This is a genomic window from Agathobaculum sp. TL06 (genome assembly GCF_054658635.1).
Window position 1 is genome coordinate 1 of sequence record NZ_BAAGGY010000002.1, and the last position, 212,261, is coordinate 212,261.

Below are 212,261 nucleotides of genomic sequence, written 5' to 3' on the forward strand. Positions count from 1 at the left end.
GATATAGACTCTTTCAAAGAATCCAATTCACTTTTATTTGTTATCGGAGTTATGAGCCCATCTAACATGCGATATCCGGACTTTTCGTCTTCCAAGACTTGATTTATTTCTTTCTCTAATTTGTTCTGTTCCTCATTTTTTTGAAAGGAACTCACATATCTCTCGACAAAATCATAAATCAAGTACCACTCCGCGTCTATTAAAAAGTTTCTAAGCTTTTCAATATTGCTGTTTCTGTCAAAGGAGGACTGTGGGTATTCGTAGATAAGCCCAAAAGAGTCTAACAGGTATTCAGTAGCTCCAACTACCCCTCCCAAGCTAAATATTTCGGTCTCATATTCTCGCTCATAAAAGATATTCCATAGCCGATTCAGTAAAGGTAAATCAACATCTTCAAGTTGTATTTGTTTGTTTGGATTGAGATTATATCTTTCCGAGAAAGATGGCATCTACTACACCTCCACTTCTCCGCTCATCAGCTTGGGCAGCAAGCGGTCACGGACTTCTGATAGAGTGAAGTTTTCTTTTGTTTTCACTTGTATCTGCTCCATAATTGGCGTCACTAAAGTTTCAAATGTTGCTATTAGATCATTTGAAGGAATTGCAATATGGATGCTATCAAAGGTTTTTACAATAATGGTATTGAATACCCCACCGTTGGATATCGCTTTTAGGGAAGCGATCTCTTTATTAAGTGCGAAAAACAAATAGTATGGAGCAGCAATTTCATCAGACTTTAGTGCGTAACAAGACTGATTCATGGCCATGGGAACACCAAGCAATGTGGTTTTTCCAACAGTACCTCTGGCTGTAACAATTACTGTATTTTTAGGATAAAGGCGGCTATTGCAATTATTTAGCCCATCTTCGGTAATATTGGTAATAGTATTAAACGCAAAGAATGCACCATCACTATCTTTTGGGGTATAAAAAGGAATTGTTCCATTATAATAGTTTGAATTATCCGTTTTAGGCGTTCCGCCGCTCATAATATCCACTTTGTCAGAAAAACGATAAATTCCCCACCCCTCCGGCACACCATCCACGATTTTGGTGTGCTCATGGCTGGGGAAGCACAGGTCTACAAACCACTCTTTGTACAGCCGCTGCGCCGCTTCTTCCAGCAGCTTGATCTGCTTTCGGTTGTTCTCGATAAGGTCATCATAGGCGGAGAGAGTATCGGCAATCCGGCGTTGAATTCCAATATTAGGTAGAGGAATATCCAAATCATGGAGCATTCTAATGGTCAGAAATTTTGTTGTTGATCCAGAGGAAATAGTCTTTAGAAGTTGCAGTTGTTGATTCAGTGCCGATGCTAGAAAACGAATATCCAGAATATCTTTATCTGAAGTTTCAATAATATAGGTTCTTTGATAAGCGTTAAATTTCCCACTATAATACTTTGCTGTATAGTTTCCGCTTGCATTATTTCCAGCAAGTAAAACCGCTTCTGTGTCATAAGCCCATTCGTTAATAGCCAATGTGTTAGGATCGCATGTAAAAAATGGATATTCCCCGTTTACTACAGCCGCATTTGAATCCAACTTTCCTGTTTTGATTATACTGATATTTTTCAGTTTTGCATACGGATAACTCACAGCCCCATCTCCTCCCAGTTCTTCGAGATGGTCTCCATCAGGCGGTTGGATTCCTCCTGCAAGGAAAGCAGTTCCTTGTGAATCTCGGTCATGCGCTCGTGAAAATCCACGCCGTCGTCCTCGGCGGGCGCTACGCCAACATACGCGCCGGGCGTGAGCGAATAGCCCTTTGCTTCGATCTCCTCCAGCGGCGCCACCTTGCACAAGCCGGAAATGTCGGCATATGTGCCCTCCCCGAATTTCTCCGTCAGCCAGACGGCCTCTTTCGCAATCAGGATGCAGTCTTCCACTGCCGCGATTCTTTGGGCATAGTCGGCTTCCACCGCTTTTTTCTCTTTCCGTGAAGCCGCGGCGGCGGCTTCCTTGCCCTCGGCGGTAAGCTGTGCTTTCTGTCCTTCCAGCTTTTCCAGCACGGCGGGAAAATCCCGATTGCCCAGCGTTTCGGCGTATTCCTCCACCAGCACGCGGTATTTGTCCACTTCTCCCCGATACAGCCACACAATGGCGGTCAGGTTACGAATCTGCCACTCGTTCCATTCGTTCAGCGTGCGGTCTACCACGGTGTAATAGTTCCGCGCGTCGATGAACAGCACCTTGTCCCGCAGTTCTTCCTTCTTGCCCTTGTCAAAGAACCACAGGGAGCAGGGCAGGCTCTTGGTGTAAAAGAAATTGTTGCCCACGCTGACCATCACATCCACATGACCGGTCTGCACCAGCTGCTCCCGGATGTCCTTGTCCTTGCCTTGACTGTCGGTGGCGGAAGATGCCATGACAAAGCCCGCCCTGCCGCGCTCGTTCAGATAGGCGTAAAAATAGGAAATCCACAGGTAATTGGCGTTGCCAAATTCCTTATTTTTATTGACAGAGGGAATGCCGAAGGGCAGCCGTCCGGCACTCTGGGCGGATTCCGACTTCACCTTATCCACATTAAAAGGTGGATTCGCCATCACATAATCGCAGCAGCCCGCCAGATTGTGGGCATCGTGATAGAAGGTGTTGGCCTCATCGCCGGATTTGACCACACCCGTCAGCCCATGTACCGCCAGATTCATTAGGCACAGCTGGGCGTTGTACTCGACCTTTTCCTGCCCGTAAAAGGTCATGGTGTTATTGGCCTGCATCCCGGCGTGCTCCACGAAGTCACCAGTCTGCACGAACATACCGCCGCTGCCGCAGGCCGGGTCCAGCAGAACGCCCTGCGTCGGTTCGAGCACATTGACGATCATCTTGACCAGAGACTTGGGAGTAAAAAACACACCGTCATCCTGCGCAATGTTTTTGGCAAATTTATTGAGGAAGTACTCGTAAATTCGGCCCACAATGTCGCCGCCCACATCATCCAAGGCACTGTTATTGAAGATACGCAGCAACTCTGCCAGCAGTTCATCGGAAAACATGGTATAATCCTTGGGCAGCACACCGAAGAGCTGCTCGCTCTGCTGCTCGACCAGCTCCATGGCGTTGTTCACCACTTCGCCCAGACTGTTCATGACCTCGCCCCGCCAGTTGGTCAGTCCTGCGGCAGGGATGTTTTCCGGCAATTCCACCAGATAGGCATACTGGGCCTCACGAGGGAGAAACAGGGCGCTGCGAGAGGCAAAGTCGCTGGCCTCCACAGGCAGCACCCGCCCGCCACGCACCGGTCGGTCTTTCAATATCTCCGCCTCCACCAACTTGAAGCGACTGTAGGCATAGCGCAGAAAGATCAGACCCAAAACAGGCATGCAATATTGGTTTGAGGTCAACTTAGAGCCTGCACGCAGCAAGTCGGCAGATTCCCACAATTCAGCTTCCAGTTTGCGAATGTTAATCATGATTTTCCTCCGGGATGTATTCTATCATGTCACCGAAGTCAGTACGGCGACAGTTTTGTTCGTTTTTCTCCATCAATTGCTTTCATAGCTTGTTGATAGAAATAAATGTTTTGCGTCACTTCAAGCGACAAAAATCTAATTTAAGTATAGCAAAATCTGTTATTCAAAGCAAGAAAGCATTGCATCTGCCCATCAGAACCACCGACACAAAAAGGCAGAGTGCCCCGTAAGAGCGCTCTGCCATGTACACATAAAAATCAAGTCCTAATCACGTCATGCTGTTGGAAAATTATTCTTTTTCGTTCTCCGCGCGATCCGGCAGTGGTATCACCTGCAGCTCCGTCTCCGGCTCGCTGATATACAGCTCCTCGCACGCCCGCTGCGCTTCGATCAGCGTGTTGATTGCCTGCTCGGTTGCGCGAAACAGCGTCAGATACATTTGTTTATAATCCGGCATACTATCACCTCAAAACACACAATAACCTAAAACAGGTTAAAAGCAAATAACCTATTTCAGGTTATGGCATACTCACCTTGAGGTGAATGCCATGAACAGATTGCGAGACTTGCGAGAAGATGCCGACTTGAATCAGACCCAGGTTGCCAAGTTTCTGGGGATGTCACAAACCGGATATTCTAAGTACGAGACCGGAGAAAATGATATTCCTACGCAGGTTTTGATTAAGCTGGCTGGGTTTTATAAAACTACTACGGATTACATTCTGGGGATCAGCGATCGTCGAGACCCAATTTAACAGGAAAGCGGCATGGATTTTCTATGCCGCTTTCCTGTTATTCTGCCCTTGACCGACACCCCCCAACCCATACTTTTTTCGACAGCGTGCCCCGCTGCCGCAGCACGCGCGGCACCGGCTGCTGAAAATCCCATGCGATGATACGCACCGGATATTCCGGATCAGGCTCTCGTGCCAGATACTCCAGCAGCTCCATCCATTGCCCCTGAAGCAAGGAGATGGTAACGCCTGACTTGGCCTTCTCCTGCTCTTCCATCTGCGCAATGGTGACGCGCCAGCCCTTCCGGTCAAAGCGCTGCACGAAGGCTTGTGCCGACCCACCCAGCGGCAGCAGGATTGCGTTGTCCTCCCATGTGATATGGAAGTTCAGCCTCATGTGCCGGAGCGCGCGGGGGTCTTTCTTGAGCGCCCAGAGCGAGTATTCCAGAATGTCCGCGATCGCTTCTGGCGTTTCGACGAGGATCACTTTTTCAAACGACATCATCGCTCCGGCCAGCCGCACGGCGGCGTTTTTCTCGCCGTTGGGATTGAGCCGCTGGTTGCCGTTTCCGAAGTGGTACACCGGATGAATGAACCGCTGCTCGTCATAGATGCAGCCGACAAACCGAGAATATTTCAGGCTGTCGGTACTGCGGACAGCTTTCCGCTCCTGTTCGCGCTTGATCTGCAAGGACGTCTGGTACTTGCGCCCGCAAAGCAGGACGAAGAACAGCCACGCCTCGTTGATGCGGCTGAGCCGCACCGCCTTTTCGATGCTGTGCGTACCCGTCGGCTTGTCCCAGAAGAACGCGTTCGACTTTCTCCGGTCTTTTTGCCGCACGCGGCAATAGGCTTCAAATCCGGCGTCTGTGACGAAAAAGCTTTTGTGTCCTGGCGCCTTGGCAACTTCCAGATACCCCGCGCGGCACAGCTTCTGAAACGCATCCTGTGTGCGCGCATAGTTGCTGCCCAGCAATTTGAGCGCATGATACGGCAGCTGCCCGCAGACCACACTGACTTGCAGCAGCAGCCATGCGGCGCTGTTCCTACATATCCGCATCGTATCCCGCTCCCAGGTCTAAAACCGGTATTTTTCCAGGCCGGATACAAATCACGGTTTGATCTCTGTCACCCCAGCAGCTCGTCTGGACGTTGGAACAGTAGATGCCGCTGTCGCTGGTCAGCAGATACCGCTCAATGACGTTCAGAACCGCGCGCGTTTCCAGATTATCATGATCCCGCACATCGGCGAGCTGATGCGAGGCGGCATAGCAATGGTAAAACACAACCGTACACGCCCGGAACCGCGGCAGGGCGGATGCCCGGCGATCCAGCAGCCGATTCAGCGGCTCGCACACGAACTCGGTGCTGCTGCTTCGTTTGGACAGGCGCAGCGGCAGCCGGATCGTCACCGAGCCATCTTTCTGTACGGTCAGTTCGTAGCCGTCCGGCAAATCGCCACCCGCCTGCTCTGGTCGATCGGCGGTCATAGCTGTTCTCACATCCGCCCGCGAAAAATATTTCCTGCTGCACAGGAAATATTTTTCGCGGGTCTCTGCATATGCCTCGCGGGCGGCGCAGAATGCCGCCCCTGTTCGATCGAGCATTGATATCTCCTCCGCTCTGCTTCTTTGGGTTCGAAAACGCGAAAATCATTACCGCCCATACCCATGCGGCAAACAACCGGGTAATGAGGAATTGCAGCGTGGTAGAACGGTGTAATTTTCGGGATTATAATTCGTGTTTGGCAGTCGTTTCATTGTATTTCAACGCCTTTTTGCAATTACCGCCCAATGTTGCTTTTCTCAAAAACGAACCTTTTCGGCACTTTCGATTTTGGGAAGAAAAGGTGTGCTTTTGGGTGAAATTACCGCTCACTGTTTTGCGATTTACCACATGGTTTTACGGAAAAAAAGTTCTGTTTTTTTCGCGTTTCCAACTTAGCCTGCTCTCCTGTCTGCCGATCGATCCATGCAAGAACTTTGTCTTTAGGCGCCAATTTTCGTTTTCCGATATGTAATGTCGGAAAGTCGGCGCGGTTCAAAAGCTGGTACGCACCCGACCGTGAAATGCCGAGCAGCATCGCGATCTGTTCGGCATTCAGCACATCGGGGTAGTCCTCATATGCGATCCGTTTCATCTTCATCCCTCCTCCCAGTTCACAAATCAGATTGTTCCGTCTATTATAGAACTATAATTCTATTAGAACATAATAGCATCTTGAAATCCATTTTTAATAGGCGTATAATTATTTTATAAATAAATATTTCTATATGGAGGTGGAGGATTTCCTATGCACCTGATCATTCCGTCCGAGTGCCATCTTCGCGTATTTGTTACGGCAAAGCAGGAGGTTTTTGAATTTTACGACAATGCAGAATACATGCTGCACCGGCACACCTTTTCTTATGGAGAAAGCATCATCCAACTGCTGGAGAGCTGGAAAGAAACTGATGAACCTCTTTTACAGGAAGCCTATGAATATCTGAAAAAGCGAGCGCAGGTCGGAGAGGAAAATATGGTGGAATGGAATGAAATACTGTTCCGTTTTCAGCATGTGAATAATCCGTTCCTCTATCTGCTGGTTATACAGCTTGCGCCGCTGCTGCTCAAAAGCTTCTACGATATCGACCCTGCGATTGTCACCGATTTCCGCAAGGAGCTGGACAAGGTCAGGACAGATGCGCACACGCTGCTGTTCGATTGTCTGAACCCGGAAACAGTGGATATCTGCCGCCGGTATTGGGAGATCTGGGGGCATACACCCATGCGGTTGCCTTCCATCCGCGCGGAATTACTTCCTGCCCGCACGCGTGCAGCCTACAACGGCTGGATTTCGCCGGCCGAAAATACGGATCCGGAATACCTTTACAACACACAGCAAGAGATGATACTGGCAGAAGTCTGTTATCCCCGTTCTGTGCAGGAACTATACGTTTTTCTCAAATCCACCTATCTGCGCCGTGCGGTACGTTTCAAGGAATGCCGGCTGTGCGGCAAACTGTTTGCAGCAACAGACGGCGACCGGACAGAATACTGCTCCCGTGAATACGAAAAAGGCAAAACCTGTCGGGAGGTCGGCGCATCGCGTGTCTATCAGAAAAAGCTGCTTGGCAACCCGATCACCCGCGCCTATAGCCGCGCCTACAAGACCCACAACGCCCGCATCCGTTACGGCACGATGACGCGAGAGGAATTCAATGCATGGACGGAAGAGGCAAAAAAGCACCGTGATGCCTGTCAGACTGGCGAAATCTCGCTGGAACACTTTGAAGAGTGGCTGAAACAATGAAGGAAACAGTAACCTGTTTTCTGTTTTCAAACACAAGGAGAGGAGCGTGTAACAATGCGTACGCGGGATTCCCGCGGTGCCTCTGGCGGCGGCAATATCCGCCAGCGTCCTGACGGGCGCTGGGAAGGCCGCTACACAGCAGGTATCGACCCGAGTACCGGAAAGCAAATCCAAAAATCCATCTATGGCAAAACACAAAAGGAGGTGCGGGAGCGTTTACGCAAAATCACATCTGAAATCGACGAGGGCAGTTATCTGGAGCCGTCCAAATGCCGCGTGGGCAAATGGCTGGATATCTGGCTGAACGAGTACACTGAGAACGTCAAGCCGTATACTAAATATTCCTATCAGGTAACCATCAAGAACCACTTGAAGCCAGCTTTCGGCTATGTCCGTTTGGCCGAACTGAACACTGTCATGGTACAGGCGTTTCTTAACAATCTGGTGCGCAGCAAGGCGGAGGGTGGCAAGGGATTATGCCCCAAAACCGCAATCAACATTCACGGTGTATTTCACCGCGCGCTCAAACAGGCAGTCAACGTTGGCCTGATCCGCAGCAACCCCACCGATGCCTGTATCCGTCCACGCGGTGAACGAAAGTCGATTCGTCCGCTGGAGGACGAGGAGGTCAGCGCATTTCTACGCGCGATTGAAGGACATCGCTTTGCGTCGCTCTATCTGGTCGACCTGTTCACCGGCATGCGTCAGGGCGAGATCCTCGGACTGACTTGGGACTGCGTGGACTTCCGGCGCGGCACGATTTTTCTGTACCTCCAGCTGCAGCAGCGGCAGGCCAAGGGCGACTTCGGGTATTACTTCACTTCGCTCAAAAACGGAAAGTCGCGCACTATCACGCCTGCTCCTACCGTTATGCGGGTATTGTAGGCACAGCGAAAAGCGCAGAACGAAATGCGCCTGCGCGCCGGTGCTGCTTGGCACAACGACGAAGAACTGGTATTTACCGACGAACTCGGCCGACCGCTCAGTCGGCGCACAGTGTACAAAAACTTCAAGCAGATCGCAAACCAGCTTGATCTTCCTAATCTTCGCTTCCACGATTTACGACACCAGTATGTCAAGCCCACGACAAAAAGTTTTTCTACTTTTTAGAAAACACAAAGCTATTCTATAATATTCTCAATTCTAAAGCCAGCTTGGGCAAGCAATTGCAACTCTGCTTCATTTAGGGGAGAAGACGGCGGATTAGGGATGCCTAGGACGATGAGACGGCGGGCACGAGAGAAAGCAACATATGCTAAACGATTTCCTTCATTGATATGATTGTTATCAGAAGCAAACCATTCCCACCAGTGTGAACCGCTGTCCTGATCATGGTTCCGTCTGTATGCTGACATAAATAAAACGGAATCTAAACTCATCCCTTTGCAGCTGTGGATGGTTTCTATATCGCATGGAATTGATATATTGGGAGTGTTTTCTAATGTATCTAATACAGTTTCTTTAGCCGTCCTTGTACGAATTTTTCCCAAGTCCACCGCTCGACCATATAAGAATGAAATATCTGTTGCTTCTGTAGTCAAATTGTTTAGCACCGGTTTTAAGTTTGCTTTCCATTGTGACCATGTGTTGCGGAAATCAAGAAGAACTTCTTTTGAAAGTAGTTGCTTTCTGACACCGATAATTGTGGCTCTCCATTCTTGACCATCTAGTTCATCCGGTTTGCTTAATTGGTCGAAACCAGAATGTACACTCCCACTAAAATATGTTCTTTGTACTGCTCTGGCTAAGATTCGTATTGATGATTGAAAACCATTAACTGATTTATCTGTGCAGTGATGATATAAAAAGCGAGCATATTCTTCTATTGTATTTATCGTCTGTTTAGTGTGAGCCTTCCTTCCGAATAGCTTCTCACGTAAGGCATTATTCCTCACAATAATCCTACTATTTTCTAACGATAATTGGTTTGTATTCACAAGCGCCTCAAACTTTTTTAGCACTTGCTGTTCTTGGCCTTGTTGATAGAGCAAAGCAATCAAAGGGGCTTCCAGCTTTTTTTCTAATTTCCCAATAACAGAATTTGTAGGTTTCTTCAGAACAGCCAAACTAGCATCAACTATGGCCTGACAGCTACGATAATTCTCAGCTAATTGTAATTCTTTCATACCAAGCTGCTCAATAAAAGATTTCGTTTCAATGGGGTTAATATTGCGAAATTTGTAAATTGACTGATCCAGATCTCCTATAAAATGTAGTTTTGTTCCATGCTTATGGAATTCATATAGAATCTGAAGCTGAGAAAACGCTAAATCCTGACATTCATCAACAATTATTAACGGGAAACGTTGCGCAAGGCAAACGGTAATAGCTGAATTGTTTTGCAACAACTTATAAGTTAAATATTCAATATCCTCGTAAGTCGCAAAACCCGATTTCCAAAATCTTTTCTTTAGCCCTATTAATTCAGGAAACCTCCAGGTATCAGTATGCAGGCACTCATCCAAAATAGCTTGTCCGTTTGGAGATGATCCTACATAAATCACAGATGTTTCTGACTTTTCTGTAATATAGAATTCGTTAGCCTTAATGTAGCCTAATTCTTTATATTGATATTTTGTTTGAAATGCGTGTAAAAAATCACTGGTGCAATCCGTATCAATTACTCGAATACTATTGTCTGAATTTAATTCGTTTTGATAACTAGTTATCAGTTCCAGAAATGGATTGGCGATATACCCATGCAGCCAACTAGAAAATGTACCTAGAAAATGTGGGTATTCCACCTGGTGTCCAAGGTATGAATTTACACGAAATCGCAACTCATTTTCTGCTGAGTTCGTAAAGCTCAATATTGCGATACCTGTATGCTGATTACTCCATTTGTTTATCTCATATGCAGCCTTTACACCCACTACCTCAGTTTTTCCACTTCCAGGACACGCATTAAGATATATATCAGATACAGCATCCTCTAAAATATAAGCGATTTGCTGTTCGCTCAAATGCTCAATACAGCAAAACCCGCACTTCACACATCTGAAGGCTAACTTTCCTTTACACACTCCTATTTCAGTGGGAGTTGAGTGACACCCACATAACACTTCTAAGAGAGATGTATGTTCCATTTGTTAATCCTCCAGGCCCAATATAAACCGAATTGACTGAGCAATGTAAAGCGGCACAATAAAAGCACTGTCTATTCTCTCACATAATAGTTGTGCAAAAAGGCCTTTTCCTAGTTTATCGGCCTGATGTAAAATGTCTAACGCCATTTGCGCATCATCAACTTCAAATGGTTCACCGTCTTGTTCCTTCCCCAATTCATCTAAGTAATGAACGAGGGTCGCTTTGATAGCACCATCTGTTGAAATCCACTCAACAAGTATTTCCAACATCAGCCTTGCGTTATAATGGCTTTCGATAGCCAAGTCATACTCAAATGTTTTTAGATTAGAGAAAATTCGGCAATTATCTGTCATATTCGCTAGTTGGGCAAGAAGATATAGCTGGGGATTACTTCCCTCGATTGGTTCCTGCTTCGTAGGCTTTTGCTCCCATCTAAACACGGATCTTTTTCCAGTTTCTGCATCGGTATGTGTCTCAACAAGACACGGTGGGTCATTATCTGTAAGTACCGCACAACGGATAGGAAGCGCCAAAGTTTTGGTATATTCATTATCATTAAAGCGCGGTTTTTGTCTGAACTCCTTTATACGATTTTCATAATCTTTTTTGAGTTCCCCTTCTTGCCTTTCAGGAATACATATTGTATATCCATTATAAAGCTGAGTAAAATACTGAAAATAGATTCCGTTCATATTTATAACAGATATACCTGCATCCTCAAGAGATGAGATTTCTATGTCATGAGTAGTAGCATACTGTTTCAAATAGACCTCAGCTAACTTAGGAATTAATATTGCTTCAGCAATACCCTCAACGAAAATATTCCCTTTAGAGAAAAGCAAGGTGGATTTTGTAGCATCAATCCATCTGTTCAAAAATGCCTTCGCAGGATTCTCAATCCCACAATCCTTGATTGGAATGATAAGAGCACCACCTGTGGTACGATGGACAGAAATTATTTGATCAATTGGAACGACTGCTGCCAGCGTAGCTGAATGTGTCGTGATAATGACTTGAATGCCATAATCAAGGGCTTGCTGGCTCAGATACTTCAGAAGTTTGATTTGCAGTTGTGGATGTAGATGAGCCTCTAATTCTTCAACAAGTAGGATTCTTGGTGTTGTATACTGATCTTTTAGTCCTTCAAACTCTGCCAAGATGGTTGCAATATAGATGAGATTATTATATCCCAAGCTGTTTTCGGACAAGTTTTTAAAGCTTTCAAGTTCAGTGCATCCAACGCTTTTAGAAAACATAATCTGGAGAGCTTCAACAATTCGTTCGTAAGAAGGTTCATTAAATTGAATCCGTGTACTTTGCCCAAATATCGTTCCAACAGCATTTTTCAGGCTGGAATTTATCAACTCGTTTGCTTTTTTAATGTCTTCCTGTTCCGCTGCAGTTCGATTAAATTGGTATACCTCATCTTCCAATGGCATTTTTTTGTGATCTTTTCGCCGCTGGGCTAATTCGTCCGCAGACAAATTGATAATAAATCTTGACAATCTAGAACCTCGGCCAGACCTTAAACTACGTTCAGCATCTCGAAGGGCTGGAAGATATATACATTGAATGTCCTCTAATGGCTCCCAATCAAATATGCTGTTGCAAGAATTACCTCCCCACCTTTTAGGCTTAAGTAGTCTTCTTGAATCCACGTTATATTGATATTCCACATTTAATTTGGCATCAAATTGAGGTGTTAACCATGTTAGATACTCAACCCGCTGCGTATCGTCCAAATCAGAAAAGATACCCGATACAGAGATTGGCAATGTTGGCAAAGCGCCTCCACTAGACGCTTGATAGAAATCTTCTTCACGGAGCCCTCTGTGAAAAAACTCAGATTCATTTAGCAAAATCCGAATAGCGTCAACTATGCTACTCTTTCCACATCCATTTTCTCCAACAAGCAGGTTTAACCCACGATGTAATTTAACTATCGCTGGATCTTTGAATAAGCGAAATCCTTTCACCTGCAATTCTGATAAAAACATTAGAGGGCTCCTTCCTGGCCTAGAAAAGATCACTTATGGTTTAATTTATATTCCATTTTATCACAATTTTCCCGCCCCCGTCTACCACAACCTTGTCAATGCAATCAACAATCTCGCTAAGTGGAATATCTCGATTTCTAGCAGACAAGAGCTTGCGGAAGGTGACGTATTGCTTTTCATAGGCGGCTTTGCGTTCTGTGGCCTGAACAAGAGCCTCTTTCGCCCGATTCGCAATGTCCTGCACCGCACGAAACTCTTCCTTGCTGATTTCTTCCCGTACATACTGTTCATAGTGTTCCATTGCATTAATCCAAGCTGTTGTCTTGCGTTGCGCAAGATCAGCAATTTGACTCGTAAGGACTTGTCTCCGCTGATTATATGTTGAATTTGTAATATACTGTTCATTCACATAGTCTTTCAACTGGCGATAGATCGCATTAAATATGTCTTCTTCTCGGGCATACATCCCAGTACATTTATTGGCCCCTAAACGGTTTTTGGTGATGCAGGTGAAAAAGTGCCAATCGGCATGGCCAGTACCACGCTTACGTTGCATTTTCCTGCCGCAGCACCCGCATATAACCTTGCCTTTCAAAATATTATCTGGGGATTGACCCTGCGGAACTACATTGAAGGCTCTGGCTTGAAATCCCTTCTGAATCGCGTCGAACGTAGCGGAATCAACCAGCGGCTCATGAGTAGATTCCACAGCCCTTTTTTCTTTTCCCTGTACCAGCATACCGGTGTAGGTGCGGTTGGTGAGAATATACTTTACCGACCTGCTGTTCCAACTGCCATTGCCATCGTCAAACTTTCCGGCCAAGCCTTGGGCTCTGGCATATTGGATTGGTGTCGGAAGACCCCGTTCATTTAAATACCGGACGATACTGGTTACGCCGTTACCACCTGCGGCCATTTCAAAAATCTTCTGAACGATAGCTGCCGCCGCCGGATCAGGAACAAGTTGTCCGGGATTCTCAGTGGATTTTTTGTAACCAAACGGAGCCCTCGGCCCGATGAATTCACCGCATTGTGCTTTCATGTCTAAGATAACCTCAACTTTCATTTTTGTTTCGATAGACACCTTCTCATTAAATAAGTTAATGAGAGGAATGCGAATACTTGATTGGATTAGTGTGTTTTCACTCTGATTACTTATGCCGTCAACGGTGTCAAACTGGTCATTGATGGAGACAAAACGGACTTGCTTTTGGGGAAAGAACATCTCTAGATAGTAACCAACTGCGATGTGGTCTCGTCCTAACCGGGAGAGATCTTTTACAACAATACATTCAATTTGATTGGCAAGGACATCCTGAATCATCTGCTGGAATGCTGGGCGGTCAAAACGACTGCCGCTGAAACCATTGTCGATATAGTAGTGCATAATAGGTGTTTGATGCTGACACCCCCATTCTTCTATGATAACGCGTTGATTGTCTATGGACTCAGAAGTGTCCATATTTCGAACGGATAAACGGATATAACCCACAGTATCTCGACTTTGTTTGATACTCCAGTTCATATTGGGGTTCTTTCTACTCTTTCGTGCCATAATCGTCCCTCCTAGACAAAAAGGACTATGGCGAAAACCATAGCCCTTGAGGGGATTATACCATGTTCTATTTTCCGCTTCCATGAAAATGAGCCATTTTCCGATTCCACGAGCTTAGACACCAGTATGTCAAGACCACGACAAAAACTTTTTCAGAAAATAATGTGGTTTTAGATGCAAAATCGCGTACACAGTTAAATGCTCAGGGCCGTCATAATATCTGCGTCCATGCTCAGGTCAATCTCACCGTCGCTTACTGAGCAGAGGCGGACGCCATGCTTGCTGAGATAATGCCAATATCGGATGGCATCCCCAATCTTCCGGCACAGCCGGTCCAGGCTGAACACGAGCACCACGTCAACCGTATGCTGCTCAACAGCGCGGTTCATTTTCTGCACTCCAGGCCGGTCCATCGTTGTCCCCGGCTGGCAGTCCTCGGAACTGCCTACAACCGTCAAACCATGCTGGGCCGCATACCACTCCAGCCGCCGCCTCTGTATCTCGATGGCGTCCGGCCCCAATACACTGCCATGGGCGATGCGGCAATAAATCCATGTTCTGTTTCCGCTCATTGTCATGCCTCCATGCAAAAATCTTTTAGCTTCCAGATGATCCGCACCTGATTTTCGGGGTACACCTCTACCCGCTCTATCAGGGCGTCCACCAGCGCGGCGGTCAGGCCGCCAGCCCCGGTGACTTCCTGCGCCAGCCGCTTTCGGGCAGCCCTTGATTCATCCCCCATCCGCATCTGTTCCGTCCGCTGACACAGGGCAGCATAGATACGGTTCAGCCGGCCTAATTCCTTATCTACCCTGGCTTTTTCTGCTTTGTATTCCTCTGCGCCGATTTCCCCCAGCAGCATCTGTTCATATAGGATACGCTTCTGATTCTGGCAGCCGTCAATCTGCTTCAGATAGTCGCCCTGCTTCGCCAGATGCACATCCATTGGCTCCGCGTCAGAGAGGTCATTCAGGTTCAAGATGATTTGGGCCTGCTTATTCATAATCTCATACAGCACCCCCTCCAGCTCTGCTTCTGAAATACGCAGGCCGTGGCAGGGGGAATTTTTATCTACCTGGGAATGTCGGCAGTAGAAAACGCTGTTTTTAGTGGACGATTTGCTCATCGCATGGGAGCAGACACCGCAAAACACCTTGCCCCGAAGGGGGTAGCGGTGGGCCTGCTTCTTGACGCAGGCGGTGCGCGGGAACCGTTCCTGCACCTGCTGAAACAGCTCTTTGGTGATGATTGGTGGATGATGTTCCGGTATCTTGAACCACTCGCTCTCATCCTTGGTCCTGACCAGATAGCTGCCCACCTCCCGCACGGTGCGTTTCCCCATGATGTAGGTCCCGGTATACCGCTCGTCGGTCAGGATGTTGCGGAGGGTGGAGGTCTGCCAAAGGCCACCGCTCCGAGAAACGTCGTGTTTAACGATCCCCATAGCCGCCTTGCGCTCACCGGGGGTCTGGATGCCTTTCTCCAGCAGTTTCCTTGCAATCTGCGTGGTGCTGTGCCCGGCCTTTGCCAGCTCATAGATCATCTGGACAACGGGGGCAGTTTCCTCGTCCGGTTCCATCCGTCCATCCGGGCCTTTGCGGTAGCCGTAGGGACAGATTTTACTCTGATATTCGCCCCGCTTCATTTTCACATACTTGGCTGACTTGGATTTTACGGACAGATCCCGGCTATAAAACTCAGCCACAAGATACTTAAACGCCACGTCCAGGCCGCCGGTATCGCCGTGAAGCCGGCCGCTGTCAAAATCGTCGTTGATAGAGATAAAGCGGATTCCATATAGCGGGAACACACGCTCCATGAAGTAGCCGACCTCGATGGCGTTGCGGCCAAAACGGGTGAAATCCTTGACGATGATGCAGTTGACCTCGCCGGCCTGCACCTGTCCCAGCAGTTTCTGGACGGCGGGCCGTTCAAAATTCGTACCGGAGTAGCCGTTGTCGATAAACTCCAGCACCTCTACATTTCGGACATTCTCCATCTGATCCACAAAGCTGTGCAGGGCGCGCTTCTGGTTCTCGATGCTCATACTCTCCACCCGGCTGTCCTCCAGGGACAGCCGGATATAGAGGGCAATCACATACGCCATCGCTTTACTCATCTTCCAGAACCTCCGCTACACGCTCAAAGCCGCTTTCAAACCGGAACTGGACCGCAATGTCCTCCGGCCCATTCACGGTGATGCGCTCAATGAGCTGTTCTACCAGCAGGGCGGACAGCTTGCTGTCCTTGCTGATACCGTCCAGACGGTCCGCCATGCTGATGTACGCTGCCGCCTGCGCGGTGCGCTCCGTCTGCTGGCGTTGCAGCTCCCGGACACGCTGTACCACCGCGTCGATAGTCCCCTCATAGTTCGCTTTCAAGGTTTGGTATTCCTCTGCGGTAAGGATGCCGGAAACAAGGTTTTCATACAGGCCGGTCAGATACTTCCGGCTGTCTGCGGCGGACTGGCGCAGCTTGGCGATCTCCCGGTCTGTCACGGCCTTATCCTGCTCCAGATGTCTGCTGTGCTGTTTCAGCCGCAGGCTGTTCCCCATCACGACCTCCGCCTCCTTGCGGATGATCGTCAGGATGGCCTGAAACAAGCGGTCCTCCCGGACGCTGACAGGGCGCTGGCAGGCGTCCCTTTGGATGCGGTCATTGGAGATACAGCGGTAAAAGTAGTCATCGCCCCGGTTCTTATTTTTGCTCCGCTGCCGGTGCAGGGGCTTCCCACAGCACCCACAAAAGATACGCCCACGCAGGATATTTTCTGAATAGAGCGTTTTCGTTGTCCGTGTGTATTTTCTGGCAGCCTGTTTACGGGCGGCCCGCGCCCGTTCAAACAGTTCCCGGCTGACCAGCGGCTCATGGGTGCCGCGCACGACAATCCAATCCTCCGGCGGGGTGGGGACTTGCTTATGCCCGATGGCAGTGGTCTTGCCCTGCACCATATCGCCGGTGTAGACCTCATCGGATAGGATCTTGGTGACAGTCATTGTCTGCCACACGCCGCTCCCCATCAGGTTCTCATGCTTGATTAAGCCGCAGCTGGCCTTATAGCGGCTGGGGGTAAGGATTCCAGCCTCATTCAGCCGCTTTACCATCTGGTTCAGGGGGACACCATCTGCCGCCCAGGTGAAGATTTGGCGCACCACAGGGGCGGCGTTTTCGTCAGGCAGCAGCTTGTGGCAGTTCTCCGGGTCCTTCCGGTAGCCGTAGGGCGGCCTCGCGCCGATGAACTCCCCAGCCTTCATGCTCTGGTGGGCCTGGGAGCGGACCTTCTTGCTGATGTCGGCGGCGTATGCCTCGTTGATCATATTTTTCAGCGGGACCGTGATATGGCTACCGCTGTTGTCCGCCGCTTCGCTGTCATACTGGTCGTTGACGGCCATGAACCGCACCTGATGAATCGGGAAGTATTTCTCGATGTAATAGCCGGTGTCGATGGTGTTCCGGCCCAGCCGGGATAGGTCCTTGACCACAACGCAGTTGATTTTGCCGGCTTCAATATCCGCCAGCATCCGTTGAAACGCCTCCCGCTCAAAGGTGCGGCCGGTGATACCGTTGTCGGTATAGATGCCCGCGATCTCAATATCGGGATAGAGCGCCAGATGGGCCTCCATAATCTCCCGCTGTGTCTCCAGAGAATCCCCGCGCCTGCTGTTAAACTCCACAGACAGGCGGATATAGAGGGCGGCCCGCCAGAGCTTCATGCCGCGCGGCGCCGGCTCTGCCGCCGCACCCTTTCTGCTTTTCCGTGCCATTTAGACCACCTCCTGTTCCAACCGCGCCTGAGAGAGCTTTTGCAGGGCGGCATCATACTCCATCTGGTAGCGGAAGGTGATTTTCAGCTCGGTTTTGCTGATGATGCGGATGGACTGGATGAGCGTGACCACGGCGCGGCGATCCAGCTCGGTCATATTGGAAAACTCGCGGAACTGCTGCGCCCATTTCTGCCGCTCACTGGTCCGGTCTGTGACACGCTCCATCTCCTGGCGAAGCTGGTCGATGGCGGAGCGAAGCTCCTCCATGCGCTCGGTGTAGCCGTCCCGCAGGGACTTATATTCTGCCTTGTCCAGCATCCCCTTGACAAAGTTCTCATAAAGGCCGGCCTTGAACACGCCAATCTGCTCCAACTGGGCGCGGTTTTCTGCAATCTGCGCCTTGCAGCCCGCCACCAGCTCCCGGTTGATGGTCTCCTCGCTGATGCTGTTCAGCAGCTCGTCTACCGACACAACATTCTTGATGTGGGCTTGCACACTGGCCAGGACGCATTGTGTCAAATCATCCTCCCGCAGCATCACTGGATGGGTGCAGCCGTGCTTCTTGCCAGTGGGACAGTGGTAATAGATGTATTTCTTTCCGCCTACGGTGTTGGTTTTCCGGGTCATGCGCGCCCCACAGCAGCCGCACACCAGCAGGCCGGAGAACAGGTAGACCTTCTCGCCCTCTGGGGCCGTGCGCGTATCCAGTCCCATGATGTGCTGCACCAGGTCAAAATCCCTTTTGCGGATGATGGCCTCATGGGCATCCTTCACGCGAATCCATTCCTCGTCAGGCTTTTGTATCACATTCCTGAGTTTATGGTTGTACGTCCCCTGGCGGCCCTGCACCAGCGTCCCGGTATAGATTTCATCCTGCAAAATTCGGATCACCGTAGTCGCGGACCATTTCGCGTCCGGCCGGTCTGCGAAGCCGCCCTTGGGGTGGGGCAGCCCCCGGCTGATTTTATAGGCAAGGGGCGAGAGGACGCCCAGGGCGTTCAGCTCATCCGCGATCCGCTTGGCGCTCCGCCCGTCAATCTTGGCCCGGAAGATGTCGCGCACCACCCGGGCGGCATATTCGTCCACCACAAGCTGATTCCGGTTTTCCTCCGACTTCCGGTAGCCGTAGACCGGGCAGGCACCCACATAGTCGCCCTTCTTCCGCTTGACCTCCAACGCGCTGCGGGTCTTGACGGAAATATCGTGGCAGTAGGCGTCGTTGATCAGATTCTTCATGGAGATATTCAAGTCATCCCCGGCGTGTTCATGGGCCGTGTCGATATTGTCGTTGATGGCGATGAACCGGACGCCGTAGGCCGGGAAGATCCGGCGCAGGTAGCGCCCGGTCTCGATGTACTCACGCCCCAGGCGGGACAGATCCTTGACGATGACGCAGTTGACCTTACCATCCGTGATGTCCTGCATCATCTCCTGGAACGCAGGACGGTCAAACAGGATGCCGCTGTACCCATCGTCCACCTTCTCGGATACCAGCTCGATGTCCGGATGGCCTTTCAGATAGTCCTCGATGAGCTTTTTCTGGTTGGCAATGCTGTCGCTCTCATTCTCGTGGTTTTCCGTGTAGGAAAGCCGCAAATATTCTGTCGCTTGGTATTTTGGCATAAAAAAATTCACTCCTTCAAATTTACGGACTTACCCCATAAATCAAAGAGTGATTCAGACTTGCCTATGTAATTCTTTTTCCGAGAATCAGTATAGCATACCACTCCGGGGAAGTCAACACATTAAAGTGCTAAATCAGGATTTGTTTCAGGCAATCCTCCAACGATACGCCATTGGGGGAAAACTGTGCCTGAACGGTAAATTTCCCGCATTTGAAGCAGTAGGGATTTTTGATCTGCCGGAGAAATTCTGCAATGCGTTCCTCTTTGGAGAGGGTTTGGTCTACGGCTATGGTTTGGATGTCCGCGAGTTCCGCCTGGGGCGTGTGGTTCCGAAAGTTCTGCTCCATTCTCTTGGCCTCCTTCTCGAATGGAAATGCGGACGCCGCAGGCCGGGGACCTGCGGCGCTATGGGTGGGTATGTATCAGGATTTGAAACGGTATGGGAGCCGCCGCCCCCCGCGCTGGCCGTTGTATTTCTCCAGAAAGACTCTGGCGTAGCGCAGGGCGGTACTGTTGGTGCTGAAATCCAGCCGGCCCCGGCGGATGATCTCATCCGGGTCCACAGCGGACAGACGCTTGATAAAAACGCGGTCATTCAGCTCCGTGTCGTAGGTCTTGAGGAACAGGGCCAGCCCGGAGAGGACCACTGCGTTGAGGGAGTGGGGCGCGCCGTGCCACGTTTGCTCCAGCAGAGTGAGCATACGGGAGAAGGAGTTCCTGCCCAGCAGGCGGTAGGCGTTGATGACGGCCCGGGTGGCGACGATCTCATGCTCCCGTCCGCTCTTTTTGCCCAGCGCCCAGCGGAAGCCCGCATCCTCTACCAGACGGCGGATCTCGGTGACCTCCGCGTCCATCCCTGATTCCACCAGGGCATTGGTGGACTGGGACAGGCTCAGACGCCGCTTGGCTTTGTCCAGTTTATAGCACAGGGCCGCTTCCTCCTCGTAGCTCAGGCCGCTGTAAACCTTGCAGGGGACCATGACCTCCCGGCCGCTGTTCTTCTTGACCATGGCGGCGATGCGGTGCTGACCATCCACCACGTTGAAGCGCCCATCCCGGAAGCTGACGGTCAGGGGCTCCAGCAGGCGGTCATCCCACTCCCGAATCAGGCGGTCTACCTCCCGTTCGTCCACAGGCCGCTGATAAGGCAGGCCGGAGGTCAGGCGGCTGGTAGGCAGCGTCCGGTCTACCCCCGGATTGCTGTACTCCACATCGAATAGGGTCGGCGTCTCCCGCTCCGGCTTCGCCGGGTAGTGCTTTTTCCGGTAGCTCATGTGTGCTTCATCCTTTCCACTTGATGTAATAAATGGTTTGCCGCGCAGCAGATGGATTCCATCTGCTGGTGCAGATAGTCCAGTTGCACGCTGCTCAAATCCGGGAAAGCGGCTTCATAATACGGCGTACTATACCATTCGATCTCCCGGTGGAATTTCCGCACAAAGGCGGTGATCTCCGCCAGAAAGCTGTCTGGGGTGCAGCTGAAGTCCTTCTCTGTGTCCTTGAGCGCCGCTACCGATTCCCGAAAACTGGTGAATTGCTGCTCACTCAGCTTGAACGGAGGCGGCTCCACCGCCGGCTCCTCCGTGACCGGCTCTTGGGGCTCCGGTTCCTCCGGCGGCTGATACTCGGCCATGGAGCGGATCTCCTGGGCGGCCAGCTGGCTGGCTGCGTCCTTCTGCTGCTCCGGCTTCAGTCGGGAGAGCTTCATGGCGTCCTTCTTCGTCACCTTGGCACCCGAATCGCGGATAATGGCCTTGGCCTCCGGGGTCATGTTCTTGGCCGTCTGGATTTGGCGCTCCACGGTCCGTTTCCCGACTCCCAGCTTTTCCGCCGTATCTTCCACAAAGGATTTTGTGGTCTGCGTCATTTTGTCGCTGACCACCTGATGCTGATTTCCACGGAACGGACCGCCCTGGTTAGTTGGGATAGTCTCCGGGTGGAGTGCTTCATAAATCTCTTTCCGGCGCAGAAGTATCTCGCCATACTCGATGGCAGACAGGTCGGTGCGGACAAAATTCTCGTCGATCTCCGCCAGCTCGGCTCGCAGGCCCTCCAAACTGCTCACTGTGTAATCTACCTCGTCCCAGCCCAGCAGCTTTGCCGCCTCCAGCCGGTGCAGGCCGGCGATCAGGGTGTTGGCCCGGTCGAGCGTAACTGGATTGAGTAATCCAATCTCGGCAATGCTCTTTGCCAGCTCCGCCACCCGTTCCGGCGAAGCCTCCCGTCGGCCTGGATTGATTTTAATTTCTCTAATCTGGATACGCATACTTCACCTCCCTCGGCTGTGCCGCCGTTGTTGCCCCATCCTGCTGGATGAAACACCTTGCGCCACAAAGGAAAGCCCCTTGTGGCGCAACGTCCCGCATCCAGTACGGGATGGAAGGACAGCCCGCCCGGCCTATTTTGCACCCCTATTCTGTGATGGGCTATGGCCGGCGCGGGGTTGCTGTCCGTATCCTTTATTATCCATGTGTGCCGTATTCTCAGGCGGCAGGACCGCCTTACTGCTCACCCCCGGCACGGGAGTATGTGAGCCCGTCCTGGTAACAGACGCCTAAAAACCAACGGAAGGTGAACCGCGGGTGACTAAACCGCGCACGCCATTCCCATAGTAGTCCACTTTTACCCAGTGGGATCGGGTATTATCCGGTTATCTCCCGTTGAGGGTCCATGCGCCCCCGGCGTTACCAATGCCGGGTAACAGGTTGGCAGGTTACCGCTCGTACCTTTGATGTGATCGCTTTGACAGGCTGGGGATGGGGGTACACCCCCTTTCATCCATCCCCAGCCCGCAGGCAGTCTTGGCGTCCACCCCTGTATCGCTCGCTTCAACGGGTCTTGGAGCTCACATACCGATATGAACGGGAGCTTGTCCCGTTATTTGTCAAGTTGCAGAGAGGTAGATAGACCCCCTCGCTTACTTACCCGCTGGGAGGCCGGTTTTGCGCCGCTTTTTAGAAATTTTCTTTCAACAAATTCCGTAGTTTTTCGAGTAAGGCATCTCTGCGGCGGCGGAATGTGGTTTGGGACAGCTGGAGGGCCGCGCAGGCTTCCCGCTCTGACTTATCCAGCACATAGAAATGATAAATGATTCCACGCTCCTCCGGGGACAGGCTACGCATCAACTCTTTCAGCCAGAGGGAAGATATAGCTTCTTCCTCCGGCGTGGGGCCGCCCGTGGCAAACTGGTGGCCTGCCCCCAACAGTCGCTCATAGGAATCCTCTCGACTGGGGGTGAAGCGGGCCGTCTGTGTTTCCTGGTTGCAGGAAAACTTCTCCGTTTTCAGGTCGTAGGTGAAGTATTCCTCTTTCCGGCCATGATGGCGGCTGGCGCGAAAGACCTGTTCGCTGACAGGCACAGCTTGTCCATCTATGTAGAGATAGTATCTTTTCTGTTCTTTGCTCATGGCGTTACCTCCGAAAGTTTGAAAAGTAAGATGTTCAAGCTCTCGGAGGGCGGCCCACGGCAGCGGGGCCATTTCCCGCCAAAATACAATTCCTTTCTGAAAATTTTCCCGTGCTTCGCGATTTCCGGCAAAAGGCCGGGCAGAGTACGGAAAAACTTCGACGGCTTATCCCAAGACCTCCTAATATTTGATAGGGGATATTGGGATAAGCCGTCGAAGAAAAAACAGGGCGCGGGCAGCCATCCGGCTGCTCGCGCCTTAACAGCGGGGAATCGTATTTGGTTCGGCGGCGAACCGCTTGTCCAAAACCTCTCAAAAGGGACAGCTAATCATGTTCACCCCCCCATAGCCCGCTTATGTATCAGATAACAGGGCCCTACCCTTACCGCCCCTCCTTTCCCGCCGGCGGCATCAGTATCTCCTGGTATGCTCTCTGCTGGTAGGTAACTTTATAGTTTCCCGCGCAGACCGGGCATCCTGTCCGCTTGTTCCTGCCGGTACGGTTATAGACCGCTGTGCGCCAGTCGTGCCCCTCGGGACAGATCCACCAGACGCGCCGGTTGCTGCCCGCTGTTACCTGCTGGGGCGTCAGTGTGCCGTTCATCTCAGGGTGCCACTGTGCCGCCACCTCCGGGCATACGGTGGCGAGGTCGTTGAAGCCCTCCAGCACCTTCTGACCAGCACAGTAGGGGCAGCTGTTGGTGCCTCTCGTCCGGTCTACCACCTTGGCACGCCACGCATGGCCCAAATGGCACTGCGACCAGACATAGCGGTTGCTGCCCGCCACGACCTGGCTTGGGGCCAGCAGCCCGTTTTTGATGGGGTGCCACTGGGCGGCGATAGCCGGATACAGGGTTTGCAGGTCATTGTAGCCCGCCAGCGCCACATAGTTGGAACAGACAGGGCAGTCTGCCCCCTGCTTGATACGGGTTGAAACGGCGGCCTGCCATGCGTGCCCTTGTTCACACTGCCACCAGACCTTTTTCATATAACCTGCGCAGACCTGAGTGGGCTTCAGGCCCCTGTTTTTCGTGGGATGCCACTGCTTGGCCAGATGGGGGTGGGTGGTGGCGAGGTCGTTATAGCCTGCCAGAATCACACGGTTGGCACAGATCGGGCAGCCGCAGCCTGAAACACGCGAAGCGACGGTTGCCTGCCAGCTATGGCCGTGTTCACAGCGCCACCACACCTTCCGGTGGGTTGCGCTGGCCACATCTCCGGGTGTCAAAGGGGCATTGCGCTCGGCGTCCCACTGCTCAAGCAGATGTTCCCAGACAGACTCCTTGCAGCGTTCATACAGGGTCATCTTTTACACCCCCTCTGTTTTTTCTGCTGTTGTTTACCGGAGCCCGAGGAATGTCATAAGGCCGTTGCTGGAAAGGTTTGCAAATACTGACGCTGCGGTGCCTACGGACAGCTGCTGGACGATTTTGGAGATGGTGGGCTTATCCTGCGCCCGCACCGCTTGTTCCAGATTGCCCACAGCAGCGGCCAGCAAAGGCTCAGACTTCTCCAGCTTTCTGCGGATTTCTCGCAGCTCTGTGACGATTGCGTCGCTTGCCGGCGTTGCCTGAACATCTCCGGCGATAAAGGTATGGATGCCGCTGGAGCCGTTGTCTATCCTTGCGCCCTGGAAGTTGAAATAGTAGTCCGCCATGCCGGCCTCCCCCTTACTGGCGCAGGTTTTGGATGACGCTGGAATTGCGGTCAATCCTGCTGTTTTTCAGGTCAAAGTAGTAATTGTTGCCCGTCCTCCCGCCATCTGCGAAGATGTTGGAAAAGGTCTGGAGCACCTGATTTAGAAACTCCTGTGACTGAAACAGCAGGGCAAAGGATTTGCCGGAATTGAGCTGGATATAGAGAAATTTCTGCTGCTTTTTCTTTTCATTCTCCCGATACCAGACATAAAAGGTAAATGCACTCAGGGCCAGCAGGACAAGGCCCAGGGGCAGCATAAAGGGAATCAGGGCTATGCCCAAAACGGCGATCAGCAGCACCCAGATAGGGAACTGCGTCGGCTGTACATCGGAGCTGGTGACCAGGGCAATGTTGTTGATTTGGATGGCTACATTCTCCCACTGGAGCAGATGCCCCTTGACCTGGAAGCCTGGCACCTCTACGGTTTTTTCTTTCTGGCCCCGGCCAGGCCGGGCCCCATCATGTTTCTCTCCATTTTTTTCTCCTCTCCAAACGCTGGGGTGATTTTCGATTTTCCCGGCATAGAGAAGAAAGGGGCCGAAGCCCCTTTCCCCTCCGCCTTGATGCAGTTACTGGAGCCGGGTCCAGTCCTCAACGCCGCCCGACATCTTGTAGTCGTGGGCGTTGGTGGCCTCCATGATCTGATAGTAGGCCCAATCGGTGCGGCTGACATCGTCAAACTGGGTCAGGGTATCCGCATGGCTGTCCACAAACGCCTTGTCGGCGCTGCGGCCCAGCATCCGGTTGACGATGGTGGTCACCTCAGCACGGGTGATGGTGCTGCCCGGGCGGAAGGTGCCGTCCGTGTAGCCGGTGATCCAGCCGTATTTGATGGAGCCGACCACCTGAGCGTAGAACCAGTCGTCCGGCTTCACATCGGAGAAGATATTCTCCCCTGTGGTATCCAGGTGGGCAAAGCGCATGGCGATGACCGTGAACTCCGCCCGGGTGATGGCCCGCTCCGGCGCAAACTGGCTGTTGCCCACGCCGTCCACGATGCCGAGGGAAGCCAGGGTGTTGACCGCCTTGGCATACCAGGCGTCCGCAGCCACATCGGTAAAGCTGACGGTGATGGGTACATCCTGGTCCAGCAGCAGGTTGTAGAACATTTGCGCTGCCTGGGCTCGGGTCATGTTGTCGTCCGGCCCGAACAGGCCGCCGCCGTAGCCGCCGAGATAGGCGGTGTGGTCCTCAGTGTTGAGCCAGTTGCCTACGCCGGTGTCAAAGGGATCCGCAGAACCGGGCTCGTCGGGAATGTCCTCGTCCGGGTCGGAGGGCTTGGTGTGACCGCCGCCACCGCCACCGCCGCCGGAGCTGTTGCGGCTAAAGGTCACTGCGATGGTCTGGTTGCTCTGGACATTGGTGAAGGTATAGATCTCCACCGCGCCGACGCTCACGCCGTTGACCTTCACATCCGAGATGTGGTAGCCGCTGTCGGCCTGGATGGTGTAGCTCTGGCTGCCGCCCTCCTGCACGGTGGTCACGCCGTCCGGGGTGATGGAGCCGTTGCCGTTGGATGTGGCCGTGATGGTGTAGGTGGGGATCTTCTCCTCCCACACCAGAGCGAAGGGCGAGAAGCCCTGGGAACCGGCCTTGAGCACGATATGGGTGTCGGTCTTGTTAGCGATGGTCACTTCGCTGACCGTGCAGCCTTCAATCTGGCCCGCAATGTCGTCTGCGTCCATGCTGCGGTGCAGGCCCTCAAAGTGGAGCAGGGTAAACTCGGTGTTTTTGTCCGTCCCCGCCGGGTAGGGCCAGTAGATGGTCACATCCTGGCTGGCCTTGACCCAGGCGTTGCCGTTGTTTTGGTCCACCAGGTCGAGGTACTGGAAGGAGTAGGCGAAGCGGCTGCCCTCGCCGGGCGTCTGGCCCATACCGGCCAGGGTATCCCCGGCCTTATCCTCCAGCAGGCTGGTGCGGTCCTCGCCATTGGCGTCGATGATGCTGTCGTACAGGAGCGCCACGCCGCTGGGATCCTCCACCTGGACCTTGCTGCCGTTGATGGTGTAGGTGGTGCCGCTCTCCGCGGCCACGGCGGGCTTGCCCTCCACGGGGGCCTCTGTGCCGTCCGTCACGGCGGCATACTGGGCCTCCTCGGTCACGCCCCGGACAGTCAGGGTGCTCTCGCCCAGCCGGATGGGATACCGCACGCCGTCATAGATGGCGTAGATGACGCTCACGTTGCCCTTGTAGAGGGTCATGGTCAGCGTCTGGTTGATGTTCTCGCCAACCTCGAACCTGTCCTCGGTGACGGTCTGGCCCTGGGCGTTGGTGAACTGGACGCGCACGGGTTCCTGCTCCGCTCCGGGAACCAGCCGGTAAACGCTGCTGGCTCCCTCCGCGTAGAGCTCCGCCGTCCACTCCTTGCCGCTGGCCGGCTCAAGGAACGTGATGTCGGTCAGGTCTGCGTTATCTGCCGTCAATGCATCTTCCAGCATATCGGGCAGGGTGAACCGGAAGCCGGGCTCGGGAAGAGAGGAACTGGCCGTAATGCTGCCGGTTTCCTCGTCCACGACGGCGCCCTCATAGCCATTTGCACCGCCCATGTAGATGGTGATGGCCGCGGGGGTGACAACCACCTGGGACTCGCTCCAGGAGATGATGTTGAAGCTCACTTCTTTTTTGCCGGTGTAGTTGCCCTTGCCGGTGATGGTGATCTTGCCTTCGCCCTCGCCGTTGTTGTTGGAGTATTCGAAGGTGTAGTCCACATTGACCTCAAGGTTGTCCTTCGTGATGTCGGAATCGCTGTCGGTCAAAGAGAACTCCGGGGTCACGGGGACGCCGCCATAGGGCTGGTCGGGGATCTGGGAGGCCGTCACGTCCGAGCTGGAAATGTCCTTGGGCTTGACGGTCAGCTTGTAGCTGGCCTCGGCCCCCTTGTAGTTTTGGGTGGCCGCTGCGCTGGCGGTGATGGTGGCGGTTCCAGCTCCCACGATGGTCACCTTACCGTCGCTGTCCACCGTCGCCACGGCGGGGTCGCTGCTGGCGTAGGTGACTGCGCTGGGGGTCTGGCCGTCAACATCCGGATTCAGGGTGACTGTGGCGGCCTGGGTGAAAGCGGGATCGCCGTAGGTCTTTTCAACCTCAGCACTCGCAAAGGTCACAGACTGCTCCGCAGGCTGGATGGTGAAGTAGACCGTAATATCCTTCCAGTTCTTGCCGCTCTCGGTATAAGCGCCCATGCCCTTAACGGTCACGCTGGCGGTGCCTGCATTGATGTTGTTCTCATAGGTCACCTCGTAGTCGGTACCCACAGTCAGCATGGTCTTGGTCTTTCCGTCGTCAGACACGGCCCAAACCGTAACGGCAGGCTCCTTTTCCGTCCCGTCGTAGGTCAGGGTGGTATTGTCCACGATCACCTCGAAGGTGCCGGCGTTAGTGATGTCGAACTGCTTGGTGACGGTGCCAGCATAGTTGCCGGTGCCGGTGATGATTACGGTGCCCGCGTTGGTGCCTGCGCTGTTGTTATCGCCATAGGTCACGGTGAAGTCCTTGCCCTCCATCAGCGTGGTGGAGCCGTCCGTCACGGTGACATCGGGCTTGACCTGCTCGCCGGTATAGGGCTGGCCCGCAATTTCGGACACCATCTGCGGGGTCAACTTCTTGGGGGTGATGGTAAAGGTCTTGATCAGGGTGCCGGTGAAATTGCCGGTACCCATGATGACTGCCAGGGCAGTATTTTCGCCGGCATTGACATTGTTGTAGAAAGTTACGGTGTAATCCGTGTTTTCTACAAGGCCAGTCAGTTCTCCGGCCTTGACATCGCTGACGGTACCTTCCACCGGCTGGCCGGTGTACTCGCCACCAGTGACGGTGGCCGCGGTGAGCTGGGCCCTGTCAATAATGACCTTGGCCAAGCCGGTCACGGCGTCATAGCCCTGGGCCTCGATCTTGAAGTAGACCGTGTAGGTGCCGGCGTCGGTGAAAGTGGGGTTCTGAGCGGTGAAGTTACTATCCTCGGTAGTGCTGTAAGTCACAGTTGCATCAGAGTTGAGAGTGGTAACATTCACCGTGATGCCGTGTTCCTGTGTGTCATAGGCGCCGTGCCAGCCCTCGGCGGTGTAGACGATGGCGTCGTTGTCCACGGTCAGGGTGTAGGTGTCTTCGGCCTGCTTGTAGCAGTCATTGCCCTCGAAGGTAGCCTTGATGGTGGCCGTACCCTCGCCTACAAGGGTAATTGTGCCAGTGGAGGGGTCAACCTTTGCAACATCCTCATTACTGCTGGAGTAGGTCACGGTCAGGCCCTCGGGTACGATGGTCAGGGGGTTGTTCACGGAGCCAGTGGTCTTGACGCTGACGGTGCTGTTGGCAAAGGTCAGCGTGGGGGTGGCCTTGCTGATGGTCAGCTTATACTCGGCTTTGCCCTCTTTGACATTACTCGTCTCTGCCGCTGTCGCCGTGATGGTGACTTCGCCGGCCTTGAGGATGGTGACCTCTCCGGTACTTGCATTCACGGTGGCAATGCTATCGTCACTGCTGGAGTAGGTGATCTTCGCGGCGGCGCTGTCCAACTGGGCGGTGGCGGTGTTGGCGAAGCTCTTGCCATAGATGGCCGTCTGGACGCCGGACTTGACGAAGTTCACAATCTGCTCGGCCTTCTGGATGGTGAAGGTGGCGGTACCAGTTAAGCCAGCGTAATCCTCGATGCCGTAGACCTTCACCGTCGCGGTGCCTGCGTTGATGTAGTTCTCGTAGATGGCCACATAGTCCTCACCTGCGGTCAGTGTGGTTTCTCCAACCTTGACCGTCAGGGCCGGGGTCTTGGGCGTGCCGTCATAAATCTGGTCCTCTGAGTTAGTGACGGTGACCGTCAGATCGCCCTTGGTCCAATGGGCGTACCAGATGGCGGAGGCGGCGGGCAGCTTGCTGGTGTCGGTAATCTCCGTCCCGCCGTTCTCAGCCGTGTACCAGCCGGCAAAGGTCCAGCCGGTGCGGGTCGGCGTGGGGACGGTAATCTTAGTTCCCGCCGCGTCGGTGAAGGAGGTCTGCGCGCCCTGTGCAAACTGGCCGCCGTTGGCGATCAGGTTCAGGGTCACGTTGCCCTCAAATACCGCCACGAAGGTCATGTTGCCTTCGACCACGGTATCAGCAGCCCACTCCGCAGCGGGTTTGGTCTGCCCGCCGTAGTACCAGCCGACAAGCTTAGTGTCACTGGTTACCTTGGGGAAGTCCGTCTCTGCCAGCTTTTCGCCGCCCTTCTTGGTAATGGTGGCTTCCTTTTCGCCGCCCTCAAAGCTGCCGTTGCTGGTGATGAAAGTGATGGTGTAGCTGTCCTCGCCGAATACGGCTTGGAATGTCATATCCTTGGAGATTTTGAGCTGCGCCAGATCCTGGTCGGAATATTCCGTCTTGGTGGCGTCTGGATCGCTGGTCAGCAGCCAGTGCAGGAACACCTTTCCGTCAGGAGTCTGCGGGTCGGGCGCAAACACGCCGCTGCCGGAGGTGACAGACACCGTAGAGGTCTTATTCGCATCGTCACCCAGGTTGCCGAAGGTAACCTGATAGCTGGGAAGATTCCAGTTCGCGGAGTAAATGGTGTTGGCCTTGACCTCGCGTTTTTCAATCTCCTCGGCGGAATAGGTCTGGCCGGTGGACACGTCTGTCCAGCTCAGCAATTCCGCATTGCCGTTGGTCGGCGTGGGGACATCGTCCACGTTGTCCAGATATTCAACAGGGACTTCTTTGTGGTCTGCGCCCTCCAGCGTTCCGCCGTTGTAGCGGAAGGTGACGGTGTAAGTCTCCTTCCCCCACTGCGCATAGTAGGTCTTTTCCCCGTTTTCAGTCTGCGGGAAGGTAAATTCCGTAACGGCGTCGCCGCCAGTAGGATCATCAAACCAGCCGAGGAACTTGTAGCCCTCACGCTCAGGATTTACGGGTTCGCCGTGCTCAAGGTCGGAGCCGGTATTGCCGTAATATGTCTTGACTTGGCCGTTGTTGGGGAATTTGGCATCCTCGCCTGCGTTAAATTTCAGCATGGACTGGCCCTGAGCCCACTGCGCAATGTACTTCTGTTCGTCCTCAATCACGATGCTGCCGGTGTTGGCGGCGGGGGTGACCATTCCGGTCTTCTCATTCTTCCAGCCAACCAGCGACCAGCCCTCACGGGTAACATTGATCAGCTCTTGGCCTTTTTCATAGCCCACAATGGAACCATGCGGGCCGCTGACCGTTTCGGACGGGATTTTGCTATCCTCACCATAATCAAAGGTGATGCTCTCCTGCTTGGGCTCCCACTTGGCGATCAGGGTGGTGGCCTTGGTGGGGAATTTGTAGTCGTCGGTCAGGACTTTCTGCTCGGCATCGCCCTGGACATACCAGCCCTTGAACTCATAGCCCACACGGGTGATGTACGTGTCGGTGGGCAGGTTCACGGCCTCGCCCACGGTGCCGTCGATGTAGCCGTTCTCAAAGTCGCTGCCATCCGCCCATGTGCCGCCGTTCTCCAGCAGGGTCAGGCGGACAGTGCCGGGCTCCCAGACGGCGAAGAACTCCGTGTCCACCGCCGGGCAGGTCAGGGACATGCTGCCCTCGGTGGCGTTCTGCTCCGTAGACCACCCCAGGAAGGTATACCCCTCGCGAGTGGGGATGGTGTAGTTGACCGGATGCCCATAGATCAGTTCCGTCAGCGCGGTAGACTGCGCGCCCTCATAGTTGGGATTCAGCGTCACCGTGATATTGCTGAGCGGGGTGTACACAGCGTGATAGCTGATCATGCCGGTCACCTTCGCGTTCAGGATTTTGCTCTGTCCGTCGGCGTCATTGGGGATAATGACAGCGCCCACGGCGTTCACATTCCAGCCTGTCAGCTCATAGCCGGGCCGCTGATAATTTGTCATGTCCGGGAAAACGCCGTTGGTCTTGCTGCCCAATGTATCGCCATAGGGAATATCGTCATACTTCAGCGCGACTGATTCTCCCTGGGTGTCGTCCCACACCATGAAGTAGACGACATTCTTTTGGCTCTCAATGACGGGGGTGAACACGGTATCGCCCGTGATCGCAGTGGTCAGCAGGGCGCTGTCCGCTACGGGGGTCGTTTCCCCGTCACCGACTTTCATGTTCCACTCGTTCTGGAAGGTCTCGCCCTCTCCGGTCTGGACGGTGACCTTCTGGTTGTAGTCGCCCACGGTCTCGCCGGGGAAGCGGTAGATTTCAGCGGGGTTGACCGTGGAGGCGCCGTTGCCGCTGAAGGTCACCTTGTAGGGCTTTATCAGGCCGGCGGACACGGCGGCGGTGGTCATATCCTTGGCGTTATAGGTATAGGCCGCATTCTGGGGCGTACCCTCGATGGGGACGACAACCGAGTAAGCCGAACCGTCGCCCGGAGCGGTAATTACCGCCTGGCTGTACTGCCGGGCATCCGCACCGGTGAGGGGGTTGAAGCTGTGGGTGCCATCCTGCACGGTGACGGTTACCTTGCCGTCGGTGCGCACGCCGGTGACCGTATATTTGCCGTCCTCACCCGTCGTTGCGAACTTGGAGGGGGCGTTCTCCGGCTTCACCTCCACGGTGATGCCCTCCACGCCGGCCTCGCCTTCGTCCTGCACGCCGTCGCGGTCTGTGTCATCAAAGACCGTGCCGCTGACGACGCCGCTCCAGCACTGGAGGGCGATTGGGGCCTGCTTGCCCCGCTGGGTGACATTTCCGTACACGCAGTCGATGACGGGATAGAAGATGCTCATGTTTCCGCTGTTCTGCGGGGCATCGCTGGTTTTGATGTGGAAGGTGATCGTACTCTCGCCACTGCCGGAGGGGATGTTGCGGTATGTTACACGAATCATATTGCAGGTGTCGGAGTAGGAGGTGGACCAACTTGTATTCTCATTCTCCACCGGCAAACCGTATTCGTTGTAATCTGTGACAGTGGCGTAGGTGACATTGGGGCTGGAACGGCCATCAGTGATATAATATTCCCCGTCCTGCTCCTTCAACAGCAAATCCAGGGTGCCAACATACTTTCCGCCGAACAGCTCCGAATAAGTCGCGCCCGCCTTGGGCAGGGGGATATAGAACACCACATTGTCCGCATCGGAATCGCCGTTGTTGACCACATTGAGCCGGATGCTGCCCGTCTGTCCAGTTGCAAAGGAGGCAATGGTGTTATTGTCCCCCTCGACATAGTTGAAATAGTTCTCGTCTAGATCCGTCTTGATGGCGCTGCCCATGCTGATCTGGCTGCTCCCCATCAAAGTGCAGACCTTGGATGACAGGCCGTTGAGTTTTGCATCAGCACCCTTGCCGGTGACGTTATAGACATCTGATACGACAGAATATGCACTGTCGTTCGGACCTATGTTGCTGTCATCCGTCAGGAATAGCATGGTGGATTGATCCAGCGCGGCACTGGACGCGTTGGGCAACACTGTCATCGTGTATTCTACCCCCAACGCATGGGAGTCCAGGTTTTCATCGTAGTATCCCAGGAGATAGTCCTCCGGGAGGACCACCTTCCAGATCCGGCTCCCGTCCTCCACGGTACACTGGTTGGTGACGTCTGTGATGGATTCAGGTGTGATAAGACTGTGCTGCTGGCCGTTTACGATATCATAGAGCTTCAGGGACTGTGTGCTGAAGGCCATATCCTTGGGCTGGCGGATGTAAAGCACAGGCTGCACCATGGGGGCGGAATACGCCCCATCCTTACTGGCTTGGTAAAAACTTATATTTATGGATAAGGTGTCGCCTGGGCTCAGTGTTTCAGGGTAGCTTGACGTTCTTGGGTCTATGGAAAAAGTGGCCTCGTCAGCTCCCACCGCCTTTGTGGTGCAGGTGGCCGTCTTGGTGTTGGAACCCTCGCTGCTTTCATTTGTCCCGGTTGTCCAAACGGTATAGGTGGTGGTTATAGAGTCGGTTTCCGCAGAGATGAAGTGTCCCACAGAGTTGAAATATTCTGTTTGAGTAAAAATAGAATGATTTTTGACAACCCACCCAGCAGTATTAATAGGGGTGCTGGAGGCGGGCAGTTGCCCCACCTGGGCGGTTACCGACTGGAGGCTGACCGCGTTTGCTTCCCCAAACTCTTTCAGCGTGATGAGAGTCTTATCGGCAAAGTCGGAGCGGTCTTTGGAAACATACTGCACCGTACCATCTGCCATGCGTAGAGTGGCGTTTATGGTAGTGTCTGTAATGCCGTTATACTGTGGCAGCGTGACCGCATTGATGACTGCATTCTCATCAAACTGGATCTTTACCGTTTTGGGAAGGGTATCGTTTACACCTACATTTTCCCACGCCAAACCGCCCATGGTCATATTGATCTCATTTTGATGGATGTTGGCGCGGAAAATCGTAATGTTCTCCACTTTGAAGTTGGCATCATCTCCCTCTTCCATTTTTTCTTGGACGGTAAATTTAACAGTAGTGTTGCCGGGAATCGTGATACTCACACCCGATTCCAATGAAAAAGTTGCGCTTTTGATCTGATAGGTATAGGTTCCGGGCTCAATGCCCTCCGATACGCTTACCTGATAGGTATACTGTGGAGTATTGCCGTAGAACACGTCTGAACTTGCGGCGTAGTTTTTGTTTACCCACAGGTTTGACGCGATAAATTTGACGGTTTTTCTGCCATCTGTGGTTTGAGTTTCCTCTATTTTAGCACTGTTATTTTCAACTTCCACGCCATCGATTGTCACAGCGGGATCGGAGAATTGCAGTTCCTCGTCTGCCTCAATAGTATAGGTGAGGTCTTTGATCAACTGCCCGCCAATGCTATTTTCCTCAAAGTACCACATCGGCCGGTTTTGAACCGATTCACCGGGGGACAGTACATAGCTATGTTTGTTGCTGTTGAGAACCACATTATCGGGGGATGCCGCACCCCAAAGCTCTACATCATAGGACTTGGTCTCCGTCACATCCTGGATGTCATCCTCATAGTCTGCCGAGTAGGTGACCTCCAGGGCGTCCTCGATTGTCATGCCATCCTTGTTTTCGGTAAAGAAGGCGCGGGTGGGCCGAATGGTGATATTTTCCAGCATGAAGCCGCTGATATCTGTGGCCTTGGTAGCTGCTTCAGCCGAAATCTCATATACCAGGGAGCCGTACACACTGGAGTAGCCGTATCTGGTATAGATGTCCTCATCCCGGGTCGGTTCGGCTTTCAGGGTGACTCCCTCCGGCAGCTCACTGGCAGTATCTTCGGGGTAGGACACAAACTCCAGCCCCTTGGCCAGCGTGATCGTCAGGGTGCGGGTAGCTCCGTCTGCGGGCTTGCCGGAGCCGACATTGATTCTCATGGTGGCCGGGTAGCGGGTTCCCGTGCTGCCCAAGTGCCACTTCAGGGGTGTGTCGTCCGTATCATCGAGCAGGTCTTTGGTAACGGACGAAAAAGCTGTGTTGTCGGTGGCCTCATTAAAGCCGGTCAGAGTCAGCGAACCAAAGTAGCTTTCTCCTTGGTTTGCCAGGGGTCGAGCCGGCTCCTCACCACCATTTTCTGGGGCTTGCTCATTCTCCGAAGCGTTGCCGTCAGTCGGTTCCTGGTCATCCTCTGGCTCACTGTTCTCACTGGGCGGAACAGGCTCGGCCTCTTTTACAGTCACCATGGCCACATTACTGGTGGTGGAGGCGGTGGCCGTTGCTCCATCTGCCAGTTCCACCGTATTGGTGGCAATGACGTAGTAGTAGAACACCCCGGCTTCCGTGGTGTCCACGGTCAAAGTGGTCTTGGTCTCACCGTCCAGAGGGAGGTCGTTCTTTTCATCCTCAGCGGCGTCGGCATCATCCACCGAATCGTCGCCGCTCTTGTACCACTGGTAGGACAGCATACCGCCGTCTGATACAGTGGTACTGCCATTTAAGGTAACTTCGTCACCCACTTCGCACTTTGCGCTGTCCAGCTTGATGACTGCTGGGGCAACGGCTGTGGACGGTTCTCCAGTGCCTTCCTCCACGGCAAAAGCCGCAGTGGGGAGCAGCCCCAACAGCATCACGACGGTCAGCAGCATAGCCAATGGCCGTCTCAATCGTAGTTTCATGGCTTGTTCTCCTTTACTTCCTATTTTGCATGGGTTGCGATAATTTGGTAATCAACAGTGCTCTGGCGTCTTCCGCCGCCTGCTCTGGCGGGGCTTGTGCCAAATAGTCCAGCGCATCGTTCCAAGTGCGAAGATCTGCTGCCCCTGCTGGAATCTCCTCCAACACACGGGCCAGCCGTGCTCTTTGCCAGCCATTTATGTACTTCAGGTCGGACAGGTAGGCACATCCAGCCCGGTGCGACAGATACTCCAGAAGAGGCAGGGTCAATGCGTTATTTCTACCCATGGCCGTTCACCTCCTCCCAGCCGATTGTAATTTGTTCTTGCTCCAGCATCCGGTCCAGCGCCTGCTCCACCAGCAGGGAGATACTCTGCTGGACGCCCGCCCGAGTGGATTGGCACAGTTTCCGCAGGCAGCGGGGATTACACTTCTCTGGCGCTACCCGCGCATCTCTGGATAACTGCTGGATACAGGCTGTCACCGCCGCACGGCAGATGGGTTTCCCATTCCGAGTACAGAACACCGGCCCGCTCCGTATCCCCTCCCGCTGAAGGTAGCCCAGCAGTTCCGCTTGCAGACAATTCGGGATGCGGATTATTTGTCGGGAACGGTTGGCGCTGGTCGTAAACACCCCTTTTTCAACGGCCTCCGCTGTGAGTTTCGGCAGATCATGTACGGTCAGCCCCAAAATGGCAAAGACCTTTACCATTAAGTATGTCCGCCCTTTGTCCAGTGTCCGTGCCACGGAAAGCAGGCGCAGGTATTCATTGCGGGTCAGTTCCGGCTGTATATCATCCTCCGCCGGTTTCAACTGCATGGGGAGTTGGTAGTCCCGCAGGCCGAGATAATCTAAAAAGCCATTTGCAGAGGCAAGCCGCACATTGACTGTCCGTGGGGTGTATCCCTGTTCCAGCATCGTGTCCCGCCAGCGGGCCAGTGTCCTGCGGTCAAGTTGCCTGCTTTCGGGCAATGCCTCGAAAAGCAGCAGCAGGTTTCTCCGGTACGTCCGAATGGTTTCTGGTGTGCGTCCCCGGGTCTGCAAATCATTTAGATAGGCGTCCACCTGCTCCCATCTGAGGCAAGGGTCATTCTGCCCGGCGCGGTCAGGAAAGGAATATTCTTCTGCCGTCTGTATCATGTGAATCACCTCCGTCCCTCGCTCTGCCAGTGACAAACTTCACAATTTGTTGTGTGCGCCATGCAGGCCGGAGTGGGACAATCTTCACAGATTGTTCGCCGGAGCCGAAATAGGTTCGATATAAAAGGCAGGCATACAGAAGAAAACCACCCCATACAGTACATGGAGTGGTGGAAATGGGCGCATGAACCAAGGCCAAACAATAATTTCACCTGTTTGGCCTGTTTTGCCATGCCCAACCCCGGCTGACTGCTTGCGTTCCAATGGATTTCATGCTAAAATAACCTCGTTAAATATGTACTCTGCCGGTTGGTTTTCTGCCGGATCGGGACTTTTTGTGAAGATTGTCCTATCCTACCAGTCCCAGCCGCTCCAGCAGACTGGCGTGTTCTGCGCCGGTGGAGATCAGGTAGATGCGGGTGGTTTCGATACTGCTGTGGCCCAGCACGTCGGCCAGTTTCGCCACATCCCGGCAGACCTTGTAGAATGTCCGTGCGAACAGGTGGCGCAGGTTGTGTGGAAATACCTTGCTGGCCTCTACGCCCGCCGCTTTGCAGATGGCCTTCATCTCCGCCCAAATCTGCTTTCTGGACAGCCCCTTTCCGTTTCTGGTGCGAAAGATCTCACCGGAAACGGTTTTGTTTTTGCGGGCGTATTTCAGCAGTTTGCGCCTGAGTTTCCCAGGAATGAGGATGGTGCGGATTTTGCCTTTCAGGGAGATTTCCGCCCTGCCGCGCTCCACGGCCTCCACAGTGAGATACTGCACCTCGCTCACCCGGATACCTGTGGCGCAGATGGTTTCCATCAGCAGGGCCAGCCGCTCCCGGCCCAGGGCATGGGCGGCAGTAATCAGGCGGTCATACTCGGCACGGGTCAGTTCCTTGCTGTCATCCCGGAATAGTTGCCGCTGGAGGCGCAGGGCCTTGACCTGATATTTCTTCCAGCCCACAAAGTCAAAGAAGCGGTTCAGCCCGCCCAGCATGGCATTGATGGTGCTGGGGCAGTAACCTTTATCAAGCAGGTGTTCCTTCCACTCCGCAGCGGCCTCTTTGGTCACCGGCCTGCCGGCCAGCCACGCGGCAAAGGCGCGCACATGGCGCAGGTAGTTCTCAATGGTGCCGGGGCTGCGCTCGGCCTGGCGCAGATGCCGGGCGAATGTGGTAAGCTGCTGTGTGGTGATCTGTTTTCCGTTCATGGTAAACCTCCGGTTCGATAAGTCTTGTCCATATTGTACCGTGCCGGAGTTTTGTTATACAAAGCCTATGCCTGCTCCGCAGGCGGAGTAGGCCAGCAATGTTTCGGAATATCCTTTTGGACATTCCGAAACGCTGGTTGGGGCCTCCCCAAGCCCCGGACCGGGCCGCTTTGGCGTCCAGTCGAACACGCCTTCCGGCGTGGCTTCTCGGCTCCCGTTGGTCGCCTAGTTCTGCACATCCGCGCAGAAAAAAAGAAAGGCCGAGGAGCGGTGCTTGGCTGATTCCAAACACCGCCCCTCGGCCATTTTCTGATTGACATCATCAAGGGTTCTGCGTACAATAAAATATAAAGGCAGACAACGACGTGTGCCTGCCAAAGCGTTGAAGTAAGGGAGTGTGCCGGAAAGCATTGTCTTACGGAGCTTTCAGGAGGGGTTGTGCAGTGAAACCTCAAACCGGAGTAGGCCAAAAGCTGAAAGAAAATGCTCAAACGGGGCCTGCCACAAGACAGGCCCCGTTCTTTATAGGGAAAGGTGGATGGATGATATTGCCGAGCAAAAAAAATGAAGAGCAGGCCATCCGCTCCAGCGCGGCGGAATACCTGACCTATGTTGCCTCGGTCGGCAACCAGCAGGACAGCATCGAAATGCGCTATGAGGACGAAAATATCTGGCTGACCCAAAAAATGATGGCTGCGCTGTATGGTGTAAGTGTATCGACCATCAACGAGCATATCAAGAAAGTATTTGGCGACAGTGAATTGGAAGAAGATTCAGTTATTCGGAAATTCCGAATAACTGCTGCCGATGGGAAAAGCTACAACACGAATCACTACAATCTGCAAATGATTATCGCCGTTGGCTTCAAGGTCAATAATGATCGCGCGGTGCAGTTCCGTAAGTGGGCCAACCAGATTGTAAAGGACTACACCATCAAGGGCTGGGTCATGGACGATGAGCGTCTAAAAAACGGCGGGTCAACGCTAACAATGGAATACTTTGACCGCCTGTTGGAGCAGATTCGTGAGATCCGCTTATCAGAACGCCGGTTCTACCAGAAAATCACGGATATTTACGCCACTGCCCTGGATTATGACCGAACTGCAAAGACCACAAAGCAGTTTTTCGCAAAGGTACAGAATAAGATGCACTACGCTGTCCATGGGCACACCGCAGCGGAGTTGATTTATGAGCGAGCAGATGCGGAGAAGCCGCACATGGGCCTAACCTCCTGGGCAGCGGCTCCGGACGGAAAAATCGTCAAGAGCGACGTCAGTATTGCCAAGAACTATTTGCAGGAACAGGAGCTGCGTTCTTTGGAGCGGATTGTGTCGGCCTATCTGGATTTGGCCGAGGATCGGGCGGAGCGCCATATCCCCATGACCATGGAGGACTGGAGCCGACGGCTGGACCTGTTCCTGATGGCAGATGACCGGGAGATATTGCAAGATGCCGGGAAAATTACCGCAGAAATCGCAAAGGCAAAAGCGGAATGTGAGTTTGAAAAGTACCGCGTCGTCCAGGATCGTCTCTTCCAGTCGGACTATGACCGTTATCTTCTGGAACTGGAAGCCAAGGCGGAAGGAACGCAGGAAGCAAATCTCATAGACAAAGAAAAAAGCGAGGGAGAGTGATGGGCTATACTGCTCATCACTCTCCCTCACTTGCTTCATTTTAATCAACATTATGGAAAAGGCCCCTTGCCGTGGGGCAAGGGGCCAAAACTTGTTCACGGCGTATTTATGGTCCGCATCGCCGGAAGCGGAAAACGGTTGCACGGTGTACTTATTCCTCGCGTCACCGGAAGCGAGCCACTTATTGGGTAGATACCTACCCGCTGCTATTATGATACGCAGGAATGTGAACTATGTCAATGAGAAAACAAATCCTAACGGTTCATTTCTGTACTGCGTGCAGCTTCTTGTTCTATTCCTAAAATCCGATCCACATTCTGTTTTGCCGTGCGAAGGGTAATCATCTCCTGCCGCAGCGCCTTGTATTTCTCATACTCGGCCCGTTTTTCCGCCAGCAGGGCGGTATACTCCTTGGAGAGCTGCGCCACCTTGGGGATGGGCTTGCCGCCCAAGGCGTCAAAGGCTTTCTTGGCCGCTTCGTGCTGGGCGATCTCCTCAGCATGGGCGGCGCGGAACTCCTTCTTGTGCCTGGACTTCTTGTAGGCGGCGTAGACCTCCCGCGTCCTGGCATAGCGGATGATATGGGTCTTGAGCTGGGCCGCCTCGGCCATGCGGGCCTCCAGCTGCTTGATGCGGCGGGAGGAAGCGTCAAAGCTGGCCCCGGCCTGTTCGGCGCGGGCGGCCAGCTCATCGTAGTCCGTCAGGTGATTCTCCATCAGGAAGTTGAGCGTCCGGGCGGCCTCCTTCAAATTGAAGATCGTGGCCCACTTCTCATAGCCCACGCCCTTGCCGGCGGCCAACTTCGCTTGAATATCAATCAGCAGATTGATTTTCCTGCCGTCACGCCGCAGCGGCTTTTGGGCCGCAGAAGCATACCCGCGCCGGTTGCCAGTGCGCGTCCGCAGGGCCTCCAGGGTATAACCGTCCCCCAGACGGTGGGAGCGCGTGAACCGCTCCTGCCCGGGTGCGCGGAAGGATAGGTATTTGCCCTGCTTCACCTCATAGCCCTGGGCACGCATCCGCTCCAGAAAATCCTCAAAGCCGACGCTCTCAGGGAGCGCCTTGTCTATGGCCTGCCGCAGCTGCTCCTTGAAGCTGACGCCGTACTTCACCGCCGCCGCTTCGCCGGGCAGCTTGGCCTTCTCCCATGGGTGTTCAATGATGGACAGGCCGTGGGCTTTGCAGATCTCATCATTCAGCCGCCGCAGGACAAGGGCGGAGTCCTTCACATTCTTAAACTTTCCATCACAGTCCAGATTGGTGCTGTTAAATTCAATGTGCGTGTGGATATGGGCCTTGTCTACATGGGTGGCCACCACAAATTGGTGCCGCCCCTCCGTGAAGCGCATGGCCAGCTCGTAGCCGATCCGATTGGCCTCCTCGGGGCTGACCTCCCCCGGCCGGAAGGACTGAATGATGCGGTACATAATCACGTCCCGCTTCTTGGGCTGGCTCCGGCCAGTGAGCTGGTAATAGAGCTGCTTGCTGACCTCAAATTCCTCGGCGGCAGTCTCGGGAGAACACATATAGGCAGACACCAGCTCGCCGTCCCTGGTCTTTTCCGGCTTCTGGTCGTAGTCGTGGCGCTCCGCCATGGATTGGAGCCGCATCCGGCTGGGCATGGTTTTCCGGGGGAGAAGGTTGGAGATCGCCATTACCGCGCCGCCTCCCGCCCATACCGTGCCCCGCGCTCCATCCGCACCAGGGCCATCAGGAACTCGTTGTAGTCCTTCCCGTATTCCGCCGGCGGCGGATTGCGGCAGAGGAGCGTCACCTGTGCCGCCAGCGCAGGGTCAGCTTGTATGGCCTGCTCCAGCCGATCCATCCCTGCAAGGCCGGCCTTGTCGTTGTCCAGGCACAGGCTGATTTGGGTCACAGCCGGGTGATCCCGGAGGAATTGCAGGAGTGCATTGGGCGCGGTGCCGCCCAGGGAGAGGTAGTGGCAATCCTGCCACGGGCCGCCGGTGTGCTTCTCCAGCGTCGCCAGGGAGAGGGCGTCGATGGGGCTCTCGGCCACCGCCAGCCGGGGACAGTCTGGGTCGGAGGCCGACAGGCAGAAGGCATACCGCTTGTCGCTCCCCTCCGCATCCAGCTTGAAGCTGTCCCGCGTCCCCCGCAGGGCGGCGGACCGTGGGCGGCCAGCCGGGTCCCTGCCTACAAAGACGCAGTTTTGATATTTTCTGCTCTCATAGAGGATGCCGGATTCCAGGCAGAGGCGGATGATCTCCGGGTCAATGCCCCGGTCTTGCAGATAGGGCACCACGGCGGAGGGGCACCGGCTGGCCGCAGGAAGCCGGAAGGGCGCGGGCGGCCTGGGGGACGGGCGCTCCGGCTGTGGCGGCGGGCAGTACCCGCATAAGGTCTGCACCGCCCCCACGAAGTCTATGCCCCGCACCTTGATGAGATAGTCCAGGGCGGTCCGCCCGCCGATGCCCCGGCTGTTCCAGCACCACTTCCCGTTGGAGATTTTCAGGCTGTCGTGGGTACGGGTGCAGTATTCACGGGGGCCGCACCGTTTAAGCTCCCCCGGCTCAAAGGTTTGGAGATAGGAGAGCAGATCCCACTCCTTGGCCCGCTGTATCTGCTCTTTGGTCAATGGGGTCAAATGTCGTTCACCTCCACGAAAAAAAGAGGGGGTGACGGAAGCATCCAACAGATGCGCCCGCCGCCCCCTGGTCACAGATTCTCAAACTTTTTCAGCAGGGCGTGAAGATCCTGCCACAGCTGGGCATAGCCCCGCCGCAGGTCCTCCACGTCCTCGGCATAGAGGTTGCGCGTCTCATTGCACCGGCGGGCGATCTGGTTGACGTTGCTGGAGATGGAGCGAAGGAGCTTCACCAGCTCCACCACGTCCCCCATATCCAGCTGGACGATGTAGCCGTCCACCGCCATTTTTCGCAGATAAGCCCGGAGGTTGGATACCCCCAGCAGGGCCATCTTACGGTCGATCAGCGCCTTTTCCTCCGGGGACACCTTGGTAAACAGGCCGATGTCCCGGCCCTCCCTGCGCCTCATCGGACAGGCCCCCTCCAGGGGGCGCGCTCGGTCCCAGCATCAGCCCGCGCGGGTGCAGCGTAGTCCTTCAGCTGCTGCCGGATGGACGGTTTCTCAGCCGGGGGCGCTTCCTGTTCGGATTCCTCCCGCGCCGGTTTCTTTTTAGACCGCTCCGCCTTGTCCAGCTCGGCGTTCAGCTCGGCCAGCCGGGCAGACTTCTCCGCCAGCTCCTGCTCCTGGGGGAAGTCCCGCGCCGCCTCCTCCTTTGCGTTGACCAGCTCGCCCTCCAGCGTGGTCAAAAAGCGCTTCTGCGCCTCCAGGTTTTCCGGTATCTTTTCCAGCGCGTGGTTGATGCGGGTGATGTTGCCCAGCACGTCCTCGCCCAGCTCCGCCGTGTAGGACAAGTTCTGCTTCAAAACCACCTGGAACGTCCCCTTGATGAATTTCAGCGTCATCGGGAAGCCCCGGTATTCGCCCAGCTCCACCGGCTTCTCGGGGTCGGCCATGTTCTGGCAGGCGGCGATGATGGCCTCGCCGGCCTTCTTGCGCTCGGTGTAGGTCTGCCCCTGGATGGTCATGGCGAAGCTGTCCTCCTTGACCGGGTGGAGGTCCCGAATGGCCTGATCCTCGCCCAGCGCCCGGATGAACATCCTCGTCTCCGCCATCTTCGCCGGGTAGTATTTCAGCACCTTGTCCTCCATCTCGTATTTCATGGCCATGTGGTTGGATTTCAGCAGCTTTAGCTTGGCGACCTGAATATCCAGATCCATCTTCTCCTTGATGCGCGGGTCGCCGGTGGCCAGCATCTTGACCTCGGCATAGGACAGGGCGGTGGCGTCCACGTCCTCGATGGAGCGCGCCGGGGACTTGCCGCTCATCAGCTGGCCGATGAACTTCTGCTTGTTCTCCACCAGCCCCCAGTTGTAGGCGTCGAAGGTGCCCTTGGTGACATAGCGGTAGATGCAGACGGATTCATTCTCGTTGCCGCGCCGGACGATGCGCCCTGCCCGCTGCTCCAGGTCGGCGGGCCGCCAGGGGCAGTCCAGATCGTGGGAGGACACCAACCTCGTCTGGACGTTAGTGCCCGCGCCCATCTTGGCGGTGCTACCCAGCAGCACCCGCACCTGCCCGGCGCGCACCTTGGCGAACAGCTCCGCCTTTTGTGCATCAGTATGGGCATCGTGGATAAAAGCAATTTCCTCCGCCGGGATACCCTTGGCGATGAGCTTGGCACGGATGTCCTGGTACACGCTCATCTCCATGCGGATACCTTCGGCATCCTCAGCGGCTTCCTCCGGCTGCCCATCCTCCTCTTTCGCCTGGGGCTTTGGCTCAGAGGACTTGCCCTTGGGGGTGGACAGGTCGCAGAACACCAGCTGTGCGCCACGGTTCTCTGCGCTCGCCTGCCAAATCTGCAACACATTGTTGACGCAGGCATTGACCTTGCCCTCCGGGTTGTCCGGCAGCAGCGGGTTCATCAGCCGCTGGTCCAGGGCCAGCTTGCGCCCATCATTGGTAATTTTTAGCATATTATCCTGGCTGGGGTCTACGCCGCCGCTGCGGACGATCTCGGCCCGTTCCGCCAGCCCCTCCACCATCTCCTGCTGGGCCTTGCTGGGCTCGGTGGAGATGGTGATGTACTCCGCCTTTGGGACGGGGAGGTTCAGCATCTCCGCCGTCTGGATGTCCGCAGCCTCTTTCCACAGGTTTATCAGCTCTGGCAGGTTATAGAACCGGGCGAACCGGGTCTTGGCCCGGAAGCCGGTGCCCTCGGGCTTCAGCTCCACCGCCGTCACCTTTTCACCAAAGGCCGCCGCCCAGGAATCGAAGTGGGTCAGGCCGAGGGACTCCAGCATATCGTATTGCAGATACCGCATCATGGTATACAACTCTACCATGGAGTTGCTGACCGGAGTGCCGGTGGCAAAGGTGACGCCTCTGCCGCCGGTGATCTCGTCCAGATAGCGGCATTTGGCAAACATATCGCTGGACTTCTGCGCCTCGGTCTGGCTGATGCCGGCCACGTTCCGCATTTTTGTAAATAGATACAAGTTTTTATAGTAATGTGCTTCGTCCACGAACAGCCGGTCCACGCCCAGCTCCTCAAAGGTCACTACATCGTCCTTCTTCTTGTCGTGCAGGCGTTTGAGCTTGGCTTCCAGGTTCTTGCGGGTCTTTTCCATCTGCTTGACGGTGAAGTTTTCCGCTTTCTCCCGTTTGGCCTCGTCAATGGCCTCCAGAATCTCGTCCAGTTGGTTCTGGATGGCGGCCTCCTGCCGCTCCGGGGAGAGGGGGATTTTTTCAAACTGGCTGTGACCGATGATTACCGCGTCGTAGTCCCCGGTGGCGATCCTGGCACAGAATTTTCTGCGGTTTTTCGGCTCAAAGTCCTTCTTAGTGGCCACCAGCACCTTCGCGCCGGGATAGAGGGTGAGGAAGTCGCCGCCCCACTGCTCCGTCAGGTGGTTGGGCACGACGAACAGCGATTTCTTGCACAGGCCCAGCCGCTTGGCCTCCATGGCGGCGGCGGTCATCTCGAACGTCTTGCCCGCGCCGACACAGTGGGCCAGGAGGGTGTTGCCACCGTAGAGCATCCGGGCCACGGCGTTGCGCTGATGAGGCTCCAGCTTGATCTCCGGGTTCATGCCCGTGAAGCGGATGTGGTCGCCGTTGTACTCTCGGGGGCGGGTGGAGTTGAAGATGCGGTTGTAGGTGGCGCAGACTTCCGCGCGGCGCTCCGGGTCTTTGAAAATCCAGTCCTTGAACGCCTGGCAGATAGCCTCCTGCTTCTGCTGGGCGATGGTGGTATCCTTCTGGTTAAGGACGCGGGTGCCGTCGGCATGGGTGTCATAGACCCGCGTGTCCCGCTGGTTCAGGGCATCCTCGAAAATCTGGTAGGCGCTGCGCCGCTTGGTGCCGTAGGTGGCGTAGACGCGGGCGCTGTCCCGCCGGTCCTCGCGCTTGCCCTGGATATTCCACTCGCCGGTGCGCTTGTCATAGCGTACCTGGATTTTGCCGTTCTGGAGGTGGGCCGGGACCTGGAGCAGTTCAAAGAGGAACTGCTGATAATACTTGGGGTCGATCCAGTCCACGCCCACGCGCACCTCGATCTCGGCGGCGGTCAGCTCCTTGGGCTGCACCTGTTCCAGTGATTCCACATTGCGCGCAAATTCCGGGTATTCCTCTGCGGCGGCGCGGGCCTGGGCCAGCTTCTCCCGGACATTGCCGGACAGGTACTCATCCGCCGTCTGCCAGCCCCTGGACCAGCCGTTGCCGCCGGCCTCCATGTCGAAGGGGCCGGTGGCAGGGTCCTTATAAATGACGCCCTGCAAGTCCGCCACAATCTGCGGGATCTTCTCCGGGCCGCCCATCAGGCCGGCCATATACTGCAAATCCACGCAGGCGCGCTCCCCGATGGATACCGCCAGGGCCTCCGCCGCCGTGTCCACGCTGGTCACAGGCTCATGGTGCAGGATGGTCCGCTTGGTGAACATATCCGCCTTGCGCTTCAGGTTGCCCTCATCGTCCAGCACTTCCAGGGAGCAGAGGAGCGGATAGGAGGAATCCTGAGCAAAGGCCAATCGGTTGCCGGCACTGTTGAGCAAACCGTACTTTTTTGTAAAGGCATCATAGAGGCGGGAGAGGTTGGCCTGCTCCGCTTGCAGCTCATCATCCCCCGCGCCATTTAGCTGCAAGTCGATGATCTTCCGGGCGCTGTCCCGGATGGCAACCATGCCCTTGACGCGGGCGGTGGGCGTCTTGCCCAGCTCCACCCGCTTCATCCGGGAGTTTTCACGGAAATAGATCTGCCCTTTGGACAGGACGAAGCTGAAATTGCGGGCGGACGGGTCGGCGGGGATGCTCTCCTCGCCCTTGCCGTCCTGTCCCTGCGCGTCCATGGCCAGCAGCTCCCGGTCAGGCTGGGCGATGTGGGTAATGGCCTCGGCCAGCTGCTCCTTCAGGTCTGCCCCCTGGATGGGCAGGCAGGCGGTCTCCGTCTCGTTGCCGTACATATTCTTCCAGAAGGACATAGTTCCCAGCACCATCTCCGGGTGCTGGAGGAAGTAACTGTTCAGAGGTACGCCGTCCTCGGTCTGGCCGGCCTGCACCCACTCGGGCAGCTTCTCCGGCGCGCTGGCCCGTTTTTGGAAAAAGAGGATGTCCGTGGTGACTTCCGTGCCGGCATTGGCCTTAAAGGCGTTGTTGGGCAGGCGGATCGCGCCCAGCAGGTCGGCCTTCTGCGCCAAATCCTGGCGTACCTTGCTGTTCTGCTTGTCCATGGTGCCCTTTGTGGTGATAAAGGCCACCACGCCGCCGGGGCGCACCTTGTCCAGCGCCTTGGTGATGAAGTAGTCGTGGATGAGCAGGTTCTGGCGGTCGTAGCGCCGGTCATGGACCTTGTACTCGCCAAAGGGCACGTTGCCCATGGCAAGGTCAAAGAAATCGTCCGGGTAGTCCGTGTTTTCAAAGCCGTCCACGGTGATGTCCGCCTTTTGGTAGAGCTGCTTGGCAATCCGCCCGGTGAGGGAATCCAGCTCCACGCCGTAGAGCTTGGCATCCTGCATCCCATCCGGCAGCAGGCCGAAGAAGTTGCCGATGCCGCAGGACGGCTCCAAAATGTTCCCCGGTCGAAGGCCCATGCGCTCCACCGCCTGATACATGGCCTTGATGACCGTGGGATTGGTGTAGTGGGCATTGAGGACGGTGCTGCGGGCGGATTCATATTCCTTTGGGGTCAGCAGCTCTTTGAGTTCCGCGTATTCTTTGGACCACTTCTCATTGTCCGGGTCAAACGCCTGGGCCATGCTGCCCCAGCCCACATAGCGGGAGAGGGCTTCCTGTTCCTCGGGCGTGGCAAGGCGGCCCTCCGCCTCGATCTGTTTCAAGGTGCGGATGGCCGCCACGTTATTCTGATATTTGGTTTTCTGGCCGCCCACGCCCAGGTTATCGTCGGTGATGCGGAAGTTGTGTCGCTCCGGGCCAGTGCGAAGCTCCTGGAACACCACGTCAAACGCGCCGGCGTTGACGGTGCCCACAGTTTTGGTTGTATAATCTGACACCTTCCCGCCGTCCATGGATACCGGCTCCAGCACCCGGGATGGGTCCTTCTCCAGATAGACCAGCTCGTCAAAGGTCATATCCCGCAGCTCGTGGTCGATCAGCTCGTCCAGGCCGGGATAGGCCGTTTTCTCTGCCGGAACGCCGTCCACAGATTTGGTGACGGTACACGCCTCCAAATCGGCTGTGACCTGGATCTCGTGCCGCTCATCCTCAGTGGTGGTGTAGGCCAGATTCACTTTTGTCAGGTCGGAGAAGTCGGCTTCGACCTCATCCCCATATTCCTTTTCATAAAACTGCTGGATCAGGTCCTTGGCCCGGTCCAGGGCGCTGCCTGCAAGGGGTTCCTGGGCCTGTCCCTCCAACTCCCGCTGCTGTGTATCCTCCACAAACTGGCGGACGAAGGGCACGGATTCCGTGCGGAAGATGGGATACCAGCCCCGCAGCTCCAGGTCCTGCAAGTCCACGGTGCCGCTGTCATAGTTGACGCTGTGGACTTTCATGCGCCGGCCCTGCACCGTCAGCTCCATGCCGATGGGGATATAATCGGATGCGTCCCGTTCCTTGATGACCTGATAGGGGGCCTCCGGGCCGCGCTCCGGGTCCTGTTCTGCCAGCACCACGCTGACGCCATGCTCCATCAACTCATTCAATACCGCCTGCCACGCCAGATTGCTGCCGGTGACGGTGGTGGTTCCCAGGCCGTCGATGTCCTGTGTCAGGATCTTGGTGCCCAAGGCGGGCGCGGCGGTCTCTGCGTCCTTGCCGTAGAACAGTAGATAATCGCCCACCCGGACACCGATGGCCTTGTCTGGGTGCTGGGCTTTCAGGTTCAGGTATTCCTCCACGTTGGGGGCAAGGCTCGGCTCCGGTGTTTCGTCCGCCTGGGGCGCACCCGGCCCGGGCTGTTCCACAGGGGCGGTGGCTTCCTCCACCGGCGCTTCCTGTTCCGGTGTCACCGGGGCGGGTTCCGCCGTGCCGCCATGAATCCACGCCGGAGCGTCCGGCTCGCCCATGTGCTTCTCCACGGAATCCCTTGGGTCAATGGTCACGTCCTGATAGTACCGCTCCAGCAGATCCTCCAGCAGCCAGTCCCGGAACAGCGGCAGAGTGTGGTACGCCTGGACCAGCGCAGGGCGCTGATACTCCAGATTTTCCATATACTCATCTATGGCGACGCCCAGTTCCTCCCGGGCGCTGTCATAGTCCGTGTCCCGATCCCGGAGATAGCCATAAACGACGCTCTCCCGCAGGGCGCGGTCTGTCATGTCCAGCGCCTCCCGGTAGAGGGTGGGGCCGTCCGCCGGCGCTTCCGCCGCAGGGGCTTGCGCGTCTGTTTCACGCCCAAAGCCGGCCATGCGCTGCTCATAGCGGTCAATATCCTGTTCGGTGAGCCATTCCGGCTTTTCCGGCAGGGAGGCATACAGCTCCCGCATCTTTGCGATCTGCGCGGGGACACTTCCAGCCCATAAGTGCTTCTCCGCACCCTGGCCTGCACCTAAAAAGTATTCGCAGTCCGCTTTCAGGCGGGACAGCAGGCGATAATCGCTTGCATGGGCATCTGCTTCCTGCTGGCCGCTGTCCTCCGGCGTTTCATGGTCCATGGACGGCATGGGGTAAGTGCGCCGCTCCCTGGTCTGCTCGTCCACGGGGACGAGAACCAAATCGTGCCTGGACCGCAGACGTTCCACATACTGCTCCAACGCATACACGGGTACGCCGCAAAACTCCACACGGCCCGCACCGGCGATGGGACGGGTGTGCAGACTGATGCCTAACAGTGGCGCGGCGACCTTGGCGTCCTCGCCGTACATCTCATAAAAATCGCCCACCTGATACAGCACGATGCTGTCCGGGTGGGCTTCCTTGATGCTGTTATATTCATCCCACCATGGGGCGCGGCTTTCCTCCCGTGCTTGGGGCGGCGTGGAGAACACCGGGGTATCCTGTGTGGCTGAAACCGTCATCTCCGAGGTGGCGGCCACCTGCCGTATCTGCTCCTTGACCTCCTCCGGGAGATGATCGTCATAGAATACGACCTCCCGGTTGGGGTGGATGTGGGCAATGGTCTTATAGTCCCCGTTGACCTGCTCCAGCCGGTTCCAGACATTCAGACCGCTGCCCGTGTGGCCGTAGCCCAGGTCGTAAGACACGGTGGGCGGTTCCGCCGCAGCGGTGGCGGCCTCCTGTCCGAGCCGGTCCTGATATTCACGCTCCAGGTCGGGGGAGCGGATCACCTCGACGACTACTTTCTTCCGGGGTTGGGCTTTCTCCACTTCAGGCTTGCTGGGTGCTTCTTGGGCTTCCGGTTCCTTCGGCGGCTCCGGTTGCAAAAACATATCCAAAGAAAGCTGTTCGCCGCCCATCTCCACCGGCTGGGGCTTCTGTTTCCTGGAGAGGGCACGGGCAGCGGCGGCCAGCGTACCGGCGGCGGGTTCCTGTTCAAGGGCGGCCTTTTCCTTCTTTCCCGCCTTCCGCTCTTGTGCCCCGGCGTCTTTTCGCGCCTGCTCCAACTCCCGCTCCGCTTGCAGGGCCTTCTCCGGCAATGGGTCAAAGAGGGGGGACGCGCCACGGGCAAAGGCGGAGATGTCCCGAAGGGCCACCCGCATGGTGTGATAGCCCCGCGTATCGGGTGGGACAGCCGCAAAGTCGCTGAGCATGGCGTCGGTCAGCTTGGATACCGCCGTGGGATCGTCCAAAAGCTGGCGCACCGCCTTGGCGGCGGCCCCTGCCTCTGCCTCCTTGGCATACGGGGTGGAGATGTCCGGGTGGTAGTCATAGAACTGAACAATACATCGGGCGAGATAGTCCTTTTCATATTCTGGCAGGAACGCCTGTTCCTTCTCGTTGAGATACCGCCCATTTTGGACAAAGCCCCGGATGCGCTTTTCCACCTGGTTCCAACTCAGGCGGACAGTATCATAGTCACCCTGGGAGAAATCGTCCTCCCGGGATAGCTTGATGCCCTTGCCGTCGTGCCACTCGTCAAAGCCGGTGTAGCTGAGGCCGCCAATGCCATACTCGTCCCGCAGGAAGCGGACGCACTCGCTGGCATTGTGGCCCTGCATGAAATAGGAGTAGATGCGCAGCTTGCCCTGGGACACGCCGCTGCCCCGGAGGATGAGCCGATCCAGCTCGTCCTCGGTGATGAAATTCCCGGACGCCGGGGCAAAGTCCTGGACAGCCTGGAACTGTGTCACCGGCCTGTCCAGCATGGATACCTTTTGCAGCAGCTCCCCCGGCGGCGTGGAGGGGCGGAAGCGCAGCAGGCTGGCGTCTTTTGCAAAGGCAGCAGTGAACTTGTTCAGCTCGCCCACCAGTTTATGCCGGGCCTGGGCATCCCGCAATACCTCGGCAATCTTCAGCTCGCTCTCCGGGGCATTGCTTCCAATATACTCTTTATTTACTGTTGGGAGGTAGCCCTGCCGGATGGCCTCATCGCTGAAATCCTGGCGGAGGAACCACAGCGCCTGCGCCAGCTCCTGGTACTCATTCTCCCGCGCGTTGTCAATTACACGCTGGCTGGCATACTGTCCATCTTGCAGCAGACGCCCGATCCAAGCGGCTACCTGGACCCAAGGCACCGTGACCTCGCCTGGGCCAAAGGCAGTCCTGCCCGGGGCAATGTGAAAGCCCTCGGTATTGAACCAGACTGCATATTCCTTCCCGCCGATGAACAGCCCCTTGCCGCCGGTCCCGTACTCTTTTTCCAGAAACGATGTGGCGGCAGAGCCGGTGGGGTCCTTTTGAAAGAAAGCCACGATGCGTTCCGCGCTGTGACGGGAGTTGCCGGCGCTGGTGAGCGCCCGCCCAATCACCGCGTCCGGCACCGTGCTGGCCGGCGCGTCCATGGACAGCTGGACGGCCTCAACCTGTGCCTCCGCAATGCGCTCCACCTGTTCCTCCACGGTGGGAAAGAGCTGGAAGGGCACTTTGGGCCCTTCCGCAGACGCAGAAACGGCGGGCTCGCCGCCCGCCGTTTCGTTTTCTTCCAAATTTACTTGTAGACGATCTCCGCCAGCACCAGTTCCTCTGCCTGTGCCAGACAGCTGTTCACCGCCTGTACCCAAGCCATCTGGTCCCTGGCCTTCAGCTCCTCGGTCACGCCCCTCTGCATCTTGAGCTGGGCTACCATCCGGTCCACCTGCTCCTGTGCCTGCCGGTCGATCTCCCGCAGGTGGGGTTCCAGCCGGCCCGTCAGCAGCATCGAGGTGTACGTCCCGCTGTGGTGTTCCTGCAAGAAGGTCTCCCGCAGCATCCCGTACTTGCCCAGGGGCATCTCCTCCATTTCGTCCGCCCCGTCCAGCATCAGGTCGGGAATCTGGTAGTCGCCCATCTTCCGGTAAGTCAGCTCCGCCATCTGTATCGCTCCTTTCGCCACTTTCGCGCTTTAATGTGTTAAACCTCTCTGTGCTTGTAGTATAACGCTCCGGCGTAGATTTTGCAAGAGGTTTTTCAGAAATATTTTTCGATTCCCGTAATTTCTCTCGGTCATGGGCCTTGACCGCCCGTTCGATCCCCACCAGCAGTTCCTTGGACACATCGCTGGCGGCACTGCCCAGGTGGTGCAGGACGGCGGAAGTCGAGAACTCCATGATGCCGGCCAGGTCCTCATCCTCCAGATATTCAGAGGGGTCCAGGCCGCAGCGGGTGAGCAGGGTGAACTGGACGCTGGCGGTGAGCAGGTTGCGGAAGCGCACCTCCAGATTCAGCTCATCCAGCTCTTCCAGAAAGCTGTCCTTCGCGTCATAGGCGAGGTCTGTGAGATGGTCCCGGTAGGTCTCCCGCACCATGCGCCGGGCCGCCTCCATCAGCTGTTCGCCCAGGTCGTTTTCCTCCAGGGAGCCGCACTGCTGTTCCAGCGCGGCCAGCACCGCGCTCTGATGTTCCTCCCGCAGCTGCCACAGGTATGGCTCCCGCGCTCCGCGCACCGGGCGGGTGTCCGAGTAGTCGAACAGGTACTCCAGATGGGGCCGTCCCCCGTCCTTGCGGATGACGGCAATGCCGGTAGACCGTGCCTTGACCCAGCGGTGCATGGTGTTATTCCACAGCTCCATGTCCGCGCAGGCCACCGCGTCCGGGCGCTGGGCGTAGATCAGAAGCTGGTCATCGTAGGCATATTTATAAAGGCGGGAGGTAGTGGTCAGGTATTTCTTCCAGCTCTCCACATCCTGCGTTACCGCGCTGGCAGTCTGGCTTGCCAGCTGGGACACATACCGCAATGTAGTTGCCATTCATGTCCTCCTTCACTTCAGGATAAAAGCGCGGGGCGGGCAGCTTCCAGCTGTCCGCCCCGCACGGGTCGTTGCATATTAAGCCATGTCATCCGGGGCTTGCCATGGGGCAAGGCCCATTTCCGCCCAGGTCACGCCATAGGGCGCGCCGCCGGAGGTGTAGCCGGCGATATAGAAAAAGGTATCGTCGGAATCCGGGTAACGGTCATGGAGGGCCTGGGCCGCTTTGGCTTCCTGCTCCCGCCGGCGCTGGTCCAGCCGTATCTGCTCGGCCTGCCGCATGGTGGCCAGCCTCTCCGGGTCTAGCGCGCCAATGGCCTCCAGATCGTTCAGCGCACAGGTGTAGTCCACCTTGAACCGCTTCCGGTAGGCGCGGACGATATGGCTGCCCTCATAGGTGAGCGCCCACTGGCGGGCTTTCCGCAGGCGGGCCTCCCGTCGCTCCGCCTTGGTCTGCTTTTTCTTTTTGGTCATGGCCGCGTCCCCCTCTTGTACCTTTTATATTATCACGGCGGCGCATCCCCATCAACCGTGCCCCAACGCTTTTCGTTCATCCGCCGCAGGACCTCCCGCTGGGCTGGGGAGAGGACGCGGGGCGGCACCACGCGCAGCCACTTCTTGGGAAGCTGGACGGTGATGCTCCCATGGGTCCCCTCTTTGGTCAACCGTACCTGTTCCGGGTACTGACCGCACAAGTCGCGGAGCTGTTGCTGCAAGGCCGGGTTGTAGGTATAGACTTCCGCCTCCCGTTCCGCCTCGTTCCACAGGATGATGGTCTCCTTCTCCAGATTGGACAGCTTCATCCCGTCACCTCTCCAAATCGTGGGGCCGCTCATGGGGTGGCCCGGCGGGCTGCTGCCCTGCGGCATCCTGGCACTGCTTCAGCTGATCCAGCAGGGAGGGCTTGGGTGGCTCGTTGTTGATGATGCCGTCGATCTGGTTGTAGTTCTGCTCCGCGCCCATCTCGGCAGTAGCCAGATAATTTTCCGGCGCGGGGCGCACCGGACGAAAGGCCAGCAGCTGTCCGGCCTCTGAATAGACCGGGCGGTAGAGCTGCCCGGTTTTCAAATAGATGCCATCCATCCCGACCCCGCCGATATAGCAGCCGGAGGCGTCCCGCTCCCGTTCCAGAAGAGCCGTCCCGTCCTGAAGCAGATACCCCGGCTCTATGCGCCCTTTCGGATAGCCATAGGGGACGCCCTTCTGCCGGATGCCTACATCGGGGCCGCAATCCCGCTCTGTCAGGGGATGGAGGGAAACATAGAAAAACGGCGGTTCCCCGTCAATCTCACCGGCGTTTACCAGTTCCATAATAAGGCCGGCATTGCCGCCGTGATGCAGGCACTCCGCCGCCTGCATCATCTCATAGGGATAGAGGCAGCAGGGGGCAAGGCTCAGGTCCGCGACCTGCCGTACCATCTCCGGGCCAAAGCGTTCCCGCACTTGGCAGAAGCCGGCATAAAAGCAGTCCAACCATCGCGCCATATCCGCTTCCTTGCTGCCCTGCGAAACAAAACCTGCATACTGCTCCGCGTCGATGCACTCGGCGGCAAAGTCGATCCAGACCTGAGATGCCTCCGGGGCGCAGCCGGTGAGGGTGTGCATGGAAGCAAAGAAATCTCCTCTTTTCATACCTCAGCCCTCCTGCGCCGCCCATACAGCGGAAATGACGGCGGCCACCGCGCTGTCAACCGCGTCCAGCACAGGGCCAGAAGTGTCCTCTGCCAGCTCCATCAGTTCCTCCACGGTGTCCTCATGCAGCCCCAGCTTTTCCGCCATCACGGCGGCGTCCGGCTGTCCGTCCGCGCCGTCCAGGAACCAGGCGTAGGGCAGGCCGAAAAATGCGGCAATCTCCCGGAACTGGTTCACGTCCGGTACTGCCGTGCCGCTTTCCCACTGGCGGATAGTCTGTACCCCCACGCCCAGGCGCTCGGCCAGGGCGGCAGGCTGGTAGTCTGTGATAGTAAACAGGCCGCGCAGGCGGCGGCTGAAGGTGGTAGTCTGATTCATTTCCCAGCATCCTTTCCTTTTTTATCAAATTCCAGTTTGTAGCGGACGTATTTGCCGCCGGTATCGTCCAGGACAACCGTAGCGTCATACAGTACACCCTTCTTCTCAGAGAACAGGTCTTTCATGTGGACGCGGCCATGCTTGAGCAGACCGGCGGCGATCTTGCGGGTCAGTTCCTTGCGCTTGCCGGTAAAAAAGCGGTCATTTTTCCACATGGCAAAGCCGCAGGGCGGCGTGTCGTGATAGCCCTCGCAGAAGAAGCTTTTTCTGCCCTCCACCACCTTTTTACCGCACCGGGGACATACGCCCACAATGGGCCGCCCGGACCCGGACAGGGCGCTGGAGGCCACGGTCACACTGGCATAGGTCTGGACCAACTGGCGGACCATGCCCTCGATCCCGGCCAGGAAGTCCCCGGGCGGCAGCGTCCCGCGCTCCACCTCGCCCAGTTTGCCCTCCCATTCGGCGGTCAACTTGGCGGATTTCAGCGCGTCCGGCATGACACGGATCAGCTCCGTGCCCTTCTCCGTGGGAAGAAGCTGCCTGCCCTTGCGCTCTGCAAAACCTGACCGGACCAGCTTCTCAATGGTGCTGGCGCGGGTGGCAGGTGTGCCCAGCCCGGTACGCTCGGCATCCTCCAGCTCTTCAAAGTCCTCTGCGCTGGCGTGTTCCATGGCAGAGAGCAGCGTGTCCTCGGTGAAGTGGGGCGGCGGGCTGGTAGTCCCAGTCCGCAGAGCCGCGTCCACGCCCTCCAGCCGCTGGCCTTCTTCCAGCTCCGGCAGTGGCGGGTCCTGTTTCTCCGCTTCTGCACCTTTTTTGATACCTGCCAGTACCGCCCGTTCCACCGCTTTCCAGCCGGCTTCCAACATAGTGCGCCCCTTGGCGGTGAAGGAAGCGCCGCCGCACTCCAGTACGGCGGCGCTCTCGGCATAGCGGCAGGGGCTTCCCACCGCGCACAGCAGGCGGGCGGCGATCAGCGTCAGGACGTTCCGCTCCCCGGTGGGCATGGCGGACAGGTCAGCACGGCCCAGTTCTGCCGTGGGAAGCAGGGCATGGTGATCGCTGACCTTGCTGTCATTGATAACTTGTCCAGCCTCCGGTGATTCCACCAATGGGAGGGAGAGTACGGCGGACACGGTGCCGCACAGGGCAGGCAGCCCCGCCTCCATGCCGCTGACGAGGTAACGGCTGTCCGTCCGGGGATAGGTTGCCAGCTTCTTCTCATAGAGCAGTTGGGCGTAGTCCAGGGTCTGCTGGGCGGTGTAGCCAAACAGACGGTTGGCCTCCCGCTGGAGGGTGGTCAGGTCATACAGCTTGGGCGGGCGCTCCGTGCGCTCCTTCCGTTCCACCGCACGCACCACGGCGGTCTTGCCAACGCAGGCTGCCCGCAGGCGGGTGGCGTCGGTTTTGGAGGAAAACCGTTCGCTTACAGCCCGGAATGTGCCGTAGTCCAGCTCCACCGTGTAAAATTTCTCCTTCTGGAAGCTGGCAATGGCCGCCTCCCGGTCTGTGAGCAGGGCCAGCGTGGGGGTCATTACCCGTCCCACGTTCAGCGTCCTTCCTTTATATATAGTTGTAAACAGCCGAGTGGCGTTGATGCCCACCAGCCAGTCCGCCTTTTGGCGGCACAGGGCCGCCGCGTACAGGTTATCGTAATTTCTGCTGTCCAGCAGGTTCTCAAAGCCTGTTTGGATGGCGGCCTCCTCCATGGAGGAGGTCCACAACCGCTGCACTGGCTTTTCACAGCCCGCTGCCTCATAGACCAGCCGGAAAATCAACTCACCCTCTCTGCCCGCGTCCGTGGCGCACACCAGGGAATCCACCCGGCTGTCGTTCATCAAGGCGGATAGGGTATCAAACTGCTTTTTGGTGTCTGGCAGCACCTGATACTTCCACGCCCGGGGCAGGATGGGCAGATCCTCATAGGCCCACTTGGAGTACCGGGGGTCGTAGGCATCCGGCCCGGCGGGCTCCACCAGATGCCCCACGCACCAGCTCACCAGCCAGCCGCCGCCCTCCACATAGCCGTCCCGCCGGGTGTCGGCCCCCAGCACATGGGCCAGGGTCATGGCAACGGACGGTTTTTCCGCGATCACAAGGCGCATGGTGTCACCCCCTCTCTGCGCCGGTTATTTTCTGGCATCATCCAGTTCCTCCGGCTCATCCTCGTAGTAATCCGGGTAGTCCGGCTCGTCTGGATACGGCTCATCCTCGTCCTCATTGACGGTTTCCTCCTCGCCGGTCAGCTCATCGAAGTCCTCCGCATCGTCCAGCTCGTGCTTGGGCTTATAGATTTTGAAATACCAGCCCGCACCGCCGGCGGCCAGTGCCACAAGGGCGATCACCACATAGAGGCCCGCGCCGCTGCTCTCCGGTTCCGGTTCGGCAGGCGTTTCCTCTGTTGGTTCAGGTGCTTCACCGGCGCAGTCCTCCAAGGAGAGGACGCAGACCGGGCAATCCGTATCCACAGCACCGGCCTCACATTTCACCGCACAGGTGCAGACCGGCTCCGGGTCAGGCACAGCGGATTCCCCGCCGTCCTCGGATGGCTCGGCCAGTGCCAGCAAATCTTCCTCGGTGACAGCGTTCAGGAAGTAGACGTTCTCGCTGTCTCGCTGTTTATCCACGATGAGATAAAACACATTGTCATTGGCCGTAGTGATGGTAAAGAACTCCTTGCCCGCTTCCTCGTCCGTGTTGTCTACCACGGTGCCCTGGCCGTCCGGTGTCAGGGCACTGTCGCCGCGCGGCGTGGTATCCGCCCCGGCCTCCGGGTCCGCGCTGGCAGAGGCCGACGTGGTGCCGGTATCAGCGGTGCCGGTGCTTTCAGCGGTAGAGGTGTCCGGCTTGTTTGCCGGCTGGCTGCCGCCGCTGGACTGCTGGGGCGTGTCAGAGGGCGTTGTCGTAGTAGTTGCCGGGGGCGTAGTGACCACCGGCGCAGGCGTTGGGGTAGGATCGGGGGTATCCGGTTCCTGCTCAGTATTCTCTTTAGGCGGCTGGTAATTGGGATTGTCCACCGATGCGGCCGCAGAGCGGTTGCCCGCCTTGTCCACCGCCTGCACCGTGACCTGTTCCTTGCCTGTGTCCAGATTTTCCACGGTAACAGACATGTTTTTTTCCTCTGATGCAGCGTATTCTTTTCCGTCCACCAGGACGGACGAGATGCCGGAGCGGTTGTCCCGCGCCTCAATACAGAGCTTCCCGCCATCCACCACAGCCCGCACCGTGGGAGCAGTACGGTCCAGGCAGGCCACATCGCAGGACTGTTCATACACGGTGCCGTCGTGACCCGTGACCTTCACGGCCACAGGCCCGTTGTCCGACACCTCTACCACGCCGCTGTACCGGCTGCCGCTTTGACGGAGGGTATCTTTGATGTCGCTCCAGTCTCCGTCTCGGCCAATCTTGGCCTCCACAGCGGCGAAGCCCTCCCCAGCATGGTTCGTGATGGTAACAGTAACCTCCGCGCTTTCCCGGTTCCAATCCGTGGGGGCTTCCAGTTCCAACGTGATAGAGGACGCCGCCGCTACATAGGCGGACAGGCTGGCCGCAGACGCCGCCGGCACCGCGCTGGCCGCCGGGGCGGCGGCGCAGGCGCATAGGGACACGCACAGCAGCGGCGGGATCACCCGTGCAAGCAGTTTCCATTTCATATTCCGTTGACCTCCTTGTCATCTTTTGGTTTAGGCGGTTCCTTGGCCGCGCGCAGCGCGTCCAGCAGTCCCCGCAGCTCTTCCGGGGAGGCGGCGATGGCGCGTACCTCCCGCAGAATCTCCATGTTTTCCTGTTCTCGGACCTGCTTCTCTAAGTCCCGTACCTTGGCCTGCCATTCAGCTGCTTTCTCCCGCGCCCGTTCCAGCTCGGCTTTCAGGCGGTCCTGTTTTGTATTTTTCATCTCACCCTCCTTCATGGTAAACGACCGAATCCATAAAAGTGGCTCGTCCAATAACTGCTGTTGATGTTAGCATGAGAGATGGGGTCTCCGCAGTGGATCATCTGCCCATTGCCCACATAGATACCGACATGGGTGACCGGCGTGGCGGCGCTGTATGTCTTTGTGAAGAAAATCAGGTCTCCTGGTTGGGCGTTGCTGCGGGATACCGGGGTACAGAGGTTATAAAGCCCTTGGGCTGTCTGCCGCCCTACGCTCCCCACGCCGGATTGATTGATGACCCAGCTGACAAAGCCGGAGCAATCGAAGCTGGTGGACGGGCTGGAGCCGCCCCAAACATAAGGCCAGCCCAGGTATTTCTCCGCCTCCGCCAGCATGGCGGAAAAGGTGCCGTCCCCCATAGCCGCGCCCGGGTTGCCCGGTATCACAGGCCCACCCGGTGTGCCGGGCAGCGCGCCGCCGTCCCCGCCGTTGTCTACGAAGTAGTAGGGGTTCAGGTACTCGCCGTTCAGCATGACCTCCAGATGGAGGTGGGGGCCGGTACTCTGTCCGGTGCTGCCTACTGTGGCGATTACATCCCCGCGCTTTACCTCCTGGCCGGCGGTGACGGACAGGCTGGAACAGTGAGCATAGCGGGACTGATACCCGTTTTCGTCCTCAATCACTACGCACAGGCCGTAGCTGCCCGCCTCCCCGGCGGACACCACCCGCCCGTCCTGGATGGCCTTGATGGGCGTGCCCTCAGCGGCGGCAAGGTCTACGCCCCGGTGCAGGTCTTTCTCCCCGGTGATGGGATGGACCCGGTAGCCGTAGCCGCTTGTCACCATGCCAAGCCAGGAGCTGTCAAAGGGGTTGCCAAATGCCTGCCGGTTGCCATAGGTCTGCATATAGACTCCGTAGCGTTCTGTCTGTTCACCGGGCTCCAGCCGTGCCGCGATAATCTCAGAAAGGGGGCGCACGGTCAGGGTCGTGACCAGGACATACCGCACCTCATCGCCGCTGCCCTCTTTTACCACTTCCCGCGTCAGGGTATACTGTTCGGCAAACAGAGCATCCAATTCGCCCTGCACCTGCTCGAAGGTAAATGCGTCAAAGGCGGCGGAGAGGTAGCCCATCAGCTCATAGGGGTCGTGGCTGATCTCCCCGATGTTATAGCGGTAGCCGTCATAGCCGGGATAGTTCTGTTCGGTCTGGTCAATGTCGATCTGCAAGTCTGTCTCCAGTTCGGTATAATATAAATCGCTGTTGTTGATGTCCGCCTCGTCCGCCATATAAGTGGTGGAGAGGAAAGAGGGCTGCACCCCGGAGAGCATGGCCGTACAGGAGGACAGTCCGGAGGAAAACAGGATGATCACCAGCGCCAGGCCGGCCACCAGACCCAACATGGTCTTATGAGCGGCCACGGTCTGTGCCACAGACCGGGCGATTTGCCCGGTGGCGTTCAGGACATTCCGGGTGTGGTGCGCGGTCTGCTTGGCCTCCCGCGTTGCCGCCGCGTACTTCTGCTTCAGCCGGCGCTTTTGGAACCACTGGCTCAGGCTGTGCTGCCGTGCCAGCTCGGGGTTGTCCCGGAGGGCCTTCTGCCACGCCAGATTTGCCTTTTCCTGCGCCAGCTTCCGCTCCGCCTTCCGCACCTGACGATAGGGCTTGGACCGCAGCCGCCTCTTATTCCAGCGCAGCAGACGGCCAGCCCCGCGCTCGGCCAGAAATTCGCCTTTGTGGGCAGCCTCTACACCCACATTGTCCCGTTCCACCTCACGGATCTTCTGATGGGCTTTCAACAGAACAGTGGTTTTCGCCCCGCGCACCGCCGCGCCGCCTGCCCGTTTAGGCAGGGAGGGCTTGGTGCCCTCGGGGACAACCTCGCTTTCAAAGCGCAGACGGCGGCGCACCTTGCCGGCGGTGCTGTCATACTCCTTTTCCAGCCGGGCGCGGCGCTGACGGGGCAGCTTGGCCTGCGCTTTCTCCAGCTTGCGGCCAGCCTGCTCCACCCGGCGGGCGGCTTTCTCATATTTCCGCTGCCGCCGTGCATCCAATGTGCCCTCCGCCGTGTCCGTCAATGGTGCATCGTCTGACACAGAGGGATCATCTTCAAAATGCAGGCGGCCCTGCTTGGTACGCGCCGTATCAGGCGGCGGTTGTGCCCGGCGCTTTTGGGCTTTTGTATCAGGGGCGGACGGAGTGCCAGCGTCTACCTCATCCTCGAAGTGAAGCCTGCCCCTTGGCTGAGGTTCAGGCGCTGCCGTATCAGCCTGGGCGCGTTCTGCCGCCTGTCCTGTGTCTGCTGGCTCTTCCGATAACGATGGAGGCGCATGGAGCCGCGCACCCTCCGCTGGCTGCTGATAGGCTTCCGGCCGCCGCTGCTTCCGCTTTTTTACCGGCGGATGCCCGGTATCCGCACGGGTATCCCGAATCTCGGCAGACTGAGCCAGCTCCTCCTCGCTGGGAGGGGGCTGCCGCGCCGGCCTGCGTTTAGTGGCGGGACAGCCTGCCGCCTGTTCCTTCGTCCGGTCCGGGCCAAAGGAGATGTCCGCTGTGCGTTGGCTGACCAGATGCTCCTCGCCGGTGGATTTGTTCTGCTCCACCAGCCCATCGCGGGTCAGCTTCTGGACCTTCTTGTCCCGCGCTCGGAACTGTTCGCCCCTCACAGCGCCGCCTCCCGGGGTTTCCGATCCTGTGCCGGCTCAGGGGCGGGATGGGCAGCCACCTCCGCCTTTTTCTCTGCCAGGGCTTCCCGGATGGACGGCTTGCGCGCGGCCTGGGCCGCCTGCTCCAGACGCTCCACCGAACCGATAGCTGCCAGAGTGGCGTTATTCATACAAGACAACCTACGAACCGCTAATCGCAGGGGCATCAATACCCCGGACTGGAACCGCCCCTCCTGTGTGGTATCCAGCCGCCGGGCCGGGCCTTTCCCGGCGGCGGCGCGGCCTGCGCTGTGCAGATGCGCCCCGGCCTGCCGCAGTTCCTCTCCCATCTGCTCCACACGGTGGATGCCGCCCCGAAGGGCTTCCATGCAGCCCTGGATGCCTGTGTGGATCTGTTCCAGGCTATCCTTCACGTTCAGCGCAGACAGAGCCTTGTCCAGTGCGGATACCCCAGCCTGCTTAAACTGCTCCAGGGTATCCCGGGCCCAATCTGCCATGTGCGCCCGCAGAGCGTCCATGCGCTCCCGCAGGGAATCCAGACGGCCCTCCAGCTTTTGGACCAGGCCGGCCATAAACCGCTGTTCCGGCCTCGGCGGGCCGGACGATGCCAGCTGCTCCTTGACCATCCGAAGCTCCCAGGACACGGCGCGCAGCTGGCGCTCCATTGTATCCATCTGCTGAAGCAGCTGGTCCAGCTCTGCCGCCTGCTGCCCCAGCCCCTGTTCCGCCATGAGCTGGCGGAGTGCGGCGAGGTCTTGATTTTCTTTCCATGCTTCCAATGCTCATACCTCCCTCAGCCCTGTTCCGCCAAGTCCTCCGGGCGGGTCGTCATGATGGAATACAGCTCAGTGTCCTTGGGGAAGTGATCCACAAAGGGAATAATGACATTTCCATAGAACAAAAGCCCCTCGCCGGCATTCGAGTTGGTCACATAGGAGAGCTGGTGAGGGGAGATATTGAGCTGCTTGGCCAGGATTTGGCGGTCCCCGCCGGCCTGATTGAGAATATAGATGAAGTCACTGTTCTCGAAAATGTTCTCGATCTCCCGGCTTGCCAGCAGGTCCTTCACGTTTTGCGTGATGCCCGTGGGGATGCCGCCCCATTTACGGAACCGCTTCCAGATTTCAACCGTGTATGCCGCTGTCTGCTCCTCCCGGAGAAGCAGGTGCATCTCGTCGATGTAGAGGCGGGTGGACTTATGGGCCTCCCGGTTTTCGCTGACGCGGCCCCACACCTGGTCCTGGACCACCTGCATCCCGAATTTCTTCAGCTGCTTGCCCAGCTTCTTAATCACATAACAGACGATGCGGCTTTTGATCTCCACGTTGGTACGATGGTTAAAGACGTTCAGACTGCCGGTAACGTAAATCTCCAGCGCCGTGGCCAGCCGCTGGGCCTCCGGCTCCGGCTGCTTCCGCATCAGGGTATATAAATCCCCCAGCACCGGCATCTTCTCCGGCCTGGGGTCTTGCAGGTATTCCCGGTATATTATGTGGACGCAGCGGTCTATCACCGTTTTCTCCACCGGCTCCAGCCCCGCCTTGCCGCCCACGATCAGCTCCATCAGGGACAGGATGAAGTCGCTCTTGAGGGTCAGGGGGTTATCATCCTCGGAGTAGTTGAGGTTTAGGTCCATGGGATTGATGTACTGGCTGGAGGTGGGCGAAATATCCACCACCTGGCCACCCAGCCGCTGGACCAGGGTGGAATACTCGTCCTCCGGGTCTATGATGGCAATGTCATCCTGGGTAATCAGAAAAGCGTTGGCGATCTCGCGCTTGGCGCTGAACGATTTACCGCTGCCTGGCGTACCTAAAATCAGGCCGTTGGGGTTTTTCAGCTTCTTCCGGTCTGCCATGATAAGGTTATTGCTCAGGGCGTTTAGGCCATAGTACAGCGCCTCGCCGTCCATGAAAAGCTCTTGAGTGGTGAATGGGACGAAGATGGCTGTGCTGGAGGTGGTCAGCCCCCGTTGGATATGGATTTGATTCTGCCCCAGTGGGAGGGAGGACATCAGCCCCTGCTCCTGCTGGTAGTCCAGCCGGCGCAGGGCGCAGTTGTACTTCTGTGCGATGCCCGCTGCCTGAAAGATATTGTTCTCCAGTTTTTGCACCGTGTCCGCAAGATTCATCACCAGCAGCGTGACCAGGAACATCCGCTCATTCCGGCTCTGCAAGTCCTCCAGCAGTGTCTTGGCCTCCGCGCCAAAGGTCACAAGGTCTGAGGGCAGAAGCTCCATATCATAGCCGGCCCGCACGGCCTTTTTCTGCTCCTGGATTTTCATTGCGTCCAGGTCGGTGATCTTGCGCTTGATATTTTTGATGGCGGCGCTCTGGTCGATGGACTGGATATGCAGCGTGACCACAAGGCTGCTCTCCAGGTCCAGGAAATCCGCCAGCATCCGGTCTGTCAGCTCAGGGGCCAGAATTTGCAGGAAGGACACCGCCCCGTGGGTAGGCCCGATCTGGAACCGGCGGCCGGAGCGGAAGGTGAAGCTGTCCGGTGCGATAAAATCCTTGCTGGACAGGCCGGTTTTCCAGATGGCATCCCAGGCGAACCGGAATTTCTGGCTGTCCGCCGGGTGGAACATCCGGTGCAGCACCGCCAGCCGCTCATAGCCGTCCATGCCGTGGGCCTTGACCCCCAGCGCCTTGAAGTTTGCCAGAATGTCCGCCTCGATGCGCTCCAGCCGGGGCTTGGCTGCCCGCAGGCTCTCCGCCTCAATGCCAAAGGTGATGTATTTGGTCTTGGTCAGGCCGTTGTTGCCCTTGGCCAGCTGATCCTTGAGCATATCTGAATACTCCTCCCGGATGCCGTTGAAGGCGTCCTCCTGGTCCGGGATGGAGATAGACCGCTGCCGCTCCTCCATATCTGCCCGCTGATTGAGGAAAGAGAGCTGGACCTGGATGGAGGAATCAAAATAGTTGAGGAAGTCACAGTAATTCTCGAAAATTTGATTCTTGTCCTCATTTTGAGCCAGCTGGTAGTTAATATCGTAGAACTGCACCTGTTTGGTGAAATAGTGGTCGCTTACCACACAGATGCCGTCCCGGCACATCTCTTTATAGGGAATGGTCTGCTGGGCAGACTGCGGGAGCCGCCCGTCCCGCTTCGCCTTTTTAATGGCGGCGGCCAGCCGGCGCTTTTCCGCGCCGCCCAGCTTTGCGTCCGGCGTCAGCCGGATGGCGCTTCTCAGGTCTGCCTTTTCCTCCAGAAGCTCCTTTTTTGCGGCTTGCAGACGCTTTGCCTGCTTTGCCTGCTGCCTGTTTTCCAATATGTGTGACCTCCTTTTCTGGTTTATTCAGCCGCTCCAGGGCGGCGTACAGGTTGTCTGTCTGGTATGGCCTGACCTTGGGGCAGAGGAATTGTGCCCGGATGATATGGCCCAGCACCTTTTCCAGCGGCTGGCCGTCCTTCTCGTAGATACCGAACAGGAAAAAGGGCAGCATCAGCCCAATCATCAGCAATGCTGCCATATCGTTCCCAATGCCGCCCCGTGTGAACAGATAGGTAGGGATACCCACCAGCGCGCCGCCGCCGAAGCAGACAAGCTGCCGGCGGGTCAGGTTGAAAGCCACCTTGGTCTTTACTTTGGTCAGGTCCTTGGGTACGGGGACAAATGGCATTTATCGCGCCCCCTTGTCCCTGGACTCCGGTGCGGGCCGCCCAGCCTGTGCCAGATTCGCCGCCAGCTGTGCCCGGATGGAGGGCTTGCCGCCTGCCCGCGCAGGCTGCGCCCGCGCCGTTTCCAGTTCCTTTCGGGTCTGCGTGATAAAGCCATTCAGCACAGCGGGGTGGCTCTCCACAGTATAGCCGCAGCGCCGCTCCTCAGAATCTGCTACTGTGATCCCCGCTGCCCATTCCTTATTCGCTGGGGAAAAGCGTTCATCCCAATCCTTCATCTGTATCGTGCTGGCCAGGACGAAGGACGTGCGCTCCGGGCCATAGGCGGCCAAAGTCCGCCGCACAGCTTCCTCGTTCATGTGCATCCCGTCGAAATTCTCCCGTATGGCCGCCTCGATGGCCTCCTTGCAGGCGATGTTGGCCTTGTGGGAGGCGCGGTACTGTTCCAGCTCCCCATGCTCCCGTGCATAGCTGGCGGGCTGCCGGTACAGCGGCGTCTCACGTTGGGCGAGAAGCAGCGCATCCGCCCGTGTTTCAATACACTCCCGGACCGTATCCATGTGGGGTGTCTCCATCTTGGAAAAAACCTGATACACATCGTCTAACGGAGAAGCAGAGGCCAACAGGACCTCCGCCTGTTCCGGCTGAAGCTCTGCTTCCTCCATGGCCATCAGGATGTCCTCTCGCATGGCATACTCATAGGCATGGTTTAGAATTTCCTCTGGAGGCTGCTCCAGCAGCCAGCGCCGGTACTTGGCCTGCTCTGCGGCCATTTTGTCATAGAGCTGGCTCATACGCGCTTCTTGATCCAATGAAATCGCCTCCTCATAGTGTTTTTTCATATCTCAGCTTCATTTGCGGTGGGTACAGGTCGCAATCAGGCTTTCGCGCCCCAGTCCATCTCAGGCCGCCGGCGGGGCCGGTGCAGCACCAGCCAGCCGCCCGGACACTCGACCCATGCTCTGTATCCAGCGTATAGGTGATGATTTTCTGGTAGCCCATTGCCTTTGCTGCCCGTGCTGCTGCCGCGTAGAGCATACTGCAAGCATTTTTCCCTCCTGTTGTGCAAAGGCGCGTCACCTCCAGCGTCCGTCCATCGTCCAGATACCGGCTCACCGGGCGGCCCACAATGGCTACGCCCACCAGCTGCCCATCCGCTTCACAGCCGATGGAGAATTTATGTCCAGCAACAGGCCGGTGGTGGCGATGGTGCATCTGCACAAAGGCATTTGCTTCTCTGAGGGAAACGGGGGTCAGGCGCGGCATATCACCGCCCCCCTGTCTGCCGCCCGCTCTTTCGCCGGTGCAGGGCGTTCAGCGGCCTCCTTAGCGGCCTCCTGGAGCGCGCCACGCACAGACGGCTTCTCCACCGTCTGCTGATATGCGTCCAGAATGGCGGCGTTCAGAGCCTGCCGCATCTCCTTTGTGGTGGGGCAGCATAAATCGTGATACTTACCCTCCTTGTCCTTCCGGCCGGGCATGGCAATAAATGTGCCCTTCTTGGTGTCCATAATGCGGATGCCGTTGACCGCGAAACATCCGCCCAGGTTAACGCTGGCAAAGGCCAGCAGGGACCCGGATTCCTTGGTTGGATAGACCTTTACGCTGACATCCAGCTTGGGGCCTGTGTTCACTTGTTCGTCCATGGTGATACCTCCGAATTACTCAGTGTGCGTTCAGGATTGACTTGGACACCGCGCCCGTCTTAAATAGTGAGAAGCACAGCAGCACGGTGTAGCCGGCGCATTGCCAGATGGCAATATGCAGATTGCCTGCGCCGCCAATCTGACCAATCAGGACGGAGTAGATGGCGACACAAATCATAATGAAAAAGCCTTGCAGCCCCAAGGCCACAAGGCCGCGCAGATAGTTGTTGCCCATCTGTCCCCACTCCCGGTTGACCATGGTTGCAAAGGGGATTGCGCCGACGGAGCAATAAATATAGATTTCCACCATGCGCCCCACCAGCACCAGCATGATGCACAGGGACAGGATGGGGGCGGTGACGCGCAGGAGCATGGTTTCCACCAGCAGGCCAAACAGCTCGCCAATCCCCATCGGCTCCAACTGGGCCGCAATGTCCCCCAGGGCGGCGGCAAAGTCCACGCTGGTACTGCCGGTGATAACGCCGGCACTCTGCTGTACGATGTACTGTGCCACATCAAAGATGGCCATGGTGATGTCAAAGGTGTGTGTGACCAGATAGACCGCCACGAACGCCTTGAATATCCACTTGAAGATATTAAAGGTGTCAAAGTCGTGGAGGTTGTTCTTTTCGATAATCATGCTGATCAGCTCATAGCTCAGGACAAAGGTGATGATGATGCCCGCAATGGGCACCACCACTGTCTCGCTCAGGCTTTGTATCATGGAGAAGACCCCGGCGTTCCATGCCGCCGGGGTCTGTCCCACACTCGCCGCCACGTCCCCGACCTGTTCGTTGATCTGGTCAAACAGCCCGTTCAGATTGCCTATAATGCAATCCCGCAGGATTCCTTTGATCCAATCCTGTATGGTGTCGAGGATGTTCAGCATCGGCTACATCCCGCCTTAACCGAACAGGTTCGCCAGCAGAGGGATGAGCTGCATCCCAATCAGCGCGACACCGCCGCCGGCCATCAATTGTTTCATGCCTTGGCTTTTCGCGCCCGGGTTATCATTACCATAACCTTCCAGAAGATTGATCACGCCCCACACGCCCAGGCCAGCGCCCAAGGCGATTACCAGGACCTTCAGGGTATCAATGGCAGAACCGAAAAATTCCATATAGAGATGCCTCCATTCACAAAATAATTAGATTGGGGAAAACAAAAGCCGCCGTCTGAACAGGTCAGACGGCGGTATCATCAGGCTCAGACGGCGCTACCAGTTCACAGCATTCGTAAACATCGTCTGGCCGGACGGTCAATCTGCGGCGCAAATACTTCGCCACGTTAAATGCGTTCTTTGGATTGCTGTCCGAAAGGTATTTGTACTGCGGGTGCTTGGTGATGTCGTACTTGTCGCTGAAGAATGGGCGGACGCCCTGCACCTGCAAAATGCACTTGCCGCCGTCCATCACGGCCAGCTCATCCGTGGACATCAGCTCTTTACCACAATGTCAAGTGATGAATTCAAAATGGGCAAAAAAATACCCCTTCTCATTATGAGAAGAGGTATTAAATGCGATATTCAAAAGCTTGATTCTCAACTTCTTAACAATATAGCTTGAGCAGCATTGGACAGCATAGAATTGGAAAGAATATCACTTTTTTGTCGTATAAAAGAATTTGCAAGTTTTACTATATCTTCACAGGGAGTGATATACTTACTGCTATTCCATAAAATTTTTCCATCATCGGTTATATCATATACTACGAACCTGTACTCATTCACACCTACTTTCAAAGCTAAATCAACTATAACTTTTCGCTCCATCCTATTCTGCGTACCGACCAGAACACTTGATAAACACTTGCGTACAGAGGTTTCGTAATCCAAAACTGTGACAATGCCAATGTAGTTTTTATCCATAATCGGGTTATAAACAACTTTTTCCATTACGATACCTCCTTCCAAACAATTTATGTTATATCAAAACAAAGTATAATACTGGTTCACAAGTATTATACCATCATTTAATAAGTTTCGTGCTTCGTCGATGCTGGTAATGACCGCAGTGTCAACATCACTGGCTGACCAATGCGAGTATGGATGTCTGACACTATTGTATTTGGTGTACAGATTATTCAAATAATTTAATTGTTGAGCGGACAGTGCGCTTCTACTCCGGCTATTACATTCATATAACCCCGCAGCATTTTTCGTAAAGAAAGAGAAGTTGTTAGCACCTTTGTCCGTTTCAGTGTCCAACCCCATAATATCTCCAAGAATTCTGTGAAGATAATATTCATAGGCTCTAAATATGGGCGTCACTAAACAGGTATAATCTGGCATATAACCTGTAAGCATTGTATTGTAAATCGCAGATAAAAGATTTGCATAATGCTTTTGAGATTCATGCCTATAATTAGGTAGCATTTGCTCAAACTTTGTTTCTACTTCATTCGCTGTCAGTGTTAGTGCATGATAGTTGTTTAATGTTTCGATTACAGTTTGCTTGTTTCCAAGGAACCAAATTGCAGTTGAAATAATTTTTTGGAACAATACTGTTTGTTTTCCTTGCACATAAGACTTCGAATTCTTATAACAGTTGATGACAACCGCATTATTTGCCTGAGTTACCTTAATTTTTTCTCTTGTTCCGATAGTTTCTTTGGTCAAAACAAGTGGTGAAATTTCTTCTCCTTCAGACAACCCTGCATTTTCATCATTAATACACTCAATTATTGTTTGCCAATCCTGTACACTATATCCTACAAAATATACAGATCCATCATTATAAGTCTTGTGTCCTTTGGCAAGCAATGCATTTTTAGCAATAGCATCAACTTCTTCGTTAAATTGAACACCTGAATGTGCGGGTACTTTTGTGAATTCAATTTGTAAAAGCGCACGCTTTTCTTGAATAAAGCGAACATATTCTTTAGTTATAGCTTTATTTGCCTTCCACTGGCCATCTGCCCATTTCTCTATGCCTTCATAATCATAATAGATTGATATTTTGGACTTGTCATACTGTATTGCCCAGTTGATAGATTCTTTAACAGCCTCTAATTCCGCAGCAACATTCCTGAGAGAAATAAATTCTTCTCCTAATTGTTTTGTAAATGCTTTATACAAAATATCTCGGTTGCCACCATGACTAAATATAATCGCCCCAAACGCAGATTTTTCTTGTGTTACATCATAACTGCCATCCACGAAAGCAATAATCTCGTTTTCGGCCAGAGCTGCTACGGCTTTTTCGACTTGAGAATTAAGATCGTCCTTTGAAAGAGGCGTAGTACTTTCTGCGTCTAAAGCATCATCATTTGCTCCGCGCACATATCGTTCAGCTTCTTCTAATGACGAAAAAGTTTTATGTTTCGCACCAGAAACACCCTCTGTCTGTGCTTTGCATTCATCCCATGTACCATATATTCCAGGGATTCTCCCGACTTGAACCGCATAATATTTCTTCTTAGCCATAATTTCCACCCCCGAACTTTAACAGAATATTGTAAACCCAAAAGAAGAAATTTTCAATATATCTTTAATGGAAAATTTCAAATCATCGGAGTTCTCCAATAAAATTATAAACAATCCTGACTTCCTGCACCTTTTGACCATCCACTTTTTTGACTTCACCCACCAGAATGCGGCTGATCAGGCGATTCAGCACCGTTTCATCCAACTCCTGAATGGTAGCATACTGCCGAATCTCCCGGATAAAGGTGCGGACTTCACTTTCCTGAGCATCAGACTGCTGAAGCATTCGCATCAGTTCCTGCAACCGGCACTGATTTTCTTCCTGCTCCTGCTCCATAGCGGTGGTCAGCTTCATAAACCGCTGCTCAGAGAGCACACCCTTGGCCTTGTCGGTGTAAAGACTTAGGAACATATCGTCAATTTCCCGGTTTCTGGCTTCCAGGCGTTCACGCTCTTTCTGCATCTCGGACACATCCACCATATATCGGCTCTCCATCCGATTACTTAGCCTCTGGTAAAAGACATCGGCATCCTTGAGTGCCATCGCTGCCAGTTCCTGAATGTCCTTCAGGACGAGATTATACAAATCCCTGGCTTCGATTTTATGACTGGTGCAGGCGTTTTTTCCTAGGCGGTTGTAGGTCTGACAAATATAGTACGCCTTATCAATCGGCTCCCGCTGCTCACCAGTAAAGCGATTCTTCCCGGTTCTGCCGACCTTTTCATACCGCACCTGCATGGATTTCCCACAGGTGGCGCAGTAGATAATGCCATGGAACAAGTTGTAGAAGGGGCAGGCATTTCCTTTCATAATAGGTGGCCTGCGATCTACGATTGCCTGTACCTGTTCCCATTCCTCCGGTGTCACAATCGCTTCGTGACAACCCTCAATGATTTCCCAGTCCTCACGGGGAATGATGTCATAGGTGTTGGAGCGAATCCCTTTCTGGTGCGTCCGGCAAACCAGATGAGCGCCCTTATAAAAAGGGTTACGCAGGATATGGCTGATTCTTGCGCCGCCCCACGCATAGTAGTTGACATCGCAGGCGGTATTTCCTTTTACTCTTGTGATGGGAACCTTGTCCTCCATCAGCTGCTTGGCAATCCGCATACAGCCCCAGCCATCCAGGGCCAGGTCATAGATTTTGCGAATCACCGGCGCAGTCTCCGGGTCAAGGATCAAATGCCCCCGATCCTCCGGGTCACGCATCAGCCCCAGGGGAGGCTGTCCGCCACAGAACTTTCCTTGTCGGGAACGGGTCATACGCCCCGCCAGCACTTTCTTGGAAATATCCCGGCTATACATATCATTCAGGATATTCTTGAACGGCGTGATGTCCATTTCCTGACGGGTCAAACTGTCCACACCATCGGTAATGGCGATATAACGGACATTGTGTTTGGGGAAGAAGATTTCAATATAGCTTCCAGCTTCGATATAATTTCTTCCCAGTCTGGACAGGTCTTTGGTAATGACACAGCCAATTTTGCCAGCCTCAATATCGGCAATCATCCGCTGAAAAGCCGGACGATTGAAATTACGGCCTGTGTAACCATCGTCCACATAATACTCATACTGGAACATCCCGTTTTTCTCGGCAAATTCCTTGAGCATAAGTTTCTGATTGCTGATACTCATACTCTCGTTATCGCCGCCATCGTCCAGAGAAATACGGCAATAGAGGGCTGTGATTTTCTGATTGACTTGTTTTTTCCTGCTCATAGCAATCTCCTTCTATGAACAGGGACACGATATACATCGTATACCATGCCCCTGTTATAAACTCAAACAGTCTTTAAGCCGCTTTCTGTTCGGGTTCGTGATTTTCCAGCCATTTTTCAAACTGTTCACAGGTCTGACGCTCGATTACTTGTTCAAAGGCTTCCTGCATGGTTTTATCACCTGAAAACTCCCGTATCACGATAAACTTTACTTTTTTGCGCTGCTTGTTTTCTTGCTTTTGGGCTTTCTCCATAGGCTACCTCCATAGATCAGAAAAGCCAGACAAAGGGAGCAGCAACGAAGTCCGGCAACGGACTCCGAGAAACCTGCAGCCTATCGTCTGACCATCGTTTCTTACTTTTCAAATTTTCTTGTGAAATCTCGTTGCTTTCGTTGTCAGAGAACAGATACCCACCAAAAAGCCTTGCTTTATGAGCATTTATCGTGTTCATACCCCCGTTTTTGTAGCAACCAAGTCAGCAACCAGCTGACAACCAACTGGGCAACAAGCCCTGTAAATCAGGCAATCCACTCCTTTGGCAGCTCCAGTTGACGGACTTCTTCCTCGCTCAGCTCCACAAATCCACCTTCGTTGTCGGGCGGTTCGTTGCCTGAAATCTCCCGTTCCCAGCCACGCTGACGCCCATAGCCCGCAAACATCCGTGGGTTAGAGAAAGGCTTCCAGCCCCTCACCACCGTATTCATGATCTCGTTGATATTGTGCAGCTGCCACCGCTTCGGCTCCTCAAAGGCGTGTCCCAACGCTTCCTTGAACAGCTGTTTGGAGCAGACTACATTGCCGGTGTAGTGTTCCAGAAAGCCCTGAATCTGCCCGGCCTCGGTGTCCTCTGGCATGAAGTCCTTTTGAACCTCCACCAGCTGCCGCTGAATCTCCTTTGAAAACTTCATAGAATACTCGCCGCTGCGGTAAATGGTCATAGCCTCCGCCCACACCTGCAACAGATATTCCCTGGAAGCGGCTTCGTCCTCCAGAATGTGAACCTCCGCTTTCTCCGGGTAAATCATCACTGGCAGGAACCGGCGATTTCCGGCCCGGTCAAGGGGTAGGAAGTCCAACGTATTGGAGGAACCGCCGAACACACATTGCCGCAGCCGGTCTTTGGGCTGGGTCTCATAGGGCGTGCGGTAGGTTTCTTTTTGGCGGCTGATAAAGGAGCGGATCTCCTCAATGCTTTTGGCGTTACTGGTGGCCAGCATCTCCGACATCTCGATGATCCAGTGGCCTTGCAGCTTGGCAAACACCTTGTCATCATCCAGCTTTTTCAGGTCATCAGAGAACCACTCATCTTGTATAGCCAGGAAGCGAAAGAAGGTGGACTTTCCGGCTCCTTGGCCGCCCACCAGACAGAGCAGTTCCTCATACTTGGAGCCTGGATGGAATACCCTGCGGATAGCTCCCAGCAGGAAGTGCTTGAGCATTTCTTCCACATAGTCGCTCTCGTCTGCCCCTAAAAAGTGATGCAGACAGGAGCGTATTCGGGGCATCCCATCCCACATCAAACTGTTTAGCACATCTCGGATAGGGTGATAGCAGTTTTCGTTTGCTACGATGGAGAGCGCCGCCATCAGCTTATTTTCACTGGTCAAACCATAGTTCTGCTCAAAATAAAGGAGCAGATATTTGACATCGGTATCGGTCAAGGCGCTGGTGCTTCTGCGCCAGCCCAGATCCCGCACAATGTCCACACGGTCGGTCAGCAGATTTAGCCGAATAGCACCCCGCAAAAGCGGATCTTGGCAAAACACCGTGCGGCAATTTCCAATGGTGTTGGCCGGTTGTCCTTTCTCGGTAACGGAGAGATTTTCCCGCACCTGCTCAACGGTCAATTCCACGCTTTCAGCCTGCTGGGTTGCAGGCACTAAACTCTGAGTTTCACTGTTCAATGTTTCTCACCTCCTCAAGAGAAAAGCATCTGATTTCTTCGCAAAATCAGATGCCTTACCGCTCCATATCCTGTTTTCGCTGCTGCTTTTTCCGGCTTTCCTCCCGCCGGGTGCTGTCCTGTTTGGCCCTGTGCAGAAAATCCAAAATAGATTCTTTTGCCTTTTCCTGAATCTGCTGTTTGCCAGCCTGCTTGACTTCCGGCTGCATCAGCTTCTTCTGGATTTTTGTCAGGGCTGACTGCATGGCATTTTTGATTTTTGAAATCACCCCATCCAACCGGACGGCGGCATACTCACGCTCTTTTTGCGGTGCTTTCCGTTCCGGCGAGAGCACCCAGTTTTTCGTTTCCTCCACCAACCGGAGATCCTCCTTGTGGGTTTCCAGTCGGACAGTATCGGTGACAACATCCACCGCCTTGTCATAGGCAATATCCGAAACTTCCTCCACCAGTGTTTCTACATCCTCAATTTTCAGGGTCAGCTCCTCCAGCTTCTGTTCTTGAGAGGCCAGCTGCTCCTTTTGCTTCATCAGAATGTAGTCCTGCTTTTCCAGATACGCCCGCCCACCATAGGACGGCTCCTGCTCCAAATGCACCCCATGTTTGCGGCTGATGTCAAAGAGCATCGTCCGGCATACTGCATCAAAAGTCTGTTTTCGGTTGTTGTGTTTGCCCTTGGGTTTACTCGGATCAGGCAATTCAAACCCCAGTTCTTCCAGCGCCTTTTCCTGTTGGGGGCACAGCTCCCCATACCGGTTTTTGCAGTCAAACACATGGCGCTCATGGATGTGAGGCGTCCCCTCATCCAGATGTAGCGCCCAGTTCAGAATGTGGATATGGGAACCAAAACGCCGTTCAAACTCCTCGTAAAATTCACTGACAATGAGTGCCAGAGTACCCGGTGGAACGGATTCTTCCATGGTGCCGATCTGGTAAATGCTTTCCTCCGGGCAAGTCTTGTTGTTTTTCAAAAGGTCTTCCACCGTGCGGTTACGCTCGGTATGTCGTGTTTTCTCGTTCCGGGCATTCTGGGCATCCACATAGTCGGAATAATGCTCGTAGTAATACATCCGCTCAATTTCTTCAAAGCTGAAATCCGGCTGTTCCGGCTCCTCCCGAAGTTCCGGGGTAGTGAAGCCTCGGTAGCAGTCCCAGTACACATTTTTCTTGGCTCGCTGGGCATCAATGTGTCCACTGTTCTCCACATCAAACCGGCGGTCATTGTGACGGGGATTATAGGTGCCATGCTTGCCGGAGCGTCCGTTATGCCGTGTCAGTTTCAATTTCCATTCCTCCAATCTCTGTTGATTTTCCCCAAAGTGGGAGCAGCGGCGAAGCCGCCAAACCTGCGGATTTCTGCGTCAGGTAATACCCAGTACGAATTGACGCAAGGCATCAACTCTCCCTGGGCAAGGCGTTTCACCCTTGACCCGATGGGGCGGCTGCCCTCAACCCGCCAATGGGCCTTGCCCCTTGACCCCAACAGGGCGCTGCACCCCTGTACCCAGCACAAAGGGATTGCATCCCTCTGTACTCCTGCCCGGAGAAGCTGACTTTTACCTTTTGTGCGGTTTCTGTCAGCTCCTCCGGCTCTGAATGCTCCTTTTGTCGCATTTCCCGGCAGGGGGATGCAGGGGTATCCCGTTACCAATTCACCGCAAAATACCGGGTGCAGACCCGCCATTTTCCTGTGAATTGACCCGATTTCAGGCGCTTTTCTTGTCCGTCCGCAAGACCTGAAATCCGTGCTGTTTGGCGTATTCTCTGGCAGCGGCCAGCCGTTCTTCGCTGTACGGCGGCACCAGACGGATGGACAGGCGGGACTTGTCCATCACATAGGTCACGCTGCCCTCAGTGGTGCTGTGCTCCAACCGGCACAGCTGGGGATACTTGCGGCTAAACTCGGCCAGCCTGCGCTTCAGATCGGCGTTGAAGGTGTAGATACTGGCGGTGTCCTGCGCTTCGTTCCAATTAATGATGGTTTCTTTCTCATATTTAGACAGCTTCGTCATACAGATCCTCCTCATACTCGGTGTTTTCCTTTACCAAACGCAGGCGGCGCTTGGCACGGTAATACTCGTCCATCTCCGCACGGAGCTGATGATAAAAGCCGGTGTACCAGCTTTCTGCCATCTCTGTTTCCAGCTTCCGGGCCAGCTCCAGCATCCGATGTTTGGCCTGCGGGTCAACGGTCAGGGCGGTCAGCCATTTCAGCCTTGTCACCGTGTTGTGGTAGTTGGGACAGGCAAAGTCGTACAGTACTTTCTTTTCTCGGATACTCAACTTCATAAAAATCAACCTCCTAAAAGTTTATTTTCCGTGTGTTAATCGCCGGTTTGCCTGCAATCGCTCCTGCCCGGATTTCCCCCGGCGTATTGTCCTTCTTGGTGCGCTCCTGTCTTGGCGTCACTTCCCCAAAGGTCATACCCCTTGCAGCCGGTCATTCAATTTTCAAGGTTCTGTGTCTCCTGACAAAACTCATTTTACCGAAAAAACAGGCCCTCTCCCGTATCTCCAAAACGATGGAAAACGGCTTGAAATCAGCATATTTCCACGCTTATGGAATCATGGTATAATGGTCATAAACGGAAGGATTTTCCTGATGAGAGGGGGATTTTAGATGCACACAAAACTGTCTATCCCGGAACGGCTAAAAGACTTGCGGGTGGTGGATAAGCACCTGACCTTGGAACAGTTGGCCGAGCAGACAGGGCTTTCTAAATCTGCTCTCAGTAAATATGAGAGCGACGATTATAAGGACATCAGCCCATTTGCCATCGCTACGCTGGCGGAATTTTATGGGGTGTCCACCGATTATCTGATGGGGCTATCGGAAAATAAAAATCACCCAAACACAGAGCTTCAGGCCCTGCATTTGAGTGATGATATGGTTACATTATTGAGCAGCGGAAAAATCAACAACCGGCTGCTGTGTGAGATTGCCACCCACGAGAACTTCCAGCGGCTGATGACGGATATTGAGATTTTCGTTGACCGGATCGCTGATATGCGAATCGCCCAGATGAATTTGGTTCTGGAGGCCACCCGGCAGGAAGTAATCCGCAGCCATGCGCCGGGGGAAAACGACCTTTATGTCCGCACGCTGGAGCTTGGACAGGTGCAGGAGAGCGACTTTTTCAGCCACACAATTCATGATGATCTGGACAGTATCGTTCAGGATATTCGTCAGGCCCATGTCACCGACCGCACCACCGCCGATCCGCAGCCGACTTTCACAGAGGTCAAGGAAAAGTTTGACCGTGCCATGCAGCTGGGCAGTAATGAGGAACGGGTAATCCACGAGTTTTGCGACCAGATGCAGATTCCCTTTGAAAAGATTGCGTCCGAGGATTTCTCAGCATTTATGCGGATACTGAGCCTGTCTAAACTGTTGAAAAATCCCAACAATATGAGGGGGAAGGCTCGGATACAGCCTTCCCATGGGACCAAAAAGAAAAAGCGAAGATAGCAGAAAAGACCGTTGCCCTCTTGTGGGTAACGGTCTTTTATAAATAACTTGATTTAAGTTTTTTATATATGCCAAGTTAGCTGGATAATGTGAATTACTGCGTATCTTCTTTATCGGAAGTCGATTGCCTCTCATTTTGAGGATTATACTGCGACAGTATACCTTTCATCTGAGCTTGTCCCATTTTCTCCCAAGCGTAAGAATTTCGGTCAACCCCGGAAATATAGTCTTGAAGATTTCTAAAAATGGTTGTTGTTTGGTCAAGAGGTTCGGAATCATCCTGAACTAATTGAATACCATCGTTTTCTACTTCAATCCGACGGTCATTATTGATGTTGATTCGATAGACATACTTAATCCGCTGATTCGCAAGCGTTAGGTACTCAATCACACATTCAAACTTGAGCAGACTAGGCAGCTTTTTTTCATTCATAGAGAGAATCATTTCATATTGTTGCTGATTTGCAAGCCTAAGTACTATGCTCTCATGTCCACGCAAAAAGCTAGCACAATTTTTTGTTGTATATGTGATTTGCTCATCGGTACTCATATTTCTTAATATGGTTTTTGTGGAGATGGAAACATCTTTTATATCAAGATCGGCTTTATTTTCTATTAACAGTAGGCGACATGTCTGAGTATCCCTTTTTTGACTATCATCAAAAAATTCAAATCCATCTTCACCAGAATAAAGCAGGACACGATTGTAGTCGTTTTGAACAATGAGCCGATCCAATAACCCGAATAGAGGCATCAGTAATAAAGTTGGCTTCAAAACGACATATTTGCTTTGCTGAAATTGCTGCTTCCGCTCCAATGCGTATTTTTCTTCTTGCGCTTTTAATTGAGCGTTACTTTTTCGATTGGTGTAAATTACAGCTGCCATTGTAGCCAAAGCGGTGATGACACCGGAAAATATCGTGGCACCAAAAGTCCACCAGTCCGGTCCTAAAGACTGCATTTCGTTAATTTTGAACACCTCTTTCTTTGAAAGTTAATTGTCGGAGTAGAGGCTTGTTTGCATTCCCCCAGCGCAATCTTTATCTTCTTCATAATCAGAACAAACCCAAAAGCCGTTCTTTTTGCGCAATTCTTGAACTTTCTCAGTAAATAAGCAGCCAGATTCTTCCCGTACTTTGCTTAGCTGCTCCTGGTCACGTACCGGATTTTGAAGGCGCTTTACAATTACATTGCAATCTCCTAATTCACATCCAATCCATCTTCGGTTTAGCATCTGAGCCACGGCGAAAGTAGTACCACTTCCACCAAACGGATCAAACACTGTGTCTCCTTCATTTGTTGACATGGATATTATTCTGTCCAGGAGCTTAACTGAGAGTTCGTTGTATTTTCGATTTTTGCTGTTTTTATGCCTTACCGGATAAATGTCTGACCATACATCTGAAACATTAACTCCCAATGGATTCATTTTAGCCTTATAGCCACCATAATCCTTAATTTCTCCACCACAATGTCTACATGTCTGCAAAGGTATACGCTGATTATGGTACGTTTGAGCCTTTACGCCTTTTATGAACGAAACAAGCGCATAATGGGCAGGGTAGAGTCTATTTTGGATTGGTAAGCTAAACTTCATATCAACAGCAATCCAATCCCAAAAAGTCAACTGTTCCCCAAGATAAGAAGCAATATAAGTACACCATTTTGGAATATTATAAATAAAGATTCTTCCACCCGGTTTCAGTATTCTAATACACTGATCTAACCACTCATATGTCCAATTTATATATTTTGACATTGTCATGTTATCATCAATGCCTGGATCGTATGTTTTCCCTAGATTAAACGGGGGATCAGCAAATACTAAGTCAACGCAACAGTCGGGCATCCCCTTCATAATCTCAATGCAATCACCATTGTATAGTTTTCCAATATCAGTCTCAAAAAAAGGTTTGAGATCTTTTAGAACATTGTTGTCAGTTGACTTTTGCAAAAGTGCAGCTATATGTGAGATGTTGTCGTAATATGACTTCCGATATTCCGCTGGAATATGTCCCATCGCCAGTTCAATTTCAAGTTCATTCATCCCCAAAAATTCTGTAACAGCATTTTTGAATGCGGGCTTATCAGGAAGAAAGGATGTCTGTTGTAAACTAATAAGAGTTGCTTTGGAAATTTTTCGGGCACTGAAAAAAGACAGCATCTCGTCGGTTGTCATGTTTTTATCTTTAGTTTTACTAATAATTAAATCATAAATTGAAAAGAACTGCATAGCAACCTTGTCCTCTCATGTAACTTATCGTCTGTAGACGTATAGTCTACTTTAATTGTACCATATAAGAAAAATCTAGTCAACAGAAGGGGGAAAACGTATATGCCAAATCGGAAGCAAAAACCATTGCGTCAGATTATGGCGGAAAACCTTCGAGTTTTAAGATTAGCAGCACACATTTCTCAAGAAGAATTGGCGGAACTATGTGGCCTGCATCGAACCTATATATCGGACATAGAACGTTGTAACAGGAATGTTTCTATTGATAACATCGAAAAAATTGCAAAGGCCCTACATATAACTGCCTCTGATTTGCTAAAGGAAAGGGAGAATGTAGATGGAGATAGCTAAGCAATATGTTTCTGTGGTAGCAGAACATTTAATTAAAACAAATGAGCTGGCAGCCCAAGCATTTCAAGAGGTTCGCTCTTCTATATTAAACAATGTCACGCCTGGCTCTAATCATTTCATTCTGAATTGTACCCGCAAAAACTGTAATGGCGTAGTTCCTGTTAAAGAAAGGTGCTATCAAATCCTAGAAGAAGAGTTTGGGTGGTATAGAGAAAAACCGCTTACATATTTTCATGAGGATGCTCAAAAAGGTGGCCCTATAGATGTTTATAAGGAATTTACCACAGAACGCTCCTTTTTCAGAGCAGGGTTGGAATTTGAAACAGGTAACATTTCATCCGCTCATCGTTCCATGAACAAATTATGTGTAGGCATAAAAAAGGGCGAGCTAGATCTAGCCATGCTGATGATGCCTATTAAAAAGATGTCTTTTTATTTGACCGATAGAGTTTCAAATTACGAAGAATTAGAACCGTATTTTCTTTTGCTTGACGAAGTACCGTTTATCGTATTTGGATTTGATGCCGAAGAGTACAGTGCAGACGCCCCACTTCTTCCAAAAGGGAAAGATGGCATGTCTCCGCGTACAATTCGTAAGTGGCAAGCTAAATGATAAATTCACAGGCGCTGAGAGTAAAAACTCAGCGCCTTTTATGTTCCCATGAGCACTGGTTATTAGGTCAGTCCATGTAACCATCGCCTAATAACTCATACACTTCTTTCATCAACATTAGCCCTAAAGAAAATCCGTACTGAAAGTGTGCTTCTAACTCCATACAGTGAATATCAATCACATGAGTATGAAACTGGTTGACCAGCTCCATCTGCTCTTTAGAGAGTTTTTCCTCTAACTCAGTAAGCAGCTCTCCGGTGTGCCTATGTAGCTTGCGGTATTCTTTTTCATGAGGAACTACCTGTTCTGCAGGGTAAATATTACCACAATATAAGTCATCTAACACCATCTCACAGCCCCTCCTTTGAATCATAGATCAGCTCGTGACGGACAATTTCCTCCGCACAGTTTCGGATGCTGTTCATTGCCCTGACCCATGCCATCTGATCCTGGGCTTTCAATTCCTCGGTGATTTCTTCTGTTTCTTTCATCTGGGCAATGATACAATGCAGCCGGTTTTGTGCCTGTTCGTTCAGATCAGCCAGGTATGTCCAGAGTGTTCCGGTCAAAATCAGGTCATTATACTGGGCTGGATGGCACTGCTCCAGATAGGCTTTGTGCATACGGCCCCAAATCCCAATGGGGCGGCTTTCCTCCAGCAGCCGTAAGTCGGGGATATAATAGTCACCGACCAGCGTATAGCCAATGCCGTTTTGACAGATTTTCTTCGGTAAGTGTTCCATAAGCGACCTCCTGTATTCGATTTTTCTCAGAATCCAGCTGATCGTGTCCCTGTTCATGTTAAATTCAAGGCAGCTGAACTCTTCATGAACAATTATGGCATATCCTTGCCCAGCTTCTGGTAGTTGATGCCCATGCTCCGCTGGCTGCCACGGGTGTCCGAGGTGTTATACAGGTCAATGGTTTCCCGCCCCAGTGTTTCTGAAATCTCCTTGAGGGTGCTGCGCTCCTTGCCGCCCAGGAACAGGACGCAGGAGCAGTTGCCGATGATGGTTTCCGCGTGGTCCTTATACAGCGCCTTGAGCTGACTCTGTGTCTGCACCACGATATGGGCGGAGATCTCACGGCTTCGGATCACGGAAATCAAATGCTGGAAATTAGGTATCTTCTGGTTAGCAAACTCATCCAGCAGGCAGGTGACATGATGCTTGAGCGTGCCGCCGTTCTCCAGGGCCTTATCGCACAGGACATTGAACATCTGCGTATAGACCATGGCCGCGATGAAATTAAACGTGGTGTCCACGTCGGACACCACGCAGAACAGGGCTGTTTTCCGATCTCCCAGCTTATCCAGCTCCAGCTCGTCCCCCTCCATCAGCTCCCGGACCTCCTTAATATCAAAGGGGGCCATCCGTGCGCCGCAGGAGATCAGGATGGATTTTGCCGTCTTGCCGGCGGCTAACTTATATTTTTTGTACTGGCGGACTGCAAAGTGCTGGGGATTCTTTTTCTCCAGCGATTCAAACATCAGATCCACCGCGTTTTTGAAGGTCTCATCTTCTTCCCGGACCTCGGAGGCATTGAGCATTTCCAGCAGCGTGGTCATGTTCTTTTCCTCCTCTGGTGCCTCGTACCAGATGTAAGCGATAAGCGCCTGGTAGTACAAAGCCTCCGCCTTCTGCCAGAAATCCTCCCCGCCCTTGCTGTCCTCGCCCTTGGTGTTCTCCATGATGCAAGTGACCAGCTTCAGGATGTCGTTCTCCGAACGGATATAGCGGAAAGGGTTATAGCGCATGGACTGCTTGAAATCAATGGTATTGAGTACCTTAATCTTATATCCGCCCCGCTGGAGCATCTTCCCGCATTCAATCAGGACGGTGCCCTTGGGGTCGGTCACGATGTAGCTGGCGTTCATCTGCATCAGGTTCGGCTTGATATGGAAGCGTGTTTTCTGATTGTGATTATCAGCCGGCTTTTTATCCGGCTCTCCGGGGCTTTCGCCCATTTTCAGCGGCACGTCCATTCGCACCCGGCATAGCATATCTTTTTGCCCCGTCGTGAGTGGACGGGCCAGCGGGCAGCGCGGACTCGTGGGGGCGTTATATTCTCCCGAGGGAGGTTCAGCCCCTATGCGTTGCGTGTGGCTGGGCTTTTGCCCCCAGCCTTCCACTCTGGTCAGGATTGCGGAACCCTCCCAGTTTTCTTCCGCACTTATGCTCTTGACCTACTTGCTGGCTTCGGTCAAGACGGCGTGTTCAAAGGGCGGCACGCAACTTCTCCCATCTGAACAGTCCACCACTTCCGCTTCCACCAATTACAAGCACATTTTTATTGATATTGTACTTCGGGTTTTTGTTCCGGCCCAGCATGATGCGCTCCGTCTGGGTCAGCAGGATATTCTGGCCAAATTTGGGATCGATAAAGGGCTGGATGTCCTTTGCCGTGCCCCAGCGCGCACTGCCATACTCCACCCCGTGGCGGTATTTCTTAGCATTTTTGCCCTTGAGGTAGACAGCGGCCCGGATGGCCGCCGCCGCGCACAGCCCAAAGAAAAGGTCGCGGGGGTGGAAGCTGGGCAGAGGGTTGGCGGAAAGCAGGTCCCCCAGCCCGGAAACAGCCCCCATCAGCTTTGTCACCATGTCCGCACCGGCAGATAAGCGGTAGCACTCCGCCGCCTTGCCGAACAGCCAGGCCAGGAACACATAGGGCAGCAGGGACAGCACGAGCTTTTTCACATCTGGCCTCATCGCTCCATCCCGCCTTTCTCCCGGTGCTTCTCAGCAGCGCGGTCATGATTCCTGACCACTTCTTTGAAGTGGGACAGGGATGCCAGCAGGGAGGGCTTGCGCTTCCCACGCTTTACCACCTCTCCCGTGTACTCCGCAAACGCTTCTTGCAGGTGTTTCGCGTCCTTTGTCTTAAAAAAGAAAAGGTAACGTCCGTTGGTAAAGTCCTTTTTGATGGCAAAGTCCATCTCATGCTTTCGGGCGATGCGTTCAAAAGACTTGATTCCTTCGTCTGTGACCTTGATAGATTCAATATCCCCCTGGCGGGACAGCTGCTTGGCCGTCTGCTTGCCGTGGCGGATCGAGGGATTGCGGCTCTGCTCCAGATACTGGCGCATAGCCCATTTCAACAGTTCAGCAGTCAGTTTGGTCCCGGTTTTGCCAACCTTAACCACCAGCGCGACCGATTTATCCCGCACCTCATCCTGCAAGTGTCATCACCTCGCAATCACGGGGCGGGGCGGCCCACCAAAGGGCCGCCCCATCCCACACAAGATTACTTGACCTCATGCCAGGCTTCCGGCTCGGCTCCGGTGACGATGGTGTGGCCGTTGGCCGCCTCCATCAAGTCGTAGTAGGCCCAATAGTGGGGGTTCTGAAGGTCGCGGAAGGTGTTCAGGCTGTCCTCGTTATGGCGGATAAAGGTCTCATCCGCCGTGCGGCCCAGCATCCGGTTGACGATGGTAACGACCTCTGCGCGGGTAATCTGATCGCCGCCGTGGAACTTCCCGTCCGGGTAGCCCACAATCCAGCCATTATGGGTGGCCTCATGGATGAACTCTGCCGCCCAGTGGCCGTCCTTCACATCGGCAAAGCCAGCGCGCTCGCTCTCATAGGTCTCCAGCGCCATCCACTCATCCAGGCGGACGCACATGGTCACAAACTGCTCACGGGTGATGCTGGCCCCGGCGTGGAACTTGCCATCGTCGTAGCCGACCACCACGCCCAGCTGCTCCAGATAGGCCACATAGTCGGCATACCAAGCCTCGGTATCTACATCCGGGAAGCTGCTGGCGCGTGCATTGGTCACATCATCGCCCCGCGCTTCCGAAAGGATACGGGCAAACACAGCAGCGGCCTCGGCACGGGTCATATCGCGGTCCGGGCCAACCGTGCCATCCCCATAGCCCACGATGTAGGCGAAGTGGTACTCATCCGGCAGGGTCACAGCGCCGTCCTTATCCGTTTCACCGGCAGCAGCGGTGCCGGTGCCGTCGGTGACGGTGACAGGCACATCGGGCTTGGCCTCGCCCTGGTTATCTGTGACGGTGACGGTCACAGCGCCGTCCTCGTCAAAGTCGAACTCGTCGGGCAGGGTGACGGATACCTCGCCGTCCTTATCCACGGCGATCTCAGAGCCGTCCACCGGCTTGCCGTCCTCGTCTGTCACGTCCACATTGACCGTGTTGGACTTGTTCGGGTTGCCGGTGTCCGTGCCGATGATCTCACCAGCGGAGCCGGTGGCGTCCGGGACGATAATCTGGCCGCTCTTGTCGGTATCCTTGGCGGCATGGTTGTCCTTGGCGTCGGACACCGCCACATTCAGCCCCTTGGCGGGGGTGGTGTCGGGCAGGAGGACTGTCACCACAGTCTGGTCGTTGCCGTCCAGCAGGCGGCTATCCGGCAGATGGACGGTAAAGGCGTCCTTGGCCTCATCCTCGCCGGGCAGCAGCGTCACCAGAGCACCCTCAATGGGCGACTTCTCAATGTCCGTGACGATAACGGTGTACTGTCCCACCACGGCCTCGCCGTTTTCATCGGTGTAGGCGCTCTCCACGGAGGGGACCGTGAGTTTGCCGTCCTTGTTGGTCTGCCCCTGGGCTGTACCGCCCAGGTCTGCCTTGACGATTACAGTCTTGTCCGGCTGAGGCGCTTTCTCGTTGTCAGTGACGGTGATGGTGACACGGTTCCTGGCGTCCATATCCTGGCCGTCCGGCAGGGTCACGGTGATGTTGCCGGTGGTGCCCATGCTGACCTTGCTGCCCTGGATGGGCCGCCCGGTCTCGGTGCGCTCCACCTTGACCGTGAGGGTGTGGCGGTTGCCGTCGGCGTCCTCCCAGCCCACGGTAGTATTACCGTCCTCATTGGTCGTTCCGGTGGTGCCGGGGACGGTGATCTGGCCGGCGGCATCGGTGGTGCCGCCGCAGGAGTTGGCGTTTTTGTCGGTGACGGCGATCTCCATGCCCTCCACCGGCGTCTCCGGCTCAGACAGCAGGACCGTCACGGTGGTCTGGTCATCGTAGTCCAGCAGGCGGGAATTGGGCAGGCGGATGGAGATGGTATCATCCCCATGGAGGGTGACGGTGGCATTGGCAACGGGGTCGGTTGTGTCGGTGTCGGTGACGATCACCAGATACCGGCCCACAACGGCCTCACCCTTGCTGTCCGTGGTTGCCTGATTGTAGAGCTGCTCCAGCTCCTCCGTCTCCAGTACCTCGCCGCAGACGGTACACTCCTTGTGGCGGCTGCCCTCGCTGCCCGTGGTGGGCTCCACGTCCACAATCCAGTCGCTGGGGGTGTGGCCGGTGGGATCTGTATAGGCCCCATCATAGGTATCGCCGCAGCGGGAGCAGGTGTAGGTGGTGTGGCCCATTTCGGTGCAGGTGGGCGCGGTGACTTCCTCCTGATAGTCGTGGCCCAGAGCGTTTTCAATCACCGCGCCGCACTTCTCGCAGAGCTGAGGTTCGGTGCAGGTGGCGGGAGCACCAGGCACATGGCCCGCAGCGGGATCGCCCTCCAGACGGGTCGCGCCACAGCGGACACAGGTGTACTCGGTCATGCCCTCGCCGGTGCAGGTGGCATCGGTGATTTCCTTGCCCTCATCCCAGCTATGGCCCAGGGGGGACGTGTAATCCGTGATAAAGCTGGAGCCGCAGCCCTCACAGAGATGGATGGTCTTGCCGCCGCCCTCACAGGTGGCCGGGGTGGTCTTGCTCACATAGTTGTGGGCCAGCGCCGGGGTGATGTCCTCGATATGGCGCTCTCCGCAGACCGCACACTCCCGCAGGGTGTAGCCGGGGCTGGTACAGGTAGCGGCGATGGTGGAAGTGGAGAACTCATGCTCCCCCTGAGGGATGGTGGTCTCCTTGGTATCCCCGCACCGCTGGCAGATGTCCAGAGTCTTGCCGGGGGTCTCGCAGGTGGCCTCCCGGATGATGGAGCTCTGATAGGCATGGCCTAGGGCCGCCTCATAGTCCCGCTTTTCAATCTGGCCACACTCGACACAGAGATAGCGGTCATAGCCTAGGGTCAGGCAGGTGGGGTCTACGCTATCCAGCAACGTCCAGTTGTGGTTATCGCCGCAGCCCTTGTCCTCACAGCAGCAGCCGTCACAATCCGGGTCTTGGCACCCGCAATCTGGATTGCCGCAGCCACAGGAACAGGAGCCGTCCTCGGCAACCGTTTCGTCCCGCAGATGGACAAATGCCACGCCGTCCTCCACCATATCGGTGTCGTGGTAGGTGTAGGTGATCTCGTAGTAAACCGGATAGTCCCCAGCCTCGGTGTAGTTGGGGGCCGAAGTCAGGGTGCAGGAATTGGCCTCGTTGCCGTAGCGGATGGCCGTGGTCACATCCGCGTCGGAGAGGTCTGACACGGTGACGGTGTGGGGCTGGCCGTCTACAACGCCGAAGTAGTCCGCTACAACGCTCTTTGCAGCGGTATAGACGGTTTCGGAATAGCCGCAGGCGGCGCAGGTGTCCATTTCCACAAAGCGGTCATGGGCCAGCTCCGGGCGGATGACGCTCTCCATATTGTGGCGTACCAGCTCCGATGACGTTTCCTTGAACGTTCCGAAACAGAATCCGCAGTAGCTTCCGCTGGAAGTAGTAACGCGGTGATACCTGCTGTCTACCTGCTCAATGGATTCTGTGGTGGGTAGCTCCTCGAAGAAATTGGCGGCACAGTCGTAGAGCCAATAGATGTTTTTGTCACAGGAATAATTGGTGGCACCCATGTTGGTGTTAAAGGTGCCGCAGGTCTCACAGACCGCCTTGGTCCAGTGGTAGCCGGTGTAATAGGCGTCCTTGCCGGGGGTGCCGTCCAGCAGGTCGCCCTTGCTTTCCCCGTCCAGGCAGGTGCCGTCCGAATACTTGACGTTGCGGGTCAGGGCCGTCTCTCCGTCCCGTGTGTATTCTGGGACACGGAATACCTGGAATGACGTGGCCTGACCACAGACACAGCAGTTGAATGTCTCAATCGTGACCACCGAATTGGCGTCCAGCTCATTGGTGCGGTTGAGTGCCTCCTGCCAATGCTCGGCGGGGTCGTGGTAGTTGTCCTCCTGGGCGGCAAAGGCTGTGGGCATCAGGGAGAACAGCATCACCACGGCCAGGAAGGCCGCCAACAGGGAGCGGCGCTGACGATGATATGTTTTCACAAATTTTCCTCCTTCTTTTGTCATCGGGCATCCCCGGAACGGGAGTGCCCATGGGCCGGTTGGGTACGTCGGGCTTCTTCCATGGCGGTACGGAGCTGTTCCTGAATGGAACGCTTTTTATGCGGGTCAGGTGCAGCGGCATACGCCAGTGGGAATCGCTCTACCGCCCTGATTTCCTGCAAGAGTTCGCAGATTGGAAAGCTGTATATATGCGGGTTTTCCTCCCAGCAGGCATACGCTACCTCCAATGGGTCTGCAAAACGCAGCAGCGCCTCCGCTTCATCCGGGGTGGTTTCGTGTACGGCTTTCAGATAGCAGTGGATCTCTGCCAGCCCTTGGAGCTGATAGATTTCAACAATGGTAGGGCTATCCCTGCTCATGGCTGCGGCGTGCTTCAACAGGCTTTCGTCCAGCCGATCCTCCAGCAGGTTGATCCCTTCTCGCTCCATATTGTTCAAGCAATTCCCTCCTTGCTGATTTGATTTCCTGATGCGGTTTGCTGTTTAGGGCGGCACATACAGCCGGCGGATCAGGTGCTTCATGCCATGGCCTCCTCCCTGGAAAACCGTTCCTCCAGCCGTGCCACGCTCCAGTTTTTCTTGAACTGCCCCAGCGGGCCGGGGCCGAACTGAGCCAGCGCCCGGTTGTCCAGGTCCAGCAGACGCGCCCACAGTTCTGGGTGGTGCTTACGCAGGCTCCGCAGTTCTCCGATCCGCTGGAATGGGCAGCACCAGCAGGAAGCCCGGTGATAAATCTCGTAGAGGCCGCCGAAGTCAAAGCCCCGGTTGTAGCAGAGTTGCAGCGCCTCGGCCTCGGTGATACCCCACTCCACCAGAGGGTAATTAAGCCCCTTGCACCGCCACGCCTCGTCCGCCGCGATGCCGATATACTGTTGGAGTTGGTGTTTCCCCTTGAGCCGGTTCAATTCCTTGGTGATAAGGTGCGTTTTGAGCTGGCCGGTACACCAGCGCACTCGCATACCAGGCCAGCCGTTGCCGTAGGGCGGGATACCCAGCCGTGCCCGGTTCTCCAGGCAGGATGGCTTCTGCTTGGGCTCGTCGAACATCATGTACTCGAAGCTCTTGGGGGAATGTAGGGCGGTGATGCGTAGGCCACGCTCCCGGTACAGATGCTCGTCCACCCTGACAATGTGCGCATACATCTCCGGGAACTCCATGCCGGTGTCCGCCCAGATTACCGCGTCAATGGGCAGGCCGCGCTCGATCATCAGGAGCAGGAGTGCCGTACTGTCCTTGCCGCCGGACAGGGAGAGGGCATGAAAAAGACCGCCGCTGCCTTTCGGCTCACGACGGTCTGATGCAGTATTCTGTTTGCTCAAGCGGATGCCACCCCTTCCTGGCCGCCCCACTTGGTCATGACCACGGATTCGCCAGCCTTCATATGTGCCCACAGCTCGCAGGCTGTCCGGGCCAGCTCACCAGGGGCGGCACATACAGTTTCCGTGCCCACCAGCATGAACTCGCCGGGCTTGGCGAAGTATTCCTGGAACTCCATTTGCTGGGCTGGAGTCAGGGAGATGAAGCTGTCATCCTCGAAGCCGCACAGCAGGAAGGTCCCGGCGATATAATCTCCGGCACGGGGATTGGCCCGGTTGGGCGGAAGCCCCCGCTGCTTGCCGTTCTCCTGACAGATGAGCATGACACGCTGGGGGAGATAGCAACCGGCCTCCACAGGCCCGCCTACGATCTCAGAAAAGGTTTCCAGTGTGTTTTTCACTTTGGCGGGTCGCGGTGCCTTTCCCGGCTCCACCACCAGCACGTTGATTTCTTTTGCCATCAATATACCTCCGTTTCGCAGTAGATTTGCCTCTGGTCATTGGAAGCCATGAGCCATGTCGTGGCTGACCAGAGAGGTGTAATACTGGCTGATCGTCAAGGGGGCATTATACAGTGCCGAGAGTATGTAGGCCCGGATGTTAGTGATTCGGGTAGTGTTCTGCCGCATACTGTCCATGACATAGCCGATATGCTCCTTGTTCAGCTTCAGAAATCTGCTCTTGACAACCTCCGTTGGGATCTCCTCTCCGCTGATACGGATAGAGGGGCGGCTGGAACAACAGGCATCAACCATAAGCTCCACATAGCCGTCTATCAGCTCATCATCGTAGGGATTTTCTTGGAGCAGCAAGTCATAGCTGATATTTTCTTGAATCAGCTCTCTGTATGAATCCATCTCATCCATCCTCATCCTCTGCCTTCGCATCCTGGGTGGTTTGGCCTTGGGGGGAGATGGAGGGATAGATAGGTCAGTATCGTTCAGTTCAGTATTATTCTTATCAGTCTTATTAGCGTTTGCTTTCGGGAAGTCTGGACTTCCGGTTTCGGGAAGTGCAGACTTCCGATTTTGGGAAGTCAAGACTTCCGGGGTCTCCTCAGACTTCCCATATTCGGAAGTCTGGCCGATAGCCGGTGGCTGGGGGGTATCTGGTTCTTCCTCTGGTTCTCCGGTCTCTGTGGGCAGAATGAAGTTCTTGACATAGATACGGGTAGGACGCCCCTGCCCCTGCTTCCTGCGCTCGATGAGGCCGATCTGCTCCAAGTCTGCAAACAGGCGGACTGCCTTGTTGTGGCCGCAGCCCATCATGGCCATGGCGTCCTCCAGGGTGAAATAGATAAAGACCCGGCGGCCCTCGTCCAGCCAGCCGTTGCGGGCCGAGAGGGCCATGCGGTCCAGAAGGAGGCCGTACAACACCTTGGCCTCCACCGGGACTGCGCGGTAATGGGCGGCGGTAAACAGCACCTTGGGGATACGGTAGAAGCTGTACTGTTCTGATTCGCCGCCGTAGAAGTAATCCAGATTTAACGGCATGGCCGTGACCTCCTTCGGTTTGGGGTGAAAACAAAAAAGCGCCCCGGCAACCGAAGTCACCGGGGCGCAAGCTGAATCTGTTTCCACTGGAAATTGCTGAAAAACGAAAAAAGCCCCCGCACAGCTGAAATAGTCAGCTGCGCGGGGGCTTGGATTGGTTATCTGTGGGATTCCAAAATTTCCTGGAGTGCCCGGATGTGGGCGAGCCACTTTTGGCGGGTCTCCTCCCGTATCCACGATTGATACATCTCATGTTCCGGGTCCTGAACACGCCGCACTTCTTCCAGAAGGACAGGGATGGCTTCACCTGCGGCAATCACCTGTTTGACGTGCCGCTCTTGCAGTTCACAGTTTTTTTCGATATACTCGTAGACGACCAGCTCTCCGGTGCGGTAATATTCCCCCAGGCATTCCGCAATCAAGAGCGCCGCCTGGGTAAAATCTCTCGGGAAGTTGATCTCGGTGTAGTAGTCCAATTCCTCTGGTGAGCATCCCCGGTTACACTGTTTGATCTCATCCAGAATATTCTGCCGTAAAAGCTCTATGGCCTTCGCTGTGTCCAGATATGCAAATTGAACCGGCTTTAGCTGCTCCTCAACAATGATACTCAACAGGTCCAGGCCGTAGTCGCTTTCCCGCATCGTGATACCCCATGCGCCCATTCGGGCACCTCCTTCTATATCCATATTTTGGTCCATGGTTCAACTCTTATCTTTCGACACCGCCTTTCGACCTGCTTCACAGGGTATTTTTCTTGGAAAAAGAATAAGGACAAGCCCGGAAGCCCTTGATTTTACTGGGGTTTCTCGTCTTGTCCTTATTATAGGATATTGGCATACATTTGCCACCATCTCGTTCCAGTCCGGCGACGATCCCAAGACCGTACAGGAGAATCTCAGGCATCATTCGGCTGTTTTTACACTAGATGTTTACGATCATGTGACCGACCGCATGAAGCGTGAAAGCGCCGAGCGTATGGAACGCTTCATCCGCTCCACCATCGCCCGATAAGGGTAAAAATAAGGGTCAAACCGCGATAGCAAAAATGTGAATTCGAAAATAAGTTCTGAAAACGACTTCAAATATAAAAAATACGGTATTAAACCAAAGTTTAATACCGTATTTCTGGCGGAGAGTCAGGGATTTGAATTGCCCAAAATTCGTTTCTTGCTATCATTTCAATCCATATAGGCAGATTATTTCTAATTTAATCAATTTCTTGTAACAATGTGTCCACATGGATTCCGTTGTATATTTTCTGTTTGTCGTCAGGATTGTCGTCGTTTATCCAAGAAATTTTTTCAAGTCATAAGTATTATTTAGCATATTATGCTGGACGATCTTCCTCGAACAAATCACTTTACTTGAGATGTTAATTATGTAACGTAATAAGACAAGGATTCTTCACTAATGATCTTTCCCGTGCCGCATCCAGTTTGAACCACTTCAGCCTGTTGATACCGCAACAAGGAACCATTTGGACTCATATTGCCATCTTTCTGAATCCTACAAACCGTATCCCATCCAGCGCAGTATGGCAACTTGATCTAACAAAAATGCATATGCAATCATTTCCTATTCGCTACTGTACTGGTGGTCTATGGGATACTGCCTCTCGTCTGACACCGCTCTGTACGCTGGGTATCAGCAAAATTCCCTCCCCATTCTTTCCATTTTTCTTCTATCATAACCAAAACGCTGCACTACAGTTTAAAATAGCCTTGCGTTCCCTCCAGTCAGGCATAATCATGGTCAAAAAACCATAAAACTGCTTTGAATGATTTGGGTGAATGAAATGACAGAACTCATGCATTACGACATATTCGATACAGTTTCGGGGGGCTTCCAGTAAACGCTTGTTCAGTGTAATAATCCGTTTTTTTGCCAAGCAAGAGCCCCACCGTGTCTCCATATCACGAATCCGCAATGTTGGCATCGGTACTCCATATTTTTGAAATACAGGATAGGTTTCCAGAATGATCTCACCAAAAACAGTTCGGCACTGTTCATCCAGGTAACGGGTCACCATCTTTTGCTTTTTTACAAAGTCTTCTGTGTCTTTCACACAAAGATGCAGATAAATCCCATCAGAAGAAATTGTGTCCCGCAGATTTTTCTTCACTTTCAGGCGAACACCTCTGCCCAGCAGATAGAATGTCTCTCCGCTGACATATTGTTTGGGTTGAGGGGCATATTGCGCCATCTCACGAAACTTTCTTTGTGATGAGCAGATATAGGCTCCTTTGCTCACTACAAACTCATCAACTTTTTCAGCCGGGATAGCTGGATTAGCTGAAACATAAACCATGCAGTCCTTATGAATCCGCAGATTCAGATTTTTCACTTGCTTCTGTTCCAGAAGGTAGCGAATTTCATTGTTTTCATATAAAACAGTTCTTTCCTGCGCCATTGCTGTCAAAATCTCCGAAGTGCTACTGTTTTGACATTTTCGATGATCTTATCAATGGTGTCAAAAGACAGTTTTAATCCCCGTTCTTTCTCGTAGTCATAAAAAAGGTCATCAATATCCTGCGAGATTCGGTCGTGAATTGTTTTGTTGTTGGTCCAATCCACTTGACTGTGGTTGGCCACAATTTTTGTAATCTCTTCCGCAACCTCTGCAGCAAAATCAGGATAAACTTCCGCTTCCTTTGCTTCGTCGAACACCGCAGACAGAACGCCGTAAAACGCCTGAGCATGGACATTATTCTTAATGGATTCCGGATAGGTCACAGTGCTTTTTCCAGCGCGATAGTCTTCCATGATGGTACGCATCTTTGCCAGATATTCTGCCTCGGAAATCACCTTTTCCTTGTATTGCTCCAACGCTTCTTTGATTCGCTTGGAGAAACTGTCATAATAGGCAGGATTCTCCTGATACTTTTCGCTGATGCTACGGGTCAATTTGCTGGTAATGGCATCTGCCTTTGCACGGAGCGAACCTAATTCCTCTAATTCGCGTTCAAAGTCATCCTTGTTCAGAATATCGATGGAGCTGGTAATTTGCTTCAGACCAGCTACCGAGAGGTGTGTATCCAGAAGATTTTGCATCAGCGGCTCATATTCCCGGTTATCAATGGCATCACAGTAACGGGTTTTCACGCTGCGGCGCACCTTGGAGAAAAAGATAAACGTGTTTTGATACCGCTTCAATTCATCTTTCGGAACGGCTGCATATGCCTGTTCCGCATTCAGCACCATATTTAACGCTTTGCCAAAAGCACAGAGGAGATTATAAAAGTTCTCTCGCTTCTTATCGTCAGCAAGAAACACTTCCACTTCTTCAGTGTCGCGTGAATTTTTCAAGTGTGCAAATAATTCTGTCAGCCGGGTATAGGCTTCCCGCAGGTCAGCCACAGAGGACATAACATCCACCACAACCCCCTTTAGGTCTCCGCTGTCAAAGTTCTCCAGCCCGGCACCGCTGTACAGATCCATAGCAGTATCCAGCTTTTCAATCAGTCCACGGTAGTCCACAATAAGGCCATAGTCCTTGCCTTCATACAGACGATTGGTGCGGGCAATAGCCTGGAGCAGGCCGTGTTCTTTCAACTCTTTGTCGATGTAGAGCACTTGGCAGATGGGGGCGTCAAAGCCAGTGAGCAGCTTACTGCACACGACAAGAATATCGATGTCCCCTGTGCAGAACTGGTTCTTCATCGCCTCTTCGTAGGTATCTGCGTCACCGTAGCGGTTCATCATTTTATTCCAGTAGGCAATGACCTTATCGTCGGCACCCTCGTCTATATCGTCTACACTTTCCCGGAGATCAGGCGGTGAGATCACCACGGCACAGTTCAAATTCCCAAATTGCTCAAAACACTCCAGATACCGAATCGCATCCCGCTTGTAGTTAGTGGCCAGCATAGCCTTAAAGCCAGTATCTTTGTACCCATCAATGAAGTGCTCATTGATGTCCAGAGCGATCCGCTTGATACGGGCATCGGTGGAGGTCAGGCGGCGAAGACTGCTCCATTTCCGAGAAAGGTCATCCCGCTGCGCTTCCGCGAGCCGTTTGGTGGTCTGTTTGAACCAGAGGTCGATATTTGCCTCGTCCACATTCTGTTCCACAAAACGACCTTCGTAAATGAGCGGCACAATGGCTCCATCCTCCACGCCGTCCTTGATGGTATATTTATGGATTAGCTTTCCGAACTTCGCCATGGTGTTCTTCTCTTTTTTCATTAAAGGAGTACCGGTAAAGCCGATGTAGCAGGCATTGGGGAACACTGCTCTCATTTTGGTGGCCAGCAGGCCATAGTTGGAGCGGTGGCTCTCATCCACCAATAGGAACACATCCCGTGAAAAAATCTTGTTCGCCATTTTTTCAGCAGTGTTGAACTTATTGATGATGGTAGTAACCACATCCGCCTTGCCGCTATTCAGCAGCTCCACCAGATTCCGTCCGCTGGTGGCCCGAGCAGGATTGAGACGGGTGTGCGCAAATGTAGCAGCGATCTGGCGATCCAATTCCTTACGATCAGTGACAATGACTACTTTCGGGTTACAATCGGACAGTTCCATTAAGATATACTTTGCCAGCATAACCATGGTCAGGCTCTTGCCGCTTCCCTGAGTATGCCAGATGACGCCGCTTTGGCGGTTGCCCTTTTCGTCCGGCTGCCCAATGGTCTTGATAATCTCTTTGATAGCGAAATACTGCTGATACCGGCAGATCTTCTTTACATTGGCATCAAAGAGCACAAAGTACCGGATCAGCTTCATGACCCGTTCTTTGCTGAACAGAGAAATCAAATTCCGATCCTGCTCAGTGGGGATGCGGTCAGTCACATGCTGAGCCAGTGTCCCTTCCAGAAAAGCGGTGTCCTGCTCCTTCCACATATTCCAAAATTTCTTGGGCGTGCCGGTGGTGGCGTACTTCACGGCGTTTTTATTGGTCGCCATTACAATCTGGGCAAACTTGTAGAGCTGCGGAATATATTCCTTTTGCTGGTTGCGGATATTCTGCTCCACAGCCTGTTCTACGCTGATCTGGGGCGTTTTACACTCAATGACAGCGAAAGGGATACCGTTGATAAACAGCACGATATCCGGCCGGGCATTGTGAATCTTGTCCTGACTGTCTACTGCAAACTCCTCGGTGACATGGAACAGGTTGTTCTCCGGATGTTCCCAGTCAATATACTTCAGATTGAAACTGAGGGTTTTACCCTCTCCTACAGTCTCTGGATAGCTTTTGCCCAGCAGCAGCGCGTCATAGATTTTTTCACTGGTGCGCACCAAGCCATCGGTGAGGGGCTCGTCCAGATCCTCCATAGCCCGCTCGATGTTTGCGGCGGAGAACTCGTTTTCCGCACCGGCGAAGGAATAGCGGTTGAGCCGCCGCAGCTGGCCTCGGAGAATGTCTTTCAGCAGCACATGGTACCGGCTGCCTCTCTGCGCCTCGCAGTCCTCCGGGGATATGTAGGTATAGCCCATGGATCGCAGCAGAGCAATGGCCGGCTGCTGGCTGATATTCTTTTCTAAGTACAAGGATTTGTCCATGGTTGCCTCCTTTCGGAAATATCAGTAAAAGCAGGAATAGCGGAGCGGGAAATCCCGCCTCGCTTATGGCTTAATTCCATACTTTTCTTCAATGCCTTTCAAAAAAAGTTCCTGTTGTTTTGGTTTAACAAAAATATAGTCAAACACTTCTTCTAACAGATCAAGCATAACAGCTGATTCGCCCGTCTCTACTTCCACAATCTCGTTGCTGTTGGTGCTCTTTTTCGGATGCGCACCAAAATTTGCAACTCTACGCATAACTTGGAGCATGGTAATAAGATTAGCGGGAATATTGCTCCTGCTTTCTAACTCCTTTATCTCATCTTCAAGGTTTCTCTTTTGAATATGCAATTCTTCATGCAAGAGCATTTGCAATAAGTATCGGCTAAGAGCCGCGCTGGCGCGGGGACTGATGTTATTAACCTCTTCACTTTCATGAAATAGTTGCGCATATTTGAGAGGAACATACTGGTCGAGTACTCTCCCTACAGAGTAGCGAGGATAAATCACACTATCTTCGTCAATATCATCTATCCAATATTCCATGGTATAGCCAACTTCAGAACCATGCTGCAATTTAATAATTAGTTTTCACATTCTGGACAAAAACCGTATTGAATTGTATACCCGCCTCGATCATCTTCATCATCCGGGGAAGGAATCGGAAAGGTGACCTTGTACCAATCAATATATACTCCGGTTGCACAATGCGGACATTTCATACCTTCACCCTTACTATTCCTGTCAGCAATAGTTGCATCAGGGCTTTTTTCTTTTGTTTTTCTTGCTCAATGTCCCGCTGGAGCAGGTCAATTTCATGGTCAGTAGTGGAAAAAACTTTAACAATAGCGGTTTGTTCCTCAATAGGCGGCACCAATATATGTGTCTTCACAATATTACCTTTAGATATTGACATTACTTTAACTCCAGCTATATATGGAACAAGCTGCTTGTGATAGGTTTCAGAATTCATATAATAGCCTAACCACCCTGGCGCAAAACAACCTTTTATAGGTTTACACAACATAGTATGCAGTCCAGCTGCAACCTTTTTCCCATGCGTTTCCTGTACCTCAACTACTTTACCAGCAGTCAAATCTTCAGCGGTATCAGCAATAACAACATCTCCATCATCAACAAAGGTGGTAATTTTTGCACCGATATCCGAAAGCAATGACGGTATTTCTTGTTCAGACAGTTTGAGAACTTCTCCATATCTTACAAGTATATCACCATAATGTATATTTTTTACCCCTGTACTATCTTCGCACATACATTCTCTTGAAAATGTGTTTGTGGCATCAAATGTAAAAACCTGATTAAACCCTTTTATCTCCCATTGTCCACTAAACCCCGGAAGGCGCTTTTTCCCGGTCAATAACTGCTGCATGAGATACTTTTTCTGCCGTTGCTTTTCGGCAAGGCACTTTTCTTTCAGTTCAATTACCTTGTCCTGGGTGGTGAGGATGGCGGCAATTTTTCGTTGTTCTTCAATGGGCGGAAGTATGATTTTGCTTTTCAAAAAGCGATCTTGTCCCAGTGTTTTGTTTCGCCCTGCGCCTCCAGGAGATGCTGCCTCCAGAATATCGGTTCCCCGCTTTGTTAAAAAATAGGAAATCAGGTAATCAATATCAGCTCTATCGTTTATAGGACGGTACATCGGAAAACGGTGAGATCCAATCATTCCTACTTCAGATTGTGTGGTCTTTCCGATTGCCTGTTCCCATGCGAAAACAATATTCACTATAAAGCAGTCTGGCTCAATCCAAAAAACAGCCTTATTTCCCAGTGCTGCGCCTGTAACTGGTTCTTTATAGAAAAGGCCTTTCCCGTGGGAACGGATACCGATTTGAGTGTACAATTCGTTAGGCTTAACCTCTACAGGTTTCTCCACACGGCTAAGGCATTCTCCAAGCATATGCACATCCCAATCAGCAGGGAGAATCCCTGCTTTTGTCTTTTTATATCCCTCTGGTTGCTCACCGCAGCATATCTGCTCTATTCGCTGTTTAATTTCTGGATTCATATCATCACCCCCTTAACCTAGAAAACCCAAGCCGAAAAACACTAAATCAATTAGGAATGGAACAAAAATTCCCAAACTATTTCGTATTTTCTGACTCTTGTTCAGATATAGAGGGCCAAATGCAAACTCGATATTTGGATATGCCTTCTCTATCAGCCCCAAAAAATATAAGTTTATCCACAAAAATATAACACTGGACATGCTGCCCACTAAAGCAAACTGAGAATCGGTAAGCATACCCAAGAAAACCTTATTCAAAGAAAAGGAAAGCAATAATCCCTCGATAATGCCAATCACTGTTGCACTAAAATATTTTACCTCAAGTGTTATATTAATTTTTTGTTTTTCCACTTCATCTATAATGGTCGAAATCTCATTGCAAATGGAGTGATACCATTCTTTATCTCTGCTGCTGATTTCCACGGTGCTATCTGCTAATGTAAGGAAAGAATTATATAATTTTATCTCAATCTGATTATTCAATCCCTTTGACCTATACATCAGCCAGATGCGCTCACTTCGCCTCCGCCTAAATTCGTCAGTTCTAAATACATCTATGCTATTCTTACTGCTAATACTGCTCTGATCATCAAATAAAATGTTGTATTCTTCTTCATAATCTCCTTCCTGGAATTGTTCGTGAACCAGTTTTGCAATACGGAGAATATCATCTTCTTTTAGAATCTTTCTCTTAATAACTATTTTTTTACTATATTTTATATCTCCCACATAAAGCCTTCCTATCTTTTTCGTTTCAGCCGCTTCACATCCGCAGTCAGCTCGTCCATATCATCCGCCGCTTCCAGCGCCCGGCGGTGAGCGTCGTACTGCTCATATTGCTCCAGTGCCAGCTTTTCCGCCACTTCCCGTTTGACTGTGCCGAAATTCTCCAAAACCTCCCGGCCATTGAAGCGCAGGAAATCGCCCAGCTTGCTCTCCCAGTCCGCCATGTGCATGGGGTGGTGTCCTTTGGCCTGCAACTCCGCATAGTCCAGATACATATTCACAATAAGATTCAGCGTGCTGATCTCCTCGTGGGTCATGTAGTTTTTTGCTACCGTCACATCGCCCCGGCGCACCTTTGCCCCCTTGAACGAGGTGAGACCCATATTATCCTTAGAGGCATCGGCACGGGAAGCAATGATCTCTGGCGCAGTGTGGCCTGTGGCGGCATATTCCAGCTTATTCTGCACCGACTTGAAGAAATTCTGGGCAATCTGGCTTTTGCTGTCGTAGTCAACCGAGAGGGCGAAAATCTCCTTGACCTTCTGATACACCCGCTTCTCGCTGGCGCGGATATCTCGAATCCGCTCCAGCAATTCATCAAAGTAGTCGGCACCGAATTCACGGGGATTGCGCAGCCGCTCGTCATTGAGGGCAAAGCCCTTCTTCATATACTCGGTCAGAATACTGCTGGCCCACCGACGGAAGTGTATGCCCACATTGCTCCGCACCCGATAACCAACGGCCAGAATCATGTCGAGATTGTAGAATTTTGTATCACGGCGAATTTGACGATTTCCTTCCGTCTGAACTTGTAAGTAACTCTTACAAGTTGCCCCCTGTTCTAATTCACCATCACCATAAATGTGCTTAATGTGCGTAGTGATGTTCTGCGGAGTTACCTGATAGAGTTCCGCCATGGAGCGCTGAGTCATCCAGATCGTATCTTCCTCAAAATAGACATCTATCTTGGTATCGCCCTTTTCGTTTTGATAAATCAACATTTTCCCAGCATTCGCCAGTTCACCACTCATAGTCCCAGTTCCTCCAAATATTTCTTCATCTGTGTCTGTACTTTCGCCAGTTCCGCCTCGATATTGGCAATATTACGCTGCACCTCATCAATATCCACCAGTTCTTCTTCCTCGAAGGTATCCACATACCGGGGGATATTCAGATTGAAGTCGTTCTCCTTGATCTCATCGAAAGAGGCCACATAGCTGAACTTGTCCTCATTCTGCCGCGATTGATAGGTATCGACAATGCGTTCAATATCGCTGTCCCGCAAGACATTTTGGTTCTTACCCTTCTCGAAGTTTCCATCCCCAGAAGCATCGATGAACAGCACATCCTGACAAGTGCGGTTCTTCTTGAACACCATAATACAGGCTGGGATTCCAGTGCCGTAAAACAAGTTGGCTGGAAGGCCGATGACCGCATCCAGCAGATTCATCTCCACCAGTTGACGGCGGATTTTACCCTCGCTGGCCCCGCGGAACAGGACACCATGAGGCAGCACCACCGCCATACGGCCGTTTTCCGCATCCAGACTGGAGAGCATATGCAACACAAAGGCGTAATCACCTTTGGAGGTGGGAGGCACACCCCAATCGAAACGGTGGTATTGATCCAGTTCAGCAGACATTCTCTTTTTCCCCCTGCTGTCCGCTTCGGCCTCCGAAAGGAACCCGCTGTCCCACTTGTCCAGACTAAAAGGGGGATTTGCCACTACCACCTGAAACTTCATCAAATTATCATCCTCGACATTCTGGGGATTGGATAGGGTATCACCTTGCCAGATTCGAGCGTCATCCACACCGTGCAAGAACATATTCATGGTGCAAAGCGCCCATGTCTGTGCATTGAGTTCCTGCCCGTAGATAGCTACCTTTCCGCTGGGCACTTTCTTATGGGCTTTCAACAGTAAACCACCGCTGCCGCAGGTGGGATCATAGATCCGATCATTCTCTTTGGGCTGCATTAGAGAAGCCACCAGTTCGGAGACCTGACTGGGGGTAAAAAACTCCCCGCCTTTCTTTCCTGCATCAGAAGCGAACATGGAAATCATATACTCATAGGCATCTCCGATAATATCGGCAGAGCTCAGTTGACTGGGACGCAGATCCAGCCCGTTGAAATCCTCCAGCAGGTTACGCAGGGTCGCGTTCTTCTCTTTGGGTTCACCAAAGTCTACCTGAGAATTGAAGTCGATGGCCCGGAATACATTGCGCAGCTTTCCACTGTTGTGCTCCTCGATATGATTCAGCGCTACATTGATTTTCTGGCCGATTTCAGCATCGTTCCGATTGGCATAGAGATAGCCAAAGGTAGACTGCTCGTCCATTGCAAAGCGCTCACGGCTCATAGCCCGTTCCACTCGGCGCATATCACCGTCATACTGTTTGATGCACTCCTCACGTCTCTCTTTGGAAACATCACTGAGGTACTTCACGAACAGCATGGAGAGAATATAATCCTTATAACGGGAACTATCGATTTTGCCGCGAAAACTGTCACAGGCGTTCCACAGGACTTGCTCAATATCTTTTCTGGTTGTCATCTCTATTTTCCTCTCTTTGCTCTTTTGTACGTATAATCCAGCAGACCGGAATATAACTTTTCTTTTTCTGCCGCTAACTCTTTAAGCAGTCGACTCTCTTTTTTAGCAAGCAAATTTAACCATGCGATTTTGTGCTGATCCTCAACTGGGAGGACTGTAAGCTCCAAGTCCATCAAGAATTTTGTTTTTACTGCGCCAAGCATATTGCTGGTCGTATTCTCGTAAAAACTCCGCTTCACTTTTGAAGTGTTCAGCAACCAGAAAAGATACTCTGGTATCAGCCGTTCATCTTCTATCCGAATCACTACGAAGTTTGAAGATATCACCATCCCAGATATGGTATCATCAATCAAAACTGCAGTATAAGGTGCGGTAAGACGAATCACAATATCTCCCCGTTGAGAAAGGTATTCTTTCTTCAGCGGTTGTTTTGCTTCATAAATATCGGCCTCATTCAGTTGAATTGTCCCTTCCTGCTGGATACATCGCAGATTAATCAAGGGGTATCGATACTCACTTGGCTCTTTGGCCTGTTTTCTCGACAAGACCAGTCCACTGCGAACACTCGCAAAATCCTGCAATTTCATCCTTCCATCCCGCCCGTCATGTGTGATAAATAACAATAAATTTCCAAAAAATGCTTTCGCAAGCTAATTTCAGCATATACTATTCGAGCAATTTTGTCAACATCAAGTTTGTCATGATATAAAAATAACATTGTGGCGTCATGCATATAATATCGATTGGCTCGATCTTGCTCTTTTCTTCTATGGAGTCCTGATACACCAGAATGCAATTGAGTTCTCCAAAAAATAAAATGCCGGAAAGGCCTGATATTCCAATATTTTCTGGCACCTACAAAAATACGAAAAGATATTTGGCACGAAATAACGCTTATGGGAGGATTGCAAACTTGAGCATTCGATTGTTCGAAGCGATCTGGCGTTGAAGCCCCTGCTGTAAGCTTTTCAGCGTCAGCACCTCCGTTACATACTTTTCCGGATTGGGTATCCTGCTATCAATCAGGTCGATAGTCTCCTCGAACTCCTAACGCTGCCGCTGAACACCCTTTCCCGCGGGCTCGCACTGTTCATGGAGAAAGACACCTCTGCGGCAATGGAGTTTTCAATCATCTCGATTTTGCCGCTGAGGCGTACACCGTCAATACGGGCCGCCTGTGCTGCATTCGTACCGTCTGCTTTAAACGCGATATCAAAATGGAGTTGTCAAGAATGGTTTAGTCGTGAAATGCAAGGATTTGAATTTACCCCAGCGGCCACGTCTCATGCGGCAGGCTGAGAAATTGCATCAAAGTATTTTCTCCTGTATACCAACGGCGGCAGGCCGCCATTGACCGAGGTGATCCTGCGAAGGTTGTAGTAGTGGATATAGCGGAACACCATACTCCTGACAACGGCGCGGCTCAGCAAAGTCGCGTCTGCCGGATAGAGCTTTTCTTTCTTCAGTGTGGCAAAGAAGCTCTCCATTCTAGCGTTGTCGTAGCAGCGGCCTGTGCCGCTCATGCTCTGCCGGATCTCATGGCGCTGGAGCGCAGCGCGGAACAGCCGGCTGGTGAACTGGCTGCCACGGTCGGAGTGCAGAATCAAGCCGCGCACCTCAGCGCCGCGGCAGGCGTTCTCCAAGGCTTCCACGCATAGCTCCGCCTGCGTATGTTCCGCCATGGCAAAGCCCTGAATGCTGCCGTCAAAGCAGTCCAAGATTGCCGCAAGGTATAGTTTTCCATCTTTGCAATGGATTTCTGTGATGTCTGTGAGAAACTTTTCGTTTGGTTTTTCTGCGGTAAAGTCCCGTTTGATGAGGTTTTCTGACTTTTCTGCTTGGCGATCGACTTTGGTGATACCGTTGGAGCGGCGCCTCCGCTGGATGGTCAAATGGTGTTCCCGACAGATGCGATAAATCCTGCGGTCCCCACCAGTGTAGTTTTTATGCAATCTCAGCCACATAATAATGCGTCGTACACCGTAATTTTCGCCGTTTTCTGTATCTTCCCGCAGACATTCATAGATCTGTTCCAATAGCATCTGGTCATATCGCCCCTTTTCCGGCCGCCGGAGAAACCGATAATATCCCTGCTCGCTGATCCCCAACACACGGCACATGCTGACGACGCTCCAGCGGCTGCGGTACCTCTGGATGAATCGGTGCTTACGGTTGGGACTCACGGTTTCCGGCGCTTGACGAAAAAACCCAGCGCCTCCTGCAGAATCTCCACGTCCTGCTGCGCCTGCTTCAGTTGGGCCTGCAGCCGCGCATTTTCTGCCAGCAGGTAGGCCTCGCTCCGACCGGCAATGGCTTCCTCCAGCGCGGCCTGCTGCTCTTTCTGGCGGCTGCGCCAGCCGTAGAGCGTGTCCTCTTTGATCCCAAGCCGCCGGGCTGCTGCCGCCCCGCCGATTTCCTCTGCCAGCTTCAGCGCCTCCCGCCGCTCCTCCTCTGTGTATCTTCGTCCCATGTTGAGCCCTCCTTCGATATCTTATTTTTATCAGATATCCTTATGTAATCTTATCGCCCGCTTCTGGGATGTCCAGCGCGGCAGGATCACTGTGGGCGACCATGATGTACGGGAGTACAAGCTGGACAGCTTGATGAAAAATATCTCCATGGTGTTCCAGTCGGTGTATCTTTTCAACGATACCGTGGAGAACAACATCAAGTTTGGCCGCCCGGACGCTACCCATGAGCAGGTGGTGGCTGCCGCCAAAGCTGCCTGCTGCCACGATTTCATTATGGCGCTGCCGGATGGTTACGACACGGTTTTGGGCGAGGGCGGCGGCTCCCTTTCCGGGGGAGAGAAACAGCGTATCTCCATCGCCCGGGCCATGCTCAAGGATGCCCCCATTGTTATTCTCGACGAGGCCACAGCCAGCGTAGACCCGGAGAATGAGGAGGAACTCCAGACCGCCATCTCCTCTCTCACAAAGGGAAAAACTCTGATCCTTATTGCCCACCGGCTGAAAACGGTGCGCAATGCCGATCAGATCCTGGTCCTCAATGGCGGACACATTGTTCAGCGGGGCACGCACGAGGAGCTGATCGCCCAGCCGGGCCTGTATGCCGACTTCGTCCATGTCCGGGCCCAGGCCAACAGCTGGAAGCTGGAGGCTTGATAGAGTGGCTTGCCCGTCCGCAAGGCTCTGCTATATAATGGAGGCGGAGGTGATATCTATGGAATTGAATTTTGAAGGGATCGTAGTCGGAGCGGCCTCTCTGCTGGTGATCGGGGCCTTTCATCCGCTGGTGATTTGGTGCGAATACCACTTTTCTCAAAAAATCTGGCCGCTGTTTCTCCTGTGTGGCCTGATTTGCCTGGGTTTGGCGCTGTTTGTACAGGGATTGCCCGCTATCCTTTTGGGGCTTGTGGGCGTGGCTTTTCTCTGGAGCATCCGGGAACTGAAAGAACAGGCGCAGCGGGTAGAGCGGGGATGGTTTCCCAAAAATCCCAAACGAACTTAACGCAAAAACATCAAGGCCCTATAGTCTAGTGAGACGCCTTCTGGAGACAGTGCTCGTGCGCCAGAAAAAGCATGGCGCGATCCTGTGGATACGGCCATGCACAGGAAGGTTGCTCCCAGCGTGCGCCATACGGCGGTCATATCGAACGAGCGAGGACCCCGTCTCATAGCGAAAGACTGCTTTCTTCGTTTGACCGATGTGGTGCGCGCGGCATCTGCATGCACCCATTTTCCCACTTGCTTGTAGTCGCAAAAATGGAGCCGAGGCTCACCGAACAGGATGCCTGCCGCAAGGCAGCCCGCGATAACAGTTTTCAAAAATCAGGCTGCTTGGCAAATAGAAAGTGTTCTGCCGACCTAATCTACAGAGTGATATAGCGAAAAAACTGCTTACATGCTCGCCTGCTGAGGATGACGAGAAACCGCGGAGAAGATCATGCCGCTCACAGGGGATCCGGGCTGGTCATATGTACGGATATCCCCTCTGCCACGCTGCGCTGCAATGCTTCGCATATCGGCGCCGCGCGTTGTCAAATATTTGGGCATGGCAACTCCATAGAGCTGACACCTATGGAGTTCGGTGTGTTCTATTTGCTTGCCCAGCGGCCTGAACATGCGTTCTCGATGAGGGTGCTCCACGCGCTTGTCGACTCTCCCCCTTGACAGCAGGTGGGTGGAGGGTTCCAGTAGCATTTACAAACTGCATCATAAAATGAACGCCGGCTTTTATCCAAGCCGTGTACGCGCAAGGCTACAGACCCTTGTTTCCGTGACACCATCATAAACGCCCAAATGGGGGAGCCTCTGGTTTAGTGGCTCCCCCATTTGAGTTATGGAAGCATTTCGATATTTTACAGCCTGCCTCTCTGCCGTCAGGCGAAAGGCACCTTGAAATGGCGGGATCTTTCCAGCTTAAATGCATAGAGCACAGCAACAAGCTACCTCTGCCAAAGGCTCAGTAAAACAAACAAAAATGTGGTAACACTTGCTCACAGCAGAAAAAAATAGTATATTTAAGTTAGACTAAGCTAACTGCAGACAGAGAGAGGTAGCCATGGATATTAAGCAATTAGAGATTTTTGTGACTGCTTGCGAAAGAGGAAGCTTTTCACAAGCCGCGTCCTGTATGTACATGACACAGCCGAATATCAGCAAAACGATACGCGCTTTGGAACACGAATTGGGGCGTCCGCTCCTGATCCGGAACGCAAAAGGCGTACAGCCCACTCCCTATGGAAAAACCGTTCTGGAACATGCTCAGACCATCTTGAAAACGGCAGCCACGATCTCCTCCTTGGCGGTTCCTGACGAACAGGACAGTCTGAACCTGTCCACCTATCCCAGCAACATGATAGCGCGCTTGTTGGTAGACTTTTATCAAACGTGGGGCAGCGCCATTCATATCGAACACCACGAGGGTACGGTAGAGGAGATCACCGATCATGTACACCAAGGGATCTCTGAGATCGGGATCGTCTATGTGGCACGTAAGCAGGTCGCTACTTTCCAGCATATTCTTTCTCACAAGAAACTGGAATTTGTTCCTTTATGTGAAAAGAGCATTTGTGTCTACGTCGGCCCTAACCACCCTCTCTACCATGCAGACAGTGTGAATTTTTCCGATCTGCCCAATTTGAAATTCATGCGAGGGGTGCGGGATTTCTTTTCCATGGAGCATCATCTTGAAACAGTAAGTATGGGCGCTATCGACCCCCATGTTATGAAACATGTGATATACAGTAACAGCGACCATGCGGTCACTAATTTTCTGCTCCACACGGATGTGTGTAATTTGGGCCTTAACTTCATGTATAAGCCCTATGAGCAATATGACATCAAACCTTTGGCTGTCAACGGCTGTGAACCGTTTCTTCAGATCGGCTATGTCCGAACCCCCGAACGCTCCCTCTCCCCTCAGGCACGCTGGCTAGTGGATCGGTTTAGGGAAATGCTGTGAGGGTATAACATTTGGTTATGCCTATCCATGAAAAACTCGCCTCTGGTAAGTTTATGCTAACCGCTGTATACTAACCATGCACGGCATATGACTGTAATTTCGAAACTGGAGGCACCTATGAGAAAACGACTTTTAGCTATACTGTTCAGCAGCGCGCTGCTATTGGCTTCGCTCGCCGGTTGCGGGCAGGAAAACGGGGACACTACAGCCAGTACAGATAGTGACACCGAGGCGCGCGACGAATTAGTATTCGTCAATTATCGCGATATCCGGGATCTGAACCCACATCTATACGCTGGTGAGATGTACGCTCAAGCTATGCTCTACGACACCTTGGTGAGCAATACCGAGGACGGCTATGTAGGGTGCCTGGCTGAGGATTGGACTATCAGCGAGGACGGCCGGATCTACACCTTCAATATCCGCGATGGCGTGACCTTTTCCGACGGAACGCCCTGCGACGCCAATGCCATTCTTGCTAACTTCAATGCCATACTGGAGAACAGGGAACGGCATACCTGGCTGGAGATGATGAACCTGCTGGTCAGCGTTTCGGCGCCAGACAGTGACACTTTTGTCATTGAGATGAGTGAGCCGTACTACCCCATGCTCACTGAGCTGGCCTGTATCCGCCCCTTTGCTATGATCTCCCCCAACTGCATGGTAGACGGCAGCACCATGAACGGTGTCGACGGTTACATCGGCACAGGCCCCTATGTACTTACTGACTTCGTCACCGATGAGTACGCGATCTTCGAACGCAATGAGAACTACTGGGGCGATGCCCCCGCCATCCAGAAGATCACTGTCAAGGTCATCCCGGACAACCAGACCCGTATCATGGCGCTGGAGAATGGAGAGATCGACCTGATCTTCGGTAAAAATATGTTGGATGCCGATGCTATCAGCCAGTATGTGGACAGTGAGAAGTTCACCGTCAGCCTATCCGATCCCACCTCTACCCGGCACATCGTTCTGAATACCACCCGGGATATCCTCAGCGAGCTGCCGGTGCGTCAGGCTCTGCAGCACGCCACCAACCGTCAGGCCATTTCCGATGGTATTTTTTATGGTCTGGAGCCGGCGGCCGATACCCTCTATTCCCCTACGGTCCCCTACTGCGATGTGGGGCTGGAGGCATACGCCTACGATACAGCTAAGGCCGGCAGCCTGTTGGACGAGGCCGGCTGGGTCATGGGAGGCGACGGCATCCGCACCAAGGACGGTAAGAAACTGGAATTGGACCTGCTCTACAACAGCGACAGTGTTACGGAAAAGACCATCTCCGAGTTTCTCCAAAGCGAGTACCTAAAACTGGGTATCTCTCTCAGCATCCACGGCGAGGAGGAGCAGTCCTACCGCGATAATATGAAGGCCGGCAACTTCGACATGGTGTTCAACATCTGTTGGGGAATGCCCTATGATCCCCAGTCCTCCCTGGCTGCCATGCGGGCACCGGTATATGGCGACTACGAGGCCCAACAGGGCTTGGCAGACAAGGCTGAGATCGATCAGGTCATCACGGACATCCTCACCTCCACCGATGAGACCAAGCGTCAGGAACTCTATACCTTCGTTCTGACCCGGCTCCACGAGGATGCGGTCTACCTGCCTCTGACCTATGAGACAAACAAGGCCCTCTATACCTCCGACTTGAAGGGCGTCCACTTCGGCACCGACCAGTATGACGTGGATTTTGCAAATATGTACTTCGAGTAATATGGTTCTGACAGCGAGGGCCGTTTCAGATGAAACGGCCCTCGCTTTGAGCCTCACCTAAAAACAGAACGAGAAAGGGGTATCCATGAAACGCTATGTGATCCGCAGACTGTTGATGGCTATTCCGCTGTTGTTGGCTATCTCCTTTGTCTGCTTTGTATTCATCAATATGATCCCCTCCAACCCAGCGGAGGTAGTGCTCCGGATCCAACAGACGCCTATCATCACCGAAGAGGCGATCGCGGAGATGGAGGCTGCGTTAGGGCTGAACAAGCCCTTTTTAGTGCGCTACTTTGATTGGGTGCTGGGGTGTCTGCAGGGGGATCTTGGCATCAGCTATGTCAATCCAACCCGTACTGTGGCTGGCGAACTGGCTCGCTGCCTGCCCGCCACACTGCAGTTGGCGGCAGCGTCCTTTGTGATCGTGCTGCTTTTGAGCATCCCTGTCGGCTTTCTTTGCGCTGTATACAAAGACGGTTGGTTCGACAAGGTGATGCGGGGGATAGTCTTTATCTCCACGGCCATGCCTGCTTACTGGGTGGGCCTGCTTTTAATGTGGGGTTTCAGCGTCAAACTGGGGCTGTTGCCGACCAATGGGAGCGGCACTTGGCGGCATATGATCCTGCCGGCCTTTACGGTGGCCCTCAGCTATATCTCCACCTATATCCGCCTGATCAGAAATAATATGCTGGAGAATATGAAACAGGACTATGTGCTATATGCCAATGTTCGGGGGTTGCCTCAGCGGGCCATCTTGGTCAAGCATATTTTGAAAAATTCTATGCACACCTGCATCGTGGCTATGGGCATGAGCATCCCTCAGATGATCGCCGGTACCATCGTGGTAGAGAACGTGTTCTCCTGGCCGGGGCTGGGAACGCTGTGTATCAGTTCCATCTTCAACCGGGATCTTCCGATCATCCAGGCCTATGTGCTGTTCATCGGCGTTTTGTTCGTGGTGTTCAATCTAGTATTTGACATCTTGCAGACAGTATCGGATCCCAGATTGAGAAAGGAGGGGTAAGCTATATGGGAAAACGCTTTATGCACAACCGTGCCGCTGTAGTGACGGTGACGTTCGTTCTTTTGATCGCACTGATCGGCATTTTTGCCCCGGTCCTTGCGCCCCACGATCCGTATGTCACCGACATCCTCAATAAATTCGCACCGTACAGCCCGGAGTATCCGCTGGGCACCGATCATCTGGGCCGTTGTGTGCTCTCCCGCTTGATCCACGGTATCCGTCCCACACTGGGCTTGGCGCTGTTGACCATGCTGGGCACCATCGCCCTCGGCGCGGTGCTGGGCGTGATGGCCGGTTACTTCCGCGGCGTGGTGGAAGAGGTCATCATGCGTGTGGTGGATGTGATGCTCTCCTTTCCCAGCCAGATCATGGTGTTCGCTGTGGTCGGCCTTCTGGGCATCAATGTCCAAAATGTCATTATCGCCAACGTGTTCATCAAGTGGGCGTGGTATGCCCGCATGATCCGCACCGGTGTTATGCAGTACCGCGACCGGAACTTCGTCCAATTTCCCCGCTGTGTGGGGATACCGGAGCGGTCCATCCTACTCCGCCACCTTTTGCCGTCCATTACCTCTGATCTGGCAGTGCTGGCCTCTCTGGACGTGGGCTGGGCGATCATCAACATCTCCACGCTCTCATTTCTGGGACTTGGCGTCCAGGCACCTATTCCGGAGTGGGGCGCCATGCTCAACGAGGCCAAAGATGTCCTCACCAGCAACCCAACCCAGATGATAGCTCCCGGCATCGCCATTGTGGTACTGGTATGCTGTTTCAACCTGATGGGTGATGCGCTGCGGGATGTGCTGGATCCCAAGGAGGTGGAGAAATGATACCGGTTTTGGAATTGAAGGACCTTCATGTCCTGCTCTGCGGCCGACACCATCAGGATGTGGAACTGGTCAAAGGCGTTTCCTTCTCCGTATATCCCGGTGAATGTCTGGGCGTCCTTGGGGAATCTGGAAGCGGAAAGTCCATGTCCATGAAAGCCGCTATGGGACTTCTGGACAACGGGTTCCATGTGCTTGGCAGCGCCAGATTTCAGGGCGAGGAGCTTCTGGGGAAAAGCGCTGAGGAACTGCGCCGACTGCGGGGTGGCCAAGTAGGTATCATCCTCCAGAATCCCATGACTTGCTTTGACCCCCTCTATCGGATCGGTGCCCAAATCGCCGAGACCTTTGCCGCCCACAGCAGTTGGAGCGGGGAGGATATCCGCCAACGCTCCCTGCAAATGCTGGAGAAGATGCAGATCCGCAGCCCGGAGGAGGTGCTGGAGAAGTACCCTCACCAACTCTCCGGCGGAATGCTCCAGAGGATCATGATCGGCATTGCGACCTCGATGAAGCCAGCGCTGCTGATCGCAGACGAGCCCACCACGGCCATCGATGCCGTCACGCAGTTTGAGATCCTGAACGAGCTGCTGCGGATAAAGCTGGAGCACCAAACAGCGATGGTATTCATCTCCCATGACCTGAACGCTATCTCCCGGGTCGCAGACCGAATCGTGGTCCTCAATCAGGGGCTGGTAGTAGATCAGGGTGACTTTCATCACATCCTCCACCATGCAGCAGATCCCTATACCAAACTTCTGGTGGAGAAACGGGCGGATGTGATGCGCCGGTACCGCCAGATGTTGGCAGGAAAGGAGCGTACCTATGCTTGAACTGAAAAATATCTGCGTCAGTTTCCGAAGGGAACGGCAGGAAAAGATATTCGGACACACTCGTCAGCAGATACTCTTTGATGTATCCATGAATGTGAAAAGAGGGACCTGTCTGGGCATTCTGGGAGAGTCGGGCAGTGGAAAATCCACCATGGGGCGGGTACTGTGCGGGCTACTAAGGCCGGACAGCGGCGAGGTCCTTCTGGACGGTGTGCCGGTCTACGGATCCCGCGCAGGGCGCCGGAACCTGCAGAACAAGCTCAGCGTGGTGTTTCAGGACTATACCACCTCTGCTAATCCCCGTTTCAGGGTCAAGGATATTATCGGGGAGGGCCTGACTGTCCGGGAGCGGCGGGAGGGCGGCAGGTTGGAGCGAAGCAAGGAGACTTCCATCCTGCTGGAGTTAGTCGGACTACCTGCCGCGTTTGCCAGCCGGTTCCCCCATGAGCTCTCCGGCGGCCAGCTTCAGCGGGTGTGTATCGCCAGAGCGGTAGCCTGTAAGCCGGAGATCATCCTCTTTGACGAGGCCATCTCATCTCTGGATGCACACACTCAGGTCCAGGTGATGGATCTGCTGCGAGACCTGAAGGAAAAACTGGGGCTGACCTATGTGTTTATCACTCACGACCTGACCTCTATCACCTATCTCTGTGACGATGTGCTGTTCCTTTATCAGGGACGTGTGACCGAATATCTACCCGTCCACCGCATCAGCGAGACGAAGGACGAGTATGCCCGTCATCTGCTGGAGTCTATTATAGTGTTTGATACTGAAGATCACGAGGTGGCCATATGATCTTTTGTGGAACTACGATTTTGCCGGGCGAGCGGAAAAACGTGCCGCTCCCGGTGCCGGATGCACCGCCGTTAGAGACGATCTGCTTATGCGGCGCAGCCTCTGGCCGCACCTTGGTGGTCACGGCTGGTGTGCATGGCTGCGAGTATGTGGGGGTGCAGGCACTGCGCCGCCTGTTCAGAGAGTTGGATCCGGCGGAACTGTCTGGGAATGTGATCCTTCTGCCGCTGGCCAATCCCTCAGCCTTTTATGCCGGAGTCAAACAGGTGGTGCCGGAAGACGGCATCAACCTGAACCGGGCGTTCCCCGGTGATGCAGGGGGCAGTCTCTCGGCTCGACTGGCGTTTGCCCTGGAGAAAAGTCTCTACCCCGCCGCCGACCTACTGGTGGATCTCCATAGCGGGGACTGTAATGAAGCGCTCCGTCCGCTGGTCTTCATCCCGACAGTGGGTGAAGATGCGATCAACCGTACATCTCAGGCCGCTGCCGAGGTGCTTGCGGTTCCATATCGGGTCCGCTCCACTGCGCGGAACGGGCTTTATAGCTGGGCAGTCCAGAAACGAGTCCCGGCGCTGCTGATCGAACGGGGCGGTCAGGGCCTTTGGTCTGAACAGGAAGTGGAGGACTGCTGTGAAGATATCCGCTCCCTGATGCGGCATCTGAAGATCCTGCCCGGCGATACTCCGCCGCAGGATCAGTCGGAGATCGTGGAGACCTTCTATGCGGAGGCTGCGTCCGCAGGGTTCTGGTACCCGGTCGTTGACTTAGACCAACAGGTACAAAAGGGAGAGCTGCTTGGACATTTGGAGGATATGTCCGGCAACTGCCTGCAGGAGGTCCGAGCTGAATGTAATGGCATCGTCCTCTACTACACGGTTGCTCTGGGCGTCCAAACGGCAGATCCATTGATCGCCTATGGCCATCCGTAAGGAGTTCTGGCGGTTGGCCTGGCCCGCCGCGGCAGAGGGTCTTTTGTTGATGCTGCTCACCGCTGCCGATCTGCTGATGGTCTCCTCTCTGGGGACTGCGGCAGTGGCGGCAGTGAGCATTTTCTCCCAGCCCCGCATGGCGATCCTCTGCATACCACGCTCCTGCTCTGTGGCTTTGAGTGCTTACGTCGCCCGCCAACACGGCGAACAGCCAGACGCGCCGCTCACCGCCTGCGCCCGCGCCTCATTTGTACTGGGATGCGGACTCTCAGCGCTGCTCCTAGTCGGGACGTGGATCGGTGCCGCCCCGCTTCTGCGTCTGGCCGGCGCGCAGGATGACTATCTGGGTCTGGCACTACAATATGTCTTTCCTGCACTGGTAAGTCTGGCACTCTCCGGCCCGGCCATCGTCCAACACGGCATCCTGGCAGGCCTCGGTGATACCAGGAGCGTACTTGCGGCCAATGTTCTGGGTAACGTGGTCAACGTAGTGTTCAATGCGCTGCTGATCTACGGTCTGGGACCATTCCCGCGTCTGGGTGTTTTCGGGGCCGGACTGGCTACCGCCATCGGTGCCAGCGCCACGCTGGCCTATACAATGATACTTTTCCTGCAGCGGAGACACCCAGCCACCCTGCGGGGCAGGGGCCGTTGGCTGCCGGGACGGGAATATCTCCGCGCCTTGAGCCCCCTCGCTGCAGGCACATTTCTGGAGCAGTCTGCGGAGCGGTTCGGGATGTTCACTTTCTCCCGGCTGGTAGCCGATCTGGGCACAGCATCGCTGAGCGTCCACAATATCTGCGGCAGCCTGTGTGACATCTACTACAGCTTTTCCCAAGGGCTTGGAAAGGCCAGCCTAGTTCAAGCGGGGCAGACTATGGGGGCAGGCCGAACGTGCGATCTGAGGCAGATCAGAGACGTGTCCCGCCGGGCCGCGCTGTGGACTGGCGGTGCGGCTACATTGACCTATCTGCTGTTTCGGATGCCTTTGCTCCAGCTCTATCATCTAGAGGGCAGCGATCTGGTTCTAGGCTGTGAGATCATGTTTTTTGTAGCTGCGGTCAATATCCCGGAATCCTGCGCCATGGTACACGCCGGCCTGCTCCGCGGCCTAGGGCGCACCGGCTTTGTAGCTGCCTACTCCCTCATCAGCATCGCGGTGGTGCGGCCTATTCTCACATTCTTTCTGGTATATGAATCGAATTTCGGCCTATATGGTGCATGGATAGCACTGACGCTTGACCAAACGGCCAGAGCACTGTGCTCCATGCTTGGCTCGCGGCAATCGATTTTTCAGTTATATGCCAGTTCCCGATTTAAATAAAGTGAGCTGTAGGGCAAATAAAAAACATTCCAGCAGTCTGATCTGTGGAGGTGATAGAGTGGGAAAACTAAACGAGACACAGCATAGAAGATAGAACAACAGCCGAGGACTTCTGTTGCCAAAGAAGCCCTCGGCTGTCGATCAACAGATAGTTTGTGTATCCCATCCGCTTGCAATGTCCTCTGCCGCAAAAAGAGCTTTTGAGAGTGACCCATCGCGGATAAATGTAGGCGATCTGCTCTTTCTGGATATTTGCTGATCCAGACAAGGGCCAAGGCCCGTTTTGTCATCCCGGGCGACGATGAACAGGACCGTATGAAAAGATAACGGACGGCTTCACTCCGCGGGAAACAGCCGTTATAGTAGGATCATGTGATGCCATGCTGGAATCGCTCACAAACCGTATAAAGCGCATATGATTGGCTTTTTGGCGGATGCCGATCATTTTATCGGCATGGAACAGTACGATCTTGTCCGCTGGTAGGGGTAGCTCCTGCCAGCCTTATCCGAGGACGATGCCGCTTTTACCGACGCTTGCCATGCGGAACAGCTCGCCCTTATGCCAAACCCGACCGTGGTAATGAACTTGACAGGCGGCCGCCTGCCCCTACTGGTACGGCCGGAACCGAGCACCGATGTGGTGGCAGAATTTACTCAGGCGCGAACACGATGAAGAGAGCCGGCTGGATAACCAGCCGGCTCTTCTGTATTTCATTCCGCGCTTGCATCACACAGCAACAAGTCGATCAAGGTTCAGCTTCCTTCTGCCGGGCTTACTTCCGGGCGGGGCTTCTTTGGAGGAAGCAGATGTGTCATGCTCCGCAGGCTGATACCCAGAGTAGATAGGTTGTGCAACATGGCGGAGGTGGCTGGCGCCAAGACACCCAGCGCGCCCAAGGCAATGAGGCTACCGTTGAAACCGATAACAAAGCGGTAATTGGAATGGATGCGCCGCATAAGCCGCTGCGAAAGCGCACGCAGCTTCACCAACTCAAAGAGATCATCGGCAGCGATCGTAATGTCCGCGATCTCCCGGGCAATGGCCGCCCCGTCACAAATGGCGATACCCACATCGGCCGCGGACAGCGCCGGTGAGTCGTTGATGCCGTCCCCGATCATCACAACGGTCCTGTCCAGTGCGCGCTCCGCCTGAACAAAGTCGGCCTTGTCCTCCGGCAACACCTCCGCCCGGTACTCGTCTACGCCGACCTGAGCGGCGATGGCCGCCGCTGTGCGCTCGCTGTCTCCGGTGAGCATGACCAGCTTTTTCACGCCCAGACCCCGCAGAGCGTTCAACGCATCGGCCGCCTCCGCCCGTAACGGATCGGAAATACAGATGACAGCGGCCAATACGCCGCCCGTTGCCAGATACAAATGACTGTATTGCCGGGGCAGGCTCTCGAACCTCTCCCACTCCCCTGGGGGGATGGTGCAGCCCTCGTCCTCAAAAACGAAGTGCGCGCTCCCGATGACAACGCGCTCGCCGCACACTGTACTGACGATGCCGTGAGCCACCAGATATTCCACCTGAGAGTGCAGCTCTTCATGGGAGAGACCCCGTTCCTTTGCCGCTTGCACGACAGCATTGGCCATAGAGTGAGGGAAATGTTCCTCCAGGCAAGCGGCCAGCCGGAGCATTTCCGACTCTGCTTTTCCGCCAAAGGGGATCACCTGGGCAACGACCGGACTGGCGTGAGTCAGGGTGCCGGTCTTATCGAAAACAATAGTGTCTGCCTGCGCCATAGCCTCCAAATATTTTCCGCCTTTCACCGTGGCGTGGAAGCGGCTGGCCTCCCCCATGGCCGACAGCACCGCCAGGGGCATGGACAACTTCAATGCGCAGGAGAAATCCACCATCAGCACAGACATGGCCCGCGTCACATTCCGGGTCAGAAGATAGACCAGGGCGCTGCCCGCCAGCGTGTAGGGGACCAGCTTGTCCGCCCAGTGAGCCGCCTGACTCTCCGCCGCGGACTTGAATCGCTCCGACTCTTCGATCATGGCAACGATCTTATCATAGCGGCCCTGCCCGGAGTGCTGGGTGACCGTGAGAACACACTCACCCTCCTCTACCACCGTACCGGCGTAGACGCTGCTTCCGGGACGCTTGGCCACCGGGATGGACTCGCCGGTAAGGGACGCCTGGTTCACCATGACCTCGCCCTCTATGATCGTACCGTCCAAGGGGATCATACTGCCCATGCGGACCGCCAGCTGATCGCCCGCCTGTATTCGATGGAGGGGCGTCAGCACCTCGCCGCCCGCTGTTTTCAGCCACACCCGGTCGATGTTCAGCGACATGCTCCGGGCCAAGTCGTCCACGGACTTCTTGTGCGTCCACTCCTCCAGCAGTTCACCAAGGCCAAGCAGGAACATGACTGAGCCTGCTGTATCAAACTCCCGACGGATCATAGACAAGCCTACGGAGATGCCATCCAGCACCTCCACCTGAAGCCGCCTACAGCGCAGACAGCGAGCCGCCCGGAACAGATAAGGAATGGATCTGAACACGGTATAGACCGCCCGCAGAGGCGCTGGGAAAAAGAGCGTACGGAGAGCCTTAAAGGCCACCATACCGACCAATTTCTCTTCATAAGTGCGTGTGAGAGCCCGGGTGCTGTGGATGGGAGCCAGTTTCCCCAATGCTTTATTTTGGTAGGAAAAGCGCTTCAAAGCGTCCAGGATCACACCGCGATCGCCGCCGTACTCGATCACTGCGCAGCGGGTCCGCTCATGAACCACTGCCCGTTCCACATACGGGAGCGTCTGGAGCCATGCTTCCAGCAGATCGGCCTGTTCCATCGTCATTCTGGACTGGGCCATCTGGACACGGATGCGGCCCCGACATTCGTGCTTGATCTGAAATTTCATACTCTGCCTCCATGGATAGAGAGGGGCCGCCTTTCGGCAGCCCCTCTTGGATCAATGATCGCCGTTTATTCCTGAGTGTCGTCAGACACTGTCCCCTCCTGCGCACGCTCCTCATTGATCTCCTTGGCCGAAGCAAGGATATCGGCAGCGTTCTCCTGAACCGATGTAACAGTCCCCATGACGGACTCCTTCATCCGCAGAGCTGCGGCGGTAGCGTGTGTATATGCCTTTTTCGCGTCCTTGCTGGACAACAGCTTGAACCCGGCAGAGCCGAACAGCACGCCGCCGGCAAACAAGGCAACACCTTTGTATATATTCATGCTATGCTCACCTCACGATCAACGATGACGATACCCGGTAACAATGGCCATGACCATGCAGATCACGGCGCCCCAGGCCCAGAAACGATGATGCTTCAAAGCGGGTCCTCCTCTCTGCCGGGCAGTGGCACCAAATTATTCTTTTATTATATTCTTCAGGCTCCGCGCTGTCACACGGTATCGGACAAAACTCCGTCGAAAAAAGACATTTTTGCTTCTGCCCGGAATTGAGATGGGGACATATGATATTTGCGCTTAAAAGCGACGCCAAACTGGCTCACGCTTCCATATCCAACTGCCGCGGAGATCTGGAGCACACTCAGCTCTGTGCTGCAAAGCAGTTGTGCCGCCCGTGCCAGACGGAGATCCAAAATGTATTGGTGGATCGGGGTGCCATAAAATTTCCGGAAAGATGCCTCCAAGCTCGTGCCGGAGATCCCAAAGCGCTGAGAGAGCTGCTGGATCGTCAGGCGCTGTTCCAGATGCTCCAGAATATGATCGTGGACCCGTTCCATAAGTTCGGTCTGCTGGCTGTCCAAATGTCGGCTCCATTCAGGCTGATGCCCACCGCCGGCATGGGCCAGATAGAGCAGTTCCAGGGCTTTTAAGACACAGTAATTTCCGCGGCGGTCCAAAGGCAGCTGATCCAGCGTGAGGAACAGAGACTCACTCCAAAGCATATCCTCCAGTACGGCACAGCCGTGCCGTGGGCTTGGAAAAGAGATCTTCTGATCGGGCCAGAGAAAGGACAGCGCGGCGAGCGCCGCCTGTTCCGGTTCTTGGATCATCACGCCCTGAAAGGGAACCTGCGTAAAGCGGCAGCTATATGTTCCGGCGTTTCCGGAGAGGAACAGCGTCCAGCCGGGACCTAAACACAATCTCTGACCATCTGGCCAGTTCAGAGTCGCTCCACCGCTGCGGCAGAAGATCACATAGAAGAGATCCGGAGGTTGCGAGATGGACAGCGGCTCCTTCGGCGGAGGACCGTTCAGCAGTTCGACCTCAGCAACATTTGCGGGCAGTGGAGTCCGATCCCATCCACGCCACGCCGAACACGCCTTCAGCATCGTCACTTGCGAAACGAAAACAGGCCCTTCTTCTCATAGGGGGCCGATCGAATGGACAAGACCTGATAGCCGGTAGTGGAGATGGCTTGGCGGAGAGCATCTTCATCCAAAGGCTCCTCGGTAAGGATCAGAGTCTGTCCCTTGCTGTGGGAAGATGAGACTTTTTTGACTGGGAACGCCTTGCGCACCGCGTCGTTGACATGGGCCTCGCACATGGAGCAAGCCATGCCTTCCACTGCAATCGTGTATTGGATCATTTGAAATCCCTTCCAATCAATGTGCTTTTTCTTGAGTTAGTTTTTGCTAACCATAGGATACTACAAATTGTCCGGGGCTGCAAGCCCTTTTGCAGGAAAACAACACAACTATGCGAAACATATTTCTTTTCTATCAAAAAAGGGGTTGTGAAAAATCATGTTTCACAGCCCCTTCGGTTTCGTGCCAGCCCGCCGCACTCACCGGCACCAGCCGGTGGGATTGGAGCGGGCGGTCACAAAGCGGCGGTAGATGCCCTGCTCCTCCATGAGCGCCTCATGGGTACCCGCCTGGGCGATGCGCCCCTGGTCGATGACCAGGATCTCGTCTGCGTGGCGGATGGTGTTCAGCCGGTGGGCGATGACCAGCAGGGTCTTGCCCCGGCACAGCTGGGTGATGGCCTCCTGGATGTAGCTCTCGTTGTCAGCGTCCACGCTGGCGGTGGCCTCGTCCAGAATGACGATGGGGGCGTCCTTCAGGATGCAGCGGGCGATAGAGATGCGCTGCCGCTCGCCGCCGGAGAGGCTGGCGCCCCCTTCGCCGATGACGGTATCAAAGCCGTCGGGCAGCGCCATGATGAAATCATAGCACTGGGCCTTCTTCGCCGCTTCATAGACCTCCTCCCGGGTGGCGTCGGGCCGACCCATGGAGATGTTGTTATAGACGGTGTCCTGGAACAGATAGACCCGCTGGAACACCATAGAGATCTGATCCATCAGCTCGGACAGCGGGACCTCCCGGATGTCCCTGCCCCGCACCAGGATCTGGCCGCCCTTGACATCCCAGAACCGGGAGAGCAGATTGGCCACCGTGCTCTTGCCGCCGCCGGAGGGGCCTACCAGAGCCAGCATCCGGTTTTTCTCCAGAGTAAAGGAGATGTCGTGCAGCACTTTTTTCTCCCCGTAGGCAAAGGTGACATCCCGGAACTCCACCTCGGGAGCGCCGCCTGTCTTGGGCAGGGACTCCCTGCCACGGTCGGGCAGCTCCGGCTCCGCCAGCACCGCCTCGATCCGGTCCATGCAGGCGTTCATCACTGTCAGGCGGGTGGCCTGGCTGTACAGGGCCTTGATGGGGCCAAAGAGGTCAAAGACAAAGAGCAGCACGCCCAGCAGGAAGGTGATGGAGAGCCGCCCCTGGCTGTAAAGCCAGATGGACAGGGGGACCATCAGCACCGAGCCTAAGCCGCACACCAGATAGAGCGCCCGCATCCAGGGGGCCTGGCTGTGCTCAAATTCGATGCTGACCTTGCGGCTTCGGACGAAATTGTCTGTGAGTTCCGCGGAACGCTCTCCCAGCAGGTTGAAGGTCTTGGCGATGCCGATGCCCTCGATATAGTCCAGCACCGCGCGGGTCAAAGCCTCGCTCTGCTCCTGGCGGGTATCGGAGTGGGCCAGGGTGCTCCCCAGCGCGGCCCGTCCCAACCGCCAGATGATCAGCACCACCACCAGGGCGGCCAGTCCCAGCCAGGGGTCAAGGAAGGCCAGCCACAGCACCAGGATCGCCTGCGCGAAGGTATAGCTCATCATGTCGGCGATATCGTGCATGCAGTTCTCCTCGATGAACAACATGTCGGTGGAGAGAACGGAGCTGATCTTGCCGATGTTGCCCTCGGTAAAATAGCCCATGGGCAGACGGCGCAGATGCCGCCCCAGTTCCATGCGCAGGTCGGCGAACACCATGTACCCCGCCGCGGCCTGGAGCCGGTCGGCGATGTTCTGGCACAGGCACTCCAGCAGTACGCAGCCTATCGTGCCCGCCGCCAGCCACAGACACAGCCGCGCCGTCATGGTCCCCTGGAGGAAGGCGCTCAGGGCCAGGAAGGACAGAGCGATGGGGGCCTTGGACAGCATGGCCTTCAAAAAGGCAAAGACAAAGGCCAGCTTGATCCGCCCTTGATAGGGGCCGGATACGGACAAGATCCGTTTCATCAGTGCGATCATGCTTCTTCGCCTCCTTTCCCGGCGGACACATGCCACGCCGCAGAGCCCTCCGCCGCCTGCCACAGCGTCTCATAGGTGGGGCAGGTCTTCCGCAATTCCTCGTGGCGGCCGATCCCCGCCACCTGTCCCTGCTCCAGCACCACGATCTGGTCGGCCTCGACGATGGACTGGAGCCGGTGGGCGATGACGATGACAGTCTTGCCCCGGATCACCTCGGCGATGGCGGCGTTCATCTTCTCCTCATTCTCCGGGTCCAGGAAGGCGGTGGCTTCGTCCAGCACCACGATGGGGGCGCCTTTCAGAATAGCTCGGGCCAGAGCGATCCGCTGCCGCTCCCCGCCGGAGAGCTGCTTGCCCCCGTCGCCCGCCATGGTGTGGATGCCTTTTTCCAGCCGTCCCAGGAACTCTCCGCACTGGGCCCGCTCCGCCGCGGCCAGCACCTCCGCGTCGGTGGCGCTGGGCTTGCCCAGCCGGATGTTCTCCAGCAGGGTGGTGTTGAACAGGAACTGCTCCTGGGCCACGAAGGAGATCTGCTCATTGAGCGAGGCAAGGGTGATGTCTCTCAGATCCTGGCCTCCCAGCGTGATGCGCCCATCCGTCACATCGTAGAAGTGGACCAGCAGCTTTGCCAGAGTGGACTTCCCGCTGCCGGACTCTCCCACCAGGGCGGTGAGGCTCCCCTGTGGGACGGAGAAGGAGACGCCGTGAAGGACCTCGTCTTTCTCATAAGCAAAGCGCACATTTTCAAAGCGGATGTCCAGACTGCTGCTGGAAAACGGCTGTTTCCCCTCCTGAAGAGGCGGGATGTTGAACAGAGCCTCCATCTGATCGATCTTATAGCTCAGCTGGGGCATCACCGACATAAAGCTCATGGCCCGCACCAGAGGCGGCCCCACGGCGAAGGACATACACAGGACCAGGGCGTAGTCCGGCAGCGTGGAGGCTCCGGTGAGTACCAGATAGCCGCTGGCTGGCAGAAGCACCAGCGCCACGCAGGGCAAAATGCTGGTGTAGAGGGCCATCCACAGCCAGCAGGCCCGGAACCAGTCCAGGGTAAAATCCCGGTAGTTCTTCACATCGGTCTCAAACCGGTGGTAGGATTCCCCATCCCGGTTGAAGACCTTCACCACCTCCATGCCGTTGATGTACTCCACGATGGTGTTGTTCATCTTCTGACCGGCGGCGTAGTAGGCCCCCATTTTGCTCATGCCGGAGCGGTACATCATCCCCATGGCCAGCACGCCCAAAGGGAGAGAGCAGAGGGACAGCAGGCCCAGCTTCCAGTCAGTGAGAAACATGGCCACGAAGACCACCACTGGCACGGACAGGTTGGACACGCCCTCCGGCAGCGCATGGGCCAGCAGCAGCTCCATGCTCTCGATGTCGTCAATGAACATCTTCTTCCAGACCCCCACGCCCTTCTCCTGGATGGCGCCCAGGGGCTGCTTCTCCAGCTTGCTCTGGAGGTGGAACCGGAGGTTTCCCAGAGTATGGTAGGCGGAGCGGTGGGACAGGGCCAGCCCCTCCACATAGAGCAGGCCGTAGAGGACCATGCACAGGGCCATGGCGCCGGTATTCAGAAGCGTCTCCTCCAGGGTGAGGCCGCCCCCTGTCAGCAGGGGCCGCAGAATGCGGTAGAGGAAGAAGTAGGGCAGCACGCTCATGGTCACGCCAGCCACCAGCACCAGGATGGAGGCATAGGTGGTCCGCCGGTGCTGCCCGGCATAGCTGAGGACTTTTTGAAACACGATATCACTCCTTTTTCGGTTAGTTTTCGCTAACTTTCTGTGATGAAAAAAGCCTCCGGAGAGGCTCTTTCAGGACTTGGGAAATCCCAGGGCGGCGTACCAGTCAAAGAGACGGCAGACCAGGGTGCAGTGGCGCTGGATCTCCGGCCAGATGAAGCCGTGGATAAAGGGCTCGTAGATGGTGGCCCAGAAGGCGGAGAGGATCACATGGAGCTCCGCCTGGGTCAGATCCACACTGCACAGCCCCCGGCGGCGGGCCTCGGCGTAGTAATTCCAGGTGCCCTCCGTCATCTTCTCCACCCAGTCGTGCTGGAAGTTGGCGTAGGCGGTGCCCTCCGCACCAGTGAGCAGCAGCACAAAGCCGTCCCGCCGCTCATTGAGAAAGCGGAACCACCACAGCATGTATTCCTCGTCCATGTACCATGCCCGGATCAGCGTTTCGTCCGACAGAGAGGAGGCCGGCACCGCCGTCCGCTCCTCATAAACAGCATTCAGATCCGCCATCGTGTCCGCCACCACAGCACCGAACAGATCCTCTTTTCCGGCGTAGCGTTTGTAAAGAGCCCCCGTGGTCACCCCCGCCCGCTGGCAGATGGACTTCAGGGAAGCCTTCTCAAACCCCAGAGACAGGAATTCCTCTCTGGCGCTGTCCAGAATACGGGGATTAATAGAGGTATCCGGTTTTGCCATACCATCCCTCCCATAAACTGATAATTCGATTACCGATAATCTAATTATCAATATACCACCTTCCTCCCGCTGTGTCAAGGGGGAGCGGAAAATTTTGATTGACAAACCATGAAGATGGGTGTATATTCAAAACGCAGTTATGAAACACTGTTTTGAAATGAAGGGAGGGATAGCTGTGGCAAAACAAAAGCCGGGCGTCTATGACCGGGTGCTGGAGTGCGCCAAGGCGGAGTTTTTGTCCAAGGGCTTTCTGGACGCTTCTCTGCGGACCATCGCCCAGGAGGCGGGGACCAGCACCGGGTCCATCTACACCCGGTTCGGGGACAAGGAGGGACTGTTCCGCGCCATCGCGGAGCCGGTGGTGGATGCGTTCAAGTCCATGTTCCGCAAGATCCAGGAGGACTTCCACCAGTTCCCGGAGGAGGAGCAGAGGGCCGAGATGGGCCAGTACACCGCCCGCCATCAGGAAGAACTGTTGGACTACATCTACGACCACTTTGATGTGTTCCGCCTGCTGCTGGACGGAGCCCACGGCACCCGTTTTTCCTGCTTCCTGGACGAGCTGGTGGACATCGAGGTGGACTACACCTACAAGTACATGGAGGTCATCGGCTGTGAGAGCGTCAAGTCCGGCCTGGTGACGGAGGAGTTCATCCATATCATCGTCACCGCCTATTTCAACGGCATGTTCGAGGTGGTGCGGCACAACATGGACCGCGCCGCCGCCCACCGCTATGTCAAGATGCTCAACCGCTACCACATGGCGGGCTTCGGCACCGTGTTTAACGCCAAGCCCTGAAGCAGAAGGCTGTACCCATGGTGCAGCCCTCTCATTTGCATAAAGGTTAGCAAAAACTAACTATACGAGGAGGAATTTTTATGAAACAGCAAAGTCCCATGCTCCGGCTGTGGGAGCTGGGGGAATCGGAGCACAGCGGCCTGAAGCGGGCTGTCCTGTCCGCCGTGGTGGGGGTATTGTTCGGGATGCTCCCCTACTTCGCTGCGGCACAGATCATCCTGGGCCTTCTGAAGGGGGAACAGGGCGCGCAATACTACCTGATATGGTGCGCCGTGGCCCTGGCGGGCTTCCTGCTCCGGGCGACCCTGTACGCTCTGGCCCTGTCGATCTCTCACAGATCCACCTTTGCCATCCTGAGATCCATCCGGGAACGGGTGCTGGAGAAGCTGCCCAGAATGCCTCTGGGGACGATCTTGGACACCTCCAGCGGCCAGATGAAGCAGATCATCGTGGACCAGGTGGAGAGTATGGAGCGGCCCCTGGCCCATCTTCTGCCGGAGATGACCGCCAATGTGCTGGGCCCGGTGAGCATCCTCATCTACCTGTTCGTGCTGGACTGGCGAATGGCTCTTTTGAGCCTGGTGTCCATCCCGGTGGGCATGGCCTTTATGATGGCGGTGATGGCCGACTACGGCAAGCAGTACGAGGGCTCGGTCAAAACCACCCAGGCCATGAACAGCGCCATCGTGGAGTACATCGGCGGCATCGAGGTCATCAAGGCGTTCAACCAGGGCAAGCAGTCCTACGCCCGCTTTTCTGACAGCGTGAAGGCCAACGCCTCCTACTTCTACCACTGGATGAAGAGCTGCCAGATGCCGGTCTCCCTGGCACGGACCATCTCGCCCACCACCATGATCACCATTCTGCCGGTGGGCTGGCTTCTTTACAGCGGCGGGAGCCTGCCCATCGAGACCTTTATCACCACCATCGTCCTGTCCCTGGGTATCGCCGGGCCGCTGCTGGCCGCCATGGATTTCGTGGACAGTCTGGCCAAGGTGGGTACCATCGTGGGCTCGGTGGACGCCATCCTGAACGGAGCGGAGCAGGACCACGGGGAAACGCCGGCAAAGTTCCAGGGCCGGGACATCCAGCTCTCCCATGTGTCCTTTGGCTACCATGCGGACAAGGAAGTGCTCCATGATGTGTCCCTCACCATCCCCGCCGGGACCATGACCGCCTTTGTGGGGCCCTCCGGCTCCGGCAAGTCCACCATCGCCAAGCTGATCGCCGGCTTCTGGGATGTGACCGACGGCTCTATCACCCTGGGCGGGCAGGACTTGAAGCATATCCCGCTGAAGCAGCTCTACGACCAGGTGGCCTTTGTCTCCCAGGACAACTACCTCTTTGACGAGAGCATCCGGGAGAACATCCGCATGGGCCGCCCTGCGGCCACCGACGCCGAGGTGGAGGCCGTGGCAAAGGCCGCCGGGTGTGACGCCTTTATCCGCGGTCTGGAGCAAGGCTATGACACGGTGGTGGGTGGAGGCGGCGCCCACCTGTCCGGCGGCGAGCGCCAGCGCATCGCCATCGCCCGGGCCATGCTCAAGGACGCGCCCATCGTGGTGCTGGACGAGGCCACCGCCTACATTGACCCGGAGAACGAGGCTGTGGTCCAGCGGGCCGTGGCCCAGCTGGTGGCGGGAAAGACGGTGCTGGTCATCGCCCACCGCCTCAGCACCATCACCGGGGCGGACCAGATCGTGGTGGTGAACGACGGCTGCATCCAGGATGCGGGCACCCACGGGGAGCTTCTGAAACACTGCCCGCTGTATCAGGAGATGTGGCGGGCCCACATGGGAGTAAAGGAGGGTGAGCAGGCATGATCGCAATTTTGAAAAAGATCTGGCGCTTTGCCGGAGAGGAACAGGGCAACATCGGAAAGTCCATGGCTTTGGGTTTCTTCTTTGCGGTGTTCCACATGTTCCAGGTGGCGGCCATCTATGTGGTAGTGCTGGCTCTGGTGGGCGGCTCCAAAGACCCCGCTCCGGCCTGGCAGGCGCTGGGGCTCCTGCTGGCCAGCATCCTGGGCCGGGCGGTCCTGAACCGCTTCAGCCAGCTCCAGCAGACCCACGCCGGCTATTTCATGGTGGCGAATAAGCGTATTGCCATCGGCGACAAGCTCAAGCGGGTGCCCATGGGCTACTTCAACGACCAGAGTCTGGGAGAGCTCACCGGCATCACCACCACCGTCTTGGACGAGGTGGAGAGCGCCGGCCCCATGGTGCTGGTCAGTATTCTGGGCGGCCTGATCAATTCCGCCGTCATGCTGCTGTGCGTCCTGTTCTGGGACTGGCGGATCGGCCTGCTGGCCCTGACGGGAATGCTGGTGTATCTGGCCCTCCTCTCCGGGATGGAGAAGCAGTCCGCCAAGATCGCCCCCAAGCGCCAGCGTGACGAGGCCCGGCTGGTGGAGGCAGTGCTGGAACAGCTCCAGGGCATGAGCGTTATCAAGTCCTTTAATCTGACCGGAAAGGGCGACAAGCGGGTGCGGCAGGCGCTGGAGAACAGCCGGGCCAACAATCTGGCGGTGGAAAAGCTGTTCACTCCCTATGTGTGGGCGCAGGAGATGGCCCTCCACCTGTTCAGCGTGCTGATCCTGGCGGCGGCGGTGTGGCTGTGCCTGACGGGCTCCATGGCTCTGGCCGACGCGCTGATGGCGGTTATCATCTCCTTCCTGATCTTCTCCCAGATCCAGTCTGCGGGCAGCGGCGTGTCCGCCCTGCGGCTGGTGGGCAGCTCCATCGACCACGCCAATCAGGTGGACGGCATCCCGGAGATGGACCAGCGGGGGACGGACATCTGCCCAGAGGATCACAGCATCGTCTTTGACCATGTGGACTTCTCCTATGGGAGCCGTCCCATCCTCAAGGATGTGTCCCTGACCATCCCGGATCGGACGACCACCGCCATTGTAGGTCCCTCCGGCTCCGGCAAGACGACCCTGTGCAACCTGATCGCCCGGTTCTGGGATGTGGACGGGGGCCGGGTGACCATCGGCGGCCGGGATGTGCGGGAGTACACCCTGAAGTCCCTGATGGAACAGGTGAGCATGGTGTTCCAGCGGGTGTACCTTTTTGCCGACACCGTGGAGAACAACATCAAGTTCGGCTCTCCCGACGCCACCCATGAGCAGGTGGTGGAGGCGGCGAAGAAGGCCTGCTGTCACGACTTCATCTCCGCTCTGCCGGAGGGATATAATACCGTGATCGGTGAGGGCGGGGCTACCCTTTCCGGCGGCGAGAAGCAGCGTATCTCCATCGCCCGGTGTCTCTTGAAGGACGCGCCCATCGTCATCTTCGACGAGGCCACGGCCAATGTGGACCCGGAGAACGAGGACCAGCTCCAAAAGGCTATGGAGGCCCTGACCTGGGAGAAGACCGTTCTGATGATCGCCCACCGGCTCAAGACCGTGCGGAGCGCGGATCAGATCCTGGTGCTGGACCAGAGCCGCATCGTCCAGCGGGGCACCCACGACGAGCTGATCCGGCAGGCGGGTATTTACCGGGATTTCGTCTCCGAGCGGGTGGAATCCAGCCGCTGGATGATTTGATTTTCCCTGAAAAAACACCGATTATTTTCCATTTCAAATGCAGTTCAAATTTTACCCTTTCTATTTAGATCCTTTGATCCTGCGATGATCCGCGCCATCGGCATATTGCAGTCCTGTACTGCCTGCCCAAGCATGATCCATTTATTCTGCAGCAAAAAGCTCCCTCGCAATCAGCGACCGGAGGCGAGGGGCGGGCAGGTGTTGCATGTCGTTTATCTTCCTGTACACGCCTTGCTTTCGGCCATATCGAAAAGCAGGAAGTATATCGTTATTATATCAGCCTGCGTTTATCAAAAAATACAGCCATCTGGGAGAGCATTTCTCTCAGGTGGCTGTATTTGTTTATACGCCATATCAAGGCATGCTCACGTTCAAAAGTGATAAATTAGTGGTAGGAAGATAGCCAATGATCTCAGCGATCGCATTCCAAACGATACCTATTCCCTAAACAGTAAAAATCATATTGGCGGGTTTGCGCATAACCAGCGCAGATCACCACGTGAAGAGGCATGGTCTGGCATTTCTCATGACGCAGCTCAATAAAAATACGAGCGATGGCAAGTTCGAAGCACACTTGTTCACTTTTTCAGCCACGCCTCAAAGGCCTCGAGCGAGATCTCGCCGGCCGAACACGCATCGCGGTGCTTTTTCGCTTCTTCTGTCCACTGCTGGAATTCCTCCCGCGTCATCGTGCCGTAACGGATGCGGGCGTTATGCGTCTTATAGGCGCGGTTGTACGCGCGCTTGACCGGATCGCCCAGCAGCTTCTTCTGGTAGACGCGCGCCGCACCGACATCCCGGCAGGTCTTCTTGCCCTCTGTTTCGCGGCTGCAATATTCTGTGCGGTCACCGTCGACCGCCGCGAACAGCTTGCCGCACAAACGGCAGTGCTTAAAGCGTACCGCACGCCGCAGGTACACAGACCGCAGGAAATCATACAGCTCCTGCACTGTCTCCGGATAGCACACCTCATGCAGCATCATCCTGCTCCCGCTCTGATAAAGAAACTCCGCATCCGTGTACATGACCGGCACGACCCAGCCGTCCGCATATCCCGATATATGCGCCGGGATCAGTTCCGTGCGGATATGCGGCAGGTCGATAGGCTCATCCTTCCAAAGCTCCCAGTACCGACGGCTGACGCTCTTCGTCCCCTCTCCCAAACAGTCGGACAACAGGATACGCGCATCCTCCCTTGCTTTGCGCAGCTGATCGCGAAAATCTGCAACAGCAAAAGCCAGGCGGCCGTGTGCGGCAGGAAGCCGTGCGAGGGTCATGGGCAGCAAATACAGGAACGGGTCTTCAACGCACTGCAGACTGGGCCGGGGAGTCTTTTGCTTCTCAGCACCATCCTCTTCGTCCTCCTGCTCCCTATCATTCAAGTAGTCGATATATTGCTGCAAAAAACGCTCATCATCCGCTTCCTGATCTTCCGCAAACAGGGCCAAGCTCTCCCCGTACGAAAACATATACCTCAGATGCCTTTGTGTGGCTCGATCAATGAACTCAAAGACCTCCTGCTTTGCCGTAACATATACACGAAGATACCCTTGAGACGAAAACTCAAACTCCACTGAAGATCACGCACCCCTTTATAGAATATTTATTGTTTAAATAATTATAAATCTATTGACAAATCTTTTCAAGATGTTATTATAGTTCCATGGAACTATAATTCTATAATACACTAAACATTCTAATTCGTCAACTGCAAAAAGAGGGGGGATAACGGTGAAACGGATGGCCTATGAGGACTACCCTGACGTACTGAATGCCGAGCAGCTCGCCGCACTGCTTGGCATCTCGCGCGCGGGCGCGTATCAGCTGATGAATCGTGCGGACTTCCCCACGCTCCACATCGGCAAGCGCAAACTGGCGCCCAAGGACAAAGTCCTTGCATGGATAGACCGGCAGACCATGACATGACCACGCAAGCAAAAATCAGCGTTTTCCGAACTTTTGGCGGCTTTTCGGCGACACAGTTTTCTTCCCAGGTCCAGCGGTAATTTGGCCGAAAGTACACCTTTCTTCCCAAAAACCGAAACCGCCGAAAAGGTGTACTTTAGAGTTTCGGAAAAATTGGGCGGTAATTCTGAGATCCTATGGAAACAGCTTACTTTATTGCTTCAAGTCTTTGGAAAAGTACTGAAATTTACAGACACGCCACCCCGCACGGTTCCTCGTTACCGAGCTGCTGGCTGTGCAAGTGGGACGGTACTTTTCTGAGGCATTTCCAACAAAAACAGCAGAAAGGAGGAGCGGCAAATGACCGATCCAACAAGGGCAGCTTACGAGTCCGCCCTGCCCCGGTTCCAGGAGTGTACGATAGAATTCCTCCACTGCTATGCTGCGTCCCATCATCCCACCGATGTGCGCGACCATGATAATCTGGAGACTCGCGCCGTGCTCAACGTCATCGAACGGTACTTACTCACCAGCGACAGCGGTATCTACTGCTCCAACATCCAGACCAGCTGCTGGGCGGAACAGGACCAGACTATCATCGTCATCCGGCCCGGCAAGATGCCAGTCTGTGAGGAGGCAGGAGACTATGCGGATTTTTAGAAACAGTACGGCAGAATATCTGCTGCTCATCAGCACGGCATACGGACAGCTGCCATACCATGCATTGACTTTCCTGTCCCTGCCATATGAAAATGTGAAGGACGCATTCCAGAAGCTGTGCCGCGCGGGGTACCTTGAAACGGTCAAAGCCCCGGGGCATAAGAGCTTTTTCATTACGGACGCAGGCTATGCTGCGTACTACGAGGCCATGAGGAAAAGTACAAGGCCGCAGTACTGGGATGAGATTCCGGACAGGCCGGAATTCACCCGCAACATCCAGAAAGCCGTCCGGCTCAGCCGCATCAACGAAGCGCAGATGTTCTTCTTTTTCCTCGGGCTGGCGCCGTACCGGACCTCGCTGGAAGTCAAGCGTGAAATGGAGCAAAAGGCCGCCCGCAGTTCGGATAACCTCAAGTACTCCCGCTTTGCCGGCGTGACCTGGCGCGGTCAGCAGGCATCGCTGGTCTACCATTTCGGCAACGGCAACCAGCGGCTCAACACGAACGGCGAGCGCAATGCCGCGGCACTGTTCAGCGACTACAGGCACCCATGCGGCAAGTTCATCCTGACCGAAACGGAAAAAGGCCTCGCGGACATTCTGGAATACTCCTTATGGGTGCTGAACAAAAGCAGCCGCGAACTCCGGCACATGCAGCTCAACTACCATATCACCTACGAGGACAACGCGATCCTCCTGCCGCTGACCAGAGACGCAGGGGATTTTATACGGGCTTTCCGACACCCGCACTGGCCGCAGACCATACAGCGCTTAGCGGAGGACGCGCGCCCCAATGAGGGGATATTTCTGTCCATGCTCGATGGCACATGGATGGATGTGCTGGTCTACTTATCCGAGGCGCATATGACCGATATGCCTGTTACGTTCGCAGTCTGGGATATCCAGCTCCCTATCCTGCGGGAGCTGACGAGACGCGGCTTGCTGCCGGACGGCTGGCAGGCTGTTTCCTATCAGGCTGGGGATTTCTGCCGCGGGATACCACCGTTCTGATACAGCATGTCCACATATTTTCCAATCCTGCCCATACCAGACAGGCAGACCGATAGACCCACTACTCACCCAGCATGGAATGTGTTATACTGTTCATAGCAACGGGATCCATGTGCCACAGAAAGGAGGACATCGTGGCACAACGAAAACGGAGAGAGTCCGGCAGCGGAACGATCACAAAGCGCAAAGACGGACGTTGGGAAGCACGCTATACTTCCGGCACAGATCCCTCGACCGGCAAACCGATCCGGCACTGTATCTACGGCAAAACGCAGAAGGAAGTAGCAGCTAAGCTCCGTGAGGTGACGCGGGATATCGACACCGGTTCCTATATCGAGCCTGCACAATATACGGTCGCTGAGTGGATGCAGACCTATTTGGCTGAGTATACAATGAATCTCAAGCCCTATGCATTGCACTCCTACGAGGCCGTGATACGCAATCACATCACGCCTGCATTAGGCAAGATCAAGCTGCAGGCGCTGACGACCGTACAAATACAGGCTTTTGTCAATTCACTTTGCCGGCCATCCAGTAAAGGCGGCAAAGCTCTTTCCCCGAAAACAGCGAAAAATGTCTACGGGGTACTGCATCGCGGGCTGGATCTGGCGGTTCGTATCGGGTTGCTGCGCAGCAATCCCGCCAATGCCTGCATCCTGCCCAAGGTTCCGAAGCCGGAGATAAAGACGATCACAGACGAGCAGCTCGACCGCTTCCTCTCCGCCTGCAAAGGCGATCCGTTCTACCGGCTCTATCTGGTCGACCTGTTCACAGGTATGCGGCAGGGCGAAATTCTTGGTCTATCTTGGCCGGATATCGACTGGGAACACGGCTCTTTGTATCTGCATCAGCAGCTCCAGCAATATTTGACGCGCGGCGACTGCAACTGCTATATGAACACCCTGAAAAACGGTAAGTCCCGTACCGTTACAGTAGCGCCTACGGTTTTGCAGATCTTGCGGGAACAGCGCCTGATCCAGAACGAGCAGCGCATGGCAGCCGGCCCTCTATGGTACAACGAATATGATCTGGTGTTCACCAATGAGGCTGGCAGGCCGCTCAACCGCCGGACAGTCTACAAACATCTGAAAAAGATCCTGTCAGGCATTGGCTTGGATGACTGCTATTTCCACACGCTTCGTCATACATTTGCGACGCTCTCCCTGCAAAACGGCGACGACGTGCTGACCGTTAAAGAAAACCTCGGGCATCACTCTGCGGCATTCACCCTGAACACCTATGGCCACCTGACACAGGCCATGCGCCGCGACAGCGCAGAGCGCATGGAGAAGCTGATCCAGACGACTGTGATCTCCAAAAATGCGTGATTGTCGTCAGAATCGTCGTCAGAAAAATTGACTCGCGCAAAAATGTACCATATTTTCTCGCAAAACAGCAAAAACCGCACTTTATCTTTCGATAAAGTGCGGTAATCTGGCGGAGAGTCAGGGATTTGAACCCTGGAGACGCTCATCACGCCTACACGATTTCCAATCGTGCGCCTTCGACCACTCAGCCAACTCTCCATAGCCTGCTGATCTGCTCTCGCAGAGGACGAAATATATTATATCCCATATCCTTACTTTCGTCAAGCCCTTTTTCTCTTTTTTTGCAATTGTCATGCGCAACAGCAGTCCCTCAACAGAAAAGCCTTATGCATCTTTTCACGGATGCACAAGGCTTTTTTTAGAAATCTCATAGCATTCGGCCGCACGACGCTGCACGAAAGCGGATATACTGCACCGCCTAAAGCGGCTTGCAATCCGCGTCATTCTGCCACAGCCTGCAGCCTTATTTCTGGAATTGGGAACGCACCTGCATATACTGCACGATTTCTTCCACCACGCCGTCGAAGCCCAACACGCCGCTGTTGAGCGACAGATCGTAATTGCGCGCGTCATACCAGTCGCTTCCCGTGTGGTGCTTGTAATACTTGGCGCGGTATTCGTCGATCTCCGCGATCTTTCTGGCCACCGCATCCTCCGGCAGGGAATCTATTTTCATAGCCTCCTGCAGGCAGAACGCCGCGTCCGCGTGGACGAACACCCGAACCACGTCCGGCCGCCCCTTGAGGATATAGTCCGCGCAGCGTCCGATCAGCACGCACGGACCCTGATCGGCCAGCTTGCGGATGATTTTCGCCTGATAATCGAACAGCGCGTCGTCGCGCAGGTATGCCCTGGAGGAGTCATTGATTACGCTTGTATCCCCTTTATAGCGGCTGCGCAGGCGGGTCAAAAAGTCGGGCTTGAGCCGTTCGTCTGAAAACAGCATGGCATTGATGCCGCTGTCCTCGGACGCCATCGTGATAATCTCCCGATTATAGTACGGGATATCCAGCTTATTCGCCAGCATTTTGCCGACCGTTTTGCCGCCCGACCCATACTGGCGGGCGATCGTGATAATATACGGCTTCATTCGCGCTTCCCCCTTACTCTCCCAAATAGGCTTTCTTGATGGAATCATCGTTCAGCAGATCGGATGCCTTGCCGGATTTTACGATCTTTCCGGTCTCCAGCACATAGGCGCGATCCGCGATCGAGAGCGCTTTTTTCGCGTTCTGCTCAACAAGCAGGACGGTCGTCCCCGCGGCGGACACCTCCTGAATGATTTTAAACACCTCGCCCACAAACAGCGGCGACAGGCCCATGGATGGCTCGTCGAGCAGCAGGATGCGCGGCTTTGCCATCAGCGCGCGGCCCATGGCAAGCATTTGCTGCTCACCGCCGGACAGCGTGCCTGCCGCCTGGTTTTTGCGCTCCTCCAGACGCGGGAAGCGCTTGTAGACCTCCGCCAGAGATGCCTCGACCTCGCCTTTCGGTCGGGTATAGGCGCCCATCCGCAGGTTTTCACGCACGGTCAGCCCCGCGAATACCCGCCGGCCCTCCGGCACATGGCTCATCCCCAGCCGGACGATCTCATGCCCGGGCTTTCTGGTGATGTTTTTGCCCTCAAACGTCACCGTGCCGCTTTTGGCCGGCAGCAGTCCGGTGACGGTATGCAGCGTCGTAGTTTTGCCCGCGCCGTTCGCGCCGATCAGCGCGACGACCTCGCCCTCGTTTACCGCAAAGGAAACGTTGCGCAGCGCGTGGATCAGGCCGTAGTACACATTGATATCCTTTACTTCCAGCATTGCCATACTTCGTTTCCCTCCTTATTCGCCAAGGTAGGCCGTGACGACCTCCGGATTTTTCAGCACCTCGCCCGGCGTCCCCTCGGCCAGCAGGCGACCGAAGTTGAGCACATACAGGTATTCACAGATGCCGGAAACCAGCTTCATATCATGCTCGATCAGCAGCACGGTCACGCCGAAGCGCTTACGGACGACCTCGATCGTCTCCATCAGCTCGGCGGTCTCGTTCGGGTTCATGCCCGCCGCCGGCTCATCGAGCAGCAACAGCTTGGGATTGGTCGCCAGCGCGCGGGCAATCTCCAGCTTGCGCTGTTTGCCGTACGGCAGGTTCGCCGCCTGGTAATCTGCCACGCTTTCCAGCCCGAACACGCCCAGCAGCTCCATCGCGCGTTCATTCATGGCGCGCTCCTTTTTGCGGTAGGAGCCGACATGGAACAGGCTTTCCGCCAGCGAATAGGTGATCTCGTTATGCAGGCCGGTCTTTACGTTGTCCAGCACGGTCAGCTTGGAAAACAGGCGGATGTTCTGGAACGTGCGCGCCACACCCATTTTGCAGATATCGTGCGGCTTTTTCCCGATCAGGTTCTGCCCGTCCAGCCGGATGCCGCCGTCCGTCGGGCGGTACACGCCGGTCAGCATGTTGAACACGGTGGTCTTGCCCGCGCCGTTCGGGCCGATCAGACCGACCAGTCCGCCCTCCTCTATTTTCATGGAAAGCTCGTCAACAGCGCGCAGGCCGCCGAACGAAATCCCCAGCGAAGTCACTTCAAGCATTGCCATATCACGCGCCCTCCTTCCCGTTCTTTTCCAGCTTGCTCATTTGCTTCATGCCGCGCTTTTCCAGCAGCCGCGCTTTCAGCGGCGAGTTGTTGAACAGCATCATCACGATCAGCAGGACCGCATAGATCAGCATGCGGTATTCGCCGACCTCACGCAGCACCTCGGGCAGGATCGTCAGCAGCGACGCGGCGATGATCGAGCCCCAGATATTGCCCAGCCCGCCGAGCACGACAAAAACAAGAATCAGGATCGAGGTGTTGAAATCAAATTTGGCCGCGGTGATGGTCGTGTAGTTCATGCCGTACAGCGTGCCGGCCATACCGGCGAATGCCGCCGAAATGACGAACGCCATCAGCTTATACCGCGTGGTCGAAATGCCGATCGAATCCGCGGCAATCTTGTTATCGCGCACGGACATGATCGCACGGCCCGCGCGGCTGTTAATCAGGTTCAAAATCAGGAACAGCGTAATCAGCACCAGCACAAAGCCGGTGGTGAAGGTGGACAGTCGGGATACGCCGGACACGCCCATCGGCCCGTTGATAATCATTTTCCCGCCTTCCGCCAGCTCAAACCGCTGCTCGAGCAGGCTGAAATGCAGGCCCGTGCTGTCCAGGCCGATATACAGCACATTGATGATATTTTTTATGATCTCGCCAAACGCGAGTGTGACGATCGCCAGATAGTCGCCCTTGAGACGCAGCACCGGCACGCCCACGATCACGCCCGCGACCGCGGCGCAGATGCCGCCCACAAGGATCGCGACCGCCAGCCGGAGCGGCGCGGACGGGATCGCTTCCGCCAAGCAGGTCGTCGTCACGACGCCCGCGAACGCGCCCACCGACATAAAGCCCGCATGGCCGAGCGACAGCTCGCCCAGGATGCCGACGGTCAGGTTGAGCGAAACCGCCATGATGACATACGCGCAGATCGGCACAAGCAGGCTTTCCAGCAGGCTGGAGATATTGCCCGTCGCCACCATCGCCTGCAGGTAGATGTAGCCGGCGATCACAATACCGAAGGACAGCAGCGTATCGCGTCCGGCCTTGGAGGCCGCATATTTCTTGAATTTTTTCATCGCAGCGCCGCCCCCTTAAACCTTTTCGCTCACGCGCTTGCCGAGCAGCCCGTCCGGCTTGACCAGCAGCACGAGGATCAGCACCGCGAATACGATCGCGTTGGAAAGCTGGGTTGAAATATACGCGCCCGCGAAAATCTCGATCACGCCCAGCAGGATGCCGCCGACAAACGCGCCCGGGATCGAGCCGATGCCGCCGAACACCGCCGCGGTGAACGCTTTGATGCCGGGCATCGAGCCGGTCGTCGGCATCAGCGTCGGATAGGCCGAGCAGAGCAGCACGCCCGCGATCGCAGCCAGGCCGGAACCGATGGCGAACGTCAGCGAGATCGTCGTGTTCACATTAATACCCATCAGCTGCGCCGCGCCCTTGTCTTCGGAAACCGCGCGCATCGCCGTACCCATTTTGCTTTTGTTGGTAAACAGGGTCAGCACGATCATGATAACAATGCAGGCAAGCACCGTGACCAGCGTGACCGGCGTGACCGTAAGCTGTCCGTCAAACAGCTGGAACGGGCTGCCCTTTACGACCGAGGTAAAGCTTTTCTGCCCCGAGCCCCAGATCAGCAGCGCCGCGTTCTGCAGGAAATAGGAAACGCCGATCGCCGTGATCAGTACCGCCAGCGACGGCGCCATGCGCAGCGGCTTATAGGCCAGCCGTTCGATCACAACGCCAAGCGCCGTGCAGACAACGACCGCGAGCAGCACGCCCGCCGGAGCGGGCCAGCCCAGATAGGTCGTGGCGCAGAAGCACATATATCCGCCCACCATGATCACGTCGCCGTGGGCAAAGTTCAGCATCTTCGCAATACCGTAGACCATGGTATAGCCCAGCGCGATGATCGCATAGATGCTGCCCAGACTGACGCCGTTGATCAGATGATTCAGGAAACCCATCATTCGGAACACCTCAAATCTCTTTTATTTCTCTTTTTGCTTGTGGGTTGGGGCAAGGGCTCGGCAAACGACGTCGAGCCGTCGCCCCACCCCATAACGCGGTGGATGCCGTGAAACAGACGCAAAGGAGGGCCGTAGCGTTCTGCTGCAGCGCCCTCCTTCGTTCTTTCGTTCAACTGTTTTCAGCGGTCCGTTCCCCGAACGCGCCGAAAGCCTTTTACATGCCTACATACGCGCCGTTTTCAATAATCATGCCCTTCGGGCTCTTGGATACCGCACCGTTGGAATCCCAGGTGATGCCCGCGCCGTCGCCGGTCAGGCCCTCGAACGTGATGGTCGGGAACGTCTCGATCATCTTGTCGCAAAGCTCGGAGGCGGACATATCCGGCGTGCATCCCGCTGCCTCAAGCGCCTGCCTGTAAGCATAAACGCAGTCATACGCGTCAGCCGCGAACTGGTTCGGGGTCTCGCCGTACTTTTCCTTATACTTGGTCACGAAGTTTACGGTCTTTTCATCGGTCGCGTCCGCATTGAACGGGGTCAGCAGCATAACGCCCTCCGCCAGCGTGGTATCGAAATTCTCAACCGCCAGGATACCGTCCATGCCGTCCACGCCGAAGAACTTGGGCGCATAGCCTATCGCGTTCGCCTGGGTCAGGATCAGGGACGCCGGAGTGTAGTAAATCGGGAGGAACAGCAGGTCAGCGCCGGCGCTCTTGCACGCGTTCAGCTGCACCGAGAAGTCGTTTTCCGTACCATCCATGAAAGACTCCTCAGCGACGATTTCCAAGCCCTTGACCTCTGCTTCGGCCTTGAACTGCTCCAGAATACCGGTGGAGTACACGTCGTCGCTCTTATAGATGATGCCGATCTTGGTGCCGAGCTGCTGATCCGCGATATATGCCGCGGAAGCCATGCCCTGATTCGGGTCGGAGAAACACATCTGGAACACAACGTCGTTGCCTTCAATATTGGCCGGAGAGGAAGCCGACGGGGTGAGCGCGAAAATGTGGTCCTCCTCGTGCAGCGGCGCAGTCGCCTCGCCCGGCTTGGAGGTTACCGCACCGAGGGACAGCTGGATGCCCTCGTCCTTGAGCGCGTTGTACGCGCTGACAGCCTTTTCCGTGTTGTGTTCATCATCCTCGAAAATGACCTTGATCTGGATATCCCCGCCTTCCGCGTTGATCTCCTCCGCCGCAAGCTCGGCGCCGTTCTTGACCGCGTTGCCGTAAATGGCCGCGCCGCCGGTCAGCGGCGCGGTGCCGCCGATCAAAAACGCGGTTGCCGCAGCATCCGTGTTATCCTGCCCGTCGCCCGCGCTCTGCGTATCGGTATTGCCGCCGCAGCCCGCCAGCGCTGTTACCAGCATCGAGCCGGCCAGAAGCATGCTCAGACTTTTCTTCATGGTTATCTTCTCCTTTACAAACCTAATCCCCCCGCCCTTTCCGATGTGAAATCATTTGGGCGCTTGGATTATTTTTTCTTATTATACTACTCTTTCTGTGATTTGGCAGACTTTTTTTCGCCTTTTGCGCAATTTCGGGCAAACTACCTATTATTTTTTCGTAAGAATTGCAAAATTTGTGCTTTCTTCCGAAAAACATTTGTCCGCGGTGCAAGGAATCATGCAACCGATTTCAGCGGCGCAGCCCTTTCTTCATGTTCGGACGCCCTTTTGCCCGCGCGCAGAGAAAAAGGCAGGCCGCATTTGCGGCCTGCCTGCCAGGGTGTCCGGCTCCGGCGGACACTCCCTTCGCCGCCCTGAAACAGGGCTACCGTTTATTCCAGCTCGAACGCGCCGGTATAGAGCTGGTAATACTTCCCATGCTCGGCGATCAACTGCGCATGGGTGCCGCGCTCGATGATATGGCCCAGCTCGAGCACCATAATCACGTCCGCGTTCTGCACGGTCGACAGGCGGTGCGCGATCACAAACACAGTGCGGCCGTACATCAGGCCGTCCATACCCGCCTGCACGATGGACTCGGTGCGGGTATCGATGCTGCTGGTCGCTTCGTCCAGAATCATAACCGGCGGATCGGCCACCGCCGCGCGCGCAATGGACAAAAGCTGGCGCTGGCCCTGCGACAGACTGCCTCCGTCCCCGTCGATCACCGTATCATAGCCGTCCGGCAGACGGCGGATGAAGTCGTCCGCGCCCGCAAGCTGCGCCGCGGCTTCGATCTCCTGGTCGGTCGCCTCCAGATTGCCGTACCGGATGTTGTCGCGGATCGTACCGGTAAACAGGTTGGTGTCCTGCAGAACGATGCCCAGCGAGCGGCGCAGGTCCGCCTTTTTGATTTTGTTGATGTTGATTCCATCGTACCGGATCTTGCCGTCCGCCAGATCGTAAAAGCGGTTGATCAGGTTGGTGATCGTGGTCTTGCCCGCGCCGGTCGCGCCGACAAACGCCACCTTCTGCCCCGGCTCGGCGTACAGCGTGATATCGTGCAGCACGATCTTATCCGGATTATAACCGAAGTCCACGTCGAAAAACCGAACGTCGCCCCGTACCTGCTGGTAGGTGGTCGTACCGTCCTCATGCGGGTGCTTCCACGCCCAAATGTTGGTTTTTTCCGGCGTCTCCACCAGCTCGCCGTTTTTATCGTACTTGGCGTTGACCAAAGTGACATATCCGTCGTCCGTTTCCGGCGCCTCATCCATCAGCTCGAAAATACGCTCTGCGCCGGCCAGCGCCATGACGATGGAGTTGAACTGCTGCGAAATCTGTGTGACCGGCTGGGTGAACGATTTGGTCAGCTGCAGGAAGCTGGCGATCACGCCGATGGTGATGCTGCTGCCCACCACACCGGACAGCGCCAGCGTGCCGCCGACCACGGCCACCAGCACATACAGCAGGTTGCCGATGTTCATCATGATCGGCATGAGGATGTTGGCAAAGGTGTTCGCGTTCTTCGCATTTTCCCGCAGCTCATCGTTGAGCGCGTCGAACTGCTCCTTGCACTTATCCTCATGGCAGAACACCTTGACGACCTTCTGGCCGTTGATCATTTCCTCGATATAGCCGTTGACCTTGCCAAGCGAGGTCTGCTGCTCCAAAAAGTATTTTGCCGACTGCCCGCCGATCCGCTTGACCACCACCAGCATCACGGCAACGCCTGCCAGCACGAACAGCGTCAGCCACACATTGGTCACCAGCATGGCGATAAACACCGCGATGATCGTCATTATGGAGGAGAACATCTGTGGGACGGACTGGCTGAGCATCTGCTGCAGCGTATCCGTATCATTGGTGAAATGGCTCATCAGGTCGCCGTGGGTATGGGTGTCGAAATAGCGGATGGGCAGGGCCTGCATGCGCCCGAACATCTCGTCGCGCACCTTTTTCAAAATGCCCTGCGAAATGGACACCATCAGCCAGTTATACAGGAAGGTGGAAACAATGCCTGTCAGATAGACCAGGCCCATCAGCAGGATGGCATGAATCAGGCCGGTGAATACGGGCGCGGCCTCCAGCAGCAGCGGCGCAATATAATCGTCGATCAGCACGCGCAGGAACATCGAACCCGCTACGTTCACCACCGCGGAGATCAGAATGCACACCAGCACCACGCCGAACTGGACCGCGTAGCCATCCCTGATATAGTGAAGCAGCCGGCCCAGCGTCTTTTTCGGGTTTTTGCTGCGTTTACCGCCGGCCATCTGTCCCCGGCGGCCTGGGCCGCCCATTGCGGGTCTTGCCATTATTCCTCGCCCCCTTTGTTCATCTGCTGTTTATAGATCTCCTGATAAATCGGGTTGCCCGCGAGCAGCTCCTCATGCGTGCCGACCGCCTGGATCGCGCCGCCGTCCAGAATGACGATCTGGTCCGCGTCCTGCACGGACGAGACGCGCTGCGCGATAATCAGCTTGGTCGTACCCGGGATCTCCTCCGCGAACGCCTTGCGGATCAGCGCGTCGGTCTTGGTATCGACCGCGCTGGTCGAGTCGTCCAGAATGAGCACCTTGGGCTTTTTCAGCAGCGCGCGGGCAATGCACAGGCGCTGCTTCTGGCCGCCGGATACGTTGGTGCCGCCCTGCTCGATATAGGTATCGTATTTCTTCGGCATCTGCTGGATGAATTCATCCGCCTGCGCCAGACGGCAAACGCGCTCAAGCTCCTCGTCGCTCGCGTGCTCGTTGCCCCAGCGCAGGTTTTCCTTGATCGTGCCGGAGAACAGCACATTCTTCTGCAGCACCATGGCAACCTGCTCGCGCAGCGCTTCAATGTCGTAATCGCGCACATCCACGCCGCCCACCTTGACCGAACCGGTCGTGACATCGTACAGGCGCGGGATCAACTGGACCAGCGTGGACTTGGCCGAGCCGGTGCCGCCCAGGACGCCGATGGTCTGCCCCGCCTTGATGTGAAGGTCCACGCCGCGCAGGGCAAGCTTATGCGCATCGCCCTTGTAGCTGAAATTGACGTTATCGAAATCGATATCCCCGTTTTTCACCTCGGTCACCGGCTGCGCCGGATTATGGAGGTCAGGCTGCTCCTCCAGCACCTCGACGATGCGCTCCGCGCTCGCCTTGGACATGGTAATCATGACAAATACCATGGCGACCATCATCAGGCTCATCAATATCTGCATCGCGTAGGAAAACAGGCTGGTCAGCTCGCCGGTCGTCATGCTGCCGCCGACGATCAGCCGCGCGCCGAACCAGGAGATCAGCAGCATGCAGGCATACATGCAGAACTGCATGAGCGGCGAAACGCCGGCCATGATCTTCTGCGCCTTGGAAAACGCCTTGTAAAGCCGTCCGGAAACGTTTTGAAACTTTTCGGTTTCATATTCCTCGCGCACATAGGCCTTGACCACACGGATGCCGCGCACGTTTTCCTGCACGACCGTGTTCATCTGGTCGTAGATCTTGAACACGCGCTCGAAGATCGGCCCGACAAACTTCATCAGCAGGCCCATGCCCACCGCCAGAATGGGAAGCACGCCCAGGAAAAGCAGCGCCAGCTCGCCGTTGATCTGAAACGCCATAATCAGCGCGAACACCAGCATGACCGGACAGCGCACCGCGATGCGCGTACACATCTGGAACGAGTTCTGCACATTGGTCACGTCGGTCGTCAGGCGGGTGACGATCGAGCCGGTCGAAAACTTATCGATGTTGGAAAAGGAAAAATCCTGCACCGCATAATACATGTCGTGCCGCAGGTTGCGGGCGAAGCCGGTGGAGGCGCGCGCCGCATAGGTGCCTGCCGCCGCGCCGAACACCAGCGCCAGCGCCGCGCACGCCACGAGGATGACGCCGTATTTCCAGATCTCTCCCATATTTTGCGCATCAATGCCCTTATCAATCAAAAGCGCCATTACCGCGGGGATAACGACCTCCATCACAACCTCGAGCACCACAAAAAACGGCGTGAGCAGCGCGTCCTTTTTGAACTCGCGCACGCTTTGTAACAGCTTCTTTATCATTCTTGTCCCTCCGAAGCCCTGCGTTGATAGTCTTCCAAATTCGCGCGGATCCTGCCGCACACGCGGAACCAGGTCGCCAGATCCGCCTCGCTGATGCCGGCACACATCAGCGCCTCTGTGTCGCGGAATTTCTTTTTGATCCGCGCATCAAGCGCCAACGCCTTGTCAGTCAGCACCAGCCGTTTGAGCCGCCCGTCCTGCGGCACCGGCTCACGCCGCAGCAGCCCGTGCTGCTCCATGAGCTGCAAAATGCCGGTCGCAGTCGAACGCCGGAAACGGAACTGCGTCTCCACATCCTTTTGGAAGCGGTCGCCGTCTGCAACCATCAGGTAATGAATAATCATCCCCTGCATACCGGTCACCTGGCTGAACTCCTCGCCCGATTGGCACGCCATCTGCCGCTTGAACAGATTGTTCAGCATGCCAAGCTCGCCGCAGATCGTTTGCTCCTGCATCAATTGTTAGCCTCCTTACTGTTAGCTTACTAACACATTATACGCTGATTCGTTGCGTTGTCAACAGATTTCACAGAAAGTTCAAAAAGGGCGTTCCCTCTGCCAAACGGAACGCCCTTTCCCCTCTGTAATTTATGCACTTTTACGGCTTGTACGGCTTTTCCAGATACATTTTCTGTAAAAACGAACGGCCGGTCGCTGTACGGAACACCCGTTCCCCCGCCGCTCTGCAGGCCTCCGGCGGCAGGGCGCTTTCATAGGCGTTGACCAGAAAATCCGCCTCAAGCAGAATGCGGAAGGCCAGGTCCTCCGAAGCGCCGAAGCTGTGATGGTGCGCGATCAGCCAGGCAATCTTCTCCGCCTGCGCCGCCGAAGCGCCGGCCTGCGCGAGCAGCGGCGCGGCGACCGCCGGCCCCTCCAGCTCCTGCCACTTCCCGCCGGAAGAGCCGTGCTTGCGCTCCGCTTCGTGAATGCCGATATCATGCAGGAGCGCCGCGGCCTCCAGAATATTCTGTTCTTCCTCCCCCAGGCCCTCGCTTCGTCCTAACAGGCGGCAGAACGCATATACTTTCATAAAATGCTGCACCCGACGCGCGTCCCCCGCATCATAGGCGACTGCCAGCGCCGCCAGCTTTTCCAGATCGATCATCGTCAAACTCCCTCCCAGCGGAACCGCTCCATATCCACCCGCCCGTCGGCGGTAAACTCTATCCCGTCCGCTTCCAGCATTGCGCGCTGTATATCCGCGCCGCCGAATGCAAAAGCTGGAGAGGTACGGCCCTCTTTGGTCACCACGCGATAGCACGGTATCCCCTCCGGATCCGGATTCGCGTGCAGCGCATAGCCGACCACCCGCGCCCAGCGCGGGTTGCCCGCCAGCAGCGCAATCTGGCCGTAAGTCGCGACCGTGCCGCGCGGGATGCGCCGGACGACCGCATAAATTTTGTCAAAACTGTTCATTTTGCAAGTCGCACCCCCTCGTGTTTCATTATATCAGGTAAATCTGACAATTTCCATCCCCATTCCACAAGTAAAAAATGTATATTTTTAACACGCTAAATTGTTGCACACATTTGCAAAATACTATATAATAATTACACACTACAGCATGTATGTAAGTTATTCCGCACTTTTCCCTGATTATTGGAAAGAGGCTGCGGCAGAAATGTAAGGAGGACAAATCAAATGGCACTTACCAACACTTACCTCAAGCGCGTGTACGAAACCGTGCAGAAGCGCAACCCGAACGAGCCGGAATTTCAGCAGGCGGTTCTCGAAGTACTCGAAAGCTTCGAGCCTGTCGTAGAGGCGCGTCCGGAGCTGGAGAAGAGCGGCATCATCGACCGTATCGTCGAGCCGGAGCGCATGGTAATGTTCCGTGTTCCGTGGGTGGATGACGAGGGCAAGGTTCAGGTCAACCGCGGCTTCCGCGTGCAGTTCAACTCCGCCATCGGCCCCTACAAGGGCGGCCTGCGCTTCCATCCGTCCGTCAACGCGTCGGTCATCAAGTTCCTCGGCTTTGAGCAATGCTTCAAGAACAGCCTGACCGGCCTGCCCATGGGCGGCGGCAAGGGCGGCTCGGACTTCGATCCCAAGGGCAAGTCCGACGCGGAAGTCATGCGTTTCTGCCAGTCCTTCATCACCGAGCTGTCCAAGCACATCGGCCAGTTCACCGACGTACCGGCGGGCGATATCGGCGTCGGCGGCCGCGAGATCGGCTTTATGTACGGCCAGTACAAGCGCCTGCGCAACGAGTTCACCGGCGTGCTCACCGGCAAGGGCCTGTCCTACGGCGGCTCGCTCGCGCGCACCGAAGCGACCGGCTACGGCCTGTGCTACTATATGAAGGAAATGCTCGCTTACAAGGGTACCTCGTTTGAGGGCAAGACGGTCGCCATCTCCGGCTCGGGCAACGTGGCGATCTACGCCTGCCAGAAGGCGACCGAGCTGGGCGCCAAGGTCGTTACCGTGTCGGACTCCAACGGCTTCATCTACGACCCCAACGGCATTAACCTCGATGTCGTCAAGGACATCAAGGAAGTCAAGCGCGGCCGCATCAAGGAGTACGCGGACCGTGTGCCGGGCAGCACCTACACCGAGGGCCAGCGCCCGTGGGGCGTCAAGTGCGACATCGCGCTGCCCTGTGCGACCCAGAATGAGATCAGCGGCGACGATGCCAAGGCCCTGATTGCAAACGGCTGCAAATTCGTGGCCGAGGGCGCGAACATGCCCTCCACGCCGGAGGCTGTGGAGGCGTTCCTGGCAAACGGCGTCTTCTTCGGTCCTGCCAAGGCGGCCAACGCGGGCGGCGTCGCCACCTCCGGCCTGGAGATGAGCCAGAACTCGCTGCGCCTGTCCTGGACCTTCGAGGAGGTCGACCAGCGCCTGCATGATATTATGGTCAACATTTTCAAGACCTGCATCCAGTCCGCTGAAAAGTACGGCCACAAGGACAACCTTGTCATGGGTGCGAACATCGGCGGCTTTGAGAAGATCGCAAACGCCATGCTCGCGCAGGGCGTTTGCTAAAGCTCCCCTTTCCTCTGCCAACTGAACAGAAAAGGCTTCGGAACATCGTTCCGAAGCCTTTTTTCTCTTTGCCGGCCTGTCCGCGTGTCCTTTTCAAAAACCGGCCATACTTTGTCCGCTTTTTGTGCTATACTACTGGTGAGGGGTGAAGCTATGCAGAGCGGACGCTTGTTTGAGATCTTATATATCCTTTTGGAGCGCGGCGGCGCGACCATACCTGAGCTTGCCTGCCAGTTGGAGGTATCCGAGCGTACCATCCGCCGCGATATTGACGCGCTCTCCGCGGCGGGCGTGCCGGTTTACGCGGCGCGCGGGCGGCGGGGCGGCGTGCGCCTGCTGGACGGCTTCGTGCTGTCCAAGTCCCTGCTGTCCGCGCGCGAGCAGGATGAAATCCTGTACGCCCTGCAAACCCTGCGCGCCACCGGAGCCGTGCAGGATGGCGCGCTGCTCACCCGCCTGTCCGCCCTGTTCCGGCGCGAGGCTGTGAGCTGGATCGACGCGGATTTCTCCGATTGGGGCGACTCCGGCGAACGGCGCGCGCTGTTCGAGCTGCTCAAGTCGTCTATCCTGGAGCGGCGGGTGCTGGCCTTTGACTATTACGGGCAGAATGGGGCGGCGGCGCGGCGCACCGTGGAACCGGTCAAGCTGCGGTTCAAAGGGATTTCGTGGTACCTGCAGGCATGGTGTCGGGACCGGCGCTCTTTCCGCACCTTCAAGCTGTCGCGCATGGAGCATATCACGCTGCTGGACGAGCGCTTCGCGCCGCACGGGGACCCGCCCCCGCTGGACGGGAAGCAGGCCGTATCCGTGCCGACCGCCCGCATCACCGTCCGCTTTTCCCCCGCCGTGGCATTCCGCGTATATGATGAATTTGAACGCGCCTGCATCTCCCCGCAGCCCGACGGGTCCCTGCTGGTGCGGACCGAATGGCCGGTCGGCGCCTGGGGCGCCGGTTATCTGCTGTCCTATGGCTCGCATGCCGAAATCCTGTCTCCGCCCGCGCTGCGCCGCCACATCGCGGCGGAAGCGAAAAAAATCGCCGCGCTTTATCCAAATGCGGACGCGCCCTGTCCGGTATCCGATGCTACAATGGAGCCATCAAAACCGAAAGGATGAAAGCTATGCTGCAATATGAAACCGTATCCCTGCCCGCCCGAACGCTGGTCGGGCTGAAGTGCCGCACAGGGAACGCCGATCCCGCCTGCGCGCACAAGATCGGCGGCCTGTGGGAGCAGTTCATGCGCGCCGGCCTGATGGCCGGACGGGAAGACGCGCCCTGCTACGGTCTGTATACCAATTACGGCTGGGACGACGAGAGCTACGACGCGGTCGTGGCCTGCGAAAGCGAAGCCTGCCCCGAGGGATGTGTACCAATTAAGATACCGGCGGGCGAATACGCCAAATTCCATTTCCACGGCGATATCCGCGCGGTGCCGATGCAGGCCTGGAGCGAAATCTGGTCCCTGCCCCTGCCGCGCGCCTACGGCGTGGACTTTGAGGAATACCGCAATTACAAGGACGGCCAGGCGGATATCGATATCTACGTCGGTCTGGCGGACATCTGCCAGTCCTGCGGCATGCCGATGGCCAGGCCCGCCGACCGCGGCACCGAAGCGGATGGCTCGCAAAGCCGCACCTACTGCACCTACTGCTACCAGAACGGCGCGTTCACCTACGACGCGACCATGGAGGAGCAGATCGAGCACAACCTCAACTGCGCGCCCGAGCTGTACACCGACCGCGAGCGCGCGCGGGAGCAGATGCGGGAATATTTCCCCACCCTTGCACGCTGGAAAGGGGAAACGGAGCGGTGAAAGGCTATGACAACTTTTTCCTGCCCGTCGATGATCTGGACGCGGCGAAACGGTTTTACGGCGGCGCGCTCGGGTTGGACCTGAAATTCGACTTTTCCGACAGCGGGATGGCCGCCTACCGTGTCGGGCAGGAGGAGCCGGCCATCATCCTCAAGGATAAGGGCCGCTTCCCAGGCCAGAAGCCCGTGATCTGGTTTGAGGTCAGCGATGTCAAGGCGCAGTACCGCCGGATGCGCGCGGACGGCATCGCCTTCCTTTCCGAGCCGTTCCATATGCGGACCGGCTGGGCCGCTGAATTCGAGGACCCGTTCGGCAACCGGCTGGGCATCACCGATTATCTGCCATAATACAGCGCGCCGCTGCCTGCAGCGGCGCGCTTTGCTGCGGAGTGTAATATCCTGCAAGAATTTTGGCGCGCGGTATGCTATACTGTCTGCAGACCATGAAAGGAGGCCGCGTCATGCCGGATGAATCCCGTACTGTCTGCTACGACCAGGTGCTTGGCATAGAAGCTTATCACCTGCAGGGCGTTGTTCAGAAATTCCCCAACCACTTCCACGAATATTATGTCATCGGCTTCATCGAAAGCGGCGGGCGCCATCTGTGGTGCGGGGGACAGGAATACGATGCATCGGCCGGCGACCTTGTGCTTTTCAATCCGCACGACTGCCACTGCTGCGCCCCTGTAAGCGGCGAGCCACTGGACTACCGCGCGGTCAACCTCCCGCCCGACGTCATGTGCCGCGCTGCAAAGGAGATCACCGGCAGAGAGCAGCCGCCCCGTTTCACGCGCAACCTTTTGCCGCAGAGCGAGCTCACGCACGCCCTCCGCACTCTGTACGACGCGCTGGTGCGCGATGCGCCCGCGCTGGAAAAGCAGGAGGCGTTCTATTATCTTCTCGAACCGCTTCTGTCCGGCTACACCCTGCCGCCGGCCGGGGAGGACCCGCCGCCCGCGCAGAACGGCCAGATCCAGGCGCTCTGCGCCTATATGGAGCAGCATTACGCGGACAGCATCACGCTCGACAGCCTGGTTTCCATGACAGATTTCGGCAAATCCTACCTGCTGCGCCTGTTCGCACGGCAGGTGGGCGTTTCCCCTTACCGGTATCTGCAGAATATCCGGCTCAGCCGCGCCAAGGCGCTGCTCGAACAGGGCGTCCCTCCGGCCGACGCCGCGTGTCTGACCGGCTACGCCGACCAGAGCCATTTCACCCATTATTTCAAGGAGTTCATCGGGCTTACGCCCGGGCAATACCAGAAAATCTTTACTGGAAACGATATGCAGAAGGAGCGGTAATCATGGATACGCAAACGGAAAAATGTGTGCTGGTGATCGACGGGACGCTGCCGCTCGGCCTGATCGCCAATACGGCAGCCATCCTCGGCATCACGCTGGGCAAGCAGCTGCCGCAGGCGGTGGGGCCGGATGTGCGCGACAAAAGCGGCCGCGCCCACCTCGGTATCACCGCGCTCCCCGTCCCCATCCTGCGGGCGGACCGGCAGACGCTGCGCGCGCTTCGCCGGAAGCTGTACGAGCCGTGCTTTGCCGGCCTGACCGCCGTGGATTTCTCCGACCTTGCGCAAGGCTGCGGTACCTACAGCGAGTTCACCCGCAAGGCCGCGGCTACCCCCGAGGAGGAGCTGTCCTATTTCGGCATCGGCATCTGCGGCGCGAAAAAGCTGGTCGGCCGGCTGACCGGAAGCCTGCCGCTGCTCCGCTGAAACCCTCTATGACGCAGCGCCGCCCGCCGTTTCCGCACAAGGCAAGGAAACGGCGGGCGGCCGATTTCTGTTTTAATGAAATTTTGCCCGATAATCCCCCGGCGACATCCCTTCCTGCTCATGGAACAGCCGGATCAGCACCTTGCCGGACGGCAGGCCGACATGCATCGCGATCCGCTCCAGCGAATCGTTTGTCGTCCGCAGGTACTTTTTCGCATATTCCATGCGGATCACGCTGACCGTATGCGCAAACGAGCGGCCGAACATTTCCTGAAACAGGCGGTTGACGTGGCGCGGCGTCACGTTGAGCTGCTGGGCTACCATGTCTATCGTCAGCTCGTCCGCATAGTTGGAGTGAATGTACTTTGATGCTTCCAGCGCGATATTCTTATAGCCGAGCGGCGTTTTCACATCCGAAACCACCGAGGCCGTCTGCCGCAGCAGGTTGAGAACGAACAGGTAATATAAAATGCCGATCTGACTGGCCCATCCGATTTTCCTGTCCTGTATCTGCTTGTGGATATCCGCAAGCAGCGCCTGCTGCGAAACTGCGCGCGGCAGGTAAATGTATTTATTGGTATCCGCTTTATCCAGCGCCTTGGCGATTTCCCGATACTCAAGCTCCGCATCGATCGACGAATTGCCGTTTTTCGGGATAATATCAAAGATCATTGTGAAATACACCGCGGGCGTTTCCGGCATATAGCGCAGCCGGTGCAGATGGTTCTTGCCCAGCAGCACCATGCTGTTTTCATATAATGGCAGGCTGTCCTGTCCGCAAACCACATTGGCTTCCCCTTCTATGCCGTAGAAAATCTCATACAGGTCGTGCTGATGCTCAAACACCGGTATGATCTGGCTCATCTGCTCCGCATAGTAAAGAACAAAATCAAAAGCGCCGAAAGGAATGGTCGTAATATGATTATGGTATATCTGTTGATTGCGGTACTCTGCCAGCAAAGCGTTCTCTCCTCCTTTTTCTCTCCTGTTATCAGTCCTCATTCTCATAATGCAAAAAGGAAATTGCAAGCTACTTGTAATTTCCTTTTTGCATAGTGATTTTTATTTTACAGGATTCCACTGTGCTTTGCAATAGCGGCATGCAGCTCCCGCCGGTTGGACACATGGCGCAGCAGAACGCTGGAACGGGCGTCCCCTCCATCCAGGAACAGTACGCGGCTGAGCAGCATCTTTTTGAGCTGGGTATGCGGCAGGCTGAAGCGTTTTTCGCCCACATGGCCGAACGTGCGCCGGTCGGTGACCAGAACGCACGAATTCTGCGTCAGATACAGGGCGTGCGCCGCGCTCGCCATCATCCACATGGAAAGCACGCTCGACAGCAGGACCGCCGCGTGATAGCCGGAAAACAGCCGCCCCGCAGCAAACGAAATCGCGGCGAACGCAAAATAGCCGCACATGGTCGGGATGGAATTGAACAAAGCCACATCCTCCACCTGCTCGTCAGGCTCCAACTGGGCAGCCAGCTCATCCACCATTTTCCGGTATCGCGTTGTCATATAACACACCCGTTTCTCCTGTTTTTTTCATTATAACATGGGATACCGCGCTTGTCAGGGGCGTTTTCTGTAGAAAAAAACGCGAAATTTTCTATTCCTCAAAAGGGACATGTTTCCTACGAAAATGTCTGAAATATAAATTGACTTTGCCCGAAATGCTTGGTATTGATTAATATAGCGCTGTGTACAGCGTTCGGAATTCTATAACTTTACATAAGGCAAAGGAGGCAGTTTGTGATGAAGACATTATGCGGCGTATTGGTTGGCGACATGAAGGACCCCAACCCTGAAACACGCGGCAAGGTAGCCCTGGTGGATATCCCGTTCCCTGCCATGGGACCGCAGGACGTCCGGATCAAGGTCGCGTACTGCGCGATCTGCGGCTCGGACCCGCACTGTGTTGCCGGCTGTTTCGGCCAGCCGAAAGGCTCCACCGAGCCGATCCCGCTCGGCCACGAGATTTCCGGCGTCGTCGTTGAATTGGGGCCGGAGGCCAACCACAAGGGCCTGAAGGTCGGCGACCGCGTGGCGGGCAATTTCCTGCGGTTCTGCGGCGGGTGCTATTATTGCCAGAACGGACAGCAGCAGTTCTGCGTCAACGCGCAGCAGTACAACCGCCCCGGCTACGCGCCCGAGCTGATCTGGCACGAGGACCAGGTCTACAAGCTGCCCGATTCGGTCAGCCTGAAAGAAGGCTGCCTGCTCGAACCCATGTCGATCATCGTGCGCATGATGGACAAGGCGCAGATGAAGGTCGGCATGCGCGTCTGCGTCTGCGGCGGCGGCCCGATCGGCCTGCTGGCCCTGCAGACCTTCAAGCTGTACGGCGCGACCGACCTGACCATGATCGAGCCGATCGCGGACCGGCGCGCGCTGGCTTCCGAGCTTGGCGCGGACCATTTGATCGACCCCGCTTCTCAGGATGTCGTGCAGGCCGCGATGGAGCTGACGGGCGGACTGGGTTACGACGTTGTGCTGGACTGCTCCGGCTCGGTGCGTGCGGTCACCTCGCTGCCTGACATCACCGCCAACTGCGGCATGCTGATCTACGGCGCCCAGTATCCGAACGAGTATGAACTGCCCTTCAACATCTCGAAATACTGCTACTTCAAGGAGATCACGGTGACCGGTGTAATGGTCGCCCCCTATGCGTATCCGCGCGCGCTGCAGCTCCTGCCGCGCCTCAACCTCAAGTGCCTGACCGAAACGGTGTTCGACCTGGATGACGGCGTGGCCGCGTTTGATGCGCAGCTGACCGGAAAATATCCCAAAATCCTCATCAAGTGCAATCCCGACCTCGAGTGATTTTTCCTGAAAACGGCCGGAGGCTTCGTCCTCCGGCCGTTTTTTCTCGCCTTCCCCAGACAGGGCCGCAAAATCCGATATGTGCAAAAAGCACACCCGCTTTTTGTAAGTATTTCACAACATTTTAGCTTTATGCCGCTCATTTTGGACACAAAATGCGATTTCATGTCCGTAAAACCAGACGACAGACACCAAAAACCGTCGTATGATACTTATACACAAGGGGAACGGCAAATCCGCATTGTCACTTTTCACAAAACACAGGCAAAAAATACGATAATTTATCCATATTGTTATTTTTCTGTCAATATGATTGTGAAAAAGTTCACACTTCCCCTGCGCGTATTCAACATTCGAGGAGGTATTGTGATGGCAGACAAACAGGAAGTAAAGCGCTTAAACGACTTGGCGTATGAAATGCGCACAAAGCTGATCAATCTATGCGGCGTATACGAGGGCGCCGTACATATTGGCGGCGACCTGTCGATGACCGACCTGCTGATCGGGCTGTTCCACCACGGGCTGAACGTTGACCCGACCGACATCAAAAATCCGAAACGCGACCGTTTCGTCCTTTCCAAGGGGCATGGCGCGGTGTGCATGTATATCGCCATGGCGCTGCGCGGCTTTTTCGATTATGACGAGATCGTGCGCACCTATGGCCAGATGGACAGCGCCTACGGCATGCACCCCTGCAAGGTACACCTGCCGGGCGTGGAATGCTCCTCCGGCTCGCTGGGACAGGGCCTGTCCATGGCGGTCGGCATGGCCATCTCCGCCAAGGTCAAAAAGGAAGGCCACCGCGTCGTCTGCATGCTGGGGGATGGCGAGAGCTGCGAGGGCTCGGTCTGGGAGGCCGCGATGTCGGCACGCTCCTACGAGCTGGGCAACCTTGTCGCGGTCATTGACCGCAACAAGCAGATGATGTGCAGCTACACCGAGGAAATCACCTGCATGGAGCCGTATGCCGACAAATGGAAAGCGTTCGGCTGGAACGTGATCGAGATCGACGGACACGACATGAACGCCATCGTCGACGCGCTGGACAGCCTGCCGCCCGTGACCTCCCTGCGTCCGACGGCGATTGTGGCGCACACCACCAAGGGCAAAGGCGTGGACTTCATGGAAAAGGTGATCGGCTGGCACGCCGGCAGCCTGAACAAGGAAGACTGGGACCAGGCGCTCAAGGATCTGGCAAAGAACTACGGTAAGGAGGCATAAAGATGGCTGGCTCGTTTAACTTTGGAGAATGGATTTCCGCGCGCAGCGTGATCGGGGACACCCTGGATGAGATCGGCAAGACCAATGAAAAGCTGTTCGTCTGCACGCCTGATGTCGGCATGAACCTCAAGCGTTTCCGCGAGCATTATCCGGACCGGTATATCGACGTCGGCATCGCGGAGCAGAACTGCGTAGGCGTTGCGGCCGGCCTTGCGCTCGAGGGCAACATTCCGGTCATCATGGGCATGCTCCCGTTCCTGTCCATGCGCTCGTGCGAGCAGGTCCGCACCGCGGTCTGCTATCAGAACCTGCCGGTCCGCATCATCGGCACGGGCGGCGGCCTGACCTCGGGCGGCGGCTCGACCCACAACGCGATGGAGGATATCGCGATCCTCAAGAGCATGGTCAACATGACCGTGCTGTCCATCGGCGACCCGAACATGATCCGCGACATCCTGCACCTGTCCATGGACTACGCCGGCCCGATGTACATCCGTCTGGCGCAGGGCAAGAAGGACCGTCAGCTTTATGAGCCGGGTACGATCGAATACAAGATCGGCGGCAGCGTGACCGCGCGCGACGGCAAGGATTTCACCATCTTTGCGCACGGCGAAATGGTAGGCGAAGCGCTTGATGTGGCGGAGGAGCTTGCGAAAGATGGAATCGACGTCCGCGTGATCGACATGTATTCCATCAAGCCCTTCGACGAGGCGGCCGTCCGCAAGGCGGTCGAGGAGACGGGCAACCTGGTCGTCTGGGAGGACCATCTGATGAGCGGCGGCCTGGCCAGCACACTGTCCGACTTCTTCACGGACAACCACATCCAGCCCAAGTCGTTCCGCCGGTTCGGCATCCCGCAGGTCTACGCGGGCTTCGGCAGCGGAGAAGAGCTGCGCCGCAAATACGGCTACGCCGCGGAAGACATCGCCGCCTATATCCGCTCGGCCGCGAAGTAATCCTGTCACCTCAGCACATCCTGTTCCTGCGGGACCGGCCGGAACCCGTTTCCGCAGGGGCGGGCTGTTTATTCAACAACACGGAGATAAGAAAGGGGATTTTTCATGAGTACAAAAACGACTACAGCCTCGTCCCCCGCCGCTGCAGCGAATGAATATACCAAGCTGAATATCCCTCGCAAACTTGGTTATGGTTGCGGCGACTTTGCCTGCAACATGAGCTGGACGCTGGTCAGCTCCTACTTAGTCTTCTATCTGACCGACGTAGCGCTTATCAACGCTACCACGGTTGGTATCGTTATCTTCATTTCAAAGTTCTGGGATGCCATTAACGACCCCGTCATCGGTTCTCTGGCCGACCACACCCACAGCCGTTGGGGCCGCTACCGTCCCTGGGTCATGTTCTCATTTGTTCCCATGCTGGTCTTTAACGTGCTGACCTTCACCACCAATCTGGAATGGTCGGAAACCGCCCGCACCTGGTGGGGCCTCGGCATGTACTTCATCCTCGTGCTGCTCTACACCATGGTCAACGTCACCTATTCCGCGATGCCCGCCATGATGACCCGCGATACCGAAACGCGCAGCGCGCTGTCCAGCTTCCGTATGACCGGCGCGTTCCTGGCCATGACCGTGCTGTCCTTTGCTACGCTCCGCATCGTTAACGCAATGGGCGGCGGCGTCACTGGCTACCGCAACGCGGCGATCGTATTCTCCCTGCTCGCAGTACCATTCTTTATTATCACGGTCGCCTCCTCCAAGGAGGTCGTCACGGTCGATGATTCCAAGACCGAAAAGGTTTCCTTTATCAAGCAGTTCAAGGTGCTCAAAGGCAACTGGCCGGTCATCCAGATCGCCATCGCGTATCTCGGCTGGGGCATCATCCAGGGCGGCATGACGTTCCGCCTGTACTTCTGCACCTATAACGCCGGCAACGAACTGCTGTACTCCAACACGCAGACCCTGTGGTCTGTCATGGGCATGATCGGCGCGTTCTCGGTCAGCTATCTTGTTATACGGGTCAAAAACAAGGGTACGCTGGGCGGCGTTTCCTTTACGCTGATCGCAATCTGCTCGATCGTCTCGCAGTTCCTGCCGATCACCACCTCGGGCGGCCAGATCATCTATTATGTGATGATGGCCGGCGTGGGCCTTGGCTCCGGCATGATGCTGGGCAATGTGTTCGGCATGATGCCCGACACTGCGGAGTACACCTATCATAAATATGGCGTTTACTGCGCCGGTTTTCTGTCCACGTTCATCAACTTCATGCTCAAGGTCGGTCAGGCATTTGCGATCTCGGGCGCTGCCGCCATCCTTGACGCGCTGGGCTATGTGGCGGGCGCGCAGCAGAACGCAACCGTGCTGTTTGCGATGAACTTCGGCTCGCACATGTTTGTCGGCCTCTGCTCGATCGTATGTGCGATCGCCATGTTCGCATACAAGCTGGATAAGGCCACTTATGATAAAATTGTCGCCGACCTGCGCGAGCGCGGTATGGCGAACTGAGTACCTGTCAAACGGATTTTCTGAAAGGAGTGTCTATATCATGGCAACAATGAAGCAGCTCTGGTGGGTGGATTGGGACCAGATCGAACTGCGCGAGGTCGAGATCCCGCAGGTCAAGCCCAACGAGGTCAAGGTCAAGGTCGCTTACGCCGCGCTTTGCGCGACCGACGTGCATCAGGTGACGATGGGCGTTATGAACAGCAAGCCCCCCGCCCCGCTCGGACACGAGGCCTCCGGCACGATCGTCGAACTGGGCGAACAGGCTGCCGCCGCCGGCTATAAGGTGGGCGACAAGGTCACGATGTTCCCCGTTTCCCACTGCGGCGAATGCGAATGGTGCAAAAAGGGCATGACGCAGTACTGCATCAATTCCAAGCCCACCGGCGCTTTCGCGGAATATGTCGTCACGGACGTCAAAACGATCTACAAGCTGCCGGACAACGTCGAGCTGCGTGATTACGCGATCGTGGAGCCGACCAACTGCTGCCTGCGCGCCATGGACCTTGCCCCCATCCGCCACGGCGCGACCGTATGCGTCGCCGGCGTCGGCGGCATCGGTTCGATCATGCTCAACCAGGTCCTGCTCTCGGGCGCGGCCCGCATTACGGTCATCGATCCGGTACCCGAAAAACGCGAGCTGGCGCTCTCCATGGGCGCGCAGTACGCGATCGATCCCTTTAACGAGGACGCGGTCGCCCGCGCCATGGAAATCACCGATGGACTGGGCTTCGACTATGTGTTCGAGATGTCTGGCTCCCCCAAGGCCGCCGAAACGCCGCTCAAAATCCTGGCCCGCTGCGGAACCGCGGTCTACTTCGCGGTATTCCCGCCCAAATTCGAGATGCCGCTCAACCTGCATGAACTGTACATGAAGGAGGGCCGCATCCAGACCGTATTCACCACAACCACGATCATGAACCGCTCCATCAACATGATCGAGCGTATGCAGACCGACAAGATCATCGGCAAGATCATGCCGCTGAGCGAGGCGGTGGAGAGCTTCGAGGTATTCAAAACATCCAAATACCCGAAAATCCTGCTCGACTGCAGCAAACCGTAAGCCATCCTCTTTCTTTCACAATCTACAAGCTTCCGGCAGCGGAGGTGCGTCCAGCGTACGCGCCTCCGCTGCCGGACTTTCTTTATACGCCATATGGCTGCGCAGTCATATTCCTGTCCCCTTTCTCATACTCTTTCATCAGAGGAAAGGAGGCGGCGAACATGACAGGAAGACGTCCGGCGCGCAAACGCGCCGGCAGCGGAAAAGGGCTGCTGCTCGTGGTAGCGCTCGTTCTCGCCGCGGGGATCATCAAATACGCGGACGCGCCCCTTGCCGTTGCCGCGCGGGAAAAAGCGGCGGCGGCGCTGTCCGGCCTGCCGGGCGCGGACCGCATCCTTGCCGTGTTCGGCGGGGATGATACGGTGCAGGATGTCAGCGAGGTATTCGGCGCACAGCCGGACGGCCAGGAGAAAGAGCCAGACTATGCCGTATCCTCCGGCGGCGCGGACGACATCCTGGGGCGGGAAAAAACGCTGTTCCCCGATACGGTCGACCAGACCGTCTATCCGATGGAGTTCGAGCATGTCCTGCCCGCCGAAGGCACATTGACCTCGGACTTCGGCAGCCGTCTCAGCCCGACCACGGGACAGCCGGGCTTTCATTACGGCCTGGATATCGCAGCGGAGGAGGGCGTCCGGATCGGCGCCTTTGCGGATGGGACGGTGCGCGAGATCGGGGAATCGAGCTACGGCAATTATCTGATTGTCGACCACGACGACGGCTTTTCCACGCTTTACGCGCACTGCAGCAGCATCTCGGCCAAGGTGGGCGATTCGGTAAGCTGCGGGGAGGAAATCGCGCGCGTCGGCCAGACCGGCAACGCAACCGGTCCGCACCTGCATCTTGAGCTGTGGAAGGATGGCGCCGCCCTTGACCCATCCGATTACCTGACCGAGCTTTAAGTGAAAAGGCTTGAGGTCCGCGACGGGTTCCTCGTGCTGCTGGCCGCGCTCTGGTGTGTGGACGAAACCAATATCCTGCCGCTGTTCCTGCTTGCCGCGGCCATACACGAGCTGGGGCATGTGCTGGTGCTGTCCCTTGCGGACGGGCGGGTGCTTCGGCTGACGCTTACCGCCTGCGGCGCCGTACTCCGCTGCACCCTGCCGGAGGGCCGCTGCGCCCGCGCCGCGGTCTGCCTTGCCGGTCCGGCGGCCAGCTTTGCGCTTACCGCCTGCGCCGGAGAGCTTGGGCTTTACCGTCTTGCGGGCGCAAGCGTGCTGCTCGGCGCGTTCAACCTGCTCCCCATGCCGCCGCTCGACGGCGGCATGGCGCTTTGCCACCTTGCCGGCGGCCGGTTCCCGCTCGCGCGCGGCGCGCTTTCGCTGGCTGTCATGGCCGGACTGCTCGCCGCAGGCTGCTGGCTGTGGCGGCAGGGCGGCGGCGCCTGGCTGCTGCTCACCGGCGTGCTGATCAGCGCCCAAACAATGAAAAACCTTGCCAAAACCACCGGATAGGTGTAAGATAAAGATACCATCAGAGGTTTGCTGGAACGGAGGCTACATGTTTCACATCGGCGATCAGATCGTACACCCTCTGCACGGCGCAGGCGTAATCGAAGATATTGTCGAGCGCACCATTGACGGTACGCCCGCGCAGTATTATGCGCTCCGCCCCGCGTTCGGCGACACGCAGCTCTTTATTCCGGTCGATTCCTGCGAAAAGCTCGGGATACGTCCGGTATGCTCCAGAGCGCAGGCCGAGGCTTTCCTGCACAAGCTGGACGACGTTGCGCGCAGCGAGGATAAGGGCTGGAACCAGCGCTATCGGGAAAATATGCTTCACATCCGTTCGGGCGACCTGCTTGAGGTCGCGCAGGTCGTCAAAAACCTTGCGGAGCGGGACCGCGAACGCGGCCTGTCCACTGGGGAAAAGAAGATGCTCGCTTCCGCAAAGCAGATTCTGGCCTCCGAGCTGGCTTTTTCGCTCGGCATTTCCCCCGAGGAAGCTGGGGACCTCATCCGTCAAAGATTATGTATCTGAGCAAAGGCTTTGCATTGCTGCAAAGCCTTTTTTAAGGAGCGTATGCCATGTTTGGAAAACGGAAGAAAAAAGCCGTACCCGCCGCGGTCTGCGCGGTGATTGTCGCCGCCGGCTCGTCCCGCCGCATGGGCGGGGAAAACAAGCTACTGCTGCCGCTCGGGGACGTCCCCGTGCTGGCGCACACGCTGGCCGCGTTTGAAAAATGCGCCGATGTGCGCGATATCGTGCTGGTGTGCCGCGAGCAGGATATCGTCCCCTATACCGAACTTGCGCGGACGTTCGGTATCTCCAAGCTGCGCACGGTCACGCGCGGCGGGGGTAGCAGGACCGCCTCCGTCTTGGCCGGCGTCAGCGCCGCGCCGGAGGATACGGCGCTTGTGGCCGTGCATGACGGCGCGCGGCCGCTCGTCTCCGAGGCGGTCATCTCCGAGGCGGTCTATGCGGCCGCTGCGCACGGCGCGGCCGCGCCGGTCGTTCCGGTCAAGGACAGCATCAAGCGCATCGAGAACGGCGTCATCGCGGCCGACGTGCCGCGCGACACCCTTGCGGCCGTGCAGACACCGCAGGTATTCGCGCGCCCGCTGCTTCTGCGCGCGCTGAACGAGGCTGCGCGACAGGGACAGGCCTATACCGACGACTGCGCCGCAGTCGAAGCGCTCGGCCAGCCCGTATACGCCACCCACGGAAGCTATGAAAACATCAAGATCACGACGCCCGAGGATATCGCGGTCGCCGAGGCGCTGCTGCAAAAGGAGGAGAGCTGAACATGCGGATCGGACACGGCTACGACGTACACCGGCTGGAACAGGGGCGCAGGTGCATCATCGGCGGCGTGGATATCCCGCACCGGACGGGGCTTGCAGGGCATTCGGACGCGGACGTCCTCACCCACGCGGTGATGGACGCGCTGCTCGGCGCGCTCGCGCTCGGCGATATCGGCAGTCATTTTCCGGATACCGACCCGCGTTACGCGGGCGCGGACAGTCTCGCGCTGCTGCGTCGGGTCGCCGCGCTGCTGCGGGAGCGCGGCTGGCGGCTGGGCAACCTGGACGCAACCGTGCTCGCCCAGGCCCCGCGGCTCGCGCCGCACATCCCGCAGATGCGTGAAAACCTGGCCGCGGCCATTGGCTGCGAAACGGACCGGATCTCGGTCAAGGCCACAACCGAGGAGGGTCTCGGCTTTACCGGAACGGAACAGGGCATCGCCGCGCACTGTGTATGCCTGCTGGAGCCGGAATAAAAAAGCGGGGAGCCTATGGCTCAATATCATGAAATTATCGTCTTGCGCGCACATCAAAAAGCACCCACCCTATTGAAAAAGGGCAGGTGCTTTTTGTGTTTTGTTAATGAATAGTTGTCTGAACATCTTGATACAGAGCATTCGCTGATAACTCACCATTTTCGGCAAATGCCGCGCCAGCCTCTTGGTCATTCTGCAAATAGTACATAAACCAGGCTGTCATATAGCCGTCAAATTGCTTGTAGGAATCCCCATGGTCTGTGTTTTTCTTCCTTGCCATAACCTTATCTATCGTATCCGGCAGCGAAGTATAATTCTCTTGTAACGACCACAGCGGACAAATCCCCTGCACCACATTGCTTTCCTCATCGTTGACCTGCTCTTTCGTCATTGCAGTGCCTGCATCCCAATAGCCGGTTCCCGCCGTAAGAAATGTTGGTATCGTTATCTTAGTCACATTATATTCCCACTGGTCTGCCATGACACCGGTATGATAGGATGACGTCGCACTTGCTGCATACAGAGCCTTAATCATAAAACCATGCTTTTGATTTGTCACTGTATTAAATGCGGCGACGGCGCCTTGGGAGTGGCCGCCAATACCGATGTTGTCCAGGTCGATTTTATGGTAGAAGATACTGCCCATATCCTCATTTATCTGCATCAAAAATTCAAGCGTAGCCTCAGCTGAAACACCAGTTCGAGTGTTTTTGTCATCATTCCCGACGGCGATAAACCCCCAAGACGCTAAATGCTCCATAAACGATTTATATGTAGCCGAAGTACTTCCGGTCCCATTTGCAAAAATAACAACGGGGTACTTTTCATCCCTGTTCCCCAGTTCGCTGGGATACCACATCGCATATTTACCGATGACATCATCATTAGCGTCAAATTCCATATGAGATACATCTTTGTCACCAAACGCCGTATATTTCATTTCAATTTCACCAAAAGTTTGCGTGTAGCTGTAGTAATTTGCTTCCCTGCGCTCTGCAAGCTTGATAAAGGCAAAACTGCCAAGCAAGATCAGAGCAACAATAATCAGAATAATTTTCAGCAATAGCTTCACAACCTTCTTCATGAACTCCTCCAAAGATCACCAATACAAATTTACTGTACAATATTTTATCAGTCTGTTGTCGCAGTATACCACGCTCAATAGAAGCAGTCGCTATCAATCAGGATTTTATGAAAACAGCCCGGCCGTTAAGAAACGGAAAACACGTTTCCGCACCTTAACGGCTGGACTTTTCGCTTATCTTAATAACATCTATGGCTCCACGTTTTTTTGCTGCATATTGCGCGTAATCCGGCGGAAACGGAAGAAAAACAGGACCGAGGTCGTCGCCGCGGCAAGGAAATCCGCCACCGGCTCCGCCAGGAACACCGCGAACAGCTTATCCTCAAAGAAGCGCGGCAGAACCAGGATCAGCGGGATCAGCAGGATGATCTTGCGCTCCAGCGCGAGGAACAGGGATATTTTCGCCTCCCCCAGCGCGACGAACGATTGCTGGAACCCCCACTGGAACGCCGCGGTAAAACCCACCGCCATATAAATCCGCAGCGCCCACGCGGTCATCTCGACCAGCTCCGGCTTGTGATTGAACAGGTATACCACCGTCCGCGGGGAAAGCTGTACCACCACCCAGACGCAGCACACAAACACCGCGCCGATCAGCACACTGTACCGGATGACCTCCTTCATCCGCTTGCTGTTTCCCGCGCCGTAGTTGAAGCTCAATATGGGCTGCGCGCCCTGCATCAGTCCCAGCAGCGGCATCTGCATCATCTGCATGACCGAGGTGAGGATGGTCATGGCGCCGACCGCCAGGTCGCCGCCGTACTTTTGCAGGGAGACATTGAACGTCACCGTCAGCAGGCTTTCCGTAGACTGCATGACAAAGGGCGACGCGCCCAGCGCGATCGCGGACCAGAGCAGGCGCCCGTCCAGCCGGAAAAAGGCCTTTTTCAGCCGCAGTTCACTGGAGGGGCCGGCCAAAAACCGGACCACCCACAGCGCGGACACCGCCTGCGAAATCACGGTCGCGACCGCCGCGCCGCGCACTCCCATACCGAACAGGAAAATGAACACCGGATCGAGTACAACGTTGAGTACCGCGCCGATCAGCACGGTTTTCATCGCCACGCCGGATTTTCCCTGCGCAGTGATAAAGCCGTTCAGCCCCAGCGCGGTCATGACAAAGATGGTACCCAGAACGTAAATGTTGAGATACTGCATCGCATAGGGCAACGTGTCCGCGGACGCGCCGAACAATACAAGGAGCGGCTCCTGAAACAGCAGGAACACCGCCGTCAGCACGACCGCGAGCGCCCACAGCGCGGCCGTACAGGTGCCGAGCGTGCGCTCGGCTTTTTCGTGCTCGCCCGCGCCCATGGCGATGGAGGCGCGCGGCGCGCCGCCCATGCCGATCAGCGCCGCGAACGCCGCAATCAGCGTGATAACCGGAAAGGTCACGCCCATGCCGGTCAGCGCAAGCGCCCCCTCGTCCGGTATGCGGCCGATGTAGATGCGGTCGACGATGTTATACAAAAGGTTGACCACCTGCGCGCAGATCGTCGGCAGCGCCAGGCGGACGAGCAGCGGGCCGACCGGATCTCGTCCCAGGTCGGCCTCGCGCGTATCGGTTTTTCCCTTACTCATGCCCGCGCGCCGTCCTCCCGAATGAGGATACGCAGCGCCTCGACCGCCGCGCGGACGCCGCGCTCGGACGCATCGGGCGGGATATTGGGCGCCTCGTCGTTATCCGCGTTCCACAGGACGTTGAGCACCGCGCCGCACCGCACATGCAGCACCTGCGCCACAATGAACAGCGCCGCGGTCTCCATTTCGCTTGTCAGCGCGCCCGCGACCTTCCACGCCCTCCATTTGGCGAGCAGTTCCTCCGCAACGGGCTGCTGCGCGGGCCGTATCTCACCGTAAAAGCTGTCCTTGGACTGGACCACGCCGATATGATGGGTAAGGCCGAGCCGCACCGCCGCCTCCCGCAGCGCGGCAACGACCGAGAAATCCGCCGCCGCCGGAAACTCGATGGGCAGGTATTCGCGGCTCGTTCCCTCCTGCCGGATGGCCGCGGTCGCGATCACGATATCGCCGCCGCACACCTCGTCCACGATGCCGCCCGAGGTCCCCACGCGGATGAACGTGTCCGCGCCGCACTCGACCAGCTCCTCCAGCGCGATCGCGGCGGACGGGCCGCCGATGCCGGTCGAGCATACCGCGACGGGTACGCCATCCAGCCTGCCCGTCCACAGCGTGTATTCGCGGTTCTGCGCGATCTGCTTCGGCTCCTCAAAATAGCGCGCGATTTTGCCGCAGCGGCCCGGGTCGCCCGGCAGGATGACATACCGGCCGATATCCCCCTTTTGAATCTGAATGTGCATCTGCTTTCCATCGATCAGCATACAATCGTCCCCTCCCGTTCTATGGTGCGTATATTTTTTTCCGCCTTGCTGCGCGGCAGCATGACCTCATGCCCGCAGCCCAGGCATTTGAGCTTGAAATCCATGCCGGTGCGCAGCACCCTCCATTGCTTGGAGCCGCAGGGATGCGGCTTCTTCATGGTCAGGACATCGTTGACCTGTACATCCACGCAATCACTCCTCCCATATGCCGCGGGGCTGTCCCTCCGCGGCGGCTTATCGATTCCTCTTTATAATCATACCACATCCGCGGTGCTATTCCCAGCCGTTTTTTCATATAGTAAGGCAGACCCCAAAGGAGGCTCGGCTTTTATGAAAACAAGCGAATCCTATCTGCCCGAGGGCAGTTACGCCGCACTTCCCGCCGTGCGGCAGGCGTTTGAATCGGTCGACGGACTGCGCCGCGCACAGGACGAGGGCATGATCCTGGAGGCGGTCGCGCAGCGATGCACCGCCGCGCACGACCTGCTGTTCGATTTCGGCTTCGCGCAGGGCGTCATGCCGCGCTCATGCTGCGCGCTCGGCGTTGCGGAGGGGGACACCAGGGAAATCGCTATCCTGTCCCGCGTCGGCAAGCCCACCTGTTTTGTCATCACGGAGCTGGACGAAAGCACCGCGCCGCCGACCGTCTGGCTTTCCCGCACGATCGCCCAGCAGCGGGCGCAGGACCATTTGCTCGCGTCGCTCCGGTCGGGCGACGTGATCCCCGCCAGAGTGACCCATCTGGAGCCGTTCGGCGCGTTCGTGGATATCGGCTGCGGCGTGGCCTCGCTGATCGGCATAGAGAACCTTTCGGTTTCCCGCATTTTCCATCCGCACGACCGGCTGCGGGTGGGACAGCACATCTATGCCGCCGTGCGCGCGGTCGACCGCGACGCGCGGCGCATTTCGCTTACCCATCGGGAGCTGCTCGGCACCTGGGAGCAGAACGCCGCCCTGTTCTCCCCCGGCGAAACCGTGCGCGGCGTGGTGCGGTCGGTGGAGCCTTACGGCGTGTTTATCGAGCTTGCGCCCAACCTTTCCGGCCTGGCGGAGCCGCGCGGCGACCTGTCCGCAGGCACGGTGGTTTCCGTGTATATCAAATCCATCCTGCCCCAGCGCATGAAGATCAAGCTGACCGTGATCGATGTGCTCGCCTGCCGCGAGCCGCCCCCGCCGCCGCGCTATTTCATCACCGGCGGGCATATCAGCCAGTGGGTCTACACGCCGGACTGCTGCGACCGGAAATATATCGCGACGGAATTTGAATAACGGCAAGCGGGAGGGGACGGCCCCTCCCGCTGGTCCTGTGCGCTACCCTTTTACTTTCTCCCAATACGCCTTGGCCGCCTGCTCGGTCTTATTGGGTCCGTATTCATAATACCGCGCGCCCTTCAGCTCGTCCGGCAGATATTGCTGCGCGGTCCAATGGTGCGGGAAGTCATGCGGATACCGGTAGGCCAGCCCGCGCCCCAGCTTGGCCGCGCCGCCGTAATGCGCGTCCCTGATATGCGCGGGGATATCGCCGGTCCGGCCCGCGCGGACATCCGCGAGCGCCGCTTCCATCCCCATCAGCGCGCTGTTCGATTTCGGCGCGGTCGCCATAAGGACAGCCGCCTCAGCCAGCGGGATCCGCGCCTCCGGCAGGCCAAGCTGGAAAGCGCTGTCCACGCACGCCTTGACGATGGCCACGCACTGCGGATAGGCCAGCCCCACATCCTCGCTTGCGATGACCAGCATGCGCCGCGCGGCGGAGATCATGTCCCCGGCCTCCAGCAGACGCGCGAGGTAATGCAGCGCCGCGTCCGGATCCGACCCGCGGATGGACTTCTGCAGCGCGGACAGGATATCATAGTGGCTGTCCCCATCGCGGTCGTACCGCATATTTGAGCGCTGGGCGGCCTGCTCCGCGTCCGCAAGGGTGACGCCGCTTTCCCCCGCGCCCAGAACAAGCAGTTCAACCGCGCCCAGCGCCTTGCGCACGTCGCCGCCGACCGCCTGCGCGATGTGCGCGGCCACTCCGTCCTCGACAGGGATGTCCCGCTCCCCGATGGCGAGCGCAAGCGCCCGCTCGACCGCGCGCTTCATGTCCGCCGGACCGACCGGCTTGAACTCGAACACCGTGCATCGACTGAGGATCGCGTTGTAAATATAAAAATACGGATTCTCGGTCGTGGACGCGATCAGCGTCATTTTACCCGTTTCTATGAACTCAAGAAGGCTCTGCTGCTGCTTTTTGTTGAAATACTGGATCTCGTCCAGATAAACCAGCGCGCCGTTGGGGGCGAGGAAGGTGTCCAGCTCGTCGATGATGGCCTTGATATCCGCGATGCCCGCGGTCGTGGCGTTCAGGTGATACAGCTTGCGGTCGGTCTGTTTTGCGATGATGGATGCGACCGTGGTCTTTCCCACGCCGGACGGGCCGTAAAAGATCAGGTTGGGGATATTGCCGCTCTCGATCACGCGGCGCAGCAGGCCGTTCGGACCGAGCAGGTGCCGCTGGCCGACCACGTCGTCCAGCGTCTGCGGGCGCAGCTTATCGGCTAAGGGTTGGTACATGGCGTTCTTTTCCTCCATCCGGTCAGGTTTGCAGGGGGCGTCTGCATTTCTATATGTGTTGATTATACCACACCCGCCAGGCCAACACAAACAGGGCTTGACTTTTTCGCTTTACTGTGATAAACTATCCGCAGTCAACAAACTGCAACAGGAGAATGCCTTATGGACAAGCCCTTTCTCGATAAGCTCCGCAAAATCGACCCCTATGTGCCGGGCGAGCAGCCGCAGGCCGCCGATATCATCAAGCTGAACGCCAACGAGAACCCGTATCCGCCCGCGCCGCGCGTACAGGAGGTCCTGCGCCGCTTTGACGCCGCCCAGCTCGCCCTCTATCCGGACGCAAACGGCAAAGCGCTCAAGGCCGCGCTGGCCGGACGCTTCGGCGTAAAACCCGCGCAGGTGTTCCTCGGCAACGGCTCGGACGATGTGCTTGCGCTCGCCTTCCAGGCGTTTTTCTGCTCGGACCGGCCGGTCCTTTATCCGGATATCACCTATTCGTTCTATCCGGTCTGGTGCGACCTGTTCCGCATCCCTTACGAAACCGTGCCGCTGGACGGGGATTTCCGTGTGTGCGTCCGCGACTACGACCGGCCGAACGGCGGCGTTATCCTTCCCAACCCAAACGCGCCGACCGGACGCGGCGTAACGCTGGACTTCCTTGAGGAGCTTTTGCAGCATAACCAGGACTGCGTGGTTATCATCGACGAGGCCTATGTCGACTTCGGCGCGCAAAGCGCCGTACCCCTGCTCGGCAAATACGAAAACCTGCTGGTCGTGCAGACCATGAGCAAATCCCGCTCGCTTGCGGGCCTGCGCGTCGGCTACGCGCTTGGCTCGGAGGTGCTGATCTCCACGCTCGAAGCGGTCAAAAACTCCTACAATTCCTATACAATGGACGCGCTTGCGCTCGCGGCGGGACAAGCCTCGGTCGAGGATGAGCGGTATTTTCAGGAAACCTGCCGGCGGGTGGCGGAGACGCGCGACCGTTCGGCCGCGGCGCTGCGCGGGCTGGGCTTTACCGTCCTCCCCTCCCTGACCAACTTTTTGTTCGTCACGCACCCAAAAAAGGAAGCGCCGGTCATTTTTGAATATCTGCGGCAAAAAAATATCTATATCCGCTATTTCAGGCTGCCGCGCATCGAAAATTATTTGCGCATTACAATCGGCACGGACGAACAGATGGATCGTCTGCTCGACGCGCTACAGGCATTTCTGTAAGGCGGCGCGGATATGCCGCTTTCCTCCATGCTGTCAAAAAACGCGTGCTGCGGGATTCCGCGGCACGCGTTTTCCTATTCTTTTATCACCAGGCCCAGGCGCTTTGCCAGCATGGCCGCCTGCTCCGCTGTCACAATCGCGCCGCGCAGCTCGGCATTGGTGTCCGAAACCGCAAGCCCGTCCAGCTCACAGCCGGTCAGGTCGAGCCCCGCGAGCGGCGTGTGCAGGAAGCTGGCTTCCCGCAGGCGTGTTTTGTCCAGACTCAGCCGCTTCCAGGTGCATTCGTGAAACACGGCATGGCTGAGGTCGCAATCGGAAAAGGCCACCTCGCGCAGACGCGCGCGGTCAAACGCCGCATAGGCGAGCGCACAGCCCGCGAACGCGGCCTGCCGCCAGCCGGTTTCGGCAAAGCCCGCCCCCACCGCCTTGCAGTCCGCAAAGGCCGTGCGCTCCCAGAAAGCGTCCCGCCAGCCGCTGTTCGACAGCTCGCAGCGCCGGAACACGACGTCGCCCAGATCCGCGCGCTCCCAGCGGCATCCGGTCAGCCGGCAGTCCTCAAACAGCACGCCGCGCAGCCGCAGCCCTTCATAGCGGGTGCCGGACAGATCCGCGCCGCAGATATGCAGCCCCTCCACCGTCCGCTCCTCCCGTTCGGCCCATGCGAACCGTTCCGCCGCGTCCGGCACGGGTGCAAGCGGTTCGGGCAGCCGCACGGTCATGACCGGTCGAGCAGCTTGATGATCTCGTCGATCTTTTTCTCGCGCGCCTGCTCGTCGCCCGTTTCAAACGCCTCCTGCACGCAGCCGGACAGGTGCGCGTGCAGCACCTCGCGCTGCGCCTTGTGTACCAGTGATTCGACCGCCTGCAGCTGGGTGACGATATCCATGCAGTAGCGGTCGCACTCGATCATTTTCAGCACGCCGTCGAGCTGTCCCCGCGCGGTGCGCAGAAGCGGCTCCACCTTTTTTCTGTCAGCCCTCATGCAAAGCCGACCACCTTATAGCCGGCCTGTTCCACCGCCTCGGTCAGCCTGGCCTCGTCCGGTATCGCGTCGCCCTGCAGGGTGGCTGTGCCGCTCTTCAGGTCCACCTCAACGGCCATGCCCGGGAACGCCTCCAGCGCCTTTTTGACATGCGCGACACAATGCTCGCACATCATGCCCTCGATCTTAATCACCTTTTTCATTTTTGCTTCCTCCTTTGGCAATACGAAATATTGATCCGGCTCGACCGCCGGCTTAGGGGTACTTTGGAAAAACTTGAGCCGCAGCGCGTTGGACACCACGCAGACCGAGCTCAGGCTCATGGCCGCCGCGCCGATCATGGGGCTGAGGCCGATATGCAGCGGCAGCCACAGCACGCCCGCCGCGATCGGGATGCCGATGCAGTTATAGAAAAACGCCCAGAACAGGTTCTGCCGGATATTCCGCATGGTGCGGCGCGACAGGCGTATCGCATCGACCGCGTCCATCAGGTCGCTTTTCATCAACACCACGTCCGCGGAGGAAATCGCAACGTCCGTCCCCGCGCCGATCGCGATGCCCACGTCCGCGCGGGCGAGCGCCGGCGCGTCGTTGATGCCGTCGCCGATCATGGCGACCTTGCGGCCCTGCTCCTGCTTTTCGCGCACCACGCGCTCCTTATCCTGCGGCAGCACCTCGGCGACAACATCCCTGATGCCCAGTTCGCCCGCGATTGAACGCGCGGTCGCCTGGTTATCGCCCGTCAGGAGCGTGACCTCGATATTCAGCCGCTGCAGCGCTTCGACCGCCGCGCGGCTGGTCGGCTTGAGGACGTCCGCCACGGCAAAAATGCCGACCACCTGCCGGTTCGCCGCAAAATACAGCGGTGTTTTTCCCGCCGCGGCAAGCGCCTCGCCCATTTGCTGCGCGGACCGCGACAGCGCAAGCCCGTTTGCCAGCAGCATGCGGCGGTTGCCCGCCATGCAGGGTACCCCGTCGATGCGGGCGCGCACGCCCTGCCCTTCCACCATCTCGAAGTCCGTCGCCGTGCGTTCCCGCACCCTGCGCTCCCGTGCATACCGCACGACCGCGTCCGCAAGCGGATGGTCGCTTTTTGCCTCGATCGATAAGGCAAGAGAGAGCAGGTCGTCCGGCTCCACGCCAAAGGATTTGACATCGGTCACGACCGGACGCCCCTGCGTCACCGTGCCGGTTTTGTCCAAAATCACACTGTTTACGTTATGCAGGTTCTCCAGCGCCTCGGCGGACTGGAACAGCACGCCGTTTTTCGCGCCCACGCCCGTGCCGACCATGATAGCGACCGGCGTTGCCAGCCCCAGCGCACAGGGGCAGGATATAACCAGCACCGCGATTGCGCGGGTGAGCGCGAAGCTGGGCGTTTCGCCATACACCAGCCAGACGATGGCGGTAAGCAGCGCAATCCCCATCACGACCGGCACGAACACGCCCGCGACCTTATCCGCCAGCTTGGCGATCGGCGCCTTGGAGGCGCCCGCCTCCTCGACCAGCCGGATGATCTGCGACAGCGTGGTGTCATCGCCCACGCGGGCGGCTTTCATCACAAAATAGCCGCTCTTGGATACCGTCGCGCCGATAACGGCGTCGCCCGTATGCTTTTCGACCGGCATGCTCTCGCCGGTGATCGCGCTTTCGTCCAGGAAAGCGTTCCCCTCCGTGATCTCGCCATCCACCGGAACGGACTGCCCGCCGCGCACGACCACCAGATCGCCCACGCGCACCTCCTCGATGGGGACGGAAACCTCCTGCCCGCCGCGCAGCACGTTTGCCGTCTGCGGCCGCAGGTCCATGAGCGCGGCGATGGCCTCGCCGGTCTTGCGCTTGGCGCGCGCTTCAAAGAACTTGCCGAGCGTAACGAGCGTCAGGATCATGCCCGCGGACTCAAAGTACAGGTCGTGCGCATAGGTGTGTACCGTATGCATATCGCCCGCCGCGCACGCATAGCCGATCTGAAACAGCGCATAAACGCCGTACACCAGCGCCGCGCCTGAACCAACCGCGATCAGCGCGTCCATGGTCGGCGCGCGGTGGAGCAGCGTCTTAAAGCCGTTGATGTAGTATTTGCGGTTGATAAAAACGATGGGCAGGGTGAGGAGGAACTGCACCAGCGCAAGCGCGAACGCATTCTCCGTACCGCTGACGAACGCGGGCAGCGGCAGGCCGAGCATCGGCCCCATGGAGAACACCATCAAAATAATCAGGAAAACCGCGGAAACGACGATGCGCGTTTTCATTTCCCTGAGCTCGTCGTTCGCTTTCGGGTCCTGCGCGGGCGCGGCCTGCTGCTTCCCGTCGTCCGCCGCCGCGGTATAGCCGCCGGACTCTACCGCATGGATGATCTTCTGCGCATCGCATACGGTTTCGTCATACTGCACGGCCATGCTGCCCGCGAGCAGGTTGACCTGTACCTCGGAAACGCCCGGCACCGCCGAAACGCTTTTTTCCACATGCGCCGAACAGGCTGCGCAGCTCATGCCGCCGACGCGGAATCTTTGCTTCATATCTGGATCTCCTATCTTTGTACCCCTCCCCCCAGGAGGGGGTATGTTCTATGGTCAGTATACGGCAACCCGACCATTTTGTCAAGTAGTTTGCGCAACGGAAAATTCAGATATGCAAACCGGCTCCGGCAGAAGCCGGAGCCGGTTGGAGGCGTATAGATCGGATCGCGCAACGCGGGGCATCCGCCGCAGGCGGGCAACCGAGCGTTTAGATGCCGCCGCCGGATAAATTATATTGGTCGGTTATATCCCTGTTGTTTTTATCATAGAACGTTATTTCGCTTCGATCCACATGCTTTTCCTGCACCTGATCGCCGATCTCTGTATAAAGCAAAAAATGATCTTTTTGTTCCGGCGTATACAATTCATAGCGCTCACCGCCGATTAAAGCCGTGACTTTGCAAATGCGGGCCGTGATGTCCCTGCCTGCAAGCAGAAAATACTTTTTCCCACCGCTTTCAATAATGCCGTCGTTAAAATATCCGTCGCCATACGACATGCCGGTTATCTTATACCGGCCAAACACGCTTTTTTCCAAAGCCACGCTGCCGAAATCCAGATCTTCGCCAATCTCCATCAGGCAGTAGGCTGTATCGCCAATATGCACGCTGCCATACAGCGCAATATAGGGGGAAACCTCCTTTTTTCTCCCTCTGTTATAGAATTTTGTGATATGCTCTGTCAGGTTGGCCATATTCGGTTCAATCGGATAGGAGAGATAGGCGTCTGCCACTTTGCAGGCAGCTGCTAAAAGCAGGACCACTATCGCCCCTATTATCAGGCCTTTTCTTTTTCCCATCTAACCCTCTCCTCGCTTTGCCGCAGCACGATCACGACCCCATCAAGCCGAACCGCCGTATGCTGTGTCTCCTCAGTCGGTTATCGTTGTGGAGAACGAAAGCGTTTCCTCCTGCCCGGGCTGCAGGACGCGCACGCCCACCTTGTTTTCGATCGCGTGATCCAGATAGCCGCCATCCGGCAGGGTGCTCCAGGGCTCAAGGCAGACAAACGGCACGTCAAAATCCTTATAAGGGCTCCACAGCGCAAAGTACGGGAAGTCCGAAAAGTCCATGGTCACCCGCTTGTCGTTTTTCCGGCAGACAATCGAGGCGCGCCGTACCGGCAGGTCATCCAGGATCATCGCGTCCGCGCGGAACGTCTCCCTGCCGATTGGCAGACAGCCGTCCGCGAGCGGCAGGTCGCCATGCTCCCTGCTCAGCATTACGTTTTCATCCGTGATGACCGGATGCAGCGCCTGCACCCCTTCGAATTCCACGGCGTAATCCGTGATCTGCTCCCCCGTCTTCCAGCACAGCGTATAGGCGTCATGCCCGCCGACCTCGTAGTACATCGGCGTATCGCTCTGGTTGCGGACTGCATGCTCCTTTTTCAGCGTCGCGCCCTCCAGCGTATAGCGCACCGTACAGGCAAAGTCCCACGGATACATTTTTTTCGTATATTCGCTCTGCTGCAGCAGGAACTCCACGCAGGTATCGCCCACGCGGTTCGCGCGCCATTCCAGGTCGCGGCCGAAGCCATGCTGCGTGATCTCATACGCCGTACCGCCGACCGTGTAGGTCTTATCCTTGAGCCGCCCGACAATCGGGAACAGGATCGGCGCATGGCGCTTCCATGCGGCCGGATCGGCCTGCCAGACGTATTCCGTGCCGTCCTTTTTGCTCCGGAAGCTGGACAGCTCGGCCCCAAACGGATTGATCTCTACCCGAAAGCCTTCATTTTCCAATACCTGCATCATGCTTCATCCTCCCTGTTTGTTGTTGGTTCCAGCATACCTCTTTTTATAAGGAAAGTCAATCCGCGCGCAGCCTTTCTTCCCCCTCGTTTCCCGCAAAGCGAAACGCCCCGCCTGCGAAACGCAGACGGGGCGTTCTTTATCGATGTACGCGCCAGGGCGCCGCCCGCTCAGGCGAGCGCCTTTTTCAGCTCCTCCACCTTATTGGTCTGCTCCCATTTGACGCCCAGCTCCTCGCGCCCCATGTGGCCATAGGCGGCAAGCTGCTTGTAGATCGGCCGGCGCAGGTCAAGCGTTTCGATCAGCGCCGCCGGACGCAGGTCGAACACACGGCGCACGGCCTCGGCCAGCCGGCCCTCGTCAACCGTACCCGTTCCGAACGTTTCCACCATGATGGATACCGGCTCCGCCACGCCGATCGCATAGGCCAGCTGCAGCTCGCAGCGCCGCGCCAGCCCCGCCGCGACGATGTTCTTCGCTACCCAGCGCGCGGCATACGCCGCGGAACGGTCCACCTTGGTCGGGTCCTTGCCGGAGAACGCGCCGCCGCCGTGCCGGCCGATGCCGCCGTAGGTATCGACGATGATCTTCCGTCCGGTCAGGCCGGAGTCTCCCTGCGGGCCGCCGATGACAAAGCGGCCGGTTGGGTTGATATAGTATCTGGTGTTTTCATCCAGCAGGTGGCTCGGGATGACCGGACGGATCACCTGCTCGACCATATCCTTGCGGATTTGCTGGAGGGACACCTCGGGGCTGTGCTGGGTGGAAAGCACAACGGTATCTACCCGCACCGGCTGCCCCTCTTCATCATATTCGACCGTGACCTGGCTTTTGCCATCCGGCCGGAGATAGTCAAACATGCCGTTCTTGCGCACCTCGGCCAGACGCTTGGCCAGCTTATGCGCCAGCGAGATGGGCAGCGGCATCAGCTCGGGCGTTTCATCGCACGCGTAGCCGAACATCATGCCCTGGTCGCCCGCGCCGATGGCGAGGTCCGCGTCGGCCGCGCCCGCTTTGCGCTCCAGCGAGTTATCCACGCCCAGAGCGATGTCAGGCGACTGCTCATCGATCGAGGTCAGCACCGCGCAGGTGTCGCAGTCAAAGCCGTACTTGGCGCGGTCGTAGCCGATCTCCCGAATCGTGTCGCGCACGACCCTGGGGATATCCACATAGCAGGTCGTGGAGATTTCGCCCATGACCTGCACCATGCCGGTCGTGCAGGTCGTTTCGCAGGCCACGCGCGCGTACGGGTCGCTCGTTAAGATTTCGTTAAGGATTGCGTCCGAAATCTGGTCGCAGATCTTGTCCGGATGCCCCTCCGTGACGGATTCCGATGTAAAAAAATGATGTGCCATAGCGATTTTATTCCTTTCTGCATTTTTCGGGAGAGCAACAAAAAACGCTCCCTTTTGGGAGCGAAAAGTGCGTTTTGCCCCCTCATCTTTCGTGTTCCTACGCCGGATTTGGCACCTTACGCATGGATTTGCGCAGGTTGCCGGGTTTCACAGGGCCGTTCCCTCCACCGCTCTCGATAAGGAAATTTATTCATTTACGCGGTCTATTTTATATAAAAATACGCGCTTTGTCAAGGCGTATTTTCGGCAGCCTCCCGCCTTTACAGTGGATTGACATTTCTCCCATGCGCGTATATATTAAATAAGTAAGATTGCGGTCTTGCGGCGGCTTTCCCCCACTTATACCAGTTCAGGAAAGCATTTCCCAGCGAAAACCCCAGTTTTCTGCAACGCAGAACGCATCTTGCCGCAATTTTCCATGCGTCTTGCGGCGCATTGTTTTTTACACGGGAGAAAAAGGATACTTATGAATGTAAACGTAGGAATCGACATCGGCTCGACGACCGTTAAGATCGTTGTCGTGCGCGATGGGGAGATTATCCACAAGCATTATGAGCGCCACTTTTCCAAGGTGCGCGAAAAGGCTGTCGAGCTTGTGACCAATGCCCGCAGCCTGATCGGTGAGGACGCCGTTATCCGCTGCGCGATCACCGGCTCGGCCGGCCTCGGCGTTGCCAAAGCGTCGGGCGTCGACTTTGTGCAGGAGGTATTCGCCACCCGCAAGGCGGTCGGCGTCCATGTCCCGCAGGCCGATGTGGTCATCGAGCTGGGCGGCGAGGATGCGAAGATCGTTTTCCTGACCGGCCAGCTGGAGGAGCGCATGAACGGCTCCTGCGCCGGCGGCACGGGCGCTTTCATCGACCAAATGGCGATCCTGCTTGACGTAACGCCCGCCGAGCTGGACGAATTGGCGCAGGGCGCGGAGCGTATCTATACTATCGCTTCCCGCTGCGGTGTGTTCGCCAAGTCGGATATCCAGCCGCTGCTCAATGAGGGCGCGCGCAAGGAGGATGTCGCCGCCTCCATTTTCCAGGCGGTCGTCAACCAGACGGTCGCGGGGCTTGCGCAGGGACGCGAGATCAAAGGGGACGTTCTCTTCCTCGGCGGCCCGCTGTTTTTCTTCAAATGCCTGCAGCGGCAGTTCCAGAAAACCCTGCAGCTCGACGACGACCATGCGCATTTTCCGGCGCTTGCCCCCTATGCCATCGCGGCGGGCGCGGCGGAATATGCCAAAGACACCCGCTCCACCTATTCCGTCGATTCCCTGCTGGAAGCGCTGGAAAAGGCCGCGGCCGCGCCGCTGGTGGCACAATATCTGCCGCCGCTGTTTGAAAACGACGAGCAATACCAGGAATTCAAGCGCCGCCACGGCGTACACGACGTAATGACGGAAAACGTGACCGTTTATCAGGGCGACGCTTATCTGGGCATTGACTGCGGTTCAACAACTACCAAATTGGTATTAATCGGTGAGGATCATCAGATCCTGTTCCACCATTACCAGTCCAACAAGGGCAATCCGGCTGACGTGATCCGCGAGCAGCTCACCAAGCTCTGCGAGCTGTGCGGCGACCGCGTGCATATCGTGTCCAGCGCGGTCACGGGCTACGGCGAGGCGCTCATCCAGAACGCCTTCGGCGTGGATTTCGGCCTGGTCGAAACGGTCGCGCACTTCCGCGCGGCGCGCCACTTCTGTCCGGACGTGGACTTCATCATCGATATCGGCGGGCAGGATATCAAATGCTTCAAAATCCGCAACAAATGCATTGACAATATTTCGCTCAACGAGGCCTGCTCGTCCGGCTGCGGATCGTTCATCGAAACCTTCGCCCGCTCGATGGGCTATTCGATCGAGGAATTCTGCAAGCTCGGCCTGTTCGCCCAGCACCCGATCGACCTCGGCTCGCGCTGCACGGTATTCATGAACTCGTCGGTCAAGCAGGCGCAGAAGGACGGCGCGGGCATCGACGCGATCTCGGCCGGCCTGTCGGTTTCGGTCGTCAAAAACGCGCTGTACAAGGTCATCCGCGCCCACTCGCCGGACGACCTCGGCCAGCACATCGTGGTGCAGGGCGGCACCTTCCTCAACGACGCTATCCTGCGCTCGTTCGAGCAGGAGATCGGCCGCGACGTGACCCGTCCCGCGATCTCCGGCCTGATGGGCGCATACGGCGCCGCGCTGCACGCCAAGGACAACCGTCCCGCTAAAACCACGCTGATCGGCGTGGACGTGCTCTCTCATTTCCGCCACACGGTCAAATCCGCGCGCTGCGGCCTGTGCGAGAACCACTGCAGCCTGACGGTCAACGATTTCGGCGGCGGGCGGCGGTTCATCTCGGGCAACCGCTGCGAGCGGCCGCTCGGCGGCACAAAGAAGGCCGAGCTGCCCAACCTGTATAAATGGAAGCTCGAAAAGCTCAAGAGCATGGGCGAGCCGAGCGGCAAGCCCATGCCGAACGGCACAATCGGCATCCCGTTCGGCCTGAATATGTATGAGCTGCTGCCGTTCTGGACCACGTTCCTGCGCGCGCTCGGCTTTGAAACCGTACTGTCCGACGTATCCACGCGCGATATGTATATGCGCGGGCAGCACTCCATCCCGTCGGACACGGTCTGCTATCCGGCCAAGCTGATGCACGGGCATATCGAAAACCTGCTCGACAAGGGCGTGGACGCGATCTTCTATCCCTGCATGACCTATAACATCGACGAGGGCCGCGCCACCAACTGCTACAACTGTCCGGTTGTGGCCTATTATCCCGAGCTGCTCAAGGCCAACGTGAGCGCGCTGCAGGACTTTGACTTCATGATGCCGTACTTTGAGCTGACCGAGCCTAAGCGCTTTGTCCAGCAGGCGGTCAAGTATTTCTGCGGGAAATACCCAAGGCTGAAGAAAAAGCAGGTGGCCGCGGCGTCTCAGGCCGCGTACCAGGCGCTGGCGGACTATTATGCGCAGATCCGCGTCGAGGGGCAGAAGGCCATCGCCTACGCGGATACGCACGGGCTGGATATCGCGGTCATCGCGGGCCGGCCGTACCACGTCGATCCCGAGATCAACCACGGCATCGACCAGCTCATTGCTTCGTTCAACATGGTTATCGTGTCCGAGGACGCGGTCTGGCAGCTTGCCAAGGTGCCGGAGGTCCATGTGCTCAACCAGTGGACCTACCATTCCCGCATGTACGGCGCGGCGAAGTATGTCACGCGCAAGGAAAACGCGCAGCTCATCCAGCTCGTATCGTTCGGCTGCGGCATCGACGCGATCACAACGGACGAAATGCGCGCTATTTGTGAAGACGGCGGCAAAATTTATACACAGCTTAAAATTGACGAGATCAGCAACCTGGGCGCGGCCAAAATCCGCATCCGCAGCATGCTGGCCGCAGTAGAGGAGGGCAGAAAGCTTGCAGAACAACAACATATCAGCTAACCCTCCGGAGCGGCCGCGGTTCACCGAGGAAATGCGCAAGGATTATACTATCCTGGTACCCAACATGCTGCCGGTCCAGCTCGGCTTGATGTGCCGCCTGATGAAAAACTACGGCTACAACATGGAGCTGCTGCATACCGAAGGCCCGAACATCGCGGAGCAGGGTCTGCGCAACGTGCATAACGACACCTGCTATCCGGCCCTGCTGGTCATCGGCCAGCTGATGGACGCGATCGAATCCGGCAAGTATGACATCCATAAGGTCGCGCTCATTCTGCCGCAGACGGGCGGCGGCTGCCGCGCCTCCAACTATATCCATTTGCTGCGCAAGGCGCTGGATAAAAACGGATACGGGTTTATCCCCGTCATATCGCTCAACTTCGCCGGACTCGAGGCGGACGTCAACCCCGGCTTCAAGCTGACCAAGACCATGGTCATGCAGATCGCCTACGCGCTGCTGATCGGCGACCTGATTATGATGGTCGCCAACCAGTGCCGCCCTTACGAATGCGTCCCCGGCTCGACCGATAAGGCGATCGACATCTGCATGAGCGCGGTCACCTCGCGCTTTACCAGCGACCGCATCATCCGCTACGGCGAGGTCAAGCACCTGTACCGGTATGTGCTGCAGGTTTTCGGCAAGATCAAGCTGGATAAATCGCAAAAGAAGAAGATGGTCGGCATCGTGGGCGAGATTTATGTCAAATTCTCCCCGCTCGGCAACAACCAGCTGGAAGCGTTCCTGCTCTCCGAGGGCTGCGAGCCTGTCCTCCCCGGCCTGGTGGACTTCTGTATGTACTCGATCTACAACTCGGTCATCGACCATGAGCTGTACGGCCGCTCGGCGGCGCGCGCCGCGACCTATAAGGTGATTTACCAGTTCCTGCTCAGCAAGCAGGCGGATATCATCCGCCTGATGAAGCGGGACGGCAACTTCCGCCCGCCCATGCCGTTTGAAGAGGTGCGCAAAAAAGCGCTCGACATCATCGGGCCGGGCGTAAAAATGGGCGAGGGCTGGCTGCTGCCCGCCGAGATGGTCGAGCTGATTACCGAGGGCGTGACCAATATCGTCTGCACCCAGCCGTTCGGCTGCCTGCCCAACCACATCGCCGGCAAGGGGATGATCCGAAAAATCCGAGAGCTGTATCCGCAGGCGAACATCGTCGCGGTCGATTACGACCCCGGCGCGTCAAAAATCAACCAGGAGAACCGCATCAAGCTGATGCTGTCCTCCGCCGAATGACCCCGACACGACCGAAAAACGCCGCTGACGCGGCGTTTTTCTTTTTGCGCCCCGCTGCGGCGCGGGGTTTTGCCGTGTCCGGATGTCACGCCGCCCTCCCGCCGCATAGCATGAAGTAACCGCCCTTTCCCTGCGGAAAGCGCGGCCAAATCCTAAATAGGGAATGATAGCATGAACCATGAAACCTTTTTCCCGCTGCCCGACCTGCCGGAAGGGATGGGCGCACGCGTGCGCACGCTGCACCTCTCGGGCGGAATGCGCCGCCGCCTGCAGGATCTCGGCCTGGTTGACGGGACGCGGGTGACCTGCATACAGCGCGCCGCCGCGGGCGATCCCACCGCCTACCTGATCCGCGGCGCGGTCATCGCCCTGCGGAAAAGCGACGCCGCACAGATCGAAGTCGGGGTGGTCCCTTGAGGCAGCGCGCCGGAGCGCCGGTAGTCGCGCTGGCCGGCAACCCGAACGTAGGCAAATCGACGGTATTCAACGCCCTCACCGGCAGCCGCCAGCACACTGGGAACTGGAGCGGCAAAACCGTTGCAAACGCATACGGTGTGATGCGCTGCGGCGATACAGACCTGACGCTGGTCGACCTGCCCGGTACTTATTCCCTGCGCGCCCGCTCCTCTGAGGAGCGCGTTGCCCGCGATTTCCTCGCCTCCGGCGATGCGGACGCAGCCATCCTTGTCACGGACGCGACCTGCCTGGAACGCAACCTGATTTTAGTTCTGCAAGTGCTCGAGGTCATGCCGAACGCCGTGCTCTGCCTCAATCTGATGGATGAAGCGCGCAAAAAGCGCATTCGAATCAACACCGCAGCCCTACAGCACGAGCTGGGCATTCCGGTCATCCCCTGCGCGGCGCGGCGCGGGCGCGGCCTGCCGCAGCTCACACAGGCGGTATGCCGCGCGCTGGAAAACGCAGCGTCCGGTCCGGTCGCTGCGATCCGCTATCCGGATGTGATCGAAAACGCGCTGCAGCGGACGGGCGGCACACGCGGCGAAGCGCTTGCCACGCTCGCGCTGCACCCGCCCGGCGGCCTGACCGGACAGCAATTCGACGACATGGTAACCGCCGCGGCCGCGCTGCGCGCGGAGGAGATCGCCCTCACCTGCGTCCAGGTGCCGGAGGCTGCCTGCGCCCGCGACCGGCAGCTCGACCGCATCCTGATGAGCCGCCGCCTGGGAATCCCTCTCATGCTCCTCCTGCTCGCCCTGGTCTTTTATATCACCCTGTTCGGCGCAAATGTGCCAAGCGAATGGCTCGGCGCGCACCTGCTGGGCCTGACCGCGCCGATTGCGGCCGGCCTGACCGCGCTCGGGCTCCCTCCCTTTGTCGTTTCCATGCTGACCGATGGGGTATGGCGCGTGCTGGCGACCGTTGTATCTGTCATGCTGCCGCCCATGGCGATCTTCTTCCCGTTGTTCACGCTGCTGGAGGATGCCGGCTATCTGCCGCGCGTGGCGTTCCAGCTCGACCATGCGTTCCAGCGGGCGCACGCCTGCGGCAAGCAGAGCCTAAGCATGTGCTTATGCAGAAAGTGTATGCGGCCGCAGCCGCTTGACAGGCGCGGCGCCATCGCGTATATTGGATTATGGAAAAAGTTCGTAATATCCGCTCTTACCAAGAGGTTCAAGGCCTTTAATCAGATCTCAGGAGTTATAAAGCATGACAAAAATATTATTCGTGTGCCATGGCAGTATCTTGAAAAGTCCCGAAAAAGCCGGTAAAATCAATGGTTTCACGGAGAGGAACGACACTTACTACACCACTACTACACCATTTTAGAAAGAACCTTGATGTGACAAATTTTAATAGACGAAAACGCAAGCGGCGGTATTCCTAAGTAGGAGTATCGCCGCTTGTTTCATGCAGTGGATATGAATCTTGAGTAAATGCTCATGTGACACAAAATAACACAAAAAGGTTTGATAGACGCCACCCCATTATTCCGTATTCCACAAAGAGAATCAAGCAATTTTTTCGTAGGAACAGGCAAGTATTTTGACGGTCATTTCTGTAAAATGGGATTAAACAACCAAACAGGAGGTAAAGACAATGGCAACAATGCGAGCAATACAGGTAGCAGCAAAAGGCGAGCCTATGACATTAGTGGAAATCCCTATTCCTCAGCCGGGAAAAGGACAGGTGCTTTTGAAAGTTGAGGCGTGCGGTATCTGTCATGGCGATTCCAAAGTAATTGAGGGCGCGGCGTCCTCATATCCCCGTATTCCCGGACATGAGGTAGTCGGGATTGTAGACAAGCTGGGCGAGGAAGTCAGCCAGTGGAAAGTAGGCCAGCGTGTGGGAATCGGCTGGCATGGCGGGCATGGACATACAACCGCACTTACAACGGACGGCGGCTATGCAGAGTATATGGTAGCTTACGAGGATGGGCTGATTGCCATTCCCGACGAAATTACCGCCGAAGAAGCCGCCCCGCTGCTTTGTGCAGGAGAAACAACATTCAGCGCACTTCATAACAGCAGCGCAAGACCCGGCGATTTAGTAGCAATATCCGGCGTCGGAGGATTAGGACACCTTGCAATACAGTATGCGAAAAAAGCCGGATATGAGGTAGTGGCTATCTCCCGCGGCAAGGATAAGGAACAGCTTGCAAGAGAACTGGGCGCACATCATTATATCGACAGTGAAAAGGAAAATGCCGCTGAAACCTTGCAGGCTTTGGGAGGCGCAAAAGTTATCCTTGCAACTGCTCCTAATGCAGATGTCATTTCCTCACTTATGGGCGGGCTGGGTACTGGAGGAGAGTTAATTATTGCCGCCGTAGACGATAATCCGCTCAAATGGTCTGCTATGGATTTTCTGAATGGCCCCAATACGGTCAAGGGTACTTTCACAGACATAAAGGAAATGGAGGCTGCTGTCCGATTCAGCATTTTAACCAATGTTCGCCCTATGATTGAAGTATTCCCGTTGGAGCGGGCAAAAGAGGCATACGAAAAAATGATGGCAGCAAAAACGCATTTCCGCGCTGTACTGCGTATGGGGAAATAAATGTGTTATCTGCCCTCTACGGACAGAAAGGCACAGTTACAAAAAACTGCGCCTTTCTTCCGTATCGGAGCATTACGTTTTCTTTGCTTGCGCCCCGATACACTCTTTTATTTCCTGAACATCTTTTTGCGGGGAACGGCCAAACATACGTCGATAATCGCGGATAAATTGCGACACACTTTCATAGCCGACTTCCATAGCTGCGTCCGTTACATTTGCCGAGTTGTCCAACATAAGGCGGCGGGCTTCCATAAGGCGAAGTTTCTTTTGACATTGTAATGGCCCCATGCCTACGGCGCTTTTGAATTTTTGATGAAAGCTGGACAGGCTCATATTGCCCTGTTCTGCTAAATCCTCAACTGAAAAATCAATTTTGTAGTTTTGTTTAATCCAGCTATTGATGTAATAAATATCTCTTGCCTGCTGAATATTGATAATGTTTTGCATAAACTGTTTTCCATGCAGCCCGGTAATAAGGTCAAATATCAATTCCTTTTTCAAATGTTTTCCCATAAAGGATAATTCCGAAGAAGTCATGGAAAAGAGCCGCACAACGATATTTATAATTTTTTCATCAGTACAGGAAAATACAGGTTCAGATGTGTTTTCGTCAAATATTTTTTCAGGCAAATCGCCGTCAATATCCAGCATGACGGAAATCACATCGTCCAAAGAGAACTCTATCAGAAGTGCGGCAAACGTATTTTCTGATAATGCAGAAAAAGTTTCTGCTGTCCGAGGGCTGTCAATGGCAGAAATAAAATATTGTCCCGGAGAATAATCGCAAAATCCGTTCTCATTGTAAAGCCGCATATTTCCGTCTACCACAAGGAGAATGTAGGGATTTCCCATATCCGGCAAAAGAAAATTATGTCGATTGCAGAACAAGATAGAAATATAGGGAATGGCAGTTTTATTAAGCCCATTTGTTAATTCAAACCGGCTTATGTATGAACTTAAAATTTCATTAAAGTTTTCCATGCTATCGCCTCACAAATACGCTTTTGTCTTGCTCTGATTATATCATAGTCCAGCCAAAATTACAGCAATCTTTAAGTGGCAAAGCCAGCCGAGCCAGTCAACGGTCAAGATGAACGGCGCGTATGAACTGCACCCTGTTTATCATAAATGCAGCCCGTCAACCATGCACAAGCCTTTGAGGAAAGGGGGAATTTCCATATCCTGTACGGAAGAATACAAAGAACATATCGAGTACACGTTCCACGCTTTTTGTAAAGTCGTTATCCGCAACGCTATGTGTACTGCCGTCAGAACAAGGAGCCGCAAATACAAAAGAGAAATATCCCTTGAATACCTCACAGAAGAAAAATACCACCCTTTAGGCACGAACGATAAATGTTTTAAGCCCCGGAGCCGGACGAGGAATACATACTGAACCTTTGCGGCGATACGGTTATCTTAAACAATGGGCTACTGGTACAAGCCCTCTCCCGTCTGCCGGTAGAGGAATAGGAAATGCTTTACCTGTCCTTTTACCGCCGTCTTTCGCAGGAAAAAATCGGCAAGCTGTACGGGCATAGCCGCAGCGCGACCGGCTACCATATCCGCAAGTCCATACGGCGGCTTTACGAGGAAATGGAGGGAATGACGCATGAGGAATAGCAGACTTCTCCCCTACGAAACAATCATAAAAGCCACCAGCGGCGATCCGGAGGCAGTCAACACTGTTTTACAGCATTACCGAGGACTTATCTGTTATTACTCTCTTGTTGATGGGCGGGTAGACCGGGACACAGAGGACTACATTACAGAAATGCTATTGACCGCAATCTTCAAATATGATTTTGGCAGATAACGCCGCATACAGCTATACTTATGCAATGAAATAGAGTATAATAAAGCCAGTGAAAAATTAGAAGTTAGAGGGATAATTGATTATGAATAAGAGGAGGTCAGAACTGAATACAACGATACAAGCGCAAACTGAATGCTCATGTACGGTAAAGAAGCAAGCAACCGAAAACAATAGATAGACCGCCAGCACTACACTATTCCGAACCAAAGACCAAAAGATAAGCATTTTGAGAAAATCTAAACTTTTGGATTTTCCTACAATGCCGACTACGGCGGAATCCCTCCCACTCCTTATATATTTCTTTCTGTATACATTGAATTTGTATTTAGTAAAATGCAGACAACACCACGGATCGGCTTTTGGCTGGACAATTCCAACCAAACACCGCAGCAGACAGTAGAAACCATTCTGAACGTTAGGAAGCCGGTATGATTGTTACATATAAGGGGAAGAAAAATTTCTTTTAGATACTTGTTTTCCTAAAACTGATGTGATATAATAATTCAATTCCAGAAAAGGAGTAAAAAATATGCGGCAAGGTATTCTTAAATAAAACTATAATCAAATAGTGGGAACAAAGGATTATGATAGTCCCTTTTGTAGGGGCTTAGTTTTTTGTACCCAATTTAAGAATACTTTTGCCTTATCAATTTTGACATATCCCCAAAAACAGCACTCACAAACAGGTGTATGCTGTATATGTGTATGTCCGCAAATTATCATCCCCAGTGGTAAAAGTATTTTACTGCTGGGGATTTTTATGCCCTTCGGGGCAGTAAAGGGAGGACAATCACATGAAAATAATCAATATTGGAATTCTTGCCCATGTAGACGCTGGAAAGACGACCTTGACGGAGAGCCTGCTATATGCCAGCGGAGCCATTTCAGAACCGGGGAGCGTCGAAAAAGGGACAACGAGGACGGACACCATGTTTTTGGAGCGGCAGCGTGGGATTACCATTCAAGCGGCAGTCACTTCCTTCCAGTGGCACAGATGTAAAGTCAACATTGTGGATACGCCCGGCCACATGGATTTTTTGGCGGAGGTGTACCGCTCTTTGGCTGTTTTAGATGGGGCCATCTTGGTGATCTCCGCTAAAGATGGCGTGCAGGCCCAGACCCGTATTCTGTTCCATGCCCTGCGGAAAATGAACATTCCCACCGTTATCTTTATCAACAAGATCGACCAGGCTGGCGTTGATTTGCAGAGCGTGGTTCAGTCTGTTCGGGATAAGCTCTCCGCCGATATTATCATCAAGCAGACGGTGTCGCTGTCCCCGGAAATAGTCCTGGAGGAAAATACCGACATAGAAGCATGGGATGCGGTCATCGAAAATAACGATAAATTATTGGAAAAGTATATCGCAGGAGAACCAATCAGCCGGGAAAAACTTGTGCGGGAGGAACAGCGGCGGGTTCAAGACGCCTCCCTGTTCCCGGTCTATTATGGCAGCGCCAAAAAGGGCCTTGGCATTCAACCGTTGATGGATGCGGTGACAGGGCTGTTCCAACCGATTGGGGAACAGGGGAGCGCCGCCCTATGCGGCAGCGTTTTCAAGGTGGAGTATACAGATTGCGGCCAGCGGCGTGTCTATCTACGGCTATACAGCGGAACGCTGCGCCTGCGGGATACGGTGGCCCTGGCCGGGAGAGAAAAGCTGAAAATCACAGAGATGCGTATTCCATCCAAAGGGGAAATTGTTCGGACAGACACCGCTTATCCGGGTGAAATTGTTATCCTTCCCAGCGACAGCGTGAGGTTAAACGATGTATTAGGGGACCCAACCCGGCTCCCTCGTAAAAGGTGGCGTGAGGACCCCCTCCCCATGCTGCGGACGTCGATTGCGCCGAAAACGGCAGCGCAAAGAGAACGGCTGCTGGACGCTCTTACGCAACTTGCGGATACTGACCCGCTTTTGCGCTGCGAGGTGGATTCCATCACCCATGAGATCATTCTTTCTTTTTTGGGCCGGGTGCAGTTGGAGGTTGTTTCCGCTTTGCTGTCGGAAAAATACAAGCTTGAAACAGTGGTAAAGGAACCCACCGTCATTTATATGGAGCGGCCGCTCAAAGCAGCCAGCCACACCATCCATATCGAGGTGCCGCCCAACCCGTTTTGGGCATCCATCGGACTGTCTGTTACACCACTCCCGCTTGGCTCCGGTGTACAATACGAGAGCCGGGTTTCGCTGGGATACTTGAACCAGAGTTTTCAAAACGCTGTCAGGGATGGTATCCGTTACGGGCTGGAGCAGGGCTTGTTCGGCTGGAACGTAACGGACTGTAAGATTTGCTTTGAATACGGGCTTTATTACAGTCCGGTCAGCACGCCGGCGGACTTCCGCTCATTGGCCCCGATTGTATTGGAACAGGCATTGAAGGAATCAGGGACGCAACTGCTGGAACCTTATCTCTCCTTCACCCTCTATGCGCCCCGGGAATATCTTTCCAGGGCTTATCATGATGCACCGAAATACTGTGCCACCATCGAAACGGTCCAGGTAAAAAAGGATGAAGTTGTCTTTACTGGCGAGATTCCCGCCCGCTGTATACAGGCATACCGTACTGATCTGGCCTTTTACACCAACGGGCAGAGCGTATGCCTTACAGAACTGAAAGGGTATCAGGCCGCTGTCGGCAAGCCAGTCATCCAGCCCCGCCGTCCAAACAGCCGCCTGGACAAGGTGCGCTATATGTTTCAGAAGATAATGTAACGTCTTGCGCAATGCAAGCGTTCATTGCTGGCTATTGCGAAATATCATTGATAAAATCAGTATCAGAGAGGAGAAACTATTTTGAACCAGGAACAGACGAATATTACAACAGGAAAGCAAATACGTCATCTGCGAACACAATTGGGAATGACACAGGAAGAACTAGCCGGGGAATTGAATGTTACCCGGCAGGCACTATCGAATTGGGAGAGAGATGTTAATGAACCCGATTTAAATATGTTGAAAAAAATTTGCTTTCTTTTTGGAGTCAACATGGACGATTTTGCGAAGGAGGTAATAACAAAGATGGAAACATATGAAAAAAAGGAGAAACGACAATTTAATAAGTACGATATGGCAATTGGACTTTTTTATGGTGTTGGTATATTTCTTGGCATTGGTATTTTCTTTGTTGGCGGTTTTATGACAATGTCAGGTGCAGGGTGGGGAGCATCACTATTTGGCGGTGGCTGTTTTTCTCTTGTATTTGGCTTGATATGCCATGCAGTTATTACATTGAGAAGAAATGACAAATGATGACATATCCTGCTTTCTATACTTTTCGGTAATACCGAGTAAAAAAAGCCGCTGCTTTTGGCTTTCCAATAGCGGCGGCTTAATGCAAGCGGCGGCAAAGGGAAATATCCTTTGAATACCTTACAGAAGAAAAGTTTTGCAGCATTACAAAAATAAAAGCCTATACCATTTTGGAAAGAAAAGATACATAATAGTCAAGACGACAACAATCAGAAGTTATGGAGGGTAACAATGGAATATAGTAAGGAAGATTTAATGGAAGCAAAAAAGCAAATTTTGGGAGTGGGAGAGAACATGGGAACAGAGGAAAGTAAAAAAATCTGGGAGGAGAACGCACAATTTTGGGATAATGCAATGGGTGACGAATCTAATGAATTTCACAGAGAGGTAGTGCGCCCCAAAGTAACGGAACTTCTATCTCCTAATCCTGCGGATTACATTTTGGATATTGCGTGTGGCAATGGAAATTATTCTTCGTATCTTGCACAAAGAGGTGCTTCGGTTGTCGCTTTTGATTACAGCAAAAAAATGATAGAATTGGCTAAAAGACGGCAATCACAATATGCAAAACAAATTGAATTTTGTGTGGCGGATGCGACCGATAGAAAAAGTATATTAGAATTAAAAAGAAATCGAGCCTTTACGAAAGCAGTTTCTAATATGGCAATTATGGATATTACGGACATTGAACCACTTCTTATGGCTGTTTATGAACTGTTGCAGGAAAGCGGAATTTTTGTCTTTGCAACGCAACACCCTTGTTTTGTCACGTTGACTGAAAAATATATGACACCGCACAGTTACTATGATATAGCGATTGAAGGGCAACCGAAAGAGCAGATTTATTATCATCGTTCCATACAAGATATTTTTAACCTTTGTTTTAGAGCTGGATTTGTCATTGATGGATTTTATGAAGAATGTTTCAAAACCAACAAAGAAATTCCTATGGTAATGATAGTAAGGCTTAAGAAGGTAAAACGTGATAGCTTAAAATAAATTCAAGTTTGTCGGGTAAATAGCAAACCCAGCCGAGCCAGTCAACGATAAAATGAACGCCGCTTCGCGCCGTCGTTGACAGCCCCGCCCGTCTTTGCTGGTAGGCAATCAAGGGGCGACAGCAAGGAGTACTGCCGCCCCGCACTATTATTCAGAGAGGGGGAATTTCCATGACCGAAGATGAAGCCTACAAGGTGCATATCCAGTACACATTCAATGCCTTTTGCAAGGTAGTCATTCGTCACGCAGCCATAGATAAAATCTTGAAGCTGCGCCGGAGGTGGGAACGGGAAGTTTCCCTTGATTATCTGATGAGTGAAAAGTTTGTCCAGCTTGCCGAGCCGGAGTAGCTTGAAGAATATCTTTTTACCGCCTGCGGCCAGACCGCCGTTCTGTATCATGCGGAGCTTGCCGCCGCCCTTGCCCTTTTGCCGGAGCAGACGCAGGAAGAAATTTTTCGTTACTATTTCCTGCGCCAGCCGCAGCGAGTGATCGGCGTACATATTGGCCGGACACGCAGCACAGCGGGGCGGCATATCCGGCTTGCCTTGCAGCGGTTAAGGCGGCTCATGGAGGGAAATGACTATGAGTAAACTTCTCCCCTATGAAACAATCGTCAAAGCCCATGAGGGCGACCCGGACGCAATCGACACCATTCTTTCCCACTATGCCGGATATATCCGCTACTGTTCCAAAGTACACGGGAAAGTCAACGCCGAAGTTGAGGAACATATAAAGCAACAGCTCATTGCCGCCCTGTTCAAATTTCGCTTTGACCGATAAACAAAGAACAAACACTGGCTGTCATTAGCGGTTTCACTCCAGCCAGTTTACAATTCATCTATTCCTAAAGGAAGCAGGTCATAGTATAATAGAACCAACGACAAATATACTTTTAGGGGAGATATAGCAATATGAAAAGTAATAAATACTTAACTATTGGCTTATTAACAGGATTTATTGTCGGTGGTTGCATAGGTGTGTTGGCATGGGCGTTTTTGCAAAATCTTTTTGCTATTTCTATTTGTGCAGGTATCGGAATGTTGATTGGAATTGTTATAGGTACATTGATTGATTATGAAAAAAATAATCATCAAGAGAAATAGAAAAAATGCACAATGCCTTAAAGGGAAAACAGGAATTTATTGTGCTATCCATCATCGGGCCAACCTGACCTGAACTTTCAAAACTGAATATCCACCGCCCATCGGCGGCCAGCGAAAGCAGTAAGTCTGAAAAAGATTTGCTGCTTTTTTCTTTATCCGTTTGGCAAAATCGCAAAGTCATCCGTAGTAGGTAGGTGAAGCCGGAAACAAAAAATTTTCTGCGGCGGTAGCCAAATCTGCATTTTCTGTATTTCTAAGGCAAAGGAAAATTTGAGAAAATTCCCGGCAAGCGGGTAGCTGGCGGCCTTTGAAATGTATCTTTAGCGGAAAGAAAGAACTGCGGGTAAAAATCGCCCCACGCCGTAAGATTTTTGCAGAAATCCGGCCAAAACAGGCGGCAGCTATACGAGTAGTAAGTGCAAGGGGAAATCTACGGCTTACTTAGAGCAAGTTTCTACCACGGTGCCAAAATCCGCAATTCTGCGGTTTTGCCCCTCGCGGGAAACTTGTTGGGGAGTGCCTTCCCCAAACCCTGCTATGCGGCTTACGCCGCAAAAATATTTCTGTCCGGCAGACAGGAAATGCCCCGAAAATAGCTAACAGACCAGCCCATTTTTTGTGATAAGTGAAAGGAGGTTTACAGCCCATGCCGAAGCGATACAACACCCCCCACCGCAGCCATGTTGTGAAAACCCGGCTGACCGATGAAGAATACGCCGACTTCACAGAACGGCTTGCGCCCTATGGTATCAGTCAGTCCGAATTTCTCCGGCAGGCCATCCGGCGCACTACCATACGCCCCGTACTCCATGTGTCGTCAGTCAATGACGAGCTGCTCTCCGCTGTCGGGAAGCTCACAGCCGAGTACGGCAGGATTGGCGGCAATCTCAACCAGATTGCCCGCACCCTCAACGAGTGGCATAGCCCCTACCCGGCTATGGCAAAGGAATTGCGGGAAGCGGCCGCCGACCTTGCCGCCCTCAAGTATGAAGTCCTAAAGAAAGTAGGTGACGCCGTTGGCAACACTCAAGCATTTAGGCTCTAAGAACGCCGACTACGGAGCCGCCGAACAATACCTGCTCTTTGAGCATGACGAATTTACTATGAAGCCCGTCCTTGATGAAAACGGCAGGCTTATCCCCCGTGAGGATTATCGCTTGTCCACGCTGAACTGCGGCGGCGAGGATTTTGCCGTTGCGTGTATGCGCTCCAATCTCCGCTATGAGAAAAATCAGCGGCGGGAGGATGTGAAAAGCCACCACTATATCATCAGCTTTGACCCACGGGACGGGCCGGACAACGGCCTGACCGTAGACCGGGCGCAGGCGTTGGGGGAGCAATTCTGTAAAGAGCATTTCCCCGGCCATCAGGCCCTTGTCTGCACCCACCCGGACGGGCATAACCACAGCGGCAACATCCATGTGCATATCGTCATTAACAGCCTGCGGATAGAGGAAGTGCCGTTCCTGCCCTACATGGACAGGCCAGCGGACACGAAAGCCGGGTGCAAGCACCGCTGCACCGACGCAGCCCTACGCTACTTCAAGTCCGAGGTCATGGAGATGTGCCACCGGGAAGGACTTTACCAAATCGACCTCTTGAACGGCAGCAAGAACCGTGTCACAGACCGGGAATATTGGGCGCAGAAAAAGGGACAGGCCGCACTGGACAAGCAGAACGCCCCCATGATTGCAGGCGGTATCACGCCCCGGCAGACCAAGTTTGAAACGAACAAGGAGAAGCTGCGGCAGACCCTACGGAAAGCCCTTGCCACCGCTGCCAGCTTTGACGAGTTTTCCTCTCTGCTGTTGCGGGAGGGTGTGACCGTCAAGGAGAGCCGGGGGCGGCTGTCCTACCTCACGCCAGACAGGACGAAGCCTATCACCGCCCGGAAGCTGGGCGGCGACTTTGACCGCACCGCCGTCCTTGCCGTTTTGGAGCAGAACGCCCAGAGGGGCGTAACGGTTCGCTACACCCCGCAGCACCAAGCCGCCAGAGCCGCCGAACAGACCGCAGCCATACCCGAATACCTACACGCCGGGAAAGGCCGCTTACAGGGCGAAAAGACAGGGAAAATCGACCCCAGACAGGACAGTGTGCAGCGGCTTGTGGACATTGAGCAGAAGATGGCCGAGGGCAAGGGCAAAGGCTATGAACGATGGGCGAAGATACACAATCTGAAACAGGCCGCCAAGACCCTGACCATCTACCAACAGTACGGCTTTTCTTCCCCGGAACAGCTTGAAGCCGCCGTTGCTACCGCCTATCAGGAAATGCGCCAGACCAGCGGCGAACTGAAAGCACTGGAAACGAAGCTGCAAGGGAAAAGGGAGTTGCGGCAACAGGTACTTGCCTATGCCAAGACCAAGCCCATCCGCGAGGGGCTGAAAGCGCAGAAATCCGAGAAAGCCCGCGCCGCATACCGCCAGGCAAACGAGAGCGATTTTATCATAGCCGAAGCCGCCGCCCGGTATTTCAAGGCACAGGGGCTTACCAAGCTGCCCGGCCGAAAAGCGTTGCAGGCCGAGATCGAGCAGCTTATCTCCGAGAAAGACGGCCTGTACAACACCTATCACGAACAGAAGCAGCGGTTCAGGGAGTTGCAGACCGTCAAGCGGAACATCGACCAGATTTTGCGCCGGGAAGAGCCGCACCGCAGAAAGGAGCAGAGCCATGAACGATAAGCCGTCCCGCATGGACTACCGCCAGCACCAGGCAGCCCGCCGCCTTGTGCATGAGTGCTGTAACTACGACGAGGGGAACTGCCTGCTGTTAGACGACGGGGAGCCTTGCGTGTGCGTCCAGAGCATTTCCTATTCCCTCATGTGCCGCTGGTTCCGTGTGGCTGTCCTGCCCCTTGACGGGGAGCTGGCCGCAGCCCTCTTGTACCGGGGGAGCCGGAAACGCTGCGCGGTCTGCGGGGCGGCCTTTGTCCCCAAATCCAACCGGGGGAAATACTGCCCCGGCTGCGCCGGGTGCATGAAGAAACGCAAAGCCGCCGAGAGAAAGCGGAAACAAAGGCAGAAATGTCACGCTTTAGAGCCTTTCAAACCCGCATAAATCAAGGCTTTTTTCGTGGGTGTCAAAGGGTATGCGATACATTTATCCTTTCCCCCCGGAAATGCCGTCCTAATGCGTGACAAAGCCCAAAAACGACACAACACAGAGGGAGGTGATACTATCGCTGATTATATCAGGGCAGACACCACGCTGCCCGCCTATCTTCCATACCCCCGTTTCCTGCTGAAAATGGAGATTTCACAGACCGCCAAGCTGCTGTATGCGCTTTTATTAGACCGCTCCACCCTGTCACAGAAGAACGGCTGGCAGGACGGCGAGGGCAGGATATTCATTGTCTACCCCGTTGCGGAGATAGCGGAAATGCTGGACAAGGGTTGTACCGCCATCAAGGGAGCCTTGAAAGAACTGGACGCAGCCGGGCTTTTAGAACGGGAACGGCGGGGCTTCTCCGCACCCAATCGGCTTTATGTGAAAGTGCCGCCTGTCCCAGTGGTACGGTTTTCCGACCAACTGATGGCCGGAAAAGCGACCCTCATACAGTCGGAAAAGCGACCTTATGACGGTCGGAAAACCGACCCTATGATGGTCGGAAAACCGACCCCTAACAAAACTAATATAAACAACTTAATAGAGAACCAAACAATGAGAGCGAGTGGGGAGCCGCCCACAGCTTATGGCCGATATGAGAATATTTTTCTGTCAAAGGACGAATATGACGAGTTACAGGCAGAATACCCGGACAGGCTGGAACGGCTGATTGAGGAAATGAGCCATTACCTTGCCGCCAGCGGGAAAGCCTACCAGAATTATGCCGCCGCCTTGCACAGATGGGCGGCCAATGACAAAAAGGGAGCCGTAAAACAGGGCATCCCCGACTATACCTGTATGGAGGGAGAAAGCTTATGACAAGTGAAATCAAAGATATTTTGGAGAACATGACAACCGCCGCCCCGGAGATGGAGGACTATATCGGCGAGGACGGACTGCTTTACTGCGGAAAGTGCCATACGCCGAAAGAAGCCTACTTCCCGGAGGGTAAGGAGCTGTTTGGCCGTGACCGCCACCCGGCAGAGTGCGACTGCCAGAGAGCCGCCCGTGAGCAGCGGCAGGCCGCCGAGGAACACCGCCGCCATGTGGAAGCCGTGGAAAATCTGAAACAGAGGGCTTTTGCCGACTCAGCCATGCAGCAATGGACATTCGAGAACGACAACGGCAGAAACCCGCAGACCGGGATTGCCCGGCGGTATGCGGAGCATTGGGAAGAAATGCAGGCCGAAAACATCGGCTGCCTGTTCTGGGGGAACGTCGGCAACGGGAAAAGCTACCTTGCGGGCTGTATCGCAAACGCCCTCATGGAGAAAGAAGTCCCCGTATATATGACGAACTTCGCCGTTATCCTGGGCGACCTCTCTCCCGGCTTTACAGGCCGGAATGAGTATATTTCCCGCCTTTGCCGCTATCCGCTGCTTATCATTGACGACTTCGGCATGGAGCGTGGCACCGACTATGGACTGGAACAGGTATTCCATGTGATTGATACCCGATACCGCAGCAACAAGCCGCTGATCGCCACCACCAACCGCCCGCTGGACGAGTTGAAAAAGCCGACAGACACGGCCCATTCCCGGATTTATGACCGACTGCTGTCCATGTGCGTCCCGATACGCTTTACTGGCGTCAACTTCCGGCAGGAAACCGCAAAGCGGAAAATGGAAACCATGAAGAAACTGCTGGCTGAATGAAAGGAGTATTGCCTATGGAGAATATCAAGCAGCACGACCACCGTACCACCCGCCGCCCCGACTGCGTGACGGAAATCCGCATGGGGAATACCGTTCTTGTCGTGTCCGGCTTTTTCAAGAAAGACACCACCAGCACCGCCGCCGACAAGATGGCGAGGGTACTGGAAGCGGAAGCCGCTGCTACACAAAAAAAGGCGATTTGACAAGCTGTAAAGAAGCAGATTTATCACTTTTACCGCTGTACAGCCGCCCCTGTTCCGTGGTACAATGAAACCACGGAATAGTGGGGCTGGCTGTCGGAAACGGAGGATTTTATGTTAAGACAAGCCACCCAAAACCTCATTACCGCCCTTTATCCGAGATTGTCCCATGAGGACGAATTGCAAGGCGAGAGCAATTCCATTTCCAACCAGAAACGGATTTTGGAAGCCTACGCCAAGCAGAACGGCTTTACCAATCTGCGCTGGTACACCGACGACGGCTACTCAGGTGCGAACTTCCAGCGGCCCGGATTTCAAGCCATGCTTGCAGACATTGAAGCCGGGAAAGTCGGCACCGTCATAGTCAAGGACATGAGCAGGCTGGGGCGTAATTACTTGCAGGTGGGATTTTACACGGAAATGCTGTTCCCTCAAAAGGGCGTGCGTTTTATCGCTGTCAATGACAACGTGGACAGCGCAAACGGCGGCATGGACAATGATTTTACCCCTCTGCGGAACTTATTTAACGAATGGCTGGTGAGAGATACGAGCAAGAAAATCAAGGCAGTAAAGAAAGCAAAAGGCATGAGCGGCAAGCCTGTAACCAGCAAGCCAGTCTATGGCTATCTCATGGACAAGGACGAGAACTATATCGTTGACGAGGAAGCCGCCCCGGTTGTCCGGCAGATTTACCAGCTTTGCCTTGCGGGAAATGGCCCGACCAAGATTGCCCGTATGCTGACGGAGCAGCAAATCCCCACGCCGGGGACGCTGGAATACCGCAGGACGGGCAGCACCCGACGCTACCACCCCGGCTATGAGTGCAAGTGGGCGACAAACACCGTCGTCCATCTGCTGGAAAACCGGGAGTACACTGGCTGTCTGGTAAACTTCAAGACGGAGAAGCCCTCTTACAAGGTCAAGCACAGCGTTGAGAACCCCATCGAGAAGCAGGCTATCTTCCCAAATCACCATGAGCCGATTATCGACACGGAAACATGGGAGCGTGTGCAGGAGTTACGCAAGCAGCGAAAACGCCCGAACCGCTATGATGAAGTGGGGCTGTTCTCTGGTATGCTGTTCTGCGCCGACTGCGGCCATGTGCTGTATCAGCAGCGGTATCAGAACAAGAACCGCAAGCAGGACTGTTATATCTGCGGCAGCTACAAGAAGCGTACCCGTGACTGTACGGCACACTTTATCCGCACCGACCTTTTGACGGCGGGCGTGCTTTCCAATCTCCGGCAAGTGACGGAATACGCCGCCAGGCATGAGAGCCGCTTTGTAAAGCTGCTCATCCAGCAGAACGAAATCGGCGGCAAGAGAAAGACCGCCGCAGCCACGAAGCAGCTTGAACAGGCCCAGACACGCATTGCCGAAGTGAACCGCATTATCAAGCGGCTGTATGAGGACAATGTAAGCGGCAAAATCAGCGACGAGCGTTTCATGGAGCTGTCGGCGGACTATGAGCAGGAGCAGCGGGAACTGAAAGACCGGGCTGCCGCTTTGCAGGAGGAACTTTCCAAGTCGCAGGCCGCCACCGTCAACGCCGAGAAATTCATGGGGATTGTGAGAAAGCACCTTGCTTTTGAAGAATTGACCCCCACCCTCTTGCGGGAAATGATTGAGAAAATCGTCGTGCATGAGTGCAGCTATGACGAGAACGGCACCCGCAGGCAGGACATTGAGATTTATTACAGCTTTGTCGGCAAGATAGACTTGCCGGAAGCCTAACGCCTGACCTATCCGACACAGCCCTAAGTGCCGGATAGGAACGGCAAAATTTTTTACACTTCTATTACTTCTTTATCGCACATTAGCAAAGTCACAGGGTGTTAAGCAGTTCATGGCTAAGTAGATGTAATCAAGAAAAAGAAAGGAAAAGCACAATCCAGACGGAACCGGCGGTTGTGTCAAGAGATATTGTGAGTTCGCAAGAATTTTGTTATAATAAAGTCAGAAACCCCTATGTAGGGAGAAAGGCGGGAGGATAAATGCACATCAGTTATCAGCCGCTATGGCGTACCTTAAAAGAGCGTGGCATGAGGAAGGAGGACTTGCGGCTGGCCGCCGGTCTTACCACGAATATGATTGCCAACATGGGAAAGGGTGGGCATATCAGCATGAAAACGCTGATAAAGATTTGTGAAACCTTGAATTGTGGTATTTTAGATGTAATTTAGTTAAAGCAGGAAGAAAGTTCTATGGACAATGTAAAGTGATAAATCGGAATTGAGTGAGAGGAGGGAAGCAGCTATATGTTTATTGAAGCTAAGTGCTGTATGTGCAGGTGCGTAAGACTTCCTTCATATGGCAAATTTACAGTGGATTCTTGTTACGGATTTGACTATTTAATAGATGCAGAAAAAATAATAGATGATTTAGGAAATGAAATCGTTTTTCCAGAAACTATATTTAAATTATGTTTTGGGAACCTTGGAGAATGGGTTACTGCTTATTGCCCTATGTCTATGGATCACACAGTTTACAGTATCTTTTTAATTTTACATGATACCATTCCTTCATTAGACGAAATTAAGGCATATGCAAAAATCAAAAAAGTGAATTACCTTCAAGCAAGAAAGGCGTTAATATATAAAAGAAATTTACTTGTATCTGGAGATGCCTACGATATAAGAAACATAATATTAGAAAAACTTAATACTTTTCAAATACAGTATGAAATCGAACCACCATATCCGTATATTGAACTTATCAGACAACAAACTTCCCATTTATCAGGGAGTTAAGAGGAATTTGTAGGCGGTAAAACAATATGAAGAATTTGCAGAGGAGAAGTTGAGCATGAATCATGATATAAACTTAAATATCGAGCAATCAAAGGTTTGCCCGTTTCTTGTTGATTTAAAGCCTTCTGATATTCAAAACAGTCCCATTCTTCAATTTCAAATGGCAAGTGCCACCAAAGATGATGTTTTTAAATTATTTAAGAGCATCAACTCCAATTTAGAGGATTCTAAACTTCATGAAGATGTGTTGAGTACAACATTTGATACTTTCTGGCCTAAAATCGAGGAAGCATTAAAAGAGGTTTCTTCTGTAGCAGAAGCTTCTGCACCTGCGGCAAAAAAGGCAGCAAAGATACTCAGGCACCAATAGAAGAGATTTTGGAACTGGTACGCTATCAACACAAATTATTGAAATCTCCTGAAGAATTATTACCACTACAGTACTTGTATGAAATCATGAGAAAATCTGGTAGAATGTTCCCCAAAGATATTGGGATGGAAATCGATGAACAACTTCATATGATTAGCATGATTGCATCTGATATTTTAGAAAGTTGTAGTATGAAAAATCAGCTTGATTTAAACATATCGCTGAATGAATTTCCTTCTTGTGTGAACAAAATTCAGGAAATTCAAGAACGTACAAAGAGGCTGAGTATGTTTATTAGAAAAAGACTTCGGAATACTGATTTTATGATCTAAACACAAGACTAACCCGCCCAACGAGGCGGTTTTTTTATGCCCGAATTTAGGAGGTGATTAACCATCAAACAATTGAAACCCCGTGACAAGGTGACGCAGCACATGACCCGTGACGGCCTGACGCTGGATAACCAGACCACCGGCGAGAGCATTAACATTTCCAGCTGGGAGGCCGAACAGGACTATTCCGTAGCCCAGCCGGGCGGCACCGCTGAAAAGGTACTGGAACGTGCCGGGGACATCTGGGAGCGCAACAAGGCGAAGCGGGCCGCCAAGAATGGCACGAATACGGCGTCGCAGGCCACCGGCCCCGCGTCCCGCCTGCAATTCACCGCCGAGGAACGGGCCGATCCTGCCCTTTCCAAGTACGTCCACAAGGCGGAAAAGCGGGGCGCAACCAAAGACGCCCTGCCGAAAAAGCGCGTCGTCACCAAGGAAACCGTCTATGACGAGGCTAAGGGCAAGGCCAAAACCAAGCTGCACTTTGACAAGGTGGAGAAACCGGCCCCCAAGCTCAAACCCTACCCGGCCAGCCGTCCGATGGAGGAAGCGGGCCTGTATTTGCATGGAAAAATCCATGAAGTTGAGCATGAGAATGTGGGCGTCGAGGGCGGCCATAAGGGGGAAGAACTTGCCGAGCACCAAGCAGGAAAAGCCATCCGCAGCGGCCGGCGTCATAAGCTCAAACCCTACCGGGCCGCAGCCAAGGCCGAGAAAAAGGCCATTGCCGCCAATGCGGAGTACATCTACCAGAAATCCTTGCGGGACAACCCGGAAATGGCGCAGGCGGTGAAAAACGCGGTGGCCCGGTTCTGGCAGAAACAGAAAATCAAACGGGACTATGCCAAGGCAGTACGGACGGCGGGCCAGACGGCACAGGGCGCGGCCAGCGCCACCAAAACCACCGCCGCAGCCGCCAAGAAAGCCGCCGAGAAAAGCAAACAGGCCGCGTCCTTTGCGGCGCGGCACTGGAAAGGTGTGCTGCTGATCGGCGGCGTAGGCCTTATGCTTATGCTGACTATGGGCGGCCTGCAATCCTGTACGGCCATGTTCGGCAACGCCGGAACCGGCGTGGCGGCTACGTCCTATCTGTCCGAGGACAGCGATATGCTGGGGGCCGAAGCCGCCTATGCGGACATGGAAGCCGACTTGCAGTATGAGCTTGACAACTACGAAAGCCCCCGCTATGACGAATACCGCTTCGATCTGGACGAGATCGGCCATGACCCCTATGTGCTGACTTCCATCCTGTCGGCGCTACATAAGGGTGTCTATACGCTGGGCGACGTGCAAGGCGATCTTGCCATGCTCTTTGAAAAGCAATACACCCTGACACAAACCATTGAAACCGAAACCCGATACCGCACCGAAACCCGGACGGACAGCGAGGGCAACATCTACACCGTGCAAGTTCCCTACACCTATTACATCTGCAACGTGAAGCTGGAAAACTTCGACCTGTCCCACCTGCCTGTCTACATCATGGGCGAGGAACAAATGAGCCTGTATGCGGTGTATATGCATACGCTGGGCAACCGGCCAGACCTGTTCCCCACAGGCACTTATCCCAACGCTTCCACCGTCAAGGAGCCGACCTATTACGAGATACCCCCGGAGGCTTTGGAGGACGCCACCTTTGCCGCAATGATGGCCGAGGCGGAAAAGTTTGTGGGCTATCCCTATGTGTGGGGCGGCAGCTCTCCCAGCACCAGCTTTGATTGCAGCGGCTTTGTGAGCTGGGTAATCAATCACAGCGGATGGGATGTGGGACGGCTGGGCGCACAGGGCCTTTGCAATATCTGTACCCCTGTTTCCCCGGAGCAGGCCAAGCCCGGTGACCTTGTGTTTTTTGTCGGCACCTACGACACCCCCGGCGTTTCCCACGTCGGCATTTATGTGGGCAATTCCGTGATGTTGCACTGTGGCGCCCCTATTTCTTACACCAACCTCAATTCGAGTTATTGGCAGCAGCATTTCTATTATTACGGGCGTCTGCCTTGACGCCAGAAAGGAGTTTTGACGATGGCAAACAAACTTGACCGTATCGAAAAAGACATTGAGAAAACCAAGGCCAAGATCGCGGAGCTGCAAAAGCAGCTTCGGGAGCTGGAAGCGGCAAAGACCGAACAGGAGAATTTGCAGATTATCCAGCTTGTGCGCGGCCTGAACATGAAGCCGGAGGAATTTGCGGCGTTTCTGCGGGGCGGCGCTTTGCAGACCGCCCCGGCCCCGCAGCCGGATTTTGAACAGGAGGACAATGCCGATGAAGAATAAGATTATTCGCACGTTTACCGTGACGCTGGCCGCCGTGCTTTGCCTGACGGCCTTTTCCACCACCGCTTTTGCCGGTGGTACTGACCCCAACCCGGAGCCTTTGCCGGAAACCACCGAGGCACCGCAGGACGAAGAACCCACCACCGACGGCATGGAGCCGGAGGGCGTACCTGTTACCCCGGAGGGCAACACAACACTGGTGGATGATTTCTATGGAGATAAGCAGCTTATCACCGTTACCGCCAAGGCGGGCAACTACTTTTATATTTTGATCGACCGCGCCAACGAGGACAAGGAAACCGCCGTTCACTTCCTCAACCAAGTGGACGACGCCGACCTGCAAGCACTGTTGGAGGACGGCAAAGCCGCCCCGGAAACCTGTACCTGTACGACCAAGTACGCGGCGGGAGCCGTCAACACGAATTGCCCGGTATGCAAAACCAATATGACCGAGTGTACCGGCCCTGAGCCGGAGGAAACCGAGCAGCCGCAGGAAGATGAAGCGAAAAGCAACGGCATGGGCGGCCTTGTAGTGTTCCTTGTGGTGGCTCTGATCGGCGGCGGCGCGGCCCTTTACTTCTTCAAGTTTAAGAAGCCCAAGGGCGGCGACGAGCTGGACGAGTGCGATTTTGGCGAGGACGATGAGGACGAACCGGCCCCGGAGGATGAGGAGCTCGCAGAGGAAAAGCCTGATTGTTCATAATTAGGGAAAAATGAGCAACAACCCACCACCAAGGCGGGCTGTTGCTCATAAAGCAAGTCGGTATCTTCTATCTTGTTTTTCGTTCTTTTTGTCCAATTCTGTATTGATATAATTCATGTGCCAATGAAGTTTTTGAAACACTTTATCTGGATATGTTCCATCAGCTTTTCTGGCCTCAGCTTTCATGTTCTCAAAGGCAGCACTTACAGACCGTCCAGAAAAATGCCAAATATCCATATAATTCAAAAACCGAAAACCATCCGTATCCACTCTTACAAAATCGCTTTTTGTTGTAGAGCTGGACAAGACATTGGTAACTATTTCATCTAAAATTATCCGTGGATAAATCGCAATTTTATCCTCTAGTTCATACGCTCGTAATAAAGCAGGCCCCCAAACAATCGTATCATCAATATAGAATTCGCCTATCGTAATGCCACCCCGAACAAGCCAACCTACACTATCTCCAACAGCAGAACAAAGAAAATAAGATACACAGCTTAACAGCGTTACAACATCATTTGCTCTATCCTCTTGGGAGAGCTGTTTGGCAATAATGATATTGTCAGAAAAAATCTTAAACTGAATGTTTTCGTATTTCTTTATGCCCTTTTGTGGATCAGTAAGTTCAATAATACTCGTATATAAATTGTGCAATGTATTCAGTGCATCCAACTGCGCTTCTTTGTTGCTTTTAATTCGATTGGTTATTCCTAAAATGTCTAAATATGCTACGGCATATGCTTTTTGTTCTCTATCATAGGCATCAACCGCACTACGAATTTTCATTCCATCACCCCATCACAATTTTATCACTAAACTACAAATTTCACAATCTACAATCTAAAAGGAGGTAAATATGCGTTTAGTAATTGCAGAGAAACCGAGCGTCGCCCGCAGCATTGCGGGGGTGATCGGTGCGGATCAGAAAAAGGACGGCTACATGGAGGGCAACGGCTATCTGGTGAGCTGGTGTATCGGCCATCTTGTTTCCCTTGCCGACGCTGGGGCCTATGGTCCCCGCTATAAGAAATTGGCCTATGACGACCTGTCGATTTTGCCGCAGGAATGGCAGTACATCATCCCGGACGCCAAGAAGAAACAGTTTGACGTGCTGTGCTCCCTGATGAAGTGCCCCGATGTGGAGAGCCTTGTGTGCGCCACCGACGCCGGACGCGAGGGTGAATTGATTTTCCGTTTCGTCTACCAAATGGCGGGCTGCAAAAAGCCATTCAAGCGCCTTTGGATTTCCAGCATGGAGGACGCGGCGATCCGAGAGGGCCTTGCCCACCTGAAACCGGGGCCGACTACGACAACCTGTATCAATCGGCCCTGTGCCGTGCGCAGGCCGTTTGTGTATCGGTGAAGCGTGAGAAAAAGACGGAGCAGCCGCCCCGTCTTTACGACCTCACCACCTTGCAGCGAGAGGCCAACCGCCTGTTTGGATTTACCGCCAAGCAGACCCTTGACTATGCCCAACAGCTCTATGAAAAGAAGCTGCTGACCTATCCCCGCACCGACACCGACGATATGCAGCCCACAGCGGAAAGCACCGTGTCCGGCCTGTGGCCGCTGCTTCCCTTTGCGGCGGGGCTGGACATTGCCCCGCCGTTTGGCCGGGCGCTGAACAGCAAAAGGGGGCTGACCACCACGCCATGATCCCCACGATGGAGTTTGTGCGGAAAGGCTTTGACGACTGACCGAGGACGAAACCAAACTGCTGTCCCTTGTGTGCTGCAAGTTGCTGTGTGCCGTGGCCGCGCCCCATGTGTATGAGTCTGTCACCGCCACATTCACCTGCGCCGGGAACGAGTTCGCCGCCAAAGGCAAAACCATTCTCACCCCCGGCTGGAAAGAGATTGAGCGCCGCTTCAAGGCGTCGTTCAAGACCGACGCCGACGAGGACGCACCGGAGCTGGCAAGGGAGCTGCCAGAGTTGACCGAGGGCCAGACCTTTGACCCGGTGAAGGCCAGCATCACCGAGCATTTCACCACGCCGCCCAAGCCCTACACGGAAGATATGCTGCTGTCGGCTATGGAACGGGCCGGGGCCGAGGATATGCCGGAGGACGCGGAGCGCCAAGGTTTGGGAACCACGGCAACCCGCGCTTCCATTCTGGAAAAGCTGGTGCAGATGGGCTTTGTGGAACACAAAGGCCAGCAGCTACTTCCGACCAAGGACGACTACAACCTGGTGTGCGTCTTGCCGGATGTGCTGACTTCTCTCCAGCTCACGGCGGAATGGGAAACCAAGCTGACGGCCATTGCCAAGGGCGAGGCTGACCCAGAGGGCCTCATGCAGAGCATCTAGGACATGACACGGGGCCTGATTTCCCGATATTCGCAGATCAGCGAGGAGGCGCAGAAGTTGTTTCAGGCCGAGCGTGTTGTTATCGGCAAGTGTCCCCGCTGCGGCGAAGCCGTCTACAAGGGCAAGAAAAACTATTACTGCGGAAACCGGACCTGCCAGTTTGTCATGTGGAAGAATGACCGATTTTTTGAGGAACGGGGCAAGACGTTCACCCCGAAAATCGCCGCCGTGCTGCTCAAAGACGGAAAGGCAAAGATAAAGGGCCTGCGCTCCATGAAAACCGGCAAAACCTACGATGGGACGGTGTTTTTGGGCGATACCGGCGGGAAATACGTCAACTACCGCGTGGAGAAACGAAGCTGACGGAGAAACGCAGCAAGCATATGCTTGCTACGTTTCTTCTTCTCCGCTACTAAAACACTCCCAACACGTCCAACTGCCCGCAAAATACGAGATTTCTCTGAAAAAAGGGCAAAAAAAATAAGAGAGCTTTGCGGCCCTCTGGTTAAACGGAAAACGGAAGATGCTTACACACATCCCCCGTTTCTTTCGCTGATTGTTCAATTTTCAGCGCCCCGTCGATTGCGCCCTCAATGACTGGTAAATAGTGCTCCGGGCAAAGCTTCAGTTTGTGGCCGACACGCTGCCGCTGTGCGCTTTCCTCCCGCATGACCTCTGGATTGAAGTATCGTTCCACGGGAAGTCCGCACACTTTGATAAGCTGTATGATAACCGGCAGACTGGGGAGTGTGTCTTTGTTTTCAATATTGGCAAGATAGCGCCATTCAACGCCCACCATTTCGGCCAGCACCTTGCGTGTCAGGTGCTTTGCTTTCCGCGCAGCTTTCACATCCGCACCGAAAGTTTCAAAGCCAGGGCAATCTTCAACTTTCGCCATATAACATCACCTATTTACATTGTATAGTTCATAGTGTATCGATGGAATGTTGCTATATGCAGGTAGATTAAACTTTATAATTCATATTACTGAATGAACATTATTCATTGACATTTCAAAAATAGGTGCTATACTGATGGTGGAAAGGAGCTCAACGCCATGAATACTATAAAGGAATACTCGAAAGCGGCCTTTAACCAGCAAGCTGCTACCTATGATAAAGACATTAAGGGCCAGCACGCCCGTTCCCTTTATCCTGTCCTGTTGGAAAAGCTGTCGCACATTCCATTCCAATCTGCCCTTGATTTAGGGTGCGGAACTGGCGAGATGTTGAAACTTATTTTGCAAGAAGATGTTGGCAAAGAATTATATGGAATAGACTTGTCAGAAAAAATGCTTTATGTTGCAAAGTCAAAGCTACCGGAGCAAGTGAAGCTATTGTTGGGAGACAGTGAGTCGCTCCCATTTCCGAACAATACTTTTGATGTGGTGTTTTGCAATGATTCGTTTCATCATTATCCTGCTCCGCGGAATGTCCTAAGCGAAGTACACCGGGTATTGAAACCCGGCGGCACATTCCTGATGGGCGATTGCTGGCAGCCACTTGTAGGGTGCATCATTATGAATTTCTATATGCGTCACAGCAAAGAGGGAGATGTTAAGATTTACTCCGAAGCAGAAATTGTTTCTATGCTTTCAGAATATTTTCGTAATGTATCGTGGGAGCAGATTGGAAATACTGCGTGTATTGCTATGGGCACAAAATGATTGACATTCACTCATTGATTTTTTCGCGTGGGGTGATATGATAAAAAAAGGAGGCTCAAAACTATGCGAGTTACAAAAGAGCCGGAAGTACGCAAGCAGGAAATTTTAGACACCGCCCTCAAATTGTTTGGGGAAAACGGCTATGAAAAAACCTCAATTACAGATATAGCAAAAGCCATCGGTGTGGCACAAGGACTATGCTATCGCTATTTTCCGTCCAAAGAGGCTTTATTTGACAGTGCGATTGACCAATATGCCGATGTGCTGGTAGAGCAATTTGCAGGCGCAGAAAAAGATGACCGTAAAACCTTGCGTCAGATCATTGAAGAAATGCCTACCACTATGGAAAAACAGGACACAAAATATTATTCTGTTTTTCACGGAGCAGAGAACAAAAAATTTCACGATCAGCTCTCCCTTAAAGTATGTGAGAAGTTGGTTCCGCTGGTAGAGAAACTGTTACAGCAGGCTCGTCAAAAGGGTGAACTCCAGTTCGATGATTTACAGGCCGCTGCGATGTTTTGCGTATATGGGCAGCTTGGTATTCTATTGGCAGACGATCTTACACAAGAAGATAAATCCAAACGGATTCGTGAATTTCTCATATTTGCACTTCACCTATGAGATGATCCCCCGTTTTGGGACGGGGGATTTTCAAAAAGCAAAAAATGAATAATTTTCATTCAATATAGTGTGCCGCGAGTAGCGGCGCTTATTTCGGGTTTTTATGTGAATGCTGTTCATTTATTATCCGTGGAAAGGATAGACGATTTATGCCAACGAAGATTGATTTTATAGGTGGTAACACAAAGCGCTGCCTTATGGCAATGACGCTCCCGATGATTGCCGCCATGTTCCTTAATATGATGTATAACCTTGTAGACAGTCTGTGGATTGGAAATCTGCTCGGTAAAACGGCCTATGCCGCTTTAACAAATTCTACCCCCATCATTTTAATTTTGACTTCTGTTGCAATGGGAGCAACAAACGGTGTGTCTATTTTGATCTCCCAAGCCATTGGTGCAAAGGATAAGAAAAAGGCCGAAAGTTTGATAGCCACATCGTTCTGCGTAGCAGTGACATTTTCTCTACTTGTCACCATTTTGCTTGAAATTTTTCTTCCGGGAATTTTGAAAGCCTTAAACACTCCTGCCGAAACTTATGATATGGCATACAGCTATTTGGCAATTTATATCCTTGGCTATCTGGCAGTTTACCTCTACTTGTATTTCACTGCGGTTTTGCGTAGCTTTGGCAATTCCATGTTTCAGGCTGTTGCAATGCTGGTATCAACTATTTTGAACGCCGTCTTTGATCCTGTTTTTATTCATTTCATCGGGTTTCATGGTGCCGCGATTGCAACATTGCTTTCACAGATGATTTGCCTGCTGTTTATGCTGATCTATCTGAAAAAGAAAAAGTTATTTACATTCAAAATCTCTGCTTTTAATAGTAATGATGCTCTGCTGCTGATTCAAAAAGCAATTCCCTCTGTAATTCAGCAAAGCATTCCAGCAATCAGCACAACTTCCCTTACAGCACTCGTCAGTACATATAGTATAACGGCAATCGCGGCTTATGGGGTAACGGGAAAGCTGGAAACCATCCTGTTCTATCCGGCTATGGCTCTGAACATGGTTTTAACCACCATCATCGGCCAATGCGCTGGTGGAGCGCGATATGATCGAGCAAAAGACTATTTGAAATGCGCTTTGAAATATGGGTGTGGCATGCTTGTGATCCTCTCGGTTCTGGTAGTTGGATTTTCCAAACAGCTTTCCGGCCTGTTCGTCAGAAGCAGCGATGTTGCGGTTATTGTCGGTACATATTTTCTGATTGTCAGCATCGGGTATGTTCTTAACACAGTCACAAACTGCTATTTGGGTGCGCTTAACGGCATGGGAAATCCGTCAAAAAGTATGTTCTTGATGATTTTCTATTATATTGTGGTTCGGATACCTTTGGCCTATTTGCTATCTTATTTGGGATTTGGTCTAAACGGGATTTGGGTTGCGGTACTGGTTAGTCATATAGTAGCCAGTCTTGCAGCTGCTGTGACAGGGGCAGTTTTTGTAAGGGAAAAAGGAAACATTAAAGCGTAACGACTTCTTTCAGACACAATATGTTGAGATAGCTGCCGGACGACGGCAAAGAAAAAAGCCGTCGTCCAGCAGCCCTTTTGACGCGCCCAAACGACTTTGCCCTGCACAGGATCAGCGGGCCACGGAGGGAGCCGCCATGCTGATATGTCCGCATAGCTTATTAAAAAAAGCCTATACCCAACAGGGGACAGCTCTGGCCAACAGTATGAACTATACTATATAAGACAACTTCATATTACTTTCCATTTCGCCCGGTGGGTCTACGACCTGCCGTGCGAATTTTGTCGGTTCCTGCGGTTTCAAATTTGCTCTGGAACCTTTTTCAAAAAAGTCCAAAAAGGAGGCGGTCAGCGGGCAGCAAAGGGTATCGCAGGATTAGTAGTAGCGGAAAGGGAGAGAACCACCCAATCCCCCAACAGAAAGGGGGTGAGAATGATGGAAGCTATCCCCCGCGACTATGGACAAGGCCAGTTCGATGCCTTTTGCAAAAAAAGTGTTGAAGAACGAGGCACGGGCTTATCTGCGGAATATGAAGCGTCAAAGAGATCGTGAAACGATGTTCAGTGATCTGCCGCAGCATGAGTTGGACAAGCTCTGCACCGTAGACCGCTATCCCAGCGACAGCTTTGTGTTTAGCTCTCATGGGTACGATTTACATATCGACAACGAGCTTGTGGCCGACGTTTTTGCCAACCTGCCGCAACAGGAACAAAGCATTTTGATCCTGTACTGCGTACTGGATATGGCAGACGGCGAGATCGCCAGCCTCACAGGTATGTCCCGCAGCGCCGTCCAGCTCCACAGGACAAAGACACTGAAAGAGCTGCGTGTGAAATTGATGGCGCTCATGCCGGAAGGAGGTTGACGCGGATGAAAGAATCTGCCTATAAAGGCAAAGAGCCTTTGCCCCTTTCAGTGTATGTGTCCGCCTGTGCAGGCGATCCCCAGGCCGTAGAACGGCTGCTTCAGTACTATGACAATTACATGAATTGTCTGTGTACCCGGACGCTCTATGACGAGGATGGCTACCCTCATTTGTGTGTGGACGAGTACATGAAGCGATGTTTCGAGATCAGATTGATCCAAGCCATCGTTAAAGTTTAACGATAATCGCCCGGCTGGATGCGGCGGCTTACCCTTTCCCCGCCAGCAAAAGGTCTGTGGCATCACAGCTCCTTGACAAATATGCCCGCAAGATAACGTCGGCGCATCATAGGGCAGCGGACACATTCTGCAATTTCCGCGTCGGCGTGGTGCGCCATGACCTCATATATCCTAATGAGAGAGCGAGAACCACCGGGCCGAGGGCAAGGCAGCTCTTAAACAGAAGTATTGCGATAATGATACTCCCTTATAGCTAAACGAAACTCCGTTTTTTCCGGGGTTTCCAAGTCCGAGCGTTAAAAGCGTCGCAGGCAATAGGTAGGGCCGCGTGAGAACCACGCGAGGGTGAAATTCCCGTGGAGCTGCGCCAACAGTCGTCCGTACTGCCTCTTTCATTTTTAATTATACGATGAAAGGGAGGAAAATCAGAATGGGCGGCGAAACACGGGTACAGGTAAAAGATAAGTTTTGCCTTACCATTGATGAAGCATCGGAGTATTTTAACATTGGAGAAAAGAAGCTGCGGCAGATTGTCGCTGATAATATCAACTCTGGTTTTGTTATTCAGAACGGGGTAAAAATCCTTATTAAACGGAGGCGATTTGAGGATTGCTTAGAAGAAATGACCGCATTATGGTTTTGCGGTTGTGGGGGAACTATGGGTGAGTAGCATCACCGAACATTCATATTGGCATATTTCTGTTGCGGGTGCTGCTTGATGTAGAAAATGAGCTTCGACTATGATATACTAACACTATATCATTGTTGAGGCTCTTTTTGTGCGATACGAAAGGAGCATCGAAATGAACGGAAAAAGACGCGATAGCAAAAATCGCATTCTTCGCAATGGAGAGAGCCAACGCAAAGATGGACGGTACGCTTTCAAATACATTGACGCAACCGGCAAGCAGCAATTTGTTTATAGCTGGAAATTAGAAAAAACCGATGAGACACCGACAGGAAAACGGGATGACATTTCCTTGCGGGAAAAGGAGCGAATGATCTTAATGGATATTGACGATCAGATTGTTTCCCGTGGCGGTGAAATGACGGTTATTGAGCTGGTTCAAAAATACCTTTTGCAGAAAACAGGGGTGCGGCATAACACAGAGGCCAATTACAACTTTGTTCTCAACATTATCAAAAAAAGAGGAATTTGGGAAAAGGAGAATTGACAGGGTGAAATTATCCGACGCCAAATGCTGGCTGATTAAGCTGCAAAAAGATGGCCGTGGATATAGCGCAATTCATTCTGTAAGAGGGGTTGTCAGGCCAGCGTTTCAGATGGCGGTTGACGGTGATTTGATTCGCAAAAATCCGTTTGAATTTCAGCTTGCCACTGTTGTTGTGAACGACAGCGTGACAAGAGAGGCTATTACAAGAAAACAAGAACGGGCGTTCCTGCAATTTGTAAAAGAAGATAAGCATTTTTGCAGGTATTATGATGGTATCTATATTTTATTTAAGACAGGGCTTCGGATTTCTGAATTTGTCGGTTTGACACTGGCAGATGTCGATTTGAAAAATCGTAAGCTCATTGTCGATCACCAGTTGCAGCGTAAGCGCAATATGGAATATGTGATTGAAGATACCAAAACGACTTGCGGCACAAGAGAAATTCCCATGACGGAAGATGTTTATGAGTGCTTCCAGCACATTATCCAAAATAGGCCGAAGCCTCAAAGTGAGCCAATGCTCGACGGGAAATGTGGCTTCCTCTATTTAGATAAGAATGGTATGCCGATGGTGGCGCTCCATTGGGAAAAGTATTTCCAGCATATTTGCTAGAATATAATAGCATTTACAAAGTGCAAATGCCCAAGGTGACACCCCATGTGTGCCGACACACCTATTGTTCCAACCTGGCGAAAAGCGGCATGAACCCTAAGACCCTACAATAGAGGAAAATGCCCGAAAATCAAGAAAACACAGTACTTTCAAGGAGTTTTGAATAGATGGTAAGAATACTTTTTGTGTGCCACGGCAGGATTTGCCGGACATGAAAAGCGCTTGTAAATCAAGCACTTCCTGTGTTTCAACCTCAGTTTTACCAACGATTTACCAATATTTCTGGAGAGTCAGGCTTGCTAACTATCACACCAGAATGAGGAGATCAACAACATGGAAAAACTCAAAAAACATATTTACGATGAACACAATGGCCTGTATTATACATTGGTTGGCGACTACTACATCCCCGACTTGGAATTGCCGGAAGAAACCCGGCCTATTGGAATTTGGGGACGGATGCAAAAAGACTATTTGGAGCAGTACTATCCAACACTGTATAATGACCTGATTTTGAGTGGAAGACTCTGGACATATCTGGCAGATCTGAATGAACAGGCGCAGAACCAGCTGGAGTGTATCATTGGCCAGCTGAAAGAAGCCGAGGGAATCACAGAGGAACTGAAAACCCAAGATGAGATGTCATGGGTCAGCGCTATGAACAGCATCCGCAGCCGTGCAGAGGAAATCATCCTCCGGGAGCTGATCTACGAGGAGGATGCTGTATGAGGATTTTAGAAGAATTCTGGTACGGTAATATTGAGCCGACAGAATACGATACAATCGCCTGCAAGGAATACAAAGAAGTACTCCGGTTGATTACCAGGAACGAGGAAAAACTTCTCGCTACCATGACAGATGAGCAGAAGGAATTGTTCTCCCGGTACACGGATGCAGTACATGAACATCAGACTATGGCAGAATGCCTACTATTCCAGAGTAGCTTTAAGCTGGGGGCCAAAATGATGATTGAGGTCATGACAGAATAATTTATGCATAGAGTCAGAGCCGGACTTCTTTAACGAAGTCCGGCTCTTTAAAGTTTTACAAATTGAGATTCATCTACTCGATAATTGAGGGCAAATCGTCTTGACGATTAAAATTCAGATGTGTTATTATAGTGTTAGCTGTTAATTAACAGCTAACACTATGAAGGGAGGAATATCAATGGCTGTATCAGCTGCCGATAAGAAGAAACTCGGCAAGTGGATCAAGCAATCAAGAGAAAAGAAGCAACCGCATCTTTCGCAAAGGCAACTGGCGCTGGCTGTTGATATCACCAATGCATCTCTCAGCTCGATTGAGAGCGGCGTGATTTTTCCCTCTGAGGAAGTGTTTCTAAAATTATTAGAGAAGCTTCAGCCGCCTCCTGAACTACGCGAAAAAATGTTGGCCCTTTTCGCAAGCGCAAAAGGAACGCCACCACCAGACATAAACGCAGAACTCAGTAGAAAGCCCAAACTGTGGGGCCTGATAAGACAACTAATCGCAGTAGACCCCTCGGAAGAACAAGTTACACAAATCGAGCAACTTATTTGTGCGGGTACCGCATCAGGAGGAAATAAAAATGACATTAAACGAACTTTTTAAAAATACTACATACGACGACACCCTTTTTTCTGTGGAGGACAAATCCGCAGTAGAGTCTCGTATTTTCATGAAGTCTGTCCGTGGTGTAGAGGTTCCTTATATCACTTGTGCAATCCGTGATAAGGCAATTAAACTTACTCCCGAAGAAGCTGTTCGTCAACTCTATATTCATAAACTCATGAACGAATACGGATATATGACTAGTCGGATTCAGCTGGAAATCCCGATTCACTTTGGCCGTGAAGTGAAGCGGGCTGATATTGCGATTATGGATAAGGATCGCCCGATGGTTCCGTATATCATTGTGGAGCTGAAAAAGCCAAAACTCACTGATGGCAAAGAGCAGCTGAAGTCTTACTGCAATGCTACTGGTGCGCCTATCGGGGTTTGGACGAATGGTGAACAGATTTCTTGTTACAACCGAAAAGATCCCAATTTCTTTGAGGAAATCAGCGACATTCCTAAGGCAACGCAGAAACTTTCAGACATCATTAATGAAAAGTTTACCTATGAAGATCTGAAGCGGAAAGACAAAATCAGCACTCAGAAAAAATCTCTCCGCGCCCTAATTAAGGAGATGGAAGATGAAGTTCTGGCGAGTGCGGGCGTGGACTCCTTTGAAGAAATCTTCAAACTTATTTTTGCCAAGCTATATGATGAGTTGATCTGTGCCAATGACCCTACTGCCTATTTGCAGTTCCGCAATACCGGAGACACTGATTTTGAGTTGAAAGAAAAGATACAGGGGCTGTTCGATGATGCCAAAAAGAAATGGGAAGGCATTTTTACGGATGAAAGTAAAATTCTGCTTTCCCCATCTCACCTGGCAGTCTGTGTTGCTTCTTTACAGGATATAAAGCTATTTAACAACAATCTTGATGTTGTAGATGATGCCTTTGAATATTTGATGAGCAAGGCTCAGAAGGGTGAAAAAGGCCAGTATTTTACGCCTCGATATGTTATTGATATGTGCGTAAAAATGATGAATCCTACAACAAAGGACAAGATTATCGATACCGCTTGTGGCAGCTCCGGCTTTACGGTTCATAGCATTTTTAAGGTCTGGAAAGACATCCGTAGAGAAAAAGGCCTTCCTGAAGGCGATGGATTTACTGCGGCAGAACGAATCCCTGAAGAAACCAATTTCGTTAGAGACAATGTGTTTGCAATAGATTTTGATGAAAAAACCGTTCGTGTTGCTCGTACTCTCAATCTGATTGCAGGAGACGGGCAAACCAATGTGCTTCATCTGAACACACTGGACTATTCCCGTTGGGGCGAAACCACTAAGCAGGAAGAGTGGATTGATACCTATAACGAAGGTTTCAAGAAACTAAAAAAACTGCAGCCCGCCGGAGTGAAGGATTATAGCCAGTTTCAGTTCGATCTCGTGATGGCTAATCCCCCGTTTGCTGGTGACATTAAAGAAAACACCATCATTTCTCATTATGAACTTGGCAAAAACAGTGCTGGCAAGTGGCAGAACAAAGTTGGGCGTGATGTGCTGTTTATTGAACGCAATCTGAACTTTTTGAAACCGGGTGGCCGTATGGCTATCGTTTTACCACAGGGGCGATTCAACAATGCCAGCGACAAATGCATTCGTGAGTTTATTGCTGAACGCTGCCGTATTCTTGCTGTTGTTGGGCTACATGGCAATGTATTCAAGCCTCATACCGGAACTAAAACCTCAGTTCTGTTTGTGCAGAAGTGGGATGATGTCTTGTGCCCTAAAAAGGAAGATTACCCTATCTTTTTTGCCACCATGCAGAAACCGAGCAAGGACAATTCTGGCGATAAGATTTATGTAAAAGATTTTGTTACTGGCGAAAATGTACTTGATCAACATGGACACTTAATCGTTGATCATGATCTATATAACCATGAGGGGTTGACTCAAAACGGTATAGCGGAAGCCTTCATTGAATTTGCTAAGAAGGAAGGCTTAAGTTTTTTTCGATAAGCCCATCCGTTGAACCTTTCAATGAAGCCAAGTACAAGGCTTTGATGGATGGGCTGGAATGTAGTGAAATAAAACTATCTGCAGTTTGTGATACTATAACATTAAGATTTGACAGTGACTATTACAAGAAAGAATACTTAGAAATAGAGCAATTTATATGTAAAAATAGAGATAGTTTTAGAACAATTGAATCTCAGGGCTTACAAGTAGATGCAAGTGCTTTTTACCCATCTCTTGAGC

At 54.8% G+C, this 212,261-nt stretch carries 191 protein-coding genes, 1 tRNA gene, 5 pseudogenes and 1 riboswitch; of the genes and pseudogenes, 83 read left to right on the forward strand and 114 right to left on the reverse strand.

What is annotated here, in order from left to right; translation table 11 throughout:
- The 4 genes from ACYQ3S_RS01190 to ACYQ3S_RS01205 all read right to left on the reverse strand — a co-directional run.
- Window positions 1–449 (reverse strand): AbiJ-NTD4 domain-containing protein (locus tag ACYQ3S_RS01190; RefSeq protein WP_459686948.1); only part of this gene is annotated, 449 nt, incomplete at its 3' end.
- A gap of 3 nt (window positions 450–452) precedes the next feature.
- Entirely contained in the window at window positions 453–1,598 is a 1,146-nt protein-coding gene (locus ACYQ3S_RS01195; protein WP_459686949.1) for a restriction endonuclease subunit S, read from the reverse strand.
- A complete protein-coding gene (locus tag ACYQ3S_RS01200; RefSeq protein ID WP_459686950.1) occupies window positions 1,595–3,412 on the reverse strand; it encodes a class I SAM-dependent DNA methyltransferase in 1,818 nt (605 codons plus the stop codon). The genes ACYQ3S_RS01195 and ACYQ3S_RS01200 overlap by 4 nt, the downstream gene beginning before the upstream one ends.
- A 289-nt stretch (window positions 3,413–3,701) precedes the next feature.
- Complete coding sequence (locus ACYQ3S_RS01205) at window positions 3,702–3,869, reverse strand: hypothetical protein (RefSeq protein ID WP_459686951.1); 168 nt, start codon at window positions 3,867–3,869, stop codon at window positions 3,702–3,704.
- A 91-nt stretch (window positions 3,870–3,960) separates the two neighbouring features.
- Between ACYQ3S_RS01205 and ACYQ3S_RS01210 the strand changes: the two genes are divergently transcribed.
- Window positions 3,961–4,167, forward strand: coding sequence for a helix-turn-helix domain-containing protein (locus ACYQ3S_RS01210; protein ID WP_300186478.1), 207 nt, complete (start codon window positions 3,961–3,963; stop codon window positions 4,165–4,167).
- A 37-nt stretch (window positions 4,168–4,204) separates the two neighbouring features.
- Here the strand turns inward: ACYQ3S_RS01210 and ACYQ3S_RS01215 are convergent, their stop codons facing one another.
- From ACYQ3S_RS01215 to ACYQ3S_RS01225, 3 genes are all read right to left on the reverse strand, one after another.
- Window positions 4,205–5,206 carry a hypothetical protein gene (locus ACYQ3S_RS01215; RefSeq protein WP_459686952.1) on the reverse strand — a complete coding sequence of 334 codons (1,002 nt, stop codon included), beginning with the start codon at window positions 5,204–5,206 and terminating at the stop codon, window positions 4,205–4,207.
- Window positions 5,193–5,753, reverse strand: coding sequence for a DUF6100 family protein (locus tag ACYQ3S_RS01220; protein WP_459686953.1), 561 nt, complete (start codon window positions 5,751–5,753; stop codon window positions 5,193–5,195). The genes ACYQ3S_RS01215 and ACYQ3S_RS01220 overlap by 14 nt, the downstream gene beginning before the upstream one ends.
- A 260-nt stretch (window positions 5,754–6,013) precedes the next feature.
- Window positions 6,014–6,286 carry a helix-turn-helix transcriptional regulator gene (locus tag ACYQ3S_RS01225; RefSeq protein ID WP_459686954.1) on the reverse strand — a complete coding sequence of 91 codons (273 nt, stop codon included), beginning with the start codon at window positions 6,284–6,286 and terminating at the stop codon, window positions 6,014–6,016.
- Window positions 6,287–6,439: 153 nt separating this feature from the next.
- On the opposite strand from ACYQ3S_RS01225, the gene ACYQ3S_RS01230 reads away from it, so the two are divergent.
- Genes ACYQ3S_RS01230 through ACYQ3S_RS01240 form a run of 3 tightly spaced genes read left to right on the forward strand, consistent with a single transcriptional unit; the run spans window position 6,440 to window position 8,548 of the window.
- Window positions 6,440–7,438, forward strand: a complete 999-nt coding sequence (locus tag ACYQ3S_RS01230) for a DUF6076 domain-containing protein (RefSeq protein ID WP_459686955.1) — start codon at window positions 6,440–6,442, stop codon at window positions 7,436–7,438.
- A gap of 54 nt (window positions 7,439–7,492) precedes the next feature.
- Window positions 7,493–8,323: a tyrosine-type recombinase/integrase gene (locus ACYQ3S_RS01235; RefSeq protein ID WP_459686956.1), complete on the forward strand. Its 831-nt coding sequence runs from the start codon at window positions 7,493–7,495 to the stop codon at window positions 8,321–8,323.
- Between the two features lie 24 nt (window positions 8,324–8,347).
- Complete coding sequence (locus tag ACYQ3S_RS01240; RefSeq protein WP_459686957.1) at window positions 8,348–8,548, forward strand: tyrosine-type recombinase/integrase; 201 nt, start codon at window positions 8,348–8,350, stop codon at window positions 8,546–8,548.
- Between the two features lie 11 nt (window positions 8,549–8,559).
- On the opposite strand, the gene ACYQ3S_RS01245 is transcribed toward ACYQ3S_RS01240, so the two are convergent.
- From ACYQ3S_RS01245 to ACYQ3S_RS01330, 18 genes are all read right to left on the reverse strand, one after another.
- A complete protein-coding gene (locus tag ACYQ3S_RS01245) occupies window positions 8,560–10,524 on the reverse strand; it encodes a UvrD-helicase domain-containing protein (protein WP_459686958.1) in 1,965 nt (654 codons plus the stop codon).
- 3 nt (window positions 10,525–10,527) lie between these two features.
- Window positions 10,528–12,522 carry an ATP-dependent nuclease gene (locus ACYQ3S_RS01250; protein WP_459686959.1) on the reverse strand — a complete coding sequence of 665 codons (1,995 nt, stop codon included), beginning with the start codon at window positions 12,520–12,522 and terminating at the stop codon, window positions 10,528–10,530.
- Window positions 12,523–12,562: 40 nt separating this feature from the next.
- On the reverse strand, window positions 12,563–14,077 hold the full coding sequence (locus tag ACYQ3S_RS01255) for a recombinase family protein (RefSeq protein ID WP_459686960.1): 1,515 nt from the start codon (window positions 14,075–14,077) through the stop codon (window positions 12,563–12,565).
- A 194-nt stretch (window positions 14,078–14,271) separates the two neighbouring features.
- The gene (locus tag ACYQ3S_RS01260) at window positions 14,272–14,649 is read right to left on the reverse strand and encodes a recombinase family protein (RefSeq protein ID WP_459686961.1); all 378 of its coding nucleotides are present in this window, start codon (window positions 14,647–14,649) and stop codon (window positions 14,272–14,274) included.
- Window positions 14,650–14,651: 2 nt separating this feature from the next.
- Window positions 14,652–16,196 (reverse strand): recombinase family protein, encoded by a 1,545-nt coding sequence (locus ACYQ3S_RS01265; RefSeq protein ID WP_459686962.1) that lies wholly within the window; start codon window positions 16,194–16,196, stop codon window positions 14,652–14,654.
- Window positions 16,189–17,841, reverse strand: a complete 1,653-nt coding sequence (locus ACYQ3S_RS01270; protein ID WP_459686963.1) for a recombinase family protein — start codon at window positions 17,839–17,841, stop codon at window positions 16,189–16,191. The genes ACYQ3S_RS01265 and ACYQ3S_RS01270 overlap by 8 nt, the downstream gene beginning before the upstream one ends.
- Window positions 17,842–19,464, reverse strand: coding sequence for a recombinase family protein (locus tag ACYQ3S_RS01275; RefSeq protein ID WP_459686964.1), 1,623 nt, complete (start codon window positions 19,462–19,464; stop codon window positions 17,842–17,844). It lies immediately after the preceding gene.
- Window positions 19,465–19,594: 130 nt separating this feature from the next.
- Entirely contained in the window at window positions 19,595–19,813 is a 219-nt protein-coding gene (locus tag ACYQ3S_RS01280; RefSeq protein ID WP_459686965.1) for a DUF6870 family protein, read from the reverse strand.
- Between the two features lie 75 nt (window positions 19,814–19,888).
- Window positions 19,889–20,740, reverse strand: coding sequence for a DUF6551 family protein (locus tag ACYQ3S_RS01285; protein WP_459686966.1), 852 nt, complete (start codon window positions 20,738–20,740; stop codon window positions 19,889–19,891).
- The gene (locus ACYQ3S_RS01290) at window positions 20,737–21,732 is read right to left on the reverse strand and encodes a ParB N-terminal domain-containing protein (protein ID WP_459686967.1); all 996 of its coding nucleotides are present in this window, start codon (window positions 21,730–21,732) and stop codon (window positions 20,737–20,739) included. The genes ACYQ3S_RS01285 and ACYQ3S_RS01290 overlap by 4 nt, the downstream gene beginning before the upstream one ends.
- 688 nt (window positions 21,733–22,420) lie before the next feature.
- Window positions 22,421–22,873 (reverse strand): sigma-70 RNA polymerase sigma factor region 4 domain-containing protein, encoded by a 453-nt coding sequence (locus tag ACYQ3S_RS01295; protein ID WP_459686968.1) that lies wholly within the window; start codon window positions 22,871–22,873, stop codon window positions 22,421–22,423.
- A 382-nt stretch (window positions 22,874–23,255) separates the two neighbouring features.
- Window positions 23,256–24,179 (reverse strand): zinc-ribbon domain-containing protein, encoded by a 924-nt coding sequence (locus ACYQ3S_RS01300; protein ID WP_459686969.1) that lies wholly within the window; start codon window positions 24,177–24,179, stop codon window positions 23,256–23,258.
- 33 nt (window positions 24,180–24,212) lie between these two features.
- Window positions 24,213–24,530 (reverse strand): hypothetical protein, encoded by a 318-nt coding sequence (locus tag ACYQ3S_RS01305; RefSeq protein WP_459686970.1) that lies wholly within the window; start codon window positions 24,528–24,530, stop codon window positions 24,213–24,215.
- Window positions 24,531–24,543: 13 nt separating this feature from the next.
- Entirely contained in the window at window positions 24,544–24,987 is a 444-nt protein-coding gene (locus ACYQ3S_RS01310) for a hypothetical protein (protein WP_459686971.1), read from the reverse strand.
- Window positions 24,988–25,140: 153 nt separating this feature from the next.
- Window positions 25,141–35,547, reverse strand: coding sequence for an InlB B-repeat-containing protein (locus tag ACYQ3S_RS01315; RefSeq protein ID WP_459686972.1), 10,407 nt, complete (start codon window positions 35,545–35,547; stop codon window positions 25,141–25,143).
- Window positions 35,548–35,560: 13 nt separating this feature from the next.
- Window positions 35,561–35,833 (reverse strand): hypothetical protein, encoded by a 273-nt coding sequence (locus tag ACYQ3S_RS01320; protein WP_459686973.1) that lies wholly within the window; start codon window positions 35,831–35,833, stop codon window positions 35,561–35,563.
- Window positions 35,826–36,686 carry a tyrosine-type recombinase/integrase gene (locus tag ACYQ3S_RS01325; RefSeq protein WP_459686974.1) on the reverse strand — a complete coding sequence of 287 codons (861 nt, stop codon included), beginning with the start codon at window positions 36,684–36,686 and terminating at the stop codon, window positions 35,826–35,828. The genes ACYQ3S_RS01320 and ACYQ3S_RS01325 overlap by 8 nt, the downstream gene beginning before the upstream one ends.
- A 349-nt stretch (window positions 36,687–37,035) precedes the next feature.
- On the reverse strand, window positions 37,036–37,881 hold the full coding sequence (locus tag ACYQ3S_RS01330) for a tyrosine-type recombinase/integrase (protein WP_459686975.1): 846 nt from the start codon (window positions 37,879–37,881) through the stop codon (window positions 37,036–37,038).
- 542 nt (window positions 37,882–38,423) lie between these two features.
- Here ACYQ3S_RS01330 and ACYQ3S_RS01335 point away from each other — a divergent pair.
- The gene (locus ACYQ3S_RS01335; RefSeq protein ID WP_459687108.1) at window positions 38,424–39,515 is read left to right on the forward strand and encodes a virulence RhuM family protein; all 1,092 of its coding nucleotides are present in this window, start codon (window positions 38,424–38,426) and stop codon (window positions 39,513–39,515) included.
- A 254-nt stretch (window positions 39,516–39,769) separates the two neighbouring features.
- Here ACYQ3S_RS01335 and ACYQ3S_RS01340 read toward each other — a convergent pair whose 3' ends face one another.
- From ACYQ3S_RS01340 to ACYQ3S_RS01480, 29 genes and pseudogenes are all read right to left on the reverse strand, one after another.
- The gene (locus tag ACYQ3S_RS01340) at window positions 39,770–41,170 is read right to left on the reverse strand and encodes a relaxase/mobilization nuclease domain-containing protein (protein ID WP_459686976.1); all 1,401 of its coding nucleotides are present in this window, start codon (window positions 41,168–41,170) and stop codon (window positions 39,770–39,772) included.
- Window positions 41,170–42,120 carry a DUF3991 domain-containing protein gene (locus tag ACYQ3S_RS01345; RefSeq protein WP_459686977.1) on the reverse strand — a complete coding sequence of 317 codons (951 nt, stop codon included), beginning with the start codon at window positions 42,118–42,120 and terminating at the stop codon, window positions 41,170–41,172. The genes ACYQ3S_RS01340 and ACYQ3S_RS01345 overlap by 1 nt, the downstream gene beginning before the upstream one ends.
- 71 nt (window positions 42,121–42,191) lie before the next feature.
- On the reverse strand, window positions 42,192–42,530 hold the full coding sequence (locus tag ACYQ3S_RS01350) for a plasmid mobilization protein (protein WP_459686978.1): 339 nt from the start codon (window positions 42,528–42,530) through the stop codon (window positions 42,192–42,194).
- Window positions 42,527–52,801, reverse strand: a complete 10,275-nt coding sequence (locus ACYQ3S_RS01355) for an LPD11 domain-containing protein (RefSeq protein ID WP_459686979.1) — start codon at window positions 52,799–52,801, stop codon at window positions 42,527–42,529. The genes ACYQ3S_RS01350 and ACYQ3S_RS01355 overlap by 4 nt, the downstream gene beginning before the upstream one ends.
- Before the next feature lie 78 nt (window positions 52,802–52,879).
- Window positions 52,880–53,275: a hypothetical protein gene (locus ACYQ3S_RS01360; protein WP_459686980.1), complete on the reverse strand. Its 396-nt coding sequence runs from the start codon at window positions 53,273–53,275 to the stop codon at window positions 52,880–52,882.
- A 32-nt stretch (window positions 53,276–53,307) separates the two neighbouring features.
- Entirely contained in the window at window positions 53,308–53,604 is a 297-nt protein-coding gene (locus ACYQ3S_RS01365) for a hypothetical protein (protein ID WP_459686981.1), read from the reverse strand.
- Between the two features lie 4 nt (window positions 53,605–53,608).
- Window positions 53,609–54,433, reverse strand: a complete 825-nt coding sequence (locus tag ACYQ3S_RS01370) for a DUF4316 domain-containing protein (RefSeq protein ID WP_459686982.1) — start codon at window positions 54,431–54,433, stop codon at window positions 53,609–53,611.
- A 3-nt stretch (window positions 54,434–54,436) separates the two neighbouring features.
- A complete protein-coding gene (locus ACYQ3S_RS01375) occupies window positions 54,437–54,811 on the reverse strand; it encodes a helix-turn-helix domain-containing protein (RefSeq protein WP_459686983.1) in 375 nt (124 codons plus the stop codon).
- A complete protein-coding gene (locus ACYQ3S_RS01380) occupies window positions 54,808–56,916 on the reverse strand; it encodes a DNA topoisomerase 3 (protein WP_459686984.1) in 2,109 nt (702 codons plus the stop codon). The genes ACYQ3S_RS01375 and ACYQ3S_RS01380 overlap by 4 nt, the downstream gene beginning before the upstream one ends.
- Before the next feature lie 24 nt (window positions 56,917–56,940).
- Entirely contained in the window at window positions 56,941–58,464 is a 1,524-nt protein-coding gene (locus ACYQ3S_RS01385; RefSeq protein ID WP_459686985.1) for a DUF4366 domain-containing protein, read from the reverse strand.
- Window positions 58,461–58,706 carry a DUF4315 family protein gene (locus ACYQ3S_RS01390; protein WP_459686986.1) on the reverse strand — a complete coding sequence of 82 codons (246 nt, stop codon included), beginning with the start codon at window positions 58,704–58,706 and terminating at the stop codon, window positions 58,461–58,463. Before ACYQ3S_RS01390 ends, ACYQ3S_RS01385 begins: the two co-directional genes overlap by 4 nt.
- An 11-nt stretch (window positions 58,707–58,717) precedes the next feature.
- A complete protein-coding gene (locus ACYQ3S_RS01395) occupies window positions 58,718–61,351 on the reverse strand; it encodes a CD1108 family mobile element protein (RefSeq protein WP_459686987.1) in 2,634 nt (877 codons plus the stop codon).
- The gene (locus ACYQ3S_RS01400) at window positions 61,348–62,130 is read right to left on the reverse strand and encodes a DUF6674 family protein (protein WP_459686988.1); all 783 of its coding nucleotides are present in this window, start codon (window positions 62,128–62,130) and stop codon (window positions 61,348–61,350) included. The genes ACYQ3S_RS01395 and ACYQ3S_RS01400 overlap by 4 nt, the downstream gene beginning before the upstream one ends.
- A gap of 14 nt (window positions 62,131–62,144) precedes the next feature.
- Window positions 62,145–64,535, reverse strand: a complete 2,391-nt coding sequence (locus ACYQ3S_RS01405) for a VirB4-like conjugal transfer ATPase, CD1110 family (RefSeq protein ID WP_459687109.1) — start codon at window positions 64,533–64,535, stop codon at window positions 62,145–62,147.
- On the reverse strand, window positions 64,471–64,977 hold the full coding sequence (locus tag ACYQ3S_RS01410) for a PrgI family protein (RefSeq protein ID WP_459686989.1): 507 nt from the start codon (window positions 64,975–64,977) through the stop codon (window positions 64,471–64,473). Before ACYQ3S_RS01410 ends, ACYQ3S_RS01405 begins: the two co-directional genes overlap by 65 nt.
- Window positions 64,978–65,787 carry a DUF3849 domain-containing protein gene (locus ACYQ3S_RS01415; protein WP_459686990.1) on the reverse strand — a complete coding sequence of 270 codons (810 nt, stop codon included), beginning with the start codon at window positions 65,785–65,787 and terminating at the stop codon, window positions 64,978–64,980. It lies immediately after the preceding gene.
- 13 nt (window positions 65,788–65,800) lie between these two features.
- Window positions 65,801–66,241, reverse strand: a complete 441-nt coding sequence (locus tag ACYQ3S_RS01420) for an XF1762 family protein (RefSeq protein WP_459686991.1) — start codon at window positions 66,239–66,241, stop codon at window positions 65,801–65,803.
- Window positions 66,229–66,621 carry a septation protein SpoVG family protein gene (locus ACYQ3S_RS01425; RefSeq protein WP_459686992.1) on the reverse strand — a complete coding sequence of 131 codons (393 nt, stop codon included), beginning with the start codon at window positions 66,619–66,621 and terminating at the stop codon, window positions 66,229–66,231. Before ACYQ3S_RS01425 ends, ACYQ3S_RS01420 begins: the two co-directional genes overlap by 13 nt.
- A gap of 19 nt (window positions 66,622–66,640) precedes the next feature.
- The gene (locus ACYQ3S_RS01430) at window positions 66,641–67,510 is read right to left on the reverse strand and encodes a VirB6/TrbL-like conjugal transfer protein, CD1112 family (protein WP_459686993.1); all 870 of its coding nucleotides are present in this window, start codon (window positions 67,508–67,510) and stop codon (window positions 66,641–66,643) included.
- Between the two features lie 15 nt (window positions 67,511–67,525).
- Window positions 67,526–67,741, reverse strand: a complete 216-nt coding sequence (locus ACYQ3S_RS01435; protein ID WP_459686994.1) for a Maff2 family mobile element protein — start codon at window positions 67,739–67,741, stop codon at window positions 67,526–67,528.
- A gap of 64 nt (window positions 67,742–67,805) precedes the next feature.
- Window positions 67,806–68,069 (reverse strand): annotated as a pseudogene (locus ACYQ3S_RS01440) (VirD4-like conjugal transfer protein, CD1115 family); the annotation flags it as partial.
- 92 nt (window positions 68,070–68,161) lie between these two features.
- Entirely contained in the window at window positions 68,162–68,515 is a 354-nt protein-coding gene (locus tag ACYQ3S_RS01445) for a type II toxin-antitoxin system RnlB family antitoxin (RefSeq protein WP_459686995.1), read from the reverse strand.
- Window positions 68,516–68,548: 33 nt separating this feature from the next.
- Window positions 68,549–70,045, reverse strand: coding sequence for a ribonuclease H1 domain-containing protein (locus tag ACYQ3S_RS01450; protein WP_459686996.1), 1,497 nt, complete (start codon window positions 70,043–70,045; stop codon window positions 68,549–68,551).
- A gap of 82 nt (window positions 70,046–70,127) precedes the next feature.
- Window positions 70,128–71,768 (reverse strand): recombinase family protein, encoded by a 1,641-nt coding sequence (locus ACYQ3S_RS01455; RefSeq protein WP_459686997.1) that lies wholly within the window; start codon window positions 71,766–71,768, stop codon window positions 70,128–70,130.
- A gap of 73 nt (window positions 71,769–71,841) precedes the next feature.
- Window positions 71,842–72,021, reverse strand: a complete 180-nt coding sequence (locus tag ACYQ3S_RS01460; RefSeq protein WP_444030530.1) for a hypothetical protein — start codon at window positions 72,019–72,021, stop codon at window positions 71,842–71,844.
- A gap of 266 nt (window positions 72,022–72,287) precedes the next feature.
- Window positions 72,288–73,622, reverse strand: a complete 1,335-nt coding sequence (locus ACYQ3S_RS01465) for a virulence-associated E family protein (RefSeq protein WP_459687110.1) — start codon at window positions 73,620–73,622, stop codon at window positions 72,288–72,290.
- Between the two features lie 106 nt (window positions 73,623–73,728).
- Window positions 73,729–74,955 (reverse strand): serine/arginine repetitive matrix protein 2, encoded by a 1,227-nt coding sequence (locus ACYQ3S_RS01470; protein ID WP_459686998.1) that lies wholly within the window; start codon window positions 74,953–74,955, stop codon window positions 73,729–73,731.
- A 423-nt stretch (window positions 74,956–75,378) separates the two neighbouring features.
- The gene (locus tag ACYQ3S_RS01475) at window positions 75,379–75,684 is read right to left on the reverse strand and encodes a molecular chaperone (RefSeq protein ID WP_459686999.1); all 306 of its coding nucleotides are present in this window, start codon (window positions 75,682–75,684) and stop codon (window positions 75,379–75,381) included.
- Entirely contained in the window at window positions 75,668–75,961 is a 294-nt protein-coding gene (locus ACYQ3S_RS01480; protein ID WP_459687000.1) for a hypothetical protein, read from the reverse strand. The genes ACYQ3S_RS01475 and ACYQ3S_RS01480 overlap by 17 nt, the downstream gene beginning before the upstream one ends.
- Window positions 75,962–76,292: 331 nt before the next feature.
- Between ACYQ3S_RS01480 and ACYQ3S_RS01485 the strand changes: the two genes are divergently transcribed.
- Window positions 76,293–77,141, forward strand: a complete 849-nt coding sequence (locus ACYQ3S_RS01485; protein WP_459687001.1) for a helix-turn-helix domain-containing protein — start codon at window positions 76,293–76,295, stop codon at window positions 77,139–77,141.
- Between the two features lie 94 nt (window positions 77,142–77,235).
- Here ACYQ3S_RS01485 and ACYQ3S_RS01490 read toward each other — a convergent pair whose 3' ends face one another.
- Window positions 77,236–78,102, reverse strand: coding sequence for a hypothetical protein (locus ACYQ3S_RS01490; protein WP_459687002.1), 867 nt, complete (start codon window positions 78,100–78,102; stop codon window positions 77,236–77,238).
- A 33-nt stretch (window positions 78,103–78,135) separates the two neighbouring features.
- On the reverse strand, window positions 78,136–79,374 hold the full coding sequence (locus tag ACYQ3S_RS01495) for a DNA-methyltransferase (protein ID WP_459687003.1): 1,239 nt from the start codon (window positions 79,372–79,374) through the stop codon (window positions 78,136–78,138).
- Between the two features lie 102 nt (window positions 79,375–79,476).
- Between ACYQ3S_RS01495 and ACYQ3S_RS01500 the strand changes: the two genes are divergently transcribed.
- Together ACYQ3S_RS01500 and ACYQ3S_RS01505 are read left to right on the forward strand one after the other, a co-directional pair.
- Window positions 79,477–79,725 (forward strand): helix-turn-helix domain-containing protein, encoded by a 249-nt coding sequence (locus tag ACYQ3S_RS01500; RefSeq protein WP_441795269.1) that lies wholly within the window; start codon window positions 79,477–79,479, stop codon window positions 79,723–79,725.
- On the forward strand, window positions 79,712–80,338 hold the full coding sequence (locus ACYQ3S_RS01505) for a PDDEXK family nuclease (protein ID WP_459687004.1): 627 nt from the start codon (window positions 79,712–79,714) through the stop codon (window positions 80,336–80,338). Before ACYQ3S_RS01500 ends, ACYQ3S_RS01505 begins: the two co-directional genes overlap by 14 nt.
- A 67-nt stretch (window positions 80,339–80,405) precedes the next feature.
- On the opposite strand, the gene ACYQ3S_RS01510 is transcribed toward ACYQ3S_RS01505, so the two are convergent.
- The 21 genes and pseudogenes from ACYQ3S_RS01510 to ACYQ3S_RS01610 form a co-directional block, all read right to left on the reverse strand.
- Window positions 80,406–80,687, reverse strand: coding sequence for a DUF6809 family protein (locus ACYQ3S_RS01510; RefSeq protein ID WP_459687005.1), 282 nt, complete (start codon window positions 80,685–80,687; stop codon window positions 80,406–80,408).
- Window position 80,688: 1 nt separating this feature from the next.
- Complete coding sequence (locus tag ACYQ3S_RS01515; RefSeq protein ID WP_459687006.1) at window positions 80,689–81,081, reverse strand: TnpV protein; 393 nt, start codon at window positions 81,079–81,081, stop codon at window positions 80,689–80,691.
- Between the two features lie 98 nt (window positions 81,082–81,179).
- A pseudogene (locus ACYQ3S_RS01520) lies at window positions 81,180–82,289 on the reverse strand (VirD4-like conjugal transfer protein, CD1115 family); the annotation flags it as partial.
- Window positions 82,290–82,593: 304 nt separating this feature from the next.
- Window positions 82,594–83,046 (reverse strand): annotated as a pseudogene (locus tag ACYQ3S_RS01525) (VirD4-like conjugal transfer protein, CD1115 family); the annotation flags it as partial.
- Complete coding sequence (locus ACYQ3S_RS01530; protein WP_459687007.1) at window positions 83,043–83,516, reverse strand: PcfB family protein; 474 nt, start codon at window positions 83,514–83,516, stop codon at window positions 83,043–83,045. The gene ACYQ3S_RS01530 and the pseudogene ACYQ3S_RS01525, both read right to left, overlap by 4 nt.
- 65 nt (window positions 83,517–83,581) lie before the next feature.
- Window positions 83,582–87,463 carry an S-layer homology domain-containing protein gene (locus ACYQ3S_RS01535; RefSeq protein WP_459687008.1) on the reverse strand — a complete coding sequence of 1,294 codons (3,882 nt, stop codon included), beginning with the start codon at window positions 87,461–87,463 and terminating at the stop codon, window positions 83,582–83,584.
- Between the two features lie 20 nt (window positions 87,464–87,483).
- A complete protein-coding gene (locus ACYQ3S_RS01540; protein WP_459687111.1) occupies window positions 87,484–87,912 on the reverse strand; it encodes a hypothetical protein in 429 nt (142 codons plus the stop codon).
- An 89-nt stretch (window positions 87,913–88,001) separates the two neighbouring features.
- Window positions 88,002–88,802, reverse strand: coding sequence for a phosphoadenosine phosphosulfate reductase domain-containing protein (locus ACYQ3S_RS01545; RefSeq protein ID WP_459687009.1), 801 nt, complete (start codon window positions 88,800–88,802; stop codon window positions 88,002–88,004).
- Window positions 88,799–89,260, reverse strand: coding sequence for a DUF3846 domain-containing protein (locus tag ACYQ3S_RS01550; RefSeq protein WP_459687010.1), 462 nt, complete (start codon window positions 89,258–89,260; stop codon window positions 88,799–88,801). Before ACYQ3S_RS01550 ends, ACYQ3S_RS01545 begins: the two co-directional genes overlap by 4 nt.
- Window positions 89,261–89,296: 36 nt before the next feature.
- Window positions 89,297–90,292: a DUF6017 domain-containing protein gene (locus ACYQ3S_RS01555; RefSeq protein WP_459687011.1), complete on the reverse strand. Its 996-nt coding sequence runs from the start codon at window positions 90,290–90,292 to the stop codon at window positions 89,297–89,299.
- A gap of 158 nt (window positions 90,293–90,450) precedes the next feature.
- Window positions 90,451–90,954, reverse strand: a complete 504-nt coding sequence (locus ACYQ3S_RS01560; protein WP_459687012.1) for a hypothetical protein — start codon at window positions 90,952–90,954, stop codon at window positions 90,451–90,453.
- Between the two features lie 1,022 nt (window positions 90,955–91,976).
- Entirely contained in the window at window positions 91,977–92,702 is a 726-nt protein-coding gene (locus ACYQ3S_RS01565) for a M48 family metallopeptidase (protein WP_459687013.1), read from the reverse strand.
- A gap of 5 nt (window positions 92,703–92,707) precedes the next feature.
- Window positions 92,708–95,797, reverse strand: a complete 3,090-nt coding sequence (locus ACYQ3S_RS01570) for a type I restriction endonuclease subunit R (protein WP_459687014.1) — start codon at window positions 95,795–95,797, stop codon at window positions 92,708–92,710.
- 63 nt (window positions 95,798–95,860) lie between these two features.
- Window positions 95,861–96,343, reverse strand: a complete 483-nt coding sequence (locus tag ACYQ3S_RS01575) for a DUF4145 domain-containing protein (protein WP_459687015.1) — start codon at window positions 96,341–96,343, stop codon at window positions 95,861–95,863.
- 172 nt (window positions 96,344–96,515) lie between these two features.
- On the reverse strand, window positions 96,516–97,823 hold the full coding sequence (locus ACYQ3S_RS01580) for a restriction endonuclease subunit S (RefSeq protein ID WP_459687016.1): 1,308 nt from the start codon (window positions 97,821–97,823) through the stop codon (window positions 96,516–96,518).
- 12 nt (window positions 97,824–97,835) lie between these two features.
- The gene (locus ACYQ3S_RS01585) at window positions 97,836–98,552 is read right to left on the reverse strand and encodes a hypothetical protein (RefSeq protein WP_459687017.1); all 717 of its coding nucleotides are present in this window, start codon (window positions 98,550–98,552) and stop codon (window positions 97,836–97,838) included.
- Window positions 98,553–98,563: 11 nt separating this feature from the next.
- Complete coding sequence (locus tag ACYQ3S_RS01590) at window positions 98,564–99,580, reverse strand: virulence RhuM family protein (RefSeq protein WP_459687018.1); 1,017 nt, start codon at window positions 99,578–99,580, stop codon at window positions 98,564–98,566.
- Window positions 99,577–101,106 (reverse strand): type I restriction-modification system subunit M, encoded by a 1,530-nt coding sequence (locus ACYQ3S_RS01595; RefSeq protein ID WP_459687019.1) that lies wholly within the window; start codon window positions 101,104–101,106, stop codon window positions 99,577–99,579. Before ACYQ3S_RS01595 ends, ACYQ3S_RS01590 begins: the two co-directional genes overlap by 4 nt.
- Before the next feature lie 2 nt (window positions 101,107–101,108).
- Entirely contained in the window at window positions 101,109–101,693 is a 585-nt protein-coding gene (locus ACYQ3S_RS01600) for a restriction endonuclease subunit S (protein ID WP_459687020.1), read from the reverse strand.
- A 696-nt stretch (window positions 101,694–102,389) separates the two neighbouring features.
- Complete coding sequence (locus tag ACYQ3S_RS01605) at window positions 102,390–103,289, reverse strand: IS3 family transposase (protein WP_459687021.1); 900 nt, start codon at window positions 103,287–103,289, stop codon at window positions 102,390–102,392.
- Window positions 103,286–103,576, reverse strand: a complete 291-nt coding sequence (locus ACYQ3S_RS01610) for a transposase (protein ID WP_459687022.1) — start codon at window positions 103,574–103,576, stop codon at window positions 103,286–103,288. The genes ACYQ3S_RS01605 and ACYQ3S_RS01610 overlap by 4 nt, the downstream gene beginning before the upstream one ends.
- Before the next feature lie 37 nt (window positions 103,577–103,613).
- Between ACYQ3S_RS01610 and ACYQ3S_RS01615 the strand changes: the two are divergent.
- The 10 genes and pseudogenes from ACYQ3S_RS01615 to ACYQ3S_RS01660 all read left to right on the forward strand — a co-directional run.
- A pseudogene (locus ACYQ3S_RS01615) lies at window positions 103,614–104,231 on the forward strand (ABC transporter ATP-binding protein); the annotation flags it as partial.
- A 58-nt stretch (window positions 104,232–104,289) separates the two neighbouring features.
- Window positions 104,290–104,577, forward strand: a complete 288-nt coding sequence (locus tag ACYQ3S_RS01620) for a DUF4491 family protein (RefSeq protein WP_459687023.1) — start codon at window positions 104,290–104,292, stop codon at window positions 104,575–104,577.
- 1,053 nt (window positions 104,578–105,630) lie between these two features.
- On the forward strand, window positions 105,631–106,533 hold the full coding sequence (locus ACYQ3S_RS01625) for a LysR family transcriptional regulator (RefSeq protein WP_459687024.1): 903 nt from the start codon (window positions 105,631–105,633) through the stop codon (window positions 106,531–106,533).
- A gap of 117 nt (window positions 106,534–106,650) precedes the next feature.
- A complete protein-coding gene (gene nikA, locus ACYQ3S_RS01630) occupies window positions 106,651–108,252 on the forward strand; it encodes a nickel ABC transporter substrate-binding protein (RefSeq protein WP_459687025.1) in 1,602 nt (533 codons plus the stop codon).
- An 85-nt stretch (window positions 108,253–108,337) separates the two neighbouring features.
- The gene (gene opp1B, locus ACYQ3S_RS01635; protein WP_459687026.1) at window positions 108,338–109,276 is read left to right on the forward strand and encodes a nickel/cobalt ABC transporter permease; all 939 of its coding nucleotides are present in this window, start codon (window positions 108,338–108,340) and stop codon (window positions 109,274–109,276) included.
- Between the two features lie 5 nt (window positions 109,277–109,281).
- Window positions 109,282–110,106, forward strand: a complete 825-nt coding sequence (gene opp1C / locus ACYQ3S_RS01640) for a nickel/cobalt ABC transporter permease (RefSeq protein WP_459687027.1) — start codon at window positions 109,282–109,284, stop codon at window positions 110,104–110,106.
- Window positions 110,103–110,936, forward strand: a complete 834-nt coding sequence (locus tag ACYQ3S_RS01645) for an ABC transporter ATP-binding protein (protein WP_459687028.1) — start codon at window positions 110,103–110,105, stop codon at window positions 110,934–110,936. Before opp1C ends, ACYQ3S_RS01645 begins: the two co-directional genes overlap by 4 nt.
- Window positions 110,929–111,732 carry an ABC transporter ATP-binding protein gene (locus ACYQ3S_RS01650; RefSeq protein WP_459687029.1) on the forward strand — a complete coding sequence of 268 codons (804 nt, stop codon included), beginning with the start codon at window positions 110,929–110,931 and terminating at the stop codon, window positions 111,730–111,732. The genes ACYQ3S_RS01645 and ACYQ3S_RS01650 overlap by 8 nt, the downstream gene beginning before the upstream one ends.
- Complete coding sequence (locus ACYQ3S_RS01655; protein ID WP_459687030.1) at window positions 111,729–112,661, forward strand: M14 family metallopeptidase; 933 nt, start codon at window positions 111,729–111,731, stop codon at window positions 112,659–112,661. Before ACYQ3S_RS01650 ends, ACYQ3S_RS01655 begins: the two co-directional genes overlap by 4 nt.
- Window positions 112,662–112,674: 13 nt before the next feature.
- Window positions 112,675–113,985 (forward strand): MATE family efflux transporter, encoded by a 1,311-nt coding sequence (locus ACYQ3S_RS01660; RefSeq protein WP_459687031.1) that lies wholly within the window; start codon window positions 112,675–112,677, stop codon window positions 113,983–113,985.
- Window positions 113,986–114,738: 753 nt separating this feature from the next.
- Here the strand turns inward: ACYQ3S_RS01660 and ACYQ3S_RS01665 are convergent.
- From ACYQ3S_RS01665 to ACYQ3S_RS01695, 7 genes are all read right to left on the reverse strand, one after another.
- Window positions 114,739–116,856: a heavy metal translocating P-type ATPase gene (locus tag ACYQ3S_RS01665; RefSeq protein ID WP_459687032.1), complete on the reverse strand. Its 2,118-nt coding sequence runs from the start codon at window positions 116,854–116,856 to the stop codon at window positions 114,739–114,741.
- A 65-nt stretch (window positions 116,857–116,921) separates the two neighbouring features.
- A complete protein-coding gene (locus ACYQ3S_RS01670) occupies window positions 116,922–117,176 on the reverse strand; it encodes a DUF6110 family protein (RefSeq protein WP_459687033.1) in 255 nt (84 codons plus the stop codon).
- A gap of 170 nt (window positions 117,177–117,346) precedes the next feature.
- Complete coding sequence (locus ACYQ3S_RS01675) at window positions 117,347–118,243, reverse strand: helix-turn-helix domain-containing protein (protein WP_459687034.1); 897 nt, start codon at window positions 118,241–118,243, stop codon at window positions 117,347–117,349.
- Window positions 118,244–118,245: 2 nt separating this feature from the next.
- Entirely contained in the window at window positions 118,246–118,500 is a 255-nt protein-coding gene (locus ACYQ3S_RS01680; RefSeq protein WP_459687035.1) for a heavy-metal-associated domain-containing protein, read from the reverse strand.
- 198 nt (window positions 118,501–118,698) lie between these two features.
- A complete protein-coding gene (locus ACYQ3S_RS01685) occupies window positions 118,699–120,438 on the reverse strand; it encodes an ABC transporter ATP-binding protein (RefSeq protein ID WP_459687036.1) in 1,740 nt (579 codons plus the stop codon).
- Complete coding sequence (locus ACYQ3S_RS01690; protein ID WP_459687037.1) at window positions 120,435–122,186, reverse strand: ABC transporter ATP-binding protein; 1,752 nt, start codon at window positions 122,184–122,186, stop codon at window positions 120,435–120,437. The genes ACYQ3S_RS01685 and ACYQ3S_RS01690 overlap by 4 nt, the downstream gene beginning before the upstream one ends.
- A gap of 69 nt (window positions 122,187–122,255) precedes the next feature.
- Window positions 122,256–122,876, reverse strand: coding sequence for a TetR/AcrR family transcriptional regulator (locus tag ACYQ3S_RS01695; RefSeq protein ID WP_459687038.1), 621 nt, complete (start codon window positions 122,874–122,876; stop codon window positions 122,256–122,258).
- Between the two features lie 175 nt (window positions 122,877–123,051).
- Here ACYQ3S_RS01695 and ACYQ3S_RS01700 point away from each other — a divergent pair, with 175 nt between their 5' ends.
- The 3 genes from ACYQ3S_RS01700 (at window position 123,052) to ACYQ3S_RS01710 (ending at window position 127,225) form a co-directional block, all read left to right on the forward strand.
- On the forward strand, window positions 123,052–123,675 hold the full coding sequence (locus tag ACYQ3S_RS01700; protein WP_459687039.1) for a TetR/AcrR family transcriptional regulator: 624 nt from the start codon (window positions 123,052–123,054) through the stop codon (window positions 123,673–123,675).
- A gap of 80 nt (window positions 123,676–123,755) precedes the next feature.
- Window positions 123,756–125,498, forward strand: a complete 1,743-nt coding sequence (locus ACYQ3S_RS01705; RefSeq protein ID WP_459687040.1) for an ABC transporter ATP-binding protein — start codon at window positions 123,756–123,758, stop codon at window positions 125,496–125,498.
- Window positions 125,495–127,225: an ABC transporter ATP-binding protein gene (locus ACYQ3S_RS01710; RefSeq protein WP_459687041.1), complete on the forward strand. Its 1,731-nt coding sequence runs from the start codon at window positions 125,495–125,497 to the stop codon at window positions 127,223–127,225. The genes ACYQ3S_RS01705 and ACYQ3S_RS01710 overlap by 4 nt, the downstream gene beginning before the upstream one ends.
- Before the next feature lie 578 nt (window positions 127,226–127,803).
- On the opposite strand, the gene ACYQ3S_RS01715 is transcribed toward ACYQ3S_RS01710, so the two are convergent.
- On the reverse strand, window positions 127,804–128,694 hold the full coding sequence (locus ACYQ3S_RS01715) for a DUF6076 domain-containing protein (protein ID WP_459687042.1): 891 nt from the start codon (window positions 128,692–128,694) through the stop codon (window positions 127,804–127,806).
- Between the two features lie 271 nt (window positions 128,695–128,965).
- Here ACYQ3S_RS01715 and ACYQ3S_RS01720 point away from each other — a divergent pair, with 271 nt between their 5' ends.
- The 4 genes from ACYQ3S_RS01720 to ACYQ3S_RS01735 all read left to right on the forward strand — a co-directional run bounded on the left by ACYQ3S_RS01720 (window position 128,966) and on the right by ACYQ3S_RS01735 (window position 132,127).
- Window positions 128,966–129,151 (forward strand): helix-turn-helix transcriptional regulator, encoded by a 186-nt coding sequence (locus tag ACYQ3S_RS01720; protein WP_459687112.1) that lies wholly within the window; start codon window positions 128,966–128,968, stop codon window positions 129,149–129,151.
- A gap of 339 nt (window positions 129,152–129,490) precedes the next feature.
- Complete coding sequence (locus ACYQ3S_RS01725) at window positions 129,491–129,790, forward strand: DUF6100 family protein (RefSeq protein ID WP_459687043.1); 300 nt, start codon at window positions 129,491–129,493, stop codon at window positions 129,788–129,790.
- Window positions 129,777–130,799 carry a hypothetical protein gene (locus tag ACYQ3S_RS01730; RefSeq protein WP_459687044.1) on the forward strand — a complete coding sequence of 341 codons (1,023 nt, stop codon included), beginning with the start codon at window positions 129,777–129,779 and terminating at the stop codon, window positions 130,797–130,799. The genes ACYQ3S_RS01725 and ACYQ3S_RS01730 overlap by 14 nt, the downstream gene beginning before the upstream one ends.
- A gap of 134 nt (window positions 130,800–130,933) precedes the next feature.
- Complete coding sequence (locus tag ACYQ3S_RS01735) at window positions 130,934–132,127, forward strand: tyrosine-type recombinase/integrase (RefSeq protein WP_459687045.1); 1,194 nt, start codon at window positions 130,934–130,936, stop codon at window positions 132,125–132,127.
- Window positions 132,128–132,234: 107 nt separating this feature from the next.
- Here the strand turns inward: ACYQ3S_RS01735 and ACYQ3S_RS01740 are convergent.
- The 12 genes from ACYQ3S_RS01740 to ACYQ3S_RS01795 all read right to left on the reverse strand — a co-directional run bounded on the left by ACYQ3S_RS01740 (window position 132,235) and on the right by ACYQ3S_RS01795 (window position 143,537).
- A tRNA-Ser gene (locus tag ACYQ3S_RS01740) sits at window positions 132,235–132,325 on the reverse strand.
- A 265-nt stretch (window positions 132,326–132,590) separates the two neighbouring features.
- Window positions 132,591–133,217, reverse strand: coding sequence for a cytidylate kinase-like family protein (locus tag ACYQ3S_RS01745; protein ID WP_459687046.1), 627 nt, complete (start codon window positions 133,215–133,217; stop codon window positions 132,591–132,593).
- Between the two features lie 13 nt (window positions 133,218–133,230).
- Complete coding sequence (locus tag ACYQ3S_RS01750; protein WP_459687047.1) at window positions 133,231–133,938, reverse strand: ABC transporter ATP-binding protein; 708 nt, start codon at window positions 133,936–133,938, stop codon at window positions 133,231–133,233.
- Between the two features lie 15 nt (window positions 133,939–133,953).
- The gene (locus ACYQ3S_RS01755) at window positions 133,954–134,712 is read right to left on the reverse strand and encodes an ABC transporter ATP-binding protein (RefSeq protein WP_107631714.1); all 759 of its coding nucleotides are present in this window, start codon (window positions 134,710–134,712) and stop codon (window positions 133,954–133,956) included.
- Between the two features lies 1 nt (window position 134,713).
- Window positions 134,714–135,790: a branched-chain amino acid ABC transporter permease gene (locus tag ACYQ3S_RS01760; protein ID WP_459687048.1), complete on the reverse strand. Its 1,077-nt coding sequence runs from the start codon at window positions 135,788–135,790 to the stop codon at window positions 134,714–134,716.
- Between the two features lie 15 nt (window positions 135,791–135,805).
- Window positions 135,806–136,687 carry a branched-chain amino acid ABC transporter permease gene (locus tag ACYQ3S_RS01765; protein WP_054326506.1) on the reverse strand — a complete coding sequence of 294 codons (882 nt, stop codon included), beginning with the start codon at window positions 136,685–136,687 and terminating at the stop codon, window positions 135,806–135,808.
- 217 nt (window positions 136,688–136,904) lie between these two features.
- Complete coding sequence (locus tag ACYQ3S_RS01770; RefSeq protein ID WP_459687049.1) at window positions 136,905–138,092, reverse strand: ABC transporter substrate-binding protein; 1,188 nt, start codon at window positions 138,090–138,092, stop codon at window positions 136,905–136,907.
- A 374-nt stretch (window positions 138,093–138,466) separates the two neighbouring features.
- The gene (locus ACYQ3S_RS01775) at window positions 138,467–140,392 is read right to left on the reverse strand and encodes an ABC transporter ATP-binding protein (protein ID WP_459687050.1); all 1,926 of its coding nucleotides are present in this window, start codon (window positions 140,390–140,392) and stop codon (window positions 138,467–138,469) included.
- Complete coding sequence (locus ACYQ3S_RS01780) at window positions 140,392–142,122, reverse strand: ABC transporter ATP-binding protein (RefSeq protein ID WP_459687051.1); 1,731 nt, start codon at window positions 142,120–142,122, stop codon at window positions 140,392–140,394. The genes ACYQ3S_RS01775 and ACYQ3S_RS01780 overlap by 1 nt, the downstream gene beginning before the upstream one ends.
- Window positions 142,119–142,577 (reverse strand): MarR family winged helix-turn-helix transcriptional regulator, encoded by a 459-nt coding sequence (locus ACYQ3S_RS01785; protein ID WP_459687113.1) that lies wholly within the window; start codon window positions 142,575–142,577, stop codon window positions 142,119–142,121. Before ACYQ3S_RS01785 ends, ACYQ3S_RS01780 begins: the two co-directional genes overlap by 4 nt.
- Before the next feature lie 142 nt (window positions 142,578–142,719).
- Window positions 142,720–143,226, reverse strand: coding sequence for an HD domain-containing protein (locus tag ACYQ3S_RS01790; RefSeq protein ID WP_459687052.1), 507 nt, complete (start codon window positions 143,224–143,226; stop codon window positions 142,720–142,722).
- Between the two features lie 2 nt (window positions 143,227–143,228).
- A complete protein-coding gene (locus ACYQ3S_RS01795) occupies window positions 143,229–143,537 on the reverse strand; it encodes an MGMT family protein (RefSeq protein ID WP_459687053.1) in 309 nt (102 codons plus the stop codon).
- 225 nt (window positions 143,538–143,762) lie between these two features.
- Here ACYQ3S_RS01795 and gdhA point away from each other — a divergent pair, with 225 nt between their 5' ends.
- The 6 genes from gdhA to ACYQ3S_RS01825 all read left to right on the forward strand — a co-directional run bounded on the left by gdhA (window position 143,763) and on the right by ACYQ3S_RS01825 (window position 148,645).
- Complete coding sequence (gene gdhA / locus ACYQ3S_RS01800) at window positions 143,763–145,106, forward strand: NADP-specific glutamate dehydrogenase (protein ID WP_459687054.1); 1,344 nt, start codon at window positions 143,763–143,765, stop codon at window positions 145,104–145,106.
- Between the two features lie 153 nt (window positions 145,107–145,259).
- Window positions 145,260–146,222: a helix-turn-helix transcriptional regulator gene (locus ACYQ3S_RS01805; RefSeq protein ID WP_459687055.1), complete on the forward strand. Its 963-nt coding sequence runs from the start codon at window positions 145,260–145,262 to the stop codon at window positions 146,220–146,222.
- A gap of 5 nt (window positions 146,223–146,227) precedes the next feature.
- Window positions 146,228–146,920 carry a zinc ribbon domain-containing protein gene (locus tag ACYQ3S_RS01810; protein ID WP_459687056.1) on the forward strand — a complete coding sequence of 231 codons (693 nt, stop codon included), beginning with the start codon at window positions 146,228–146,230 and terminating at the stop codon, window positions 146,918–146,920.
- On the forward strand, window positions 146,917–147,267 hold the full coding sequence (locus ACYQ3S_RS01815; RefSeq protein WP_459687057.1) for a VOC family protein: 351 nt from the start codon (window positions 146,917–146,919) through the stop codon (window positions 147,265–147,267). The genes ACYQ3S_RS01810 and ACYQ3S_RS01815 overlap by 4 nt, the downstream gene beginning before the upstream one ends.
- 113 nt (window positions 147,268–147,380) lie before the next feature.
- On the forward strand, window positions 147,381–148,220 hold the full coding sequence (locus ACYQ3S_RS01820; RefSeq protein WP_459687058.1) for an AraC family ligand binding domain-containing protein: 840 nt from the start codon (window positions 147,381–147,383) through the stop codon (window positions 148,218–148,220).
- Window positions 148,221–148,222: 2 nt separating this feature from the next.
- Window positions 148,223–148,645 carry a DUF2000 domain-containing protein gene (locus ACYQ3S_RS01825; RefSeq protein WP_459687059.1) on the forward strand — a complete coding sequence of 141 codons (423 nt, stop codon included), beginning with the start codon at window positions 148,223–148,225 and terminating at the stop codon, window positions 148,643–148,645.
- 72 nt (window positions 148,646–148,717) lie between these two features.
- Here ACYQ3S_RS01825 and ACYQ3S_RS01830 read toward each other — a convergent pair whose 3' ends face one another.
- Together ACYQ3S_RS01830 and ACYQ3S_RS01835 are read right to left on the reverse strand one after the other, a co-directional pair.
- A complete protein-coding gene (locus ACYQ3S_RS01830) occupies window positions 148,718–149,605 on the reverse strand; it encodes a cupin domain-containing protein (protein ID WP_459687060.1) in 888 nt (295 codons plus the stop codon).
- Window positions 149,606–149,712: 107 nt separating this feature from the next.
- Window positions 149,713–150,162, reverse strand: a complete 450-nt coding sequence (locus ACYQ3S_RS01835) for a hypothetical protein (protein WP_459687061.1) — start codon at window positions 150,160–150,162, stop codon at window positions 149,713–149,715.
- A 237-nt stretch (window positions 150,163–150,399) separates the two neighbouring features.
- Between ACYQ3S_RS01835 and ACYQ3S_RS01840 the strand changes: the two genes are divergently transcribed.
- The 10 genes from ACYQ3S_RS01840 (at window position 150,400) to ispF (ending at window position 159,433) form a co-directional block, all read left to right on the forward strand.
- Window positions 150,400–151,467: a zinc-dependent alcohol dehydrogenase gene (locus ACYQ3S_RS01840; RefSeq protein ID WP_054326417.1), complete on the forward strand. Its 1,068-nt coding sequence runs from the start codon at window positions 150,400–150,402 to the stop codon at window positions 151,465–151,467.
- A 369-nt stretch (window positions 151,468–151,836) separates the two neighbouring features.
- On the forward strand, window positions 151,837–152,688 hold the full coding sequence (locus ACYQ3S_RS01845) for a transketolase (RefSeq protein ID WP_459687062.1): 852 nt from the start codon (window positions 151,837–151,839) through the stop codon (window positions 152,686–152,688).
- Between the two features lie 2 nt (window positions 152,689–152,690).
- Window positions 152,691–153,644 (forward strand): transketolase family protein, encoded by a 954-nt coding sequence (locus tag ACYQ3S_RS01850; RefSeq protein WP_459687063.1) that lies wholly within the window; start codon window positions 152,691–152,693, stop codon window positions 153,642–153,644.
- A 105-nt stretch (window positions 153,645–153,749) separates the two neighbouring features.
- On the forward strand, window positions 153,750–155,153 hold the full coding sequence (locus ACYQ3S_RS01855) for an MFS transporter (protein WP_459687064.1): 1,404 nt from the start codon (window positions 153,750–153,752) through the stop codon (window positions 155,151–155,153).
- Window positions 155,154–155,193: 40 nt separating this feature from the next.
- A complete protein-coding gene (locus ACYQ3S_RS01860) occupies window positions 155,194–156,213 on the forward strand; it encodes a zinc-dependent alcohol dehydrogenase (protein WP_459687065.1) in 1,020 nt (339 codons plus the stop codon).
- 161 nt (window positions 156,214–156,374) lie between these two features.
- Entirely contained in the window at window positions 156,375–157,115 is a 741-nt protein-coding gene (locus ACYQ3S_RS01865) for a M23 family metallopeptidase (protein ID WP_459687066.1), read from the forward strand.
- Window positions 157,116–157,667: a zinc metalloprotease gene (locus ACYQ3S_RS01870; RefSeq protein ID WP_459687067.1), complete on the forward strand. Its 552-nt coding sequence runs from the start codon at window positions 157,116–157,118 to the stop codon at window positions 157,665–157,667.
- A 46-nt stretch (window positions 157,668–157,713) separates the two neighbouring features.
- Window positions 157,714–158,193, forward strand: coding sequence for a CarD family transcriptional regulator (locus ACYQ3S_RS01875; RefSeq protein WP_459687068.1), 480 nt, complete (start codon window positions 157,714–157,716; stop codon window positions 158,191–158,193).
- A gap of 47 nt (window positions 158,194–158,240) precedes the next feature.
- Complete coding sequence (gene ispD / locus ACYQ3S_RS01880) at window positions 158,241–158,957, forward strand: 2-C-methyl-D-erythritol 4-phosphate cytidylyltransferase (protein ID WP_459687069.1); 717 nt, start codon at window positions 158,241–158,243, stop codon at window positions 158,955–158,957.
- A 2-nt stretch (window positions 158,958–158,959) separates the two neighbouring features.
- A complete protein-coding gene (gene ispF / locus ACYQ3S_RS01885; RefSeq protein ID WP_459687070.1) occupies window positions 158,960–159,433 on the forward strand; it encodes a 2-C-methyl-D-erythritol 2,4-cyclodiphosphate synthase in 474 nt (157 codons plus the stop codon).
- Window positions 159,434–159,536: 103 nt separating this feature from the next.
- On the opposite strand, the gene ACYQ3S_RS01890 is transcribed toward ispF, so the two are convergent.
- From ACYQ3S_RS01890 to ACYQ3S_RS01905, 4 genes are all read right to left on the reverse strand, one after another.
- Window positions 159,537–160,517, reverse strand: coding sequence for an alpha/beta hydrolase family protein (locus ACYQ3S_RS01890; RefSeq protein ID WP_459687071.1), 981 nt, complete (start codon window positions 160,515–160,517; stop codon window positions 159,537–159,539).
- A 189-nt stretch (window positions 160,518–160,706) separates the two neighbouring features.
- Window positions 160,707–162,098, reverse strand: coding sequence for an MATE family efflux transporter (locus ACYQ3S_RS01895; protein WP_459687072.1), 1,392 nt, complete (start codon window positions 162,096–162,098; stop codon window positions 160,707–160,709).
- Window positions 162,095–162,859 (reverse strand): uridine phosphorylase, encoded by a 765-nt coding sequence (gene udp, locus ACYQ3S_RS01900; RefSeq protein WP_459687073.1) that lies wholly within the window; start codon window positions 162,857–162,859, stop codon window positions 162,095–162,097. Before udp ends, ACYQ3S_RS01895 begins: the two co-directional genes overlap by 4 nt.
- Window positions 162,853–163,047: a DUF951 domain-containing protein gene (locus tag ACYQ3S_RS01905; protein ID WP_107631704.1), complete on the reverse strand. Its 195-nt coding sequence runs from the start codon at window positions 163,045–163,047 to the stop codon at window positions 162,853–162,855. The genes udp and ACYQ3S_RS01905 overlap by 7 nt, the downstream gene beginning before the upstream one ends.
- 142 nt (window positions 163,048–163,189) lie before the next feature.
- Here ACYQ3S_RS01905 and ACYQ3S_RS01910 point away from each other — a divergent pair, with 142 nt between their 5' ends.
- On the forward strand, window positions 163,190–164,128 hold the full coding sequence (locus ACYQ3S_RS01910; RefSeq protein ID WP_459687074.1) for a S1 RNA-binding domain-containing protein: 939 nt from the start codon (window positions 163,190–163,192) through the stop codon (window positions 164,126–164,128).
- A gap of 42 nt (window positions 164,129–164,170) precedes the next feature.
- On the opposite strand, the gene ACYQ3S_RS01915 is transcribed toward ACYQ3S_RS01910, so the two are convergent.
- Window positions 164,171–165,415: a replication-associated recombination protein A gene (locus ACYQ3S_RS01915; protein ID WP_459687075.1), complete on the reverse strand. Its 1,245-nt coding sequence runs from the start codon at window positions 165,413–165,415 to the stop codon at window positions 164,171–164,173.
- A 162-nt stretch (window positions 165,416–165,577) separates the two neighbouring features.
- Between ACYQ3S_RS01915 and hisC the strand changes: the two genes are divergently transcribed.
- Window positions 165,578–166,633 (forward strand): histidinol-phosphate transaminase, encoded by a 1,056-nt coding sequence (hisC, locus tag ACYQ3S_RS01920; protein WP_459687076.1) that lies wholly within the window; start codon window positions 165,578–165,580, stop codon window positions 166,631–166,633.
- A gap of 74 nt (window positions 166,634–166,707) precedes the next feature.
- Here the strand turns inward: hisC and ACYQ3S_RS01925 are convergent, their stop codons facing one another.
- From ACYQ3S_RS01925 to metK, 6 genes are all read right to left on the reverse strand, one after another.
- Window positions 166,708–167,352, reverse strand: a complete 645-nt coding sequence (locus tag ACYQ3S_RS01925; RefSeq protein WP_459687077.1) for a pentapeptide repeat-containing protein — start codon at window positions 167,350–167,352, stop codon at window positions 166,708–166,710.
- Complete coding sequence (locus ACYQ3S_RS01930) at window positions 167,349–167,615, reverse strand: metal-sensing transcriptional repressor (protein ID WP_107631701.1); 267 nt, start codon at window positions 167,613–167,615, stop codon at window positions 167,349–167,351. The genes ACYQ3S_RS01925 and ACYQ3S_RS01930 overlap by 4 nt, the downstream gene beginning before the upstream one ends.
- Window positions 167,612–170,134, reverse strand: a complete 2,523-nt coding sequence (locus tag ACYQ3S_RS01935) for a heavy metal translocating P-type ATPase (RefSeq protein ID WP_459687078.1) — start codon at window positions 170,132–170,134, stop codon at window positions 167,612–167,614. Before ACYQ3S_RS01935 ends, ACYQ3S_RS01930 begins: the two co-directional genes overlap by 4 nt.
- A gap of 208 nt (window positions 170,135–170,342) precedes the next feature.
- On the reverse strand, window positions 170,343–170,933 hold the full coding sequence (locus ACYQ3S_RS01940) for a hypothetical protein (protein WP_459687079.1): 591 nt from the start codon (window positions 170,931–170,933) through the stop codon (window positions 170,343–170,345).
- 72 nt (window positions 170,934–171,005) lie between these two features.
- Window positions 171,006–171,890 (reverse strand): aldose 1-epimerase family protein, encoded by an 885-nt coding sequence (locus tag ACYQ3S_RS01945; protein ID WP_459687080.1) that lies wholly within the window; start codon window positions 171,888–171,890, stop codon window positions 171,006–171,008.
- A 167-nt stretch (window positions 171,891–172,057) separates the two neighbouring features.
- A complete protein-coding gene (gene metK, locus ACYQ3S_RS01950) occupies window positions 172,058–173,242 on the reverse strand; it encodes a methionine adenosyltransferase (protein ID WP_459687081.1) in 1,185 nt (394 codons plus the stop codon).
- Window positions 173,243–173,321: 79 nt separating this feature from the next.
- Window positions 173,322–173,425: riboswitch (SAM riboswitch) on the reverse strand.
- 283 nt (window positions 173,426–173,708) lie between these two features.
- On the opposite strand from metK, the gene ACYQ3S_RS01955 reads away from it, so the two are divergent.
- The 5 genes from ACYQ3S_RS01955 to ACYQ3S_RS01975 all read left to right on the forward strand — a co-directional run bounded on the left by ACYQ3S_RS01955 (window position 173,709) and on the right by ACYQ3S_RS01975 (window position 180,933).
- Window positions 173,709–176,672, forward strand: a complete 2,964-nt coding sequence (locus ACYQ3S_RS01955) for an acyl-CoA dehydratase activase (protein WP_459687082.1) — start codon at window positions 173,709–173,711, stop codon at window positions 176,670–176,672.
- The gene (locus ACYQ3S_RS01960; protein WP_459687083.1) at window positions 176,647–177,915 is read left to right on the forward strand and encodes a 2-hydroxyglutaryl-CoA dehydratase; all 1,269 of its coding nucleotides are present in this window, start codon (window positions 176,647–176,649) and stop codon (window positions 177,913–177,915) included. The genes ACYQ3S_RS01955 and ACYQ3S_RS01960 overlap by 26 nt, the downstream gene beginning before the upstream one ends.
- 171 nt (window positions 177,916–178,086) lie before the next feature.
- Complete coding sequence (locus tag ACYQ3S_RS01965; protein WP_107631696.1) at window positions 178,087–178,332, forward strand: FeoA family protein; 246 nt, start codon at window positions 178,087–178,089, stop codon at window positions 178,330–178,332.
- On the forward strand, window positions 178,329–179,645 hold the full coding sequence (locus ACYQ3S_RS01970; protein ID WP_459687084.1) for a FeoB small GTPase domain-containing protein: 1,317 nt from the start codon (window positions 178,329–178,331) through the stop codon (window positions 179,643–179,645). The genes ACYQ3S_RS01965 and ACYQ3S_RS01970 overlap by 4 nt, the downstream gene beginning before the upstream one ends.
- A 328-nt stretch (window positions 179,646–179,973) precedes the next feature.
- Window positions 179,974–180,933, forward strand: coding sequence for an alcohol dehydrogenase catalytic domain-containing protein (locus ACYQ3S_RS01975; protein WP_459687085.1), 960 nt, complete (start codon window positions 179,974–179,976; stop codon window positions 180,931–180,933).
- A gap of 72 nt (window positions 180,934–181,005) precedes the next feature.
- On the opposite strand, the gene ACYQ3S_RS01980 is transcribed toward ACYQ3S_RS01975, so the two are convergent.
- Window positions 181,006–181,914 (reverse strand): helix-turn-helix transcriptional regulator, encoded by a 909-nt coding sequence (locus ACYQ3S_RS01980; protein WP_459687086.1) that lies wholly within the window; start codon window positions 181,912–181,914, stop codon window positions 181,006–181,008.
- A 495-nt stretch (window positions 181,915–182,409) separates the two neighbouring features.
- Here ACYQ3S_RS01980 and ACYQ3S_RS01985 point away from each other — a divergent pair, with 495 nt between their 5' ends.
- The 5 genes from ACYQ3S_RS01985 (at window position 182,410) to ACYQ3S_RS02005 (ending at window position 186,999) form a co-directional block, all read left to right on the forward strand.
- Window positions 182,410–182,556 (forward strand): hypothetical protein, encoded by a 147-nt coding sequence (locus ACYQ3S_RS01985; RefSeq protein WP_459687087.1) that lies wholly within the window; start codon window positions 182,410–182,412, stop codon window positions 182,554–182,556.
- Window positions 182,546–182,749 (forward strand): helix-turn-helix domain-containing protein, encoded by a 204-nt coding sequence (locus ACYQ3S_RS01990; RefSeq protein WP_459687088.1) that lies wholly within the window; start codon window positions 182,546–182,548, stop codon window positions 182,747–182,749. Before ACYQ3S_RS01985 ends, ACYQ3S_RS01990 begins: the two co-directional genes overlap by 11 nt.
- A gap of 794 nt (window positions 182,750–183,543) precedes the next feature.
- Window positions 183,544–185,463: a tetracycline resistance ribosomal protection protein Tet(W) gene (gene tet(W), locus ACYQ3S_RS01995; RefSeq protein ID WP_000691721.1), complete on the forward strand. Its 1,920-nt coding sequence runs from the start codon at window positions 183,544–183,546 to the stop codon at window positions 185,461–185,463.
- A gap of 81 nt (window positions 185,464–185,544) precedes the next feature.
- The gene (locus tag ACYQ3S_RS02000; protein WP_001071126.1) at window positions 185,545–186,000 is read left to right on the forward strand and encodes an XRE family transcriptional regulator; all 456 of its coding nucleotides are present in this window, start codon (window positions 185,545–185,547) and stop codon (window positions 185,998–186,000) included.
- Between the two features lie 231 nt (window positions 186,001–186,231).
- Window positions 186,232–186,999 carry a class I SAM-dependent methyltransferase gene (locus ACYQ3S_RS02005; RefSeq protein ID WP_000456787.1) on the forward strand — a complete coding sequence of 256 codons (768 nt, stop codon included), beginning with the start codon at window positions 186,232–186,234 and terminating at the stop codon, window positions 186,997–186,999.
- 41 nt (window positions 187,000–187,040) lie between these two features.
- On the opposite strand, the gene ACYQ3S_RS02010 is transcribed toward ACYQ3S_RS02005, so the two are convergent.
- A complete protein-coding gene (locus ACYQ3S_RS02010; RefSeq protein WP_021659603.1) occupies window positions 187,041–187,502 on the reverse strand; it encodes a hypothetical protein in 462 nt (153 codons plus the stop codon).
- An 82-nt stretch (window positions 187,503–187,584) separates the two neighbouring features.
- Here ACYQ3S_RS02010 and ACYQ3S_RS02015 point away from each other — a divergent pair, with 82 nt between their 5' ends.
- The 16 genes from ACYQ3S_RS02015 to ACYQ3S_RS02090 all read left to right on the forward strand — a co-directional run bounded on the left by ACYQ3S_RS02015 (window position 187,585) and on the right by ACYQ3S_RS02090 (window position 199,497).
- Window positions 187,585–187,782, forward strand: a complete 198-nt coding sequence (locus ACYQ3S_RS02015; RefSeq protein WP_001909500.1) for a helix-turn-helix domain-containing protein — start codon at window positions 187,585–187,587, stop codon at window positions 187,780–187,782.
- A gap of 131 nt (window positions 187,783–187,913) precedes the next feature.
- Window positions 187,914–188,105 carry a hypothetical protein gene (locus ACYQ3S_RS02020; RefSeq protein ID WP_000841357.1) on the forward strand — a complete coding sequence of 64 codons (192 nt, stop codon included), beginning with the start codon at window positions 187,914–187,916 and terminating at the stop codon, window positions 188,103–188,105.
- A gap of 646 nt (window positions 188,106–188,751) precedes the next feature.
- Window positions 188,752–189,150, forward strand: coding sequence for a plasmid mobilization protein (locus tag ACYQ3S_RS02025; protein WP_001126628.1), 399 nt, complete (start codon window positions 188,752–188,754; stop codon window positions 189,148–189,150).
- Entirely contained in the window at window positions 189,122–190,789 is a 1,668-nt protein-coding gene (locus ACYQ3S_RS02030; protein WP_009249723.1) for a relaxase/mobilization nuclease domain-containing protein, read from the forward strand. Before ACYQ3S_RS02025 ends, ACYQ3S_RS02030 begins: the two co-directional genes overlap by 29 nt.
- The gene (locus ACYQ3S_RS02035; RefSeq protein ID WP_000998386.1) at window positions 190,779–191,165 is read left to right on the forward strand and encodes a cysteine-rich VLP domain-containing protein; all 387 of its coding nucleotides are present in this window, start codon (window positions 190,779–190,781) and stop codon (window positions 191,163–191,165) included. Before ACYQ3S_RS02030 ends, ACYQ3S_RS02035 begins: the two co-directional genes overlap by 11 nt.
- A gap of 72 nt (window positions 191,166–191,237) precedes the next feature.
- Window positions 191,238–192,032: a replication initiator protein A gene (locus tag ACYQ3S_RS02040; RefSeq protein WP_001205019.1), complete on the forward strand. Its 795-nt coding sequence runs from the start codon at window positions 191,238–191,240 to the stop codon at window positions 192,030–192,032.
- The gene (locus ACYQ3S_RS02045; protein ID WP_000200031.1) at window positions 192,029–192,868 is read left to right on the forward strand and encodes an ATP-binding protein; all 840 of its coding nucleotides are present in this window, start codon (window positions 192,029–192,031) and stop codon (window positions 192,866–192,868) included. Before ACYQ3S_RS02040 ends, ACYQ3S_RS02045 begins: the two co-directional genes overlap by 4 nt.
- A gap of 14 nt (window positions 192,869–192,882) precedes the next feature.
- Window positions 192,883–193,071, forward strand: coding sequence for a transposon-encoded TnpW family protein (locus ACYQ3S_RS02050; protein ID WP_000427739.1), 189 nt, complete (start codon window positions 192,883–192,885; stop codon window positions 193,069–193,071).
- 111 nt (window positions 193,072–193,182) lie between these two features.
- Window positions 193,183–194,802 (forward strand): recombinase family protein, encoded by a 1,620-nt coding sequence (locus tag ACYQ3S_RS02055; RefSeq protein WP_000945966.1) that lies wholly within the window; start codon window positions 193,183–193,185, stop codon window positions 194,800–194,802.
- Window positions 194,803–195,062: 260 nt separating this feature from the next.
- On the forward strand, window positions 195,063–195,251 hold the full coding sequence (locus ACYQ3S_RS02060) for a helix-turn-helix domain-containing protein (protein WP_459687089.1): 189 nt from the start codon (window positions 195,063–195,065) through the stop codon (window positions 195,249–195,251).
- Between the two features lie 75 nt (window positions 195,252–195,326).
- The gene (locus ACYQ3S_RS02065) at window positions 195,327–195,818 is read left to right on the forward strand and encodes a hypothetical protein (protein ID WP_459687090.1); all 492 of its coding nucleotides are present in this window, start codon (window positions 195,327–195,329) and stop codon (window positions 195,816–195,818) included.
- 55 nt (window positions 195,819–195,873) lie between these two features.
- Window positions 195,874–196,188 carry a hypothetical protein gene (locus tag ACYQ3S_RS02070; RefSeq protein ID WP_459687091.1) on the forward strand — a complete coding sequence of 105 codons (315 nt, stop codon included), beginning with the start codon at window positions 195,874–195,876 and terminating at the stop codon, window positions 196,186–196,188.
- An 8-nt stretch (window positions 196,189–196,196) separates the two neighbouring features.
- A complete protein-coding gene (locus ACYQ3S_RS02075) occupies window positions 196,197–196,520 on the forward strand; it encodes a hypothetical protein (RefSeq protein ID WP_459687092.1) in 324 nt (107 codons plus the stop codon).
- 63 nt (window positions 196,521–196,583) lie between these two features.
- On the forward strand, window positions 196,584–198,521 hold the full coding sequence (locus ACYQ3S_RS02080) for a C40 family peptidase (RefSeq protein ID WP_459687114.1): 1,938 nt from the start codon (window positions 196,584–196,586) through the stop codon (window positions 198,519–198,521).
- Window positions 198,522–198,542: 21 nt separating this feature from the next.
- The gene (locus ACYQ3S_RS02085) at window positions 198,543–198,794 is read left to right on the forward strand and encodes a DUF4315 family protein (RefSeq protein ID WP_002573999.1); all 252 of its coding nucleotides are present in this window, start codon (window positions 198,543–198,545) and stop codon (window positions 198,792–198,794) included.
- Window positions 198,784–199,497, forward strand: a complete 714-nt coding sequence (locus tag ACYQ3S_RS02090; protein ID WP_459687093.1) for a DUF4366 domain-containing protein — start codon at window positions 198,784–198,786, stop codon at window positions 199,495–199,497. Before ACYQ3S_RS02085 ends, ACYQ3S_RS02090 begins: the two co-directional genes overlap by 11 nt.
- Before the next feature lie 45 nt (window positions 199,498–199,542).
- Here the strand turns inward: ACYQ3S_RS02090 and ACYQ3S_RS02095 are convergent, their stop codons facing one another.
- The gene (locus tag ACYQ3S_RS02095) at window positions 199,543–200,286 is read right to left on the reverse strand and encodes a hypothetical protein (RefSeq protein WP_459687094.1); all 744 of its coding nucleotides are present in this window, start codon (window positions 200,284–200,286) and stop codon (window positions 199,543–199,545) included.
- Window positions 200,287–200,356: 70 nt separating this feature from the next.
- Between ACYQ3S_RS02095 and ACYQ3S_RS02100 the strand changes: the two are divergent.
- Window positions 200,357–202,171 (forward strand): annotated as a pseudogene (locus tag ACYQ3S_RS02100) (DNA topoisomerase).
- A gap of 142 nt (window positions 202,172–202,313) precedes the next feature.
- On the opposite strand, the gene ACYQ3S_RS02105 reads toward ACYQ3S_RS02100, so the two are convergent.
- Window positions 202,314–202,706 carry a helix-turn-helix transcriptional regulator gene (locus ACYQ3S_RS02105; protein ID WP_459687095.1) on the reverse strand — a complete coding sequence of 131 codons (393 nt, stop codon included), beginning with the start codon at window positions 202,704–202,706 and terminating at the stop codon, window positions 202,314–202,316.
- Window positions 202,707–202,865: 159 nt separating this feature from the next.
- On the opposite strand from ACYQ3S_RS02105, the gene ACYQ3S_RS02110 reads away from it, so the two are divergent.
- The 13 genes from ACYQ3S_RS02110 to ACYQ3S_RS02170 form a co-directional block, all read left to right on the forward strand.
- The gene (locus ACYQ3S_RS02110) at window positions 202,866–203,474 is read left to right on the forward strand and encodes a class I SAM-dependent methyltransferase (RefSeq protein WP_459687096.1); all 609 of its coding nucleotides are present in this window, start codon (window positions 202,866–202,868) and stop codon (window positions 203,472–203,474) included.
- Window positions 203,475–203,537: 63 nt separating this feature from the next.
- Window positions 203,538–204,098: a TetR/AcrR family transcriptional regulator gene (locus tag ACYQ3S_RS02115; RefSeq protein WP_459687097.1), complete on the forward strand. Its 561-nt coding sequence runs from the start codon at window positions 203,538–203,540 to the stop codon at window positions 204,096–204,098.
- Window positions 204,099–204,247: 149 nt separating this feature from the next.
- Complete coding sequence (locus ACYQ3S_RS02120; protein WP_459687098.1) at window positions 204,248–205,576, forward strand: MATE family efflux transporter; 1,329 nt, start codon at window positions 204,248–204,250, stop codon at window positions 205,574–205,576.
- 556 nt (window positions 205,577–206,132) lie between these two features.
- Window positions 206,133–206,441 carry a sigma factor-like helix-turn-helix DNA-binding protein gene (locus ACYQ3S_RS02125; RefSeq protein ID WP_459687099.1) on the forward strand — a complete coding sequence of 103 codons (309 nt, stop codon included), beginning with the start codon at window positions 206,133–206,135 and terminating at the stop codon, window positions 206,439–206,441.
- A 5-nt stretch (window positions 206,442–206,446) separates the two neighbouring features.
- Window positions 206,447–206,680: a helix-turn-helix domain-containing protein gene (locus ACYQ3S_RS02130; RefSeq protein WP_459687100.1), complete on the forward strand. Its 234-nt coding sequence runs from the start codon at window positions 206,447–206,449 to the stop codon at window positions 206,678–206,680.
- 430 nt (window positions 206,681–207,110) lie between these two features.
- On the forward strand, window positions 207,111–207,350 hold the full coding sequence (locus tag ACYQ3S_RS02135) for an excisionase (protein WP_459687101.1): 240 nt from the start codon (window positions 207,111–207,113) through the stop codon (window positions 207,348–207,350).
- A gap of 133 nt (window positions 207,351–207,483) precedes the next feature.
- The gene (locus ACYQ3S_RS02140) at window positions 207,484–207,855 is read left to right on the forward strand and encodes an integrase DNA-binding domain-containing protein (protein ID WP_459687102.1); all 372 of its coding nucleotides are present in this window, start codon (window positions 207,484–207,486) and stop codon (window positions 207,853–207,855) included.
- 4 nt (window positions 207,856–207,859) lie between these two features.
- The gene (locus ACYQ3S_RS02145; protein ID WP_459687103.1) at window positions 207,860–208,468 is read left to right on the forward strand and encodes a tyrosine-type recombinase/integrase; all 609 of its coding nucleotides are present in this window, start codon (window positions 207,860–207,862) and stop codon (window positions 208,466–208,468) included.
- Window positions 208,469–208,801: 333 nt separating this feature from the next.
- Window positions 208,802–209,197, forward strand: coding sequence for a TnpV protein (locus tag ACYQ3S_RS02150; RefSeq protein WP_459687104.1), 396 nt, complete (start codon window positions 208,802–208,804; stop codon window positions 209,195–209,197).
- On the forward strand, window positions 209,194–209,457 hold the full coding sequence (locus ACYQ3S_RS02155; protein WP_087302126.1) for a DUF6809 family protein: 264 nt from the start codon (window positions 209,194–209,196) through the stop codon (window positions 209,455–209,457). Before ACYQ3S_RS02150 ends, ACYQ3S_RS02155 begins: the two co-directional genes overlap by 4 nt.
- A 178-nt stretch (window positions 209,458–209,635) precedes the next feature.
- Window positions 209,636–210,058: a helix-turn-helix domain-containing protein gene (locus ACYQ3S_RS02160; protein ID WP_459687105.1), complete on the forward strand. Its 423-nt coding sequence runs from the start codon at window positions 209,636–209,638 to the stop codon at window positions 210,056–210,058.
- Complete coding sequence (locus ACYQ3S_RS02165) at window positions 210,036–212,021, forward strand: N-6 DNA methylase (RefSeq protein ID WP_459687106.1); 1,986 nt, start codon at window positions 210,036–210,038, stop codon at window positions 212,019–212,021. Before ACYQ3S_RS02160 ends, ACYQ3S_RS02165 begins: the two co-directional genes overlap by 23 nt.
- A gap of 44 nt (window positions 212,022–212,065) precedes the next feature.
- On the forward strand, window positions 212,066–212,261 hold a 196-nt coding region (locus ACYQ3S_RS02170), incomplete at its 3' end, for a hypothetical protein (RefSeq protein WP_459687107.1).

What these genes read in the sequence shown, in the direction of transcription:
- ACYQ3S_RS01385 (WP_459686985.1), bottom strand. Translation starts at nt 58,464, where the DNA reads ATGAAATGGAAACTGCTTGCACGGGTGATCCCGCCGCTGCTGTGCGTG.
- ACYQ3S_RS02155 (WP_087302126.1), top strand. Translation starts at nt 209,194, where the DNA reads ATGAGGATTTTAGAAGAATTCTGGTACGGTAATATTGAGCCGACAGAA.
- ACYQ3S_RS01685 (WP_459687036.1), bottom strand. Translation starts at nt 120,438, where the DNA reads ATGATCGCACTGATGAAACGGATCTTGTCCGTATCCGGCCCCTATCAA.
- ACYQ3S_RS01955 (WP_459687082.1), top strand. Translation starts at nt 173,709, where the DNA reads ATGAATGTAAACGTAGGAATCGACATCGGCTCGACGACCGTTAAGATC.
- ACYQ3S_RS01340 (WP_459686976.1), bottom strand. Translation starts at nt 41,170, where the DNA reads ATGGCGATCTCCAACCTTCTCCCCCGGAAAACCATGCCCAGCCGGATG.
- ACYQ3S_RS01380 (WP_459686984.1), bottom strand. Translation starts at nt 56,916, where the DNA reads ATGCGCCTTGTGATCGCGGAAAAACCGTCCGTTGCCATGACCCTGGCC.
- ACYQ3S_RS01725 (WP_459687043.1), top strand. Translation starts at nt 129,491, where the DNA reads ATGACCGATCCAACAAGGGCAGCTTACGAGTCCGCCCTGCCCCGGTTC.
- ACYQ3S_RS01480 (WP_459687000.1), bottom strand. Translation starts at nt 75,961, where the DNA reads ATGAAGTTGAGTATCCGAGAAAAGAAAGTACTGTACGACTTTGCCTGT.
- ACYQ3S_RS01795 (WP_459687053.1), bottom strand. Translation starts at nt 143,537, where the DNA reads ATGAACAGTTTTGACAAAATTTATGCGGTCGTCCGGCGCATCCCGCGC.
- ACYQ3S_RS01675 (WP_459687034.1), bottom strand. Translation starts at nt 118,243, where the DNA reads ATGCTGAAGGCGTGTTCGGCGTGGCGTGGATGGGATCGGACTCCACTG.
- ACYQ3S_RS01475 (WP_459686999.1), bottom strand. Translation starts at nt 75,684, where the DNA reads ATGACGAAGCTGTCTAAATATGAGAAAGAAACCATCATTAATTGGAAC.
- ACYQ3S_RS01895 (WP_459687072.1), bottom strand. Translation starts at nt 162,098, where the DNA reads ATGAGTAAGGGAAAAACCGATACGCGCGAGGCCGACCTGGGACGAGAT.
- ACYQ3S_RS02040 (WP_001205019.1), top strand. Translation starts at nt 191,238, where the DNA reads ATGCGTGACAAAGCCCAAAAACGACACAACACAGAGGGAGGTGATACT.
- ACYQ3S_RS01840 (WP_054326417.1), top strand. Translation starts at nt 150,400, where the DNA reads ATGAAGACATTATGCGGCGTATTGGTTGGCGACATGAAGGACCCCAAC.
- ACYQ3S_RS01720 (WP_459687112.1), top strand. Translation starts at nt 128,966, where the DNA reads ATGGCCTATGAGGACTACCCTGACGTACTGAATGCCGAGCAGCTCGCC.
- ACYQ3S_RS01665 (WP_459687032.1), bottom strand. Translation starts at nt 116,856, where the DNA reads ATGAAATTTCAGATCAAGCACGAATGTCGGGGCCGCATCCGTGTCCAG.
- ACYQ3S_RS01550 (WP_459687010.1), bottom strand. Translation starts at nt 89,260, where the DNA reads ATGGCAAAAGAAATCAACGTGCTGGTGGTGGAGCCGGGAAAGGCACCG.
- ACYQ3S_RS01450 (WP_459686996.1), bottom strand. Translation starts at nt 70,045, where the DNA reads ATGGCTAAGAAGAAATATTATGCGGTTCAAGTCGGGAGAATCCCTGGA.
- ACYQ3S_RS02095 (WP_459687094.1), bottom strand. Translation starts at nt 200,286, where the DNA reads ATGAAAATTCGTAGTGCGGTTGATGCCTATGATAGAGAACAAAAAGCA.
- ACYQ3S_RS01805 (WP_459687055.1), top strand. Translation starts at nt 145,260, where the DNA reads ATGCAGAGCGGACGCTTGTTTGAGATCTTATATATCCTTTTGGAGCGC.
- ACYQ3S_RS01240 (WP_459686957.1), top strand. Translation starts at nt 8,348, where the DNA reads ATGCGCCTGCGCGCCGGTGCTGCTTGGCACAACGACGAAGAACTGGTA.
- ACYQ3S_RS01505 (WP_459687004.1), top strand. Translation starts at nt 79,712, where the DNA reads ATGGAGATAGCTAAGCAATATGTTTCTGTGGTAGCAGAACATTTAATT.
- ACYQ3S_RS01670 (WP_459687033.1), bottom strand. Translation starts at nt 117,176, where the DNA reads ATGAATATATACAAAGGTGTTGCCTTGTTTGCCGGCGGCGTGCTGTTC.
- ispD (WP_459687069.1), top strand. Translation starts at nt 158,241, where the DNA reads ATGTTTGGAAAACGGAAGAAAAAAGCCGTACCCGCCGCGGTCTGCGCG.
- metK (WP_459687081.1), bottom strand. Translation starts at nt 173,242, where the DNA reads ATGGCACATCATTTTTTTACATCGGAATCCGTCACGGAGGGGCATCCG.
- ACYQ3S_RS02020 (WP_000841357.1), top strand. Translation starts at nt 187,914, where the DNA reads ATGAAAAGTAATAAATACTTAACTATTGGCTTATTAACAGGATTTATT.
- ACYQ3S_RS02105 (WP_459687095.1), bottom strand. Translation starts at nt 202,706, where the DNA reads ATGGCGAAAGTTGAAGATTGCCCTGGCTTTGAAACTTTCGGTGCGGAT.
- ACYQ3S_RS01595 (WP_459687019.1), bottom strand. Translation starts at nt 101,106, where the DNA reads ATGACAACCAGAAAAGATATTGAGCAAGTCCTGTGGAACGCCTGTGAC.
- ACYQ3S_RS02160 (WP_459687105.1), top strand. Translation starts at nt 209,636, where the DNA reads ATGGCTGTATCAGCTGCCGATAAGAAGAAACTCGGCAAGTGGATCAAG.
- ACYQ3S_RS01745 (WP_459687046.1), bottom strand. Translation starts at nt 133,217, where the DNA reads ATGAAGCCGTATATTATCACGATCGCCCGCCAGTATGGGTCGGGCGGC.
- ACYQ3S_RS01985 (WP_459687087.1), top strand. Translation starts at nt 182,410, where the DNA reads ATGCTTTACCTGTCCTTTTACCGCCGTCTTTCGCAGGAAAAAATCGGC.
- ACYQ3S_RS01290 (WP_459686967.1), bottom strand. Translation starts at nt 21,732, where the DNA reads ATGCGTATCCAGATTAGAGAAATTAAAATCAATCCAGGCCGACGGGAG.
- ACYQ3S_RS01845 (WP_459687062.1), top strand. Translation starts at nt 151,837, where the DNA reads ATGGCAGACAAACAGGAAGTAAAGCGCTTAAACGACTTGGCGTATGAA.
- ACYQ3S_RS01370 (WP_459686982.1), bottom strand. Translation starts at nt 54,433, where the DNA reads ATGAAAAGAGGAGATTTCTTTGCTTCCATGCACACCCTCACCGGCTGC.
- ACYQ3S_RS01555 (WP_459687011.1), bottom strand. Translation starts at nt 90,292, where the DNA reads ATGCCGTTAAATCTGGATTACTTCTACGGCGGCGAATCAGAACAGTAC.
- ACYQ3S_RS01270 (WP_459686963.1), bottom strand. Translation starts at nt 17,841, where the DNA reads ATGGCACGGAAAAGCAGAAAGGGTGCGGCGGCAGAGCCGGCGCCGCGC.
- ACYQ3S_RS02150 (WP_459687104.1), top strand. Translation starts at nt 208,802, where the DNA reads ATGGAAAAACTCAAAAAACATATTTACGATGAACACAATGGCCTGTAT.
- ACYQ3S_RS02135 (WP_459687101.1), top strand. Translation starts at nt 207,111, where the DNA reads ATGGGCGGCGAAACACGGGTACAGGTAAAAGATAAGTTTTGCCTTACC.
- ACYQ3S_RS01695 (WP_459687038.1), bottom strand. Translation starts at nt 122,876, where the DNA reads ATGGCAAAACCGGATACCTCTATTAATCCCCGTATTCTGGACAGCGCC.
- ACYQ3S_RS01860 (WP_459687065.1), top strand. Translation starts at nt 155,194, where the DNA reads ATGGCAACAATGAAGCAGCTCTGGTGGGTGGATTGGGACCAGATCGAA.
- ACYQ3S_RS01205 (WP_459686951.1), bottom strand. Translation starts at nt 3,869, where the DNA reads ATGCCGGATTATAAACAAATGTATCTGACGCTGTTTCGCGCAACCGAG.
- ispF (WP_459687070.1), top strand. Translation starts at nt 158,960, where the DNA reads ATGCGGATCGGACACGGCTACGACGTACACCGGCTGGAACAGGGGCGC.
- ACYQ3S_RS01945 (WP_459687080.1), bottom strand. Translation starts at nt 171,890, where the DNA reads ATGATGCAGGTATTGGAAAATGAAGGCTTTCGGGTAGAGATCAATCCG.
- ACYQ3S_RS01515 (WP_459687006.1), bottom strand. Translation starts at nt 81,081, where the DNA reads ATGGAACACTTACCGAAGAAAATCTGTCAAAACGGCATTGGCTATACG.
- ACYQ3S_RS02120 (WP_459687098.1), top strand. Translation starts at nt 204,248, where the DNA reads ATGCCAACGAAGATTGATTTTATAGGTGGTAACACAAAGCGCTGCCTT.
- ACYQ3S_RS01495 (WP_459687003.1), bottom strand. Translation starts at nt 79,374, where the DNA reads ATGCAGTTCTTTTCAATTTATGATTTAATTATTAGTAAAACTAAAGAT.
- ACYQ3S_RS01355 (WP_459686979.1), bottom strand. Translation starts at nt 52,801, where the DNA reads ATGGCAACTACATTGCGGTATGTGTCCCAGCTGGCAAGCCAGACTGCC.
- ACYQ3S_RS02085 (WP_002573999.1), top strand. Translation starts at nt 198,543, where the DNA reads ATGGCAAACAAACTTGACCGTATCGAAAAAGACATTGAGAAAACCAAG.
- ACYQ3S_RS01940 (WP_459687079.1), bottom strand. Translation starts at nt 170,933, where the DNA reads ATGGGAAAAAGAAAAGGCCTGATAATAGGGGCGATAGTGGTCCTGCTT.
- ACYQ3S_RS01225 (WP_459686954.1), bottom strand. Translation starts at nt 6,286, where the DNA reads ATGAAACGGATCGCATATGAGGACTACCCCGATGTGCTGAATGCCGAA.
- ACYQ3S_RS01825 (WP_459687059.1), top strand. Translation starts at nt 148,223, where the DNA reads ATGGATACGCAAACGGAAAAATGTGTGCTGGTGATCGACGGGACGCTG.
- ACYQ3S_RS01930 (WP_107631701.1), bottom strand. Translation starts at nt 167,615, where the DNA reads ATGAGGGCTGACAGAAAAAAGGTGGAGCCGCTTCTGCGCACCGCGCGG.
- ACYQ3S_RS01295 (WP_459686968.1), bottom strand. Translation starts at nt 22,873, where the DNA reads ATGAGCAAAGAACAGAAAAGATACTATCTCTACATAGATGGACAAGCT.
- ACYQ3S_RS01565 (WP_459687013.1), bottom strand. Translation starts at nt 92,702, where the DNA reads ATGGCGCAGGAAAGAACTGTTTTATATGAAAACAATGAAATTCGCTAC.
- gdhA (WP_459687054.1), top strand. Translation starts at nt 143,763, where the DNA reads ATGGCACTTACCAACACTTACCTCAAGCGCGTGTACGAAACCGTGCAG.
- ACYQ3S_RS02015 (WP_001909500.1), top strand. Translation starts at nt 187,585, where the DNA reads ATGAGTAAACTTCTCCCCTATGAAACAATCGTCAAAGCCCATGAGGGC.
- ACYQ3S_RS01760 (WP_459687048.1), bottom strand. Translation starts at nt 135,790, where the DNA reads ATGAAAAAATTCAAGAAATATGCGGCCTCCAAGGCCGGACGCGATACG.
- ACYQ3S_RS01200 (WP_459686950.1), bottom strand. Translation starts at nt 3,412, where the DNA reads ATGATTAACATTCGCAAACTGGAAGCTGAATTGTGGGAATCTGCCGAC.
- ACYQ3S_RS01285 (WP_459686966.1), bottom strand. Translation starts at nt 20,740, where the DNA reads ATGAGCTACCGGAAAAAGCACTACCCGGCGAAGCCGGAGCGGGAGACG.
- ACYQ3S_RS01780 (WP_459687051.1), bottom strand. Translation starts at nt 142,122, where the DNA reads ATGATAAAGAAGCTGTTACAAAGCGTGCGCGAGTTCAAAAAGGACGCG.
- ACYQ3S_RS01620 (WP_459687023.1), top strand. Translation starts at nt 104,290, where the DNA reads ATGGAATTGAATTTTGAAGGGATCGTAGTCGGAGCGGCCTCTCTGCTG.
- ACYQ3S_RS02110 (WP_459687096.1), top strand. Translation starts at nt 202,866, where the DNA reads ATGAATACTATAAAGGAATACTCGAAAGCGGCCTTTAACCAGCAAGCT.
- ACYQ3S_RS01455 (WP_459686997.1), bottom strand. Translation starts at nt 71,768, where the DNA reads ATGAGCAGGAAAAAACAAGTCAATCAGAAAATCACAGCCCTCTATTGC.
- ACYQ3S_RS01220 (WP_459686953.1), bottom strand. Translation starts at nt 5,753, where the DNA reads ATGCTCGATCGAACAGGGGCGGCATTCTGCGCCGCCCGCGAGGCATAT.
- ACYQ3S_RS01300 (WP_459686969.1), bottom strand. Translation starts at nt 24,179, where the DNA reads ATGACCCTGTATGAACGCTGCAAGGAGTCTGTCTGGGAACATCTGCTT.
- ACYQ3S_RS01420 (WP_459686991.1), bottom strand. Translation starts at nt 66,241, where the DNA reads ATGCCGCGCCTGACCCCCGTTTCCCTCAGAGAAGCAAATGCCTTTGTG.
- ACYQ3S_RS01320 (WP_459686973.1), bottom strand. Translation starts at nt 35,833, where the DNA reads ATGGGTAGAAATAACGCATTGACCCTGCCTCTTCTGGAGTATCTGTCG.
- ACYQ3S_RS01435 (WP_459686994.1), bottom strand. Translation starts at nt 67,741, where the DNA reads ATGGAATTTTTCGGTTCTGCCATTGATACCCTGAAGGTCCTGGTAATC.
- ACYQ3S_RS01910 (WP_459687074.1), top strand. Translation starts at nt 163,190, where the DNA reads ATGAAAACAAGCGAATCCTATCTGCCCGAGGGCAGTTACGCCGCACTT.
- ACYQ3S_RS01990 (WP_459687088.1), top strand. Translation starts at nt 182,546, where the DNA reads ATGAGGAATAGCAGACTTCTCCCCTACGAAACAATCATAAAAGCCACC.
- ACYQ3S_RS01570 (WP_459687014.1), bottom strand. Translation starts at nt 95,797, where the DNA reads ATGGACAAATCCTTGTACTTAGAAAAGAATATCAGCCAGCAGCCGGCC.
- ACYQ3S_RS01980 (WP_459687086.1), bottom strand. Translation starts at nt 181,914, where the DNA reads ATGGAAAACTTTAATGAAATTTTAAGTTCATACATAAGCCGGTTTGAA.
- ACYQ3S_RS01865 (WP_459687066.1), top strand. Translation starts at nt 156,375, where the DNA reads ATGACAGGAAGACGTCCGGCGCGCAAACGCGCCGGCAGCGGAAAAGGG.
- ACYQ3S_RS02010 (WP_021659603.1), bottom strand. Translation starts at nt 187,502, where the DNA reads ATGTACGCCGATCACTCGCTGCGGCTGGCGCAGGAAATAGTAACGAAA.
- ACYQ3S_RS01680 (WP_459687035.1), bottom strand. Translation starts at nt 118,500, where the DNA reads ATGATCCAATACACGATTGCAGTGGAAGGCATGGCTTGCTCCATGTGC.
- ACYQ3S_RS01730 (WP_459687044.1), top strand. Translation starts at nt 129,777, where the DNA reads ATGCGGATTTTTAGAAACAGTACGGCAGAATATCTGCTGCTCATCAGC.
- ACYQ3S_RS02115 (WP_459687097.1), top strand. Translation starts at nt 203,538, where the DNA reads ATGCGAGTTACAAAAGAGCCGGAAGTACGCAAGCAGGAAATTTTAGAC.
- ACYQ3S_RS01350 (WP_459686978.1), bottom strand. Translation starts at nt 42,530, where the DNA reads ATGAGGCGCAGGGAGGGCCGGGACATCGGCCTGTTTACCAAGGTGTCC.
- ACYQ3S_RS02060 (WP_459687089.1), top strand. Translation starts at nt 195,063, where the DNA reads ATGCACATCAGTTATCAGCCGCTATGGCGTACCTTAAAAGAGCGTGGC.
- ACYQ3S_RS01305 (WP_459686970.1), bottom strand. Translation starts at nt 24,530, where the DNA reads ATGGCGGACTACTATTTCAACTTCCAGGGCGCAAGGATAGACAACGGC.
- ACYQ3S_RS02070 (WP_459687091.1), top strand. Translation starts at nt 195,874, where the DNA reads ATGAATCATGATATAAACTTAAATATCGAGCAATCAAAGGTTTGCCCG.
- ACYQ3S_RS01590 (WP_459687018.1), bottom strand. Translation starts at nt 99,580, where the DNA reads ATGAGTGGTGAACTGGCGAATGCTGGGAAAATGTTGATTTATCAAAAC.
- ACYQ3S_RS01935 (WP_459687078.1), bottom strand. Translation starts at nt 170,134, where the DNA reads ATGAAGCAAAGATTCCGCGTCGGCGGCATGAGCTGCGCAGCCTGTTCG.
- ACYQ3S_RS01785 (WP_459687113.1), bottom strand. Translation starts at nt 142,577, where the DNA reads ATGCAGGAGCAAACGATCTGCGGCGAGCTTGGCATGCTGAACAATCTG.
- ACYQ3S_RS01875 (WP_459687068.1), top strand. Translation starts at nt 157,714, where the DNA reads ATGTTTCACATCGGCGATCAGATCGTACACCCTCTGCACGGCGCAGGC.
- ACYQ3S_RS01280 (WP_459686965.1), bottom strand. Translation starts at nt 19,813, where the DNA reads ATGGAGCAGAACTTTCGGAACCACACGCCCCAGGCGGAACTCGCGGAC.
- ACYQ3S_RS01835 (WP_459687061.1), bottom strand. Translation starts at nt 150,162, where the DNA reads ATGACAACGCGATACCGGAAAATGGTGGATGAGCTGGCTGCCCAGTTG.
- ACYQ3S_RS01820 (WP_459687058.1), top strand. Translation starts at nt 147,381, where the DNA reads ATGCCGGATGAATCCCGTACTGTCTGCTACGACCAGGTGCTTGGCATA.
- ACYQ3S_RS01610 (WP_459687022.1), bottom strand. Translation starts at nt 103,576, where the DNA reads ATGGGACGAAGATACACAGAGGAGGAGCGGCGGGAGGCGCTGAAGCTG.
- ACYQ3S_RS01210 (WP_300186478.1), top strand. Translation starts at nt 3,961, where the DNA reads ATGAACAGATTGCGAGACTTGCGAGAAGATGCCGACTTGAATCAGACC.
- ACYQ3S_RS01890 (WP_459687071.1), bottom strand. Translation starts at nt 160,517, where the DNA reads ATGAAGAAGGTTGTGAAGCTATTGCTGAAAATTATTCTGATTATTGTT.
- ACYQ3S_RS01265 (WP_459686962.1), bottom strand. Translation starts at nt 16,196, where the DNA reads ATGAGTAAAGCGATGGCGTATGTGATTGCCCTCTATATCCGGCTGTCC.
- ACYQ3S_RS01855 (WP_459687064.1), top strand. Translation starts at nt 153,750, where the DNA reads ATGAGTACAAAAACGACTACAGCCTCGTCCCCCGCCGCTGCAGCGAAT.
- ACYQ3S_RS01765 (WP_054326506.1), bottom strand. Translation starts at nt 136,687, where the DNA reads ATGGGTTTCCTGAATCATCTGATCAACGGCGTCAGTCTGGGCAGCATC.
- ACYQ3S_RS01335 (WP_459687108.1), top strand. Translation starts at nt 38,424, where the DNA reads ATGATATTGCCGAGCAAAAAAAATGAAGAGCAGGCCATCCGCTCCAGC.
- ACYQ3S_RS01430 (WP_459686993.1), bottom strand. Translation starts at nt 67,510, where the DNA reads ATGCTGAACATCCTCGACACCATACAGGATTGGATCAAAGGAATCCTG.
- ACYQ3S_RS02125 (WP_459687099.1), top strand. Translation starts at nt 206,133, where the DNA reads ATGTTCAGTGATCTGCCGCAGCATGAGTTGGACAAGCTCTGCACCGTA.
- ACYQ3S_RS01255 (WP_459686960.1), bottom strand. Translation starts at nt 14,077, where the DNA reads ATGGCACGAAAGAGTAGAAAGAACCCCAATATGAACTGGAGTATCAAA.
- ACYQ3S_RS01330 (WP_459686975.1), bottom strand. Translation starts at nt 37,881, where the DNA reads ATGAACGGAAAACAGATCACCACACAGCAGCTTACCACATTCGCCCGG.
- ACYQ3S_RS02055 (WP_000945966.1), top strand. Translation starts at nt 193,183, where the DNA reads ATGTTAAGACAAGCCACCCAAAACCTCATTACCGCCCTTTATCCGAGA.
- ACYQ3S_RS02050 (WP_000427739.1), top strand. Translation starts at nt 192,883, where the DNA reads ATGGAGAATATCAAGCAGCACGACCACCGTACCACCCGCCGCCCCGAC.
- ACYQ3S_RS02045 (WP_000200031.1), top strand. Translation starts at nt 192,029, where the DNA reads ATGACAAGTGAAATCAAAGATATTTTGGAGAACATGACAACCGCCGCC.
- ACYQ3S_RS01750 (WP_459687047.1), bottom strand. Translation starts at nt 133,938, where the DNA reads ATGGCAATGCTGGAAGTAAAGGATATCAATGTGTACTACGGCCTGATC.
- ACYQ3S_RS01790 (WP_459687052.1), bottom strand. Translation starts at nt 143,226, where the DNA reads ATGATCGATCTGGAAAAGCTGGCGGCGCTGGCAGTCGCCTATGATGCG.
- ACYQ3S_RS01360 (WP_459686980.1), bottom strand. Translation starts at nt 53,275, where the DNA reads ATGACCAAAAAGAAAAAGCAGACCAAGGCGGAGCGACGGGAGGCCCGC.
- ACYQ3S_RS01625 (WP_459687024.1), top strand. Translation starts at nt 105,631, where the DNA reads ATGGATATTAAGCAATTAGAGATTTTTGTGACTGCTTGCGAAAGAGGA.
- ACYQ3S_RS01600 (WP_459687020.1), bottom strand. Translation starts at nt 101,693, where the DNA reads ATGAAATTGCAGGATTTTGCGAGTGTTCGCAGTGGACTGGTCTTGTCG.
- ACYQ3S_RS02090 (WP_459687093.1), top strand. Translation starts at nt 198,784, where the DNA reads ATGAAGAATAAGATTATTCGCACGTTTACCGTGACGCTGGCCGCCGTG.
- ACYQ3S_RS01235 (WP_459686956.1), top strand. Translation starts at nt 7,493, where the DNA reads ATGCGTACGCGGGATTCCCGCGGTGCCTCTGGCGGCGGCAATATCCGC.
- ACYQ3S_RS01485 (WP_459687001.1), top strand. Translation starts at nt 76,293, where the DNA reads ATGCACACAAAACTGTCTATCCCGGAACGGCTAAAAGACTTGCGGGTG.
- ACYQ3S_RS02065 (WP_459687090.1), top strand. Translation starts at nt 195,327, where the DNA reads ATGTTTATTGAAGCTAAGTGCTGTATGTGCAGGTGCGTAAGACTTCCT.
- ACYQ3S_RS01315 (WP_459686972.1), bottom strand. Translation starts at nt 35,547, where the DNA reads ATGAAACTACGATTGAGACGGCCATTGGCTATGCTGCTGACCGTCGTG.
- ACYQ3S_RS01850 (WP_459687063.1), top strand. Translation starts at nt 152,691, where the DNA reads ATGGCTGGCTCGTTTAACTTTGGAGAATGGATTTCCGCGCGCAGCGTG.
- ACYQ3S_RS01510 (WP_459687005.1), bottom strand. Translation starts at nt 80,687, where the DNA reads ATGGTGTTAGATGACTTATATTGTGGTAATATTTACCCTGCAGAACAG.
- ACYQ3S_RS01275 (WP_459686964.1), bottom strand. Translation starts at nt 19,464, where the DNA reads ATGCCAAAATACCAAGCGACAGAATATTTGCGGCTTTCCTACACGGAA.
- ACYQ3S_RS01425 (WP_459686992.1), bottom strand. Translation starts at nt 66,621, where the DNA reads ATGGACGAACAAGTGAACACAGGCCCCAAGCTGGATGTCAGCGTAAAG.
- ACYQ3S_RS01645 (WP_459687028.1), top strand. Translation starts at nt 110,103, where the DNA reads ATGATACCGGTTTTGGAATTGAAGGACCTTCATGTCCTGCTCTGCGGC.
- ACYQ3S_RS01915 (WP_459687075.1), bottom strand. Translation starts at nt 165,415, where the DNA reads ATGTACCAACCCTTAGCCGATAAGCTGCGCCCGCAGACGCTGGACGAC.
- ACYQ3S_RS02025 (WP_001126628.1), top strand. Translation starts at nt 188,752, where the DNA reads ATGCCGAAGCGATACAACACCCCCCACCGCAGCCATGTTGTGAAAACC.
- hisC (WP_459687076.1), top strand. Translation starts at nt 165,578, where the DNA reads ATGGACAAGCCCTTTCTCGATAAGCTCCGCAAAATCGACCCCTATGTG.
- ACYQ3S_RS01580 (WP_459687016.1), bottom strand. Translation starts at nt 97,823, where the DNA reads ATGAATCCAGAAATTAAACAGCGAATAGAGCAGATATGCTGCGGTGAG.
- ACYQ3S_RS01715 (WP_459687042.1), bottom strand. Translation starts at nt 128,694, where the DNA reads ATGTTTTCGTACGGGGAGAGCTTGGCCCTGTTTGCGGAAGATCAGGAA.
- ACYQ3S_RS01710 (WP_459687041.1), top strand. Translation starts at nt 125,495, where the DNA reads ATGATCGCAATTTTGAAAAAGATCTGGCGCTTTGCCGGAGAGGAACAG.
- ACYQ3S_RS01705 (WP_459687040.1), top strand. Translation starts at nt 123,756, where the DNA reads ATGAAACAGCAAAGTCCCATGCTCCGGCTGTGGGAGCTGGGGGAATCG.
- ACYQ3S_RS02140 (WP_459687102.1), top strand. Translation starts at nt 207,484, where the DNA reads ATGAACGGAAAAAGACGCGATAGCAAAAATCGCATTCTTCGCAATGGA.
- ACYQ3S_RS01260 (WP_459686961.1), bottom strand. Translation starts at nt 14,649, where the DNA reads ATGAGCGGAAACAGAACATGGATTTATTGCCGCATCGCCCATGGCAGT.
- ACYQ3S_RS02035 (WP_000998386.1), top strand. Translation starts at nt 190,779, where the DNA reads ATGAACGATAAGCCGTCCCGCATGGACTACCGCCAGCACCAGGCAGCC.
- ACYQ3S_RS01325 (WP_459686974.1), bottom strand. Translation starts at nt 36,686, where the DNA reads ATGATACAGACGGCAGAAGAATATTCCTTTCCTGACCGCGCCGGGCAG.
- opp1B (WP_459687026.1), top strand. Translation starts at nt 108,338, where the DNA reads ATGAAACGCTATGTGATCCGCAGACTGTTGATGGCTATTCCGCTGTTG.
- ACYQ3S_RS01375 (WP_459686983.1), bottom strand. Translation starts at nt 54,811, where the DNA reads ATGAATCAGACTACCACCTTCAGCCGCCGCCTGCGCGGCCTGTTTACT.
- ACYQ3S_RS01965 (WP_107631696.1), top strand. Translation starts at nt 178,087, where the DNA reads ATGAACCATGAAACCTTTTTCCCGCTGCCCGACCTGCCGGAAGGGATG.
- ACYQ3S_RS01460 (WP_444030530.1), bottom strand. Translation starts at nt 72,021, where the DNA reads ATGGAGAAAGCCCAAAAGCAAGAAAACAAGCAGCGCAAAAAAGTAAAG.
- ACYQ3S_RS01655 (WP_459687030.1), top strand. Translation starts at nt 111,729, where the DNA reads ATGATCTTTTGTGGAACTACGATTTTGCCGGGCGAGCGGAAAAACGTG.
- ACYQ3S_RS01245 (WP_459686958.1), bottom strand. Translation starts at nt 10,524, where the DNA reads ATGGAACATACATCTCTCTTAGAAGTGTTATGTGGGTGTCACTCAACT.
- ACYQ3S_RS01975 (WP_459687085.1), top strand. Translation starts at nt 179,974, where the DNA reads ATGGCAACAATGCGAGCAATACAGGTAGCAGCAAAAGGCGAGCCTATG.
- ACYQ3S_RS01775 (WP_459687050.1), bottom strand. Translation starts at nt 140,392, where the DNA reads ATGGCAAGACCCGCAATGGGCGGCCCAGGCCGCCGGGGACAGATGGCC.
- ACYQ3S_RS01500 (WP_441795269.1), top strand. Translation starts at nt 79,477, where the DNA reads ATGCCAAATCGGAAGCAAAAACCATTGCGTCAGATTATGGCGGAAAAC.
- ACYQ3S_RS01250 (WP_459686959.1), bottom strand. Translation starts at nt 12,522, where the DNA reads ATGTTTTTATCAGAATTGCAGGTGAAAGGATTTCGCTTATTCAAAGAT.
- ACYQ3S_RS01230 (WP_459686955.1), top strand. Translation starts at nt 6,440, where the DNA reads ATGCACCTGATCATTCCGTCCGAGTGCCATCTTCGCGTATTTGTTACG.
- ACYQ3S_RS02165 (WP_459687106.1), top strand. Translation starts at nt 210,036, where the DNA reads ATGACATTAAACGAACTTTTTAAAAATACTACATACGACGACACCCTT.
- ACYQ3S_RS01925 (WP_459687077.1), bottom strand. Translation starts at nt 167,352, where the DNA reads ATGACCGTGCGGCTGCCCGAACCGCTTGCACCCGTGCCGGACGCGGCG.
- ACYQ3S_RS01770 (WP_459687049.1), bottom strand. Translation starts at nt 138,092, where the DNA reads ATGAAGAAAAGTCTGAGCATGCTTCTGGCCGGCTCGATGCTGGTAACA.
- ACYQ3S_RS01650 (WP_459687029.1), top strand. Translation starts at nt 110,929, where the DNA reads ATGCTTGAACTGAAAAATATCTGCGTCAGTTTCCGAAGGGAACGGCAG.
- ACYQ3S_RS01490 (WP_459687002.1), bottom strand. Translation starts at nt 78,102, where the DNA reads ATGCAGTCTTTAGGACCGGACTGGTGGACTTTTGGTGCCACGATATTT.
- ACYQ3S_RS01560 (WP_459687012.1), bottom strand. Translation starts at nt 90,954, where the DNA reads ATGGGCGCATGGGGTATCACGATGCGGGAAAGCGACTACGGCCTGGAC.
- ACYQ3S_RS01755 (WP_107631714.1), bottom strand. Translation starts at nt 134,712, where the DNA reads ATGGCAATGCTTGAAGTGACTTCGCTGGGGATTTCGTTCGGCGGCCTG.
- ACYQ3S_RS02005 (WP_000456787.1), top strand. Translation starts at nt 186,232, where the DNA reads ATGGAATATAGTAAGGAAGATTTAATGGAAGCAAAAAAGCAAATTTTG.
- ACYQ3S_RS01390 (WP_459686986.1), bottom strand. Translation starts at nt 58,706, where the DNA reads ATGAAAAATACAAAACAGGACCGCCTGAAAGCCGAGCTGGAACGGGCG.
- ACYQ3S_RS01410 (WP_459686989.1), bottom strand. Translation starts at nt 64,977, where the DNA reads ATGCCATTTGTCCCCGTACCCAAGGACCTGACCAAAGTAAAGACCAAG.
- ACYQ3S_RS01810 (WP_459687056.1), top strand. Translation starts at nt 146,228, where the DNA reads ATGCTGCAATATGAAACCGTATCCCTGCCCGCCCGAACGCTGGTCGGG.
- ACYQ3S_RS01365 (WP_459686981.1), bottom strand. Translation starts at nt 53,604, where the DNA reads ATGAAGCTGTCCAATCTGGAGAAGGAGACCATCATCCTGTGGAACGAG.
- udp (WP_459687073.1), bottom strand. Translation starts at nt 162,859, where the DNA reads ATGCTGATCGATGGAAAGCAGATGCACATTCAGATTCAAAAGGGGGAT.
- ACYQ3S_RS02130 (WP_459687100.1), top strand. Translation starts at nt 206,447, where the DNA reads ATGAAAGAATCTGCCTATAAAGGCAAAGAGCCTTTGCCCCTTTCAGTG.
- ACYQ3S_RS01575 (WP_459687015.1), bottom strand. Translation starts at nt 96,343, where the DNA reads ATGGAATATTGGATAGATGATATTGACGAAGATAGTGTGATTTATCCT.
- ACYQ3S_RS01540 (WP_459687111.1), bottom strand. Translation starts at nt 87,912, where the DNA reads ATGGAGCGAGAAGGGATCAACCTGCTGGAGGATCGGCTGGACGAAAGC.
- opp1C (WP_459687027.1), top strand. Translation starts at nt 109,282, where the DNA reads ATGGGAAAACGCTTTATGCACAACCGTGCCGCTGTAGTGACGGTGACG.
- ACYQ3S_RS01215 (WP_459686952.1), bottom strand. Translation starts at nt 5,206, where the DNA reads ATGCGGATATGTAGGAACAGCGCCGCATGGCTGCTGCTGCAAGTCAGT.
- nikA (WP_459687025.1), top strand. Translation starts at nt 106,651, where the DNA reads ATGAGAAAACGACTTTTAGCTATACTGTTCAGCAGCGCGCTGCTATTG.
- ACYQ3S_RS01445 (WP_459686995.1), bottom strand. Translation starts at nt 68,515, where the DNA reads ATGGAAAAAGTTGTTTATAACCCGATTATGGATAAAAACTACATTGGC.